Below are 222,377 nucleotides of genomic sequence, written 5' to 3'. Positions count from 1 at the left end.
CCTGTTCGAGACCATCGACTTTCAAAGCGCCGCTGGCGAGCCGCTGGCAGAGCATATCGCCAGCTTGTTGCTGCAAGACGGTTTCGACGAGAGCTGGGCCCAAGTGCTGCAACAGCAGGTCGAAGCAGTGCTCGATACCCCGCTGGAAACAGATTTTCTTGCAGAAAGCGGCGAGCCGGTACGGCTGCGGGATCTGGCCCCCGAGCGCAAACAGGTGGAGCTGGAGTTCTTCCTGCCGATGGGGCGGGTGACGGCACCGGCGCTGACTGCGCTCTGCCAGCAGCACGACCCGCTGTCGCGGGGCAACAAGCCGCTCAGCTTTGCCACCGTGCAGGGGATGCTCAAGGGCTTTATCGATCTGGTGTTCGAGTGGCAGGGGCGCTGGTATCTGCTCGACTACAAATCGAACCACCTCGGCATGAGCCCCGCCGATTACAGCCGTCCGGCGCTGGAGCGGGCGATGGCCGAGCACCGTTACGACCTGCAATACCAGCTCTACTCGCTGGCGCTGCACCGGCTGCTCACCCTGCGCCTGCCGGGCTACGACTTCGAGCAGCACTTTGGCGGCGTTTTCTATCTGTTCCTGCGCGGCATGCCGCAGGGGGGCATTTTCCATACCCGCCCGAGCCGTGAACTGGTGCTGGGGCTGGATAAGTTATTTCGCGAAGGCAGTGAGCTGCCAGCTGCGGGATCTCAAGCATTGAACGAGGTAGAGGCATGAGCGGCACCATGATCAGCACAGCGACCAGCGCAATGATGGTTGAACGGTTGAAAACACTGGCGCTGGCTGGCCGCATCCGCCAGCTGGATCTGCAATTTGCCAGGCTGGTGGCCGACCTTGGCGGCAGCCCCGAGCTGGTGCTGGGGGCGGCGCTCGCCTGCTTCGAGCTGGGGCGCGGCCATGTCTGCCTGCCGCTGGAGATGCTCATCGCCGGATCCCTGCGCCCGTTCGGGCTGGATCCCCAGCAGAGCCGGGATCTGCTGGGGGATCTGGCGGATCCTACCCGCTGGCCCGCCCTGTTTGCGGCAAGCCCCCTGGTTGGCACCGAGCAGGATGAGGGGCTCACTCCGCGCTGGCCGCTGCGGCTGTGGCACGGGCGGCTCTACCTCACCCGCTACCACGATCACGAGCAGGGCGTAGCCCGCCATCTGCGCGCCCTGAGCGAGCGAGCCGAATGGCCGGAGATTGCACCGGCCCTGTCGCGGCTGTTTGCCCGCGACTACGGGCTGGTGTTCGGGGCGCTGCTCAAGGCCCGCCTCACCCCCGACTTCTCGGCCCGTCACTTTATCGAAAAGTATCTCGATCTGGTGTTCCCGAACGAAGTGGATTGGCCCGCCATCGAAGGGCTGCTGGCCAGTGCGCAGGCGGCGAGCGACTTGAGCAAGCTGGATACGCTGGTGCCCGAGGCGCTCTGCTGCAACGGTCAGAAACTGGCGGCGGCCACCGCAGCAGCGCGCCCCTTTGCGGTGATCTCCGGCGGCCCCGGCACCGGCAAGACCACCACGGTCGCCAAACTGCTCGCCATTCTGGTGGAGACCGGCCTGCAAGCGGGCAAGGCGCCGGCGATCCGGCTGGTGGCCCCCACCGGCAAGGCGGCGGCACGCCTCACCGAGAGTATCGGCTCTGCCCTGCAGGCCCTCGATCTGCCCCCCGAGTGGGTCGAAGCGATCCCCACCGAAGCGGGCACCCTGCACCGGCTGCTCGGGGTCATTCCGGGGCGCAGCCAGTTCCGCCACCACGCGGGCAACCCGTTGCACCTCGACTTGCTGGTGGTGGATGAGGCATCCATGGTTGACCTACCGATGATGGCGCGCCTGCTCGATGCGCTGCCGAGCCACGCCCGCCTGATCCTGCTCGGCGACAAGGATCAGCTCGCCTCGGTGGAGGCGGGGGCCGTGCTCGGCGATATCTGCAGCTTTATCGAACAGGGCATCAGCCCGGCGCAGGCGGATTGGCTCTCCCGCCAGACCGGCTATCGCTTGCAGGGTACGCCCGCGGGGGCTGCCGTGCGCGACAGCCTCTGTTTGCTGGCCAAGAGCTGGCGCTTTGATCAGCACTCTGGCATCGGCCAGCTGGCGCGCGCCTGCAACAGCGGCGATGCCACGGCGGTGGAATCAGTCTGGGGCGCAGGATTCGCCGATATCAGCCTGCACCCCTGGGCGGGGGAGGCCTACGACGCCCTGATTGCCCAGGGGGTGGCCGGTTACGGCAGCTATCTGAAGGCGGCCCGCGCGGGGGAAGATCCTGCCGCCGTATTCAAGGCATTCAACAGCTTCCAGATCCTCTGCGCCCTGCGTGACGGCCCGTTCGGGGTGCTGGGGCTTAACGAGCGGCTCGAACTCGCCTTGTCACGGGCCGGCCTGATTGCCCGCGATGGCGACTGGTATGCCGGTCGCCCTGTGATGGTGGTGCGCAACGATCACGGGGTCGGCCTCTACAACGGCGATATGGGGCTCTGCCTGCCCGATGAAACTGGGCGGCTCAAGGTATGGTTTGAGCAGCCGGACGGCACCCTGCGCGCCCTGTTGCCCAGCCGCTTGCCGCCCCACGAGACGGTCTACGCCATGACCATCCACAAATCCCAGGGTTCGGAGTTTGCCCATACCGTGCTGGTGCTGCCCGACAGCCCCAGCCCGCTGCTGACCCGCGAGCTGGTCTATACCGGCATCACCCGCGCCAAGGCGCGACTCGATCTCTACGGCGATCGCGCCCTGCTGGCCCAAGCTGTGCGGAAAAAGACCGAGCGTTATTCCGGATTGGCAGAGAGGTTGGGGGAGTGATTGATTGGATTGCGGTAAAGGGATTTGCCGCTTTTTATTTAGCTATTAGAGAATAAATATGTTGAATCGAAGTAAGAATACATCAACAGAAGCGATCTCGGGTGATGAGGCTAATTTTGTAAAAATTTTCACAACGTATTGCTTAGTGCAGGTATTTATTTTACTGAATTTATTTTCTATTTCCGATGCGCATTTATTAATGCACGCAAAAGGTTTCAATATACCTATAATAAATACGCAAACGTCAGTTGTAGGTTTTTTGATATTTAGCTCCTTTGTTATATCTATAATCTCAATTTACATATCAAGAGAATATTATCTTATGGAGTGGAGGTGCAAAGTTGCACGTTCGCCATCAAAGTCTATTTTTTCTTTTAATATGGAAAATGACACAAATACTATTATATCGAGATGTGTTGTCATTTTTTCAGTTTTCTTTAGTGGGCCACTCACAACTTACTTGCTATTAATTAGGCTGTCAGACTATCAAAGTAAAGTGTATTTTTTGCTACAGCTTATGGCATTTGTCGTCTGTTTATATTCATGTGGGAAAAATTACAAATCTACATTACATTTATATAGAGACGATTATAGTAAAAGTTTTCATAAATTACTTCTAGTGTGCATGACATTACATTTATACATCTGTGTAGACACAATATTCATCAGTTCAAGTTTTTCTCCGATTTTTTATATAAAGCAAAATTCAGCTTTGTTAGATGATGAAGATGGGGGGACAGTATGGTTTATCCCGCATATTAAAATAGATCGAACAGAGAAGGTTTATACTCCTGATCAGAATGCTAATAGCTTTGCGCTTATGACAGGATATCATGAGGATGTATATAATATATCACGTTCTATTTCATTGGATTTAAGGTCAAGAAGTTTGAAGTATTTGGATTTATGGGGCCAGTCTATACCTAGAATTTGGGCTCATGATTCAGATTTATCTGGTGCAAATCTTAGTTTTGCAAGACTGATGGGAACAAATTTTGTCAACACAAACCTGCATGGGGTTAATTTTTCCATGTCTGTTCTGGATGGTAGTTCGTTCTTCAACTCCAATATTGAATCTGTTATCTTTAATAATACTCATCTAATCGGTTCTGTTTTTAGTGATACACAAATTAGAAGAAGCATAATAATTGGAAGTACTTTTCTAGGTTCTCAATTCTATGGTTCCAAAATAGAACGCTCAAAGCTTTATGATAATGACTTCAATGCTATTGGTCTTTTCGATTCTAGTTTTAGTATGAATAATATTTTCAATCAAAAAATATCATATATTTTTACTTCTGGGGAAGCCAGTGATAACACTGATATAGTTTTCAAAAAGGATGATCTTACCGCAAAAGAAAAACTTTCAAAGTATTTTTGTACAGGTCATAAATTATCTATAACAAAGAAGTTTAGTCTGTATTCAATATTGTCTAGATATAACTTAACGAATGAGCTCTACGCAGAGAGTATTCATGACTATTTTAATAAAGGTGACTGTGAGTACGTTCATCAATTCACATCAAAAATTATGGATAATTCTATGTGAAAAATATTGTGAAGCCTTCTCTCTGAAAATATTTCGTATGTTGGGCTTCGCAGGCTCAGCACCAACCTACCGATTGTGTAGGTTGTGGCTGAGCATAGCGAAGCCCAACGTTTACCGCGAAATCTCTTTTTCTTTCCCCTTATCCCCGACCCCTCTCCTCCTTTTTAATAAATGGGAGAAGGGAGCAATGCCGTTACCGCTGTCCGATTACGCTTCGCTAATCGAACCTACACGGCTGACTCTGGCCGAGTGACCTCTGTGGGGGTCTCTGGGTATCCCCTCATTTATTCCCATCACCCAAATGACTGAATCGTGAGTTAAATCCGGTAAATGGGGCGCGCTTGAGCCACACTTATGGCCACCCTGACTCAGCCTGTGCCGTGAGTGGCCGATAACCGGGGAAACGGTGGTGCGGTGGGGTTCTGGCTGACAGATCTGTTGCAATATGCCAAGGTAGCGCCTCACGACAACAGAGCGATTCCCCGTGGTGGCGCGGGGCGGAAGAACAAGGATAACTGCTATGGTGCAGGACAGTGACACGATCAGGATCTCGGATGTCAGCGAGGCCGTGGTGCATGGCATTCTGGAGGTGACCAGCGATGGCATCTGGGATTGGCATGCCAATACCGGTTTTGTCTATCGCAACCCCGGCTGGTACCGGATGCTGGGTTACGAGCCTCATTCCCTCGGCAATACCGTCTTCACCTGGGAGAACGTGATCCACCCCGACGATCTGGCGGCAGTGATGGCGAAGTTCGATCTCTGCCTGAGCGGCAGCGCCCATGAGTATCGCGCCGAGTACCGTTGCCGCTGCCGGGATGGCAGTTACCTCTGGATTGAGGATTGCGGCCGCATCATTGAGCGCAATCCCGACGGATCTGTGGCGCGGATGATCGGCGCCCATCGCGATATCCACGCCAGCAAGTTGTTGCTGGAGCAGCTGGAGCGGCGCAATCAGTCGCTGGAGCAGCAGGTTGCCGAGCGCACCGCCGAGCTGGTGCGACTCAACGAGGCGCTGCAACAGAAAGCCGAGGAGAACCGTCTGCTGGCAGAGACCGATGCCCTGACTGGCGCCGCCAGTCGCTATCGGCTGGAGCGGGCGTTGCAGCTGGAGTGTGAGCGGGCGCGCCGCTTCCATCAGCCGTTTACGGTGATCGCCATGGATGTGGACAACTTCAAGCAGATCAACGATAGCTATGGCCACAACGCCGGGGATCAGACTCTGATCAACATAGTGGCGCTGGTGCGCCGCCATATCCGCGAGATCGATCTGCTGGCCCGCTGGGGCGGTGACGAGTTTATGGTGTTGTTGCCCAACACCGGCCGCGAGGATGCGCTGGTGGTGGCGAGCAAATTTCAGGCATTGATGGCGAGCGAGCCCATCTGCCCCCACGCGCCCGCTACCATGAGCTTCGGGCTGGCGGAGTATCAGCAGGATGAGCAGAAAGATAGCCTGATGGTGCGCGCCGATCGGGCGCTCTATCAGGCCAAGCAGTTGGGTAAAGACCAGATCTGCTAACGCGGGGTACGGAAAAAGAGCAGTAAAAAGGGCCGCAGGTTTGAAACCGGCGGCCCTTTTGTATTGTGACTGACGCGGCGCGACTTAGAAGTGGTAGCGCAGACCCAGCTTGAAGGTATCCAGAGAGTAGTGCTCGTCACCCAGGCTCAGGGCGTCGAACTGGCGCTCGTAACCGATACCGGCAGAGAAGTGGTCGTTGAAGGCGTAGTCCAGACCGACTTCCAGATTGGGGTGTACCTTGCTCTTGGTTGCGCTCTTGCTTACCTGATCGCTGAAACCGAGGAAGGTGGCGTTGCCGACAACTTCCAATTCGGTGCGGGTGTAGGCGATACCCGGTTTGGCATAGGCGCTGAAGCCCCAGGCCAGCGGCTGGCTCAGCTTGGCGGCCAGGCTGATGCTGCGGGTTTCGATGGTGGTGTCGGCAAAGCCGCTTGCAATCGGGGAGGTTACCCAGGTCAGCTGATCCATCTGCTGGGCGTGCAAGCCACCTTCAACCGCCAGCCAGGGTTTGAAGCTGTAACCCACGATCAGGCTGCCGCCGTCGAGCTGGTCGTCGATCACTTTGGCGTCATAGGCGTCTTTGGCCGCACCATCGAGATCCATCTTGGAGGTAGTCAGGTCCAGACCTGCATACCAGCCTTCGGCATGGGCGCCGCCATTCATGGCCAGAGCAAGCAGGGAGAATGCGGCAATTTTATTAAACTTGTTCATGGATAAATAACCTTGTGTTGCGTGAACTGCGTGTGATTTATATTGCTCAATCCATGAAGCTTTTTATATTTCCGTCATCGCTCTGCTTTCACAGAGGGGCCGCAGTATAGTCAGCGTATTTCTGAATAACAAGAGAGTGATTTCCCCATTCTTCTAAATATGACTGGCTGCAAGCAGGGGCATTTTGTTTAATAAATGGTGTTATTAGAGTTTTAGCTTTATTGAGATTTAAATAATTAACCGGTGAGGCGAATGACAGGCTGTGAGTTTGGTTTTGATTCCATGCAATTGATTTATAACAACATTTTATTTTAATTCTAGAGTAACCATGATTAGCTGTCTAAAAATTGGCATCTCAGATGTCACTGATTGGCATCAGGTTCTTTTCGATGATTTTTTGAACGTATCACAAGGTGAAACCGTGAGAAAAAAATCTATCTTTTTGCCTGTTTTTTGCTCTTTTTGAGGTTTGGGATTGTTCCCATCGTGGCTTTTGGTGGTCTTTTGAGGCTGTTTATGCATGGGCCATGTTGCCCACCAGATACGCGGATGGGTTCTTGTGGGTGACTTTTCATTTCTCCCGGCAGCACTCGTTGGGGTGGGCATGAGGTGCGATAAGCAGATATGGGTCGTGCGGTCTGATTAATTTCGTTTGCTTATATATACAAGCTATTTAAAAGATAGGTTTTTGGAGTTTTAAATAACTTTCTTATATTCGTTTTTATATTTAATGAAGCTTTCCAAACAGGCCATTTAAATATATTGAATGGCAATAACACGATATTGATGGCCGTTTAGGATACCTTGCCAGAGCGGTCGTGGTGGCTGGCGCATCAGTGGGCGGCGGGTGGCCGGTGACACTTCCCCTTGCCGGGGCCCTTGACCTGACCTGCGAATTCAGGGAAAAGAAAAGGGCGGTGCTATCAGCGCCGCCCAATGCCAGGAAAGAGAAAAAACCTTACGGTTTAAAAGATAAAAATTTGGAAGCAAACAATCGATTTCTCAACCAGGAAGGGTCTTGAATTCGATACGTTTCGATTATGCGCGATGTTCTATGCAGCACTAGCAAAATGTTTGCGGGTTGAAAGATATGCACTGTCTGGTGTCAGATTTTGCGCCCTCATCGTTCAACTGGTCTGTCCTGATTGATGTTGTAGGCGATTTTTTCTCTAGGCTGTTTTTTCGGTGTCAATATCTGAGCCTTGAAGGTAAAAACAGGTCAGAAGCTGACTCGGCATAACCATGCAATGAAAGTGCGATAACAAGGAAGAGTGGCATGACCTACAGCCAGACCCTGGCCAACAATATTCTCGACACCCTGAAGAAGACCCTGACCGACAAGGGGATCCGCTATCAGACCCTGGCAGAAGCCATGGGTGTCTCCATCGCGACCGTAAAACGGATGATGAACAAGCCCTCGCTGCCGTTCGATACTCTGCTGGAGATCTGCCATCTGGTAGGGCTCTCGTTCGAGGAGCTGCTGGATCGTACCCAGGACGCCCAGAGCCGCCGTGCCGTCTTCACTCAGGAGCAGGATGAGGCGTTTCACAACGAGCCTGGGCTCTACGCTTTTCTCGCCAATATCTTCTGGCGCGACAAGACGCTGATCGATCTGAAGCGGGAGTACGGCCTGACCGACGCCTCCTGCTACCTCTATCTGCGCAAGCTGGAGAAGCTTGGCATTTTGCAGCTAGGTATCGACAACAGTTACCACTTCCTGATCAGCGAGCGGATCAGCTTCGAGCAGCACAGCCGTTTCGCCCGCCAGCAGGCGCGACAGGCAATGTCGGTGCTGGGGGAGTATCTGGTGGAGAACATGCACAAGTCGAACAACTATATGGCGCTCTGCCAGCTGCACCTCAACGAAGGGGAGGCGATGGCACTGATCGACCGGATGAAGGAGTACTGGCATCAGGAGATCAAGCTCAACCGCCCCGCCATCGGCCAGCAGGAGCACGCCAAGACCTACACCATGTCGCTGCAACTGGCTGACTGCGGCTATCAGAGCTTTGACGACATGATCCCCAATATCGACAACTGATCCGGGCAGATCCTGCGGGATCCGCTCTGTTGGCTGGAGTCTAATCGGCGACCCGGGTTTGTTGCAGCTTGCCTGCGAGCGGCTGCAATGCTCGCGTATCCAGACAGATGCGGATCGCATCCGGCCGCCAGTGCTCGATATCGCAATCCACCAGACCACCACGCTCGTCGTAGTTGACCCGCACCAGCCGTAGCACCGCGCTCCCCTCCGCCAGATTGAGGGCGCGGGCGATGGCGCCGCGCGCCGCCGAGGGGGTGATCTCGAGACTTGCCCCACCCTGGCCTATGCCATAGCGCTGCTGATAGAGCTCGGTGAGGGAGCTGGCCAGCGGTGCGCTGGCGATATCGGGAAAGCGGCTCGCCAGCAGATGGTGGCTGACATGAAGCACCGGGCGGCCGTCGATCAGCCGCTGGCGGCGGATCTCATAAAGTGGAGTGAAGGGTTCCAGCCCCATCCAGCGGCACAGTTCGCTGCTGGCAAGTTCGCTGCCGTGGGCCAGCACCCGGGTTTCGGCGGTGCGCTGCTGCTCGCCGATCCACTGGTGAAAGTGGGTGTGGATGGCGGGATCGTAGGTGAGGCGGGGTGGCGCCACAAACCAGCCGCGTCGCTCGGCACGGTAGATCAGGCCGTCTGCTTCGAGGCTGGAGAGCGCCTCCTTGATGGTGATGCGGGTGGTGGCGAATCGCTCGCTCAGAGCCCGTTCGGCGGGCAGCTGCTGCCCGGCCCCCAATTGGCCGCTGCCGATATAGCGGCGCAGGGTCTGGCAAATCTGTTCGCACTTGGAGGAGAAGCGGCCATCGGCCATGCTCTGTTCGTTCACTCTCTGCTCGCTCAATCTCGGCTCGGTCACACTCTTGTCCCTGTTGCTTATTCAGAAGGCGGGTGGCTGGCCAATCCCTTACTGGAATAGTCCAGCCTCACTCGGGTTCAGAGTTGTAACCGCTGTGGATGACAGCGCCATGACAGGGTGATTGTCATCAAACTGCCATTAAAGCGCCCCGCCACCGTCACAATTCCCCTCTAGCATCCCTCTCGAACCTTAACTGACCTAGTCCAGAGGGATGGGATGATGAAAAGCGTGATCGCAAGTGCACTGGCCATGGTGGCCATCAGCCAACCGTTGTTTGCCACAAATAGCTATGCAGCCGAAAATATCGCGGATCTCGAAAAGGCCGCCCGCGGTGAAGGCCAGCTCCACAGCATCGGCATGCCCGACAGCTGGGCCAACTGGAAGGATACCTGGCAGCAGCTGGGCAGCATCTACGGCATCAAGCATCAGGATACCGACATGAGCTCGGCGCAGGAGATCGCCAAGTTCGCCGCCGAGAAGGCCAATGCCACCGCCGATATCGGCGATGTGGGCGGCGCCTTCGGTCCGGTTGCGGTCAAGCAGGGTGTTACCCAGCCCTACAAACCCTCCACCTGGGCCGACATTCCCAACTGGGCCAAGGATGCGGATGGTCACTGGATGCTGGCCTATACCGGCACTATCGCCTTCCTGATCAACAAGGATCTGGTCAAGGCCGCCCCCACCAGCTGGCAATCCCTGCTGGGTGGCGACTACAAGGTGACCCTGGGTGATGTCGGTGTTGCCTCCCAAGCCAACAACGGCGTACTGGCGGCGGCCTATGCCACCGGCGGCAGCGAGAAGAATCTGAAACCTGCACTGGATCTGTTCGGTCAGCTGGCCAAGCAGGGTCGTCTCTCCCTGAACGATCCGACCATCGCCAACATCGAGAAGGGCGAGGTGGAAGTGGGGGTGCTGTGGGACTTCAACGCCCTTAACTACCGCGATCAGATCGACCCCAAGAAGTTTGAGGTGGTGATCCCGAGCGACGGCTCCGTCATCGCCGGTTACACCACCATCATCAACAAGTGGGCCAAGAACCCCAACGCCGCCAAACTGGCCCGTGAATACATCCTCTCCGATGCCGGTCAAATCAACCTGGCCCGCGGCTACGCCCGCCCGATCCGCAGCAACGTGACTCTGCCGGATGACGTGAAGGCCAAGCTGCTGCCAGCCGAGCAGTACGCCAATGCCAAGCCGGTGCAGGATCACGCCGCCTGGGAGCAGAGCTCCAAAGCCCTGCCGCGCCAGTGGCAAGAAACCGTCATGATCAACATGCAGTAAGGGAATCCAGTGCAACACAAGGTGATAGTGGTACTTGTGGATGGTCTGGCAGCCGAGGTAGCCCACACCATGGGCTACCTCGGTGGCATGGTGGAGGCGGGGCGGGGCCTGCAGACGACCCTGAATGCTGCCCTGCCGTCTCTCTCCCGACCTCTCTACGAGTGCACCTGACCGGCGTGCCGCCGGTGGTGAGCGGCATCACCCACAACGGGGTGAGTCGCCTCAGTCTGCATGACTCCATCTTCCATCTGGCCCGCGCTGCGGGCAAACGCACCGCAGCGGCGGCCTATTACTGGGTGAGCGAACTCTACAACCGCAGCCCCTGGCTGGCGGCCCGCGATCGCTTTACCCACGATGAGCTGTTGCCCATTCAGCACGGCTGCTTCTACTGGGATGACAACTATCCCGACAGCCATCTGCTGATGGATGGCGAGTGGCTGCGCAGCCAGTACGATCCCGATTTTCTGCTGATCCACCCGATGGGGGTGGACGATGCGGGCCACAAGTTTGGCCTCGATTCCCGCCAGTACCGCAATCAGGCGCGCCGGATGGACAGCCTGCTGGCCGATCTGCTGCCCCAGTGGCTGGCGGAGGGGTATCAGGTGGTGATCACCTCGGATCACGGCATGAACAACGATCTGAGCCACGGCGGCACCCTGCCCGAAGAGCGCACCGTGCCACTCTGGCTGTTTGGCGATGCCTTTATCGAGCTCTGGCCGGATGGGGTAGTGATCGCCCAGACCCAGCTCTGCGCCCTGATGGCCGATCTGTTGGGCATTCCCCACGACAAGCCGGCAGCGCCACCGCTGCTCAAGGCCGCCTTTATGCGCGAGGTGCACTGATGATGCCTGCCACCACCGAGATCCTCGTGGATCAACCCGTAGCCACCAAGCTCCGGGTGCGCCGCCACTGGCTGCCCGCACTGGTGCTGCTGCCGTTTATCCTCTTGATGATCCTGTTCCAGCTCGCCCCCATGGTGTGGGTGCTGGTGGGCAGCTTTCAGACCCCCGATGGCTGGGGCCTCGACTACTACCGGGAGATTTTGAGCTCCCCCTTCTACCTGCAATCGTTCGGCAACTCGTTGCGCATTGCCGGTATCGCCAGTCTGGCGGGGCTTGCCATCGGTACTCTGGGGGCGGCGGCGCTGCGCCACAGCGGCGAGCGAGTCAAGCGGCTGCTGCTGGCCTTCGTCACCATGACCGGCAACTTCAGCGGGGTGCCGCTGGCATTCGCCTTTATCATCATTCTCGGCATCAATGGTGCGGTGACCCTGCTGCTGAAATCATGGGGATTGATCGACGGCTTCAACCTCTACTCGGGTAGCGGCCTTATCCTCATCTACACCTACTTCCAGATCCCGCTCGCCCTGCTGCTGCTCTACCCGGCGTTTGATGCGCTGCAGGATGAGTGGCCGCAAGCGGCCGCGCTGCTCGGCGCGAGCAAGGGGCAGTATGTGTGGCACGTGGCACTGCCGGTGCTGACGCCTGCGCTGCTCGGCACCCTGATCATCCTGTTTGCCAACGCGGTGGGGGCCTATGCCTCCGCCTACGCCCTCACCACCGGCAACTTCAATCTGGTGACCATCCGGGTGGCCAGTCTGGTCTCCGGCGATATCTTCCTCGAGCCCAATATGGCGGCGGCGCTGGCGGTGATCCTGATGGTGCTGCTGGGTGTAGTGACGGCCGCCAACCAGTGGCTGCTGAAAAAGAGCTATGTGAACAAGGGGCAATCCCATGCATGATTTGACGCCGCGCTGGCCCAAGTGGGTGCTGGGTGGGCTGGTCGCCACCCTGCTGCTACCGCTGCTGGCCACGTTTCTCTACTCCATCTCCACCCGCTGGGGGGCGACCCTGCTGCCGGATGGCTTTACCCTCGACTGGTATCTCAAGCTGTGGGGCGATCCGCGCTTTCTGGCGGCGTTTGGCCGCAGCCTCCTGGTCTGCTTCGCTACCCTGCTGCTGGGGACGCTGGTGCTGGTACCGACCGTGCTGGTGGTGGCCTACTACTTCCCAAAGCTGGATCCCTGGATGAACCTGCTGATCCTGCTCCCCTTCGCGGTGCCACCTGTGGTCTCGTCAGTGGGGCTGCTGCAGATCTACGCCGACGGTGTTCTGCCGATTATCGGCACGCCGTGGATCCTGATCGGCACCTGGTTCACCGTGGTGCTCCCCTTTATGTATCGGGCGCTGGCCAACAGCCTGCAGGGGGTGCCGCTGAAAGATCTGATGGATGCCGCCCACCTGCTGGGGGCGAGCAGCAGCCGAGCCTTTCTGCTGGTGGTGATCCCCTGTCTGCGCAAGGGATTGCTGGCGGCGCTGTTTCTCTCCCTCTCCTTCCTGCTCGGCGAGTTCGTGTTTGCCAACATGCTGGTGGGCACCCGTTACGAGACCCTGCAGGTCTACCTCTACAACATGCGCGCCACCTCGGGCCACTTCACCAGTGCGCTGGTGATGAGCTACTTCCTGCTGACCCTGCTGCTCACCTGGGCGGCCAACAGATTTCATCGGTGATCCAAGATGTTTCATTTAGAAGTCAATCAGTTGCACAAATCCTACGGCGATACGCCGGTGTTCGAGGGGATCGAATTCGGCATCCGCAAGGGGGAGCTGGTGACCCTGCTCGGCCCCTCCGGCTGTGGCAAGTCCACCCTGCTGAGGGCGCTGGCCGGGCTCACCCCGGTGGATGGCGGTCAGGTGCGGGTGGCCGGTGAAGAGATCACCTGGCAGGCGCCCCAGAAGCGGGGCATCGGCATGGTATTCCAGAGCTATGCGCTGTTCCCCAATATGACGGTGTGGGACAACGTTGCCTTCGGCCTCCAGATGAAACCCCAGCCGGGGCGGGAGCTGGCGGCCAGCGTGCAGGAGGCGCTGGCGCTGGTGGAGCTGACCGGCTTCGAGCGCCGCTATCCGGCCGAGCTCTCCGGCGGTCAGCGCCAGCGGGTGGCGCTGGCCCGGGCGCTGGTGGTGCAGCCGCGGATCCTGCTGCTGGACGAGCCGCTCTCGGCGCTGGATGCTCGCATCCGCCGCAGCCTGCGCCAGCAGATCCGCGAGATCCAGCAGCGGCTCGAACTCACCACCATCTTCGTGACCCACGATCAGGAGGAGGCGCTCACCATGTCGGATAGGATCTTCCTGATGAACAAGGGCTCCATCGTCCAGAGCGGCACGCCGGAGGAGATCTATACCCGCCCCGCCAGCGAGTTTGTGGCGAGCTTTATCGGCAACTACAACCTGCTTGGCGCCGAGCAGGGCAAGTCGCTGTTCGGCCCCCGTTTTCAGGGCAAGCTGGCGCTGCGGCCAGAGTCCATCACCCTGCTGCCCGCCGGAGCGACCAGCAGCGAGCCCAGCCTGCCCGGCATCATTCGCCAGCAACAGCTGCTCGGCAACGTGATCCGCTATCAGGTGGAGTGCGAGGCGGGGCTGTTGACGGTGGATTGCCTCAACCGCTCGGCTGGCGATCTGCTGGCCACCGGCAGTGCCGTGACCCTGGCGGTGGCCCGGGATCAACTCTGTGAGGTAGCATGAGGCCGCATTTCATTTCTATTTTCACTGCGAGGAGCGCCCATGGCACTGGCACTGTTTGATCTGGACGAGACCCTGATTGCGGGGGATTCCGCCAGCCTCTGGCTGGAGTACATGGTGGCCGAGGAGCTGGCGCCCGCCAGCATGATCGCGGAGGAGCAGGCCATGATGTCCCTCTACCATCAGGGCAAGATGGACATGCATCAGTACATGGCCTTCACCCTGCAGCCGCTGGCGGGCAAGTCGCGCCAGTGGCTGGAGCAGCAGTGCCACCACTTCGCCGAGCAGGTGCTGCGCGAGCGCCTCTACCCGGAGGGGTTGGCGCGCATCGAGTGGCACCGCCAGCGTGGTGACGAGCTGGTACTGATCTCCGCCTCCGGCGAGCATCTGGTGGCCCCCATGGCGAAGATGCTGGGGATGGATCACTGCGTCGCCATCCTGCTCGATGAGGAGGAGGGGATGCTGACCGGCCAGACCCGCGGCACCCTCAGCTTTCGCGAAGGCAAGGTGGCCCGCATCAACCAGCTCTTTGCAGGCAGGGACCATCTCTGGCAGGGGAGCTTTGGCTACAGCGATTCCCACAACGATCTGCCCATGCTGCGGGCAGTGAGCCATCCTCATGCGGTCAATCCGGCCCCCGCGCTCCGTCAGTGCGCCTCGGAGCTGGGCTGGCCGGTGTGGGAGTGGCAGCGCTGAGTCGTGCGCCACACAGGCTTAACGTGCGGCAAGGAGCACGATAAACAAAGAGAGAGGCAGGAGCCTCTCTCTTTGTTTTTGCTGACAGCGTTGTGGTTGATGTTGGCGGTGGTGGCTACCCCTCGTTGGTTTGTTGCCGGGGCTCGCCAAAGGCGGGAATGTCCTCCTCGGCACTCTGGTGAGGGGTGTGGCGCAGCGGGAAGCAGATACGGTTTTTCCCCTCCCGCTTGGCCTGATAGACCCCCTTGTCGGCCAGCTCCACCAGCTCTTTGGCCGAGAGCCCGGAGCGGCTGAAGGCCACCCCGCCGCTGATAGTGATAGTGAGATCGGGTTCGCGCCACTCCAGCTGCTCCACCCCGAGCCGGAACGCTTCCAGCAGGGAGGGGAGCATCGGCTGCTCTTCGCCGTAACGGAAGATCAGCACCAGCTCCTCGCCGCCATAGCGGCAGAACCAGCCCCACTCGTGGAACAGATTCATGCCCAGCTTGCTCACCCGCTTGAGCACCACATCCCCCGCCTGATGGCCGTGGGTATCGTTGACTCGCTTGAAATCATCCAGATCGAACATCACCACCCCGAAGGGAGCGCCACTGTTGAGCTGCTTCTGCAGGCACTCGTCGAAGAAGCGACGATTGTAGAGCCCGGTGAGCTTGTCCTGATTGGCTTGCAGCCGGATCTGGGCAAAGTCCTGGCTGGCGGCATCCATCTCTTCATAGACCTTGGCCAGCTCCAGCATGCGGCGGCCGTTGTAGGCGATACCGCCGGAGCGGCTGGCGCGGATCAGCAGGGTGATCTCCCCCAGCATGCGGCGGAAGTAACGGGACCAGAGCAGGGCCAGCAGCAGATAGAGAATGCAGGCGACGGCAATCATCAGCTGCACGTTGATGGAGACGCTGTCGATCACCTGTTGCATGCTGGCAGTCGGCTCGACGCTGAGCAGGATCCAGCGCTGCTCGGGGATGCGGTAGTAGGAGACCATCAGGCCGCTGGCATCATCGAGGAAAAAGCCCTGCGGCTGTTGCATCCGGGCCAGCCAGTCGGGGTGGGCGAGGGGTTTGAATACCCGTTCGCGATCCGGATGGGCCAGCACCAGCCCGTCATGGTTGAGCAGGAGCTGATAGCCATTACCCAGATGGTGACTCTGAGCATGCCGACTGTTTAGCCAGCTGGCGAGGGGGGTGAGCTGGGTATCCAGCGAGAGTACGCCAACCCGCTTGCCGTCAGGATCTTTAATTACCCGAGCCAGCACCATGGTGAGAGTGCCCAAGGTGTAGTCGTAATAAGGATCAGTCCAGACAATCTGTCCGGGATGGCTGGCGGCCAGCAGATACCAGGGGCGGGTTCTGGGATCGAACTTCTCGTCGGCCTGCCAGGATGGGTGGATCAGCATCTTGCGATGCTCGGTGCCCACGTAGACGTAATCGAGCTCCATCACCTTGTGATAGGCCTGCCACTGTTGCAGGTAGCGCTCGCCGTTGCGGATCTCCGGACCGCTGAAATCCCGATAATTTACCTGCTGATAAATGAGCGTAAACTGGCGTTTGAGGGTCGCCAGATAGGGTTCTATCAGGGTATGGAAATACTGGGTGTTGCGAGCAATCAGGTTCTGTTGCTGCTCGTGGCGCAGGGTGCGCTCCATATGCAGGTAGTAGATGCTGCCGAGCAGCAACACAGGGATAAAGAGCAAGAGGAAGCCCAGCCGCATGCGGGTGATCAAAGACCAAGTGTTCTTGGGCTTGGCGGGGGACATGAACAGATCCTTTTCGTCTCGGGTGACACCAGCATATATGATGCTGTGCGGCTCGTCTAAAGGCAGAAAATGAGATGTTTCCGATGCTGAACCACACTCTGCTCTCAATGATTCATTATGGCAGCATAGCGGTGCTGATCCTTGCCCTCTGTGTCGAGTATCTGATCTTTCGGCGCGGCCTGAACATGCTGCGAGTGCGCCGCCTGCTGCTGGCAGATGGGGTGGCGGCGCTGGCGCTCTTCTCCATCTTTGCGACCGGGTGTCTGCTGGCCCTCGAGCATGCCAGCTCGGTGGCAGAGATCTTTGCCCATCCTTCCCACGGCCTCAAGATGGGGCTGTTTCTGCTGATTGTCGGCTCCCTCGTTTATCCCAGCCGCCTCTTCTATCGCTGGCGTCGCGCCCTGCGTCTGGGCAAGGCGCCGATGATCTCCATCCAGCAGCACTTCCGGGTGGTGTGGATCCTGCGGGGCAATCTGCTACTGATTGCCCTGTTGGCCGTGTTCACCAAGTCCTCGCTGCTGTAACACTCGCGGTGCTCAAAAGCAGTGCAAGGCAGAGCGTTGAGAGCGAGAGCGAAGACAAAGAGTGGAGACAAGAGGATAGGGAGGCGGGTATCTTGGATCAGATAACCCGTCACGCGCCGATTTAAGGAAGAATCGCCATGCGCTCCAATCTGATGTTGCTGATGGCTGCCACCATCTGGGGTATGGGCTTTGTCGCCCAGCGCCTCGGGATGGAGCACATGGGGCCCTATACCTTCAATGGCCTGCGCTTTCTGCTCGGCGCCCTCTCCCTGCTGCCGCTGCTCTGGTGGCTCAAATCCCGACAACCTGTTGCCGTCGCGGGTGACCATCGCCAGCTGCTGATCGGTGGTGTGCTGGCCGGGCTGGTGCTGTTCTGTGCCGCCTCCCTGCAGCAGGTGGGGCTGCTCTATACCACTGCCGCCAAGGCCGGTTTTATCACCGGGCTCTACATCATTCTGGTGCCGGTACTGGGGCTGCTGCTGCGCCACAAGAGCGGCCTCAATACCTGGATTGGTGCCCTGATTGCTCTGACGGGACTCTATGTGTTGAGCGTCACCGACGAGTTCACCATCGGCTTTGGCGATCTGTTGCAGGTAGTTGGTGCCCTGTTCTGGGCTGTGCATCTGCTGCTGGTGGATCACTACTCCAACCGGGTTGCCCCCATCAAGCTCGCTGGAGTGCAGTTCGTAGTCTGCGGCCTGCTCAGCCTCGCCACTGCTTTTGTTATCGAAACCCCGACTGTGGCTGGTGCCGTGGCCGGTTGGCAGGCGCTGCTCTACGCCGGGCTGGTATCGGTCGGGGTGGGTTATACCCTGCAGGTGGTGGGGCAGCGGGGCGCTCATCCTGCCCATGCCGCCATCATCCTCAGTCTGGAGACCGTCTTTGCCGCCGTGGGTGGCGTGTTGCTGTTGGGTGAGACGCTGGACGAGCGCGCTATCGCCGGTTGTGCCCTGATGCTGGCGGGGATGCTCATCTCCCAGATCCGCTTGAGGTGGTGGTGGAAGTCGCGCCGGGACAAGGTGCCTGCGACCAAGTAAACCGCAGCCCGCTGCATAACAAAAACGCCCCGACAGTCGGGGCGTTTTGCATGGTGGCTGTTCGGTCAGGGGCGCTGATCCAGCTCGCGCTCCAGCTCTACCGCCTTTTGACGGGCCGGATGGGTATTGAGGCGCTGCCAGTAGGCTTGCAGGTGCGGGAAGTGGGCCAGCTGGCCGCTTTGCGCCAGCAGATCCACCAGGAAGGAGTTCATGATGTCGGCGCCGGAGAGGCGATCCCCCACCAAGTAGCGGCGATTCGCCAGTACCTCATTGAGGTAGCCCAGCACCTTGGCACACTCGGCCTTGGCATAGTCCGGCAGGAAGCGCATCGGGCTACCATCTTTGCGCACAAACATATCCAGCAGCAGCGGCAGGATGCCGGAGCTCTCGGCAAAGTGAAGCCACTGCAGGTATTCGGGATACTCCGGGCTATCTGGTGCCGGTGCCAGCCGATCGGCGGCGTAGCGGGCAATCAGGTACTCGGTGATGGCGCCAGATTCTGCCAGCACCCGGCCGTCGAACTCGATGACCGGCGACTTGCCGAGGGGGTGGATGGCTTTTAGCTCGGGCGGTGCCAGAAAGGTGGCGGCATCGCGCTGATACGCCTTGATCTCATAGGGCTGGCCCAGCTCTTCGAGCAGCCAGATGATGCGTTGGGAGCGGGATTTGTTCAGGTGGTGCAGGACTATCATAACGACCTCGATTCGGTGGCAGGAAAGTGTGTACGAACGGGCGAGGATGGCGGTTCACCGGCAGTAAAAAAAGAGCGGGCTGATGCCCGCTCGCTCCACGCCCGACTTAGGCCTCCAGCGCCTGATCCAGATCCGCCAGAATGTCCTCGATCGCCTCGATCCCCACCGACAGCCGGATCATCTCCGGTTTCACGCCTGCCTTGGCCTGCTCCTCCTCGCTCAACTGGCGATGTGTGGTGGAGGCCGGGTGGCAGGCCAGCGACTTGGCGTCGCCAATGTTGACCAGCCGCTTGAAGATCTTGAGCGCATCGTAGAAGCGCACACCCGCTTCATAACCATCCTTCAGACCGAACGAGAGAATGGCCGAGGGGCGGCCGGCCATGTACTTCTCTGCCAGCAGATAGTGAGGGTGACCCGGCAGACCGGCGTAGCTGACCCAGGCCACCTTGGGATGATGCTTGAGGTGGTTGGCGACCCGCAGGGCGTTGTCGACGTGGCGCTCCATGCGCAGGCTCAGGGTCTCCAACCCCTGCAGCAGCAGGAAGGCGTTCATCGGCGCCAGCGCTGCGCCGGTATTGCGCAGGGGCACGGTGCGTACCCGTCCGATAAAGGCGGCCGGGCCAAAGGCCTCGGTGTAGACCACCCCGTGGTAGGAGGGTTCGGGTTTGGTCAGCTGGGGGAAGCGCTCGGCGTGATCCGCCCAGGGGAACTTGCCCGAGTCGACGATGACGCCACCCAGCGAGTTGCCGTGGCCGCCGACATATTTGGTCAGGCTGTGGACCACGATGTCGGCACCGTGTTCGATGGGCTTGCAGAGCACCGGGGTGGCGACCGTGTTGTCGACGATAAGCGGCACGCCACGGGCGTGGGCTGCCTTGGCCAGCGCGGCCAGATCGACGATGTTGCCCGCCGGGTTGCCGATGCTCTCGCAGTAGACTGCCTTGGTCTTGTCGTCGATAAGGGCGGCGATGGCCTCGGCGCTGTCATCCTTGGCAAAGCGCACCTCGACCCCGAAACTTGGCAGCATGTGGGCGAACAAGGTGTAGGTGCCGCCATAGAGCTGGGGCGTGGAGACTATGTTGTCACCGGCGGCGGTCAGCGCCTGAATGGCGTAGGTGATGGCGGCGGAACCTGCCGAGACCACCAGCGCGGCGATCCCCCCTTCCAGCGCGGCCATCCGCTGCTCCAGCACATCGTTGGTTGGGTTCATGATGCGGGTGTAGATGTTGCCAGGCACCGCCAGATTGAACAGATCCGCCCCGTGCTGGGCGCTCTCGAACTCGTAGGCCACCGTCTGGTAGATGGGCACGGCGACCGCCTTGGTGGTGGGGTCGCTGGAAAAGCCATGGTGCAGAGCCAGGGTCGCATCTTTCATCACACACTCCTTGTTGGATGTTACTTGTCGCAGTTATAGATGGATAGACGTCCAATCTATCAGGCCCGTGGCCGATGTAAACAGCAAGATCCGGCAAAGCAGTGTCTCCCGCAGGGGATGCGTGTCCCGAGTGGTTGGTATGGCCCGCACTCAGAGACGACGGCGATACTCCTTGTCATCGATCTGGTTCATATCCCACTGCATCAGGCGGTTGAGCTGCTGCATGGGATCCTCGATGAGCGCCAGCGGGCGCGGCAGGATCCGCTTGAAGTAACGGCGCAAGGTCTGCTGGATTCGGTTCGGTTTGAGGGGGGGGGGCGTGGCTCATGATGGTGCTCCTCTGCTGTGGTTCTCACGTTCGCCAGCAGTATTGAGCTAAAATGCGGAAGTAAAAACTGATGACTTATAGCAACGGGATTTCCTCTTTTATGCCGACCGGTCGCCTCTATCAGCAATTTCAACGACTCGCCCAGCTGCTTGGCAGCGACGAGCGGGAGATCAGCCTCGCCGAGGTGGCGGATCTGCTCTGCTGCACCCCGCGCAACGCCCGCCTGCTGCTGCGGCGGATGCAGGATCAGGGCTGGCTCAGCTGGTCGGCGGAAGCGGGGCGGGGGCGGCGCTCCCGGCTCACCCTGCTCGACAGTCAGGAGAGCCTGACCCGGCGCCGCTTGCGGGATCTGCTCAGTCAGGGCCAGCTGGCGCAGGCGGTACGGCTGGCCGAAGATCGCCTCGATCTGCTCACTCCGTTGCTGATCGAACAGCTCGGTCAGGCCACCCGCGAGGGGCGCCAGATCCTGCGGGTGCCCTACTACCGGCCGCTGCCGCAGTTGCTGCCCACCGGCCCGATGCGCCGCTCCGAAATCCACCTGAGCCGCCAGATCTTCAACGGCCTGACCCGGCGAAATGAGGAAAATGGGGAAATCGAAGGGGATCTCGCCCACCACTGGGAGTGTCTGGGCCCCTGCCACTGGCGCTTCTACCTGCGTCCGGCGGTGCGCTTTCACCACGGCCGCGAGCTGGTGGTGGAAGATGTGATGGAGAGTCTGCTGGCCCTGCGGGATCGCCCGCTGTTCGCCCATCTGGACCGGCTGGAGAGCCCCTGGCCGCGCACGCTGGATCTCTATCTCGACAGCCCGGATCCCTGGCTGCCCCACCTGCTGGCGGAGCCGGTGGCGACCATTTTGCCGCGGGAGCTCAAGGGGGAGGCGGGCTTTGCCCTGCAACCTGTGGGCACTGGCCCTTACCGGGTCGCCGACAACGATCCCCTGCATCTTTGCCTTGCGGCGTTTGACGACTACTTCGGCCTGCGCGCCCTGCTCGACGAGATCGATATCTGGATGCTGCCGGAGCTGGCGGAGCGGCTGGAGACCCACCTGCAGCTTGGGCGCGACAGCCCTGAGCTCGGCACCATGCGCGGCGAATCGGAACTGGAATCGGGCTGCTACTTCCTGCTGCAGGACGATCGTTCCGGATCCTTGCAGGATCCAGCCCTGCGCCAGTGGCTGGGCCAGCTGCTCAATCCGGTGGCCCTGATGGGGCGGGTCGCCCCCGAGTTGCAACGGGGCTGGACCAGCGCCCTCGGCCTGCTGCCCCACTGGCGCGAAGCACTGCCCGCACCCTTGCCCACACCGGCGCAGTTGCCGACGACCTTGGTGCTTGCCTGCTTCAACCAGCATCTGGAGTTCAACGAGTGCGCCAACGCCATGAGCTGCCTGCTGGCCGAACAGGGGATCCGGCTGGAGGTGCGCACCCTCGATTACGGTCGCTGGGTGAGTGGCGAGGATGAAGACGTGGATCTCTGGCTCGGCACCCTCAACCTCGAACATGCCGGCCCCTTTGCCCCTTACGCCTGGTTGCAGGGCACCCCGTTGCTGCGCAAGGTGTGGAGCAGTCAGCATGAGTTGTGGCAGGGGTTGATGCAGTGGCGCGCCAGCGGTGCCGAGCCTGGCCCCCGCGCCCTGCTGGCAACGGTGCAGCAGCAGAGCTGGTTTGTGCCGCTGTTTCACCACTGGCTGGAGCTGGAGAGCCGGGTCGGCGTGCACGGGGTGCGGATGACGGCGCTCGGCTGGTTCGATTTTCGCAGCGCCTGGCTGCGGCCCGAGCCGACCCATCAACCCGCAGAGGCGCCATAGTTCGTCCAATTTCTGTCGCGGCTGACGGGCGCTCCGTGGCCGCTTGCGTGAAAGATCCGTAAATCGGCCGCTGCTGCACAGTTTGTGTCACGCCTCTGTGCCATGCTGTTTCAGGTTATGGACAGCAGAGCAAATGAGGAAAACGATGAGCAATAATTCAGACAGTTCCGCAGGAAAATGCCCGGTCATGCACGGGGGAACCACCTCCGTCGAGACGTCCAGAATGGAGTGGTGGCCGAAGAGCCTCAACCTCGACATTCTTCACCAACACGATACCAAGACCAATCCGCTGGGGGCCGGTTTCAACTATCGGGAAGCCTTGAAGGGGCTCGATATGGCGGCCCTCAAGCAGGATGTGACCGCCCTGATGACCGACAGTCAGGAGTGGTGGCCCGCCGACTGGGGCCACTACGGCGGCCTGATGATCCGCATGGCCTGGCACTCGGCCGGTACTTACCGCATCGCCGATGGCCGCGGCGGCGGTGGCAGCGGCAACCAGCGCTTTGCCCCCCTTAACTCCTGGCCGGATAACGCCAACCTCGACAAGGCCCGTCGCCTGCTGTGGCCCATCAAGAAGAAGTACGGCAACAAGATCAGCTGGGCCGATTTGATCATTCTGGCGGGCACCGTGGCCTATGAGTCCATGGGGCTCAAGACCTTCGGCTTCGCCTTTGGCCGCGAGGATATCTGGCATCCGGAGAAGGATATCTACTGGGGAGCGGAGAAAGAGTGGCTGGCGCCCAGCGGCAAGCCGGGCGGTCGTTACTCCGGCGAGCGGGATCTGGAAAACCCGCTGGCGGCGGTGATGATGGGGCTTATCTACGTCAACCCGGAAGGGGTGGATGGCAAGCCAGATCCGCTGAAAACCGCGCAAGATATGCGAGTCACCTTCGCCCGCATGGCGATGGATGATGAAGAGACGGTGGCACTGACCGCCGGTGGCCACACTGTCGGCAAGGCTCACGGCAACGGCGACGCCAAACAGCTTGGCCCCGAGCCGGAAGGGGCCAGCCTCGAGGAGCAGGGGCTGGGCTGGATCAATCACCACAGCCGCGGCATCGGCCGCAACACTGTGACCAGCGGCATCGAGGGGGCCTGGACCACCCACCCGACCCAATGGGACAACGGCTACTTCGATCTGCTGTTCAAGTACGACTGGTGGTTGCAAAAATCACCGGCGGGGGCCCATCAGTGGGAACCGATCAATATCGCCGAAGAGGATATGCCGGTGGATGTGGAGGATCCGTCGATCCGCTGCAAACCCATGATGACGGATGCCGACATGGCGCTCAAATTCGACCCCGAGTATCGCAAGATTGCCGAGCGCTTCCGCGATGATCCGGCGGCCTTCTCCGACGCCTTTGCCCGCGCCTGGTTCAAGCTGACCCACAGGGATATGGGGCCGAAGAGCCGCTATGTCGGCCCCTATGTGCCGACAGAAGATCTGATCTGGCAGGATCCGGTGCCTGCCGGACGTGCCGATTATGACGTGGCGGCGGTCAAGGCCAGGATTGCCGCCAGCGGCCTCTCCATCAGCGAGCGGGTGAGTACCGCCTGGGATAGTGCCCGTACCTTCAGAGGCTCCGACAAGCGGGGCGGTGCCAACGGTGCCCGCATCCGGCTGGCGCCGCAGAAGGATTGGCCGGGCAACGAACCGGCGCGGCTGGCGAAGGTGCTGGCGGTCTATGACAAGCTGGCGGCCGAGTGTGGTGTCAGCGTCGCGGATCTCATCGTGCTGGGGGGCAACCTCGCCATCGAGCAGGCTGCGCAGGCCGCCGGGGTGACGGTGAGCGTGCCGTTTGCGCCGGGCCGGGGGGACGCCACTCAGGCCCAGACCGATGTGGCCTCGTTCGAGGTGTTGGAACCGTTGGCCGACGGCTTCCGCAACTGGCTGAAGCAGGACTATGTGGTGACGGCGGAGGAGCTGCTGCTGGATCGCGCCCAGCTGATGGGGCTCACCGCCTGCGAGATGACGGCGCTGGTCGGCGGGATGCGGGTGCTCGGCACCAACCACGGCGGTACCGGGCACGGGGTCTTTACCGATCGGGTCGGGGTACTCAGCAACGACTTCTTCGTCAACCTGACCGACATGGGCTACCAGTGGCTACCGAAAGCGAGCAATCTCTACGAGATCCGCGATCGCTGCAGCGGCGCGCTGAAGTGGACGGCCACCCGGGTGGATCTGGTGTTCGGCTCCAACTCGGTGCTGCGCGCCTATGCCGAGGTCTATGCCCAGGATGACAACAAGGAGAAGTTTGTCTGTGACTTCATCACCGCCTGGAACAAGGTGATGAATGCGGATCGCTTCGATCTGCTCGGCTAGTCCCCAAGCCGTTTGGTTATCTGCACCAGCCCCGCACAGCCAAGATGTGCGGGGCTTTTTACTGCCCGCTTTTCTGTGCAGCCCTACAATCCGCCGCGCTGCGACACCTGCTGGCCGGTATCGCAGGGCCGCTGGCATCCCTGTCCTTGGCCCAGCAGTATCATGTAACATGCTGATCCGCTGGTGATGCCCGGCTGCCACCCATTGGTCACTGATGTCCCATGAACGGACAAGGACAGAAACAAAGAGACAAGGAGTCAACCCATGCTGGAAATGCAGATCCAACCCCGCTTTCAGGAGACGGATGCCCTCGGCCATATCAACAATACGGTGCCGGCGGTCTGGTTCGAATCGGCGCGAGATCCCCTGTTCCGGATCTTCTCCCCCGATCTGGATGTGCATAACTGGCATCTGATCATCGCGGGCTACACAGTGCAGTTCAAACGGGAGCTGTTCTACGGCCAGCCGGTCACCATCAAGACCGGCGTACGCCGCATCGGCACCAGCTCATTTACGGTCTGGCAGGAGGCCTGGCAGGGCGGCGAACTGGCCGTCACCGCCGAAACGACCCTGATCCATTTTGACTACCGGGCCCGCCAATCCCTGCCCCTGAGCGATGCTCACCGGGAAGGGCTGCGGGCCTGGCTGACAGAGAGTTAACCACGGGCCGGATGGCCCATCACAGGAGTGCTATGTACAACTCAATGCGCAACACAGCGATCGCGCTGACCCTGGGATTCTGCTCCCTCCCTTCTCTGGCCGCTTCTCTCGCCGAGCAGTTTACCCTGATGGAGAAGGGGGCCGAGAGCGCCCTCGATACCCGTCAATTCAGCCATGACGGCGTCGATATCAAGGCCTGGATCGATGGCGCCCCCGTCATCATCGCCGTGCCCATCATGAACGAGCTGGGCAAGCTGGAAGGGGAGAGCCGCTACTACTTCAAGGGCGGCAAGCTGTTCGGGGTCAAAGAGCCCGCCGCCCAGTTCGCCTTTGATGACAGCGGCAAGCTGACCCAGTGGCTGGACGAGAAGGGTCAGCCCGCCGAGTTCGTCAGCAAGATGAGCATGCAGCAGCGTCAGGAGTGGCTCACCAAGCGGGCCGCCGAGCTGAGCAAGCTGTTTGTGGTGAGCGCGGCCGAACAGAAGGCGGCCAAGGGGGGCGTCAAGCTGAAGGGGGCGGATCTCGCTAACTGGCTCTGCAACGGTAAACTGATGGATCTCGCCCACGGCGACAAGGTGATCTTCGAGCAGGATAAGCTGAAGATTGGCGAGCAGGGGATCGAGGGGGAGGTCTCCCTGCGTCAGGAGAAGGGGTGGCAGGAGCTGAGCCTCAAGTGCGAGGTGCAGGGCACTCAGGTAACCCGCCTCACCTGGCAGCCGCTGCCGGGTGCCAACAAGCCGCAATAAGTACAATAGCAAGGGGGCCCATCACGGGCCCCCTTCTCATTCGGCTTGTGGCTCCCCCAGCTTGAGCCGGGTGAGCGCCTCGACCCGGCGCCACTGTCCGGGCTCGAACCAGCGGGCCAGCAGCTCCTGCTGCTGTTCGGCCCGGGCCTCGTTCGGCAGTTGTCTGAGCTCGGCCAGAAAGCCGCTGAGCTGCTCCTCGAACCCCTGCCGGTTCTGCTCCAGCTGGCGCATCCGATCCACCGCTTCCGGCCCCCCCGTCTCCAGCAGCAGAGCCTCCCGTTTGGCCGGGTCCATCTGCGCCAGCTCTTGCAACTCCTCAAGCAGGCGGCTGTTGGCCTCCGCCTCGCGAAACCAGCCCGGTTGCTCCGCCAGCCAGAGATCCAGCTCGCTGGCCAGCTGCGACTTGTCGCTGTCTCTTGCTTCCGCCAGCGCCCTGCGGCGCAGGGTCAGCTGCTCCATCAGTCGATCCTCGGCAAACAGCTGGGCCTGCTCGGCCGGGGTAAAGCTCTGCTGGCGCAGTTGCTCCCGCTCGTCAAACAGGATCTGCAAGCTGGCGAGGGAGATTTCGGTGGGCACCGTCAGGCTGCTCTGGGCGGAGACAAAGGTGCGATAGCGCGCCTGCAGGGCATCGGCGGCCTCCTGCTCGGGATCGTGCGGGTGGCTCTGTGCATGCTGGCTGGCTTGAGCGGGGGATGCGTCTGCCGTCGGTGCTGTGGGCCAGAGCAACACCCCGCCAAGCAGAAGGGTGATGGCGCAGGGCACGACGAGCAGGGTGGCTATCTTCATAGTCCCAGCTCCTTGAGACGGTTGGCATGCTGGCGATAGAGGGTGACCGGATCGGTCTCGAACAGATGGTGGATGCCGAAGGACTGGTTCACCTCATCCAGATGGTTCATCCGGTAGTCGGTGCCGATCACCTTGCCGAGGTGGCTGCTGCAGACCCCGACCAGTCCATCATTGGGCTCCTTGAAGAAGGCGCCGGTCAGCGCCAGCGCAGGATCCACCGGATCCAGCAGATTGGTCAGGTTGCCGCGCCCGCTCCAGGAGAAGTAGTAGACGCCGTTGCTGGCCTGCATCGGCCCCTCGCCGCAATAGCGGCTGGGCAGCCCCTCCGGGTAGCGCTGGTTGAACTGGCTGGCTCCCTTGCTGGTGAGGGCATCGAGGGCGGCGACCGGATCTTGCGGCAGTTGGCTCCCGCCCGAGAGCAGTGAAATCATGCCGGAGAGGGCGTGGGCCGCGGCGGCGGCCAGCTTCTCGGCGGCGCTGCCGGGGGCGGCATTGGCCCGCACCAGATCGGCAATCTCTGAGCCGTAGTTGACCCCGCCGACGCTGGTGGCGGAGGCGACCAGCTCGGGGGCGACCGAGGCGACATAGCGGATGGTGGGGCCGCCGTGGGAGTGGCCGATCAGGTTGACCTTCTCGGCGCCGGTGGCCGCCAGCAGCAGCTCAACCTGGGCGAGCAGCTGTTCGCCCCGTTGCTCCGAACTGGCGGTGGCAGATACCTGAGCCACGTAGACTTTGGCACCATCCCGGCTCAGGGCCTGGGGAATGCCGTAGAAGTAATCGACCCCGAGCAGCTTGTCGAAACCGAACAGGCCGTGCACCAGCACTATGGGGTAACGGGTCTGGGTGTATCCGCTGGCGTGTGCCAGCATGGGCAGGGTGCAGAGCAGCACCAGAAGCCATCTCTTCATCATCAGCATCCTTGTTGAATCGTGAGGAACAGATTGTGTGGCGTACTCCATGTTCGCCGGTGCCAGTATGGTGGCTGCTGACGGGAGAGGCTGTGAGGGGGATCGCAACTCGGGATTCAAAAGGGATTCAGGGTGTGGGCGGGGAAGCTGAGCTCCCCGCCCTGCGGCTTATTGCCACTCCACCAGGTGATACTGCTTCTTGCCCCGGCGCAACAGCAGGTAGCGACCAAACAGCCGATCAGTGGCGCTCAGCTGATCATCTTGCTTGAGCACACCATTGAGGCTGATGGCGCCCGCCGCCAGCAGTTCGCGGGCGATGCGCTTCGAGTTGGCCAGACCGCAGCTGACCAGCAGGCTGACCAGGTCCGTCTCGCCGCTTACGGTGCTGCTCGGCATGCCATCCTGCGCCAGCTGGGCCAGATCGCTCTCGCCGAGGCGGGCCACATCGCCGCTAAACAGCAGCTCGCTGATGCGCTGCACCGCTGCCAGCGCCGCCTTGCCGTGTACCAGCTCGGTTAGCTCGTTCGCCAACACCTGCTGGGCCTGCTTGCGCCCCTGCCGCTTCGCGTCTTCCGCCTCCAGTGCATCAATCTCGCTCAGCGACATAAAGCTGTAGTAGCGCAGAAAGCGGTAGACATCCTCATCCGCGGTGCCGAGCCAGAACTGGTAGAAGGCGTAAGGGGAGGTGAGCGCCGGATCGAGCCAGACCGCGCCCCCCTCGGTCTTGCCGAACTTGGTGCCGTCTGCCTTGGTGATGAGGGGCAGGGTCATGCCGTGCACCTGCGCCTGATGGAGGCGACGGGTGAGATCCATGCCGCTGGTGATATTGCCCCACTGGTCATTGCCGCCAATCTGCAGGGTGCAGCCGAGCCGCTGGTGCAACACCGCAAAGTCGTAGGATTGCAGCAGAGCGTAGGAGAACTCGGTGAACGAGATGCCCTGATCCGGACGGGCCAGCCGCTGACGCACCGACTCCCGCGCCAGCATTGCGTTGACCGAGAAGTGCTTGCCGATATCCCGCAGAAAATCGAGGGCGGACATCTGCCCCATCCAGTCGCCATTGTTGACCAGTTGCGGGGCCGACAGGCCCTCATCGGCGGGCAGCAGCGCCCTGATTTGGGCAGACAGGCTGGCGACCCAACCCTGCACGGTATCGGTACTGTTGAGGCTGCGCTCGGTCGCCTTGAAGCTGGGATCGCCGATAAGGCCGGTTGCCCCGCCCACCAGTGCCACCGGGGTGTGGCCCGCCAGCTGGAAGCGGCGCAGCATCAAGAGCGGCACCAGATGACCGATATGCAGGCTGCCGGCGGTGGGATCGAACCCGCAATAGACGGTGCGCGGGGTGGCAAGATGATCGGCCAGGGCCGCCGGGTCGGAATTCTGGGCCACAAGGCCGCGCTCGGTCAGCTCATCGAGCAGGTGGGGGTTGATCATGGGTTCTCCAACAGCAGGGGGAAAAGCCGTCATCCTCGCCGTTCTGGCCGGTGGCGGATATGTCCCCTGAGGGACAGTTTTGCCACTCTCGTGCTAGCATTCAGCCATAGCGGGGAATCGCTCCCCGTCACCGGAAACGTGTCACCATGACCCAGCCATCCACCACAGATGCCTTGACCCGCAGCATGACCGAGGTGGTCGATGCCCTTCACAGCAGCGCCTTTGCGGCGGCGCTGGTGCGGCTGATCCAGCAACAGGTGGCGTTTGATTGCGCCCTGCTGCTCGGGGTGGGGCAGCGCCCCGTCTACCTCTACGACAACCTCAATCATCAGCGGGCTCTGCTGTTTGACCGCTACCTCACCAGCCACTTCAGTCAGGATCCCTTTATGCAGGCGCTGGAGCAGGGCTTGCCTGCCGGCGTCTGGACGCTGGCGCAGGTCTCCCAAGGGCGGCTCGATCCCGAATATCGCCACCACTTCTATCAGGCCACCGGCTGGCAGGAGGAGGTGGGGCTGATCCTGCCGGTGCGGGACGGGCTGACGCTGATGCTGTTTCTGGGGCGCCTCGACAAGCGCAGTACCCTCAGTCGTGACGAGCTGGCGAGGCTGGAGCAGCTGTTCCCGCTGGTACATTCGCTCTGTCGTCAGCAGTGGCGGCAGAGCCAGCCGCTGTTGGCCCAGAGCACTGCGCTGCCAGACAGCACCAGCCTCCGGAGTGCGGTGGAGCAGGCTATGGCGAGTGTCGGGGGGGATCTGCTCACCCGGCGTGAGCGGCAGGTGGCGGAGCTGCTGCTACAGGGGCTGGATACCGAGGCGATTGCCGCGGAGCTCGGGATTGGCAGTGGCACGGTGAAGAATCACCGCAAGCACCTCTACGGCAAGTTGCGGCTCGGCTCGCGGGCCGAGCTGTTCAATCTCTTTCTGAACCACCTCATTACGGCTCCGGTGGAGGCATCACAGGCGTCATCGGCGGGAGATAAAGAGAACCCGCCATAGGGCGGGCCGGAGTTACTCGATGCGCGGGATGGTGGGAGTGGTTTCGGGCAGGATACTGAGCAACTGGTAGCGCTTCATCAGCTGCTTGTATTCATCCCCCTGTCTGACCTTGTCCAGCGCCTGTTGCAGGCGGGCAACCTGTTGCTTGTCTGCCCTCAGGTTGAAGGCGAAGCAGTTATCCTGCTCTTCAATAATCGCGACGGTGACAAAATCCTCGCTGGGGAAACCCAGCTCCTTGGCCTGATGGCGCAGCATCACCTCGTTGCCCGCCACCAGATCGGTGCGTGCCATGATGAGCTGGCGCACCACCTGATCCATGCGCTCCACCGACATCATATTGCCCGGGCTGATCCCGCGGTTGAGCAACAACTGCTCCCCGACATCCGCCTGCATCACGCCGATCTGCAGCTTGGCGAGATCCGCTTTGCTGGCCACTTTGGGGGCATCCTGCTTGCGGCCGACCAGCGCGACCCTAGAATGGCTGATGGGGCAGACCCAGAGGAAGTGGGGATCCCGCTCCTTGGTATGCGCTGTGGTAAAGAGCACAGCCTCTTGCTGCTGGGTCAGCAGATACCAGCCGCGGGCCCAGGGCAGAAAGTGGATGGGGTGCTCCGGCTCCCCCATTTCACGCCACATCAGGCGCAGCAACTCGACCGCCAACCCCACAGGCTGACCATTTTTATCCTGGCCATTGAGCGGCATGTTTTGCTCCGAATAGTAGATAAGTGCCGGAGCCGGGAGCGCGATAAACAGGGCGAGAGAAGCGAGAGCAGGGAGCAGACGACGCATGATGCACTCCTTGTGCGGGTAGTTACCTAACAGTCTATGTGGCCTTTTCCATAACGTCATGATCCGGTAGCGGGATAAAAAACAGGCCACCTTGCGGTGGCCTGTCGGTTTATTTGAGCAGGGCTTCCATCTCTGCTTCTGCCTTGGCGCGAGCCTTGGCTTCCGCCGCTCTGGCGGCATCGGCGACGCTCTCTCCGGCCGTATTGGATGCGGCACTGACGGCCTGCCGGGCTGGTTCGGCAACGGCCTTGGTTGCCTCTTGCGTCACGGTAGAGGTGGCACTGCTGACTGCCTGTTTGGCAGGAACGGCCACGGCCTTGGTTGCCTCTTGCGTCGCGGTTGCAGCGGCGCTGCTGACTGCTTGTTTGGCAGGAGCGGTAACGGCCTTGGTGGCTTCTTGCGTTGCGGTCGCAGCGGCGCTGCTGACTGCTTGTTTGGCAGGAGCGGCAACGGCCTTGGTGGCTTCTTGCGTTGCGGTCGCAGCGGCGCTGCTGACTGCTTGCTTGGCAGGAATGGCAACGGCCTTGGTGGCTTCTTGGGTCGCGGTCGCAGCGGCGTTGCTGACGACTTGCTTGGCAGGAGCGGCAACGGCCTTGGTGGCTTCTTGGGTCGCGGCCGCAGCGGCGCTACTGACGGCTTGCTTGGCAGGAACGGCAACGGCCTTGGTGGCTTCTTGCGCCACTGTGGCAGCGGTGCTGCTCACCGTCTGCTTGGCTGGCGCAGTGACTGCGGTGGTTGCAGTGCGGGTAAGATCGGTCGCACTTTGGCTCACCGCTTGGGTGGCCTGTCCGGTGGCCTGTCCGGTGGCCTGTCTGGTGGCGTGGGAGGCTGCGCCGCTGATAGTCTGACTTGCGCTGTTGGTCAGCGAGCCGGTGACGCCGCGGGTCACTGTGCCCAGCGCGCTGCCAAGGGAGAAGGGGGAGGTGTCACTCTGACTGGTTGCCGCACCGGTCAGGGCATTGGCCGCCGGGGTGAGCTGGTTGGTGGGGGTCTGCCAGCCCTGCATAGCGGTTGGCCAGGTCGGTGCCGTGCCCGCCAGATTTTCGCCAAAGGTCTGGGTGGTGCCATCCCCTTTTTGCAGCAATACCGACATCTGGTTGGTTTGCGAGTTCCACACCATCCCCGCCTGCTTGGCAATATCCGGCACGGGCGCATACTCGGAGACCACATAGAAAAGCGGTCCCTCCTGCTGTAACTTGTCGGCAGTCTTGAGCAACTGCATGGTGCTGTCGTAGTTGGGGCCAAGGATGGCGGTCATCCGATCCTTGATCAGGGGTTGTTCGAACAGATTGACCTCGTTCGGGTCAAAGCCGACCAGCGGCTTGAGCAGGGCCCACATCAGCTGGCTGGTGGGGCTCATCATCAGCAATGGGGCAACGCAGGCGGACAACATCAGGCTCAGGCAGGCCGCCTGAAGAAACGGCATGATACGCATTGGGATAATATCCAAATAACGATTTGATAAATAAGGTTATATTTTGTCGGGACGTGACAAATTCACCGGAAGTTTGCGCGTGGCAGCGAGAGACTGCCCGCAGACGCTGGCAGGCTACCATATTGGTTCCACAATGCCAGCAGGCAGTATGATTGTCAGTCAAGTAAACCCCGGGGCTGGTCGACTCTTCGAGAATGCCTCCCATCGAAACAGGATCCCCCTCATGAAAAATGTACTGCTCTGCCTGCTGGCCTCCCTCTGGCTCGCCCCCGCTCTGGCCGCGTCCAAAACCACTGTGGTGGGCGACTCTGCCAGTCCCGAGCTGGTGTTGCCGCTGGGCTCATTGCCCGAGCGGGTCTGCTGGTTTGCGGATCAGAAATATTCCGAAGGGGCCCGTATTCTGCAGGGAGATAGCTGGCTGGAGTGCGGCCCGCAGAACGACCTCGAGAGCAATGGCCCGTTGGCCTGGCGCTCTCCTGCGGTGGTGTTGCCTGCCACCCGTGGTGCGAAAGATCAAAAGACGATTTCCGTGGGTCAGTGAGGCTTTTCTTGATCCAGCTAAAGACATGGACGTGATCCCTGTCGCATAATGCAGCTCCTTTCTTCTCTTGGCTGGAACCTAAGAAATGGCTCGTCGCTCTTCCAATGCACAACGTCGTCGCAGTAGCTGGTGGTACAAACGCTTGTTGGCAAGGGAGCGGGAAGAGCGCGAAGCGCGTTCCGTAAGGGATTGATACTGGATTGAAAAACGGAGCCTCGGGCTCCGTTTTGTATTTATCACCAGATCGGCAGTACTCTTCCAATGCACAGCTTGGTTGCCGTAACGGGTGGTTCAAACCCTTGTTGGCAAGGGAGCGGGAAGGCGTGAAGCGCGTTCCGTAAGGGGTGGATACTGTATTGAAAAGACGGAGCCTCGGGCTCCGTTTTTGCGTTTATTACTCTTAGCAGAATAACAACGGGGGCCATCAGGCCCCCGTTTTGCTTTTGCAGATGTTGCCTGCTTGCGGCTTAGCGCTGCAAGGCGGCCAGTGCCAGTTCGACCCGTTTGGCGTACTCGGGGTCGGCCTGCTCGAAGTGTTTGAGCTGGGCTGCGACGATGGCGTCATCCTCCACATTGATAAGGGAGCGGGCCAGGTTGGCGGCGAGCCGCGAGCGCTGCCCCTCGTCCATGATGCGGAACAGGTTGCCCGGCTGGCTGTAGTAGTCGCTGTCGTAGTCACGGAAGTCGTAGTGCAGGGCGGCCCCTTCCAGACTCAGCGCCGGTTCGTGCTGCTCGCTCGGCTGTTGGGTACCGAAACGGTTCGGCTGATAGTTGGGGCTGGCGCCGCCATTGCTGTCCGCTCGCATGGCACCGTCACGATGGGCGCCGTGATGGAACGGGCAGCGCGGGGCGTTGACCGGTAGCAGACCGTGGTTGACGCCGAGGCGATAGCGCTGGGTGTCACCGTAGGAGAAGAGCCGCCCTTGCAACATGCGATCCGGCGAGAAGCCGATACCGGGCACCACGTTGGCCGGGGTAAAGGCGGCCTGCTCCACATGGGCGAAGTAGTTGTCCGGGTTCTGGTTGAGCTCCAGCACGCCCACCGGGATCAGCGGGTAGTCGCTGTGCGGCCACACCTTGGTCAGGTCGAACGGGTGGATGTTGTAAGTCTGAGCTTCGGCCTCCGGCATCACCTGCACATAGACCTTCCAGCGCGGGAAGTCGCCCCGCTCGATGGCATTGAACAGATCCGCCTGACTGGTCTCCCGATCCTGCCCGACGGCGGTGGCGGCCTCTTCATCGGTGTAGAAGCTGTGGCCCTGCTCGGTCTTGAAGTGGAACTTGACCCAGAAGCGCTCGTTGGCATCGTTGATAAAGCTGAAGGTGTGGCTGCCGTAGCCGTTCATCTCCCGCAGGCTCTTGGGGATGCCGCGATCGCTGAACAGTATGGTGACCTGATGCAGGGATTCCGGATGGCGTGACCAAAAGTCCCAGGCGGCGGTGGCGCTGCGCAGGTTGGTACGCGGATCCCGCTTCTGGGTGTGGATGAAGTCGGGGAATTTAAGCGGATCGCGAATGAAGAATACCGGGGTGTTGTTACCAACCAGATCCCAGTTGCCCTGCTCGGTATAGAACTTGAGGGCGAAGCCGCGCACATCGCGTTCGGCATCGGCGGCGCCCTTCTCACCAGCTACGGTGGAGAAACGCAGGAATACAGGAGTCTGCTTGCCGATGGCGCTGAACAGATCGGCCTTGCTGAACTGGCTGATGTCGTGGGTCACGGTAAAGGTGCCGTAGGCGCCCGAGCCCTTAGCGTGAACCACCCGCTCGGGAATGCGCTCGCGGTCGAAGTGGGCGAGTTTCTCCATCAACCAGATGTCTTGCATCAGGATGGGGCCGCGCGAACCGGCGGTGAGGCTGTTGTTGTTGTCGACGACGGGGGCGCCGTTGGCGCTGTGCAGGGTCTTGTCAGTCATGGCTTCTCTCCTTGTTGATATGGGGTCAGCCTACGGATCTGCACCGTGCTCGGCCAATGGGCCTTTCCTCGCCCTTTGATAGGCAAGACAAATGGGTGCAGGTGGGGGATGTGTAACCGCGCTGGATATTGCATGATGGAGGTTTCGAGAAGGAGCCTCATATGCAGATTACTATCCGTCATGCCGAACCCGCTGATGCCCCCGCCTTGCGGGATCTCTATTCCATGCCCAATGCTCAGGCGGGCACTCTGCACCTGCCCACACCTCCCCTTAGCCAGTGGCAGAAGCGGTTGGAGGGCAGTGATGTGGTCGCCTTGGTGGCGGAGGTAGAGGGGCTGCTGGTGGGCCAGATCTCCTTGCACGTAGAACCCAATCCCAGACGCAAGCATGTGGCCGGGATCGGTATGGGGGTACGGGATGACTGGGCTGGCAAAGGGGTGGGCTCTGCCCTGATGGCCGCGGCGCTGGATCTGGCCGATAACTGGCTCAACCTGCACCGGATTGAGCTGACCGTCTATACCGACAATGAGCCCGCACAGGCGCTCTATCGCAAGTTCGGTTTCACGCAGGAGGGGTTGGCCCGTGACTATGCCTTCCGCCAGGGGCGCTATGTGGATGCACTCTATATGGCCAGAGTCTCGGGGGGCGCCAGTCGCTAACGGTATGGTCGATTATCATGCCAGATTGCGCCCGGTGATCCGGGCGCTGGAGCAGAATCCCGATCTCTCCATCGAAACGCTGGCAAGCAGTGCCTGCTTGTCTTTCTACCATTTTCACCGGGTGTTTACGGCTGTGGCGGGGGAGACGCCCGGGGAGATGTGTCGTCGTCTGCGCATCCAGCGGGCTGCTTGGCAGCTCTGCTATACCGATGCCAGTGTCACGGCCATTGCGTTGGGGGCGGGGCTCGCCAGCTCCCAGGCGTTTGCCAAGGTATTTCGCCGTTACTATGGTTGCACGCCGGGAGAGTTTCGCCGCGACAAGAGCAAGAATGGACACTTGATGAGCAAGGATGGACACGCACTTGTGCTGCCTAATCCTTATGCTGAGGGTCACTCATCAGCAAGGAGCAATACCATGAAAACCATCGAGATGGACGCCCGCACTCTGGCTTATATACGTGTCACCGGCCCCTATGGCGAGGGGTATGGTCCCGTTTGTAGTCAGCTGCATCAGTGGGCCAGCGCCCGCGGTCTGGAAGGTGGGGAGTGGATCTTCATCTATCACGATAACCCCGAGGTGACTCCGCCAGCCCAGTGTCGCACTGACATCGGGGTGACGGTGCCTGCGGGGACGGTGGGGATGGGTGCGGTCGAGATCCAGATTATTCCCGCCGGTCGTTACGCCCAGTCCCGTTATCTTATTACCGACCGCAGTCAGTATGGCCCTCGTTGGCAGGAGCATATCGGCGACATCGTTGCTGCCGGGCTGGAGTTTGGCAATGGTCCCTGCTTCGAGCTTTATCACAGCATGAGCGATGATCCGGTGCAGGACGATGTCAGCTTTTGCTCCAGTCTCAAGGGGTAGGGCGCAGAAGGGGAAGCTGAGCGGTACATCATGTCGCGCAGAAACGAGAGAGCCGGACAGTGTCCGGCTCTTGTGCATCTGGCGGATGGGGCGGCGGTTAGCGCTGGAACCCCTTCTGGGCGAACTTGGGTCTGGCATTCATGATCTGCTCCACCTGCTCGTCGCTCATCTTGCCGCGCGACAGTCCCAGCACCTTGTAGGTGAGCAGCGGTCGGGCGGGCAGGGCGATCATCAGGGCGCGGATCTGGTTCTCGTCCTCTTTCTCGCGCGTCGGTTTGCCGTAGGCGTAAGTGAGGACGCCGGCATCCATCAGGTTTTTGACGGCGGGCTCGGTGATCGGCAAGTTTATGACGCTTTTACGCTGCAGCACGAACTCGCGCAGTACCGCCTTCTCGTTGAAGTCGAGGAAGCCGATCATCTGGGCCAGCTGGTCCTGCTGACGGCGCGCCTGCCACTCTTCGCACGCCCACTCCCAGGCGATCAGGAAGCCCTGACTGCAGAAGTAGGAGATGGCGATCAGCATGCCGACTCCCAGCCAGGCAGCATGATCCGCAGCCCACTGGCTGACGGCCCCTTTCATCAGCCCGGCCGGAAACAGCAGAATGATGCTGCAGCAGAGCAACAACCAGACCATCAGCCAATTGAGGCGGTTCAGTTGATAGAAATGTTGGATCCACCGTTTCATTGTTCATCCTTCCCAAACTGTTGTGGATAGTGAACTACCTACAGCAATCGGTGTGCCAACAGCGCAATGGCGGTGGGGAGGGGCGCTGGCGAGGTTACATTCCCTTACAACTTATTGAATGAATTGTCATTAATTTGCCTTGTGAGGCGGGGGGCGAGTTGCTAAAACGTCCCCTCAGTCATTGGGGAGTAGCAACCCGCCCGCATTCCGGGCCGGGCCCATGTCAACACTCTTGGATCCTCGCATCCATGGCATGGGCGGCGATAGGCACTATCGCTCTGCAAGACCTTTGGCCTCGATATGCACGCCAGCCGGGCGAGCCATGTCGGGTCCATCGGTTATTCTGCTCGCCTGGCGGTATCTATTATGTTGATTACCCTGCTGTTATTTCTCGTCTCTGCGGTCACCATCTACCTTGCCTGCGAATACTTCGTCAACGGCATCGAGTGGACCGGCCACCACTTCAAACTCTCCCAAAGCGCCACCGGTTCGCTGCTGGCGGCACTGGGTACGGCGCTACCCGAGTGTATCGTGACCCTGACCGCTCTGCTGATGGGCAACACAACCGCCCAGCAGGAGATCGGCATTGGCGCCGCCCTTGGCGGGCCGCTGGTGTTGGCGACCATCGGCTATGCGGCAGTCGGCCTCACCCTGCTGCTTTGCATGGGGCGTACCGAACGGGCCATCGATGGCGAGGTGCAGCGCGAGATTGGCCGGGATCAGCGCTGGTTTATCGGCATCTTTCTGGTGGCGACCGCGCTGGGGCTGGTCGCCTTCACCGGCAAGAGCTGGCTGGCCCCGCTCTTCCTGCTGGTCTACCTCGTCTATGTAAGGCGCGAGCTGAAACAGAGTGACAGCCACGAAGTCGAATTGCCGGAGCCCCTCAAATTGGCACCCGATGCCGGGATCCCGCCCGTTGGCAAGGTGTTGCTGCAGACGTTGGCTGCGCTGGTGGTGGTAGCGCTGGCGGCCCAGCTGTTTGTCCATCAGCTGGAGAGCATGGGCGAGCTGTTTGGCCTCTCTCCGGTGCTGGCGGCCCTGCTGCTGAGTCCGGTGGCGACCGAGATGCCGGAGCTGATGAACGTGCTGATCTGGGTGCGGCAGGGCAAGAACCGGCTGGCGCTGGCCAATATCTCCGGGGCCATGATGATCCAGGGCACCATCCCCAAGGCGTTCTGTCTGCTCTTCACCCCCTGGCTGCTGGATGGCGCCATGATGGCTTCCTCGCTGGTGACGTTGCTGGCGGTGGGGGTGCTCTGGTGGGGGTTCAGAAAAGGAAGCATGACCGCCGGACGGCTGGCGCTGGTCGGTCTGCTCTATCTCGGTTTTTGCGGCTGGCTGCTGGTGAGCTGAAACGGGAAGCGCGGATATGAAAAAGCCCCCTTGGCAGGGGGCTTTGTTGTATCGGTTGGACGCTGCGCTTACAGCGCGGCGATTTCGGCCTGCTGGGCTTCCAGCTTGGTCAGCTGGAGACGGTAATCTTCCAGCTTCTCGCGCTCTTTGGCGATGACCGCTTCCGGCGCCTTGGCGACGAAGGCTTCGTTGCCGAGTTTGCCTTCGATACGGCCGCACTCGCCGACCAGACGGGCAACCTCTTTAGCCAGACGGGCTAGTTCGGCATCCTTGTCGATGAGACCGGCCATCGGGATCATCAGCTCGGTGGCACCGATCAGCTTCTTCACTGACAGCGGGGCGGTTTCACCGTCTGCCAGTACGCGGATGGACTCCAGACGGGCCAGCGACTTGAGGAAGGCCTCGTTGTCAGCGGCGCGCTGGGCATCCTTGGCATCGCACTGGAGCAGCACGTTGAGGGGCACGCTCGGTGCCACGTTCATCTCGGCGCGGATGTTGCGGATGCTGACGATGAACTCCTTCACCCACTCCTGATCCGCCATCGCGGCTTCGTCCACCTTGGCGGCGTCGAACTCCGGGAAGGCCTGAATCATGATGGTGTCGGCGTGTACGCCAGCCAGCGGGGCGACCGATTTCCAGATGGTCTCGGTGATGAACGGGATGATCGGGTGGGCCAGACGCAGCAGGGTTTCCAGCACAGTCACCAAGGTATGGCGGGCAGCGCGCTGCTCGGCCTCGGAACCCTTGGTCAGCACCGGCTTGGTCAGCTCCAGATACCAGTCACAGAACTGGTTCCAGATAAATTCGTACAGCACGCCAGCCGCGATGTCGAAGCGGTAGGTATCGAGGGCGGTACGGAAGTCACGGATGGCCACTTGCAGCTGGGACTGGATCCAGCGATCCGCCAGGCTGAACTGCATCTCGCCGCCGTTGAAGCCGCAATCCTGATCTTCGGTGTTCATCAGCACATAGCGGGAGGCGTTCCACAGCTTGTTGCAGAAGTTGTTGTAGCCGTCCAGGCGCTTCATGTCCCAGTTGATGTCACGACCGGTAGAGGCCAGCGCGGCCAGAGTGAAGCGCAGGGCGTCGGTACCGTGGGCATCGATCCCTTCCGGGAACTGCTTGGCGGTACGCTTGGCGATCTTCTCGGCCATCTGCGGCTGCATCATGTTGCCGGTGCGCTTCTCCAGCAGATCTTCCAGCGAGATGCCGTCGATCATGTCGAGCGGGTCCAGCACGTTGCCCTTGGACTTGGACATCTTCTGGCCCTCTTCGTCACGGATGAGGCCTGTGATGTAGACGGTCTTGAACGGGACTTGCGGCTGGCCGTTTTCGTCCTTGATGAAGTGCATGGTCATCATGATCATCCGGGCAATCCAGAAGAAGATGATGTCGAAGCCGCTCATCAGCACGTCGGTCGGGTGGAAGGTCTTGAGTGCCTCGGTGTTGTTAGGCCAGCCCAGAGTGGAGAAGGTCCACAGAGCGGAGCTGAACCAGGTGTCGAGCACGTCTTCGTCCTGACGCAGTACGGTTACGGCCGGGATGCTGTGCTTGGCGCGCACTTCATCTTCGCTGCGGCCAACGTAGACGTTGCCGGCGTCGTCATACCATGCCGGGATGCGGTGACCCCACCACAGTTGACGGGAGACGCACCAGTCCTGAATGTCGCGCATCCAGGAGAAGTACATGTTTTCGTACTGTTTCGGCACGAACTGGATGCGGCCATCTTCCACCGCTTCGATGGCGGTCTTGGCCATCGGTGCCACGCGCACGTACCACTGGTCGGTCAGCATCGGCTCGATGGGCACGCCACCGCGATCGCCGTAAGGCTGTTGCAGCACGTGATCCTTGATCTCGTCCAGCAGACCTAGCTCTTCCAGCTTGGCCAGAATCGCCTTGCGGGCGGCGAAGCGCTCCAGACCGGCGAACTCGGCCGGCAGGGCGGCGTCGTAGGCAGTGCTCGGGTTGCCGTTGGTATCGACCACTTCGGCCTCGGCACGCACGTGAGCGTCCAGAGTGAAGATGTTGATCATCGGCAGGCTGTGGCGCTTGCCCACTTCGTTATCGTTGAAGTCGTGAGCCGGGGTGATCTTCACGCAGCCAGTGCCCTTCTCCATGTCGGCGTGTTCGTCGGCAACGATGGGGATCAGACGGTTCACCAGCGGCAGCAGGATGTGCTGGCCGATCAGCGCCTTGTAGCGCGGGTCTTCCGGGTTCACGGCCACGGCGGTATCGCCCAGCATGGTCTCCGGACGGGTGGTGGCGACGATCAGGTAATCCTTGCCTTCGGCAGTCTTGGCGCCGTTGGCCAGCGGATAGCGCAGGTGCCACATGTGGCCCTTGATCTCGCGGTTTTCCACTTCCAGATCGGAGATGGCGGTGTTGAGTTTCGGATCCCAGTTCACCAGACGCTTGCCGCGGTACATCAGGCCATCTTCGTAGAGACGAACAAACACTTCCTGCACGGCGGCGGAGAGACCCTCATCCATGGTGAAGCGCTCGCGCTCCCAATCCACGGAGTCGCCCAGACGGCGCATCTGGCGGGTGATGGTGCCACCGGACTCTTCCTTCCACTGCCAAATCTTGTCGATGAAGGCATCACGGCCGTAATCGTGGCGAGTCTTGCCCTCTTCTGCGGCGATCTTGCGCTCAACCACCATCTGGGTAGCGATACCGGCGTGGTCGGTACCTGCCTGCCACAGGGTGTTTTTGCCCTGCATGCGGTTGTAGCGGATCAGGGTATCCATCAGGGTTTGCTGGAAGGCGTGACCCATGTGCAGGCTGCCGGTGACGTTCGGCGGCGGGATCATGATGCAGAAGGAGTCTTTGCTGGTGTCGCCGTGGGGCTTGAAGTAACCCTGGGCTTCCCAGTGCTGATAGAGCGCCTGTTCGATGGCGTTGTGATTAAAAGTCTTTTCCATGGTCTCGCCGTAATCTGGATGGATGGAGTCTGGTGTTGATTCTTTATGGATCAATTGGTTGCAGTCAGGGCTGCGCCGGATCCTGTGCGGCAAGGACGGGCTGATCCCTCATTTCGAGGGTATGGCCTGCCTGGCGATAGTGCTTGTAGCGCTCGCGGGCTTGCTGCTTTTGTGTTTCGTCAGTGGGGACAAAATCTACCACTTGAGCGAAGTGTCCTGCAAACAAAGGTGTCGCAGTGGCCAGATTGATGAGGCGGGAGTAGCGTCGTTTCGGCGGTTGATAGCCGATCTCCACCGGAGCCATGCCGCTTTCGCCCTGCAGCTGGTGCGGCACGAAGCGCTCCGGCGGCAGCTGCCACAGCAGCTCGTCGAGGCGCAGAGCCTGAGCCTCATCGTCGCAGAACAGGTAGATATGGCCCGCGCTCCACGACTCGGCCGCAAGGGTGCAGGCCAGTCGCTCGACCGCAGAGGCCTGCGCGTCATCCTGTTCGCTCATCAGGTAAAAGGTCACTTGGCTCATCAGGTTGATCCCGTGTTGCAGTGACGGACTATTGACCGCCTCATGAGGCTCGCGGGGCGTTTCCCGTCCGCAGCTCACTGATTCAAGAATGAAACAAGGAAGAGGCGGGCCTCTTCCTTGTGGTACTGGGCAACTCCCTGGCTTCCGATACATTCATCGAAAGGGGCAGGGAAGTTACTCCTTCTCTTCGATATCCACGCCAGCCCGGTTCAGCAGGAACTGGGTCAGCAGGGGCACCGGACGACCGGTGGAGCCTTTGTCCTTGCCACTCTTCCAGGCTGTCCCGGCGATATCCAGGTGGGCCCAGTTGTACTTCTTGGTGAAGCGTGACAGGAAGGCTGCTGCAGTGATGGTACCGGCAGGGCGACCGCCGATGTTGGCCATGTCGGCGAACGGGCTGTCGATCTGCTCCTGATACTCGTCGAACAGCGGCAGACGCCATGCGCGATCACCCGCCTGTTCGGAGGCGTTGAGCAGCTCGTGGGCCAGCGGGTTGTGGTTGGCCAGCAGACCCGAGGTGTGGTGGCCCAGCGCGATAACGCAGGCACCGGTCAGGGTCGCCACGTCGATCACGGTTTCCGGATCGAAGCGGTCCACATAGGTCAGCGCATCACACAGCACCAGACGACCTTCCGCATCGGTGTTGAGCACTTCGATGGTCTGGCCGGACATGGAGGTGAGGATGTCACCCGGACGATAGGCGTTGCCACCCGGCATGTTCTCGCAGCCAGCCAGTACGCCGATGACGTTGATCGGCAGTTGCAGCTGGGCCAGCGCATGCATGGTACCGAGCACGGAGGCGGCGCCACCCATGTCGTACTTCATCTCGTCCATGCCGTCGGCCGGTTTGATGGAGATGCCGCCGGAGTCGAAGGTCAGACCCTTGCCGACCAGCACGATGGGCTTGGCATCCGGATGACCCTTGTATTCGATGATGGCCATCATGGCTTCGTTGTCGGAGCCGCGCGCCACCGCCAGATAGGAGTTCATGCCGAGCTCGGCCATCTCCTGCTCGCCCACCACCTTGGTGGTGATGTTGTCGTAGGCATCGGCCAGACGACGGGCCTGGGAGGCCAGATAGGCCGGGTTGCAGACGTTGGGCGGCATGTTCGCTACGTCGCGGCAGACCCGCACACCCTTGGCCACGGCCAGACCGTGAGCGATGGCTTTTTCACCAATGGTCAGTTCCCGACGTGTCGGCACGTTGAATACCAGCTTGCGCAGCGGGCGACGTGGCTCGGCCTTGTTGGTCTTGAACTGATCGAAGCTGTAGAGGCCCGCCTTGGTGGTTTCTACCGCCTGGCGCACCTTCCAATAGGTATCCCGACCCTTGACGTGCAGCTCGGTGAGGAAGCAAACCGCTTCCATGGATCCGGTTTCGTTCAGGGTGGTGATGGTCTTGTTGATGATCTGCTTGTACTGGCGTTCGTCGAGTTCCCGCTCCTTGCCGCATCCGACCAGCAGTACGCGCTCGCTGAGCACGCCCGGTACTTGATGCAGCAGCAGCATCTGGCCTGGTTTCCCTTCCAGGTCGCCACGGCGCAGCAGCGAACTGATATAGCCATCGCTGATCTTGTCCAGTTGTTCGGCAACCGGAGAGAGGCGACGAGGCTCAAATACGCCGACTACGACGCAGGCGCTCCGTTGCTTCTCTGGACTGCCACTCTTTACACTGAACTCCATGGAATCTCCTACATCCTAAAGACAAAAGGCACCTTTTATTGAATAATGCGGTGCTTGTTGGGGTATCAGAGGCGGAGCGAACAGCCACAGGCTCCGCAGTTCAAACTGGTAAAAATCCAATATACGGCCCTATTTTTCAGGCATTCGACTAAAAACACAAGTTTACTTGGGAATGACTGTGATCGTTTTCCGATATTTGTTCAGGGAAACCCTGAAAACCCAGCTGGCAGTGTTATTCGTATTGCTGCTTATCTTTGTCAGCCAACAATTTATCAAGATCATCGGTGACGCCGCCGATGGCGAGGTGCCGACACGTCTGGTCTCCACCCTGCTGCTGCTCAACTTGCCCAATATGGCGCTGCTGATGCTGCCTATCAGTCTCTTTTTAGCCATTTTGTTTGCCCATGGTCGCCTCTACGCCGAAAGCGAGATGACGGTGATGCATGCGGTCGGCTTCAGCCACCGTTTCGTGATGCGCAGCGCCATGTTGCTGGCCTTGCTGACGGCGGTGGTCGCGGCGTTCAACACCGGCTGGATCGCCCCGCAAGCCAAGGAGCGCGAGTATCAGGTGATCGACGAGTTCAAGGCGGATCCGGGTATCTCCTTCCTGCAGGCGGGCCGCTTTATGGAGCTCGACAAGGGGCGTCTGGTTGCCTATATCCAGGATTTGAACGACAACGGCTCAAAACTGCAAAAGATCTTCGTGCTGCAGCGGGCGGAGGGGAACAATCCTCCCTCGGTGGTGGTGGCGACCGAAGGGGTGGTGACAGTCGATGAGAACGGTCTGCAGTGGCTGACCCTGATGGATGGCTCCCGTTACGAAGGGAACTTCTCCGGCAAGCAGTTCCAGATCTCCGATTTTCGCGAATATGGTCTGGTGATCCGCCAGCAAGAGATGGAGCGTTCCAACCGCAAGGCGGCGGCCAAGCCGACCATGGAACTGTTCGGTACCCAGGACAACGCCATGATGGCGGAATTGCAGTGGCGTATCTCGCTGCCCCTCTCCATTCCGGTGCTCACCCTGCTGGTGGTACCGCTGGCGCGGGTCAACCCCCGTCAGGGGCGCTACGCCAAGCTGTTGCCGGCCATCATGCTCTATCTCTCCTACTTCCTGCTGCTCAGTGCCGCCCGTTCGGCCATCGACAGCGGTCGGCTGCCCTACTGGCCGGGGATGTTTCTGGTGCCGCTCGGTTACCTGCTGTTTATCGGCCTGCCCCTCAATCTGCAGGGCACCAGCTGGTGGAACGGGGTGAAAGGGCGCTATTTCAACAGAAAATCAGCATGATGCTGCAACATAGGAACTTCTGCTGATGTTTGGCATTCTCGATAGGTATATCGGTCGGGTCATTTTCATGTCGATCCTGCTGTGTGAAATCACGCTCGTTGGTCTGGCGGGGCTCATCAAGTATGTGGAGCAGCTCAAGTCGGTCGGTGACGGCAACTACGACATGATCAACGCCCTCTACTATGTGCTGCTCTCCATGCCCAAGGAGGCGGTGCTCTTCTTCCCGCTGGCCGCGCTGCTGGGTGGCCTGATTGGTCTGGGTCAGCTGGCGACCAGCTCCGAGCTGGTGGTGATGCAGGCGGCGGGTCGCTCCAAGATCAGTATTGTAATGGCGGCGCTCAAGACGGCGATCCCGCTGATGATCATGGTGGGGCTGATGGGGGAATATGTGGCCCCTATCGCCAAGCGGATGGCCGAAGATATTAGAGCTGGTGCGATTTCCGAAGGACGTCTGACTATCTCTGTTTATGGGGTGTGGGCTCGCGATGGCAACAACTTCGTCAATATCAACGGGGTGCGCAACGATGGCGCCCTCACCGGCATCACCCTCTATCGCTTCACCCCCGAGCGCAAGCTGATCGATGTGGTGCAGGCGCAGGAGGGTGTGTTCGAGCGTCACCACTGGCTGCTCAAGCAGACCCAGGTTACCCGCTTCGACGACCCGGCGCAGATCCGCAGCGAACAGCACGACAAGATGGAGTGGAGCTCGGAGCTGACGCCCAAACAGCTGGGGGTGGTGAGTATCGACCCCGAGAACCTCTCGGTCTCCGGTCTGCTCGACTACATCGGCTATCTCGATGCCAACAAGCAGGATGCCGGTCGCTACAAGCTGGAGATGTGGCGCAAACTGCTGTCACCGCTCTCGGTGGTGGCGATGATCCTGCTGGCCTCCTCCTTCATCTTTGGCCCGCTACGCTCGGTGAGCATGGGGGCTCGGATGCTGATGGGGATCATGACCGGCTTTGCCGTCTATGTGAGTGATCGGGTGTTTGGCCCCATCAGTCTGGTCTATGCGGTACCGCCCATTCTGGCGGCTATCGCGCCCAGCCTGCTGTTTGGCGGTATCTCCTTCTACATCCTCAGCCGCAAGCAGTAATCCGCACGAGGTTATGAGGAAATGCAAAGAGGGCACCTGTTGGTGCCCTCTTTCGTTGCTGCATTGATCCGGGATTATTTGTTAAGCAATTCCAGATTTTCCTGCTTGCTCAGCACGACCACTTCGCACTCGGCCCAGATATCCTGAAACGCCCGCGGACGCTGGCGGTTGAAGAGGCACATCAGGTTGCCCAGACCAAAGGCGGCGGTAGCGAGACGGATCAGCGCCTGGGTAACGCGGATGTGGCTGCCATCCTCGTTCTGAATGCGCAGCCGCCAGGCACGCATGCCGACGGTCTGGCCAGCGCGGGTCCAGAACCAGGTGTAGAAACCACAGATGACGAAGGCGAGCCACAGGGTGTAGATCAGGCTCAGGTGGTGGCGGGTCAGCAACCAGACGGTATCTTCACCCGCCGGTACGCTTGCCATGCCGGTAACCAGCAGCAGCTTGGCGACACCCATGCCGATAAAGCCAGCGATGATCAGCAGCGAAGTCACCACCAGCGCATCATAGATGAGGGCGCCGAGGCGACGCAGCAGACCCGCTGACGGGTATGGCTGAGTGGCGGGAGAGGGGGATTTTTGTTGGACTTTTTTAGGCTTGGCCATCGTTTTTATTCCATTAAGATGATGGCGGCATTCTATGTAACTGGCCCCGCATCGGCAAGGCGTTGAATAAATGAACAAACGGGAGTGTTCAATCGAAAAACACCTTGCATGGCATCGCGCCATTCGTATAATCCTTCGCAGTTGCCCGGGTGGCGAAATCGGTAGACGCAGCGGATTCAAAATCCGCCGGTGAATAACCGTGTCGGTTCGAGTCCGACCCCGGGCACCATATTACAGTTTCATGCCGTATCACGGCAGACCTGAAACCCGCATAGCTTAAGGCTCTGCGGGTTTTTTGTTATTTCCTGTCGTATCATATAGCCTCATGACATACCCCCATTGCCGGGGGTACATCTGGGGGTATCAGTCCAGATGGGGGTAAAAAGTACCCCCTCAGGCCACCAGCCCGCGCCGTTACAGGCCCGCCGAGTGTCCACTTTTTGTCCCCAGCATGCGATAAGTACCCCCAAGCAGAGACGGGAGATACCCCCATGCCGTTATCCGATACCGCAGCCAGGCAAGCCAAGTTCAGCGGCAAGCCTCAGAAGCTTTCCGATGAGAAGGGACTGTTCCTGCTGGTCAATCAGTCTGGTAAGTACTGGCGGCTCAAGTATCGCCATGGTGGCAAAGAGAAGGCGCTTGCCCTGGGTGTCTATCCCGAGGTGTCACTGAAAGAGGCGAGAGCTAAGCGGGATGATGCCCGCCGCCTGATCGCCGATGGCGTTGATCCCGGCTTGGTCCGCAAGCAAAGCAAGGTTGCTAGTCGGCTGGCCAGCGAAAGCAGTTTCGAAGCATTGGCGCGGGAGTGGCACCAAAGCCAGCTTGCCCGTTGGAGCCAAGGTCACGCCACTCGGGTAATCGAATCCTTGGAGGTCGATGCCTTCCCCGATCTTGGGCTTGTTCCTGTTGCTGAACTGACCGCCCCCATGATGCTGGAGGCTCTGCGGAAAGTTGAGAAGCGCGGAGCGACCGAAACAGCTGGGCGAGTGCTGCAGCGGATCAGTGCCATCATGCGTTACGCCATCCAGACAGGCCGAGCCAGCTACAACCCAGCTCAAGACCTGAAAGGGGCACTCAAAGCCGCCAAGAAAGAACACCGGCCGGCATTGCCCCGGGCGGAACTGCCAGAGTTCTACCGCCGTCTTGCTGTTGAGCCACTGAACCCTGCTACTCGCCTTGCTTTCCATCTGCTGAGGCTGACCATGACCCGCCCGGGCGAGGTGCGCTTTGCCCGCTGGGATGAATTCGACCTGGAGCGGGCAGAGTGGCGGATCCCTGCTGAGCGGATGAAGATGCGTTCAGAGCATATCGTCCCACTATCCCGGCAGGCGCTGGCTGTCCTTGATGAGCTCCACCAGCTCACCGGTCATTGTGAACTGTTGTTTCCCAGTGAGCGCAACCTGACCAAGCCCATGAGTGAGAACACCCTGAGCTATGCGATGGGACGGATGGGGTATGCGGGTGTTGCTACTCCTCATGGGTTCCGGGCTCTGGCATCCACCACCTTGAACGAAGAGGGCTTTGATCCGGACGTTATCGAGCGCCAGCTGGCCCACGCTGAACGCAATAAGGTGCGGGCTGCCTATCACCGGGCCGAGTACCTGGACGACCGCCGCAAACTACTGCAGTGGCTTGCTGATTTCTATGAATCTCAACAGGGTGGTACCGTACATCTAGTGAATCGTTAGAGAGGCGGTAGCATGACATTTGATTTATCAAGGGCTCCTGACAGTTTTCGTGAAATTGCCGATGTTATCGGCACTGAAAAAACTTTTCAGCTAATCGGGCAGCTACCAAGGTGTAAAACAAAAAAGCAAACCCACGTAATTCTGTACGTGCCAAAAAAAATCAAATCCGATCATGCTCTAGCCAAGATTATTGGTGTTGAACTAGCCACTAAGCTAGTTGAGGCTTTTGGGGGTGAAATTCTCTACCCGCCGATCTGCCATGATCACTATTTGACGTTCAGGAATAAGGCAGTCATAGACATGGTTAAGAGGGGGGCCTCACAAAAGGCCGTGGCCTGGTCGTTTGACATGTCAGACCGGCAGGTGCGCAACATCCTCAAAAAAGCCACCAGTGAACGAGATCCGGAAATCCCCCAAGAGGAACCATAACGCCTCTACATGTGACCTTACGAATCAAGCCGAATCACGGCTATTCAATGAGGCTCACAATATGAAATCCACGCAACACCAAATCCCAGCTATCCCTTCAACAGGATTTGTCCGCTCTGCGGCCATGCTTCCTCATCTGGGTTTTTCATCTGCCACGCTTTGGCGAAAGGTAAAAGATGGATCATTCCCTCAACCAGTAAAATTGTCAGAACGGATCACCGCTTGGCGCGCTGAAGAAGTACACGCCTGGATTGGCGCACAAGGCAAAGCTGCGTAGGGGGCGGAGATGAGCAAAAAAGAAAAGGCCGCACCGCAGAACGGCACGACCCCTAGTAAGCAAAGGGATCATAACATCAAGCCAGCCAAAGGCGCTACCAAGCTCGAGCTGGTGGCCCTTCACTTGGTAGAGAATGGTCCCCAAGGTATCAGTTCACTATCAGCTCTTGCTCGTTTGCATGACCTCAACGCTCGCAACTCAATCAGCGACTTGCGTCGCGATCACGGGATCGCTATTAGTGATGAGCTTTTTAGTCATCATCACAGTGGTGATGGAGTAACGCACCTCAAACGGTATTGGGTTGCAGACCGCGACCAAGCTCGGAAGCTGGTGGAACTGATCAACCTGAAACGTAAGCAGCGCGGCGCCGTGTCTATATCACAAGGCCAGGTTGCCAGCTACCTAGCTCGCTTCCCCATTCATTCCCCTGGCATGTCCACCAGCCAGCCAAACGAGGGGTAAGCCATGAACATGAGAACTAATGGGCGCAACGCTCAGGGCGAGGCCTTGCCCAAAGTTAGTCGTATGGGGTTGCTTGATACAGTGCGACACGGTACGATCTTTCCTGTCGTCACCTTAGACAAGTGGCGGCATGGCTGGCGGATTAGACACCCGCAAGCAGAGACTGAACAAAGGACAATTCGCACCTCTTCCCCCATTTCCGGCACCCTGCCGGGGATCTATCCGATTTTGGGGGCATGGGTCGGGAGCCAAAGAAAACGCCCCCACTGTGCCGTTCCTTTGTTCCGGCACTGTCTTGCGGCTACCCGATCCGCCTTGTTCAACGAACAAGGAATACCCCAAATGATCTTCACCTTCCTGATCGCCTCGAGCGCCTGCCGGCTGGCAGACCTGCGCCGTATCCGCACCATTACCGCCGTTGCTGACACCGAAGCCCAAGCCCGTATCGCTCTGGCTGGCCTGCCTCTGGTATTCATGTCCCGCACTCCGTCTGGGAGGGCCAAGGCATGAGAACGACCAAGCAGAAGAGCCCCGAGTTTTTGGCCGAGCTGGCAGACCTCTCCATGCGCCGTGTGCGCCGCATAGTGGATGGCAAGCCGGTGATGGTGACACTGATCAACCTGCCTGATGAGTACCCCTACAAGCCAACCAATAAGGGGGGCAAGGCATGATCTACTTCGCATGGGCAAACGGTAGTGAACAGCCCACCTTCACCGGCCCTATCAACCCACGCACCGGCAAACGTTCACAAGTTGGCAGCCTGAGCGCATTCAACTGGCGAACAGATCGAGATCGGTTTATTGCACAGACCAACGGCGCCGCGGTAGCGGTGACAGCCAAGCAAGCCCGGGAACTGAAAGCCGGATTGGATGAACGGGCTTTCAAGGAGCTGGTGGCCGTGCTGACAGGGGGTTGCAATGAGTGAGATCAACACGCTGGTGGAGGCGGTCGACCATCAAAACAGCCTTCCATCCAGGGCAGGTGCCTTCCTCAACTTCAAAGGCCTGGACAAGATGCAGGTGATCGTCATCCACACCGGTGAACAAGCCAACCGAGATGCGGAGATCAGAGCCACGCTGCAGCGAGCCCATAATGACGCCATCGCGGCAGATAACCCGATAGATCCAGAGTTTGAGCCAGAGCAGGCGTTATATGTTCGTCCGGTCCAACTGGATGAAGGGGGCGAGCTCTACAAAATGGCCGATCGGGATGCCACAGAGCGCGTCATCGTTCACCAGTTCGGCAACTTGGCACCAGAGAAAGCCAAGCGGCTGATCTTGGCATTGCGCAAGCAAGCGCCTAAGGCCGAGCTTTACCGCGGCAACTATGGCCAGAATGCCCAGCCTTGGCAACTGGTGGATGTGGTGGACTTCGAGCAGACGCTGGATCTGGTGAGCGGCAACCAGGGCAATACCAAGGCCAAGCAATCCGCCGCCGCTATCGCGGGGCAGGCAGCTGTTCCTGAGATTTCAGGAGATTGGAGTGACCAGCATCAAGCCAACGGGCTGACCGCAACCAAGGAGGTCATGATCGACAAAATGAGCGCCAGCCAACGGGCGGCTCTGCTGGTGGAGCGCTTGGGGGAGGTTGCGATAAATATCGAGGCTGAGCGTGTGTATCGTTATGACGGCAGTTTGTGGGGGCCGTTGTCAGATACCGAACTGCGCCGGGAGATGGCCGCTATTTTCACTGAGCATGGAGCTCCGTTCAGTGACAAGGGGATTGGGGCTGCAGTATCGACCATGAAGTTGATGATCCCGGTAATGGGGCAACCAAGCCAAGATCTGATCGGATTTGCCAATGGGGTCTATGACATGGAGGCTCGGGGGTTCCGTCCTCACTCTCCAGCTGATGGCCTGTTGAACCACAATGGTATTGAGTACGCAGCTCCGCTACCTGATGAATGTATCGAGCACCACGCGCCCAGCTTCACCAAGTGGTTGAGACACGCTGCAGAGGATGATGCTGCCAAAATGGATCGCATCAAGGCCGCTCTGTTTATGGTGCTGGCCAACCGCTATGACTGGCAGCTATTCCTTGAGGTGACCGGGGAGGGTGGCAGCGGTAAGAGCATCTTTGCACGGATTGCGACCCTGCTTGCTGGTGGCCCGCGCAATACTGGGTCCGGCAATATGGCCTCCCTGGATACTGCCAGAGGGCGAGCCCAGTTCGTAGACAAGCGGCTGATCGCCTTACCGGACCAATCCAAATACATTGGCGATGGCAGCGGCATCAAGGCCATCACTGGCGGGGATATGGTTGAGATCGATGGCAAGTATGAGAAGCAGTACGGCGCGGTCATTAAGGCGGTGGTACTGGTGACCAACAACGAGCCGATGATCATTACCGAGCGTAATGGGGGAGTATCCCGCCGAAGGGTGATTTTTACCTTTAACCGGGTCGTGGGAGAGACCGACAAAGACCCGCTATTGGGAGAGAAGATAGCGGCAGAGCTGCCGGTGGTGATCCGCCACCTACTTACCCTATTCACAGATCCGGAACGCGCGCGCCTGCTATTGCTGGAGCAACGCAATTCAGGAGACGCTCTTACCATCAAGCGGGCCACGGATCCGGTGATCGATCTTTGCGGGCTGGTGGCTTTTCTCGATGAGCCCAAGGGCCTGATGATGGGAGGTAATCCGGAGATCAAGCGAGAGCCAAGACGCTATCTCTATCACCTCTACCTTGCATTCATGGATTATCACGGACTGGGTCGTCCGCTATCCGTTCAGGGATTTACCCGAGCGGTCAAAGCGGCGGCCAAGGAGTACGGCACCCAGTACAGCAGCAGGACGATCAAGGGCAAGGCCCAAACGAACGTTACACCGACCGAGGCGGCAGAACAGTTCATGCCCCAGGCTGCCGATGTTGGGAATGAATGACGCCATCCAGAAGTAAATGAGGGCTGCCGAGTGTGGCCCTTATGCTTATCGCCGCCATATACGTAGGACTTTTGCAAATGAACCCTACAAACCCTACCCGAATCACTGAAAGCCATGCTGCATAAGGGATTTAAAGAGGTAGGGATATTATTTTTTAACCCTACCTAAACCCTACCTTTTTAGCCTTAACCCTACCATTACCCGAAACAGGTAAACATTCCCCAAAATAGGGAAGGATGGCTTTTTTGGATCAGAGATCGTCACACTGGAAAGTAGTTGGTTCAGTGTTGCTGGTAGGGTCTAAAAGTAGGGATTGGGTAGGGTGTAAATTTTAAACCCTCCCCGCGCAAAGCCAGTCGTATCAAGGCTTTCATCTTGGGTAGGGTTTGTAGGGTATATTTCGGCATAAAAGTTTCCCCCACGCTATTCGCTCAAAATGACCAACAAATGATCGCGGGCAAAATCCCGCGCAAAACTCGTCAGTCACCCATCCGAACCGGTGTCCGCCAAGGGCTGAAACTCCGCGCTTAATCTGGCCGAAGCGGATACCTTCCTTGGTTGGCTGATTTCTTAGCCGACCCCCCACTGATTGGCGCCTAATTTTGCCTTGGGTCCTTCCTCCCGGGGGATCCCCTGCGGGGGCATGGACGCCGCGATCTTTGATATCTGCATGGGCTTTCAAATCGATCACTACGACTATGTCTCCCGAAAAGTCGGGAGATTTAGATCAGTGTTGCTGGGGGCGTGCGCTGATTGCCAGCTGGGGGGGCGCGAATGGGGGAACTCAGCCAACGGCTGGGTTAATAAGCGGCAGCCAAAGGCCGGCCTGCAGAACGTTTTTGATTGCGTCGTACCAGAGGCGGAAATCCCCCAAGAGGAAACAATCATGCTGCGTGGGGCAAGCTGTTATCCAGTCAGAGCGATTAGGATGAACAGAGCCATGAACCAATTGCAAACATTACTCAATGATGCCAAAAGCCAAATTGGCGCCATCGTCACTTACAACCAGGATAATTCAGTTCGCCACATAACTCCGAAGGTACCGGCATCCGTATCCACTTTGCGACTTCGCGATCTTACCTTACCGCCATTCCTAGCCGCGGATGCTGACAACAGTATCCATATCCCGTTAGGCACAGAAGCAGGGAAAAAAACCAAGCTACCTACTGCAATCATGCAAGCAAGCCGTGTAGCCAAAGCTGGTGCCAAGATCATTATTCTTGAGCAGTCAGGGGAAGCAATTCCGATAGGTAACGGTGATGTGGTTATGACTCGCCGTACCAATGGATTCACATTGGTTGAACCTGCAAATTTTTCTCAAGTGGATGACGATAAAGAGCTGACAAAATCCCCACTGCCGGTGTTTCGTTCAGAAGTTGATATGGACACCATGCCGGGATTCGGCTTTCGCGTAGAGCCTAGCCGTGCCGAACAAAAATCATATGAAGACGGGAAATTGGCAGATATCACCATTGCCGCTATTGCAATGGGTGTGGCCAGGGTTGCCGATATGGTGCTGCTGAAAGCAATTGAGGCTAGTAATCCCTCGGCGTTTTCTCTGGGTGAGGTTGCTGCTCTTGGTTATGAATTTGGGGAACTTCGTGCTCTCGTTGGGACTTCTGCTCCCGGTGCTGTTGTTGGTCATGATGGTGTGTTGCGGGCTGCTGGTGTGCCGGCTGAGCTGACACCTGATATGTCGCCCACACTGGTCGGATCCTGGTCTCGTTCCGCTGTGGCGGTTCATGAAGATATCACTTTGATAGTTGAGCGCCTTGATGTGTCGGGAAGGATGGCGATCACCTGCTGGTGTCATGCCCAAGCGCTGCTACCTAACCCCGCGGCTTTCTGGACTGTTGGGGGAGTATAGATATGGACAACCGGAAGAGAGGGGGTGTTGACGAGGCTACAGCTCTACCTAGTGAGGTTTTGGCGGCAATCGAGGGCGCAACCTTTCATCCGCGTCCAGATGGCGATGATGGCGCACCACGTACCGTGGTTCAGCTATGCCACCTCCGAGGGTGGATACACGGTGCCGATGATGCCAAATACTTGGCAAATGCATTTCCAGAGCTGACAGATGCCCAAATTGCCAGAGCATGTCGCTATTTGGCTACCGTGGTAAGGCGACACATAAATCTGATGCAGACAGGTGGTAATTCACCTCGGAAAAACTGGGTCCATGAATGGTGAGGGTTCGCGATGAGTAAGAAAAGTGAGCACAAGCATAACGAGTGGCGCCGTCTCACCGTTTTGCTGACAAATGATCAATTTAAAAAGCTGGAGGAGGCCAGAGCCATCTTTCAGCAAACAACCGGCTTTGAAATAGGCATGAGCCCATTCGCTGCCAAAGCCATGGAAAAAGGTCTGTAGACCTAATGATGTTCTGAGCGCCTCTGGTTGGGGGCGCGGTCGTGCGCTGGTGGCCCCAGCCAGTTCAGTAAAAGTGGGGCACTTACTTAAGGAGAGCGAGTTATGTCAGAAGAACTATCAGAGACTCAAGAGCAGCAACCAGAGACAAAACCCCGCAAAAAGTACAAAGCAAATGGGGGGCAATCTGCCAAGCGTTCGGCTTTGCGCAAGCTGGTAAAGCGGGGCGCAATCGTCGGTAGCTGGGATGCCAAGTGGTTTGGTTTGTGAGCTCGCCCCAGTGTTTTTGTGGTGGGTCCTTCCTCCGGGGGGATCCCCTGCGGGGGCATGGACGCCGCGGCATTTGATATCTGCGAGGCGGCTGGAAGTGGAATTTATGTTTATATCTGGCGGCAAATCCTGAGACTTTACATGCGTTGCGCACTTGAGGAATTGTAAACTGTTCCTCTATTGGCAATGGTGTACTGAGGAATTCTGACGCGCTATGAAAAACCACACGCAAGTTCCTGCATTGATCCGCCGCTGTGACATCGAGCTATTGCTTGGGGGGATCGGTAGAACCACATTCTATCGGCGCCGCCAGGAGTGGGCTGCTCAGGGTACCCCGTTCCCAGAGCCCCTCAACTGGATGGCAAAGGGAGGCACCCTATGGCGCCGTCATGAAGTGATCGCCTTTTTGGTGGCGAGAGGATTAATGTTGCCTGAGTCGCCTTGATGCCACTCACGCGTATCCTGTCGTTGTATCATGCCATATCATGACAATGCATTTAGTTTGGGGGTATTTTTGGGGGTATAAAAGAAAGTCTCATTGAAATTATCTGTTATTAAACAAAGTGTTATATTTCAAGTTCGATAGAGACCCCGGCACCATCAAATTCATGACAAAAGGCCATCAGCAATGATGGCCTTTTGTTTTTTGGCGTTTCTGCGCATTGGTGCGTTGCTGCTGAGCAGGCAGTACTTCCCGTTACCTCTTGGTATCCCTTCTCTTTTCCCGCTCTCCGTTATTTCCTTTCCTTGATATAGCCGCTGACAGCATCACCGCCAGCGGTCTGTTTCTATTGCGTTTTTTTTTTCCAAACCTTGCTGCATCAGAACATGGTTGCCGTGCTATCCCAGCAGGGCAAACAGCAGGGTACCGAGGCTGCCAGCGAGTGTCAGCGCGATGATGGCTCTGGGTGTACCGTGCAGCTTGGTCCACATAAACAGGCTGGTGAGGGCCAGCAGTAGCAGGGCCAGGGCGGCGATATCGCCAAACAGCTGCCAGCCGAGGCCGGTGCCCATGCCGCGGTGCAGCCGGTTGAGGCTGGCGGCAAAATTGGCCAGTTGCAGGTTGGTACGTACCAGCAGGGTACCCTCAACATAGCTGGCGGCCACGCTTTGGCTGAGGGTGACGCCGCGCATTTCCCACTTGGCGGGCAGGATGAGCGGGCCGTTCGGGGTGGGCAGGGTCTGGGCCGGGGTGATCATGGTTCGCCCGTCGGCAAAGGTATCGGGATAGCGCTGTTGCAGCAGGATTTTCAGCTGCTCCGGGCTGGCGAGCGGCGCCTCCAGCACTATCTCTTCACTCGATTTGTCGGTGTGGGGGCCGGGGATGGGCAACACGGCACGGTGTTGCAGCCAGAGACCGGTGATGCCGTACATCAGCATCAGGGCGAGGGTAAAAAAACCGGCCCAGGCATGGAGGCGGCGTACCCATTTGTTGTTGTGAAGGGGAACTCTTCTGCGTTTCATCGTGGTTGCTTCATAAAAAAACTGGCCAGCAGGGGCTGGCCAGTCGGGGTGGTTGTCACAGAGATCAGAAGCGGTAGGTACCGGTCAGACTCAGCTGACGGGGCGTACCCGGCATGATCTGGGTGGCACTGGTGGCGCTGACAAAGTACTCGTGATCGGTCAGGTTTTCGGCGCTCAGCTCGGCTTCCCACTGTTGCCAGCGATAGCCCGCTCTGGCATCAACGCGTGCATAGCCGGGGAGCACCGTGGTATTGGCATTGTCAGCAAAGCGATCACCCACAGCGGTAACACCGCTCTCGCCGAACCAGCCGAGCTTTCCTTGCTGATAACCGGCAAACAGTTCGCCATTTAGGCGTGATACGCTACTTGGGCGATTGCCCTTATTGATGGAGTCTTCCACCATTTCTGCATCTTGCAGAGCTATGCCGCCGCGGAGATAAACCTCGTCGTTCAGCTGAGCTCGTGTACTGAGTTCGATACCGTCGGTACGTTGCAGGCCAGTCAGGAGAACTGTTTTGTTGTCATTGGGGTCTGTACGACGCTTGTTGTACATCTCGAGGCGGTAGAACGACAGAGTCGTGGCCAAATGACCATCCAGCCAGTCGCTCTTAACGCCAGTTTCATATTGACGAGTGAACTCGGGATCGAGGTTGTTGTTTTTGTTTCCAACCTCATTTAGACCGATCAGGGCGCCACCGTTAGGCATAAAACTCTTGCTGTAGGAGACATAGAGGGCGTGCTCCTCTACTGGACTCCATACCAAGCCGGCACGTGGGCTCAATGCGCTGTTGGTAATGGTCTCTTCAGAGCTCTTGATGTTATCACGGCTATTGACCTCGAAGTGGTCATAACGCAGACCCAGTAATAGTTGCCAGTCGCCTAGAGTCAGCTGGTCCTGCACATAGGTGCCAGTGCTACGCACTTTACTGCGCTTGTCCGAGGAGGAGGACATCTTGCCGTCATAGGTCGGTAGGGCCTCAGGGTTGTAAAGGTTGAAAGATTTAAGTTCAGGGCTTCTCCATAGTTTGGGATAACGCTCCTGCCACCCCTGATCGGTGCCGACCAATAGGGTGTGGGCAATGGGGCCACTCTGCAGGTGTCCTTCGACCTCAAGACTGGAGGCGAGATTGCGGGTTTGTAAATCTTGCTGCCAGCGAGTTCGAGTTATTTGCTCACCTTCCATTTTGGTTATGTAGGTATTGTCGAACTGGCTCGAGAGATCGATCAGGTTCAGTTGCTGGCGCACCTGCCAGTCGTCGTTTACATCCCAAGTGAAGCGAGAACGTGCCGACTGTGCCAGATCGTTGATGTAGTCGCGCCGTAAATCGCTATAGACGGCGTCACGTGGCACATCTGCTGGACGACCGTTAAGGCCGGGGATACCGCGGTCCGGCGTGCGGTGCGATTCATTGCGTTCGTATTGCAGCAGCCAGCTCAATCGATCAGTGATATCCCAGTTCATGGCTGGTGCCACCATAGTACGTCTGCCGTGCACGCCATTACGGAAGCTGTCGTTGTCTTCCTGAGCGACGTTGAGTCGTAGTTGCACCGCCTCGCTCGGCTCGGCGCTCAGGTCTGCGGCCATGCGTTGGTAATCGTAACTTCCCACGCGTACTGTGACGCTGGACTCCTGCCCTTTCTGCGGTTTTTTGCTGATGCGGTTGATGATGCCGCCGCTGCTACCACGCCCGTAGAGTACTGCAGCCGGGCCCTTGAGCACTTCCACCCGCTCGATGTTGCCGAGATCCCGGGTGTACTGCATGTCGTCGCGGAATCCGTCGAGATAGAAATCCGTGCCTGCGCTAAAGCCGCGGATTGTGACGCCGTCGAAACGGGTATCACCGCTTGCATCAACACCTGGAATGCCGACCAGAGCTTCGCTCAATGTGGGTTGGCCGAAGGCGGTCAGATCGCTGACCTTGACGCTGTCGATGGTCTGGGGAACCAGCTTGGCTGGCGTATTGGTCCGGGTAGCGGTGGCAACTTCCTGATGCTGGGAGCGTTTGCCAACCACAGTCATGGTTTCATCGGTGGCCTGGGCAGTGAAGCCGGTGCCCAGCAGTGCCAGCGAGACCAGCGTTCTGCGAAAGTGAGGGTGCTGCATATTCAATATTGACTCTTTGGATGTCGACCTGACGGCTCGAACATATTGATTTAATTATAATTAGCCTGACCCGTCAAAGCGGGATGCCAATGATATTGATTTTCATTTGTCTGGCAAGGTGAAAATGGATAGGGGCATTGGAGGAGGGTTGTGCGGTCGGGGAAGCACGGCTGAAAAGCAGAACCATTGCAGCAAACCGCGGTAATGAAGCGAGAGCAAAAGGGTGTAGCGGAAGAGAAAGAGACAAAACGTGAAGATCTATCCGGCCCGATGTGTCGGGCCGGATGGAGGGTTCAGTGGGTGCGCAGCAGTCGGCGGGTGAGGGGTTGGGCCGCCAGCAGGCGATAGGCAAGCAGAGACGATCCCAGCAGCAGCGGCACCTTGGCGATCTCCCACAGGATGGATGCGCCCTGCGGGCCGAATACGAAGAGCCAGACCACCAGCATCATGTGCAGGCAGTAGATCCCGAGCACTTTGGGGGCCTGACGTTCAAGCCAGCTGCCCTTGCCCCACTCGGGGTTGGCCAGCAGCAGTCCAAACAGGCCGAGAGCCCAGGGAAGGGAGCCGAGCAGGAAGTCGTGGCGGGTGAGCGGCACTGCGGCAAAGTGCTGCAGCGCCCAGGCTTCACAGCCATAGAGCGTCACGCCCGCCAGCAGCAGTTGCCAGCCGGTGCGGGCATCGGGCTGCCACTGACGCTGGCGCAACAGGGCCCCGAGCGCCACAAACAGCAGGGAGAAGAAGGGGCCGTTACGGGTGAGCAGTGGCCACTCGGCGCCCAGCAGCGGCGGCATAGGAGCCCCCCAGCAGCGCCAGCAGGTAGAGGCCAAGACCCAGCCAGAGGGCGAGCGCTGGTCTGCCAAGCCGGTAGCAGAGTGCCAGCAGGGTCACCGCCATGATCAGGGCAGGCAGGAACCAGAGGTGGATCATGCCGCCCATCAGCCAGCCATTGAGGGGGTCGCCGAGCTGGAATTGCCACTGCCCGCGCAGGGAGGCCAGATAGCCTTGCTGCACGGCATCAAGCGGATTGAACGGCACCAGCAGGTAGACCAGACTCCACACCAGCCAGAGCAGCAGCAAGGGGCGGCAGTAGCGCCAGGTAACGGTCAGCGGCGCTTCGCGACTCAGTCTCGGCTGCAGAAAGTAACCGGCACAGAGGAAAAACAGCGGCACGGCAAAGCGGCATAACTGGTTGATGGTGCCGCTCAGCCAGAGCCAGGATCCGCTTCCCCACAGGGTGGGATTGAAGGGGTTGGCGAAGGGGGATACGTGAATGGTCATCACGGCCAGAATGGCCAGTACCCGCCCGCACTCGATACTGGAAATACGCATGGTGGCTCGTCGTTACAGGGGTTGTGATGGCACGCTAAAATTCTTACTGCTAGGTTACAACCAATTGATTCTATTAGTGTGAATCACACTGTTGAGTAGTTACGTTTTGTAACGGGATGGCGGAAGGTGTTACCTGTAGCGGGAACTAGATCCCATTTTTTGGGCGCGCTCATGCAGATAAAAAAAGCGAGGCAGGTGCCTCGCTTGGTTGGGGATCTCGAGCTTACTGGTGAGTCAGCATGCTGCTCTGGTTGGCGGCCAGGGTGGTTCTGCCCGAGCTCTCCAGCCAGGTTTTGATCCGCTTGGCGTCGGCGACCCGATCGTTGGTGGTCTCGGCATTGAGCAACACCATGATCACCGGCTCACGATTGACCTTGGTACCCAGCACCAGACAGCGGCCCGCTTCGCGGATATAGCCGGTCTTGGAGAGGGTGAACTCCCATTGCCCTTCGCGGATCAACCGGTTGGAGTTGAGGTAGTGCAGCTGACGCTTGTTGGTGCGCACATAACTCTGCTCGTCGGTGGAGTACTGGCGGATCAGCGGATAGGAGGCCGCTGCGGCGGCGAGTTTGGCGAGATCCTGCGCGGTGGAGACATTGCGCGGGTTGAGCCCTGTGCTGTCGGCGTAGCGGGTATTCCACATCCCCAGCATGCGGGCTTTGGCGTTCATCGCCTCGACAAAGGCACGCTGGCCACCGGGATAGTGGCGGGCCAGTGCCGAGGCTGCGCGGTTTTCAGAGGACATCAGGGCGATATGGAGCATTTCGGCGCGACTGAGCCTGGAACCTATGGCCAAGCGCGAGCCGGTTCCCTTGATGCGGTCGATGTCGGCATTGGTCACGGTGAGCATTTCGTTGAGGCGCAGGTTGGCATCCAGCACCACCAGCGCCGTCATCAGCTTGGTGAGTGAGGCGATGGGCATCACCCGGTTGCCGTTGCGCTCGGAGATCACCTCGCCGGTTCTGTGGTTGGCCACCACGAAAGCGGCCGAGCTGAGGTTGGGCACATCCCGTCGCTCGAGAAAGCCGCTGCTGCTCTTGCTGCTGGCGGAAAAGGGGTTGGCATGGGCACTGTCCATAGTGGCCGGCAGCATTACTGCGCCAAGCAACAGGGGAAGGAGGGAACGCATCATCATGATCAGCTCTACCGGACGAAATACAGGGATATCTCGCTAAGTTATATGTCGTGAACTGGCGCTTCACAATCATTCTCACCTTGATATTGATAATTTACGGCGTTGAGCGCGCTCTGACGGCGAGGAGAGCGTAAAAGAGGTCTCCATGGAGTCTCTTTTTGCATTGAAACTATGGACTGGCCGTGATGGCGAGCGGAAGCCGGCGCTAAAAAAATCGGGACCAGAACAGTCCCGATTGGCATGGAGCATTGCTTACCGTTTAGTGGGCATCTTCCTGCTTGATCTTGAAGCGCATGGCGATCACCACGAACAGCAGCGGGCCAATGATGGTCCAGACGCCGGTGGAGATATCGCCGGAGATAAAGGGGGCGACCACGGTAAAGACGTTGCCGAAGGCGACCAGGATCAGGCTGATGATGGTGGCAAGCAGTACCGAGCCTGCGCTCTTGAAGAAGATCATATCCTTGCCCAGCGCCGGGTTGTTGCGATAGCGATACCAGGCGTAGATGAGGAACATGTAGGGCAGGGTCATGCCGACGTTGGTCATGGTGATGATCAGCTCATAGAGGGCGGCGGCCCCTTCCGGGTTGATCAGGGTAAAGATGGACTTGGCGGCAATGAACAGACAGACCACCCAGGCTTGCACCTTGAGGGCTTCAATCCGCACGCCATTCTCGTTCTCGCGCTGGAAACGCTCCGGCCAGAAGTAGCTCGGGGTGCCGGTGATGAACTGGCGCAGTGGCGCGTAGGAGAGGGCGATAAAGGCACCCAGATAGCTCAGGAACATGCCAAGGCCAGCAAAGCGCATGAATACCTGTCCCAGCCACTCGCCACCAAGATGGCGCCCCAGCTCCAGCATGATGATGAAGAGGGCGGAGAGAGAGGTGATCCCCTCGGCCGGGAAGTCGCTCCAGCGCATGATGGAGCCGACCGCCAGAAAGCCGATGATGTAGCAGAGCACGATGAAGGCGCCGGAGAGGAAGATGCCGCGCTTGAGGTCGCGCTCCGGATCTTCCAGCTCGTCAGCCACCCCGGCCATCGCCTCGACCCCGCCGTAGGCGAAGATGGCGAACACCATAAAGCCGAGGAAGGGGATGATGTCGTTGAATGCGGCATTGGGAGAGGCTGCCAGTGATGCCTGGGTGAGGGGCTCCTGCAGGGTCATGCCGCTCACCGCGAAGGTGAAGACGCCACCGACCAGCAGCAACACGTTGAGTGCCACCACGGAGAGACCGCCGATGGCCGCCACTTTGGCGAAGCGGGCGCTACCCAGGGTGATGAGCTTGGTGACGGTGGCAACCAGCGCGATGGCGACCACACCCAGAATAAAGGGGCCAAAGTCGATGCCGGTACCCAGGGTGACCGGGATGACGGTGATGTCGCGGCCAAACAGCATGAAGGAGAGGGGCACCCACATAGAGAGCGCCTTGCCAAACATCCAGATGACGTAGGAGGCGAACCACATGCTCAGCCCGATAAAGGCGAATCGGGTCGAGACCTCAGAGATCCCCTCATTTTTAGAGACTCAAATAATTCCAAGTGTGCGGGTATATAAGCGGTGTTGCTTCAGGTAGTAGATAAATTTATCCATCAACAAGACCGCATTGGCTTCTTTCATTTTAGGTAGCAACTGGTAATAGATGACCCCTTGCCGAAAGAACGAATAGGTTCGGCTCTTGCTGGTATTGACCTTGATCGTTCTCTCTAGACCGACACTGTCTCCAGCCTTACCCAGCAGCGTCAGCAAGACGATGGCCAGGGCACTGAATAAAAACAGTCGGTCGCGCCGGACCGGATTACTGATGTGCACATCTCCCATACCCATGCCGAATTTGTAATCTTTGATATCACGAAAACTGGTCTCGATACCCCAGCGCTGGCCGTATAGTTGCAACGCCTTGGCGGCGCTCAGGTCGGTCCGGTTACTGGCCAGAAACCACGCGTCTTTCATGCCACTCTTATGACAACAATAGACCCGTTCGACAGGCTGTCGCTGCCCAGTTAGCTCCACCGCTTTGAGGGTTCGGGTGCGCCCGGTCGGCGTTAGCCAGTCCCGAGCTGGAACCTGCTCTACACCAGGGTAACCAACCAAAACATTTCCTTTAAATCTAATGAGATAAGCAAAGCCTAGCTCTTGCTCCAGGCGTTCGAACAGCTCCATGTAACCAAAGCCGCGGTCAGCTACTACCGTCACGAAGATACCCTCTGGCAACGTCTGCTTGAGCTTGGTGAGCAGCTCTTTCTCATGGGCATTGCGTTGCCCTTTGAGCAACGATTTCCGATGGGTTTTCCACAGCAGCGGAGTACTGCGACCGTGGTTGGTTTGCAGGCTGATAACCAAGGTACTGTGATCATCGGCATCGAATTCGGTCCAGTCCATGGAGACTACGATCTCGGTACGTTCACCGACCACATAGGGCACCCAATCGTCAAAGAGGCTCCAGACATTGAGCTTGGTGTTAGTGAGCAGGCGATCCACCTGTTTAACCGCATGTTTACGTTCGAGACCGTTGGCCAAGGAGAGGCCACTACCGATGGCGTGGATGGCCAGTGAACCTGACTCGATAACCCCGAGGGTAGCATTGGCGAGGGAAAGAACACGCTTAGCATGCATGTCCTGTCCAAATATATCGTCGATGTGGTTGAGGATTAGTTCGTGGTTAAACATGGGGATAGTCTGTTGGGTATTAGCTGGTCAAGGATGGCGATCATACCTCAGAAGCCGCGCCACGCCTCGCTCATATGAGGGGATGGTTAAGGGTCGAGACCGAGTGGCGCATCCAGGTAAAGATGCCGCCCGCCTCTTTGCGAAAGCCGGTGCCGAATTCGATCATCATCAAAATGAACGGGATGAAGAAGAACAGTCCGCCGATCACGAACATCGGAATGGCGGCATATCCCATTCGGTAAAAACCGATCCCGATATTAGTGACGCCAAATACCGATGTTAATATCATCAATATAAAGGCGCCCAACTTCAGCTTTTTTGCTGACATATTAAAAACTCCCTGATGGTGCTGGATTTAAAATAATCAAAAATTAAACAGACGAAACCGGACCCATTAATAACGCGGTAGCGCCATGCCATCCTGCTGTGGCGGGCGCGATCGGGTCATCTCTGACCGGGCTGGCTTACCCGTCAGGCGGTCAATGAATGTATGGGCGGAGCGGCATGGTCTGTGCCATGCGCGGTATTGGTCAGCGTTGCCGAAAATTAACTGTGAACGATTTTATCATTAATGCTGCTGGGCAGGTAAGTTTCCCGAATGAAGCGCGAATTCAACTTCGAAGTGCGACACTCGCCTATGCCGCCTGACGGTACTCTTCGAATACCTTGACAGGCTGCCTGAATCCGAGACATTTCCGAGGTCGTAGGTTGAGCCACTGCTCCGCTCTCCTGACATCCTCGTCCGTGACCTCTCTCAGGTCTGTTCCCTTTGGGATAAACTGCCTCAACAGCCCATTGCTGTTCTCGTTCAGACCGCGCTCCCACGAAGAGTAAGGGTGCGCAAAGTAAGTCTCGGCACCCAGCGCTTCCTCTATCGCCTTGTGTTCGGCAAACTCGCCGCCGTTGTCAAAGGTGATGGTATGCACCTGCTCGATGTAGGGCGTTAACATCTCGATTATCGCATCCCGCACCACCCCAGCCTGTTTGCTCGCGACCCGCTTGACCAGATAGAGCCGGCTCTTGCGCTCCACCAGGGTGACCAGTGCACCTGTGCCTTGCTTGCCCAGCACCGTGTCCGCCTCCCAATCACCGAGCCGCTCCCGGCTATCGACGATAGCCGGCCGTTCATCAATAGAGCGGGCTTCCTTGATGGGAGAACGCAGGCTGCTCGCCCCCTTGCGGTAGCGCTTGTGGCCCTGGCGCAGATGGCGGTACAACTGGCCACCCCGGGCTTTGTCGGCGGCCACATGGCGGTATATCCACTCGTGACTCACCATGAGGCCTATCTGCTTGCCCACCGCGCTTATCTGCTCCGGGCTCCACCACCAGGCGAGTGTCAGCTCGACAAACTGGATGACATCGGCAGATAGCCGAGATTTGGCCGCACTGGCCCGTCGGTGGGTGGCGTGCTGATGCGCATTGTCTGGCTGGTAGCCCTGCGGCCCGGCGTTACGACGCAGCTCCCGGTAGAGGGTGGAGCGATGAACGCCAATGGCGCGTGCGGTGGCAAGGATGGACATCCCCTGTGCGCGAAGCACCGATAACTGGTATCGTTGCCCCTCGGTCAACTGCTGATAGCTCATGGTGATACTGCTTTTACTTTGGCGAGCAGAAGGGTACCACCAATCAGCAGTTGGCCACCTCTCGCCATTCATCCATGAGTGTCGCACTTATTATCTGAATTCCCGAAGCTGTGGTTGAAATAAACAGACCTGCCAGTTAATTGATACGTTGCGGATGTAAACATTTACGCCCGGGCCGACACTTATTTCCATTATTCGTATTCGGCATATTTGGTGGAGTGAATTACGCCATCCTGCCTGATAAATACGCACCAATGGCGACAGCGCTTATCCTCCCAGCCGGGTCAGTAGCACGCCGCCGGTAATAATGGCCGCCGCCGTCAGCCGCATGCGCCCGAGCGGCTCTTTCAGCAGCCAGACCGAGAGCAGCATGGCAAACAGCACACTGCTTTCGCGCAGAGCCGCGACCACGCCAATGGGGGCTTGGGTCATGGCCCAGATAACAATCCCGTAGGCGAGCAGTGACATAGCCCCACCTGCGGCGCCAACCAGTGCATATTGACGGATCTGGCGCCATGCCTTGCGCTTCTGGTGGACGAGCAGCACCAGCAGCATCGCCAGCCCGGTACAGGCAAAGAGCCAGAGGGTGTAGCGTACCGGTTCACCCCCTGCGCGGGCGCCGGCCCCATCCGAGAGGGTATAGGTCGCCGTGAACATGGCCGTGATCAGTGCTGCCCGAACCGCTTTGCTGTCAAGGCGCTGCTGCCCACCTCGCCAGGCCATCAGCAAGACCCCCATGATCAGCACGCAGGCGCCGACGATGCCGCCGTAACCGGGGTAGTCCCCCAGCAGCAGGGCACTTAACACCATGGCAAGCAGCGGGGCACTGCCACGGGCCAGCGGATAGATCTGGCCAAAATCGCCCTGATTGTAGGCATGGCTGAGAAACAGGCAGTAACCGATATGTAGCAGGACTGAGAGGCCGAGCCAGGGCAGCTCGGCAGCAGAGGGAAGCCCCATGGGCAGCAGCGCCACGGCGGCGATAAGACCTGAGAAGATCGCCACCAGTGACACGCCCACCAGCCGCTCTTCGCCAATTTTGACCAGCGCATTCCAGCTGGCGTGAAGCAGGGCTGCCAGCAGAACGGCAAAAAAGACGGTGGTGCTCATGGAAAAGGGCTCTCGGGCGATGGGGGTCAACAGCATACCCGCCCGGAGCCTGATTGGCCGAGATCTTTATCAAGGCTTCGGCTTTGCGGGGCTCGCCTCCTGTGTGGTGGCGTTACCCAGTTGCCCCAACACCAGTTTGGGATGGGGATCGGTCTGCAGCGGTATATCCTGCAGTGCTGTTCCCTGCTGGTGGCGGTGGATGATCCCGGCGGCCATCTTGCCCAGCGCCTCGTAGCTGCTGATGGTGCCAACGCTGCAGCCGTGTTCAACGAACAGCTCGGCACTGCAGATGGTAGGGATGGCCGCTTCGTTGAGTGCATTTAGCAAACGGGGGGCGATGGAGAGCAGATAGCTGTCTGCGGCCAGAAAGACGATGTCGTTTTTGGCATCCTGTTGCAGCCGCTTCAGTTCGTTGTCCAGCCGCCGTGGGTCAGGGGCCATTCGCCAGGTGACCATCTGCCACTGATAGCGTTTCGCTTCATTGAGCAACATATCGGCCACCAGCAGGGTGTTCTGCTCACGGGGGTTGAAGGGTAGCAGCAGCCGTTTGCCGGTGGCCAGATGCTCGCTGGCGTTGGCCAGTTGCAGTGCCATCGGCACCATGTTGCTTACCCCGGCCACCATGCTGTTCTGGGCTTTGTCTTCCGAGAGGATGTCTGCCCCGACCGGGTCGGATACCACATTGAAAATCAGAGGCTTGCGGTTGGCTACCAGACTCTTTGTCATGGTGGTGGCGGTGGTGCCAAAGGTGTAGATGTAGTCGTATTCGGCCAGTTTCGGCAGCATCTGCTGGCGCAGCATGGTTGCCAGCGCCGTACGATCCTGATCGGCGTTATAGGTGGTGATGGTGGCCTGATAGCCAAGGCGGGTCAGCTCTGCTCGAAAGCCCGCTTCGGCTGCGGTTTCACCGCGCCACAGCACCATGGCGATAGAGAGGGCGTGAGCGGGAAGAGCCAGCAGCAACAGCAGGACGAAAAGCAGCCTGACCATGATCATCTCTCCGGCGATACATCTACTGTTGAGCCTAGGCCACTTTCTCCGGTCGTGAGCGACGCTCAGCAAAAAGCGCGATGGCAAGCCATCGCGCTTTGGGGATCCGCAAAACCTCGATTAGAAGTCGTAGCGGGCAGCCAGCTGGAAGTCATCCTTGTTGGCAGTCGCTTTGCCGGCTACGCTGTCCAGATTGTTGATACGGTACTCGCCAATCACCCGCAGGTTCTTATTGAATTTGTACTGGGCACCCAGGGTGTAGTAGTCAATGGCATCGGTTTTCGTGCCGCCAGTGACTTCCTGCTCCTGTTTGTTCCACAGGGCCATCAGACCGAAGCCGTTCTCGAAGTTGTAGCCCAGCGCGGCTTCCCAGCCGGTATGATCGGTGCCACTTTGGACAAAGTCAGAGCCATCGGCATAGCTCAGAGCCGCATAGGCTGCCTTGTTGTCGAACTTGGCTGAGATCAGCCATAGCTTTGCGTCTTCGGTATTCTTTTCCTGACGTTGGCCAACGTTGTAGGCGGTACCCAGTGACAGATTGAACGGGAAGGTATAAGCCACTGCTGCACCATAGGCTGGGTCTGCGGCGGAGATCTTGTTGCTGCTCTTGTCTTCTTCTTGGCCGCCATCAAATTTGTAGCTGGCATCAAACTGGAAGCCATTGAACAGGCCGGAATACTTCAACACAGAACCGGCGCGGTTGGTGGCGAAGGTGTCGGTCTTGGCGCCCAGCGCTTCGTTGCCGTAGCCGTCGGAGAGGGAGACATCAGTCCAGTCGGCCAGGAAGCCAGGGGCCCCTTTCTGGCGACCGAAAGTCACGGTACCCCAGTCAGCGCCGACGCCGGCAAAGGCCAGACGGGTGCGCAGGTTGTCTGTGCTTCCATCTTTACCCAAGGTCTTTTCGCTGTCGTTGATGTACATTTGCACTTCGTACTGGGCCAATGCTTTCAGACCGCTCTGGATCTGGGTCTCGGCCTTGGCGCCGAAACGGACAAACTGGTTGGCCCCTTGCTTGGCGCTGTAATCCTTGGTGCCATTGATAGTATTCGGGTTTGTTGTATCGACCCCTTCCTTCTTGTCACCGAAGAAGTGACCCGCATAGACGCGGCCATAGAGATCCAGCATGGAGGTGTCATTTTTGTACACTTCAACGGCTTGAGCCTGGAAGGCTGCGGTGAGAGCCAGTGCCACTACAGTCAGCTTTTTCATCTTAATCCCTTGTGGTGTTGCAAGCTTTTGTTTTGAAAACGGGGTCATGCTAGGCAGCAGGGATGACAGCGGGGTGACAGTTGGATGAAAAGTCGATGGCAATTGGGTTGCAATTGGATGAATTGGCTACATTCTTGCTCGCAGCGGCTACTTTTGTGCGCAAAGGTTTGCCCTTGTGGTAGAATGCCGCCCGTTTTCGAGCTCCATAGGTTGGATATGCGATGAGACGTGAACTGGCAATCGAGTTTTCCCGAGTGACGGAAGCGGCTGCACTGGCTGGCTACAAGTGGCTCGGACGTGGTGACAAGAATATCGCTGATGGGGCGGCCGTAGCGGCCATGCGCCACATTCTCAACCAGATCGAGATCGATGGTGAGATTGTGATCGGCGAAGGTGAAATTGATGAAGCGCCGATGCTCTATATCGGCGAGAAGGTCGGTACCGGACACGGCGACGCGGTGGATATCGCGGTCGATCCCATCGAGGGTACCCGCATGACCGCCATGGGTCAGGCCAACGCGCTGGCCGTGCTGGCGGTGGGCGACAAGGGTTCTTTCCTGAAAGCGCCTGACATGTACATGGAAAAGCTGATCGTCGGGCCCAAGGCCAAAGGCGCCATCGACCTGGATCAGGCTCTCGAGCTGAACCTGAAGTCCGTGGCCAAGGCGCTGGGCAAGCCGCTCTCCCGTCTGACCGTCATTACCCTGGCCAAGCCGCGTCATGACAAGGCAATCAAGGAGATGCAGGGTCTGGGTGTGCGGGTGTTCGCCATTCCTGATGGTGACGTTGCCGCCTCCATCCTCACCTGTCTGCCGGACAGCGAAGTCGACATGCTGTATGGCATCGGCGGCGCACCGGAAGGGGTGATCTCCGCTGCGGTGATCCGCGCGCTGGATGGCGACATGCAGGCCCGTTTGGTGCCGCGTCACCGCGTCAAGGGTGACAGCCCGGAAGTGCGTGCGCTGGGCGAGCAGGAAATTGCCCGCTGCGAAGCGCTGGGTATCGATGTCAACAAGGTGCTCAAGCTGGAAGACATGGCGAAGAATGACAACGTCATCTTCTCCGCCACCGGCATCACCAAGGGTGATCTGCTGGATGGCATCACCAGCGATGGCGTGATGGCGACCACCGAGACTCTGTTGATCCGTGGTAAATCCCGTACCATTCGTCGTATCAAGTCGATCCATTACCTGGAACGCAAAGACAGCGTGGTACGCGACATCATCCTGTGATGATGGCTCGCTGAACCGGCTGTGTTGTCTGAAGCCCGATCGCCCGTGCGGTCGGGCTTTTTGTTGTGCGCCAGCTACGTTTGTGCCGCCGCTTCGGCTATGGTGGCTCAGACCGTCCCAAAGGAGTGGAGTCTATGGAGTGCCGTAGCGGCTGCGCTGCCTGTTGCATCGCCCCCAGTATCAGCAGTGCCATTCCCGGTATGCCAGATGGCAAACCGGCTGGCGTCCCCTGTATCCAGCTCGATAGCGCCCTTGGCTGCAAGATCTTCGGTCAACCGGAGCGGCCGGCGGTATGTGGCGGCTTTCGTCCGATGGCGGATGTGTGCGGCAGCCACCGTGCCGAGGCCATCTGGCTGATCGGCGAGCTGGAGCGGCTCACCACCTGACGAGAGCAGGGTGAAGAGATAAAAAAAGAGGCCGCATCATGCGGCCTCTCGCGTTTCTGTTCGCCGGGGATCAGATCCCCGCCAGCTCCAGTGCCTGACGATAGTACTCGTTGGCCTTGTTGGTGAGGCGGCGTTTGTCCATCAGCTGGCCGAGAGCGTGATAGGCGGCGGCGCTCGGCGCCCGCTCCACCTCCTGCTCCAGCAGCTTCTGGGCATCGTCCAGTTGACCTGCCAGCAGATAGAGCTGGGCCAGTGCGGTGTCCACCTCCGGTTGCCCCTGCTGCTTTTGCAGCAGCGTCAGCAGCGGCTGGTAGCTGTCGAGTTTCAGCTTGGGCAGGCGAGCCAGCAGCTGTGGCATCGGCTGTTTGCGCAGCGCCTCCTGCCACAGGGTGGCGGCCTCGCCATCGGCGCCCAGCTGGCGCAGCAGATCGCCGTAGCATGCCAGCAGTTCTGGCTCGAGGCGCAGCTTGCGCGGCAGATCCTGCCATACCGCTTTGAGGGTCTCGAGGCTGCCGGCAGCCTGTTGCAGGCGGCCACACCAGGCCTGTTGCAGCAGATCTTCTTCCTGTTTCGGGGTCAGCTTGCCGACCTTGTGCAGTGTCGGGATCAGGTCGCATAGGGCACTCCAGTCCTGACGGGCCAAATGCACCTGGCGCAGCTGATCCAGCACCATGGGGTGGCGCGGGTTGAGGGCGTAGACCGACTCCAGCATCGCCAGCGCGGTATCGTACTGGCCCTGCTCGATCTGCAACTGGGTCTGGGTCAGGGTGAGCGCCAGCTCGGCCTTGGGATTCTCCTCCTGCGCTTTTTGCAGGTATTGATCCCGGCGGGCGTCGTCACCACGGGCCTGTGCCGCCTTGGCGGCGCTCAGGTAGTTGAGCAGCGGGGTGTCGCTGTTGCTGGCCCCCTTGATCATCAGCTTTTCAGCCTGACTGTAGTGCCCTTCGGCCATTGCCAGGGTGGCGGCGACGGTCTGTTGATTGGCCTTGCGGCGGCGGCGCGAGCCGTACCAGCCGAGGGTCTTGCGGCGCAGGCCGAATACCCGACCCAGCAGCCACTCGACGATCAGCAGGGCGCCGTAGAACAGCACGGCCAGGATCACCGCGCTGGTGACGGAGGATTCGATGGTGTAATTGCCAAGGGCAATCAGCACGTAGCCCTTGTTGCCGGAGGCTTGCGGGCCAAAGATCAGCCCTGCGACCATCACGGCAACCAGAATGATTATACGGATCATGGTGCCCTCCTCAGCTGCTAGCCAGAATGCGTTGCAGGCGTTCGGTTAGCACCTGCTCCAGCATGGCCTGGGTCTTGAACTGGGCCGGATAGTCGATCTGGATCTGCTCACCCTTGAGCTTGTCGATCTCGCCTTGCATGTAGCGGGTGGCGCTGTTGTCGGTGTCGAAATACTGGGTCAGCCAGCGTTGGGCCTTGTCCAGGCTGTCTTCGTAGAGCGCCTGCTGCTCGCGATAGACGGAGAGCTGGGCCTGCAACAGCTTGGTCTTGAGGTTTTCACGCAGGAAGATCTCCTGCTGCGGCGAGAGCAGCGCCTCGACCGCGCCATCGCGGCGACGGATGGTGACGAAGTTCTCGGTGAACTTGACCCAGTTCTTCTTCAGGTTGCTCTCCCACTCGTCGGGATTGGTGCTGACCGCCTGATCCGGCTCGGCCTTGGCTTCCGGCATGCTGACGGTGGAGAGGGGCAGCAGCTCGATCTGGTCGGACAGTGCAGCCAGCTTGAGGGTCAGCCCCTCGCGGTCGATGCGCGGCATCCCCTTGAGCTTGGCGATATCCTCGGCCAGCGCCTTGCGGATCGGCATCAGGCTGGGGTCGTTGAGGGCAGCAATCCGCTCATCGGCATTGCCGAGCAGGGTGATGGCGGAGACGAGGTCATGCTCCAGCCACAGTTTGCGGCCCGCCATCCGTACCAGATACTCGGATTCGGCCAGCATCCAGTCGTTGGGGCGCTTGTCATTCAGATCCAGTACCCGGTTCTGCAGACCCTGCATCTCCCCCTGCAGCCGCTGCTGGGTTTGATCCAGCGCGGCCAGCTGCTCGGCATCCTTGCTGCTGGTCTGGTCGATCTTGCTCAGGGCGCTCGCCAGCTGCTGCTTGAGCTGGGCCAGTTCGGCCTGCTGGGCCACGGCATTCTTGTGACCGTGCAGATAGAGACCGCCGGTCAGGCCAAGGGCCAGCAGGATGGCAACCCCTCCCAGTACGGCACCGGAGCGGCTCTTGCTGCCATTGACCGCAGCGGTCGGCTGGGGTTTTACCTGGGATTCTTGTTGTTCTGTCATTCCATCTTCCTCAGTTCCAGTGCGGCCGTCAGGGCCTGGTTGGATGCACCTTGGGCAATCGTGATATGGATAAAGCCCGCGGAGTGGGCCATCTCGGCCACGCGCGGGCTGGGGACCACCAACAGGCGGTCAAAAAGCCAGGGATGCTGGTGGTCGGGAACCAGCTCCAGCAGCCGTTGCAGCAGTTCACCACTGGTAATGAGCAGGCTGTCCAGCCCCGCTGCCTGCCAGTGGCGGGTCAATCTGTCCCCGTCCAGCTCGGGGTAGTGGCGCTCATAGGCCGCACAATAGTGCACCAGAGCACCGCGTGAGGCCAGCGTGCTGGCAATGAGATCCCGCCCGCCATTGCCGCGCAGGATCAGTACCCGTTTGCCTGCTATCTGCTGCAGGGCGGGCAGGGCCAGCAGCCCTTCGCTGCGCGGGTCATCCGGGCAACTTGCCGTGATGCCGATGGCGGCAAACGCATCTGCGCTGGCCTGACCCACCGCAAAGTACTCAATATGTGGCCAGATCTGACCAGTTTGCAACAGAAAATCGTGTGCAAAATGAACGGCATGGATGCTGACGGCGATAACCGCGTCGGCACTGCGCAACAGGTCGGGCAGGAGAGGGAGTTCGCTGCCCGCCACGGTTTCCAGCAGTGGGCAGCAGAGTGGTGCATGGCCGTGCTGGCGCAGCAACTGCACCAGCTCGGCGGCCTGGGCGGCCGGACGCACCACCAGCGGGGTCATGCGCGGTAGACCTCGGCCAGGATCTCGTCGGCACCGGCGGCCAGCAGGCGCTGGGCCAGTTGCTCGCCGAGGGCCTCACCGTCGGTCAGCGGACCGCGGATCTCGTCACGGATCACCTGGGTGCCATCCGGGCTACCCACCAGACCACGCAGCCAGATCTGCTCGCCGTCGACCAGTGCGTAGGCTCCGATAGGCACCTGACATCCCCCTTGCAGGGCGCGGTTCATGGCGCGTTCGGTCAGCACCCGGGCGCGGGTCTCGGCGTGTTCCAGCGGCGCCAGCAGAGCGTGTAGCTCAACATCGTCGAGGCGGCATTCGATGCCGACAGCCCCCTGACCGTTGGCCGGCAGGCTCTGCTCCGGCTCGATAAAGGCGGTGATGCGGTGCGCCATCTCCAGTCGTTTCAGACCGGCGGCGGCGAGGATGATGGCGTCGTACTCACCGGCATCCAGCTTGGCGAGGCGAGTGTTGACGTTGCCACGCAGGTCGCGGATCACCAGATCCGGGCGGGCGGCGCGCAGCTGGCACTGGCGGCGCAGGCTGGAGGTGCCGACAACGGCCCCTTGCGGCAGTTCGGCAATGGCCTTGAAACGGTTGGAGACGAAGGCGTCGCGGGGATCTTCCCGTTCGCAGATGGTGTGCAGACCGAGCCCCTCGGGGAACTCCACCGGAACGTCTTTCATGGAGTGAACGGCGATATCGGCCCGCCCTTCCAGCATGGCGGTCTCCAGCTCCTTGACGAACAACCCCTTGCCACCGACCTTGGCCAGCGGGGTATCGAGGATCTTGTCACCCTGAGTGCTCATGGGCACCAGTTCGACCTGCAACTGCGGGTGCAGGGCTTCGAGCCGGTCTTTGACAAAGTTGGCCTGCCACAGGGCCAGCGGGCTCTTGCGAGTGGCAATTTTCAGGGTTCGGGCTGCCATATCAATCAGTTGTTTCATTTTTAGAAGGAAATCGATATTACCACCCTTTGCCCGGGCTTTCATGGCGGAGCCGGCAAAAGCGGGGCCAAGCTCAAAAATGCATGCTGAAAATGATTTTCATTAAGCAAGTGGTGTTGATTAATTCATTGAATGTATTGGAATTTAATGATTTCCCCTGATACTTGATGTGGTCATACCAGAAATAATCTGGTGTTTAGCTGAAGGCTTGTTTACCACCGCTGTTTGCATTGTTAACATGATCACACTTTTTTGACGTATCCCCCTTTTGGTGCGTCATTTTCACTTAGGTGATAGGCAGGGCATTGCAGGAACACATCGATACGCTGGTTGCGCGTTATGACGACATTACCCGTCTCAAGACGCAACGGGCGTTAGGCCTCATGAGTCGCTATGGGCAGCAGGTATTCCAACTGCTGCCTGTCATGCTGCACTTCAATCATCCCCTGCTGCCCGGTTATGTCTCCGGTGATGTCCCTCATGGCATCTGGAGCTTCAGTGCCACCGCCGAGCAGCAAGCCTTTATCGATGACCTCTGCCGCAACGCCAACTGCCAAAGTGGTCTGGCCACCCATGATCGGGCCATTCAGGGGCTCTACTCCATGGGCAGCACCTCCTCCATCGGTCAATGCTGTCACTCCGATCTCGATATCTGGGTCTGCCACGTGGCCGGTTTGTCGCAGGAGCGGCTCGATCTGCTGGAGCTGAAGTGCCAGCAACTCTCCAAGTGGGCCGAACAGCGCGGGGTCGATCTCAACTTCTTCCTGATCCCGGAAGACAAGTTCCGCCAGACCAACGATGCCCAGATGCAGGGGGAGAGCTGCGGCAGTGCCCAGCACCTGCTGCTGCTCGACGAGTTCTACCGCAGTGCCATGCGTATAGCGGGCAAACGCTTGATCTGGTATCTGGTGCCCACCGAATGTGATGATCACTACGATGCGTATGTGAACGAGCTGTTCGAGAGCGGCAAGCTCAAGCAGGATGACTGGCTCGATCTCGGCAGTTTTGACCGTATTCCGGCCGAAGAGTATTTCGGCTCCGCCCTGTGGCAGCTCTACAAGGGGATCGACTCCCCCTACAAGGCGGTGCTCAAGTCGGTGCTGATGGAAGCCTACTCGCACGAGTATCCCAATACCCGCCTGCTGTCGATGATTGGTCGCGACTGGTTCCAGCACAACGAGGGGATGCACTACCGGCTCGACAACTACTGTCTGATGCTGGACAAGGTGACCAACTACCTCAAGTCCATCGGCGACATGGCGCGGCTCGATCTGGTGCGCCGCTGCTTCTACCTCAAAGTGTGCGATGGTCTCAGCCATCCCAAGGATGATCACTCCCCCGAGTGGCGCCGCGAGCAGATGAGCCAGCTGGTCTCCTACTGGGGCTGGAGTCAGGACAAACTCTATCAACTCGATCATCGCCACGAATGGAAGATTGAAGAGGTGAAGATCGCTCATGCCGAGCTGCTGGAAGCCCTGATGCAGAGCTACCGCAACCTGATCCAGTTCGCCCGCCGCAACAACATCAGCGAGTTGATCAACCCGGAAGATATCGGCATTCTGTCGCGCAAACTCTACGCCGCGTTCGAGAGCCTGCCGGGCAAGGTGCAGCGCATCAACCTCAAGATCGCGCCGGATCTGAGCGAGCCGGACCTCAGCTTCGTGCAGGTGCCCCACGGTCGCCTCAACCGCGCCGGCTGGTACCTCTACAAACATTCGCTGGAGCCGGTGGACATCATTGGCCGCGCGCCGCTGGAGTTCAACGGCTACATCAGCAAGCTGGTCTCCTGGGCCTACTTCAACGATCTGCTGATCCCCCAGTCGCGGGTGCACCTGTTCAATCAGGGCTCGGATCTGCACATCGACAATCTGCACCAGTTCTGCCGCGATCTCTCCGGCTGCTTCCCCGAGAAGTACCCGCTGGCCACCAACCTGGCCCTCAGCCGACCATGCGAGATCCGCCAGCTCTCCATCTTCCTCAATCTGGAGATGGACCCGACCAGCCACTGGGTCGGTCAGGTGATCGAATTTGACGCCAATACCGTGGATGTCTTCTCGTTCGGCCGCAATCAGGAGTGTCTGGTGGGATCTGTGGATCTGGTCTACCGCAACTCCTGGAGCGAGATCCGTACCCTGCACTTCCAGGGGGATGAAGCCGTGGTCGATGCCCTCACCACCATCCTCGGCAAGATGCATCAGGATGCTGCCGCCCCCGAGATGATCGAGGTGTTCTGCTACAGCCAGCACTTCCGCTCTCTGGTGCGTTCCCGCTTCCAGACCCTGGTGGCGGAGTGTATCGACCTGCGCCTTGCCCGCGACAAGCAACAGCTGGTCAAGACCATGGCCCTTGGCCGCGAGAAGTACGGCATCTTCTTCGAGCGGCGCGGGGTGTCGGTGAAGAAGCTGGAAAACGCCATCGATTTTTACCGTCACATCTCCCACAACAAGCTGGATCACCTGCCGCTGCGGCTCGACAAGACCCACAGCCAGCATCTGCCGAGCATCGTCGATGCCTACGCCAGCGAAGGGTTGGTGCAGTTCTTCTTCGATACCCGTGATGCGGGCACCAACATCTATATCCTCGATGAGGCGAACCGGGTGGAGATCTACCAGCACTTTGCCGGCAACAAGGATGAGCTGGTGGCGGGGGTCAACCGCTTCTACACCTCCAATCACGAGCGGTTCAGCGATGATGGGCAGTTCATCAACTTCAACCTGCCCCAGTACTACGAGATAGTACAAGTGAATGGCGAGCTGGATGTGATCCCCTATCGCAGTCAGGGCACTCTGCGCGAACAGGTGCCGCCCGCTCGGGAAGTGGGTTGATCCGCCAGTTGGACTCGCTATAAAAAACGGCCTGCAGATGCAGGCCGTTTGCTTTACTGGAGAGGCTCAGGCGCCGAGGCGAGCCAGCAGCCAGCTGCGAATGTCGCCCAGCTGCGGGCGGCAGATCTCGTGACGCATCGGGTACTCGTGCCACTCGGGGGCGAGTCCGGCGCTTTCCAGCCGCTTCTTGGCATCCCAACCGAGCGACAGGCTCACCACATCGTCATAGATGCCGTGCATGTAGCAGATGGGCAGGGTGCGAGCGGCCTCGCTCATCTCGCCGAGCAATTTGTCGGGGGCTGCCAGATAGGTGGACATGCAGAGCAGGCCAGCCAGCACTGCCTGGTAGCGCAACGCGGTGAAGGAGGCAACCACCCCGCCCTGAGAGAAACCTGCCAGCACGATATGCTCGGGGGCAAACCCGTCGGCCACCAGCTGATCGAGCAATGCGGCAATCTGGTCGGCTGATTCACGGACATGAGACTCCACTGCCCGCTCGGCGGGATCCTCGAAGCTTTTGATGTCATACCAGCCGCGCATCTTGTAGCCCATGTTGATGGTGATGGGGCGCTCCGGCGCATCCGGCAACAGGTGACGCACCGACAAGTCGGCGGGCAGATCCAGCGCCTCCACCAGCGGGGCGAGACCGGCGCCGGAATCACCCAGCCCATGCAGCCAGATCACCGCATGACGGGCGCCCTGCGGGTGCAGGTCAATCATGGGAACACCACCTCTTCGCCCGCCTGGGCGGTGCAGGATTGGCTCAGCAGCGCCTTGAGCTCGTGGCCGAAGCGGTTGTCGATCCAGGTGTCACCCTGCAGTTCGAAGTGGAAGCCGTTCTCGCGGGTGGCGACCCAAATCTGGTGCAGTGGCTCCTGCTTGTTGATGATGACCTTGGTCTTGTTCTCGAAAGAGAGGGTCAATACGCCGCCGTTGCGTTCGCAGTCGATATCCGGATACCCCTCGTCGAGCGTGTCTTCCACATATTGGAAAAAGGCGTCTGTCAGGGCGTGATACTCGTGATCCTTCATCGGTTTATCCTGTTGCTTTTAACAATGTGAGTGCGATTATAGAGGGCCAAAAATTTTTTCGCAGCGAACCATTATGATCACTCAGTTCACCAAGTGTCTGCTTGCCACTCTTCTGTCCCTCGGGTTGGCCGCGTGCGGTCTGAAGGGGCCGCTCTATATGCCGCCCCCCGAGCAGCCACAGAGCCAGAGTACACCGCAAGCAGCACCGCCTGCGACCACTGAGGCTGCCACCGAGGCCGCGCCGCACTAATGCCGCACCCATTCTAGGAAGGAACCGCCCCCTTGGATCACTTTAACTACGACGCCGACGGCCAGCTTCAGGCCGAGCAAACCTCGCTGCAACAGCTTGCCGAGCAGTACGGTACCCCGCTTTACGTCTACTCCCGTGCGACCCTCGAGCGCCACTGGCACGCCTTCGACAAGGCCGCTGGCGATATTCCCCATCTGATCTGCTATGCGGTGAAGGCCAACTCCAACCTGGCGCTGCTCAACCTGCTGGCCCGTCTGGGCTCGGGGTTTGACATCGTCTCCGGTGGCGAGCTGTCGCGGGTACTGGCGGCGGGCGGTGATCCGGCCAAGGTGGTCTTCTCCGGGGTCGCCAAGAGCGAAGCGGAGATGCGCCTTGCGCTGGATAAAGAGATCCTCTGCTTCAATCTGGAGTCGGAAGCCGAGCTGGAGCGCCTCAATCGGGTGGCGGGCAGCATGGGCAAGAAGGCTCGCGTCTCGGTGCGGGTCAATCCGGATATCGATGCCGGTACTCACCCCTATATCTCCACTGGCCTCAAGCAGAACAAGTTCGGCATTCCCATCGAGCTGGCGCCCGCCATCTATCGCAAGGCGGCCGCGATGGCGAACATCGAGATCGTCGGGGTGGATTGCCATATCGGCTCGCAACTCACTGAATTGAATCCCTTTATGGAAGCGGCTGACAAGCTGCTGCGGCTGATCGACGGTCTGGCTGCAGAAGGCATTCATATCCACCATCTGGACGTGGGGGGCGGCCTTGGGGTCAACTATGGTTCCGAGCAGCCCCCTCATCCGACCGAGTATGCCGAAGCGCTCAAGCAGAAGCTGGCGGGCCGGGATCTGACCCTGCTGTTCGAGCCGGGCCGCGCCATCGTCGCCAATGCCGGTGTGCTGCTGACCCGGGTCGAGTACCTGAAGCCGGGCGAGACCCGCAACTTCGCGCTGATCGATGCCGGCATGAACGACATGCTGCGCCCTTCGCTCTACGGCGCCTGGATGAACATCATCGAGGTGGATAGCCGTGCCGGCCATGCTCCCGCGATCTATGACGTGGTGGGCCCGGTGTGCGAGACCGGCGACTTCCTCGGCAAGGAGCGCACTCTGGCCATTGCCGAGGGTTCCCTGCTGGCAGTGCGCTCGGCCGGTGCCTACGGCTTTACCATGTCATCCAACTACAACACCCGTCCGCGCGCTGCCGAAGTGCTGGTGGATGGTGCCGAGGCGCACCTGATCCGCGAGCGTGAGCAGTTGGCCGATCTCTGGCGCGGTGAGCACCTGCTGCCCTGATGCAGTAGATAGAGATGACAGAATTTTACAGCCCTGACAGCACAGGAGTGCGCGATGTGTACAGATTGTTCAAGGATGCATGGGGCTGTGGCCAATGACTTCATAGTGGTTGATGGTGAGTATTTACAGCCCTAACAGCACAGGAATGCACGATGTGGATAGATTGTTCCAGGATGCATGGGGCTTTGGACAACGACTTCATGGCGCTTGGCGACCCTTGGTTCGGTGAATTTTTACAGCCCTAACAGCACAGGAATGCACGATGTTGATAGATTTTTCCAAGATGCATGGCTTGGGCAACGACTTCATGGTGGTGGATGGCGTCACCCAGAAGGTATTTTTCAGCAATGACGTCATCAAGAAGCTGGCAGATCGCCACTTCGGGATCGGCTTTGACCAGCTGCTGCTGGTGGAGCCGCCCTATGACCCTGAACTCGACTTTCACTATCGCATTTTCAATGCCGATGGCAGCGAGGTGGAGCAGTGTGGCAACGGTGCCCGCTGTTTTGCCCGTTTCGTGCGTCTCAAGGGACTGATCAACCGGGATCGCATCGCGGTCAGTACCGCCCGGGGTCGCATCGTGTTGCAGCTGGAGGGGGAGAATCAGGTCACGGTCAACATGGGTGTTCCCCAGTTTGAGCCGGGCAAGATCCCGTTCCGGGCCCAGAAGGCAGAGAAAACCTATCTGCTGCGGGCGCAGGAGCATACCGTGATGTGTGGCGTGGTCTCCATGGGTAATCCCCACTGTGTCATCGAGGTGCCTTCGGTCGCCGATGCACCGGTCGAGACGCTCGGTGCCATCATGGAGCGCCACGAGCGTTTTCCCGAGCGGGTCAACGTCGGTTTCATGGAGATGGTCAACGCCACCGAGATCAAGCTGCGTGTATTCGAAAGGGGCTGTGGCGAGACCCTGGCCTGCGGCACCGGTGCCTGTGCGGCGGCAGTGATTGGCATCAGTCAGGGCAAGCTCAAGGAGCGGGTTACCGTCAGTCTGCCGGGCGGCAAGCTGACCATCGCCTGGAAGGGGCCGGGCCAGCCGGTCTATATGACAGGTCCCGCCGAGCATGTGTTTGACGGCCAGATAGAGGTTTAGCCGATAAAGGTTCAGGTACGGGGGGCGTTGGCCCCCTTTGCCCATGATGTCGGGGCAGCGAGCCCCATTTCTCTGATGGATCAACCAATTTATGAGCGAACTCAAACGGCAGGAGCAATCGGTGGATGAAGCCACTGTGCTGGAGTACCTGGCCCGTTATCCCGAGTTTTTCCAACGCCATGCCGCCGTGCTGGACAGGATCCGCATTCCCCATGAACGCAAAGGGTCGGTCTCGCTGGTCGAGCGCCAGCTGGAGCGTCAGCGCGAGCGGATCGAACAGCTGGAGCAGGAGATCACCGAATTGATGGGGATCGCCAGCGAGAACGAGCGGATCTTCCGGGTCTATGCCGATCTCTACGGCGAGCTGTACGGTTGCCAGACCCTGTTCGAGGTGAGTGCCGTGATGGGCAAGGCCTTTGTCCAGCGGCTGCGCCTGACCGGGCTGCGGCTCTGGCTCAATCCCAAGAAGTTTGCCCTGAGCGGGCCCGAGCAGCGTTTTTTGGCACAGGGCAAGCAGCTCGAATCCCTGCTGGGTCAGCGTTTGCCGGGGCAGGATTACTACTTTGGCCGCCTGAGCCAGAGCGAGAAGCAGGCGCTGTTTGGCCACGATGTGCTGGTCAACTCGGTGGCCCTGATGCGGCTCGGCGATCTCGGTGTGCTGGCCTTCGCCAGCTCGGATCCCGGCCACTTTACTCCCCACAACGACACCCTGCTGCTGGGCCAACTGGGGCGCCTGCTGCAACTGCGTCTGCCCGAGTTGACTCATGGCTAGAACACCGGCCAGGGCGCCCGCCAAAGCTCCCGTCGTCGCACCGCCACTGCCTGCGGCACTGGCGGACGAGCTGGCGGCCTTTATCGAATACCTGAGGGTCGAGCGTCAGCTCAGCCCTCATACCCGCAATAACTATCAAGCCCATCTGGAGGCGATGACCGCCGAGCTGGTGGCCCTGGGGCTCACTGACTGGGGTCGGCTCGAGGCGAGTCAGGTGCGCACTCTGGTGACCCGGATGCACAAGGGGGGACTTGCTCCTCGTTCCCTTTCCACCAAGGTCTCGGCCCTGCGCAGCTTTTGCGACTGGCAGGTGCGGCAGGGGCGGCTGACCGCCAATCCGGCCCGCGGCATCGTCACCCCCAAACAGGGGCGGCCGCTGCCGAAAAACCTCGATGTGGACGAGATGCACCAACTGCTCAACATCACCGACGAGCAGGATCCGCTGGCGGTGCGGGATCGCGCCATCATGGAGTTGATGTATTCCTCAGGGCTGCGTCTGGCCGAGCTGGTGGGGATCAATCTGGTGGATCTGAAGCTCGACGACCGTCAGCTCAAGGTGACCGGCAAGGGCTCGCGGGAGCGGGTGCTGCCCATAGGCCGGATGGCGGTCGAGTGGCTGCAGAAATGGCTCAAGGTGCGCCCGCTGCTGGCCGGGGATGAGAGCGAGGCGCTGTTTGTCTCCAGCCGCAAGCAGCGGCTGTCGGCCCGCTCGGTGCAGGCCCGCCTTGATGGCTGGGGCAACAAGCAGGCGCTCAACGCCCACGTCCATCCCCACAAGCTGCGCCACAGCTTCGCCACCCATATGCTGGAGTCCTCCGGCGATCTGCGGGCGGTGCAGGAGCTGCTGGGACATGCCGACCTCTCTACCACCCAGATCTATACCCACCTCGACTTCCAGCATCTGGCCAAGGTTTACGACAGTGCCCACCCCAGGGCCAAGCGTGACCCGGATGCGCAGGACGATGAATAGCGGGCCCTGAGCCCCGTTGCAGAGGAGAGTCCATGCACTTCTATCGCCGCTGGCAGCCGGTTGCTGCCATCTCGTTTGACCTCGATGACACCCTCTATGACAACGGCCCCGCCATCGTGCGCGCCGAACAGTGGATGCTGAACCATCTGCGCAGCGAATATCTGGCCACCGCCATGCTCGACAAGCCACGCTGGCTGGAGTTAAAACGCGCCGTGTTGCTGGCCAACCCCGAGCTGCGCCACGATGTCAGTCTGGCGCGCCAGCAGACCATCCGCGCCGCCATGGTGGCGGGGGGCATGGCTGACCAGCATGCCAGTCGCGAGGCGGAGCAGGTGTTTGCTGCGTTTCTGGCAGAGCGCTCGAAGATCGAGGTGAGCGAGTCCACTCATCAGCTGCTGGCCAGACTGGCCGAACGCTACCCACTGGTGGTCATCACCAACGGCAATCTGGATCTGGCGCAGGCAGGGCTGGATCACTACTTCACGCTGGTCTGCAAGGCGGGGGCGGGCGCCAGAATGAAACCGGCACCGGATATGTTTGAGCAGACCCGCAGCACCCTCAAGTTGCCAGCAGAGCGGATCCTCCATGTGGGGGATCATCCCGAGACCGATGTGCTGGGTGCCCGCTTGCACGGCTTTCGCGCCGCCTGGCTCAACGAGCGGCGGCAACCGTGGCAACAGCTGCAACTGTTGCCGGACGTTGAGCTGACGGCACTGGAGGAGCTGGCCGAGCTGCTGCTCTGATGGCGCAGGCGGGTGGCCCGGCTTAAGCGGTAATGGCTGTCAGCGAATAGCGATATATGGCAAGGGATTACGCCCGCTATTTGCGACAAACCAGCCCGAGCAGGGTGTAGCGATCGCGCTGGTTGACGCGGCAGTAGCTGATGCCGACGGGCAGCGCCTGCTGCAGGGTGATGGCGCTGTTCTGATAGCGGCAGACCAGATAGAGCGGGCGCAGGCTGCTATCGAGCTGGCTCCAGTAGTGGATCTCGTCGCTGTCGCCATTATCCGGTTTGAGTGGGGCCAGCTCGGCAGGATCTCCGTCGAACAGGGCCAGATTATCGAGCCGGTGACTGAGGGTTTCGTCCGGTTTGCCATCGTCATTGCGAGTGAACGCCTGCCAGCCCTGTTGCGGGGTCAGCAGCTGCTGTCGAGTCTCGATGGTGGCGGGACAATCAAATTGCAGGCTGGCGGCAAGGGCCAGGGTAGTCAGTAACATGGCTGCGGTTCTCTCTTCACGTCCTCAATACGATGCCATGCTACGTCATCTTCCGCCGAACAGCTTCATCAGCTTATCAAGCAGATCAAGCTGTTGTGGTGGTTGCTTCATGGCTTCCGCCTCCCGCTCCAGCAGGGCCCGCTGCTCCTGCTGGCGGTCGCTCAGCACCCGGTAGAGGGGCTCGACCAGCGACTCGCGCTGCATCACCAACTCCTGAAACATTGCCTGATTGATGCGATAGGTTTCGACGGTGGCCACCGCCCGCACCGTGAAGGAGCTGGGCTCGCCGGTGAGCAGGCTCAGTTCGCCAAAAAAGTCTCCCGCGTTGAGCGTACCGAGTTTCAGCTCTCGCCCTTCGACATTGACCACCATCTCGGCCTCCCCTTTGACCAGCACGAACAGCCAGCTGGAGACATCCCCCTGCTCCAGCATGATGTCGCCGCTGACGAAGGGGGCGAACTTCACCTGATCGGCCAGCTGGAGCAGCTCGTTCTCCTGCAACATGGCAAACAGCGGCAGCTTGCGCAGGGTATCGGTTCGTTCGGCGGTGTGGCGCTTGTGGCGGGCATCCAGATGCTGCTTCTCCTTGGCCATAAAGACGTTGAAGATCGGCGGGGTGAGGCGACGATCGTTGCGGCGCAGGGCGGCATCGATCAGGCTGCGCACCATGGAGTCGGTCGGATCGTCGCGAGCCAGGTCAGTGAGCCAGTAGCGCACCGCATAGCGGGCGATGCCCCCTTCGACGTTCATCAGCAGGCAGTCCGGTTGCGGATGCTTGGCGACGCAGGGGAGCTTGGTCTCTCGCAGGGATTTCTCGATCAGCGCGATGATCTGGGTCGGCAGGGTATCCAGGGTCAGATCGAACCAGACCCAGCGCCGCCACTGCAAGGGTTCGCCACGGCGACGCCCGAGCACGGTGAAGCGCTGTTTAAGCAGGTGGCTGTTGGGGATGACGACTGTCTCCCAGTTGCGGGTCTCGATGGTGGTGGCACGCCAGTTGATCTCTACCACCCGGCCCTGGGTGGTGTCGACTTGCAGCCAGTCACCGATGGCGATGGAGTTGTCGAGCTGAATGGAGACCCCGGCCAGCAGGTTGCCAAGGGTGTCCTGCATGGCGAAGGCGATGACCGCGGTGATGACCGCCGAGGTGGTGACTATCTCCCCGAGCGCCATGCCGGAGGCGTAGAGGCGAAACAGACCCCAGCCGATATAGCCGATGGTGATGACGATATCGGCGATGATCCGCGGGATCCGCACATGGCAGAGGGGGAGCAGAAACTCGAACAGCAGGATCCCCCATATCTTGACCAGTATCAGGCCGGCCAGCAGGGTTGAAATCTCGATCAGCAATTGATGGGGCAGCGGCAGTTTGAACCAGCCCCCTTCCAGCTGGATCAGCAGGATCACTACTGCGCTAATCATCACGAAACTGAGTTCGGAGAGCAGCTCCCGTCGCTGTCCCGGACGGCGCCAGAAGTGGATCAGCATCAGGGAGAGGGTGAGCAGAGTCCAGAACGGGTGTTCGCCAATCCAGATCAGCGTCGGTAGCGCGGTGAGGTTTTCGCCAGCCATAGCAGCACCTTATTGTGGTTTTATTTCCAGCATAGCTGCTGCGGCGCGGGGAAATGGTGCGTTGGGGCGGCAATTTATTTATCCTGTGCAGAACCCGGCAAAGGAGTGCGATTGAGTGAAATTTTCAAAGAAAATCATCTGTTTGATGGCCCTGTTGCCATTGGCTGGCTGCGATCTGTTGGCCGAAAAGTATCGGGTCGAATTCCGGGATGGTTCCTGGCGTGAAATAGCCATTACCCCCTTCTCCAGCGAGGCGCGCTGGCGCGAGGGGTGTGCCACCGGCGAGGTGCTGAGCGACATGAAGGTACCCATCAAACGGGGTGACACGGTTAATGGCCGCGAGCAGCTGCTGATCGGCGGCGAGAAGTTCGAGCTGGATGACAACAACCTCTACCGCAGCAACGGCATGGTGTTTGGTCATTCGCCTGACCATATCCAGCGCGGGCTCAAGGGGATGGATATCTGCCGTACCCTGCGCCCCGAGCGGGGCGGACTGCCCAAGCTCAAGGCGCGCGGGTTTGGCGACTGAATCGATGAGGGATTAACTCGCTGCCATCAATGCACTGCGTTGGCGGCAGGCATCGCCAAAGGCTTGAAAGATCTTGATGGAGTGGGGGTTTTCATTGGCTTTCCACTCCGGATGCCACTGCACTGCCAGCAAAAAGGGTGACAGTGCGGGAGCATGAAGTGCCTCTATCAGCCCATCTTCGGCGTGGGCCAACGGCTCCAGACCATTCCCCAACCGGTTAATGCCCTGCCCATGCAGGGAGTTGACCGGAATCTGTTCTTCCCCCATCAGTTCGGCAAACCAGCTGCCGGGCAGCAGTTTGATCTGATGGCTCGGCCCATACTGCTCGTCGACCGGATCGTCGGCATCCTCCCGGTGATCGTCATAACCCGGCTCGTTATAGACCTTCTGATGGATGTCTCCCCCCAGCGCCACGTTTATCTCCTGCATGCCGCGGCAGATACCGAGGATCGGCAAGCCACGGGCGAGCGCTCCCTTGATGAGGGGCAGATCGAACAGGTCGCGATCCCTGTCCTGTTGTTTCTCCGGCGTGAGGTTCTCCTGACCGTAGAGGGCTGGATCGATGTTGGAGCCGGCGCCGCTCAGATAGATGCCGTCAGCCAGATCCAGATACTGCTCCAGAGCGGTGGTGCCGCAGCAGGTGGGCACCAGCAGCGGGACGCAGCCGCTTATCTCCACCAGCGGCATGATGTATTTGTGGGTCATCACCTGATAGGCGTGGCCGTTGCGGGGCTGGGCGCCCATGGTCATCAGCACGACAGGTTTACGGGGAGCGGGAGGCTGGGGATTTGGCATAGGGCACCTTGATTATCCTTGGCGTTGAAGTCTCATCCTGCGCCTTGGGCAGGCCCTTGCAAACCGCTAGGGCAAGGGCATGCCTCAAGGCATGGTCATGGGATCCCGCGTCGGGCCGAGTGACAGAATCGTTGGTCAGCCTGGACAGCGACGGCATGGATCCTCTCTTCAGTCTGCCAAGGCCGTTCAATATGTCAAACAAAATGATGCGAAGTTGTTAACGGATTTATCTTGAACTGCTCTGAAGCTGCGATTTAACGGGGCTGTTGAGATGAGCTGTTATGGCTGGGGTAGCAAAATGGTGGATATATTAAACGCGCAGGGATGGCGGGGGATGTGGAGAGAAAAAGGCATCAATAGAAGCACGCCTCCCCGAGGGGAGGCGTGTTTCGGGGATCACAGTAGGTCTTCGATCTCGCCGCGCAGATACTGGTACATCTCGCGGTAGGCGACCGGCGGCTTGTTCAGCTCCCGCTCCTTGTTGGCGGAGCGGATCAGCTGGCGCAGCTTCTGGCGATCCAGCTCGTGGAACTGGGACATCAGCTCGTTGAGGGCGCTGTCACCTTCGGTGATCAGGCGCTCGCGCCACTGCTCCAGGCGATGCAGGCGTGCATTCACGGTGGAGTGACGGTTCTTGATGATGGAGAGCGCTTCGGCAATCGGCTCGATATCGCGGCTGCGCATCAGGCGGCCGATGAACTGCAGATGGCGACGGAAGGACTCATCCTTCTTCGGCTTGAGTTTGCGACCTAGCTCGACAGCTTCTGCAAGCTCTTCATCCAACGGGATTTTTTCCAGCTCGCTGTGGCTGAGGGAGACGATCTCTTCCCCCATTTTCTGCAATGCTTCGGCATCGCGCTTGAGCTGGCTCTTGCTGGGGCCCCAGTCTTCGAACTCGTTGTCGTCTTGATATTGACTCATCGGTCTCTTGATTCCTGTCATTCACGTTTGGCGGATATGTTACCAGCTTCTCCCGCTGGGCGCAGGGGTCTGATATGCTTACCCCCTTTCCTTCTTTCATACAGATGTGAGTTATGGATCAGCAAGACCAAATCCGCCAGGATCAAGCCCATCTCGAGGCCGTGGTTGCCGAAGCCCTGGAGATAGCCAAAGGACTGGGCGCCTCGCTGGCCGAAGTCTCCATCAGCAAGCAGACCGGGTTGTCGGTGAACACCCGGGGTTGTGAACTGGAAAGCATTGAATTCAATAAGGATGGCGCCCTCGGCATCGCCGTCTATCGCGATGGTTGCAAGGGATCTTCCTCGACCACCGATCTGAGCAAACCCGCCATTCGTGCCGCCGTTGAAGCGGCCATCGAGATTGCCCGCCACACCTCGGCGGATGATTGCGCCGGTCTTGCGGACGCCGAGCTGCTTGCCTGGGATGCCCCCGATCTGCAACTGTGCCACCAAATCGAACTGGATCCCCAGCGCGGGATCGAACTGGCCATCGAGTGCGAGCGACTCGCTCTGGGCCGCGATGCCCGCATCAAACACTCCGACGGTGCCGGTTTCTCCAGCCATCTTGGCATCAAGGTCTATGGCAACAGCCACGGCTTCGTCAAAGGCTACGCGGCGTCGCGCAACTCTCTGAGCTGCGTGCTGATCGGCGAGCAGGATGGCGACATGCAACGGGATTACGGCTACTCCTCCAGCCGTACCCTCGACGGGCTCTGGAGCCCGCAGCGCATTGCCGACGAAGCCGTTGAGCGTACCGTCTCCCGCCTCGGCGCCCGCAAGATTTCTACCCGCCATGCCCCTGTGCTGTTCCACCCGGACACTGCCTCCGGCCTGTGGGGCCATCTGGTAATGGCTATCAGCGGCGGCAACCTCTATCGCAAGTCGAGCTTCCTGCTCGACAAATTGGGCAAGCAGATCCTGCCCGAGTGGCTCACCATTCAGGAGTTCCCCCACCTGCTGGGCGGGCTTGCCAGTACCCCGTTCGATGGGGAAGGGGTGCGCACCCGCGACATGGATATCATCCGTAACGGCGAGCTGATGAGCTGGCTGCTTACCTCCTACTCCGCGCGCAAGCTCGGGCTGACTACTACGGGTCATGCCGGTGGTATCCACAACTGGCAGGTCTCCAATACCGGCCAGGATTTTCAAGGCATGCTGAAAGAGATGGGCACCGGCCTGCTGGTGACCGAGCTGATGGGGCAGGGGGTCAATATCGTCAATGGCGACTACTCCCGTGGCGCCGCCGGTTTCTGGGTCGAGAATGGCGAGATAGCCTATCCGGTCGAGGAGATCACCATCGCCGGCAATCTGGCCGAGATGTTCAGCCATATCGTGGCGGTGGGCTGTGACGAGGATGAACGCTCCAGTCTCAAGACTGGCTCGGTGCTGGTAGAGAATATGAAGCTGGCGGGCCACTGACCCCAGTTTCAACAGAACCGAAACCATGAAAAAGGCCCCCTCGCCAACGCGAGGGGGCCTTTTTATCGGCCAGCGATCAGGGGGTTATCAGCCCTTGATGCGCTCGATGCGGCCACCCAGACCCTGCAGCTTCTGCTCGATGTCTTCGTAGCCACGGTCGATGTGATAGATACGGTCGACAATGGTGGAGCCTTCGGCTACGAAGCCGGCCAGCACCAGACTGGCGGAGGCGCGCAGATCGGTCGCCATCACCTGGGCACCCTTGAGTTGCTCGGTGTCACGGCAGATGGCTACGTTGCCCTGCAGTTCGATGTCTGCGCCCATCCGTACCAGCTCGGGAACGTGCATGAAGCGGTTCTCGAAGATGGTCTCGGTGACCATACCGGTGCCTTTGGCAACGGCGTTCAGCACAGTGAACTGGGCCTGCATGTCGGTCGGGAAGGCCGGGTAGGGGGCTGTCTTGATGGTGACCGGCTTGAGGGTGCGGCCAGTCATGTCGAGGGTGATCCAGTCTTCACCCTTCTCAATCAGGGCGCCAGCCTCTTCCAGCTTGACCAGTACCGCTTCCAGCAGGGTCGGGTCGGTCTTGCGGCAGGTGATCTTGCCGCCGGTCACCGCTGCGCCCACCAGGAAGGTTCCGGTTTCGATGCGGTCAGGCTGCACGCTGTAGTTGCCGCCGTGCAGACGCTCGACACCGTCGATGGTCAGGGTATCGGTGCCCGCGCCCTGGATCTTGGCGCCCAGAGTATTGAGGAAGTTGGCCAGATCGACTACTTCCGGCTCACGTGCGGCGTTTTCGATCACGGTGCGACCATCAGCCAGGGTCGCAGCCATCATCAGGTTTTCGGTACCGGTCACGGAGACCATATCCATCAGGATGTGGGCGCCTTTCAGGCGGCCATCGACACGGGCCTTGATGTAACCATCTTCGATGGTGATCTTGGCACCCATCAGCTCCAGGCCGTGGACGTGCAGGTTGACCGGACGGGCACCGATGGCGCAACCGCCTGGCAGGGAGACATCAGCGGCGCCGAAACGGGCGGCCAGCGGGCCCAGCGCCAGAATGGAGGCGCGCATGGTCTTCACCAGCTCGTAGGGAGCGACGTGGTTGTTCACTGCACCGGTCAGCACGGTGACGTTGCCGTTGACCTTGGTGGTCGCGCCCAGCATCTCCAGCAGCTTGATAGTGGTGCCCACATCTTTCAGGCGCGGCACGTTGGAGAGGTGTACCTCTTCATCACAGAGCAGGGTCGCGAACAGGATCGGCAGCGCGGCGTTTTTGGCGCCGGAGATGGTCACTTCGCCGTTGAGAGTACAACGACCATCGATTTTGAATTTGTCCATTTTTACTTCGTTACCAAATCAGGAGGGCAATAGGAATTTACGTTCGCGTTTCCACTCGGCGTCGGTGAACGCTTTGATGGAGAGGGCGTGAATGGCGTTGCTGGCGATCTTGTCCATCAGCGGGGCATAGATGGCCTGCTGCTTCTTGACCCGGCTCATGCCGTCAAACATGTCACCGACGGCGATCACTTGGTAGTGACTACCGTCCCCTTTGACATGGACTTCGGACAATGGCAGAGCCTCAAGGAGTATCGCTTCAATTTCAGAGACTTGCATTATGCGTCCTCAGTTGTGAGCGGGGTTGACTGAAACAGCCCGGCCACCCCGTAGAGGTTGGCCAGGGTATAGAAATCACTGGAGGCGCCCACCAGTTGCGGTGTGGCGCCTCGCGCTAATACGGCTTTGGCCCATTTGACCAGCAGGGCCAGTCCGGCGGAGTCGAGAGTGGTGACGCCGCCCAGCTCGAGCCGGTCATCCTGCCACCATTCGTCGCGGCGTTGCCACAGGTCATTGACCTGTGGCGCCTGCAGCTCACCGCTGAGGGTCATGGTTTGAGTACCAGCGGCTTGGCGTTGTGTTCACGCAACAGGGCGATCACCGCATCAATGCCATTCTGGCGGATCAAACCGCCGAGCTCGCTCTGTTTGGCGGAGAGCAGGCTGATCCCCTCGGCCACCATGTCGAAGGCTTTCCACTCGCCGGTCTTGTTGTTCTTGCGCAGTTTGAACTCGAGGAAGATGTCCGGCTTGCCGGCCTCTTTCACGCTGACGTTGACGGCGGTGATGTTGCCGCTGGGAGCTTTGCCCGGCTCGACCTTGACGGTCTGCTTGTCAAAATGGGCCAGCGCATCGGCGTAGGAGCTCACCATGTACTCGGTGAACACCTCGACGAAGGCATTGCGCTGCGCTTCGGTGGTTTCTTTAATCTGGTTGCCAAGCACCTTGTAGGCGGCGAAGCGGTTGTCCACATAGGGCAGCAGCTCTTCGCGGATGATCACCCGCAGGTGATCCGGATTGCTCTTCACCTGGGCCTGATCGGCCTTCAGACGGGCAAAGGTCTGCTTGGCAGCCTGATCCACCAGCGCGTTGGGGTCGGTGGCATCGACTGCGGCCTGGGCAGACAGGGAAAAGAGCATGCTGGTCATCAGACCCAGCAGCAGGGCGATTTTCTTGAACATGGTTACTCCTTCTTGCTGTCTGATTTGCTGTCGGAGGATTGGCTGTAGAGGAACTTGCCAATCAGATCTTCCAGCACGATGGCGGACTTGGTGTCTTCAATCAGGTCGCCATCCTTGAGCATCTCAGTGCCCATCTCCTCATCGCTGAAGCCGGGGGCCAGACCGATGTACTGCTCGCCGAGCAGACCGGAGGTGAGGATGGAGAGGGAACTGGTATCGGCGAACTCGCCAGCGCTCTTTTGCATCATCAGGGTGACTTCGGGCACCTGGGTTTTCGGGTCCAGTACGATGTCGCTGACCCGACCGACCACCACGCCGCCGACCTTGACCGGCGACCGGACTTTCAGGCCGCCGATATTATCGAAATGCGCGCGCAGGGTATAGGTTTCTCCTTCCGGTTTGAAGCTCAAACCGGCCACTTGCAGGGCCAGTGCCAGAATGGCACCGATGCCAGCCAGCATGAAGATGCCGACCAGGAATTCTACTTTGCTGAACTTCATCTTTACCTTATCCAAACATGACTGCAGTGAGTATAAAATCCAGGCCGAGCACGGCGAGGGATGAGTGGACCACGGTACGGGTCGTGGCCTGACTGATCCCGGCCGAGGTCGGCTTGGCATCATAGCCGTTAAAGAGCGCAATCCAGGTGACCACCAGGGCGAAAATCAGGCTCTTGATGGCGCCCTGCATGATGTCATCCTGCCAGTCGACGGAGGCCTGCATGGCAGACCAGAAGCCCCCTTCGTCCACGCCGAGCCAGTCCACACCGACCAGCTTGCCGCCGAAGATACCGATCAGGCTGAACATAAAGGCCAGCAGCGGCATGCTGATGACGCCAGCCCAGAAGCGGGGGGCAACCACCCGGCGCAGTGGGTCGACCGCCATCATCTCTAGGCTTGAAAGTTGCTCGGTGGCCTTCATCAGGCCGATTTCAGCGGTCAGGGCCGAACCGGCACGGCCGGCAAACAGCAGCGCCGTGACCACAGGCCCCAGCTCCCGCAGCAGGGAGAGGGAGACCAGCGGCCCCAGGCTCTGCTCGGCGCCGAAATCCTTCAATACGTTGTAACCCTGCAGCGAGAGCACCATGCCGATGAACAGGCCGGAGACCAGAATGATGGCCACCGACTGCACACCCACCACATAGAGCTGCTGGACAAGCAGCGGGAAGTGCTTGCGCGGCTCGGGTTTGCCCGCCAGCGCATGGAACAACATGATGGTGGCGCGACCAACGGAGCTGATAAACCGCACTCCGACCCGCCCCAGCTTGCTTATTTGACTTATCAACATCAGAGATCCTGTAGCAGATCGCCTGCCGGAAAATGAAACGGAACAGGACCATCGGGCAATCCTTTGAGGAACTGCTCGACTTCGGGGTTGTGCTCCTCGCGCAGCTGATCCGGCGTGCCGTGCGCCACCACCTTGCGATTGGCAATGATGTAGGCGTAATCGGCGATGCTCAGCACCTCTTTCACGTCGTGGGTGACGATGACGGAGGTGATACCGAGGGCATCGTTCAGCTCCTTGATCAGCTTGACCAGCACCGCCATGGTGATGGGGTCCTGCCCGACGAACGGCTCGTCATACATGATGAGGTCAGGGTCAAGGGCGATGGCCCGTGCCAGCGCCGCCCGGCGCGCCATGCCGCCGGAGAGCTCGGAGGGCATCAGTTTTGCTGCGCCGCGCAAGCCCACCGCCTGCAGTTTCATCATTACGATGGTGTGGATCAGCTCCTCCGGCAGGCCGGAGTGCTCCCGCAGCGGGAAGGCCACGTTGTCGTAGACCGTCATGCCGGTAAACAGGGCGCCGCTCTGGAACAGCATGCTCATCCGTTTGCGCACTTCATAGAGACGCGAACGGGAGAGGGTGGGGATATCTTCCCCGTCAAACAGAATGTGACCGGACTCCGGCTTGAGCTGGCCACCGATCAGCCGCAGCAGGGTGGTTTTACCGATGCCGCTCGGGCCCATGACGGCGGTCACCTTGCCACGAGGAATGGTCAGGTTGATCCCGTCATACAACAGCCGATCTCCGTGACTGAAGGTCAGGTCGGAGATGGTGATCAGGTCATTGTTCAAACAATTGTCCATCCGGTGTAAATGAGGTGCGAATTTTATGGGGTAGTCTAGGTCTAAGCAACAGCAAGGAACAACTATTGAACAGGCTGCAAGCCCATTTGCACGACAGTTTTCTGTAACAAAGTGCGTCATTGAGAGCGGGACTTGCCATCCGATTCGCTTATCCGGGCAGACTTTTTTATAATCCCGCAGCTAATTTCGGCCCGGAGCTGTGTCTTTATGTCTGTAAAGCCTGAGAAAGTGTCTGAACTGTTCGATTTTCGTCGCAGTGCCCGCGCGGTGCTGGACACAGAAAAGCAAGCCATTGATGGACTCTATCAGTATCTGAATGACGCCTTCGACAAGGCGTGCGAAATGGTGCTGCGCTGCGGTGGCAAGATAGTGGTCACCGGCATGGGCAAATCGGGCCATATCGGCAGCAAGATCGCCGCTACCCTCGCCAGCACCGGCACACCGGCCTTCTTCCTTCATCCGGGAGAAGCGAGTCATGGCGATCTGGGGATGATCTCCAGCGGCGATCTTATCATCGCCATCTCCAACTCCGGCGAGAGTGACGAAATCCTGGCCCTGCTGCCGGTACTTAAGCGCCGCGGCATTCCGCTCATCTGCATGACTGGCAATCCCGCCTCCACCATGGCCAAAGAGGCCAACGTGCATCTGTGCATCAAGGTGGAGAAAGAGGCCTGCCCGCTGGGGCTGGCACCAACTTCCAGTACCACGGCAACCTTAGTCATGGGCGATGCCCTGGCGGTTGCCCTGCTGGAAGCACGCGGTTTTACCGCCGATGACTTCGCGCTTTCGCACCCGGGCGGTTCCCTTGGCAAGCGTCTGTTGCTGCGGGTTGGCGACCTGATGCACAGTGGCGAGCTGTTGCCCCGGGTAGGGATAGATGCCACCATCAGCCAGGCGCTGCTGGAAGTGAGCCGCAAGGGGCTCGGTATGACGGCTGTGGTCGATGGCAATGGCCTGCTGGCCGGGCTCTTTACCGATGGCGATCTACGCCGCATTCTTGACCAGCAGATCGATATCCATCACACCCCCATCAGCCGTGTGATGACGGCCAACTGTGTTACCGTAGGTCCAGAGATGATGGCTGCGGAAGCCGTTAAGCTGATGGAAACGAGAAAAATCAACGGATTACTGGTCGTGGATGAAGAGAAACGCCCGCTCGGCGCCTTCAACATGCACGACCTGCTGAAAGCCGGAGTAATTTGATGCAAAACGTACCGACCCTCTATGGTCCGGTGACGCGCAGCCAGTTCGACAAGGCGGCGCAAATCCGCCTGCTGGTGTGCGATGTGGACGGGGTGCTCTCCAACGGCCTTATCTACATGGGAAACAACGGCGAAGAGCTGAAAACCTTCTGCACCCGTGATGGTGCGGGCATGCGAGCACTGCTCAATGCCGGGATCGAGATCGCCATCATCACCGGGCGCAACTCCCGAATCGTCAGTGATCGGATGAAAAGCCTGGGGGTGGCTCATGTGGTGCAGGGGGCTGATAAAAAGCTGCCTCACTTCGAAGCGCTGCTGGCCAAGCTGGGGCTGACCCCGGAACAGGCTGCCTATATGGGCGATGACACCATCGATCTGCCGGTGATGGCCGCCTGCGGCCTGGGTATCGCGGTGGCCGATGCCCATCCGCTGGTGTTGAGCCGTGCCGATATGGTGACCCGGCTTGGCGGTGGCATGGGCGCGGTGCGCGAAGTGTGTGACCTCATTTTGCAGGCGCAGGGCCACGACGATTATCAGCCCGAGGCCTCGGTATGAGCAGACAGACCCTGTTGTTTGCCCTGTTGTTTCTGGTCGCGCTGGTTGCCTGGCAGTTGGGCAAGGTTGAGCTGGTGCCTGAGAGCGCCGTCAAAATCGAAAACTATCAGCCGGATTTTGTCGCCAAAGATCTGGTGACCACCCGTTTTGATATCAATGGCAAGCGCACCGAGCGGTTGGAGTCGACCTACGCCGAGTATTATCAAATCCTCGAGCAGGCCACCTTCGACAAGCCGGTGGTCTACATGTATGACGATCAGGGTGCCGCCGAGTGGAAGGTGACCGCCGAAACCGGCGTGCTCAACACCGACGACAACGTCATCCTGCGGGACAAGGTGCATCTGGATGGTCTGCTGCCCACCTCTTTCATCTCCACACTGGATACCCCCTATCTGGAGCTGGATCTGGTGACACAGGATGTGCGCAGCAACCGGGAAGTGAACATTCTGGGTCGGGATTTCCAGACCCAAGGGGTTGGCCTCAAGGGCCATCTGGACCGCAAATATTTTGAGTTACTGGATCAAGGCCATGCCATCTATTTCAATGAAAAACGCTAATCTGGCCCTCGCAGCCCTGTTGTTGTGTGGTGCGGTGACCGCCAAAGAGTCCGACTTTGCCGAGAAGGTCTATGTCGATGCCGTCAAACAGGTGGCCGAGATGCAGGACAACCGCATCACCTTCGAAGAGGATGTGACCATCAATCAGGGCACCATCCGGATCAAGGCTGACAAGGTGGTAGTGACCCGCTCCGGCGAGAAAGGGGCGGAGGTGATGACTGCCTACGGCAAGCCCGCCACCTTCTTCCAGATCCTGGATAACGGCAAGCCGGTCAATGCCCACGGCAATACCATCCGCTACGAGCTGAAGAACCGGCTGGTGACCATCACCGGCAACGGCCAGCTCAAGCAGGAAGATAGCCAGGTCAATGGCGATCTGATCCGCTACGACATCGTCAAACAGAAGATGATTGCCGAGAGCAAGAGCCCGAGCCAGCGGGTCAAAACCGTGTTCCTGCCGGATCAGGTAGAGAATTTCGACAAGCCCGCCGACCAGAAGAAGCAGGGAAAATAAGCCATGGCAGTGTTGAAAGCAGTGGGTCTGCAGAAGAGCTACAAGCGCCGCATGGTGGTGAGTGACGTCAGCCTTGAAGTGGGCACCGGCCAGATTGTCGGCCTGCTCGGCCCCAACGGGGCGGGCAAGACCACCTCCTTCTACATGATCGTGGGGCTGGTGCAGCGCGATGCCGGTCTCATCACTATCGACGATCAGGACATCAGCCTGCAGCCCATGCATGTGCGGGCCCGTAACGGCATCGGTTACCTGCCGCAGGAGGCCTCCATCTTCCGTCGCCTGTCGGTGTTCGACAACCTGATGGGAGTGATGCAGACCCGCAAAGGGTTGAGCCGTGAGGAGCGTGAGGACAAGGTTCAGCAACTGCTGGAAGAGTTCAACATCACCCACATTCGCGACAACCTAGGTCAGAGCCTCTCCGGCGGTGAGCGCCGTCGGGTCGAGATCGCCCGTGCGCTGGCGGCCGAGCCGCGTTTTATTCTGCTGGATGAACCCTTTGCAGGGGTTGACCCGATTTCTGTGATAGACATCAAGAAGATCATTCAGCATCTGAAAGATAGAGGCCTTGGCGTCTTGATTACCGACCACAACGTCAGAGAGACTCTGGACGTATGTGAGAAGGCCTATATCGTCAGCCACGGCAAGATGATTGCCGAAGGTGCACCGGCTGACATCCTTGCCGATGAGCAGGTCAAGCGCGTCTATTTGGGCGATCAATTCAGTCTATAGTAAGGGGGCATGCCTTCATTTCCTTTGACGAGTGCCTCGCTGAACATAAGGATATCCCGACGTAGATGAAGCCGACATTACAGTTGCGTCTCGGTCAGTCCCTGACCATGACGCCGCAATTACAACAAGCGATTCGTCTGCTCCAGCTCTCCACTCTGGAACTTCAGCAGGAAATTCAGCAAGCGCTCGAAAACAACCCTCTGCTGGAGCAGGAAGAGAGCGAGGCGCAAGAGACCAGTCCGGAAGCGCCGGTCGATGCCAGCCAGCTGGATTCCAGCGATGCCATGGCCCAGGAGCAGATGCCGGATGAGTTGCCGGTGGATACCACTTGGGACGAGGTTTACTCTGCCGGCACCGCCCAGAGCGCGGGCCCTATCCACGATGGGGAAGATAGCGTCTATCAGGGAGAGACCACCGAAAACCTGCAGGATTATCTGTTGTGGCAGATGCGGCTCACACCGTTCAGCGATGTGGATGCCGCCATCGCGCTCGCCATCATCGATGCCATCGACGAATCCGGTTATCTGACCGTTGCGCTGGAGGATATCCGGGCTGCCGTCACCAGCGATGACGTAGAGGTGGAACTCGATGAGGTCGAGGCGGTACTCAAGCGGGTGCAGCACTTCGATCCGGTCGGCATTGCTGCCCGTTCTGTGCAGGAGTGTTTGCTGATCCAGCTGGATCAGTATGACCCGCAGACCTCTTGGCTCAACGAGGCAAAAGAGGTGATCCTCGAGCACATGGAGCTGCTCGGCAACCGGGATTACCGCACCCTCGCCCGCAAGACAAAACTCAAAGAGAGCGACCTCAAGGAGGTGCTGGATCTGATCCAGCTGCTGGAGCCGCGCCCCGGCAATGGCATCATCCAGAGCGACTCCCAGTATGTGATCCCCGACGTCTCCGTGGTCAAGAAGGGCAGCAAGTGGGTGGTCGAGCTCAATCCCGACTCCGCCCCCCGCATCCGGGTCAATGAGACCTATGCCGCCATGGCCCGCAACGCCCGCAGCAGCACCGACACCCAGTTTATCCGCTCCCATTTGCAGGAAGCCAAGTGGTTCATCAAGAGTCTGGAAAGTCGCAATGACACCCTGCTGAAAGTGGCCAGTTGCATTGTCGAGCAGCAACAGGGCTTTTTCGAGTATGGTGAAGAGGCGATGAAGCCGATGGTGCTCAATGACATCGCCGAAGCGGTAGAGATGCATGAGTCAACCATCTCCCGGGTGACGACCCAGAAGTACATGCATACCCCCCGTGGTATCTTCGAATTGAAGTTTTTTTTCTCCAGCCATGTGAACACCGAAGGAGGAGGAGAGTGCTCATCGACCGCAATTCGCGCGCTCATCAAGAAGCTGGTCACGGCAGAGAATCCTGCCAAGCCGTTAAGTGATAGCAAGATCGCGGATTTGCTGGCCGAACAGGGTATTATGGTGGCGAGACGCACGATCGCTAAGTATCGCGAATCCTTGTTTATCCCACCTTCCAATCAGCGCAAACGCCTGGTTTAGGCAAACAAAAGGATGATGTTATGCAAATTAACCTGACCGGACACCATGTCGAGATCACCGAAGCTCTGCGTGATTATGTGAATAACAAATTTGCCAAACTCGAGCGTCACTTCGACCACATCAACAATGTTCATGTGGTGCTTAGCGTGGAAAAACTGAACCAGATAGCGGAAGCCAAATTGCACGTCAGCGGTGGCGAAGTGTTTGCCAACTCTGAACATGCCGATATGTATGCTGCGATAGACACCTTGCTCGACAAGCTGGACAGGCAGATCATCAAGCACAAAGATAAGTTAAATAAAAAATAACCATGCAACTTGAACACATACTGAGTCGGGACTGCACCAAGAGTGCAGTCCCTTGTTCCAGCAAGAAACGCGCCCTCGAAATCATCAGCGAGCTGGCCGCCGAACGCCTTGGCACCTCCCGCCAGGCGCTGTTTGAATGTTTGCTGGCCCGCGAAAAAATGGGTAGTACCGGGATCGGTGCCGGTATTGCGATCCCCCACGGTCGCATTGACGATGAGTTCCCGCCAACCGCGATCCTGATGACCTTTGCCGACCCTATTCCTTTCGACTCCATCGACAATCAACCGGTTGACCTGCTGTTTGCCTTGCTGGTGCCGGAAAGCGAGTGCAAGCAGCATCTCAAGACCCTTTCTCTGATGGCTTCCAAGCTGGGTGACAAGGTGGTTTGCCGCCAGTTGCGTCAGGCAACCAGCGACGAAGAGCTCTATCAGATCATGACCTCGGCCTGACAGCAGGCCAAGGATGAGACACCCGTTTTGGCGTGAGGGAACAAGATGCAGTTAATCGTGGTAAGTGGACGTTCGGGCTCCGGTAAAACGGTAGCCCTGCGAGTGCTGGAAGATCTGGGTTACTACTGTGTGGACAACCTGCCGGTCAATCTGTTGCCCCAGCTGATTGTCTCGGTGGAGAGCCAGTACGACAAGCTGGCGGTCAGTATTGATGTGCGCAACCTGCCGAGCGATCCGGAGAAACTGGAAAATTTGCTGGCTCAAGTGCGCAATGAGGGGCGGGTTGAGTTCTCCAGCTTCTTCTTCGACGCCGACAACGGCACCCTGCTCAAGCGCTATGGCGAGAGCCGTCGCCTGCACCCCCTCTCACGCAACAAGCTGTCGCTGGATGAGGCGATTCGGGAGGAGACCCACCTGCTGGCGCCCATCTCCTCGACCGCTGACCTGCGTATCGACACCACCACCCTCAGCATTCACGACCTGAGCGAGCTCATCAAGACCAGGGTGCTTGGGAAGAAAGAGAATGAGCTGGTGCTGGTGTTCGAGTCGTTCGGCTTCAAGTACGGCATTCCCAAGGATGCCGACTTCGTGTTCGATGCCCGCTTCCTGCCCAATCCGCACTGGATCCCCGAGCTCAAGCCGTTTACCGGCAAGGATGAGCCGGTTGCCAACTACCTCTCGGCGCAGGCTGACGTGATGCTGTTTACCCAGCAGATCGAAAATATGCTGGCGACCTGGTTGCCCCATCTGGAGCGCAACAATCGCAGCTACCTCACGGTCGGCATCGGTTGCACCGGCGGTCAGCACCGCTCAGTCTTTATTGCAGAACGGCTGGCCAGTGCATTCCGTTTGCTTGGCAAGAACGTGCAGATCCGCCACCGCACTCTCGACAAGAGTGCCTCCCAATCCTGACGGACCAATAGGACGACCCGATGACTGTTTCCGCCTCGGTTGAAGTGAAAAACAAACTGGGTATTCATGCCAGACCAGCCATGATGCTGTTCGAGCTGGTGCAGGGTTTCGATGCTCACGTGCTGCTGCGCAATGAAGATGGTGTGGAGGCCGATGCTGACAGCATCATCGGCCTGCTGATGCTGGATTCGGCGCAAGGGCGGCAGGTGGAAGTACAGGTTGAAGGGCCCGAAGAGGTCGAGGCCCTGGCCGCCGTGGTGGAGCTGTTCACCTCCGGCTTCAATGAGGAGTAGTCACTCCTCGTTATATGTTATGAACCGGTACGCGCCAGCGCTTTGAAGCTGGCAAAATCGCGACAAGCCAGCAGATTCCTGCTGGCTTTTTCGTTCATCAGTGCTAGAAACAGATCGTAGAGACCCATCGCCTCCTCGTAATCGGCCTTGCTGATGGCCAACACGAAGATGAGCGTCGCGATTTCCCCGTTGCCCCAGTCGATCCCCTGCGGTGCCAGCACGGTGTAAACCAGGGTGCGGCGTGCCAGCAGACCGAGGGAGTGGGGCAGGGCGATCCCTTCTCCCAACATGGTGGAGACGATCCGCTCCCGCTCCTGTAGTGAGGCTCTGAAGCCGCTCTCCACCAGATCTTCTGCCTCCAGCTGATCACAGATACGGGCAAACAGTTCGGCCTGGGTAAGGGGTTCTTTTACCACCATGAAGTGGTCGGCATCGAAATATTTGTCGAGCATGTAGGGGCGGGTGCGGTCGATCAGCACCAGCTTGCCAAGCTGCTCCAGCTGGTATTGGGTCGGGAAGGGGGCAACGAGTACCACGGGGGCGTTTTTTTCGTTCACCTTGACGGTACTGATGACAAAGTCCTGCGCGATCTGCGCCAGACCTTCGTAATCCCGCACCGACTCCAGTGTGGTCAGCTGTAACTGGGGATACTCCCGCTTGATGCGTGCTTCCAGTACCCGGAAGGTGGCGTTGCCTGCATCGCAAAGCAATAGCGCCTGCGGGCGGCGGGTATAGCCGATGTCGTAATGGCGCTCCAACCCGACCCCGATATGGATCACCAGATAGCCGATCTCGTGGTGGGTCAGACGGTAGGGGGTCTGCCTGATCCACTCCGAGATGGCTGCCAGCGTGATGTCGTAGGCGAGGGGGTAGTACTGCTTGATGTGGTCTGCCAGCGGATTGTGGCTGCCGATCTGGTACTTGACCCGCAGCAGCATGGCGCTGATGTGGGTCTGCAGGTCGGCTCGCAGCTGCTGGTCCCCCCGCAGGTCGTAAGGGTAGTGTTGATGAATGTAGGTCAGCAGATGCTCAACCAGCTGTTCGCTCTCGGCGGCCATTGCCGGGCTGAGCTGGGGAGTATCGGCAATCAGGCGCGCCTGGATCTGGATGGCGAGACCGGAGATCTCGTCCTCTACGGGGGGCGTCAGGGTTGGCAATACCGCATAAATATCGCGAGATACTGCCAGCAGCGGCAGAGTCAGATCTTCGCTGGCGAAGTGGCGCAACTCGTGACCGGATGCCTGACGCAGCAGGGCAACGGCGCAGTAGATGGAGAGCTGCTGCAAGCTCTCGTCAGCGAGACGCAGCTGATGTCGGGCAAGCTGGGCATGGATATGATTACCCACTACCTTCATCGTCTTGCTGGGGCAGAGGTTGGGCAACAGGGTTTGCAACTGGTTGTTGTGCAGCAACTCCTGATAGAGCAGCTGGGTCAGACAGGCCCGGATCGCCGTCTCCTCCCCCTGAATGCGCATCCCCAGGCGGGGTTTGCTCTCAACGCTGAGCCTGAAGTGGCTGAGTTGCTCACGGACTTCCGCCATATCCCCCTGCAGTGCCGCCCGGCTCAGATACCAGGTATCAGCCAGCTCATCGAGCTTGATCCCCTGCTCTGCCGTCAATAGCAGGATCTGCAGGTGCAGAACCCGCTCGCGGCTGGTGCGTGGCAGGCCGCTATCCTGACCCTGGGCCGCCAGCAGGGCGTCGAACAGTCCCTGATTGTAGATCTTGAGCTGGTAGCCGCTGCCACGCTGGTGGATCAGGTGAGCGCCGTGCGTGGCAATCAGTTCATTGAGGGTCGCCACATCGGTGCGCACCGTTCGGGTGGAGACATTGAGGCGGCGAGCCAGCTCCTCCTGTGGCAGTGGTTCGGCATGGAGCTGGATCAGCAGTTGATGGAGCCTGGGGTGTGGCAACTTGATCATAGGGGATATGCAAGACTCCTGTTGCGAGATAAAGGGGCGATGTTAACAAGTTGGTCATCAACAAGCCAGGCACCGGTCAGTGATTGAACCGGTGCCCGTGGCTGCCATCAGGCCAACAGTCGTTTCACTATGGCCAGCAGAGTCCGCACATCCTCGGGGCGAGTGTGCCCGCTCGCGTTGTCGATGATGGAGCTGTAGACGTGCGGGATCACCTTCTCGACTCCGGCGTCCAGCGCAATCCGCACTATCTCCTCGAAGTTCTCCAGATCGATGCCGCCGGTGGGCTCCAGCCAGAAGTTGTTGCGGGCACAAGCCTCGGCCACTGCCTGATACTCGTCGCGGCAGGCCAGCCCACCCATGGGGAAGAACTTGACCGAGCTGCCGCCCATGTCCTTGAGCAGGGCAATGGTGGTATCGATGGGCACTATGCCATCCGGCTGCCCGGCGCTGAGTGGACCGGTGGAGATCTTCACCATGCCCGGCCTGCCGGTAGGGGAGATCAGCCCATTCACCAAAGTTTGTGATTGGCCGAGCAGCGCCCTGCTGGCGCCAACGCCAGTGAACACCTGGTTGACGTGCTGGGGCTGCAGCTGGCAGGCCAGCTCGGCCACCATGGCGGATTGACGCGGATCACCGGCCCCCAGACCGATGGAGAGGGCGTTATCGATAAGCTTGGCGTAAGCCCGCATGTCGGCTACCGCGGAGGGGATATCCGGGTAGTTTTTGGAGAGCACACCGACCAGCACGTGGCCTTCGGCTGCGTCGTATACCTCGACGGCATTCTCCTTGGAACCGGCCAGCACGTTGAGACAGACCCGATCACGGTAGTAGTTGGGGGTAAGGGACATCAGCGATTCTCCTGAACGAGGTTGGCAATGGCGGAGTGGATTTGGTCGAGCTGGGGCACGGTGACGCTGCGCACATCGATCTCGATGTGCCCCTCGTTGGCCTTGTAGCCACGGCAGTAGATGGCAGGTGTGCCCTGTTGCAGACGGGTGACGACCTGCACAGTGGTCATGCCGACCTGCTGGTGGTCGAATGCGATATCGGTGCGGGCGATGTCGCGCCCTGCGCTGTCCCACACCACTTTGGCGGTGACGCCGTGCAGCTGGTTGAGACGATCGATGAAGGGGGTCATCTTGGCGACCATGGCTGCGCCGCTCTCTTTCTCTTTGGCCAGATAGCGCTCGATGGCGTGGGTCAGGCCGAGGATCCCCTCCTTGCCCACCTTCATGGCGCGGCCGATGCCGTTGGCCTGCTGCTTGACCCACTCCACGTACTGACGCTTGCCGAGTACCAGCCCGCTGGTGGGCCCTTCAATGGCCTTGGCACCGCTGTAGATGACCAGATCTGCCCCCTGGCTGTAGTAGAGGCGCAGATCCTCCTCGGCGGCCGCATCAACGATGAGCGGGAGTCCGTGGGCCGAGGCCACCTCGGCGGCCTCGGCCACCGACAGAATGCTCTTCTGCACGCAGTGGTGGGATTTGATGTAGAGGATGGCTGCTGTGTTGGCATTGATGGCGGCGGCCAGCTGGGCCGGGGAACACTCGTTGGCGTAACCGGCCTCTGTAACTTTGCCGCCACCCAGATTGACCATGGTACCGACCGGGGCGCCGAAGTTGACGTTATGCCCCTTGGGCAGCACGATTTCGCTTGGCACGTCATGGGGGTGGGCATGCAGGTGCTCAAGGCGGTAGGGGTCGCCGCGCACTATCACGGCGGCCACTGACTGGGCGATGCCGGCGCTGGCACACGAAATGACCACTGCATCTTCCACTCCCAGCAGGCCAGCCAGGTAGGCGCCGGTCTTGTTGACCAGATCCTTGACCTCGAAGTAGTGGCCGAGGCCGAAATTGACCGCATCGACCACCTCCTGCTCGGGGGTGGAGACGCCGAGAATGGTCATGCGCCCGGAGGCGTTGATCACCGGTTTGAGCTGATATTTCTCATAAACAGAAGGCATGGTGTGATTTCCCATAGTGAGTCAGAACCAGTTCGCCACCGACCAGAACGGCGAGAGGCTGTAGTTGTTGGTCACCGCGGCGAGACTGGGCTTCGGTATCCATAAACAGGGTCGGGCCGCTGGCGACCTCGAACAGGGTCAGGTCGGCATCGGCGCCCACCTCGAGCCGCCCCTTGCCGGAAAGGCGCAGGGCATCGGCTGCTTGATGGGTGACGCAGGCGAGCACCTGCTCCAGCGTCATGCCGATGGCGAGAAATTTCGACATCACGTGGGCCAGACTGTAGACCGGCCCCTTGATGCGGTTCTTGCAGTAGATGTCGGAGCTGATGGTGCGGGGCAGGATCCCCTGTCGGATAGCCAGCTCCGCCACCTCGAAGCTGAAGCTGGCGCCGCCGTGGCCGATGTCGAGCAAGAGCCCCCGTTTCATCGCCTCGCGCACCGCGACCCGCAGCTCGCCAGCCGGAGTCAGGATGCGGTTCGGTTTGCCGTTGAAGCAGTGGGTCAGCAGATCGCCATCCCCCAGCAGGGCGACTATCTCGTCCAGATCCGGCGGCGTGTTGCCCACGTGCACCATCAGCGGCAGCTGGCCGTGGGTCTGTTGCAGGGCCTTGGCCATGCGCAGTGGTTGCAGACCGTTTTCTCCGACCACGCTGCCGCTCATCCGCGCCTTGATGCCGACGATAAAGTCGGGGTGGCGGCGAATGGCTGCCGAGGCAAGATCCATATCGAGGTCCCGGCTATCCGCCAGCTCGTTCTGGCTCAGCAGACCGATGCGGGAGATGTTGAGCAGGGCATGCACCCGAGTCTTGCAGCCCGCAGCGATCTGCTGGAAGTCATCCACATCGTCGGCTCCGGTGCTGCCGGCGTCGATGACGGTGGTGACGCCGGACTCTACGCCCACCTTGTCCGGCTCATCGTGATAGATGGGGGAGGCGGGGTAGCAGTGGGTGTGGCCATCGATCCAGCCAGCGCTCACATGCACCCGGCCGCCGAGATCCAGGATCTGCCGCGCCGTTGCCATCTCCGGCAGGGAGCCGATGGCGGCGATTTTGCCCTCCTTGATGGCGATATCGACGAGCTGGCCATCTCCCTGGCGCCCGGCTCTGATGATCATGTCGTACATGCTGATAACCTCTGGCGAGCCGCCCCGCAGGGCGGCTGGTTCTTACACAAGGGCGACCGGGAAGAAGGTACCCAGCAGCATGGCTCCCAGAATGGCACCGCCGGTGATGGGCTTGCCCCACACGTAGAACAGCAGCGCACCCAGCAGGGAACCGATACCGATGGGGATGGAGGCACCCATGGCGGAGAGGATGATGAGGGGGCCGAGGAAGCGGCCAGAGCTGTTGCCAGCACCCATCATCACGTCAGCACCGTAAGTGGAGTTGCTCTGGTTGATGGTGAACTTGCGCGCCAGAATGATGACGTAGCCGATGGCCAGACCAATCCCCATGCCGGTTGCCAGCGAGGCGCCGAAGTTCTCCACCGGATAGACGATGCCGGCCCCCAACAGCAGGGCGGGAACGCCCAGTCCGACCCCGGTCTGGATAGCGCCGCCGATATCCAGGATCCCCACCAGGGATCCCTCGATGATGCGGGCGAACAGGAAGCTGGCACCGAAGGCCGCCACTGCGCCATAGGCGCCCGTGTCCATTCCGGCCTTCAACATGGCGACGAAGGCTACCTCGTTGAAGGCACCAACCCCGTACAGATAGAACATGTGGGTACCGGCAAAGACCCCGGCCGAGAGCAGGCCGACGAAGATGGGGAATGACCAGTCGGCGTACCAGAAGTTGTTTTTCAGTTTCTCATCCATGGTGTGACCCCTTATTTGCCGCTCAGCAGGTTATGGACACTTTCCAGCCACAGGGGGACACCCATATGGAAGGATTCAATCAGTTTCATGTCGAAGCCGCGGAAGAAGCCGCTCAGCACGAACAGCAGGACGATGGCAGCCATCATCACCTTGGTGACGTGGTTCCAGCCGCTCTCTTCCACGCCCTTGCCGATCAGGATGCCGAGCACCAGTCCCGGTACCGCGTTGCCCATGATGAGCTGTGCCAGACCGCCGAAGATGGTGGCCCAGAAACCGGATTTCTTGCCCGCCTCGATGGCAGCGAGCCAGAAGATCACCGGCATGACGGTATTGACCAGCAGGTTGGCAGCCGGTACCAGCACCTTGACCGCAGTGACCTGCAGGGCGGCCGGGACGGCAGCAGCCGTGCTGTTGAGGAAGGCGACCACGATGGCGCCAATGATGCCGCCGGCGATGGCCATCTTTTTCGGGTCGTGCAGGGTGGTAGCAAGATCCCGGTTCTTGAACAGCAGTGCCGCCGTGGCCCAGTGCGGAATGATGCGGTGATCCACATCCTGGGTGAAGGCGCCAGCCGCCACGGTGGAGGCCCAGGCGTTGAAGAAGAAGCCCAGACCAAACGAGAAGTGGGAAGCGGGATCCCCTTCGCAGGAGTTGAGTTCGCCCAGGGTGCGGAAGGCGCCCATGCCCTGTACGGTCGGGGCGTGGAACATCCGCGCCGCGCCGGCCCCCACCCCGACGCCAACCAGGCCGCCAATGATGAGAGACTTGATAAATATGATTAGAAACATCCAACGTATCCTTCTTGTGGGGTGGTGCCGGTCAGGAGATCACACCTGGGTGAACGTCACCCTGGCGACGTCGAGACTGGTGACCTGAACCGTGATCTCCAGCTGGACGCGGTATTCGCGGCGCTGGCGCGGCAGGAAGAAGAACAGGAACTTCTCCACCCGGACCGACTCCTCGGCTTTGAGCACCTGTACATCGACCGGCTCAATGCGCAGCAGTACCTGCTGGTTGTCCTTGAGCAGTGTGGGTTGCACCTGGCTGAGGGCGGAGGCAAACGCCTGCTGACGGGTGGTTCCCTTGCCGCTGACGGTGACCTGGGTGGTGAAGTTCTCTTTCATCAGGCGTGTCCGTGTTTCTTGGCGAAGGCTTCGACCAGCTTCTGGCCCAGCTCTTCCTTGTCCATGAAACCGAAGCCCAGCACCACGCACCCTTCGTTGATGGCGGTGACGCCCTCTTCAACAGAGCGCATGCCGTAGCGGCACTTGTAGCCGTATTTGGTCTGGGCGGTGATCGCCCCGGCGCCGCCGCTGCCGCAGAAGGAGATGCCGAGATCCGCCTGCTCCTTGTTCATCACATCGCCGAGCTTCATGTCAGCGGCCATGCCTGGGATGATGGTCACGTTGGCCCCGGCGGCTTCCGCGCCTGCGCCCACTTTCTGACCTTTGCCGAGACGGTCTCCAATCACGAGTTTGATGGCTGTCATATCGATTTCTCCTTGAGTTACGGGTTCTGCACCGAGCTGAGTTCGTTTTCTTTGGCGACTTCAAAATGGACGGACAAGAGGTGTGCCTCCTCATAAGCAAGCTGATCCAGCCAGCTGACGACCTGTTCGGCGAGACGCAGTGAGAGGGGGGAGATCTCTTCAAACAGGCTGAGGTCAACCTCTGGCAGGGGCTCGCCACTGTGGGAGCGCCACACCATGGCTTTGACATGGGAGGCCAGCATCTGCCGTTGCACCTCGTTGGGGATGATGCCCTGTTCGGCCAGCAGGGGATAAATGCGCGCGAGGATATGATCGGTCTGGCGCAGCAACTCCGGGCTGTTCGGGGTCAGGGTCTGGTCGTGAGTATCTGTTTGCAATGTCTGCTCTCCAAGGCTGGCAGAAGGTATGGCGTTACCCTAAGCCTGCGCGTCAATGTGGAGGAGGCAGTGTTTTTCCGATTCGAAGCGGAAATTCCTGAGGAAATGGCCCCGAAGTGATCGTTTGGATACTGAAAAGGCAAAAAGAGTGCTTATTGAAGCTGGTTTTGTGTGATCGGTAGCGCACTAATCAGGGGGCGGGGAGAGGGCAAGCGTTGTGGGAAACTGTGAGTCATCTCACGGTAAGCGACGTTGTCGAGGGGGCAGATATGGAAAAGGGCGGTTTCCCGCCCTTCTCATAAAAAGGAGTGACGCTAGCTGGCCGATGCGGCGCTCGAGCTGGCCGTTCTCTGCTGATAGCGCAGGTCTTCCTCTATGGTGACCACCACTTCCAGCGGCTTGCCGGAGCGGAATATCGAGATGGTCAGCTTGGTGCCGGGGCGGCTCTCGACAATCTTGTCCATGGCGCTGCGTACGCCACTGATGGCCTCTCCGTTGATCTTGAGCAGCACATCCCCTCGCTGCAGGCCACCTTTGGCCGCCGGGCCGTTGGGATCCAGACTCTCCACCACCAGACCACGCAGGTCGCCGAGGTTCATCATCCGCGCGACTATGGGGTTGATCTCGACACTGGAGATCCCGAGGTAGCCGCGGATCACCCGGCCGTTGGCGATCAGCTCATCCATGATCCGTTTGGCCAGCCGGTAGGGGATGGCGAAGCTGATGCCGTAGCTCTCCTGATTGCCGTTGAGGTGATAGGTGGCGGTGTTGATACCCACCAGATCGCCACGGCCGTTGACCAGCGCGCCGCCCGAGTTGCCCTCGTTGATGGCGGCATCGGTCTGCAGCAGATCCTGACGGCCATTGCTGTCGGGCCCCATGCTGGAGAGGCCGGTACGGCCGGTCGCGCTGATGATGCCCTGGGTGATGGTCTGACCGACGTTGTAGGGGTTGCCGATGGCGAGCACCACATCCCCCACTTCTGGCAGTCGCTCCGGATCCTGCGGGATCACTGGCAGGTTGTCTGACTCGATATAGAGCACGGCGAGGTCGGTGAGCTGATCGGTGCCGACCAGCTCGGCGCTGAAGACCCGGCCATCCTGCAACGCGACGATGATCTGGTCGGCATCGGCGATGACATGGTAGTTGGTCAGCACATAGCCGCGCTGATTCATGATGACGCCAGAACCCAGCCCTTGCGGGCGCAGTTCCCCCTGATTGCCCTGATTGGGGGCAAAGCTGCGGATGTAGATGTTGACGACGGCAGGGCCTGCCCGATGGGCGGCATAGGAGAAACTCAGTTCACGGGCATTGGTGATGATGCCGGGCAGTTGGGCACCACCGCGAAAATGGGGAAACAGCAGCAACAGCAGCGCCGCGACGGTCAATCCAAAACCGACAGACTTGCCCAAGTAACTGACTAAAGGGGGGATTTTCATGTCATTCTCATCCGTACAGGCTGCGCGCAGAGAATAACACTATCGATGGATAAAAATCACCCGCGGTGAAGGCCGCGGGTGATAGAGGGGTTGGCGAACAACTTGAGCGTTAGCGGATCACCAGATAGAGCGAGGAGTCGCCGCGCTGGATGTTGAGTGCCAGCACGTCAGGCTTGTTCTTGAGCGCCTTGGTCAGCTCGCCCAGGGTGTTGATGCGCAGGCGGTTGACCCCGATGATGATGTCACCCTTCTGCAGGCCGGAAGCGGCAGCCGGAGAGCGAGGATCAATGTCGGCCACCGCAACACCGGAGACCGGGTCGGTAGTGGTGCTCAGCTTGGCCCCTTCCAGTGCCGGATGCAGCGCGCTGGCGCGTACTTCGCTGTCATCGGCCTGCTTCAGGGTCACTTTGGCAGTTTGTGACTTGCCATCGCGGATCAGCCCCAGTTCGACCTGCTTGCCAGCGCCCATGGTGGCAATCTTGGCGCGCAGCTCGCCGAAGGAGCGAACCGGTTTGCCATCGATGCTGACGATGATATCGCCGGCCTTGATGCCCGCCTTGTCGGCCGCCGAATCAGGCATGACCTGATTGACGAAGGCACCATCCTTCTTGTTGTAGCCGAAGGTTTTGGCTATGTCGGAGGTAAGCTCGGTGCCGGTAATACCCAGCTGGCCGCGACGCACTTCACCGTACTTGACGATCTGCTCGGTCAGATCCCGCACCATGTTGGAAGGGATGGCAAAGCCGATGCCAATGTTGCCGCCGTTCGGGCCCAGAATCGCGGTGTTGATACCGATCAGCTCGCCACGCAGGTTGAGCAGAGCGCCGCCGGAGTTACCGGAGTTGATGGCCGCATCGGTCTGGATGAAGTTCTCCAGATTCTCGATGTTGAGGCCGCTGCGACCCAGCGCACTGACAATACCGGAGGTGACGGTCTGGCCCAGACCAAACGGGTTGCCGATGGCCAGCGCATAGTCACCTACCCGCAGCTCGTCGGAGTCGGCGAACTTGATCTGTACCAGGTCCTCGGCCTTGATTTGCAGCAGGGCGATGTCGGACTGCTTGTCTTCACCAATCTTCTTGGCCGCATATTCACGACCATCCTTCAGGTTGACCTTGATCTCGTCCGCCTCGTGAACCACGTGGGCGTTGGTGATCACGTAACCCTTCTTGGCATCGACGATGACACCGGAGCCGAGCGCCTGGAACGGCTGCTCGCTCACCTGTTCATCGGGCATGTTGGGGCCGAAGAAGAACTTGAACTGTTCCGGCAGACGCTGACGGGTAATTTTTTTGCCAGAAACCGAGATATTGACCACCGCCGGGGTGACCTGTTCGAGAACAGGCGCCAGGCTTGGCATCTCCTGATTTGAACCTAACAGGGAAGGCAGTGCAGCCTGAGCAGGGGCCGCAGACATGGCGATACCGACACTGAGGGCTAGCACACTGAGCATGGAAAGAGGTTTACGCATATGAAAAACAGCTCCCAGAAAAAGTTGCATTGCAATCGTCAAGGTCAGACCACGGGACTGGCCAATTAGTTCCGCGAGGAACTAGTTTGGTTGCTTGAGCAGTCCGGAAGAGGCGCCAGCATAGTCGCGAGGCGGAACGCCCGGCTCTTCTGCCACATTGGCAGGGGCTTCTTCTACCAATGATTCGCGGAACAGCGGTTCCTGCGCCTTGGCCAGGAATTTGCTCTGCTCGGCCATGTGGCGATAGAGGGTTTGATACTGCTCGGCCAGTTGCTCCATCAGGGCGGCACTGTCGGCGAAGTGGGTGTTGATCTGGCCCTGATAACTCTCGAGCTCCTTGTGGGCCTTCTTCAGTTCCTGTTCGAGACGGCCAGCATCGCGGCTACGCACCGAAAAACGGCCGAGAACGATACCGATAATCAAGGCCGCGACAGCCAGCAGGATCCCAGTTAACAGACTCATAGATGCTCCTTGTTACAGCTAAAACAGAGTGGGTTTATGCGGTCGTCATAACCGCCATGCCTTGATGGCACTATACCGTGCGTCCTGAGGCCGTGATACCATTTTGTCCTCGATTCAGGGACTTGGAGAGGCGCTCAAGGATGACACCGCAGCAAAAATACCAGCAGGATCTGCTGCGCCCCGGCTTTGTGGCCGACCCCGCGCAGGGGATGGCCATTAGCAGGCTGGAGCGACTGTATCAGGATTTGCTACGGCGCCCGACTCCGACCAGATCTCGAGGGCTGCTGGGTTGGCTGCGAAAGCCCAAGCCGCCGGAGCCCGTCCTCGGTATCTATATGTGGGGCGGAGTGGGCCGAGGCAAGACCTGGCTGATGGATACTTTTTTCGACAGCCTGCCGGGGACGCGCAAGATGCGCAGCCATTTCCACCGTTTCATGCATCGTATTCACGATGAACTGCAAGGGCTGAGCGGGCAATCCGATCCCCTCAAGCTGGTGGCCAGCAAGCTTGCCAGCGAGACAGACATCATCTGTTTCGACGAATTTTTTGTCTCCGACATCACCGATGCCATGTTGCTGGGAACGCTGTTTCAGGAGCTATTTGGTCACGGTGTCGTGCTGGTCGCCACTTCAAATATTCCGCCGCAGGATCTTTATCGCAACGGGTTGCAGCGAGCCCGTTTTCTGCCAGCTATCGAGCTGATCGAGCGCCATTGTGAGGTACTTAACGTGGATGGTGGTATCGACTATCGCCTGCGTACGCTGGAACAAGCCGAGATTTATCACTGCCCGCTGGACTTGCAGGCAAAAGCCAATCTTGACCACTATTTTCAGCAATTAACCGGTGGGCACACGGCTTGCGAGGGGATGTTCGAGGTCAATCATCGCCAGCTGACGTCGCTGGGAATGGAGGAAGGGGTGCTCTATATGGAATTTGAGCAACTTTGCTGTACTCCCCGCTCCCAGAACGACTATATCGAGCTGGCCAGGCTGTTCCATACTGTTCTGCTGGCCAATGTTCAGCCAATGGGCACAGGCACGGATGACGCGGCTCGCCGCTTCATTGCAATGGTCGATGAGTTCTACGAACGGCACGTCAAACTCATCATGTCGGCGGCGGTTCCCATGACAGAACTCTACGGCGAAGGGCTGCTGAATTTCGAATTCAAACGCTGTCTTTCGCGGCTTCAGGAAATGCAATCGCACGAATACCTTGCCAGAGTGCACCTTCCTTAGTCACAATACCGCGCCTGCCAGTCGGATGGGCATCTGCGGCAGGTAGGGCCGGGCGACATTTGCTGGTTTCATGGCAGTGAAATTAGCAGGTGATATTTAAGGCAACTTCACTTATAATCGCCCGGCCCACGTTACAGCTGTCGATAAGACAGCAACACTTTAAGCTTTACTTGTATTCGAAGGGGTACAGGTAGGCCATCGTTTGTTGTTTGTGGGAGAGCCCCCATAAGCAATTGGGTCTGTAACAGGTAATTGGGTTTAACTTAATGAAAACTTTCGTTGCCAAGCCAGAAACCGTAAAACGTGACTGGTACATTGTGGACGCAGAAGGTAAAACTCTGGGTCGTATCGCAACCGAGATCGCTGCTCGTCTGCGTGGTAAGCACAAAGCTGAGTACACTCCGCACGTTGACACCGGTGATTACATCATCGTTGTAAACGCTGAGAAGGTACACGTAACCGGTAAGAAATTTACCGACAAAATGTACCACGCTCACTCCGGTTTCCCGGGTGGTATCAAGTCAATCAGCTTCGACAAGCTGATTCAGCGTAAACCGGAAATGGTAATCGAAGCAGCCGTCAAAGGCATGCTGCCGAAAGGTCCTCTGGGCCGTGCCATGTTCCGTAAACTGAAAGTTTACGCAGGCGCCGAGCATGCTCATGCTGCTCAGCAACCTCAAGTACTGGATATCTAATCGGGAACTGGCAACATGGCAGAAAATCAATACTACGGTACCGGCCGTCGCAAAAGCTCCACTGCTCGCGTATTTATCAAAGCGGGTAGCGGCAAGATCGTAATCAACCAGCGCTCCCTGGAGCAGTACTTCGGCCGTCCGACTGCCCGCATGGTAGTTCGTCAGCCGCTGGAACTGGTTGAGATGACCGAGAAACTGGACCTGTACATCACCGTTAACGGTGGTGGCATCTCCGGTCAAGCTGGTGCGATCCGCCACGGTATCACTCGTGCTCTGATGCAGTACGACGAAACCCTGCGTTCCGAACTGCGTAAAGCTGGCTTTGTTACTCGTGATGCCCGTAAGGTTGAGCGTAAGAAAGTTGGTCTGCACAAAGCTCGTAAGCGTCCGCAGTACTCCAAGCGTTAATTCGCTTTTGGTACTCACTCTTTCGAGTGTCAAAAAAGCCTGGCGGTTGCCAGGCTTTTTTTATTGGTAATATTACCGACATCAATGCTAACCACGCGTCACAAAAGACAAAAAATTGTTTCTTTATTGTTTTCATTGCTCACCGCTCTTTCTTGTCAAGTTGTTATCTTTTCTTTAAAATTTCCCCTGTTTTCTGTGGCAATTGTAAATCCAGCTTCCGCCGCTGTTGTCACGGGAAAAATGGGGAACAGGGACACTATAAGAATGTGCGGAGTCCACATGGGAGAGTTTTTGGATGAGCAATGCGCCAGTTGATACCGGTCGCCGCAGATTTCTTACCTGGTCAACGGTTGCCGTTGGTGGGGTAGGAGCTGCGTTTACCGCAGTGCCGTTTATAAAGTCATGGAATCCGAGCGCCAAGGCCAAAGCAGCCGGTGCGCCGGTTGAAGTCGATATCAGCAAGTTGGAACCGGGTCAGCTCATCCGTGTCGAGTGGCGAGGCAAGCCTGTCTGGGTGGTGAAACGCACCAAACAGACGCTGGATGCCTTGGCCGCGCATGATGACAAGCTGCGGGATCCCTCATCTGAAGAGCCGCAGCAGCCTGACTACGCCCATAACGGGTACAGATCGATCAAGCCCGAAATTTTTGTCGCGGTCGGTATTTGCACCCACTTGGGGTGTTCACCTTCCTATCTGCCTGACAGCTTTGGCGAGCAGGTGCAGGGCGTTACGTCCGGCTTCTTCTGCCCGTGCCATGGCTCCAAGTTCGACATGGCCGGCCGTGTGTTCCAGGGGGTGCCTGCACCGCTGAACCTGGTCATTCCGCCCTATCAATTCATTAATGACACCACCATCCTGGTCGGTGCCGATGGCAAGGAGGCCTGACCATGTTGAGTAAACTGATGGGCTGGATCGATTATCGATTCCCGCTCACGGCCATGTACAACGACCACATGGCCAAGTATCCGGCACCGAAGAACCTGAACTTCTGGTACTTCTTCGGCTCGCTGGCCATGCTGGTGCTGGTCAACCAGATCATCACCGGTATCTGGCTGACCATGAACTACAACCCCTCCGCGGAAGGTGCGTTTGCCTCCGTGGAGTACATCATGCGCGATGTGGAGTACGGCTGGCTGCTGCGTTACATGCACTCAACCGGTGCGTCTGCATTCTTCATCGTGGTCTACATGCACATGTTCCGCGGCATGATCTATGGCTCTTATCAGAAGCCTCGTGAACTGTTGTGGATCTTCGGCATGCTGATCTTCCTGGTGCTGATGGCAGAGGCCTTTATGGGCTACTTGCTGCCCTGGGGCCAGATGTCATTCTGGGGGGCTCAGGTCATCATCTCGCTGTTTGGCGCCATTCCGGTCATCGGTGACGATCTGACCCTGTGGATCCGCGGTGACTACGTGATCTCCGGTGCGACCCTGAACCGCTTCTTCGCGCTGCACGTCATCGCGTTGCCGCTGGTGCTGGTGATGCTGGTTGCCATGCACATTCTGGCGCTGCACGAAGTGGGCTCCAACAACCCGGACGGTATCGACATCAAGAAGCACAAGGACGAGAACGGCTGGCCGCTGGATGCGGTGGCATTCCACCCTTACTTCACCGTCAAGGACATGATCGGTGTGGCGGGCTTCCTGTTCTTCTTCTGCGCCATCATTTTCTTCAAGCCGGATATGTGGGGTTACTTCCTCGAGAAGCCGAACTTTGAAGTGGCCAACGGCCTGAAGACTCCTGCTCACATCGCGCCTGTGTGGTACTTCACCCCCTTCTACGCGATTCTGCGTGCGGTACCTGACAAGCTGCTTGGCGTCATCATGATGGGCCTCTCTATTGTGGTGTTGTTCCTGCTGCCTTGGCTGGATCGCTGCAAGGTGCGTTCTGTTCGCTATCGCAGCAAGCTGCACAAGCTTAACATCGCCCAGTTCGTGGTCTGCTTTATCATCCTGGGGGTGCTGGGTGTACTGCCGTCGACGCCGACCCTGACGCTGGTTGCCCAGATTTGTACCTTGGGTTATTTCGGTTTCTTCGTGCTGTTGTTCTTCTACAGCAAAAACGAACGCACCAAGCCGCTGCCGGAGAGGGTTACATTTAAATGAAAAAAATAATATTTGCAGTGCTGACCCTGCTGCCATCACTGGTGTTTGCCAATGCTGGGGCCGTGCATCTGGACAAAGCCAATTATGATCTGAGCGACAAGGCATCCCTGCAACGTGGAGCTGCCACCTTCATGAACTATTGTGCAGGCTGCCACTCTACCCAGTATCAACGCTACAACCGGGTTGCTGCCGATCTGGAGATCCCCGAGGAGCTGATGAAGGAGAACCTCATCTTCACCGGCGCCAAAGTGGGTGATCTGATGAAGAGCGCCATGTCCGAGAAGGATGCCGCCAAGTGGTTTGGTGCTCCCCCTCCGGATCTGACTCTGGTTGCCCGGGTACGCGGTGCGGACTGGATTTACACCTATCTGCGTTCTTTTTACGTGGATCCGACTCGTCCGTTTGGGGTGAATAATGTGGTGTTCCCGTCTGTGGGTATGCCTCATGTGTTGGAACCGTTGCAGGGAACCCCCCGTGCCGAGTTCGTCACTCACACGGTCGACGGAGTGGAAACCCAGCAGGTTGTCAGCATCAAATCTGACGGTAATGGTGAAATGGATGACGAAGAGTATGATCAGACGGTACTGGATCTGGTAAACTTCTTGGTCTACTCGGCTGAACCGGTACAACAGGAGCGTGAACGCATGGGCTTCTGGGTGCTTGGTTTCATCGTGATCTTCTTCATCTTCACTGTGCTGTTGAAGAAGGAATTCTGGCGCGACGTTCACTAAGCGACCAGATACGGGTAATATAATGCACGGCAATGAAGACCAAGATGCTTCATTGCCGTTTCTGCTTTTTAATGACGGGAGGGTTCAATGGCTGTAGCTGCCAATAAGCGTTCGGTAATGACGCTGTTTTCCGGTGCCAACGATATGTTCAGCCATCAGGTGCGTATTGTCCTGGCGGAGAAGGGTGTTAGCGTGGATATCTGCCAGGTTGATCCAGCCAATCTGCCGGATGAGCTGGCCGAGCTGAACCCGTACAACTCTGTACCGACCCTGGTTGATCGTGAGCTGGCACTCTACACCTCGCGCATCATCATGGAGTATCTGGACGAGCGCTTCCCGCATCCGCCCCTGATGCCTGTTTACCCGGTTGCCCGTGGTAACAGCCGTCTGATGATGCACCGCATTGAGCTGGACTGGTACTCCCTGGCCGACAAGATCATGGCCGGTACCGATGCTGAAGCTGCACGCAACGAACTGCGTGACAACCTGCTGGCCATCGCGCCGATCTTCGGTGAAATGCCCTATTTCATGAGCGAAGAGTTCGGTCTGGTGGATTGCTACATGGCACCGCTGTTGTGGCGTCTGCCGAGCCTTGGCATCGACCTGACCGGTCGTGGCGCCAAAGAACTGAAGGCCTACATGGTTCGTCTGTTCGAGCGTGAGTCCTTCCAGGCTTCCCTGACCGAAGCCGAACGCGAGATCCGTGCTGGCGTATGAGCATGGAACCGACAATGACACCGAGCCGCCCGTACTTGTTACGGGCATTCTTTGACTGGTTGCTGGACAACGATCTGACCCCTCATCTGGTGGTCAACGTCAACATTCCCCATGTGATGGTGCCGATGCAGTTTGCTCAGGACGGGCAAATTGTACTGAACATCGCGCCCCGAGCCGTGATGCAATTTCACATGGATAACGAGGCTATCAGCTTCAGTGCCCGTTTTGGCGGGGTCTCCCAGCAGGTTTACATCCCGATGGCGGCAGTGTTGGCTATCCATGCCCGGGAGAACGGTGTGGGCACCATGTTCCCGCCCGAGCCGGGTTACGATATCTGGCTTGAGCAGGCTGAAGCGCCGGTGGAGCCTGAGCCGGAACCGCCGCGTCCAAGCGGTCGTCCGACCCTGAAGGTAATCAAATAAAAAACGCAGCCGATTGGCTGCGTTTTTTTTATGTGCGGTCGGGCTTAGTTCTGGGCGAACTCGAAGGCTTTGATCACGCGCTTCACGCCGGTTACATGGCGGGCGATGTTGACTGCCTGCTCTCCCTCCTGGCGAGTCACCAGACCAATCAGGAACACCTCGCCGTTCTCGGTAACCACCTTGACCTTGGTGCTGTCGAAGTTCTTGGTGCCGAACATATCGGCTTTCACCTTGGAGGTGATCCAGGAGTCATTGCTGCGAGTGGTGAAACTGGCAGGTTGGCCGATGCGCAATTCGTTGTAGACGTGGCGCACCCCTTCGATGCGACTGACAATTTTGCCCGCCTCAATCTTGTAAACGTCAGAAGGTGTCTGGCCGACCAGCAGGACGCGGCCATTGTTGCTGTAGACGCTGATCTTGCTGGCTGCGCTGAGCGGCTTGTTGTCGGCCAGCAGATTGGCCGCTTTCAACTCGATGGTCTGGTCATCCCATTGCGCGCCGAGCGTTCGGCGATCGCCAGAGGCCTTGGCAGTCCCTGCGGCGCCGCCAACAACCAGGGCTGCGCAGCCTTGCAGCAGCAGGGTGCTAACCAGCAGACCGAGCAGGATAGTGTGCTTTTTCATGGTTTCAATCTTCCTGTTGCGGGAAAAGTGTCTGGTCGATGAGATCACACAGGCAGTGCAGGGTCAACAGGTTCACTTCCAGAATGCGAGGGCGACGGGCGGAGGGAACACGGATCTCCACATCGTTCGGGCCGAGCAGGCCTGCCATTTCGCCACCGTCACCCCCGCTCAGCACCACTATGGTCATGTCGCGGGAGAGGGCGGCTTCGGCGGCCTTGATCAGGCTGCGGCTGTGGCCGGAGGTGGTGATGACCACCAGAATGTCGCCAGGCTGGCCCAGCGCGCGGATCTGCTTGGCGTAGACCTCTTCAAAACCGTGGTCGGTGGCGATGGCGCTGATGGTCGCCATGTCCGGGGTCAGGGCCATGCCGGGCAGGGAGGGGCGCTGGGTCTCGTAGCAGTTGACCAGTTCGGAGATGAACAGTTGCGCCAGTGCGGCAGAAGGACCGTTACCGCATGCCAGCACCTTGTGGCCATTGAGCAGGCAGATGGTGATCATCTGGGCTGCAGTATGGATTGCATCCGGCAGCGCCTCGGCGGCGGCTATCTTGGTCTGGATGCTTTCGGTGTAGTTCTCTTTGATGCGGTCAGTCATAGGGTCCTCTTAAAATGCGTTCTGGATCCAGGCTGGCTGGTCGCCCTCGAACGCAATCACATCGAATCGGCAGGCCTGATGGGCCTCGTTGATGGCATGTTGCTTCAAATAGTGGCGCGCTGCCAGCATGATCTTGTGCTGTTTGCTGCGGGTGACCGAGCTGGCGGCCCCGCCATGGCTGCCGGTGGCCCGGTAGCGCACCTCAACAAACACCAGGGTCTGGCCCTGGTGCATGATGAGATCTATTTCACCGCCACGACAGCGGTAGTTGCGAGCTACCGGTTGCAGGCCTCGAGCCTGCAACCAGCGTTCAGCGACTTGTTCAAAGTGCTGTCCCTTGCTCGTTGGTGAGGGGAACAGGCTCGGCAACTGCTGGCGCATCCGTTTCCATAGTTCCTTCATTGGAGGGCTCCTCCAGTTGCTGAACGGCGTTCTCGTCGACCAGCTTGCCGTTCTGGTAAGTACCCCAGCTCAGCATTCGTACGATATTGCCCTGGGCATCCACGCTCAGCTGACCGCTCATGCCAGCCTGCTGCATGCCGCCTACCTTGCGCATCTGCTGCAGGTTCTCAGCCAGGCTGACGGCATCGTAGCCCATGGCAAACAGACGCAGCAGGTCACCCTGAGTCTGCGGCCAGAGCAGGGCGATCTGCTCGCGCTGTTTCTCGTAGCCACCCAGCAGCAGCGGCATATCGGCGATATGCATGCCGTTGAGCTCGGAGGCGACCTCGGTGGCGGCGCTGTCGTAGCCACGGGAGCTGGTGTAGATGGGCAGGCTGCCCATCGGATTGACCGAGACATCCACGTAGGGCTTGATCATCCGGGTTTCCAGGCTGTTGGCCACCACATAAACGGCATCGATGCTACGCGGTGCGGCATCAGAGAGTTGCACTACCTCGCCAGCACGGGCGGTAGAGCGGCCGCTCAGGGCATTTTTGACCATCCCCTGTACTTCGTTGCGGGCACCGAAGGTGGCAACGACCGGTTTATCCTGGCTCAGGGTGGCCCAGCTCTGCTCGAACGCCTTGATACTGCTGTAACCGATCCGCCCCTGGGCGGCGATCAGCAGCGGTTTGCGGTAGCCCTGGGTGTAGAGGTACTGGGCTGCCTGCGCGGCATCCGCGGCGGCAGAGAGGGAGAAGTAGTAGGTGGTGTCGTTGACGACCGGCTTGTCCAGCTCGTTGAGCGCCAGTACCGGCACGGTCGGATTGGCCTTGAGCAGCTCCTCGACACGATCTTTCAGCAGCGGGCCGATGATCATGTCTGCCCCTTCCTGAATCGCCTGCTTATAAAGATCGCCGGTCGACTTGCTCTGGGTGTCGTAGAAGTTCAGGGTGAATTGCCCCTGATTTTCCTTATAAGACATCAGCATACCGTTACGGATGGCGGCGCCCTGCGGCTCCAGATTGCCGGAGAGGGGCAGCAGCACAGCGATCTGTTGCACCGAGGTGCTGGCAGTGGCCGCCAGATCGCCCAATCCTGCCGGCATATCCTTCTGGGCTGGATGGTTGGGGAAGTCGCGCTTCCAGCCTGCCAGCTGGCGGGCCAGCAGGTTCGGCTGGGCGCCAAACTCGTTGACCAGTGCCGCCAGTCGCAACCAGCCGGTGGTCACATCAGGGGCCGGAGCCTCTTCCAGCGCTTGCAGGGTGGAGGGGGTCATGCTTTTGAGCAACGACCAGATTTGCTGATGGTTGGTCGCCTGCTCGCTCTGATTGAGGTAGGGCTCCAGTGCAATCAACGACTTGGCTGCGCCAAACTTGTTGTTGATGTCGAGCTGCAGCACCACGCGCTGGCGATACCAATCCTTCTGGGTATCGGCATCCAGCACCACCTCGGGTTTGCCTTCCAGCAGGATCAGCGCCTGATTGGCGTGGCCTTGCGCCAGCAACAGATGGGCTTGCAGCAGTTGCAACTGCGCCTTCTGAACGGGATCCTTGGCCTGCTTCTGCAATTGCTGGAACAGTGCCGAGGCCGGTTTGGCTTGGCCCAGCGCCAGATAGCTGCGTGCCGCCAGCATCTGCCAGGTAAAGGCCTCGGCCGGCTTGGCCGGGTCCACCTGCTCAAGATACCACTGGGCATTCTTGGTCAGATTGGAGAACGCAGAGGGCATGTCTGACTGCCCTGACGGTTGATTGGGCTCCGACGCACAGGCGGCGAGCAGTACTGCCGCGAGTATGATGCCGAAGAGTCGTGATACACTTAGCTGCTTTGTAACCCGGTTCAAGTTCATTCCCCGACCAGTGTTGAAGTTCCCCATAGTGTAAACGGGCCAATATGGCGACACAATTGTCGGGGCACTCGGAGATCCCATGAGTGACATCCCAACCCTGTATATAGTCCCCACTCCGATCGGCAATCTGGCGGACATCACCCAGCGTGCATTGGACATTTTACGCAGTGTCGATCTGGTGGCCGCCGAAGATACCCGTCATACCGGTATCCTGCTCAGCCACTACCAAATCTCGGTGCCGACCTTCGCCCTGCACGATCACAACGAGCAGCAGAAAGCCGATGTGCTGATCGGCCGGATCAAAGAGGGCAAGAGTGTTGCGCTGGTCTCCGATGCCGGCACCCCGCTCATCAGCGACCCCGGTTATCACTTGGTCACCCGCTGTCGTGAAGCCGGGGTCAAAGTGGTGCCGCTGCCCGGTCCCTGTGCCGCCATCACCGCCCTGAGCGCGGCCGGTCTGCCCACCGATCGCTTTGCCTTTGAAGGCTTCCTGCCCGCCAAGAGCAAGGGGCGTGACGATCGCCTGCAAGCCGTTATCGAAGATACCCGTTCGCTGGTGTTTTACGAATCTCCACGCCGTGTGCAGGATACAGTGGAAGCGATTGCTCGCATTCTCGGTGAGCGTCAGGTGGTGGTGTGCCGCGAGCTGACCAAGACCTTCGAGTCGATCCACGGTCTGCCAGCTTCCGAAATGCTGACCTGGCTTGGCGAGGATGACAACCGCTGCCGCGGCGAGATCGTTCTGGTCGTGGCTGGCGCCTCCAAAGAAGAAGAGGATCTGCCAGCCGAGGCGATCCGTACTCTGGGTCTGCTGGTGACTGAGCTGCCACTGAAAAAAGCGGCCGCATTGACTGCCGAGATCCACGGCGTGAAGAAGAATGCCCTCTACAAGTACGGTCTCGAGCACTATTGAGTCGGTGGAATGGGCCGCCAGATTATTTTATGACCCGCACGCTCCTCTATATCTGTGAGCATTCACCCTGTAAACGATGGCCAAAGCGCGATAAATGGCTGTAAACGGGAATTGCCGGTTTACCCCGTGCGTATCGCAAGGCTATAATCCGCGCCTCGGAGTTGGCTGGGCAATCGCTGCTTCGTCGTTGTGTCCCTCGGGACAGACGGGCGGAGGGGAGGAAAGTCCGGGCTTCACAGGGCAGGGTGCCAGGTAACGCCTGGGGGGCGTGAGCCTACGACCAGTGCAACAGAGAGCAAACCGCCGATGGCCCGCAAGGGATCAGGTAAGGGTGAAAGGGTGCGGTAAGAGCGCACCGCGCGACTGGTAACAGTTCGTGGCACGGTAAACTCCACCCGAAGCAAGACCAAATAGGCCCCTATTGGCGCGGCCCGCGTTGGGGGCGGGTAGGTTGCTTGAGCCAGCGAGCGATTGCTGGCCTAGAGGAATGATTGCTACCCGGGGCAACCCGGTACAGAACCCGGCTTACAGGCCGACTCCGACCTCATTCCGCGTGAACCGTCACGCTAAAATCCCGGTGCCTAACGGCACCGGGATTTTTATTATTCACGCCGAGATGCACCGCATGGCGGCTTTCTGGAATTTGTAATAAAGTTCTCACCCTTTTTGGTCGATATACGTCGGCTGGACTGTCTGTATCTATCACACTGCTGGCCTGATGAGCGACCCTGTGGCAGTAAGGCGAGATGAAATGGTTAAGGTGGATTATTAATGTCATCAAGCAGCGCAATGCTCACACCTTCCCGGCTGCTTAGCGCAGAACGGGGCAGAACCCTGCCTCATTATGATCTGTTGGGTGTCGAGCGGTTAAACCACGCCCGTTTGAAGCAGGTCAATGGCCAGTTGAGCACATTTTCCCTGCAAGCTGCGAGTTGTATGGCCCAGCTGTTTAATAGTGCGGAGTGCGAACTGAATTATGGCGAGTTCGCCTTTTCCGGTCCGGCAGAGATAGATGACGCTCATATCTGGGTCGAAGCGAGAAGTCCGCTCGAACCACAGCGCGCCGTCTATTTCTCGATCGCACCTCTGGTCATCTATCGTCTTGCGGTCCTCTTTTTCGGCGGCACCTTGCAGCAAAAAGAGGAGCATGTTCAGTCTGGCAAAGGGTTGACCGATACCGAACAGCGGCTGTTATTGCGGCTTTGCCAGTATCAGGTTGATATCTGGTGTGCTTGTCTGGGGTTGGGGGATCTGAAGTGGCAGTTGCATGTCGTGCCACGGGATTCCATCGCCCACCGTCAGCTCTGGACCACGCAGGCAACCCTGCAGGCAGGTAATTGCACTCATCACTGGCAGATGTGGTTGCTTCCCCCCGAGGAGTCCATTTCTCAGGTCAGTCATTCCCTGCCGGAAGGTCAGCTGGAACAGGCTCTGACTCATGTCCCGGTTCGTCTGCGGGTGGTGATGGGCCAATTGTCCATGACGCTGGCAGATCTTGAGTGTCTCAAGGTGGGTGATGTGCTGTCACTGGATTTGCCTGAGGTGGTGCCAGCATTGATTGGCAGCCGTCCCTGCTTCAGTGGACGAATCGCAGAACACAAAGGCAGCCTGGTCTATCAGGTTGCGACGGTTGTAGAGGAGTAAATTGAATCATGAGCGAGCACAATATGAATGATCCGCTGGATCTGGATGGACTGGATCAACTGTTTGGTGACGACATCAGTATGCCTAGCGCCGCAGACTACTTGGCACCCACCAGTAGCAGCAAACAACGGGATCTCTCCTTCTTTCGCCAGATCCCGGTCAAGGTGACGCTGGAAGTGGCCAGTACCGAAGTGCCGCTCGGCGATTTGATGCGCGTCGAAGAGGGGGCTGTCATTGAGCTGGACAAGCTGGCGGGTGAACCGCTGGATGTGCGGGTGAATGGCCGTCTGCTTGCCAAGGGCGAAGTCGTCGTCGTGAATGGCAAATATGGTCTGCGCCTGGTCGATGTCATCGATACCAACCTGCTGGGTGGCATGGACGACTGATGCGCTATCTGCTGCTGACGCTGCTGTTATTTTCGCTGCCCGGCTGGGGCGCGGACATGACCCTGTTCTCGGTATCGCCAGGCGCTTCAGGGGGCGAGGACTATAACATCAAGTTGCAGATCCTCTTCTTCATGACCCTGCTGGGTCTGCTCCCGACCTTGTTACTGATGATGACCAGTTTTACCCGGATCATCATCGTGCTGGCCATATTGAGACAGGCACTTGGCCTGCAGCAGAGCCCTCCCAACCGGGTGCTGATCGGCATCAGCCTCATCCTGACTGTGGTGATTATGCGTCCGGTCTGGACGGACATGTATCAAAATGCATTTGTCCCTTATGACCAGAATGAAATAACCCTGTCAGAGGGGATCGCCAAGGCAGAAAAACCCCTGCGCAAATTCATGCTGGCCCAGACCCGTGAACCGGATCTGGAGCAGATGCTGCGCATCTCTGGCGAACCAACTACGGTCGCCAAAGAGGATGTGCCTTTCGGGGTGCTGTTGCCCGCGTTTGTCTTGAGTGAGTTGAATACCGCATTTCAGATTGGCTTTATGCTGTTTATCCCCTTTCTGGTGATTGACTTGGTGGTCGCCAGCGTCTTGATGGCGATGGGGATGATGATGCTCTCACCGCTGATCATCTCCTTACCCTTCAAACTGATGGTGTTTGTGCTGGTCGATGGCTGGTCGATGACCGTCGGCACTTTGGCTGCCAGCTTTGGTGGGGGAGGCTGATATGACCCCTGAGCAGAGCGTTGCCCTGGTTGGTGGCGCGGTCAATCTGGTGGTGACCATGGTCTCGGTGCTGATTGTACCGGGCCTGATCGTAGGTTTGGTGGTCAGTATTTTTCAGGCGGCCACCCAGATCCAGGAGCAGACACTCAGTTTTCTTCCCCGTTTTATCGTGACTCTGATGACCCTTATCTTTACGGGTAACTGGCTGTTGTCGCAGATCACCACTTTGTTCCAGGATCTTTTTCTTAAAATCCCCGGGTTTATCGGATGAATTCGCTGCTGTCCCTCAGTGCTGCTGACCTGACCGCATGGTTGGGACAGTGGTGGTGGCCGTTTATCCGGATCGGCATGGCATTCTGGGTGATGCCGGTCTTTGGGGATACCCGGGTGCCTGCGCAAGTTCGCCTGATGCTGGCGTTCATCATCAGCCTGCTGCTTGCCCCCATGATGAAAGATATGCCGGTTGTCGATCCTTTCAGTGCCGGTGCGCTGGTTCTGGCGGTGGAGCAGCTGCTGTTTGGTTTGCTGTTTGGTCTGTGTGTCCAGTTGCTCTATATGGTGATGACCACTGCGGGGCAGATCCTCTCCATGCAGATGGGGCTCGCGATGGCGGTGATGAATGATCCGGTCAACGGGGATTCTGCCCCCATCATCAGTCAGGTCATGATGGTGTTTTGCGCCTTGCTCTTTCTGGGGCTGAATGGCCATCTGGTGGTACTGGATATTCTGGTGCAGAGCCTGCGTAGCTGGCCGCCGGGTTCATCTCTGGATCTGATCGATATGAAAGGTGTGATCGGCTTGTTTGGTTGGTCTATCGGTGCCGCCCTGTTGCTGACGTTGCCTGCCGTTGTCGCCATGTTGATGGTTAACCTGACCTTCGGGGTGATGAACCGGACCGCCCCTTCGCTCAATATCTTCTCTCTCGGTTTTCCCATGACCCTGTTGCTCGGGTTGCTCACCATGGCGCTCTCCATCAGTGGCGTGCCCTCCCGTTATCTGGATTTGGTTACCCATGTGCTTGAACAGCTGCGAGGCTTGACCCCGGCATGAGTCAGAACAGCGCACAGGACAAAACCGAAGAGGCCTCCAGCCAGAAACGCCAGAAAGCGAGAGATGAGGGGCAGATCGCTCGCTCAAAAGAGCTCAGTTCTGCCGGTTTGCTGCTGCTTGGCGGGTTGGTGATGCAGTGGATGGTGCCGGGGTTTGGCCAGTTCTTTGCCGAGTTGATGAAGCGTCCGCAGCGTTTTGACTGGCAAGGTGCCCGTGACCCGCAGATGATGATCCATTGGTTGGGTGAAGCGCTCATAAACATGCTGTGGGTGCTGCTGCCCCTGTTTGGTTTTCTGGCTCTGATGCTGGTGTTGCTCAGCATAGTGCCGGGCGGTATGGCGTTGACCTGGAAAAAGCTGCTACCCAGTGGCGAGAAGATGAACCCTTTGAAGGGGCTGGGGCGGATGTTCTCCAAGAACAGCCTGATGGAGTTGCTGAAGTCACTGCTCAAGGTGACGCTGATCGGTGGCACATTGGCGTTGATGTTAAATCATCAATGGCCTTCCTTGTTGATGATGAACCGGATGCCCCCTCAGGCGGCCCTCGAGCAGGCGCTACGGATCCTCTCCCAAGCATTTATTCTGCTAGGGAGCGTACAGATGCTGATTGCCGTGCTGGATGTGCCCTATCAGCGCTGGTCGCTTAACAAGCAGCTCAGGATGACCAAACAAGAGGTCAAGGATGAGCACAAGAACAGCGAAGGACGTCCCGAGATCAAGGCCAAAATCCGCCAGGTGCAGGGAATGCTTGCTCGTGCGCGTATCGAGCAGCGGGTACCGCAGGCAGATGTGATTATCGTTAACCCGACCCATTATGCGGTGGCCATAAAATATGATGCGACTCGTGCCAATGCCCCTTTCGTGATTGCCAAAGGGGTCGGCAGCATGGCCGAGCGGATCCGTCAGGTCGCCAAACAGCATGACAAAATGGTGATGAGCTTGCCCGAGTTGACGCGAGCCATCTATCACTCGACCAAGGTGGATCAGGAAGTCCCCGCAGGGCTGTACACGGCAGTTGCCTATGTATTGAACCATGTATTGCAGTTAAGGGCGTATGAGGCAGGCAAGGGGAGGAAACCGACCCCTCTTGCCCCGTTATATGTACCGCCCGAGTTACGTCAACCTGAGAGGTAAGTTGTGAACTGGCGTGTATTCACCCAATCCTATACCGCAATTCCGCTGATGTTATTGGCCATTCTGGCCATGATGATCCTGCCTCTGCCCGGTTGGCTGCTGGATGCGCTCTTTACCTTCAACATCGTGTTGGCGGTTCTGGTGTTGCTGGTATCCGTCTCGGCCCGCAGACCACTCGATTTCTCGGTATTCCCAACCGTGTTGCTGGTGGCCACCTTGATGCGACTGTCGCTGAACGTGGCCTCTACCCGGGTGGTGTTGCTGCACGGTCACGAAGGGCATGAAGCAGCCGGTAAGGTCATCCAGGCATTCGGTGAAGTCGTGATCGGTGGCAACTATGTCGTCGGTCTGGTGGTCTTCGTGATCCTGATGATCATCAACTTTGTGGTGATCACCAAGGGTGGTGAGCGGATTTCGGAAGTATCCGCCCGCTTCACTCTGGATGCTATGCCCGGCAAGCAGATGGCCATCGATGCCGACTTGAATGCCGGCACCATGGATCAGCATCAGGCCAGGGCTCGCCGTGAGGAGATCGCGCGCGAGGCGGACTTCTATGGTGCGATGGATGGTGCTTCCAAGTTCGTTCGTGGTGACGCGATAGCTGGCATGCTGGTGCTGATCATCAACCTGGTGGGTGGGTTGGCCATCGGTATCTTCCAGCATGCCTTGCCCGTCGCGGAGGCCTTCCAGCGCTATGCGCTGCTGACCATTGGTGATGGTCTGGTTGCCCAGATCCCGTCCCTGCTGATGTCGACTGCTGCGGCCATTATCGTGACCCGGGTCAGTGATGAGGGGGAGATGGCTGATCAGGTAGGTCAGCAGATCCTGGCATCGCCTCGCGTTATCTATACCTCTGCAACCATCATGCTGATCCTGGGTCTGGTGCCCGGGATGCCGATGCTCGCATTCCTCAGTTTCGCAGCAGTACTGGCCTGGACTGGCTGGAGTGTCAGCAAACGAGCCGTCAATGTGCCGGATCTGGATGCAGCGCAAGAGCTGACTCGTCAAATGATTCAGCCTGAACAGCAGGCACTGGAGTGGCAGGATTTGCCGCCAGTCGATACGGTCGCCATCGAGCTTGGTTATCGTCTGGTGCCTTTGGCTGAAACTGATAAAGGAGCTGAACTGCTTGCCCGGGTGCGCGGGATCCGCAAAACCCTCTCCGAGCAGTACGGTTTTCTGCTCCCCGAGATCCGGGTGCGCGACAATCTGCAGTTGCAGCCGGATCAGTACCGGATCAAGCTGTCCGGCGTCGCGTTGGCGATGGGGAATGTGGATTGTCAGCGCTTGATGGCCATCAGCAGTGGTGAGACCTATGGCGCTTTAGATGGCGAGTTGACCCAGGACCCGGCCTACGGCATGAGTGCGGTCTGGATCTCCCCGGAGCAAAAGGCCAAGGCCCTTAATCTTGGTTACTCGGTGGTGGATTCGGCCACCGTGATTGCCACTCACGCCAGCAAGCTGTTGCGTGAACAACTTGATGCACTGTTTGGTCACGATGAAGTGGGCAAGCTGGGCCAATATCTCGCCAGTCAGTCCCCCCGGTTGGCTGAAGAGCTGAATCTGGCGCTGACCCAGATGCAGCAATTGAGAGTGTTTCGTCAATTGCTAAAGGAGCAGGTCAGTCTTACCGATATACGAACCGTTGCCACGACGCTGCTGGATGCGAGCGAGCTGACCAAAGACCCTGTCTTGCTGGCATCCGATGTGCGCTGTGCCTTGAAGCGCCAGATTGTGCGGCAGGCCATTGGTAATCGCGATGTGCTGGCTACGTTTACGCTGGATGATCGCCTTGAGCAGACATTGCTGGCTGCAATGAATCAGTCACAACAGCAGGGCAAAATCCAGCTGGACAGCTTCCCGGTCGATCCGCAACTGCTGGCCCAATTGCAGCAAAATATGCCGTTGGTGAAGGAGCAGTTGCAGCAGTTGGGACATGCCCCTGTGTTGGTTGTTATGCCGCAACTGAGACCGCTTATGGCCCGTTATGCCCGGTCATTTGCAAAAGGCCTTAAAGTGCTTTCCTACAATGAGATACCTGAAGAGCTACGGGTGGAGGTAATTGGTACACTTGGTTAATTACTGTTGGATAAACATCCTGAAGGGAAGTGTTTTTTCCGCCCCAGCTTGAATTGCCGTATGAATACTATATGATGTGGCGAAAATTGACGCAGCAATGTGTGAAAGTTAAATAACAAAAACAATATTAATTGTGTTGCCACACACTTAGCCCATCAGGCGGGGCGTGTTATCACATTGTAAGGGCAAACTGAACTGAAAAGTCAGGACGCAAAGCCTCCGGTCTAACAGCAGGAAAGCTAATGACAGCGGGGTTACCAAGGTGAGTTTGGATACAATTCCGTTACCATCTAGATACAAATTTCACTTTTTTAAGTGCGAATTTGTATTTCTCCTTTGTGTCTGATAATTCAGCTCTATTGATTGTTCTATCCACAATCACAGGTGTCAGACGTCTATGTCTTCGGGATTACCAATAAATACAACAATCGGGTTGTGTGGCGATAGCTTGGCTGGGCCACATATATTATTGATTCAGCCGCTAATAGTTGCCGAAAATGAGGTTGAAAAAATCCTATCCAAGGAAGGCATCAGGATATCAAGCGTTAATTCTGTTAAACAATCAAAGGGCATTATTGCTGATGGTAATGTCAATTTGATCCTGCTCGATATGGATGCTATGACCGAACTCGGGCCGCGTATTCTGCGTGAGTTTGAAGGGCTCGATTGTGTCATCATGGTCAATGAGCACCAGGCCACCATTGCTGCGGAAGCTATGTGTGCCGGGGCTGTTGACTATATTGTCAAGCCCTTCTGCCCCCAGCAATTGCTCGATGCTGTCCGTGGTGCTCTACGCCTTCGTCAGGCGATCCCCAATCTTATCGCTGTTTCTCCCATGAGCCTGCAGGTATTGCAACTGGCTCGACGAGCAGCCAAAACCTCTGCCACCATTCTGATCGGTGGTGAGTCAGGAACCGGTAAAGAACGGTTGGCCCGTTATATTCACGAAATGTCTGCCAGAGCGGAAAAACCATTTCTGGCGATTAATTGTGCAGCAATTCCTGAGGCAATGCTTGAGTCAATTCTTTTTGGCCACAATAAAGGTGCATTTACCGGTGCTGTTTCTGCCCAGCCCGGAAAATTTGAGTTGGCTCAGGGGGGAACCCTGTTGCTGGATGAAATATCAGAGCTTCCTTTGAACCTGCAGGCTAAATTATTACGGGTGCTGCAAGAAAAAGAAGTTGAGCGACTTGGCAGCAATCAAACGATTGCTCTTGATGTTCGAATCATTGCCGCCAGCAATAAAGATCTGCGCAAACTGGTTGCATGTGGGCTATTTCGTGAAGACCTTTTCTATCGTCTTGATGTATTGCCAATGAATTGGCCCGCATTGCGTGAACGTCCTGAGGATATTATTCCGCTGGCCAACTACTTTATTGAGCGTTATGCATCCCAACAGGGCTATCGTTTGAGTGAACGAGCCTGTCAGTTGTTGCTGTCATATGAATGGCCAGGAAATGTACGAGAGCTGGATAATGTCATTCAACGGTCATTAATCATGGCGCGTGGTTTGCATATACAGTCCGTCGATTTGATGTTGCCAAATTGTATTCTTCCCGAAGAAACAGTCGCATCAGACACGTGGCATGCTCCCGAGGGGTTGAGTGAAACCAGGCGGCATGCCGAGTTCCAATTTGTATTAGAGACCTTGCGCCGCTTTCGTGGCCATCGTACCCGCACAGCAGATGCATTGGGCATGACAACCCGGGCACTGCGCTACAAGCTTGCGGCGATGCGTGAGCAAGGCATTGATATTGAACAGCAGATTCAAGCAGAGGGATAAAAAGTGAAGATTCAGATGATGTCATCACAGGTGACGCTACTGCAGCAGATGCAGGAGATGCAGCGTGTCGCAAGCCAGACCCCTTCTATCGAATCCAATGATCTGTCGGGAGCATCATTTACCGATGCCATGCGGGATGTGGTCGGGCGCGTCAATGAACAGCAGAATGTCGCGTCAAAATTAATGGCATCCGTCGATGCCGGGCAGAGCGATGATCTGGTGGGAGCCATGGTGGCGAGTCAAAAAGCCGGCTTGAGTTTTTCAGCCTTGATGCAGGTTCGCAACAAGCTGATGACCGGTTTTGACGACATTATGCGCATGCCGCTCTGAGGTAACAGATGACTGAACTGGTAACGTCTCCTCAGGGGGCCGCCCCTGATTCGCTCAAAATCAGGCTACAAGAGGATTACGCAATTGGCGTACCCTCTCCCGTGACAACAAATCGATCCTGACCATTGCTCTGCTGGCTGCCATTGTGGCCGGTACCATAGTCGTTATCCTGTGGACCTCCAGCAAAAACTATGTGCCCCTGTATGGCAAGCAGGAGCTATACGATACCGCCAACATCATGGAGATGCTGGAGAAAGAGCAGGTGCCTTTCCGTCTGGAAAAGAGCACCGGTCAGGTACTGGTTCCTGAAAACCAGCTGGCTCATGTCCGGATGGCACTTGCAGCACGAGGGGTGCGTGCAGCCATGCCGTCTGGTCTGGAAGGGCTGGACAACGTAACCGGACTGGGTACCAGCGAATTTATGGAAGGGGCGCGTTATCGTCATGCCCTGGAAGGGGAGCTGGCCCGTACCATCATTGCCCTCGATGCCGTGCGCAGTGCCCGTGTTCATCTTGCTATTCCGAAGCGCACGCTATTCGTGGGACGTGATGAGGAGAAACCGAGTGCATCGGTAATGCTCGATATGCAACCGGGCCAATCCATCGAAGCGGGTCAGGTCGAGGCGATTGCCAATCTGGTGGCGGGCAGTATCTCCGGAATGAAACCAGGTGCCGTGACCGTGGTTGATCAATCCGGCCAGTTGCTCAGCGCAGAGCTGGGGGACAAGGTCGGTTTTGGCAAGCAGAGCGTTCAACAGATGGAGTATGTCCGCAAGCTGGAACAATACATTCGTCAGCGTGCCAATGACATGCTCTATCCCATGCTGGGCAGCACCAATTTCAAGGTGCAGATTGCGGCAGATGTTAACTTCAACTCTGTCGAAGAGACCCAGCAGCAGCTCGATCCGCAAGGTGTGGTGACTCGCGAGTCCAATAAGTCAGACAAGACCATCGATGCGTTGGCGATGGGGATCCCGGGGGCGTTATCCAACCGCCCGCCTGAAACAGCGGCAAAAGATGAAAAGGCTGGTGCTGACAAAGGCAATGCCAATACCAATACCGCTACACAACAGAATGACACTCGTACCGAGCGTCAGGAAGTCAGCAAGCAGTACGAAAACAGTCGCACCATAGTGCACACCCGTTACCAGCAGGGACGTCTGGAGCGAATTAACGTCTCCATTCTGCTCAATCAGCAGATCGCTCCGAAAGGTGGTTGGAGTGCCGAGCAACTGGAACAGATCCGTCAGATGGTAGAGCGTGCTGTCGGTTTCGATGAGACGCGTGGCGATCAGATCAGCCTGCAGGCCTTCGATTTCAATGGTGCGGTACCAGTAGCTGCTCCCGAATCCAGCTGGTGGGAGACTCCTTACTGGCAAGACTCCTTGCGTTATCTGGTCGGTGGTTTGCTTGGCCTGACGCTGGTCTTCTTCGGTATTCGTCCGTTGGTGAAACATCTGGTTCGTACCCAGCAACAGCCTGATATGGAAATGGGTGAGACTGAGGAGGAGCTGGAGCCCACAGTCGGATTGTCCATGCGCAGGGATGACGATGATCCCCAGCTGGCGTCTGCTCTTTCAAATAGTCTGATCCGTACTGACAACAAGATGGAGCCCCAGTTCTCGTCACTCGATATGGAGTCGTTGCCGGAACCGGGATCCGAGCTGGAGGTTCAGCTCAAGCATTTGCAGTTGCTGGTTGAAAAAGATACCGCCCGGGTGGCGGAGGTTGTCAGAGCATGGGTGAGTGGCAATGAACAGCGTTAACTTGAATCAGAGTAGATTGGCCCCTTGAAGATCCAGACACTTCGCCCCTCTTAACTTAAGAGGTAGTCTTGGAACTATGTTCAGTACTAGTCGCAACGAGAAGATGGTCGAAGTGTTAACAGGGGCTGAGCGCCGTCGACGCCGGACTCCGCAGGAAAAGATCTCCATCGTGCAGCAGACCTTTGAGCCCGGAATGACCGTCTCTCATGTCGCTCGCTTGCACGACGTCAACGCCAACCAGCTTTTCAAATGGCGTAAGCAATTCCAGGAAGGGTCTCTCACGGCGATCACCGCCGGTGAGGATGTTGTTCCAGCCTCCGAGTTGGCTGCTGCCATCAAGCAGATCCGAGAGCTCCAGCGTCTGCTCGGGAAGAAGACCATGGAGAACGAGATCCTCAAAGAAGCCGTGGAGTATGGTCGAGCAAAAAAATGGATTGCGCATGCGCCCTTGTTGCCGGGGGACGACGATTAAGTGCTGTGAGCCAGGCCCTTAATGTATCGCGTGCGCAGCTATCCGTTCGTGTTCATCGAAAACCAGGTTGGCAAGATGGTCGTCATCATCGCCAGCATGATGATGCTGCCTTACTTGGCCGGATCATGGAAGCGATGGCTGAGCTTCCCTCCTATGGGTATCGCCGAGTCTGGGCGCTGTTACGGCGTCAGTCAGAGGCAACACGACAGCCTGTGGTAAACGCCAAACGGGTATATCGCGTTATGCGCGATCATGGCCTGCTGCTGGAAAGAAAACCGGCGGCACCATTGGCCCAGCAGGCACATAAGGGGCGTGTTGCCGTCAAAGAGAGCAATCGACGTTGGTGCTCAGATGGCTTCGAGTTTCGCTGCGATAACGGTGAAAAACTACGAGTCACGTTCGCCATGGACTGCTGTGACAGGGAAACCTTGGACTGGGCTGCCAGTACCGGGGGTTACGACAGTGACACAGTGCAAGATGTCATGCTGAGGTCTGTCGAACGACGCTTCGGGGATGCGTTGCCGGCATCACCGGTGGAGTGGCTGACTGATAATGGCTCGGCGTATCGCGCCCATGAGACCCGCGCGTTTGCACGAGAAATCGGGTTGGAGCCCAGAACGACTGCGGTGAGAAGCCCACAGAGCAACGGTATAGCGGAGAGCTTCGTCAAGACGATGAAGCGAGACTATATCGAGATGATGCCGAAACCAGATAGCCGAACAGCGGTAGGCAACTTGGCCATCGCGTTTGAGCATTATAACGAACACCACCCGCACAGCGCCTTGGGATACCGTTCACCTCGGGAATTTCTGCGCAGTCGGGTATCACAACCCTAAGCGGGAAAAAGTGTCTGGATCTATGGGGTCAAATCCACAGAGTGCCGTTGATATCGATATCGACAACCTTGAGAAGGCCGCCATCTTGTTGCTGAGCATGGGGACCGAATCTGCGGCCAAGGTGATGCAAAAGCTCTCCCGCGACGAGGTGCAGCGTTTGATTTCCAAGATGGCCTCTCTCTCTGGCGTCAGTTCGATGGAGGCAAAGTGGACGTTGCAGCAGTTCTTCAATCACTACCGTGAGCAGAGCGGAATTGGCAGCGCTTCACGGGAGTATCTGGAACAGACGCTCGATCTTGCTTTGGGGCAACGACTCTCCCGTAGTCTGCTCGACAGTCTGTACGGCGATGTGATGAGCCAGGATATCCAGCGTCTGCAGTGGGTACCTGCCGATGTGCTTGCACGTTTCTTCCGCAACGAGCATCCCCAGATGCAGGCTGTGCTGCTGGCCTTCCTGCCGCCCCAGACTGCGTCCGCCGTGCTTGATGCCTTGCCCGGCTCGGTGCATGACGATTTGCTGGTGCGCGTCGCCAGTCTCAGCAGTGTCAGTGAACATGTGCTGGGCGAACTCAGGCTGACACTGGATCGCTGTCTCACCTACGTGGCGGATCAATCTGGTGCCAAGGTAAACGGGGTGCGGCAGGTAGCCGATATTCTCAACCGTTATCAGGGTGACAAGGAGCAGATGCTCTCCCTGTTGCGGGAACACGATGGTGACATGGCGCTTGAAATTGAGAAGAACATGTTCGATTTCATGGCGTTGCGCCGTCAGAGCGACGACACCTTGCAACGGTTGGTGCAGGAGCTGCCCAGCGAATTGCTGGCATTGGCTCTCAAGAACACCGAAACCAGCTTCCGCAAGGTGGTGTTGGGTGCCATGCCGAAGCGGATGGCTCAGGCGCTGGACGATCAGATCCAGAACCAGGGCAGTGTCTCTTTGCGCAAGGTCGAGCAGGCAAGGGAAGAGGTCATGCAACTGGTCCGCGAGTTGGTGGAGCAGGGCGAGATCGAGTTCCAGCTGTTCGAAGAGCCCACCGTCAGTTAACAGGAGGCATTCATGAGTCACAATGTGCGCAAATTGATGCCTGGGGCGACCCGTCTGTATCGTTTCCCTGCGCTCGGTCAGAGTGGGGAAGAGGCCCGGAGTCAGCAAGAACAGTTTGAATTCGGCTATCAGCAGGGGCTGGAGCAAGGTCATGACGAAGGTTATCAGGCCGGCTATCAGCAAGGGCTGACCAGCGGCCTGCAGGAAGGCGAGAGTACCGGTTTGCAACAAGGGCAAACCCGCGGGTTTGCTCAGGGCCTTTCGGAGGGGCGAGCCGCCTTCGAACAGGCAATGGTGCCGTTTGCCAAGCTGCAAGAGCAGTGGGAGTCACTGAGCCGGGCCCGGATGGCCGAGCAGAAAGAGCTGATTGCCCAGCTGGTGGCGCAGGTGGCCAAGCGAGTCATCATGGCGGAGTTTACCCTCAATCCGCAGCAGGTGATGAATCAGGTCGAGCAGGCGTTGGCTACCTTGCCGAGTGGGTCGGAAGAGCTGGTGATCTACCTCAATGAGGGAGACCGACAGCGACTCGCCGAGCAGGGGGTGACTCGCTGCGAAGGGTGGCCATTGCAAGTTGATGCAGCACTTGGGGTAGGCGATGCCCGTATCGAAACGCGCGCTGCCGTCGTCGAGGTAAGCACCAGCTCCCGCCTGGCAACCTGCATCGAACAGCTCAACAGCTCGCTGGACGTGCCGCAAGATGCATGAAGCCTTGCAGCAGGCACTGACCAGTGCGCTGGACAATCTGGATGAGCTACCCGCATTTCGTCGCTTTGGCCGGTTGGTGCGAGTGACCGGTTTGACTCTGGAAGTCGTCGGCTGCCAACTTGTGATGGGGCAGCGTTGTCGTGTCAGCACGGCAAGTGGCGCCCCCTTGCTGGCCGAGGTGGTCGGTTTTAACCGGGATATCTCTTACCTGATGCCGCTGCAGCCGATGAGTGGCCTCTTCGCGGGGGCTCAGGTCGAACCGATCGATGGAGAAGAAACTGTTCGGCTTGGTAGTCATCTGCTGGGGCGGGTACTCGATGGACTGCTGCAGCCCCTCGACGGGCAGCCGTTACCCGACGTTGGTGACAGTGTCCCCCTGTTTGCTCTTCCCCCCAATCCGCTATTGCGAACTCCGGTACGTGAACCGCTGGATGTCGGTATCCGCGCCATCAATGGCCTGCTGACGGTTGGCAAGGGCCAGCGTTTGGGGCTGTTCGCCGGCTCGGGGGTTGGCAAGAGTATGTTGCTGGGCATGATGACCCGTAATACCGCAGCCCAGATTGTGGTGGTGGGACTGATTGGTGAGCGGGGCCGTGAAGTGCGCGAATTCATCGAACACAGTCTGGGGGCGGAAGGTCTGGCTCGCGCCGTGGTCATCGCGGCGCCAGCAGATCAATCTCCCCTGATGCGGTTGCGAGCGGCCCAGCTATGCCACCGGATTGCCGAGTATTTCCGTGAGCAGGGGCAGGATGTGCTGCTGCTGATGGATTCGCTGACCCGCTATGCCCAGGCACAGCGGGAAATTGCGCTGGCCATCGGTGAACCTCCTGCCACTAGGGGGTATCCACCCTCGGTATTCAGCATGCTGACCCAGCTGGTGGAGCGAGCCGGTAACGGCACGCATCCGGATGGCAGTCTGAGTGCGTTCTACACAGTGCTGGCGGAAGGGGATGACCAGCAGGATCCGGTGGTCGATGCGGCGCGCGCCATTCTCGATGGTCATATCGTGCTGACCCGCCGTCTTGCGGAAGAGGGCCACTATCCCGCCATCGATATCGGTGCCTCGGTCAGTCGGGTTATGCCACAAGTCGTGCCTGCCGAATGGCAAAAGCTGGCGGTTACCTTGCGCCAGCTGTGGGGACGCTATCAGCAGGTGCGTGAGCTGCTGCCACTGGGTGGTTATCAACCCGGGGCCGATCCGCAGATGGATGAAGCTGTTCAGCGTTATCCGGGGATTGCGGCATTTCTGCAGCAAGGCTTGCATGAAGAGATGGCCTTTGAGCAGGTGATGGTTGGTCTCAAGCAGGTGCTGGGGCAGGGATAAGGATTCGTTATGCTGAAGTCTTATCTGGGGTTGCAACAGGAAGAGCTGGAAAATCTTGGCGCCGAGCGTCGACGCTTGCGGGAGCTGGCGTTGCGGGAAGAGCAGCGAGCACACAAATTGCAGGAAGTGATCTCCTCGCTGCGGCCCGGTTCCGACAAGTTTCACCCTTTGCTATGGCAAAACAAGCAACAGATGGATGGCCAGTTGCGCCGTTTGCTCTCCCATCAGGTGCAGCAATCTGCGCTGGCCAGACTGGATCTGGAGCGCCACGAAGGGGAACTTGTCCGGCAGTTCGGGCGGGTCAAGGGGCTGGAGCTATTGCTGGCACGACGTGATGATGTTGCTCGCCAGCAGCAGGAAAGGCAGGATCAACTACAGCTGGATGAGCTGGCGAGTTTGCGTCACCTGACCCGCAAAGAGTAAGACCAAGGTTAATCCGTGATGCTGTCCGGGTCGCGATAGCCTGAATCTTGTCCCAACAGCGAATGAATCGTCTCCATCTGGCCTGCCAGCAGGCGGCCATTGAGATCATTCTGGCGCAGACACTGGTGCAGCAGCTGTTCAAGCTGTTGCCATTGATTGGCTACCGTGGTGCGCAGGGGAAGTGGCAGCTTGGCTATCAGGGTGGCCATCCCCTTCTCATCGGGTTTGAGGCCCAATGTTTGCAGCTGTTGGCAACGCAATTTTGCCTGTTGTGTCACCTTGCTCATCAGTGTTGTCTGCTGTTCGTTATGGGCTTGCAGACCATCGACATCATGGCTTGCCAGCAGTGCATGCTGGCGAAGCAACAGGGCGGTGAGTTCGGTATAGTGGCCGTAATCCTGCTGGATCCCGAGGATCAATGCCTTGACGGTGGCCTTGGTATCCACGCTCATCGGCGATGCATATCCAGAATGGCCTGACCCAGCGCATCCAGATCGATCTCCAGTTTGCCTTCACTGATGGCTTTGCGGATCTCGTTGACCTTGTCCATGTCGACGTCAGATGTGGTGGCCAGCTGGCTGCGGGCGTTGGCTACTGACTGTGCTGTGCTGCTGATCCGTGCTTCGGATGACTGTGCAGACCTGGTTTCCGGCTTGGTCGTTACATCCGGTTTGCGGCCAGGCTGGTTTTGAATATAGAGCGAGTCAGTACGGGTAATTTTCATAACATAAATTCCTGATGGTCTGTTTATGACAAGCGACCCAAGGCTTGTCGAACTTGAATCAAATTGCGATCTTGGTTCAAAAACGGGTTTCAACTTCCCCTATATCAGTCACCCATGCCTGTATCTCTTTGCCAGAGCTAAGATTTTTCACTCTGATCCCGTCGCCTATTGCGCCATTATCGAGGGCCTCCCCTCTGGTTGTGGCGGAGAACTCACCTTTCCCTGCGCGGATCAGTACCCCTTCCCCCTGTTTGACCACCCAACTTTTTTGTAAGTCCAGCTCACCGATGAGTTGCCCGCTTCTCAGATGCCGGTTGCTTTTATGGCCCAGCAGGGAGTGATTGCTCGGGGTAAACCCGCGCTGTATGCGGCTGACATCCAGCTCTTTCTCCACCAGATCGCTGGCGCTGATGGCCTGGCCTTTTGCGATATCCCGTGCAGCAACCCAGACCGGCAACAGCAACGAGACCTCTACCCGCCCGCGCACCTGCCAGATGGGATCTGTGCATTTGATGAGATAGGGGCGTCGTCCCCAAGGTTGCCGATACTGACCACCTGCTTGTAACGAGAGTGAGTGTGAGGGGCAGGGAGGAAGGTGCTCGGCGGAAGGGGCAAGCCAGACTCGAAATTCCCCTGAGGTTGCAGGCCATCCCTGTTGGGTGATGTAGTCATCAAGACTCTGGCGGGCATCTTGTTCAAGCAACTGTTCAAGCATGGCGCTTTGCACCTGCGGGGCACCGTGCGCCAATGCGCTCAGCAGTAGCCAGAGGATGCCGCTCCATTTCCACACGGGAAGTCGCACTTCCTCATTTCTCATCTGCTTGCGGCGGATGGTGCATGGTAACCGCTTGAAACTAGGTATCTTCATGGTTGGCATGAGTCTTGATAAGGGTAACCCCGGTCTGAGTGAACGATAAAGGATGAAGCATGAGTATCTCATTTGACAGCGCCCTCGGCGTACACCCTTATGCCCTCGATGTCAGGGCGGAGCGGGCGCGTATTCTGGCGGGAAATCTGGCCAACGTGGATACACCGGGCTATCTGGCTCGGGATGTCGATTATAAGACGATTCTGGGCCGTGTCGCGCAGCAAGTTGCTGCGGGCGAGGAGAGTCAGGCCATCAGCCAGGGCGCCATGCGTGACGATATGCGTCACCCCCTCTATCGCATTCCTTATCAGGTCTCCATGGATGGCAATACCGCCGAATTGGGGGTTGAGCAGGGCAAATTTGCCAACAACGCCACCGATTTTCAGACCAGTCTCACTTTTCTCAATATGAAGATTACCGGGATCGCCAAAGCGATCGAGGGCCGTTAACCATGTCGTTCAACAAGATTTATGACATCGCCGGCAGTGCCATGCGCGCCCAGACCGTGCGGCTGGATACCGTTGCCTCCAACCTGGCCAACGTGGATAGTGCGGCCGCCAGTGAAGACGCCGCGTTTCGTGCCATCAAGCCTGTTTTTTCCACTCTCTATCAGAAGATTCAGGATGCCGATGGCCTCGGGGCTGCGTCGGTGCAAGTGGCGGGTATCGTACAGTCCGACCGTCAGGTCGAGAAACGGCTGGAGCCGACCAACCCGATGGCAGATCAGGATGGCTTTGTCTACTACTCCAACGTCAACGTGGTGGAAGAGATGGCGGACATGATGAGTGCCTCTCGTGGTTTTGAAACCTCGGTAGAGGTGATCAACCGGATCAACAGTATGCAGCAAGGTTTGCTGCGTCTTGGTCAGGGAGCCTAAGCCCATGAGTCTGCCACAGATAAGCAGTCTGGATACGGCGCGTGGTACGGGTCAGGCTGTTGCTGACCCCAAGATCGCCAGCAATGGCGCCGGTGCTGCTCAGGAAACGCAAGCCAACCAGAATAGCGGGATGCAACTGCGTAACGAATTCCTGCAGATGATGGTGGCGCAGATCCAGAATCAGGATCCCACCAACCCGCTTGATGGTGCCCAGTATGTCGCCCAGCTGGCCCAGTTCAGCATGGTTGAAGGGGTCGAAGGGCTGAAGAAGCTCCAGCTCCAGAGCAACACCAAGATGGATACCCAACAGGTGTTGCAGAGTACCGCTTTGGTCGACAAAGAGGTCATGGTGCCGAGCAAAAGCCTTAAACAACAGCAAGAGCACAAGATCCGCGGTCAAATCGAGCTGCAAGGTGCGGCGGAGCAAGTGGATCTCAAGGTGTATGACCAGCACGGCGTGCTGGTGGCCAGCAAGAGTTGGGGTGAGAGCAAGGCGGGCGGGCTGGATTATGAACTGCCCCCCCTTCCTGCCGGAGAGTACCGCTTTGAGGTCAAGGCCTCGGCGGGTAAGACCCTGGTGGCGACCAAAAATTATGTAGCGAGCAAGGTAGAACGTGTTGCTTTGCCCGGTACGGGAGAAATCATGCTGCAGGTTGCCGGTGTGGGCGATGTCCCGCTGTTCAGTGCAATCCAGTTCGGCAAATCAGCGTAATCAGAGAGGAGCGACACTGTGTCTTTCAGTATCGGATTGAGCGGCCTGCGTGCCGTAAACCAGGAATTGAGCGTTATCAGTAACAACGTTGCTAACGCCAGTACCGCAGGCTTCAAATCCAGCCGTGCCGAGTTTGCTGCCATCTATGGTGGTGGTCAGGCTGGCGGTGTCGAGATGAACAACGTCTCCCAGAACTTTGATCGCAACGGTGATGTGATGCGCACCGGGCGCGGGTTGGATCTGGCGATTTCTGGCAGTGGTTTCTTCGTGCTGAAAGATGGCAGCGGACAAACCTCCTACACCAGAGCGGGCATGTTCCAGCGTGATAGCGGTAACTACCTGACCACGGCGAGTGGTACCCGTCTGCAGGGTTATACCACTGATGATGCGGGCAAACTGCAATCTGGTGTGGTTGGGGATATTCAGGTCAAGGCGGGCAGCCTGCCAGCCAAGCCATCCGACAAACTGGAGTTTGTGGCGAATCTCAAAGCGGATGCCAGCAAAATTGATCAGACGGTAGCTGCTAATAAGTTCGACCCGACAAAGTCAGAGACCTTTAACTATTCCCAATCCAGCAAGGTTTATGACTCTCTGGGCACAGAACATACCTTGACCCAGTATTTTGTTAAAACTGGCGACAATACTTGGGAGCGATACAGTACCTTTGATGGCAAAGTTATTGATAAGAATGGCAAGGAGCAAACGCCAGTGTCTCCAGTGGCTTATACCTCCATTGACACTCTTACGTTCAGTGGAAATGGTACCCTTGCAAACTTCAAGACCCCACCGTCACTAACCATCCAGGCGCCAGGGGCTGCGGATATCAAGCTAGACATCGATATCAGCAAGATGAGCCAGTATGCCTCCGACTTCAACGCTACCCGCAACCAGTCCAATGGTTATACCGCAGGTGACCTGACCGGTGTACGGGTTGATGCCGATGGCGGTGTCTATGCCACCTTTACCAACGGTCAGAGCCTGTTGCAGGGCCAGGTCGTGATGGCAAACTTCACCAATCCCAATGGTCTGCTGCAGACCAACAACACCACCTGGCAACAGTCGTTCAGTTCCGGCCAGCCGGTACTGGGGGCGCCGGGGACCGGCACCATGGGCAAGCTGACTGCCGGGGCATATGAGAGCTCCAACGTGGATCTGACCGGTGAACTGGTAAGCCTGATGACTTCCCAGCGTAACTATCAGGCCAACGCCAAGACTATCAGTTCCGCTGACAAGATGACCCAGGTTCTGTTCAACTCCTTCTAAGGGTAACCCGTGGAAAAGCTTATCTACACCGCCATGTCCGGGGCGCAACATACCCTGATGGCCCAGCAAATCCGGGCCAATAACCTGGCCAACGTCAATACCGCCGGTTTTCGGGCTGACTTTGAGCGGGTTTCTGCTTATGCCCTGACGGGCGATGGTTACCAGAGCCGGGTGATGGCCAAGGAGGAGATGGCGGGCACCAACTTCAAAGCAGGCCCTCTGATGCAGACGGGTCGCAAGCTGGATGTGGCGATTCGTGGCGAGGGTTTTCTGGCGGTGCAGACGCCTGATGGCAAAGAGGCCTATACCCGTGCTGGTAACCTGGAGGCCGATGCCGACGGGCTGTTGACCCTCAATGGCCGGCCGGTGCTGGGGGAGGGGGGCGAGCTGGTGCTGCCCGCTTATCGTGACATCAGTTTCGGCAAGGATGGCACCCTGAGCATCACTCCTCCGGGTGGTGGCGCCCGGCTTGATGTAGGCCGCCTGAAGCTGGTCAATCCAGAGCTAGCCGAATTGGTCAAAGGTCATGACGGTCTGTTCCGGATGCGCCAGGGGGGGGATGCCGAAAGCAGCGAGCAGGTGGTGATGGCATCCGGCTTTTTGGAAGGGGCCAACGTCAATGCCGTGGATGAGCTGGTCAGCAGTATGTCATTGACCCGCAATTTCGAACTGCAGGTCAAGTTGATGAAAGCGGCGGATGATCAGGCTCGTCAAGGGGCCAAATTGATTTCCGGTCAGGGTTGATTTTGACGGCATCGGGCAGATACCCGATGCCTTGTCACATCCCAGTGGATGAGGCTTGATGAACAAGGTGGAATAACAATGCACGCAGCATTATGGGTCAGTAAAACAGGTCTGTCGGCACAAGATGCCAAGATGTCCAGTATCTCCAACAACCTGGCTAACGTGAACACGGTCGGCTTCAAGCGCGATCGAGTAGCGTTTGAAGATCTTTTCTATCAGGTGCAGCGCCAGCCGGGTGCTCAGCAAGATCAGCAGAATCTGGCTCCTATCGGTATTCAGATGGGTAATGGTGTGCGGGTAGTGGGTACCCAGAAGGTCTTCACCTCCGGCCAATTCCAGAATACCAATCAGGAGCTGGATATGGCGGTGGTCGGTGCCGGTTTCTTCGGGGTTGAGCGCCCAGATGGCGAGACGGCCTATACCCGCAATGGTCAATGGCATCGCAATGCCGAGGGGCAACTGGTTAACGCGGATGGTTTGCCCATGGTGCCGCAGATCCAGATCCCCGATAACGCTACCAAGATCTCCATTGGTACGGATGGTACCGTCAGTGCATCTTTGCCGGGTCAGCAAGAGAGTGTCGAGCTGGGCCGTATCACCCTGACCAATTTCGCCAACCCGGCAGGTCTGGAAGCGCTCGGTGGCAACCTATACCGTGCAACCGGTGCATCCGGTGAGCCCATTGAAGGTGTACCGGGTGAAGAGGCGATGGGGGCCGTCAAGCAATTCACGCTGGAGAGTTCCAACGTGAACGTGGTTGAGGAGATGGTCGACATGATCACGACCCAGCGGGCTTACGAGATGAATGCCAAGGTGGTCTCTTCCGCCGATCAGATGCTCAAGTTTGTCACTCAGGCTCTGTAATGATGAAGTCGATGCTGCGTTATATCTGGTTGGTATTGCTGTTGGGCGGCTGTGCCACCTATGAGCTGCAGGCGCCCGAGCCGGGTGACGAGAAATGGGCTCCATCCCGTCCCAAGGTGACCGCGGCTGCGCAGAGCGAAGATGGTGGCCTCTATCGTGGCAACTACATGATGACCCTGTTTCAGGATCGGCGAGCTTACCGTGTTGGTGACATTCTCACCGTGGTGCTGGAAGAGCGTACCCAGTCGAGCAAGAAAGCCAATACCAGCATGAGCAAAAACAGCAGCATGAATGTGCCGGCCCCCTCTATTGGCGGTAAACTGCGCCCCGACTGGGGGGCCGCCCTCAGTGCGGATCGGGATTTTGATGGCGGAGCGACCTCCAGTCAGCAGAATACCCTGGCAGGTTCCATTACCGTGACCGTGGCAGAAGTGATGCCCAACGGTGTGTTGGGGATCCGCGGTGAAAAGTGGATCCGCCTCAATCAGGGGGATGAATATATCCGCTTGGGCGGCATGGTTCGGGTTGAAGATATTGACCAGAGTAACCGTATCTCGTCCCAGCGCATTGCCGATGCCCGCATCACCTATGCCGGTCGTGGTGCCCTCGCCGACAGTAACCAGATGGGGTGGCTGGGCCGCTTCTTTAGCTCGGCGTTTGCGCCATTTTGAGGAATCACATGAACAGATGGTTTATCGCCCTGCTGTGTCTCAGCATGCCCTGGGTGAGTCAGGCTGCCGCACCGGCCAAACGAGCCTTGCTGGATATTGCCGATGTACAGGGGCTGAGAACCAACCAGCTGGTAGGTTATGGTCTGGTGGTTGGTCTCTCCGGGACCGGTGACAAAAGCCAGGTCAAATTTACCGGCCAATCCATGGCCAACATGCTCAAACAGTTTGGTGTGCAGTTACCGGACGATCTCGATCCCAAGCTCAAGAACGTGGCAGCCGTTTCGGTCCAGGCCACGCTACCCGCTTTGGCTGGCAAGGGGCAGTTGCTCGATGTGACCGTGACTTCCATTGGTGATGCCAAGAGTCTGCGTGGCGGTTCTCTGCTGCTGACCCCCCTGCGTGGTATCGACGGTGAAGTCTATGCCGTGGCGCAGGGCAATCTGGTTGTCGCCGGTGTGAAAGCGGAAGGGCAATCAGGTTCATCGGTCACGATTAACGTGCCGACAGCCGGGATTATTCCCAACGGCGCCACCATCGAACGAGAGGTTGTCAGCAATTTTGCCGAAAAGCCGGAAGTGACCCTCAATCTGCATCAACCCAACTTCAAGACCGCGCGCAATGTGGAGCGAGCCATCAACCATCAGCTGGGGCCGGTTGCCCGAGCGGTGAGCGCCGGGCGGATTCAGGTTGCAGCCCCCAGGGACGAGAGCCAGCGCATCGCGTTTATGGCTCTGTTGGAAGATATCAAGGTGGATCCGGGTCAGGAACGGCCGAAAGTGGTCTTCAACAGCCGAACTGGCACTGTGGTGATGGGGCAGGGGGTCAAGGTTCACAAAGCTGCCGTCAGTCATGGCAGTCTGACGGTGACGATTGGCGAGAGTCAGACGGTCAGTCAGCCCAACGCCTTCTCCAACGGGCAGACCACGACGACCCCCAATTCCAAGATCCAGGTCGATCGGGAACGTAACAACATGTTTGTCTGGCCGGATGGCACTTCCTTGGAAGTGATCGTCAAGGCTGTCAATTCACTCGGGGCAACCCCCGATGATGTCATGGCCATCTTGCAAGCGCTCAATGAGGCTGGCGCCCTTGAGGGTGAGCTGGTGGTTATCTAAGGACTATCATGACAAGAATTAGCTCGGATCCCGGTTTTTATCAGGATCTCAATGAATTGCAGCAAATCAAAAGCAACCCGGATCAGCGTGCCGCGCTGGATGCTGCAGCCGGTCAGTTTGAAGTCAGTTTTTTGCAAACCGTGCTCAAACATATGCGCTCGGCGACGGATGCCCTGCAGGATGAGGACGACAAGATCATCAAGGGGCAATCCCTTTATCGTGATATGTATGACAGCCAGTTGGCGATGAGCATGGTCAAGCGAGGTGGCATCGGTCTGCGGGAGCAGATGGTCAACCAGCTGGCTCCGTCATTAAAGAATCCGGACGGGGTGGTCGCTTCAGAGCAGCAGACCCTGGCTGCGTTCAGCCAGCCTCTCAACTCGGCAAAAATGAAGAAGGTTGACTGATGTCACTGCTCAATATCGGCGCCAGCGGACTAAATGCAGCCCAGATTGCATTGAACCTGACCGCCCAGAATATCGCGAACGTCAATACCATAGGGTATAGCCGTCAGGAAGCCATGATGGGCAGTCTGTCCGGTTTCGGGCGGTTGGATAATGGTGCCGGTGTCGAGGTGACAGGGGTACGCAGGGTAACGGATGACTATCTGGTTGCTCAACACTGGCGTAGCCGTTCGGCCACCGGTTCTTCTTATTCCTTTCATCAATACATCAATACGACAGAGCAGTTGCTGGGCAGTGAGTCGATGAATATCGCAAAAGGGCTCGACAGCTTTTTTGCCTCGCTCAGTGCTGCGCTCGACAGTCCGGAAACCCCGGCACAGCGCAGCCAGATCGTCAGCTCGGCTGGGGCCCTCGCCAACCGCTTTACCCAGCTGGACGAGAGCCTGGTCACCCAGGAAAAACAGATCGACGATCAGTTGAGCAGCACGGTTTCCCAAGTGAACAGCTACCTGTCACAACTGGCCGAATTGAATGTCCAGATTGGCGATCAAGCCGCCAAGGGAGTCAATACCTCAGCGCTGGAAGATAGTCGCGAACAGGTTGTTCGTGAGTTGTCGACCTATATGGAAGTGCGGGTTAATCGTCAGAGTGACGGCGCTTTCGCGATCAGCCTGCCGCAAGGACAGCCGCTGGTGTTGGGGGGGAGCAGCAGTACTCTCGCGCTTGCTGGCGATAAACTCAGCCTCGCTTTCGGTGGGCAGACGTTTGAAGTTCCTAAATTGCATGGTGGTTCGCTGGCGGGTGTGATGGATTATCGCACCACAGTATTGCGGCCGACCAGAGAGGCGTTGAATCAAATTGCAAGCAAACTTGCTGATGAATTCAATGCAAAGCAGAGTGGTGGGGTTGACCTTAATGGGAATGGTGAAGCCGGTAAGCCAGCCAGCAAAAAAATGTTTACCTATGACAAGCTAAATCCAGCTGGAACATTGCGTGTGGCTGATGGTTTTACCGGAGACGACCTGGCTTTTGCCAAGGCCGGTGGCGGCAAGGGCGATAACCGCAACTTGCAGGACCTGCTGACGATAAAAAATGGCCAATACGATGCCTATAGTGCCCTGCTTGGCAAGATGGCGGTGCAGAGCGGGCAGGCGAAAGCGAGCATGCAGGCCGATGCCAATATGGAAAAACAGATGGCGGCCAAGCTGAGCAGTGTCAGCGGGGTGAATACCGATGAGGAAGGGGTGAAAGTGATGGCTTACACCAAGGCTTATCAGGCCAATGCCAAGGTGATCAGCACCTCGGAACAACTCTTCAATTCCATTCTGAATATGTTCTGAGGAGGGTGACCATGCGCATCAGTACCAACCAGATCCAGCTCAGCATGCTAGACAATTTGCAGCATGGCTTCGGTGAATATGCCCGGCTTGATCGCCAAATCTCCACGCAAAAACGCATTCTTCAGCCCTCTGATGATCCTGTTGGTAGTGTGCAACTGCTGGGCTTGCAGAAAGAGCAGGTGGCGATGGCGCAGTACCAGAAAAATATTGCCAACGCCAAGAGCCAGCTCTCTCAAGGGGAGCTTCAGTTTGAAACCATGACCAACATGCTGATGCGGTTGCGGGAGTTGACCCAGACAGCTGCAACAGGCTCTTTGTCGGATGCGGATCGTAAAGCGGTAGCCAGCGAGGTCGCCATTATCAAGGATGGTCTGCTGGATCTGGCCAATGCGCGTAACGAGAGTGGCTCCAGCCTCTTTACCGGTAGCAAGGTTGATCAGACTGCATTGGTAAAGCAGGCGAGTGGTGACTACAGCTACCAGGGGGACAATCTGGTGCGTGAGGTCAGTATTGCAAACGGCGTCACTGTGGGCTTGAACCAGACTGCTGACCAGCTGTTTCTGAAGCCTGACGATTTTTTCAAACGACTCGATAGCATGGTGACGGCAATTAATGACGCAGCACCTGACGCCGTCGATCAAGCCCGAGCCATGCTCGGCCGCAGCCAGACGCTGCAAGATAGTATCAGCCAGGCGGTGAGCACGATTGGTGCCCGGATCAATCTGCTGGATCAGATTGACGAGAGCCATGCCGAGAAAGGGGTCTATAGCAAGGAAGTGAGCAACCAGATAGAGTCGCTGGATTATGCCGAGGCCGCGACCCGACAGGCCCATGTCCTGATGGCATTGCAGGTGCAGCAGCAAGCTTTTGCCAAGGTTAATGGCCTTAGCCTGTTCAACTACATGCCGTAACGAGTGAAGGAGTCATGATGCAGATCCAGCAAACCCGTCTTGGGGGCGTTGCCGAGGCGCAGGCAAAGCCCAAGTTGCAGGGCCGCGCAACTGCACAGGCTCACACTCCGGAAAATCGAAAGCAGAACGAGCGCCACCCCAATATTATTCGGATGGATAGATGGGCCCTGATCGGTGCTGCGCAACAGCGCATTGCCCATGCCCAGAGCGGCGAACAGGCGCTTAATCTGGTTTGGGGGGAATTGAAGCGGCTCGAACGCCAACTGGGTCAGCGCGAGCTGGCCAGCAGTGACGTGACCAATCGCTTAAAAATGCTGGAAGAGAAAGTCACCCAACCAAGAGGGCCTTTGACGGACGAGCTCAAACCCAGACTCATCGCATCGGCTCAGGAACTGCGTCCCCGCTTCAGTGCCGAGCATCTCGATCTGCTCAGTGCCAAAAATAGCACTGAGCGGCTGGTGTTCTCGTTTCCCCAGAGTAACAGTGCGGTGGAGGTGACAATTCCGGCCGGAGCGCGAGAGGGTGAGGTTGTCACCATGCTCGATCGGGCGCTGCGTAAAGAGCATATCCAGGCCAGATTGAATGAACTGGGCAAGCTGGAACTCTCCGTTGCTGAACCCCATCGCCGCAAACTGGATGAGCCAGTGCTGATCCGGGGGGAGGGGATTCGTATCCCGGCAGGCAACCCGATCCCGGTGCAGTTCAAGCCCAAGGCCGGAACGCTGACCCGCATGGCAGATGGGGTTGCCAAAGGGGAAATTCGTCAGGAACGGCAGCGGCTGCAAAAAGTGCTTGGCGAGATTGAGCAATCGGTACGTGAGTTGAAACAGTTTCGCCAGAAGATGGTGCTGCAACTGGACAAGGTCAAGGCTCGCAGTCAGAACCTGAAACAGGAGGAGCTGGCACAGTTGCAATCCTCTCTGGCCGCCCGCCTCTCACAAGGCGGCTATATGGGCACCATGTCAGGTCTGCTGGCGCAGGCCAATGTCACTCGTCAAGGGGTGGTTGCGTTACTCACCTGATAACGCTGACCTGTCTCCTCGTAAAAAACCGCACAAGCTGACTTGTGCGGTTTTTTTATCTCTGTGATGCCCTCTTGTGCCAGTGATGGCGCTGTCTGCTCGCGGGCCCACTGTTTCGCATCCAAACGGGGGGCCAAGAGAAACTGCTGTTCAGCAAAAAAAGATTTAATTTTCACGACGCTGTGGTCGTTCTTCATTGGGGTCAACCCAAACGCTGCCTGTGGCAGCATCCATTTCGAGGAAACGAAAATGAGTCTGTCAATTCATACCAACTTTGCCAACATGGTCACCCAGAACCAGCTGAACTCCACCAACAAAATGGCAAGCAATGCCATGCAGCGTCTGGGTACCGGTCTGCGCATCAACTCTGCCGCTGACGATGCCGCTGGCCTGCAAATCGCCACCCGTCTGCAATCCCAGTCAAACGGTCAGAAAATGGGCATGCGCAACGCCCAGGATGCCATCTCCATGATGCAGACCGCCGAAGGCGCCATGGACGAGATGACCAATATCGTTCAGCGCATGAAGGATCTGGCTACCCAGGCTGCCAACGGCACCAGCAGCGACAAAGATATCGCAGCCTTGAACGCCGAGTTTGGCGAACTGACCAAAGAGCTGAAAAATATCGCCAGCAACACTACCTTCGGTGGTGAAAACTTGCTTGATAAAACTAATGGCAAGTTTGCCAAGGGTGAAGTGACCTTCCAGATCGGTAACACCAGCAGCGAGACTTTGGCGTTGGATGTGAAGGAAGTGCTGGGTAAGGTAGTGGGCACTGCCGGAGGCAAAGTGACCGGGGAGGCAAACCTCAAGGCTCTTAAAGAGTATCAGGATGAGGCCAAGGCCGGCTCTGGTGCTGAGACCTTGAAGAACGCAAAAGATGCGTTCAAAACAGCTGAAGATACCTATAAAGCGCTTACTGGAAAGCCAACAGTGGCAGAACAGAAAGCCTATGACACCGCCGTAGAGACTATGGCTAAGGCCCAAGAGGCTTATGACGATGGCTTGAAGGCAAAGGTTAAAGATGCCATGACTGTTGGTAGCGGTCTGGATTCTAACGTGTTGGAAGTCGGTCTGAGCGCTGCTTCAGCCCAGTATGCTATGGGCAAGATGGAAGAGTTTATGCAGGATATCACCAGCGTACGCTCCGCTTTCGGTGCCAATATCAACCGTCTGGAGCACACTGTTAACAACCTCTCCAACATGAAAGAGAACACTGATATCGCCAAGGGCCGTATCATGGACGCCGATATCGCTACCGAAAGCACCAACATGGCCAAAAACCAGATGCTGATGCAAGCTGGTATGTCCGTACTGGGCAAGTCCAACGAGATGACCGGCATGGTTACCATGCTGCTGCGTTAATCGCTATAAGGGCCGCTACCTGTGTGGCGGCCTCTTTTCTTCCCCTTGCCGGTTGAAAAGTGCTGGTGTAACAGCCTTTTTCAACAAGCAAGTCTTGCCCTGATACCGAAGGAGTTGATATATGCAGGTCGATCCCGCTTCAGCCGCGATGCAAATGGTGGCCAATGAGCGCAAGAATATGGACCAGCTGCTCAAGGGGCAGCTTGCCACGGTCAAGGCGCAGCAGAGTTCGCTGTCATCTATCAACTCCAAACTCTCCAGTTTTCAGACTCTGCTGAAAGATCTGAACAAGCCGGCCACGTTGCAAGCCCAGAAAGCCAGCCTCTCGCAAGAGGGGATCATGACGGTCACCAGCAATGGCAAGGCGACCCCGGGACAGTATAACTTTCAGGTCAATCAGTTGGCACAGGCCCATCAGTTCGGGGTGCAACTGGCGGATGAGAAAGCACCATTGCCAACCTCCGGCAAAGTATCATTTACCGTCGATGGCAAGGCGTTTGCTATCGATTTGGCGACCTTGCCCGCGGGGGCGACTGCCCAGAGTCTGGTCTCTGCCATCAATGATGCGGCGGATAATCCGGGGGTCAAGGCCAGCCTGGTTCGCACGGATGGCAAGGTTAACCTGGTGCTGACCAGTAAAGAGAGCGGGGCTGCCAAGGTGTTTACCCCCACCTATGATGGCGATTCAGCGTCAGATTTCGGCAAGGCTTTTCTCGCCGGCAAGGTGATCACCCCGGGTCAGGACTCCATCATCAAGATGGGGGTTGGCGACGGCGCACTGGAGATCAAGTCGCCGACCAACAAGATTGAAAACGTGGTCGAAGGGCTGACGCTTGAGCTCACCAGGGTGCAAAAGTCAACCGATGGCCCGATGCAGGTGACAGTGGCTTATGACAATGAAGCCGTCACTGGTTCATTGAAGAAATTTGTTGATAGCTACAACGAGTTGCTCGAGCTGCTGAACAAAGAGACGTCCACCAATATCAAGGCAAAAGGCGTACTGGCGTCTGATGCCACTGTGCGAGGTTTGAAAGGTACGCTGGCCAATGCGGTTCGCAATCTGCCCGCAGGCATGACCCTGACTCAGCTTGGCATCAAAACCGAGAAGTCGGGCAAGCTGGTGTTTAGTGACTCGGATTTCAAAAAGTCGCTCGAGAAGGACCCTGAACTGCTGGGCAAGGCGCTGATGGGGGATGATGGTTTGCTCAAACGGATGAGCAAGGTGCTCGATCCTTTCTCCAAGACCAATGGTGTGATGGCCACTCGCAAGAGCACATTGGAAGCCAATCAAAAGCGACTTGATGATAAGATGGAGTCGCTGAATAAACGGATGGAGTCTGTTTACAAGCGTTACCTCAATCAATTCACCACCATGAACCAGATGATGCAGACCATGGGAGCACTTTAAGCTTTTCCCCTGGATGAACTGGTTTGAACCTGCAATAGCGAGTGACCCATGTTTGAATCTGAAGATGGCTATGATGCCTATCGATTTGCCGCCACAGAAGCCAAGGCCGCGAGTGCCGATCCATATCAGCTGGTACTGATGTTGATGGATGGCTTGCTTGACGAGATAGCCAGAGCAGAAGGGCATATCTTGGCGAAACAGTTTGAGCGCAAAGGGTTGGCCATCAACAAGTGTCTGCAGATCCTGGGTGGGCTGGACAGTGCGCTTGATATGAATAAGGGGGGCGAGCTGGCGGTTAACCTGCATCGTCTTTATGACTACTGTGGTCAGAAACTGTTCGAGACCAGCGTATCCAACAGTGTTGAGGGATTTGCCGAAGTACGCAAAATTCTGCAAGAGCTGAAAGAGGGTTGGGAAGCAATGGCGCGTCATCCTCGTTAATACGGAAGTAGTACTTCCTTCCCCTCTGTTTTTCCTCACGCCCAACATATTGAAATTTCTCGGTTATCGGTCTGGCCCACTCCTTGCTTGTGGGCTGGTTCATCTTCTTTTTGGGGCTCGTCATGTCAGGTATTGCGCCCGTGTTACGTGAGACCGAACTGCAGACACGCCAGCGCCAGTTATTGGGGTTGGGTACGCTATTGCTGCAACAAGCGCAAGCTGGTCAGTGGGAAGCCGTCAGGCTAACCGATGGACGCTTCGCGCAATTTGTCTCTCAAGTTAGCCGGAATCCCCAACTCTGGGCTGCGTTGCAACCAGCAAGAGATAAAGCCCGGGTGTTGTATCGACAAGCATTGCAGCTTTGCGAGCAGGAGACCTTGATTCGTAAACAGGAGTGGCAGCAGCTTTCTTCGATTCGTGAAGGCTTGACTGCTTACGGTGAGATAGAGCAATGGGATTGATTCAATTTAGCGGTTTTGATGCGGTGAATTCGCCGGATGTCACGGCCTTGAACCGTTTGTCCGGCCAAGCCGGCAGTGAAGGTGAGCTGTATCAACCGCTGGATGAGGCGGTTGACCCTCTGCTTGCGTTGCCCTTGCCCGAGCTGGCTGCCAGCGATGTTGCGGTAGAGGAAAAAGAGAGAGAACAGCCGGGGGCGGAAGACGACCCGGCTGAACAGCTGCAAGCGTTTACCAATATGCCTCCTCTCTTTGTCAGAGTGAGTGATGCCGATCTTGATGGTTTTCGTTTAAGCAACGTTCAAGCCAGAGGCGAGAGTCATAGTGGTGGTGAGCTTGTCAGAGTGGACAGAGAAAAAAGTTGCCAGCCGGTGGTGGATAACAAATTGCCGCCCTCTCTTCGTGCCTTGATGGGGAGTGCGACCACGCTGCCCGAGCAAGAGGTGATGCCGCGTCGTGAAACGGTCTCTGCTGCTGCGGAACAGGCGCTCTCTACGTTGCTTGCCAAATCAAATGGACAAACCGGTGTATTGCCCGGCCGCTTCACCTTGCCTGTTATGGCTGCCGGTTTTGATGCTGGAAGTGTATCTGATACCGCTGTCGTAGAAAGCAGGCTGCCAGATGCTCGCCAGCTGGCTGTCGGACAACTCGCTGCTGTACCGCCGCGTCCTGCCGACTATCAGTGGGCTCCTGTCCGGTTGTCAGACAACCAGAGCCAATGGGGACAGCAGCTGGTTAACCTGCTTCAGGACAAGGTTGAACTGCAGGTCAATCAACAGGTGAAACAGGCTCATATCCGGCTGGACCCGCCAGAGCTGGGGCGACTGGAGTTGACCGTCAAGCTCGATGGTGACCGGCTCAATGTCCAGTTGAACGTGACCAATCCGGCGGTGCGTGATGCGATGATCCAGTCGATGGAGCGCTTGCGGATGAGCCTGGCTCCCCATCATGCCGGTGGGGTCGAGGTCAATGTGGGGCAAGGCGGTGAACAGGGACAGCATGAGCGGTGGCAACAGGAGAAGATCCTGGCTGGCCGTCGCCAGTGGCAGGATGATCCGGACTCCCAATGGGATACGGTGCACGACTGGCTCAATACTCTGGTCTGATTTTTAACCCGTAACAGTGAGAGTGGTTTTACATTATGCGGCGTGTCATGAAGTGGTTGATGATATTCGTCATGGCTCTGTGTCTGTTGGCCATACTGGCCTATGGCGCATGGCTTAAACGCGATGTGGTCGAAGTCTGGCTCGGGTTGGCAGAGCCAAAGCCAGAGCTGAGCAGCACTCCGCTGTTCAAGCCGATGGAGCGCTTTGTTATCAGTCTGGAAGGGGGTGAACAGTCCCATTATCTGGTGCTGGAGCTGGCACTGGTGACCTACAACCCGGCGCAGGTTGCCAAGCTGGATGAACTGACGCCACTGATCCGCAATGCCATGGTGCAGTATTTTAGCCACCGCTCCCATGATGACGTAAAAGTCGAGCTGCAGAATATTTCCAAGTTGCAGGTCTCTCTGCGCGACAAGCTGGTCACTACGGTACAGGGATATGGCTACAAGCCCTATCTGGACGAAGTGCTGATCACCAAGGTGCTGGTACAGTAGCCACGATATGACAGATTCCGTTTGGGATGCTCAACAAGAGTTTGCCGATACTCCGCAACTTCCTCGCACGGGAGAGCCCGCTATTCTTGCTCGCTATCTACCCTTGGTGAAGCGAGCCGCCAGCCATCTGCGCAGCCAGGTCAGTGCCTGTTTTGATCAGGAGGACATGGAGCAGGTGGGAATGATGGGATTGTTGGAGGCGTGGCGCCGTTATGGCAGCGAGCCCGATGCCCAGTTTGAAAGTTATGCCTTCAAACGGATTCGTGGCGCCATGCTCGATGAGTTGCGCCGTCTGGACTGGCGACCCCGCCAACTGCGACAGCAGGTACACGGCCATAATCAGGCGCAGCGTGAACTGCACAATCGTTTGGGGCGCCCCCCCTCAGAGCAAGAACTTGCTACTGCGCTCGACTGTTCGGTGGATGAGGTGCGTCAGTTGTCCTACGCCAGCCAGGCTGAAGCGCTGCAGAGTCTGGAAGAGTGGCTGGAGAATGGCGGTAAAGCCCCGACCACCGAATCTGATGATGTCGATATGGCGATGACCATCAGCAAGGTGTTGGCCACTCTGGATAAACGCGAGCAGTTATTGCTTTCCCTCTATTACCAGCAAGAGCTCAACATGAAAGAGATCGCGCTGGTGCTGGGATTAACCGAATCCCGGGTTTGTCAGTTGCACAAGCAATGTGTACTTCAGCTCAAGCAGCGATTGGTCGACTCCATATAGTAGTGCTTCACCTTTACTGGTGACCCTTCTTGTATCGTGCGGGAACATTCATGCAAAAACAGATTGGCATCGGCGTCATATTAGTGTGCGTGCTGGGTGGCTTCATGATGGCCGGGGGAAACCTCGCCGCCTTGTGGCAGCCAGCCGAACTCATCATCATTATCGGCGCAGCGGTAGGCTCCATGTTTCTTGGCAACTCGAAAGAGGTGATGCATGAAATGTGGCGGCAGATAAAAATGTGCTTCAAAGCGAACAAAGAAGAGAAAGAGGTCTATCGTGAGCTGCTGACTCTGATGCATCAACTGCTTGAAGAGACACGCAACAAGGGGATGAAGGCGCTCGACGAGCATATTGAAAATCCCCAGCAGAGCTCGGTTTTCTTGATGTATCCCCAGATTTCGGAAGATCCCCAACTGCTTGGTTTCATTATCGATAACCTGCGTCTGCTCGGAATGGGCAAGATCACACCCCATGAACTGGATACCGTGCTGGAGCAGGAGATCATGGCCATTGAAGAGGACATGCTCAAGCCTGCTCATGCCTTGCACAAAACCGGTGAGGCCTGCCCTGGCTTCGGCATTCTTGCTGCGGTGATGGGGATCATCATCACCATGCAGCAACTGGACGGCCCCTTGAGCAATATCGGTGTTCATGTGGCGGCCGCTCTGGTTGGAACCTTTATCGGTATTTTCCTCTGCTACTGCTTGCTGGAGCCAATCAGCAATGCCATGGAAGAGATGGTCAAGCGCCGTATCGGCCTGTTGATGTGCATCAAGTCGATCCTGATTGCCCAGCTGCGTGGCAAAACTCCTTTGCTTGCCGTCGATTCGGGTCGCAAGATCCTGGAGCCTGAAGTCAAACCAAGCTTCCTTGAGCTGGAAGATTGGGTGACCAACAGGGCGATGTAATGCGCAATCACGAACAGATTATCGTCAAGCGTCAGCAGCGTCGTAACAGCGGTCCCAAAGGGGGAGGCGCCTGGAAGGTAGCATTTGCCGACTTCACATTGGCCATGATGGCTTTCTTCATGGTGCTCTGGATCCTGGCTGTGTCCAATCAGGAGGAGCGGGAAGTCGTTGCCAGCCGCCTGCGGGACTACAGCATCATGGACAGTGAGGCCAACCCGTTTGATATTCGCAACAGCCCCTATCCTGTCGATCTCGGTGGCAACCCCTCTGTGATGGATGAGCTTAACCCCAAGTTCGATCAGCAGGGTCAGCTGATGCCAAAGCATATGGATCGTAATCAGAGCATTTTTTCTGACGGTCCGGGCGGCGGGTATGAAAAGCTGTTGATAGGCAAGCTTGAGGGTGAAGCCCAGATGAAGCAGCTGGCCAGCTTTATCGACCATCTTGCTGAGCAGATGCAGGCGAAGAATAACCTCGAGATTCAAATTGTTCCCCAAGGATTGCGGATCCTGATTCGTGATGACGCGGATCGGGAAATGTATAGCCGAGGAAGTGCCCGCATCAGCCCTTTCTTTCGCCATATGTTGATGGCATTGGCCCCCATATTCCAGCGTATCGAGAATCGGGTCATGATTTCTGGCCATACCGACAGCACACCGTTTGCCAGTGACAACTACAGCAACTGGGAACTCTCGTCAGACCGCGCCATGATGGCAAGACGGGTGTTGCTGGCAGGCGGCATGCCACCTGAACGGGTCGGGCAGGTTGTCGCGATGGCCGATACCATGCTGGAAGATACCCGGAATCCACAAAGCAGCCGTAATCGGCGCATTGAATTGTTGGTCATGACAACTCAGGCAGAAACCAATCTGGAGCAACTTTTCAGCTCCCAAACGCAAGCGGCAGCCACCCATGCCAAGGAGATGATTTCCCATGGACGACCCTGAGATCGAGTTTCCGCTGCATACCTCGCACAATGATCCACGCCGAAAGGTGCCGCGCTGGTATCTGCACGATGGAACTACGCCTTTCGAGTCACAGAGTTGCGGGATTGCGGCCAGATTGCTGATTTCCGGATTGCTGTTTGACAAGAGCATCGGCCGCGCAGTGATCAAAGATATTGGCCCGGGCGGGGTCGGTTTCCTTGCTCCGGCTCGATTTGAATTACCCGAAACGGTGACGCTCTCCCTGTTGCCGCGAATTGCGCTGGATTGCAACATCACTCATCGTCGCGCTATTGGTCGGCAGCTCTGCTTTTATGGTGCTCGCTGGTCACATCCGGAAGAGGTTGATTTGGCTCCGGTACTGAGCCATTGGCGCCACTGTTTCATGGTGCCGCAATCAGCGGCCGCTTCTGCTGAATCCCAAGAGGATCAGGTAAGCGTTCCAGTCTGATCTCGCCTCGACTCATATCAAGCCCCCTGGCAGCTTTCAGCAACAGGGGATCATGCAGACTGTCCAGTGAGACCGCTTTGACAATGGCGGTCGCCCCTTTCTTCTGGTTGGCGGTGGGGGCTTTGCCCTTGCTGTAGACGATAGGGCAATGGGTTATCCCTTGCGCGACAGGGAGTTGCCAGGCCGGATTCCAGCGGCTGGCTTCATTCATTGATACGCCTTTTGCCTGAGCCCACGCGGGCAGTGAGCAGCCGTTCGGATGACGGAATATTTGCAAGTCATTGCCGCTGTGCCATGGCGGAAGTTGAAACTGATAGCTGTCAGCCATATCAAGCAGTCTTGCCAGCGCAACAAAGCGCGCGACATAAAAGCGTGTTTCAGTCGGAAGCTCCAGTTCCCATATATTACGTGTCCCCGCTTTTAAAACCGCATTGAGTACCCGCCCTTCTCCTGCGTTGTAGGCGGCCAAAGCAAGCAGCCAGTCATTGCCAAAGAAGCGATACAGCCATGCCAGATAGGAAAGGGCTGCCTCTGTCGCCAATGGCAGTGAATAGCGCCCATCAAATTCGCTGGTGATGGGAATGGCAAATCGGGTGGCGGTATCTGGCATCAGCTGCCAGGGGCCTGCGGCGCCAGCAGAAGAGACCACATCCAATCGGTAACTGCTTTCCAGTAAAGGAACAAAGGCAAGCAAGGGCGGCAGTTTGCGTTCGTGAACCTGTTCCGCGACCCAGCGAATAACGGGCTGTGTCTCCGCAAGACGTTGTTGAAGATAAGGGCGCTGCTTCAGCAAGAATTGCTGCTGCTGACCGACCAAATCTGCCCCTTTACCCTGAATCGGGACAGGGAAACCAGCTTGCCACTGATAATTGTGATAAGCATGGCAAGATGTTGATATCATTAACATCCCGCACATTAGTAAAGAAATGAGCCGGGTCATGGGGCAATTGTTGAGCAAGGATCGCGCAATAATAAAAACATGATATATCTCAACAGTTTTTTGAATTTAAGGTCGTCTGATCATGTGTAATCCAGGACGTAGCAAGCATGATAACACGAGTAAAAAAGAGCCCAAATTCGGGTAAAGCGATTCAGAAATTTTTGCTGTATCTGATACTCGCCAATTTCATTCTGATGGGCTTGTACATTGGTTATGCTCAAGAGCTGACATTTGCCACCAATATTCTGCTGACATCCCTGCTGATTATTTACAATCTGTTGCTTTGTCAGCTGGTGTCTCTGCGTGCTCGCCGTTCGAAAGATGGTTACATCATCTATCCAGTGATATGTGTCAGTATTTTGCTCTGTGCAGTGGTATTGTTCCGTTTCATCATATCGCCCAGATAGTGACCGCTCACCGACTTGCTGCTTATTAATCACTTTCTGTTTTTTCAGCAATAACTCTTGGAAAATCAACCTACTCAATCCGCAGCATGCAATTGCTGCGTCAATATGTTCCCTCTGTCCCATCTCCTTGCTTGAAAAGCCCCCTGCACGTCCTTAAACTTCAAGGTGGGGAAAAGTGGATCAAAGTGGTTTTTAGAGGGGCAATCTGCCTGCTCACTCACCTTCAGGGACTGCAATTTGTTGCGTGGCGCTCATGCCATCAGCCTGGACAGTAAAGGGCGGCTGGCAATTCCGACCAAATTCCGTGATTGGCTGCGCGATGAAAGCGACGGCCAGCTGGTCTGCACCATCGATATTGCCCATCCCTGTCTGCTGCTTTATCCCCTGAATGAATGGGAAGAGGTCGAGCGCAAGCTCAAGACTCTCTCCAGCATGAATCCGCAAGAGCGCCGTTTGCAGCGACTGCTGCTGGGACATGCAACCGAATGCGAGCTGGATGGCAATGGCCGTCTGCTGCTCAGTCAGCCACTGCGCAACCATGCGGGGCTGGACAAGAAAATCATGCTGGTGGGCCAGCTCAACAAGTTTGAGCTGTGGGATGAAGCCCGCTGGCAACAACAGGTCAATGACGACATCTTGGGTCTGCCCGGGGACGATTGGGCAAGCTCACCACGACTACAGGATTTCTCTTTATAAATGACCCAAGCCGCTGAACACATCACAGTGCTGCTGCACGAAGCCGTTGAAGGTCTGGCCATCAAGCCGGATGGTGTCTACGTCGACGGTACTTTTGGCCGTGGTGGTCATTCTCGTCTGATCCTGCAGCACCTTGGCCCCAATGGCCGCCTGATCGCCATCGACCGCGACCCGCAGGCGATCGCCGAGGCCGCCAAGATCCAGGATCCCCGTTTCGAAATCGTGCATGGCCCCTTCTCCGGCATCGCCTCCTATCTGGATGAGCGCGGTTTGCTGGGCAAGGTGGATGGCTTCCTGCTGGATCTGGGGGTCTCTTCACCCCAGCTGGATGATGCCGAGCGTGGCTTCAGCTTTATGAAAGATGGTCCGCTCGATATGCGGATGGATCCCACCTCCGGTCAGAGCGCCGCCGAGTGGCTGGCCAAGGCCGATGTGGATGACATCGCCTGGGTGCTGAAGACCTTCGGTGAGGAGCGTTTTGCCAAGAAGATAGCCCGCGCCATCGTGCATGACCGTGTGACCGAGCCTTATGTGCGCACCCGTCAACTGGCGGAGATGATTGCCCGGGTCAATCCGAGCAAGGAGAAGGGCAAGCATGCGGCAACCCGCAGTTTCCAGGCCATTCGCATCTATATCAACAGCGAGCTGGACGAGATCGAAACCGCACTCAACGGTGCGCTGGAGGTGCTGGCACCAAATGGCCGTTTGTCGGTTATCAGCTTCCATTCGTTGGAAGACCGATTGGTAAAGCATTTCATCCGCAAGCACGAGAAGGGGCCGGAAGTGCCTTACGGCATTCCGTTGACCGAGGCCCAGCTGGCTGGAGGTCGCAAATTGAAGTCGGTCGGCAAGGCACTCAAGCCTTCTGATCATGAAGTATCTGAAAACAGCCGGTCACGCAGCTCGGTGCTGCGGGTTGCCGAACGGCTGGCGGAGTAAGTGATGAGCGAAGTGCGTGTTCATCTGGCCAAGGAGATCGTTGCCGATCTCTGGCGGCACAAGCTGCAGATTTTTCTGTCGGTCGCCGTGCTGGTGACCGCGTTTGCCGTGATCCTGGTGACCAACATGACCCGTGGTCTGACGGCCAAGCAGAACGATCTGATGGCAGAAGAGGATCGCCTCAATATCGAATGGCGCCACCTGTTGTTGGAACAGGGCACCCTGGCTGAACACTCCCGGGTGGCGAGTCTGGCGATGGACAAGTTGCAGATGGGTCGTCCGCTGGTGACCACCGAGAAGGTAATTACCCAACCATGAAACGCAAGGCTACAGCCAAAGCTGCCAAAGCGAATGTCAAAGCGCCATCGATCTATCCGTGGCGCTTTCGCACGCTTGCGGTGTTTATCGGCATCGCGTTTGTGGGTCTGATCCTGCGTCTGGCCTGGATCCAGGTGATCAATCCGGATCGCCTGCGTCAGGAAGGGGACATGCGCTCCCTGCGTACCACCTCTACCCAGGCAGTGCGCGGCATGATCACCGATCGCAACGGTGAGCAACTGGCAGTATCGGTACCGGTCGAAGCGGTCTGGGCCGATCCCAAGACCGTACACGAATCCGGGGCCATCAATAATGAGCGCGCTTGGCTGGCGCTCTCCGCCGTGCTCAAGCTCGACATCAATACCCTCAAACACCGCATCGCCAACCCCAGCAAGCGCTTCGTCTATCTGCAGCGTCAGGTTACTCCTGCGGTAGCGGAATATATCAAGGGGCTCAAGCTGGGTGGCGTCTACCTGCGCCCCGAAGCACGCCGCTTCTACCCGACCGGCGAGATCAGCGCCCATCTGGTGGGGGTAACCAACATCGATGGCAGCGGTATTGAAGGGATCGAGCGCAGCTACAACGAGTGGTTGACGGCGACACCCGGCGAAATGCGGGTGCGCAAGGATCGTCAGGGGCGCGTCATCGAGCGGCTTGGCATCGTCAAAGAGGGCAAGAACGCCAACGATCTGCAGCTCAGTATCGATCAGCGGGTGCAGGCTCTGGCCTACCGTGCCCTCAAGCGGGCAACCGACGAGAACAAGGCGACCTCCGGCTCCATGGTGATGCTGGATATCAAGACCGGTGAAGTACTCGCCATGGTCAATACCCCCTCCTATAACCCGAACAACCGCGGCCAGTATCAGAGCTTCCGGGTACGCAACCGGGTGGTGACTGATACCTACGAGCCGGGTTCGACCGTCAAGCCATTGATTTTGCTCAGTGCCTTGCAGGCAGGTGTCACCAGCTGGAAAGATTTCATTCCCGGTGGTCCGCTCTTTATCGGTGCCAAGCAGATCAAGGACGTCAGTATCCACAAGGCGACCAACCTCTACGATATCCTGCGTTACTCCTCCAACATTGGTATGTCGCGCATCGCGCTGCGGATGCCGGCGCAGGAGATGATCAACACCCTCAGCATGTTCGGTTTCGGCATGGATACCGGCAGCGGGCTGATGGGCGAGAGTAGCGGCATGTTGCCCCAGCGTCGTCGCTGGTCCGATATCGAGCGGGCAACCCTCTCGTTCGGTTATGGTCTGCGAGTCACCCCGCTGCAACTGGCTTCCGCCTACGCCACCCTGGCTAACAAGGGCAAACGGGTGCCGCTTTCCATCGTCAAGGTGACTACGCCGCCCAAGGGTGAGCAAGTTATTGATCACAACAACGCCGCTGCCATGTTGCAGGCGCTGGAGTATGTGGTCGACAACGCCATTCCAAAAGCCAAGATTCCGGGCTATCGGGTTGGCGGCAAGAGTGGTACCGCCAAGGTCGCCGTCGCCGGTGGCTATGGCAAGGATTACATGGCCTGGTTTGCCGGTTTCGCACCCGCCAGTGATCCCCGTTTCGTCATGGTGGTGGTGATCAACGAGCCAAAAGGCAGCGCCTATTATGGCGGCGCCGTGGCGACCCCACCGTTTGCAGAGGCCATGGGCGGGGTGCTGCAGCTCTTCAATATTCGTCCCGATGCGGTGCCGCCAGCGGTGCCCACCAAACTTGCCCGTACGGAGGCTTCTCTTGTCCCGCGCACTTGATGCATTACTGCGCCCCTTCGGTATCCAGGCGCCGGCGCTCACCTTGACCGATATCCAGCTGGATAGTCGGCGGGTTGGCCCCGGCTCGCTCTTCGTGGCCATTCGCGGTCATCAGGTGGATGGCAGACGGTTTATCGAACAGGCGGTGGCTCAAGGAGCGACCGCTGTTGTGTTTGAGGAGGATGGTGAATTTATCCCACCATCGACTCCGGTTCCCTGTATCGGGATGCGGGATCTGCCCGCTCACCTCTCTGCTCTTGCGGGCTATTTCTACGATCAGCCAGCCCAAAAATTGGATCTGGTCGGGATCACCGGCACCAATGGCAAGAGCACCACGGCGCTGCTGGTCGCCAACTGGCGCACCCTGCTGGGTGGCAAGGCTGGAGTGATGGGCACCATCGGCAACGGCCTGTTTGGCCATCTGATCGAAGCGGAAAACACCACCGGCAGCGCCGTGCAGGTGCAAGCCAATCTGGCTGCGCTGCAAGAACAGGGCGCGGATCTGGTGGCGATGGAGGTCTCCAGCCATGGTCTGGTGCAGCATCGTGTTGCCGCACTGCCGTTTGCCGCTGCCGTTTTCACCAACCTGAGCCGGGATCACCTCGATTATCACGGCACCATGGAAGCCTATGGCGCCGCCAAGGAGCAGCTGTTGCAGCTGGTCGATGAGTCGAATGCGGTGATCAACCGCGATGACGGGCTGGGTGCCAAGTGGCTCGAAAAATACCCGGCAGCGGTGGCGTTCAGCGTTAATAGCCCGATTGAACACCATTCTGGCCGTCAATTAGCGGCGCAGCAGCTCGATTTTCACCAGCAAGGTTTTCGTGCGCAGATTAACTCCAGCTGGGGGAATGGTGTATTATCCGCCCCCTTGCTCGGGCGCTTCAACGTCAGCAATGTGCTGGCCGCGATGGGCGTGATGCTGGTGCTCGGTTACGACTTCAACGAACTGCTGGCTACAGCGCCTCAATTGCAGCCGGTGACCGGTCGCATGGAGTGTTTTGGCGGTGGCGATACGCCGCTGGCGGTGGTCGATTACGCCCACACCCCGGATGCGCTGGAGAAGGCATTGCAGGCCCTGCGGGTGCACTGCACCGGCCAGCTCTGGTGCCTGATTGGTTGTGGTGGCGACCGCGATCGCGGCAAGCGCCCCATGATGGCCGCCATAGCCGAGCAGTATGCGGATCGCGTGATCCTGACCGACGACAATCCCCGTACCGAGGAGCCGGCCCGGATCATGGCCGACATGGTGGCGGGTCTTCGCGATCCTGCTGCGGTGCAGGTGGAGCACGACCGGGTCAAGGCGATTGCGCTGGCCATCGGTCAGGCGAGCAAACAGGACATCATCCTGGTGGCCGGTAAGGGTCACGAGGATTATCAGATCATTGGAACCGACAAGCGGCACTACAGCGACCGGGAAACCGTCGCGGCCGCCTTGCACACATTATTGGAGTCATTCAAATGATGACCCTCAGGCTTGCCGAGCTGGCGCAGGTACTCGATGCCCGTCTGATTGGTGACGACGGCGAGATCACCGTCGTCAGTACCGACACCCGCACTCTGGGCGCGGGTGCCCTGTTCGTTGCCCTGCGCGGCGAGCGCTTCGATGCCCACGATTTTTGCGAGCAGGCTGTTCAGGCAGGGGCCTCTGCCCTGCTGGTCGAGCGTGAACTGCCGCTGGCCATCCCCCAGCTGGTGGTGACCGACACTCTGAAAGGACTGGGCCGCCTCGGCAAACTGGTGCGCGAGCGCATCAACCCGAAAGTGCTGGCCATTACCGGCAGCTGCGGCAAGACCACGGTGAAGGAGATGGCAACCGCCATCCTGCGCAACGAAGGGGAAGTACTGGCCACCGCTGGCAACTTCAACAACGAGGTGGGCGTGCCGCTCACCCTGCTGCGCCTCGAGCCGCAGCACAAGTTTGCGGTGATGGAGCTGGGTGCCAACCATCCGGGCGAGATCGCCTGGACTACCTCGCTGGCCAAACCCGATGCCGCCATCATCAACAACGTGGCGGCGGCCCATCTGGAGGGCTTCGGCTCGCTGGAAGGGGTGTTCCACGCCAAGAGCGAAATCTTTGAGGGGCTGAGCGAAGGCGGCACCGCCATCGTCAATGCCGACAACGAATTCTGGCCGAAGTGGCGGGAACGCGGCATTCAGTGCGCCTTCTCCATCGACGATCAGAGCCAGCCGTTCCACGCGCGCAACCTTGTGCTCAACGAACAAGGCTGCGCCGAGTTCGTGATGGTGACCCCGCAGGGTGAGCTGAGCCTGACTCTGGCTATCCCGGGTCGCCACAACGTGGCCAATGCGTTGGCTGCCGCCGCGGGCTGTCTGGCCCTCGGCGCATCCCTCGCCTGTGTCAAGGCGGGGCTGGAGCAGATGGCACCGGTCAAGGGGCGCTTCTGCGTGCAGCGCTGGGGCGGTCTGACCCTGGTGGATGATACCTACAATGCCAGCGTGGAATCCGTGCTGGCGGGCATCGATGCCCTGACCGCCATGGGCGGCTTCAAGGTGCTGGTGTTTGGTGATATGCGGGAACTGGGTGAGGAGTCTGCCGAGCAACACGCCCGGGTTGGCCGTCATGCCCGCGAGCGCGGTCTGGATGCCGTGCTGACAGTGGGGGAAGAGAGTCGCCACACCGCAGATGCCGCGGTTGGCCGACATTTCGATAACAAGGCGTCGTTGTTTGAAGTGCTTGCACAAATGATAAATACACATCAGGAAATTTCGATTCTGGTCAAGGGGGCACGTGGCTCCCGCATGGAAGATATCGTCGAGATGGTCAAAGGCCATCAGGAGTCAGCCACATGCTAGTCTGGCTGGCCGAACTGCTCACCCCGCACTTCACCTTCTTCAACGTCTTCTCCTACCTGACGTTTCGCGCCATCCTGTCGATCATCACCGGACTGGGGGTTGCCCTCTGGATGGGGCCACGCCTGATCCGTCGCCTGCAGATCCTGAAATTCGGTCAAGTGATCCGCAACGACGGTCCCGAGTCCCACCTCAGCAAGCGGGGCACCCCGACTATGGGTGGCCTGATGATCATTGCTGCGATTTTCACGTCTGTGCTGCTCTGGTGCCGCCTCGACAACCCCTATGTCTGGCTGGTGCTGTTTGTGCTGGGTGCCTATGGCGCCATCGGCTTTGCCGACGACTACCTCAAGGTGGTGCGCAAGAACACCGACGGCCTGATCGCACGCTGGAAGTATTTCTGGCAATCCGCGGTAGCGCTGGCGGTGGCGGTGTTCCTCTATGCGACTGCAACCCATGAGGGGCAAACCCAGCTGGTGGTGCCTTTCCTCAAGGATGTGATGCCGCAGCTTGGCCTGATGTTTATCGTGCTGACCTACTTTGTCATCGTTGGCACCTCCAACGCGGTCAACCTGACCGACGGTCTCGATGGCCTGGCCATCATGCCGACCGTGATGGTGGCGGGGGGCTTTGCCCTGATCGCCTGGGCTACCGGTAACGTCAACTTTGCCAACTACCTGCACATTCCCTACGTGCCCTATACCTCCGAGCTGGTGATCGTCTGTACCGCCATCGTCGGGGCGGGTCTGGGTTTCCTCTGGTTCAACACCTATCCGGCGCAAGTATTCATGGGGGACGTTGGTTCCCTGGCACTGGGCGGCGCGCTCGGTACCATCGCCGTGCTGGTCCGTCAGGAGTTCCTGCTGGTGATCATGGGCGGCGTCTTCGTGATGGAGACCGTCTCGGTGATCCTGCAGGTGGGTTCATACAAACTGCGCGGCGTGCGGATCTTCCGCATGGCGCCGATCCATCACCACTACGAGAAGAAGGGCTGGCCGGAGCCGCGCGTCATCGTGCGCTTCTGGATCATCACCCTCGTGCTGGTACTGCTGGGTCTTGCCACCCTGAAGGTGAGGTAAGGCCATGGTCATCATCATCGGATTGGGCAAAACTGGGCTCTCCTGTGTCGATTACTTCCTCGGCCGTGGCTTGATGCCACTGGTGATGGATACCCGCGCCAACCCGCCCGGCAAGGAGCAACTGCCGCCGGAGGTGGAGCTGATCCACGGGCTCGACGAGGGGCTGCTCAAGCAGGCGCACATGATCGTCGCGAGCCCGGGTATCGCGCTGGCGACCCCCGAACTGAAAGCGGCTGCCGAGTGTGGTGTGCAGATCGTCGGTGATATCGAGCTGTTTGTGCGCGAGACCCAGACTCCGGTCATCGCCATTACCGGCTCCAACGGCAAGAGCACCGTCACTACCCTGGTGGGCGAGATGATTGCCGAAGCCGGCCTCAATGTCGGCGTGGGTGGCAATATCGGCACGCCTGCGCTGGAGCTGCTCAAGCAGCCGATGGATCTCTGCGTGCTGGAGCTCTCCAGCTTCCAGCTGGAAACTACTCACAGTTTGCGTGCTGCCGCCTCCGTGGTGCTGAACCTCTCCGAAGATCACATGGATCGCTATCAGGGCATGGCCGACTATCGCGCCGCCAAGATGGAGATCCATCAGCACTCCAAACACATTCTGGTTAATCGTGACGATGCCCAGACCCTGCCCGATGTGGGTCAGGTGTGGCAGAGCTTTGGTCTCGACTGCAATGGTTATGGCCGTTGCCTTCTGGAAGGCCGCTACTGGCTGACCCTGCACGGTGAACCACTGCTGGCGGTAGACGAGATGAAGATCGTCGGTGCCCACAATCAGGCCAACGCCCTTGCCGCCATGGCGCTGTGCGATGCGGTCGGCATTCCCCGCGCTGCCCAGCTCACCGTGCTGCGTCGTTTCGAGGGCTTGCCCCATCGTGCCCGCTTCGTGCGGGAGGTGAACGGGGTGCGCTGGATCAACGACTCCAAAGCCACCAACGTGGGGGCCACGCTGGCTGCCGTTGCCGGTGTGCGCGAGTCGGTCAAGGGGCGCCTGCTGCTGCTGGCCGGTGGTCAGGGCAAGGGGCAGGATTTTGGCCCGATCCAGGCGCTGTTGGGCAACCAGATCGATCACATGTACTGCTTCGGTCAGGATGCAGAGGTGCTGCTGGCGCTGGGCGAGCAGACCGAACGGGTGGCCGACCTGGCCGCTGCGGTTGCCAAAGCAGCGGCCGATGCCAGGCCCGGTGACTGGGTGCTGCTGGCGCCGGCCTGTGCCAGCCTCGATCAGTTCAAGTCGTTCGAGGTGCGCGGCGATCGCTTCACCGAGATGGTGCTGGCGCTATGAACGCCCTTCGCGCAGCAGCAGGTCTGTTCCAACGCTGGCTGTTACCGGCGCGTCCTGCCGGTCTCTACGATCGGCAGCTGGTACTGCTGGCGCTCTCCCTGATGGCGGTCGGGGTGGTCATCGTGGCCTCGGCGTCGATCCCCGAAGGGATTGCGCTGGGGGATGACCCCTTCATGTTTGTGAAGCGTCACGCCCTGTTTCTGGTGATGGCGCTCGGTATCTCCTGGTTTGTGTTGCAGGTGCCGATGGCGCGCTGGCAACAGCACAACGGCCCCATGCTGCTGCTGGCGATCTTGATGCTGGTGCTGGTGCTGCTGGTGGGCCGCAACGTCAACGGTGCGGTGCGCTGGTTGCCGCTCGGCCCCTTCAACCTGCAGCCTGCCGAGTTTGGCAAGCTGGCGCTGTTTGTCTATCTGGCCGGTTATCTGGTGCGGCGCCAGAGCGAAGTGCGTGAAGCCTGGATCGGCTTCCTGAAACCGCTGGCGGTGTTCGGGGTGCTGGCGGTCTTGCTGCTGTTGCAGCCGGACCTGGGTTCTACCGTGGTGATGTTCGTTACCTCGTTCGGCATGCTGTTTCTGGCCGGTGCCCGACTGGGACAGTTTTTGACCCTGATCGGCGCAGGCCTCGGCTCTGTGGTGATGCTGATTATCGTCGAGCCCTACCGGATGCGGCGAGTGACCTCCTTTATGGATCCTTGGGCCGATCCGTTCGGCAGCGGCTACCAGTTGACCCAGTCGCTGATGGCGTTTGGTCGTGGCAGCTGGTTTGGCGAAGGGCTTGGCAACTCGATCCAGAAGATGGAGTACCTGCCGGAAGCGCACACAGACTTCGTGTTTGCGATCCTCGGTGAAGAGCTGGGTTACGTCGGGGTGTTGGGCGCCCTGTTCCTGATTTTTGCGCTGGCGGTCAAGGCGCTCAAGCTTGGGCATCGCGCGCTGGTGGCCGAGCGGCTCTATGACGGTTATCTGGCCATCGGCATAGGCATCTGGTTCAGCTTCCAGACCTTCGTTAACGTCGGTGCGGCCAGCGGCATGATGCCAACCAAGGGCTTGACCCTGCCGCTGGTGAGTTACGGTGGTTCCAGTCTCATCATCATGTCGGTGGCGGTGAGCATGTTGATTCGAATCGATTTTGAGTTGCGTCAGGCGACAGCCCAGGCGCGCGTGCGGGAGGTTTAGTGAGCAAGACTCTGTTGGTGATGGCGGGTGGTACCGGTGGGCATGTGTTCCCCGGTCTGGCCGTGGCCGATCGCCTGAAGGCCCAGGGCTGGACTGTCCACTGGCTCGGCACTGCCGACCGGATGGAGGCGGAGCTGGTGCCCGCCCACGGTTATCCCATCTCCTTCATCGATATTCAGGGAGTGCGTGGCAACGGCATCAAGCGACTGCTGGTGGCGCCCTATCGCATCGTCAAATCGATCCTGCAGGCGCGTCAGGTGCTCAAGACCGTTCGTCCTGATGTGGTGCTCGGCATGGGCGGTTTTGCTTCCGGCCCGGGTGGCGTGGCGGCCTGGTTCTCCGGCATTCCGCTGCTGCTCCATGAGCAGAATGCTGCTGCCGGCATGACCAACAAGTTGCTGGCCCGTATCGCCAAGCGGGTGTTGATGGCATTTCCGGGCGCCTTCGCGCCGAGCCGTCGTACCGCCGTGGTCGGTAATCCGGTGCGTCCCGAAGTGGTCGCCCTGCCGGATCCGCAACTGCGCAGCGGGGATGAGCCACTGCATCTGCTGATCGTGGGTGGCAGTCTGGGAGCGCGGGTGCTCAACGAGCAGGTACCTGCTGCGGTGGCGGCATCCGGCGTGCCCATTGAAGTGCGTCACCAGTGTGGCAAGGGCAATGCCGAGGCTGTCTCTGCTGCCTATGCCCAGCACGGCATCAATGCCGAGGTGAGCGAATTTATCAAGGATATGGCCAGCGCCTACGCCTGGGCCGACCTGGTGGTCTGCCGTGCCGGTGCGCTGACTGTTTCCGAAGTGGCTGCCGCCGGTGTGGCCGCCATTTTCGTGCCGCTGCCCCATGCGGTGGATGATCACCAGACCCGTAATGCCCTGACCCTGGTCGACGGCGGTGCGGCCGAGTTTCTGCCCCAGTCCGAGCTGAATACCGCTTCACTGGCGGCACGCCTGACCTGGCTGGCTGGTCGCCGGGAGACCCTGTTTAACATGGCGAAAGCGGCTCGTCGCGTCGCCATTACCGATGCGGCTGAGCGGGTTGCGGATGAGTGCAAACAGCTTGCAACCGGGCAGCGTGGTAAAGATTGATGAGCAAGGTTGCAGCGGTGACACCGGGCAGCCTTGTACCTGTATGTATTGATGCCGCCGTGCAGCCGCGCTTTGACGGCACACGGCCTGCGGCAGACTAAAGAGACGATTATGACCAAGGTTGAACTGGCAAAACTGCGTACTGTGATCCCCGAAATGCGCCGCGTGCGTCGCATCCACTTTATCGGCATCGGTGGTGCCGGTATGGGCGGGATCGCCGAAGTGCTTGCCAACGAAGGGTATCAGGTAACGGGTTCTGATCTGGCTCGCAACGCCGTAACCGAGCGGTTGGCCGGACTGGGTGCTCACATCTTTGTCGGCCACAGTGCCGAACACGTTGAGGGTGCCAGCGTGGTGGTGGTCTCTACCGCCATCAAGCAGGACAACCCGGAGCTGCTGGCTGCCCGTGAACTGCGGATCCCGGTGGTGCGCCGCGCCGAGATGCTGGCTGAGCTGATGCGTTTCCGTCACGGCATCGCCATTGCCGGTACCCACGGCAAGACCACCACCACCAGTTTGGTGGCGAGCATCTATGCCGAAGCCGACCGCGACCCGACCTTCGTCATCGGTGGCCTGCTCAACAGTGCCGGTACCAATGCCCGCCTGGGCAGCAGCCGCTACCTGATCGCTGAGGCGGACGAGAGCGACGCCTCTTTCCTGCATCTGCAGCCGATGGTCTCTATCGTGACCAACATCGAAGCGGATCACATGGATACCTACGGCGGTGATTTCTCCAAGCTGAAGGCCACCTTCATCGAGTTTCTGCACAACCTGCCCTTCTACGGACTGGCGGTGGTCTGCATCGATGATCCGGTGATCCGTGGCATGTTGCCCGAGATTGCCCGCCCGACCCTGACCTACGGTCTCTCTGATGATGCCGACGTGCAGGTGCTGGATTTTGTCCAGACCACCAACCACAGCTGCTTCCGTGTTCGCCGCAAAGAGGCCGGTGAGCTGCAGGTGACCCTCAATTTGCCGGGTATTCACAACGCATTGAACGCCGCAGCGGCGATAGCTGTCGCGACAGAGGACGGTGTCAGCGATGAGGCCATCATCTCTGCTTTGGCCAAATTTGAAGGGGTCGGTCGTCGCTTCCAGCAGTATGGCGAGTTTGACACTGGTCGCGGCAAGGCGATGCTGGTGGACGATTACGGTCACCACCCGAGCGAAGTGAAGGTCACCATCAATGCCGCCCGTGCCGGTTGGCCCGAGAAGCGTCTGGTGATGGTCTTCCAGCCGCACCGTTATACCCGCACCCGCGACCTCTACGAGGACTTCGCCGATGTGCTCTCCAAGGTAGACGTGCTGGTGATGCTGGAGGTTTATGCTGCCGGTGAGGAGCCGATCCCGGGCGCTGATGGACGGGCACTGTGCCGCTCCATTCGCTCGCGTGGCAACCTGGAACCCATCTTCGTCGCCACGCCAGATGACGTGCCAGCCGTGCTGGCCGACCTGATCGGCGAGGGGGATTTGGTGCTGACTCAAGGCGCCGGGAACGTCGGGGCACTGGCCCGTCGTCTCGGAGAGATGAAATTGAGCATAGATAGCATGAAATCTGGCGCCTGAGGGCCCAATGAGTATTTTGACCGCCAAGCCGGGGCCTATATAATGGCGAACCGGTCTGTCAAAGGCCGGTTTAGCGCGTTACACGGGGATCGATCGGGTGGAGGCAAGGGCACAGGGGCGCACCAAGGGTGGCTTCATCGCAGGGGTAGCGTTTTTCCTGCTGGTGATATGGGGCTGCTACCGGACGGCGCTGGATGTTAAAGGTTGGCTGACAGATGCCAACCGGTTGCCCATGAGCGAGCTGTTGCTGCAGGGGCAACACCAGTATTTGCAAACCGAAGAGCTGCGGATGGCCGTGCTGGATGGCGCAGAGCTGCGTAACTTCTTCGAATTGGACGTCAACGAATTGCAGGCAAGGCTCAATGCCTTGCCATGGGTGGCCTCGGTCTCGGTACGAAAGAAGTGGCCGAACAAGATCAAGATCTACCTCACGGAACAAGATGTGGCGGCGCGCTGGAATGGCAACCGCTTCGTCAACACCAAGGGCAAGGTATTCAGTGCCCCGGATCGGGTCAAGACGCCGCTGTTGCAGCTGTCAGGGCCGGATGACCAGGCCGCCCGGGTGTTGAAAGAGAGTCGGCAGTACGAGTCGCAACTGGCTGCCAAGGGATACAAGTTGCTGGGGGTGAATCTGACCCCCCGCCATGCCTGGGAACTGACCCTGGATGGCAATATCAAGCTGTTCCTGGGACGCAATGACATTGCGCTCCGGCTGCAGCGGTTTATCGATGCCTTCCCGGTTATCGAACCCCGTGCGCAAGTCGCCTACGTGGATCTTCGATACGACACCGGAATGGCAGTTGGCTGGAAGAAGAGCGAAGAGAAAGTGCATGACCAACACCGCAGATAGGAATTTGATTGTCGGACTGGATATCGGCACAACCAAGGTGGCGGTTCTGGTCGGGGAAGTATTGCCGGACGGTGAACTGAACGTCATCGGTATGGGCAGTCACGCTTCTCGCGGAATGGAGAAGGGCGGGGTCAATGACCTCGACTCCGTGGTCAAGTCACTGCGCCGCGCGGTGGAAGAGGCCGAGATGATGGCAGATTGCCAGATCAGCTCGGTCTATCTGGGGTTGTCCGGCAAGCATATTGATTGCCGCAACGAGACCGGTATGGTGCCCATCTCCGATGAAGAGGTGACCCAGGAGGATGTGGACAACGTGATCCACACCGCCAAGTCGGTTCGCCTCTCCGACGAGCTGCGCGTGCTGCATGTGCTGCCTCAGGAGTTTGCCATCGATTATCAGGAAGGGATCAAGAATCCGGTCGGCCTCTCCGGTGTACGGATGGCTGCCAAGGTTCACCTGATCACCTGCCACAACGACATGGCCCGCAACATCGAGAAATGTGTGGAGAAGGTTGGTTTGCGCGTGGATCAACTGATCTTCTCCGCGCTGGCCTCCAGCTATGCGGTGTTGACCGAAGATGAGAAAGAGCTGGGTGTCTGCGTGGTGGACATCGGTGGCGGCACCATGGACATGTCGCTGTTTACCGGCGGTGCCCTGCGCCACACCAAGGTGATCCCGTATGCTGGCAGCACTGTGACCAGCGACATCGCCTACGCCTTTGGCACGCCGCCGCTCGACGCGGAAGCGATCAAGGTGCGCTACGGTTGCGCCCTCGGCCGTCTGGTCAGCAAGGAAGACAATATTGAAGTACCCAGTGTCGGCGGTCGCCCGGCGCGCAGCCTGCAACGGCAGACACTGGCTGAAGTGATTGAGCCCCGTTACACCGAGTTGCTCTCCATGGTGAATGATGAGCTGGTGCGGGTACAAAGCGAGTTGAAAGCGCAGGGGGTCAAGCATCAGCTGGCAGCCGGTGTGGTCTTGACCGGCGGCGCTGCCCAGATTGAAGGCATTGTGGAGTGTGCAGAGCAGATCTTCCAGAGCCAGGTCCGGGTGGGAGAGCCCATGAACATACGTGGTTTGAGTGATTACGTGCAGGCACCGGTGTACTCGACTGCGGTCGGGTTGCTGCAATATGGCCGCACCCATCAAGCCACAGGTAGCAACAAAGAATATGCCGCCAAGGCAAGCGTCGGTGGCCTGGTCAAACGGGTTAGCAACTGGCTGCGTGGCGAGTTCTAAGAATTTTGCTGAGTCAGGCAAATAAAGCGGAGAGACAACATGTTTGAATTTATGGATAGCCACACTGACGAAGCCGTCATTAAAGTGATCGGTGTAGGTGGCGGCGGCGGTAACGCTGTCGAGCACATGGTTCGTCAAAATATTGAGGGTGTTGAGTTTATTACCGTCAACACCGACGCCCAGGCACTGCGTAACTCCAGCGCCAACACTACCCTGCAGATCGGCGGTGGCATCACCAAGGGTCTGGGTGCCGGCGCCAATCCGGAAGTGGGTCGTGATGCGGCCATGGAAGATCGCGAAGCACTGCGTGAGCTGCTGACCGGTTCCGACATGGTGTTCATCGCCGCCGGTATGGGTGGTGGTACCGGTACCGGTGCTGCGCCGATCGTGGCCGAAGTGGCACGCGAGATGGGCATCCTGACCGTTGCTGTGGTGACCAAGCCGTTCTCCTTTGAAGGGAAGAAGCGGATGGGCTTCGCCGCGCACGGCATTGAGGAGCTCTCCAAGAACGTCGACTCCCTGATCACCATCCCCAACGACAAGTTGCTGAAGGTGCTGGGTCGCGGTATCTCCCTGCTGGATGCCTTCAAGGCGGCCAACGATGTACTGCTTGGCGCGGTACAGGGCATTGCCGAGCTGATCACCCGCCCGGGCTTGATCAACGTCGACTTCGCGGACGTACGTACCGTAATGCGTGAAATGGGTACTGCCATGATGGGTACCGGTTCCGCCTCCGGTGATGACCGAGCTGAAGAAGCGGCCGAGAAAGCCATCTCCAGCCCGCTGCTGGAAGATGTGGATCTGGCCGGTGCCCGTGGCATCCTGGTCAACATCACCGCCGGTATGGACATGACCATCGAAGAGTTCGAAACCGTGGGTAACGCGGTCAAGGCCTTCGCTTCCGAGAACGCCACTGTAGTAGTGGGTACCGTAATCGATCCGGAAATGCACGACGAACTGCGTGTGACTGTGGTTGCTACCGGTATCGGTGCCGAGCGCAAGCCGGACATCACTTTGGTCAAGAGCAGCCAGGTGCAAGAGCGCCCGGTGCGTCAGCCGCTGGTTAGCGACATGATGCAAGGCCGCGTGATGGACGAAGCCCCGGCCAAGGTGGTCAACGCCGAGCCGCAAGCTCGTCGTGAACCGGATTACCTGGATATTCCGGCGTTCCTGCGCAAGCAAGCTGACTAAGCCTCTTATGGCTCTTGTTTGTTTGTTGTTCAAGGAATGTGCTAAGATGGCCTGCCAACGACCATCTGGTCCGGATTTTAAGCTGTTTAGGGTACACCCATGATTAGACAAAGAACCTTGAAAACGAGTGTACAGGCGACTGGTGTCGGCCTGCATTCGGGCCGGAAAGTCACCATGACGTTCCGTCCGGCGCCTGTGAACACAGGGATCGTTTACTTGCGTACCGACCTGAATCCTGTGGTGGAGCTGCCAGCCAATGCCGATCAGGTGCGCGATACCGTGCTCTGTACAGCTCTGGTCAACGAAGCCGGTGTCCGTGTCTCTACCATTGAGCACCTCTCTGCCGCGCTGGCCGGGATGGGGATCGATAACCTCTACGTTGAGGTCGACGCGCCCGAGATCCCGGTGATGGACGGCAGTGCGCATCCCTTTATCTACCTGCTGCAGGAAGTCGGGATCCGTGAGCAGAATGCTGCCAAGCAGTTTGTGCGGATCAAGAAGAGTATCCGGGTTGAAGACGGCGACAAGTGGGCGGAATTCCACCCTTATCGCAACGGCTTCAAGATGGATCTCGAGATCGATTTCCAGCATCCGGTCTTTGAAGGGCGCAATCAGCGTTGCGTACTGGACTTCTCCGGTGCCTCCTTCGTGAAAGAGATCAGCCGTGCCCGTACCTTCGGGTTCATGCGTGATATCGAGTACCTGCGTTCCCAGAACCTGGCGCTGGGCGGAAGCCTGGAAAACGCCGTGGTACTGGACGACTATCGGGTGCTGAACGAAGACGGTTTGCGTTACGAGGACGAGTTCGTCAAGCACAAGATGCTGGACGCGATCGGTGACCTCTATATGTGTAACCGCAGCATCATTGGTGAGTTCCGTGCCTACAAGACCGGACATGCCCTGAACAACAAGCTGCTGCGTGCCTTGCTGGCCGAGCAGGAGGCTTGGGAACTGGTGACCTTCGAGGGTGAGGGCGACAAAGCGCCTATCGCTTACTACGATAACGGTCTGGTTCTGGCCTGATAGCTGTGCAACGGAACGTCGGTCCTCTCTCCGCACCGACGTTCCGTCATTTGTTTACTCCATCCTTTAATACCGATTATCTCCCGGTTTTATTTCCCGTGCAGGCTCTTGGCCGCACCTGACCGAGCAGACTGATTTCTATGAGCATTACCCTGATCCTCCACGGCAAGCAGCGACGCAAGTTGCACCTGCCCAAACAACGTCTGGCCTGGGTCGGCGGTATTCTCTTCTCCCTGTTGGCCCTTGGTGGTGGTTGGCTCTGGCAGAGCTGGCACCAGAAAATGGAGGCGCTGGAAGTGGCGCTTGCCGTTGCCGAGCAACAGTCCGTCGACCAGAGTGGTGACGAAGCCCGTGAACAGTTGGCAATGCTGGCTGCTCAGGTGGGCACCATGCAGGGCCAGCTTGGCCGTCTCAATGCCCTCGGCGAACGATTGACCGAGCAGGCCGATCTCGATCCCGACGAGTTCAATTTCAAAGAGCTGCCCCCCATGGGCGGCCCTTCCTATGATGAAGAGCTGGAAGTGAGCCTCAACGAGCTGCAAGCCTCGATGAAGCACCTCAGCCAGCAGCTCAGCAGCCGTGAAGAGCAGCTGTCGGTACTTGAATCTTTCATCATGAATCACCATATCACCGATGCCGGTTTTATTTCCGGCACGCCAGTCAAACAGGAGCGAGTTTGGGTCTCGTCCGGGTTTGGTGGGCGGGTCGATCCGTTCAACGGGCGTGCCAAGATGCACAAAGGGGTCGATTTCCGTGGCAAACCCGGAACCCCGATTCTGGCCACCGGGCCCGGCATTGTCAGCTGGGCGGGCCGTCATCCGGAATTTGGCAATATGGTGGAGATTAATCACGGCAATGGCCTGGTCACCCGCTATGCCCACAACTCCAAGTTGCTGGTCGAGGTGGGCACCCTGGTTGATCAGGGTCAGAAGATTGCCTTGATGGGACGCACCGGTCGCGCGACCGGGGTCCATCTGCATTACGAAGTGTTGAAAGATGGTCGTCAGGTCAACCCCGCACGCTTTCTCAGTGCCAGACGGGGTTAGGTTTTTTTCTTCAGGTTCCAGTGACGGAACGCTTTTATAACCAGAAATAGTTGGTACCCATGATTAGCACACTGCTTACCAAGATTATCGGCAGCCGGAACGACAGAACGCTCAAGGCTTTGCGCAAAATTGTAAAACAGATCAATGCCATGGAGCCGCAGTTCGAGGCTCTCTCCGATGCCGAGTTGCAGGCCAAAACGGCTGAATATCGTCAGCGTATCGAGCAGGGTGAGACCCTGGAGCAGTTGCTCCCGGAAGCGTTCGCGACCGTGCGTGAAGCCTCCAAGCGGGTGTTCGGCATGCGTCACTTCGACGTGCAGCTGATCGGCGGCATGGTGCTGAACTCCAACCGCATCGCGGAAATGAAAACCGGTGAAGGTAAGACCCTGACCGCAACCCTGCCAGCTTACCTGAACGCCCTGAGCGGCCGTGGCGTCCACGTGGTGACGGTGAACGACTACCTGGCCAAGCGTGATGCGGAAGCGAACCGTCCGCTGTTCGCCTTCCTCGGCATGACTGTCGATTGCAACGTGCCCGGTATGGACGCATCCCAGAAGCGTGACGCCTACGCCGCCGACATCACCTACGGTACCAACAACGAATTCGGTTTCGACTACCTGCGCGACAACATGGCGTTCTCGCCGGAGCAGCGCGTACAGCGCCCGCTCAACTACGCGCTGGTGGATGAGGTGGACTCGGTGCTTATCGATGAAGCCCGGACTCCGCTCATCATCTCCGGTCCGGCCGAAGACAGCTCAGAGCTCTATATTCGCGTCAACAAGCTGATCCCGCTGCTGGTCAAGCAGGACAAGGAAGACACCGAAGAGTACACCGGCGACGGTCACTACACGGTGGACGAGAAGAACCGTCAGGCCCTGCTGACCGAAAACGGTCAGATCTTCGTGGAAGAGCTGCTCAAGAAAGAGGGGCTGCTGGACGAGAACGACTCCCTGTTCTCCGCCTCCAACATCAGCCTGCTGCATCACGTCAATGCGGGTTTGCGTGCTCACACCCTGTTCGAGCGCAACGTGGACTATATCGTCCAGAAAGACGAGATCGTCATCGTCGACGAGCACACTGGCCGTACCATGCCGGGTCGTCGCTGGTCCGATGGTCTGCATCAGGCCGTTGAAGCGAAGGAAGGGGTGAAGATCCAGAACGAGAACCAGACGCTGGCCTCCATCACCTTCCAGAACTACTTCCGTCTCTACAACAAGCTGGCGGGGATGACAGGTACTGCAGATACCGAAGCCTTTGAATTCCAGCAGATTTATGGCCTGGATACTGTGGTTATCCCGACCAACAAGCCAATGGTGCGCAAGGACATGGGCGATCTGGTTTACCTGACCGCCAATGAGAAGTATGCCGCCATCATCGAAGATATCCGTCAGTGCGTGGCCAAGGGCCAGCCTGTACTGGTCGGTACTGTCTCTATCGAGAACTCCGAGCTGCTCTCCGGCATCCTGACCAAAGAGAAGATCCCGCACAAGGTGCTGAACGCCAAGTTCCACGCCATGGAAGCGGAGATCGTCGCCCAGGCCGGTCAGACTGGCGCGGTGACCATCGCGACCAACATGGCCGGTCGTGGTACCGACATCGTGTTGGGCGGCAACTGGCAGGCAGAGATTGCCAAGCTGGAGAACCCGACCAGCGAGCAGATTGCCGAGCTGAAAGCCGCCTGGCAGGTGCGTCACGATGCGGTGCTGGCCGCTGGTGGTCTGCACATTATCGGCACCGAGCGTCACGAATCCCGTCGTATCGACAACCAGCTGCGCGGCCGTTCCGGTCGTCAGGGTGACCCGGGCTCCTCCCGTTTCTACCTCTCTATGGAAGATACCCTGATGCGTATCTTCGCCTCCGATCGCGTGACCGGCATGATGAAGAAGCTGGGCATGGAAGAGGGCGAAGCCATCGAGCACCCGTGGGTCACCAAGGCGATCGAAAACGCCCAGCGCAAGGTGGAAGGTCGCAACTTCGACATCCGCAAGAGCTTGCTGGAGTTTGATGACGTTGCCAACGATCAGCGCAAGGTGGTCTACGAGCAGCGCAACGAGCTGCTGGATACCAACGACATCTCCGAGACCATTCACGTTATCCGTGACGACGTCTACGGCGCGGTGATCGACGAGTACATCCCGCCCCAGTCTCTGGAAGAGATGTGGGATGTGCCGGGTCTGGAAGCGCGCCTGAAGGCCGACTTCGCGCTGGATCTGCCGCTGCAGCAGTGGCTGGCGGAAGACGACAAGCTGTATGAAGAGAAGCTGCGCGAGCGCATTCTGGACGAAGCCACCAAGCTCTATGCCCACAAGGAAGAGCTGGTCGGCAAAGAGGTGCTGCGCAACTTCGAGAAAGCGGTGATGCTGCAAACTCTGGATGGTCTGTGGAAAGAGCATCTGGCGGCCATGGATCACCTGCGTCAGGGCATCCATCTGCGCGGTTATGCCCAGAAGAACCCCAAGCAGGAGTACAAGCGCGAATCCTTCGATCTGTTCACCCAGATGCTGGAAACCCTCAAGCGCGACGTGGTCAGCATCCTGAGCCGTGTTCAGGTGCAGGAGCGTGATGTGGAAGCGATGGAAGAGCAGCAGCGCCAGCAGGCGGAAGCCGCTCCCCGTACCTATACCCACGCCGCTGCCGAGAGCCAGCTGGCCGATGAACAGGCCGCAGGCGAAGAGGGGCACACCACCTTCGTGCGCGACGAGCAGAAGGTCGGTCGCAACGATCCCTGCCCGTGCGGCTCCGGCAAGAAGTACAAGCACTGCCACGGTCAGTTGACCTGATCGACGCTATGCCATAACAGGCGGGCCAAGAGCCCGCCTTGTTATTGGTGGCAACAAGCGAACAGAGGTAATTGATGGAACAGAAAAAACGGATCTGGGTGGCGGTTGGCGTCATCGAGAATGAACGGGGCGATATCTTCATCGCCCGACGCTCCTCCGATCGCCATCAGGGGGATCGCTGGGAGTTTCCCGGTGGCAAGGTGGAGTCGGGTGAGGATCTGCTCACCGCACTGGATCGGGAGCTGTGGGAAGAGATCGGCATCCGGGTATTGGATTGTGCCCCCTTCATGGAACTGCAGCACGACTACCCCGAGAAGCAGGTATTGCTGGATATCTGGAAGGTGACCCGTTTCAGCGGTGAGCCGTTCGGCAAGGAGGGGCAGGAGTGTCTGTGGGTGCCGGTGGCCGAGCTGCACAACTACCACTTCCCCGATGCCAATGGCCCGATTGTAGCGCGGCTACAGGGTCTGCTGGCGTGAGCCGGAAGTAATCAACAAGCATCAAAAAAGGGCCAATAGGCCCTTTTTTGATATTGCAGAGGTGAGTGTTCAGGGACTTATAGCCACTGATCGCCCTCTTCCGGCTCCGGCAGCAGATCCGGGTTGATCTCCCCCGGGATCCGCTTCTCTTCATCGGCCCATTCGCCGAGATCGATCAGCTGGCAGCGCTTGCTGCAGAAGGGGCGGAATGGACTCTGCGGGCCCCACTCCACTTCGCTCTGACAGGTCGGACACTTTACCTTGGTGACCATAAGCGCTCCTTAGCAGCAGGCGAGCTGGAACGGCACGTCGCCAATCGGCTGTTCTGCGGTGGGCAGAAAGCGCAGGGCGAAGCGGTTCTTGTGGCCGCTCAGGGTTGGGTAGCAGAACAGATTGCCCGGCAGCTTGATGCGGATCAGCTCGGCGCTCTCGGCGGTGTCCTGGAAGAAACCGTTGCTGGCAACCTGCTCACTGAAGCTGCCTGATTCACGCCACAGGCGCAGCAGCAGGGTGATGGCATTCATCAGTAGGTTGATATCGCTCAGCCAGCCCTGCATCTGCTGGTGACGGGTGATGGCCGGGGTGCCGAGCCAGTGGTGCAGCTGCGGTACGTCGAAGGCACAAAGGCCACCAGGAATGGAGAAGCGCTGGCGGATGGAGCCGAGCAGACGATCCTCTTTCAGGCGGGCACCCGGGCGTGGCGAGTTGAGCAGGTTGCGAGAGAGCTGGCTGCTCTCTTGCTGCATCAGTTTGATCTGCTCCAGATCGACATCGGGCAGGCTGGCCCAGTGGCTCAGACGCTGGCCGAGACGCTCCAGATCCTTGATGAGGTCGGCGCGCAGGTCACCACGCTCCAGCAACTCCTGCAGATCGAACAGCCCCTTGAAGAAGGCGATATGTGCCCAGGATTGTTCACTCTCCAGATTGTCGCGGATCTGGGAAAACAGGGACTCCAGACGAAGATAGGTCCGGCTTTTTTCATTGAGGGGGAAATCGTAAATCATGCCTAATCCTGGCCAGCCATAAACCGGCCTAGTGTACTCACACTTGGCGGCCTTGTTGAGAGGCAATTGCCAGATATGTCTCGTGCAGCGCCAAAATCCGCGTTTTAATCGCCATTTCGCTGCCATTGTGGTTTTCGATGACATCATCCGCCGCCGCGAGGCGTTCCACCCGACTCGCTTGGGCGGCGATGATGGCCTTGGCTTGCTCGGCCGATACCCCATCACGGCGACAGGTGCGCTCAATCTGGGTCGCTTCATCCACATCGATCACCAGCACCCGGTTGGCGAGGCCGGTGAGTTTGTTCTCCACCAGCAGTGGCACCACCAGCAGGCAGTAAGGAGAACTGGCCGCGGCACACTGGCGCAGCATTTCGCTGCGAATCAGCGGGTGGAGCAGGGCATTGAGCCACTCCTTGGCCTGTGGATCGCTGAAGACCCGCTCGCGCAGGGCACGACGGTCGAGTTGACCGCTCGGATCAATCACATCCGGGCCAAAATGGTCGGCGATGGCGGCAAGGGCCGGGGTACCCGGCTCGACCACTTCGCGGGCGATCACATCGGCATCCACCACCTCGATACCCAGCGCGGCAAACTGATTGGCGATAGTGGTCTTGCCGCTGCCGATACCACCTGTGATAGCAACTACATACATGGGGGCCTCTTGCTCAAAGCAGGGTAGAGAGATACCAGCGGGTGATGGTATCGCCCCATAGCAGGGCGATCCAGCCCGCGATGGCGAGGTAGGGGCCGAAGGGAATGGGCTTGCCCTGATGGTGTTTGTGCAAGGCGATCAGACTGATGCCGATCACGGCGCCGACCAGAGATGAGAGCAGCAGAATTATGGGCAGCGCCTGCCAACCGAGCCAGGCGCCCAGTGCCGCCAGCAGCTTGAAGTCGCCATAGCCCATCCCCTCCTTGCCAGTGAGCAGCTTGAAAGCCCAGTAGAGGCTCCAGAGCACCAGATAGCCCGCCATGGCGCCGATCACGGCATCAGCCAAGGGGACGAAGCCGCCTGTCAGGTTGAACAGCAGCCCGCCCCACAACAGGGGCAGGGTGAGCTGGTCGGGCAGCAACATCTTGTCGAGATCGATAAAGGTGAGGGCGACCAGCACCCAGGTCAGCAACAGGGCGGCCAACGTACCCCAGCCCGGCGTTATGACCATGGCTACGGCCACCGATAGCAGGGCGGTCAGCAGCTCTACCAGCGGATAGCGGGCCGAGATGGGGGCCTGACAGTCGCGGCAACGCCCTTTGAGCCAGAGCCAGCTCAGCAGCGGGATGTTCTCCAGTGCAGTGATGGCATGGCCACAGTGAGGGCATGCGGAGCGGGGGACCATCAGGTTGTAGCGCTCTGGCGAAGTGGCCTCCTCATCGGGGGAAAAGTAGCCGTGATACTCGGCCTGCCACTCCCGTTCCAACATGATGGGCAAGCGGTGGATGACCACGTTAAGGAAGCTGCCGATCATCAGGGAGAAGAGAAAAACCAGCGCGAAGTAGAGCCAGGGCAAGCCGTGAGCCAGCTCGAGAAGAAGTGTCATAACCAACCGTCAGTTATTGAATGAGGGAGAGGGCATGGTTTTGGTGCCATGCCCTGATGAATCAGCCTACCACTTCGCCAAGCTTGAAGATGGGCAGGTACATAGCGATAACCATACCGCCGACCAGCACCCCGAGCACCACCATGATGAGGGGTTCCAGCAGGCTGGTGAGGCCATCGACCAGATCATCCACCTCCTGTTCGAAGATGGTGGCGACCTTGGAGAGCATATCATCGATGGCGCCGGACTCCTCACCGATCATCACCATCTGGATCACCATGTCGGGGAATAGATCGACGGTGCGCATCGCCACGTTGATCTGCATGCCTGCCACCACCTCGTTGCGGATCGCCATGACGGCGGTGCGATAGACATAGTTGCCGGAGGCACCTGCTGCCGAAATAAGCGCATCCACCAGCGGGATACCGGCAGAGAAAGTGGTTGAAAGAGTACGGGCAAAGCGAGCCATCGCCGCCTTGTGCAGGATCATCCCGACCACCGGAATGGTGAGGACAAATTTGTCGGTATTGTCTTTCACCTTCTGGGAGGCCCGCCAGGCCCGCACGTAAAGGAAGATGCCAAGGGCCGTGCCACCAAAGAAGACATACCACCAGTTCTGCATAAAGCGCGAGATGCCGATAACAAACTGGGTGAACACCGGCAGCTCGGCACCGAAGCTCTTGAAGATATCCTCGAACTGCGGAATGACGAACAACAGCAGGATGGAGGTGACCACGATGGCGACCAGAATGACCATGGTGGGGTAGAACATCGCCTTCTTGATCTTCGATTTGAGCGCTTCCGATTTTTCCCGATAGGTGGCGATGCGGTCATAGATGGTCTCCAGCGCACCGGATTGCTCCCCCGCCTCAACCAGATCGCAGTAGAGATCGTCAAAATGGCGAGGGTGGCGGCGCAACGCCTCCGACATGGGGGTTCCGGTCTCAACATCGGAGGCGATCTCACCCATCAGCTCGCGCATGGCGGCTTTCTCGTGGCTGCGGGCGATGATCTGCAGGCTTTGCACCAGCGGTACGCCGGCGGAGAGCATGGTGGTGATCTGGCGGGAGATAATCGCGATATCCATCGGCTTGATCTTGGCACCGCCCTTGGAGAAGAGCCCCTGGGATTTTTTGGCCACCTTGGTGACGTTTACCCCCTGCTTGCGCAGCTCCGCCTTGACGGTATTGATGCTGTCAGCCTGCAGCTCGCCGGAGACCTTCTGCCCCTTGCGATTGACCCCGTGCCAGCGGAAGGCGAAGACTTTTTTCGGGGTGTTGTTCTTTTTCGTTAGGGTTGCCATCTTTGCATCCTGCAATTGGGCGGATGGTCAGGGAGCCCCTGAACCATCTGACCTGATAAATATCCTCAAACGGCTTGGCACCATCTGGTCGCTTGCTGGTAGATCATCTTGCTCGCATCTTGGCGAGGTTTAATTGGTGGTGACCCGGTTGACCTCGGCAAGACTGGTGACCCCGAGCCGGGCCTTCTCCAGTCCCGAGGTGCGCAGGGTGCGCATCCCCTCCTTCTGGGCGATCGCGGCGATTTGCAGGGAGTTGGCCCCTTGCATGATCAATTTGGCGATGTTCTCCGACATCAACATGATTTCGTAGATGCCGACCCGCCCCTTGTAGCCGCCGGAACACTCCTTGCAACCGACCGGTTTGAACAGTCGAAGCCCGGCCGCCAGCTGCTGCGGCGTAAAGCCCAGCTCCAGCAGTTCGGCTTCCGGTACCACTTCCGGCGCCTTGCAGTGGTCGCACAGTTTACGGGCCAGCCGCTGGGCCATGATCAGGGTCACCGAGGAGGCGATGTTGAAAGCCGGAACCCCCATGTTCATCATCCGGGTCAGGGTCTCGGCGGCGGAGTTGGTATGCAGGGTGGAGAGCACCAGGTGACCGGTTTGGGCAGCCTTGATGGCAATCTCGGCAGTTTCGAGATCGCGAATTTCACCCACCATCACCACATCCGGATCTTGCCGCAAGAAGGAGCGCAGGGCGCTGGCGAAGGTGAGCCCCGCCTTGGGGTTGACCTGCACCTGGTTGACGCCGGGCAGATTGATCTCCACCGGATCTTCGGCGGTAGAGATATTGACCTCGGTGGTGTTGAGAATATTGAGGCCGGTATAGAGCGAGACCGTTTTGCCCGAGCCGGTGGGGCCGGTCACCAGGATCATTCCCTGTGGCTTGGAGAGGGCGCGCAGGTACTGCGCCTTCTGCCGGTCATCAAAGCCGAGTTGCTCGATATTAAGGCGTGCCGCCGAGGAGTCGAGCAGACGGATAACGATCTTCTCCCCCCACATGGTGGGCAGGGTGTTGACCCGCATATCCATCGACTTGTTGCGCGACAACTTCAACTTGATGCGGCCATCCTGCGGCAACCGCCGCTCGGCAATATCGAGTCGCGCCATCACCTTGAGGCGAGCGGAGAAGCGGTTGGAGAGGTTGACCGGCGGCGTAGCAATTTCATGCAGAATGCCATCGATGCGAAAGCGTACCCGATACTTGAACTCATAGGGCTCGAAGTGCAGGTCGGAGGCGCCGCGCTTGATGGCATCCATCAGGATCTTGTTGATGTACTTGACGATGGGGGCATCGTCATCGGCGGTATTGACGCTTTCGTCGAGGCGGCTGTTATCGTCGGAGACCTCGAGATCAGAAATCTCGGACTCGTCGATATCCTCCATGCCGAGGGCGTCGTTTTCACTCTCCAGCAGCTTGCCGATGGCGGCGGTGAGCTTGTTCTCCTCCACCAGCAGTGCCTCGGTATGGAGTCCGAAGCTGAAGCCGAAGTCCTCCAGTGCCGAGACATTGGTCGGATCCGACATGGCGATATAGAGGGTGTGGCCCTGGGTGTAGATGGGCAGCACGTGGTGCTTGTCGATCAGCTTCTGATTGAGGAACTTCTGCGGGATCTCGGCCAAATCGAAGGCGGCAAGATCCAGCAGAGGTACCCCATACTCCAGCTCGCAAAAATCGGCGAGCGCCTTGCTGTCGAGGATCTGGTTCTCGATCAGAAAGGTGACAAAGGGTTTGCGCTGGGCTTTGGCCTGGCTGAGATAGCGCTGGGAGTCCTCTTCACTGAGCAGTGAAGAGGCGGCCAGGCTTAACGCCAGGCCGCTGTTGTGGTTAGGCGTAGACATTAGTAATGATTACGGAGCATTACAGCCATCGATGTAATCGTTACAGTCGGTCCATCCATTGGATTTGATTGACCAAGTCAAAGTAGCTGCGCCAGAGGTTGGGTTCAAAGAGACAGCCTTTGAGGCACCCTCAAAAGGTACGGCAACGTAGATAACGCCAGCTGTTACCGCAGTGACAGCGCCACCTGTCGCAGGGATGCCTTTATCCTCAGCGTCACATACAGTGAGGGTCCCCTCGGTTTGATAGCAAAGGGCAACTGCTGTTTTATAAGCTGCGGTTTCACTAAGCGCTGCGGTCGCCTTCGCTTTAGCGGTATATTTTTGGTATGCAGGCAACGCGATGGCGGCCAGAATGGCAATGATCGCGACCACGATCATCAGTTCAATCAGGGTAAAACCCGATTGTTTCTTCATATTGCTGTTCATAACAAATATCCTTTTATCCTTGGTTCCTGGGAAGTGGCGGTAGAAAATCGTCCGCCCGTCAGTATCTTATCCGAGCTGTCAGGGGTGGCAACAGAGATTGTCCATTTTGTTAATTACACTTCTTTCATTTAGCAAAAACTTGATGCGTGTCATAAAAGAAGTGGCCTCCTATGACTCTTTCTGTGGCCGGATTAGGGTCCGTCTGTACACTCCTTTGCCGAGGGATCCTGCTTAAAGAAAAGGCGCCTATGGCGCCTTTTGCAAGTTGTTTGTCCGGTTATATCGAGTGTTTGCTCAAGCCTGTGGGGGGAATCTCACTGCTGGATAAAACGCATGGAGAGATCGAGTGCCCGTACATGCTTGGTGAGCGCCCCCACCGAGATAAAATCGACGCCGGTGGCGGCAAATTCGGCCAAGGTGTCCAGCGTCACATTGCCGGAGACTTCCAGCTTGGCGCGATCCTGATTGATGGCGACGGCTTCCCGCATCATGGTCACGTCGAAGTTATCCAGCATCACGATATCGGCATTGGCCGCCAGTGCCTGCTCCAGTTCTGCCAGCGATTCCACTTCCACCTCGACCGGTTTGCCCGGATTGAGACGGCGAGCCTCATTAATCGCCTCGGCGATGCCGCCACAGGCGAGGATATGGTTCTCTTTGATGAGATAGGCGTCATAGAGCCCGATGCGGTGGTTTTTGCCGCCGCCACAGGTGACCGCGTACTTCTGGGCGGTGCGCAGCCCGGGGATAGTCTTGCGGGTGTCGAGCAGACGGCAGTCGGTGCCCTCCAGCTCTGCCACATAGCGAGCGGTGAGGGTGGCGACGCCGGAGAGGGTCTGGACAAAGTTCAGCGCATTGCGCTCGCCGGTCAGCAGCAGGCGGGCTGGGCCATGGAGGCGGAACAGCTCCTGATTGGGGGAGAGCACTTCTCCATCCTGCACCAGCCACTCCACCTTCACTTCGCCACCGAGCTGGGCCTTCAGTTGCAGGAAGACTTCATCCACCCAAGGCTGGCCGCAGAATACTCCTGCTTCACGGGTGATGACCCGGGCGCTGGCCATCCGATCCGCCGGGATCAGCTGGGCGGTGATATCGGCGCTGGCGTCCGGTTGGTCCAGTGCGGTGAGGGCATCGCCCAGATCTTCGAGTAGTGCGGCGCGCACGGCGCGGCTGACATCCTGTTGAAACATGCCTTATTCCTGCAAGGGTCTGAGCAGCAGTTGCCGCTCTTTTTGAACCAGCTCCAGCCGACCGAGGGCGTTCATGCCAACCAGCACTTCGTCACCGTCTGCCACCGGATTGATAAAGATGGCCAGATCGTACAAGGTCAATGGCCCCATCGCCAGCGTTTCGATGGTGCCGTTGCCAACCCGGATCTGCCCCGCAGCGGTATTGACCTGGCTGCTGCCATGAGCGGTCAGGCCGAGGCGCTCGGCAACCTGCTGCGGGATGGTGATACGGGTGGCGCCGGTATCGAGCAGCAGTTGCACCGGCTGGCCGTTGATGGCACCCTCCAGACGATAGTGGCCGCTCTGGTCGGCCCGCAGCAACAGCTCGCCGCTGGCGGTGACGCTGGGTTGGTTGCGGGAGTGAAAATAGAGGGTCAGCAGGCCCATCAGAGAGAGCCAGGCCAGTAACCACATCCAGCGTGCCGTGTGCTGCATACCCCATCCATATCGAGCGGAAGATGACTCAGCCTAACATACCATTTCCCGTTGATTCAGTGAGTTGGTGCCGGGTTGCCTATCGCGTATCTTCGTTTTTTCGCCATTTATCAGCCAACTCGAGTAGCCGATGACTCAACTTGCTTCGCAACCTTGTTTCTCTATCGATGCCGCTGGCTGGTGCCAGCAGGCGCGCCGGGTGCCTTCTCCCCATCACAACGAACGGGCCGCGCCGGATGATATCTCCCTGCTGGTGGTTCATGGCATCAGCCTGCCGCCGGGGGAGTTCGGTGGCCCCTTTATCGACGATCTCTTTATGGGGCGACTCGACCCCGATGCTCACCCCTATTTTGTCGGTATCCATCAGCTGCGGGTTTCGGCTCATTGCCTGATCCGCCGTGATGGCGAGTTGGTGCAGTATGTGCCATTCGGCGCGCGCGCCTGGCATGCGGGAGTATCGAGCTGGCAGGGGAGGGAGGCGTGCAATGACTTCTCCATTGGCATCGAGCTGGAAGGGACCGACGAGACCCCCTATACCGAGGCTCAATACCGGGCGCTGGCGGGGCTCACCCGAGCCATTTCGGAGCGCTATCCGGCGATTACCCACGAAAAAATTGTCGGCCATTGCGATATCGCGCCAGGGCGCAAGACGGATCCTGGAGCCAGTTTTCAGTGGGATTACTACCGGCAATTACTAAACAGCTAAAGTAAATATTCAAATTTAGTTTGGATTTTAAAATCAATGGCTTGCCTATCTGGTAGGCCATTTTTGTCTCTGGTTGCGCAAATGTTATTTGTGAGCGCGGTCAAGAATATTGGTCAGACCATTTTCTATGAGCTAAATCATATTTCTCCTGCTTTACCTCTTAAGTGGCAGGGCTGATTCTTGACTCAGATCATCTTTTGAGTGGACTTTTCAAAAGGCCTCTGCTAATTTTCGCCCCATCCATAAAATTGGTAATACCAATTTAACAAAGTAGCCTCATGCCCTATCGCAAGATTACGCAACCCAAGTTAGCCGACTCCATTGTCGCCGAGCTGGAACAGATGATTCTGGAAGGCAGCCTGCAGCCGGGGCAGAAATTGCCTCCCGAGCGGGAACTCGCCATCCAGTTTCAGGTATCGCGCCCCTCCTTGCGCGAAGCCATCCAGCGACTGGAAGCGCGCGGATTGCTGTATCGCCGTCAGGGTGGCGGCACTTATGTGCAGAATGCCCTGAGCAAGGGGATCGCCGATCCTCTGTTCGAACTGCTCAGTACCCACCCGGAAGCCCAGTATGACCTGCTGGAGTTTCGCCACGCGCTGGAAGGCATCTGTGCCTACTACGCGGCCTTGCGGGGAACCGGGTCTGATTTCGAGCGTATTCGTCAGGTGCAAACCACCATCGAAGAGGCGGGCCAGCTGGGCTCGCTGGTGGCCGAATCGGCAGCCGTGACCCAGTTTTATCTGGCGGTGGCCGAGGCGTCCCACAACGTGGTGCTGCTGCACCTGCTGCGGGCCATGAGCCCGATGCTCGAACAGAACATTCTGCAGAATAACGAGATTTTGAATCGCCGCCCGGGAGTGGTAGCCAAGATACGTCGCCATCGCGCGAATCTGATCGAGGCTATTCTTTCGGGGGCTCCGGAGCGGGCCAGAACAGCTTGTCATGAGCATCTGGCCTTTATCGAGGACACCTTGTTGGATATGCAGAGGGAAGACAGCCGGATCCAGCGATCCATGCGTCGGATCCGTCAGCAGGAAAACTAATCCCACAAGGCTTTATTGTCGAATGCTTGCGCCCTTCGCCGTGCAATGCCGTGCAATCACAACAACATAGGAACCAGCCATGTCTGATATCCTGAAGAACGATGTGGACCCGATAGAAACGCTGGAGTGGCTTGCCTCTCTGGAATCCCTGCTGCGTGAAGAGGGTCCGCAACGCGCTCAGTTCATCCTTGAACAGTTGGCCGAGAAAGCCCGCGTAAGCGGTGTGGACGTGGCTGCCAAGGCAAATCGCGATTACATCAACACCATCCCGTCCAGCGACGAGCCGGACTACCCGGGTGACCTGGAGATGGAACGCCGCATTCGCGCCATCATCCGCTGGAACGCCATGATGATCGTGCTGCGCGCGTCCAAGAAAGACCTGGACCTGGGTGGTCACATGTCTTCCTTCGCTTCTTCTGCGACCATCTATGATGTCTGCTTCAACCACTTCTTCCGCGCTCGCAACGAGAAGGATGGTGGCGATCTGGTTTACTTCCAGGGTCACATCTCCCCGGGCATCTATGCTCGCGCCTTCGCTGAAGGTCGTCTGACCGAAGAGCAGCTGGACAACTTCCGTCAGGAAGTGGACGGCAAGGGTATCCCTTCCTATCCGCACCCGAAACTGATGCCGGACTTCTGGCAGTTCCCGACCGTATCCATGGGGCTGGGCCCCATCGCCGCCATCTATCAGGCTCGCTTCCTGAAGTACCTGACCGACCGTGGCATCAAGGATTGCTCCGAGCAGACCGTTTACGCCTTCCTGGGTGATGGCGAGATGGACGAGCCGGAAGCCAAGGGGGCCCTGACCGTTGCCGTGCGTGAAAAGCTCGACAACCTGGTATTCGTGGTCAACTGCAACCTGCAGCGTCTGGATGGTCCGGTTGTCGGTAACGGCAAGGTCATCAACGAGCTGGAAGGCCTGTTCGCTGGCGCCGGTTGGGACGTGACCAAGGTGATCTGGGGTCGCAAGTGGGATGAGCTGCTGAAGAAAGACACTTCCGGTAAGCTGATCCAGCTGATGAACGAGACCGTGGACGGTGACTACCAGACCATGAAGTCCCGCGACGGTGGCTACATCCGCGAGCACTTCTTCAACCGTTATCCGGAAACTGCCGCGCTGGTCAAAGACATGACCGACGAGGAGATCTTCGCCCTGAACCGCGGCGGTCACGATCCTCGCAAACTGTTCGCCGCATTCAACAAGGCGACCCAGACCAAGGGCAAGCCGACCGTTATTCTGGCCAAGACCATCAAGGGTTACGGCATGGGTGAAGCGGCCGAAGGCAAGAACATCGCTCACCAGGTCAAGAAGATGGAGCTGGACTCCGTGCGTCACCTGCGTGACCGCTTCAACCTGCCGGTGGCCGACGAGCAGCTGGCCGATCTGCCGTACCTGAAGATCGAAGCCGGTTCTGCCGAGCACAAATACCTGCACGACCGTCGCACCGCCCTGAAAGGCTATGTGCCGACCCGTCTGCGCGAAAGCACCACCAAGCTGGAAATCCCGGCACTGGATGCCTTCGGCCCGCTGCTGGGTGAGCAGGCGCGCGAAATCTCCACCACCATGGCGTTCGTGCGTTCCCTGAACGTGATGCTGAAAGACAAGTCCATCGGCAAGCGCATCGTGCCGATCCTGGCTGACGAAGCCCGTACCTTCGGTATGGAAGGTCTGTTCCGCCAGATCGGTATCTACAGCCCGCACGGTCAGCAGTACACCCCGCAAGACCGCGACATCGTCTCCTACTACAAGGAAGACAAGCAGGGTCAGGTTCTGCAAGACGGTATCAACGAGCTGGGCGCCATGTCCTCCTGGCTGGCTGCTGCGACCTCTTACAGCACCAACGATTGCCCGATGATCCCGTTCTACATCTACTACTCCATGTTCGGCTTCCAGCGGATCGGCGACATGGCGTGGGCAGCCGGTGACCAGCAAGCCCGTGGCTTCCTGCTGGGTGCGACCTCCGGTCGTACTACCCTGAACGGCGAAGGTCTGCAGCACGAAGATGGTCACAGCCACATCCTGGCGAACACCATCCCGAACTGCATCTCCTACGACCCGTCCTACGCCTATGAAGTGGCGGTGATCGTACAGGACGGCCTGCGCCGCATGTACGGTGAGAACCCGGAGAACGTGTTCTACTACATCACCACCCTGAACGAGAACTATGCCATGCCGGCCATGCCGGAAGGCGCCGAGGAAGGTATCCGCAAGGGTATATACAAGCTGGAATCCGTCGCCGGTGCCAAGGCGAAAGTTCAGCTGCTGGGTTGTGGTTCCATCCTGGGTCACGTGCGCAAGGCTGCCCAGATCCTGGCCAGCGAGTACGGCATCGGTTCCGATGTATTCAGCGTCACCTCCTTCAACGAGCTGGCTCGTGACGGTCAGGACGCGGATCGCTGGAATATGCTGCACCCGACTGCCGAAGCTCGCGTACCGTACATCGCTCAGGTACTGGGTTCCGAAGCCACCATCGCTGCGACCGACTACATGAAGTCCTTCGCCGATCAGGTTCGCGCCTTCGTTCCGACCGAGAACTACCGCGTGCTGGGTACCGACGGTTACGGCCGTTCCGACAGCCGTGCCAACCTGCGTCGTCACTTCGAAGTGAACGAGTTCTACGTGGTGGTTGCTGCTCTGACCGAACTGGCCAAGCGCGGCGAGGTAGACAAGCAGGTTGTGGCCGATGCCATCGCCAAGTACGGCATCGATGCCGACAAGGTCAACCCGCTGTACGCGTAAGTGGATCAAGGGTCGCGCCGTCATGCGGCGCGACCCTGCCAGGATTTAAAACGGTTAACGCGAGATGTGCGTGGCGGCATCAGCCAGTCACGCGGATCGACGCAAGAGGATAAAGTACAATGTCCAAACAGATTATGGTGCCGGATATCGGCGCCGATGAGGTTGAAGTCACCGAGATCATGGTGGCCGTGGGTGACAAGGTCGAGCTGGACCAGTCCATCATCGCGGTAGAAGGCGACAAGGCCTCCATGGAAGTTCCGGCCCCGTCCGCCGGTATCGTTAAAGAGATCCTGATCAAGGTGGGCGACAAGGTTGCCACCGGTTCCCAGATCATGATCTTCGAAGCCGAAGGCGCTGCTGCCCCTGCTGAAGTGGCTGCACCGGTTGCTGCTGCTCCGGCCGCCGCACCTGCCGCAGCCGTGCGCAAAGATGTGCACGTACCGGACATCGGTGACGACGAAGTGGACGTGACTGAAATCATGGTTGCCGTGGGCGACATGGTGGAAGCCGACCAGTCCATCATTGCCGTGGAAGGTGACAAGGCCTCCATGGAAGTACCGGCACCGTTCGCAGGTCGCGTGGTCGAGATCAAGGTTGCCGCTGGCGCCAAGGTCTCTACCGGTTCTCTGGTGATGGTATTTGAAGTGGCTGGCGCTGCGCCTGCTGCCGTTGCTGCTCCGGCCCAAGCTGCCGCGCCCGTGGCTGCTGCCTCGGTTGCCGCCGCTGCCAAAGAGGTCAACGTACCGGATATCGGTGGCGACGAAGTGGAAGTCACCGAGATCATGGTTGCTGTGGGTGACAAGGTTGAAGCCGACCAGTCCCTGATCGCCGTGGAAGGTGACAAGGCTTCCATGGAAGTGCCTGCGCCGTTCGCCGGTGTGGTCAAAGAGATCAAGGTGAAGGCGGGTGACAAGGTCTCCACCGGTTCCCTGATCATGGTATTCGAAGTGGCTGGTGCTGCTCCTGCTGCCGCGCCGGTGGCTCAAGCTGCCGCTCCGGTCGCAGCAGCCCCTGTTGCCGCTGCTCCGGCTCCGGTTGCCCAGGCGGCTGCCGCTGCGACTGATTTCGTTGCCAATGACGCTTATGTACACGCCTCTCCGGCGGTACGCCGTCTGGCACGCGAGTTCGGTGTCAACCTGGCCAAGGTGAAAGCCTCCGGTCGCAAGGGCCGCATCGTCAAAGAAGACGTGCAAGCCTACGTGAAGGATGCCATCAAGCGTGCCGAGTCCGCTCCTGCCTCTGCCGGCGTAGCCGGTGGCAACGGTCTGGGCGTACTGCCGTGGCCGAAAGTAGACTTCAGCAAGTTCGGTGATGTGGAAGAGGTCGAGCTGACCCGCATCCAGAAGATCTCCGGTCCGAACCTGCACCGCAACTGGGTCATGATCCCTCATGTCACCCAGTTCGACGAAGCCGATACCACCGAGCTGGAAGCGTTCCGCAAAGAGCAGAATGCGATGCTCGAGAAGCAGAAGGCTGACGTGAAGATCACCCCGCTGGTGTTCATCCTGAAAGCCGCCGCCAAGGCGCTGGAAGCTCACCCGCGCTTCTGCAGCTCCCTGTCCGAAGATGGCAGCAAGCTGATCATGAAGAAGTACATCCACATCGGTGTGGCGGTAGATACCCCCAACGGTCTGGTTGTGCCCGTGGTACGCGATGTTAACAAGAAGGGCATCATGGAGCTGTCTCGCGATCTGGCCGAGATCTCCAAGAAGGCCCGTGCCGGCAAGCTGACCGCTGCCGACATGCAGGGCGGTTGCTTCACCATCTCCAGCCTGGGTGGCATCGGCGGTACCAGCTTTACCCCGATCGTCAACGCGCCGGAAGTGGCCATCCTGGGCGTATCCAAGTCCGAGATGAAGCCGAAGTGGAACGGTAAAGAGTTTGCGCCGCGCCTGATGCTGCCGCTGGCTCTGAGCTACGACCACCGCGTGATCGATGGTGCCGATGGGGCTCGCTTCATCACCACCATGAACGGCGTGCTGTCCGACATTCGTCGACTGGTCCTGTAAGTGAGAGGGCGGGCCCAGAGCCTGCCCTTTTTACTTCTCATTTCATTAACATGATCGTAAACTTGCCCCGTTTTTTTCACGGCTGCAGCCACCCGTTTCGGTATAAGACTGCGCTGTCCGGGGATATAAGAACGACAAAGAGGTCATGATGAGTAAAGAAATCAAAACCCAGGTCGTAGTACTGGGTGCTGGCCCTGCCGGTTATTCCGCTGCTTTCCGTGCAGCCGATCTGGGTCTGGATACTATTATCGTCGAGCGTTACTCCACCCTGGGTGGCGTCTGCCTGAACGTGGGTTGCATCCCCTCCAAGGCGCTGCTGCACGTTGCCAAAGTGATTGAAGAAGCCAAGGCGCTGGCCGAGCACGGCATCGTCTTCGGTGCACCGCAGACCGACATCGACAAGATCCGTCTGTGGAAAGAGAAGGTTATCAACCAGCTGACCGGCGGTCTGGCTGGTATGGCCAAGATGCGTAAAGTTCAGGTTGTTAACGGCTTGGGTAAATTTACCGGCCCGAACACCCTTGAAGTAGAAGGTGCCGACGGCAAGACTACCGTGACCTTCGACAACGCCATCATCGCGGCCGGTTCACGTCCGGTGAAGCTGCCGTTCATCCCCCACGATGACCCGCGCGTATGGGACTCTACCGATGCGCTGGAGCTGAAAACCGTTCCCGGCAAACTGCTGGTTATCGGTGGCGGCATCATCGGTCTGGAGATGGGTACCGTTTACTCCTCTCTGGGTTCCGAGATCGATGTGGTGGAATTTGCCGACCAGCTGGTTCCGGCTGCCGACAAAGACATCGTAAAGATCTACACCAAGCGCGTCGCCAAGAAATTCAACATCATGCTGGAGACCAAGGTCACCGCAGTTGAAGCGCGCGAAGACGGTCTGTACGTCTCCTACGAAGGCAAGCACGCTCCGGCCGAGCCGGTTCGTTACGACAACGTGCTGGTTGCCGTAGGTCGTGTGCCGAACGGCAAGATGCTGGATGCCGAGAAGGCAGGCGTTGCCGTGACCGAGCGTGGTTTCATCGAGGTGGACAAGCAGCTGCGTACCAACGTGGCGCACATCCACGCCATTGGTGACATCGTGGGTCAGCCGATGCTGGCGCACAAAGGTGTTCACGAAGGTCACGTTGCCGCTGAAGTGATCGCTGGCAAGAAGCACTACTTCGACCCGAAAGTGATCCCGTCCATCGCCTATACCGAGCCAGAGATGGCATGGGTTGGTCTGACCGAGAAGGAAGCCAAGCAACAGGGCCTGAACTTCGAAGTCGCCACCTTCCCGTGGGCTGCTTCCGGTCGCGCCATTGCGTCCGACTGCTCCGACGGTATGACCAAGCTGATCTTCGACAAGGAGAGCGGCCGCGTCATCGGTGGTGCCATCGTCGGTACCAACGGTGGTGAACTGCTGGGTGAAATCGGTCTGGCCATCGAGATGGGTGCGGACGCCGAAGATATCGCGCTGACCATCCACGCTCACCCGACTCTGCACGAGTCTGTGGGTCTGGCTGCCGAAGTGTTCGAAGGCTCCATCACCGACCTGCCGAACGCCAAGGCCAAGAAGAAAAAGTAATTTTCTTCCCCGCTTGTCTAAAAAGCCGCTCGAATGAGCGGCTTTTTGTTTTCTCCTTGCTGCCCCTACTTCGACAAAGCCCAATATGCTAAAGATAGGTTTTGGCACTGATGAGAGAGGCACGATGCTAGAAGCACCCATTCCACCCGATGAGGCATTGCGGTTGGAGACCCTGCGGCGGCTCTCTTTGCTGGATTCCGAGGCCGAGGAGCGGTTTGACCGGCTGACCCGCATGGCCCGACGGGTGTTCAATGTCCCCATCGCGCTGGTAAGTCTGGTGGATGAAGATCGCCAGTGGTTCAAATCCTGTATCGGTCTGGAGGTCCGTGAGACTGCCCGGGACATTTCGTTCTGTGGCCACGCCATCATGGGCAATGAGACCTTCATCGTGCCGGATGCTTCGCAGGATCCCCGCTTTGCCGACAATCCGCTGGTGGTGGGGGGGCCCGGTATCCGCTTCTATGCCGGACAGCCACTGCGGATCGCCAACGGCTGCAAACTGGGGACGCTCTGCATCATCGATACGGTGCCGCGGGAATTGAGCGAGGAGGATGTGGGGTTGCTCAAGGATCTGGCGGCAATGGTGGTGCGGGAGCTCGAAGCTGTGCAGCTGGCCACCATTGATGAGTTGACCCTGATCTCCAATCGGCGCGGGTTCGTGATGCTGGCGGAGAAGAGCCTCTCGCTGGCCAGTCGCTTGCAGATGCCACTGGCGCTGCTCTATCTGGATCTCAATGGCTTCAAGGGGATCAACGATCGGTGGGGGCATGCAGAAGGGGATAGGGCCCTGATCGCCTTTGCCACTCTGCTCAAGCAGGCTTTTCGGGGCGCAGACGTGTTTGCCCGCATGGGCGGCGATGAGTTCGCCGTCCTGTTGCCCAATGTGCTAGAGGAGCAGGCACAACTAGCCTATGAGCGTTTCAATGCCATGTTGGCCGAGCACAATCAGCACAGTGGTTGCGGTTATGCGCTGACCTGCAGCACCGGGATTGTCTGTTATGACGGGCGCGGCTGTGTCTCCCTGGCCGAGCTGCTCACCCGCGCGGATGAGCTGATGTATCAGCGCAAACGGGATGGCAAGGTCTGACTGCTATGCCGGATTAGGCGCCACCAAAACAACAGAGAGCGCCACGGCGCTCTCTGTTGTTGATGACTCAGGTCAAGGTCGGGGTCAGAGCCGGAAGTTGCCAACCAGCTTGTCCAGCTGACCGGAGAGCTGCTGCAGGCTGCGGCTCGATTCGGTCAGCTGGTGGGCGATATCGGCGGTCTCCATGGTGAGCTGGTTGATATCTTCCACGTTGCGGTTGATCTCGCCGACCACGCTGGACTGCTCCTCGGTGGCGGTGGCGACCTGGATATTCATGTCGTTGATCTGGGTGATATGGGCGGTGATCTGGCCGAGGGCGGCGTTGGCCTCATCGGCCTGGCTCACCACCTCCAGACTCTGGTTGCGCCCCTGCGCCATGGCGCTGACAGCGCGGGCACTTTGCTCCTGCAAGCGGTTGATCATCCCCTGGATCTCGGCGGTCGAGGCGGCGGAGCGGTTGGCCAGATTGCGCACTTCATCTGCCACCACGGCGAAACCGCGACCCTGTTCACCGGCGCGAGCGGCCTCGATGGCGGCGTTCAATGCCAGCAGGTTGGTCTGCTCCGAGATGCTGCGGATGGTTTCGAGGATGCTACCGATGGAGTCGGTCTGGCTGGCCAGCGACTCGATAACCCCTGCCACCTGCTCAATCTCGCCAGAGAGGTCGACTATGCCGTGGCGCGCCTGCGCTACCACTACTGCCCCTGCATCGGCCTGATCGTTGGCCTGTCTGGCTACTTCGGCTGCCAGCGAAGCGTTACCGGCGATCTCGCTCACCGTGGCCCCCATTTCGTGGATAGCGGTGGCCACCTGCACGGTGCGGTCACGCTGAGCAGTACAGTTGTGCTGGGTCAGCTGCGCCTTGTTGGCCACCTCGTTGGCGGTGGCCGCGAGCTGGCGAGAGTTCTCCGCCACCTGCTCGATGGAGCCGTGGATCTTGGCGACGAAGTTGTTGAAGCCGGTGGCGACCTGACTCAGTTCGTCACGTCCTTCCACCTTGAGGCGCTGGGTGAGATCCCCATCGCCGCTGCCCAGCTCCTTGAACAGGCGGGCCAGCTCGTTGAGCGGGCGGCTGACCGAGCCTGCCAGCAGCATCCCCATCAGCCCCATGGCCAGCGCAATCACCAGCGAGATCATCAGGATCTCGTTGCGGGTCTGATCCAGCTCGGCATAGATCTCGGCTTCTGGCACCTGGGCCACCAGATACCAGTCGAGCAGCGGGATATAGCTGCTGGCCAGTACCATGGGCTCGCCATTGACTTCGGCGTTGATGACGGCAAAGGGGCGTTTGGCCAGCAGGCTGCCGGTATCACCGCTGGCAATGTTGCCAAGTGTGTCACGTTCGATGCGGTTGGCCTCGGGGTGCAGCTTCACCTTGCCGCTGCCATCGACCATAAAGACGATGCCGCTCTCTTCCAGCCGGAAGTTGGAGACCATGGTCACCATGGTGTCGAGGGATTTGGCAAAGCCGGCCAGCCCGCGCCCGTTGAGCTGTTGGAAGTTGACGAACAGCTTCACCTCGCCGTTGCTCTCGCGGAAGATGCTGAGGGTCATCTCCTTCTGGCTCTTGGTGTAGTCATAGAACCAGGCGTCCTGTGTCGGGGTCAGGTTGCGCAGAAAGCCATTCTGGTTGTAGTAGGCGGCGGTCTGGCGATCGGCGAAGGAGGCGGTCACCAGACCATACTGGTTGGCCACATCCTTGAGCTGGTTGATGAGGATTGGCTCCTGCTCTTTGGGCATGCCCCGATCCACCCAGTCGAGGATGAAGCGGTCGGTGGCCAGTTGGCGGGCGGCCTGGGCGATGCCGTGGAGATCCTGTTCAATCTCCTTGCTGATCCGCTGGGTCAGGTTGGGGAGCTCCTGCTCGAACATCCGGTTTTCGATCAGTTGCTGGGCCGAGCGTTGGCTGAAGTAGCCTACCAGCAGGCAGGAGACGACCACGGCCAGGGTGACCGTGGCCAGTATTTTCTGTTTAAGAGTGAGGGTTGCCAGCATAAAGGTGCTCAAAAGGTTGAGATTGACGACGCTCATATTAGCGGCAGCGCGGCGCTACCCATGAGGCTTGTAGCCCTTTATTTGCGGATTACGTTTGCGCTCACAGGGGCTGCGGCGTGCCCCTTCGCCATGCAGCAAAGGCGGGATGCGGATTGACGGTTGCGCTAACTGCCGGGCCCCTTATAGTAGAGGCCATCCTTGGTGACTGACCCTCTGAATAATATGGAAAATATGATGCGCAGCTTAGGTGCGGGATGGACCCGTCTGCTTTTGGTGATGCTGGCGGCCTGCCCGCTGCTGGCTGTGGCGGCACAGGGGGATCGCCCGAAAATTGCGGTGGTGCTCAGCGGCGGCGGCGCCAAGGGATCGGCCCATATCGGCATCCTCAAGGTACTGGAGCAGAAACGGATTCCGGTCGACATCATAGTCGGCACCAGCATGGGCTCTTATGTGGCGGGGATGTACGCCATGGGGCTCAGTGCCGAGGAGGTGGAGCGCACCACTTTGGCCATCGACTGGAACAAGGGCTATCAGGACAAGGTGGGCCGCGACGAGCTGTCGCTGCGCAAAAAGCAGCAGAACGAGCAGTATCAGCTGCGCACCGACATCGGGGTGAATGGTGACACCACCCAGCTGCCGGACGGTTTCTTCCAGGGCCAATCCATGGCCAGCCTGCTGCGGGGGGCCACCTCCAACCTGCCGGTGCAGGCGAGTTTCGATGATCTCCCCATTCCCTACCGCGCCATGGCGACCGACATGGAGACGGTCACCCCCTTCGTGCTCGATCACGGCAGCCTGGCCAAGGCGATGCAGGCCTCCATGTCCATTCCCGGTGCCCTCAAGCCGGTGGAGTGGGAGGGGCACATCCTGGCGGACGGCGGCAGCGTCAACAACATGCCGGTGGATGTCGCCAAGGCGATGGGGGCCGATGTGGTGATCGCGGTGGATATCGGTGCCAAGCTGCGTACCCGGGAGTCCCTCAAGTCAGGCTTGGCCATGATTGACCAGCTCACCACCTACATGACCCAGGTGGGCACCGACAAGCAGAAGGCGCTGATGGGACCGAAGGATATTCTGATCGCCCCCGAGTTTGGCGATATGGGGATCGCTGACTTTGCCCGCATGCCGGAGGGGATCAAGATCGGTGAGGCGGCGGCTGACAAGGTGTCGCTGCAACTCGATAAGCTGTCGCTCACCAAGGCGCAGTACAACGTCTATCGCAACCAGAAGCTGAGCCGCCGTGCCGAGCGTAGCGGTCAGCCTGCCTACTTCATCGACAAGGTGGAGATCATCAACAAGTCGCGCCTCTCCGACGACACGGTGCGCGCCATGCTGAAAGTGCGGCCTGACAAGGTGCAGACTAACGAGAGTCTGGAAGCGGGCATTCGCCGCCTCTATGCCCTTGAGTCCTTTGACCGTATAACCTACGAGGTGGAGGAACGTGACGGGGAAAACGTGCTGCTGGTGGATGCCAGCGAGAAGAACTGGGGGCCGGGCTACCTCAACTTCCAGTTCGGTTTCACCGATGACTTCGAAAACACCTCCAACTACAACGTCGGCATGTCCTATACCCTCACCAACGTCAACGAGTGGGGGGCGGAGTGGCTGACCGAGGCATCGTTGGGCACGGCCAAACATATCAAGACCGACTTCTATACCCCGCTCGAACCCTCCCAGACCTTCTATGGCGAGGCGAGTCTGGCCTATGACCAGACCCTGCGCCGCCTGTTTTTCCCCAATCCGGATCCCGAGATGGTTTCGATAAGCTATCTCGACTCCGAATACTCCTTCTTCAGCGGTGATCTGGCGGTGGGCTGGAACCGCCAGCCCTGGAGCCGGTTGTCGATGGGGCTGGAGGGACAACTGGGCACGATTGATGTGAAGAACTTCAAGGGGCTGGAGATGGATGCCACGGCGTGGGGCCCCTATGTCCGCTTTGAACACGACAATCTGGATAGCCTCTATTTCCCCTATCAGGGGATGAAATGGGACATGAAACTGGGCCATTCCCACGTCAGTGTGGATGGACTCGAGTCGGCAGATGGCCGCAGTGAAGGCTGGAATTATCAACTCTCCATGATCAAGCCCTGGTCATGGGACAGGCACAGCCTCAACCTGATCCTCGAAGGGGGGGGCTCGGGCAGTGAAGAAGTGGTGCCGCTGCATATTCAGGATCTGGGCGGGCTGTTCCGCCTCTCCGGTTTCCAGCGCTACCAGCTGAGCGGTCGCTACAGCCTGTTTGGTGGCCTGCGCTACATCTATCGGGTGGCAGACAACGACTTCGGTGCCCTCAAGATGCCGCTCTATCTGGGGGGATCTCTGGAGCAGGGCGGGGTCTGGAACAAGGGTGAGGATATCAGTCTGGAGAGCTCGTTTACCGCCGGGTCGGTTTATGTCGGGGTGGAGAGCTTCCTCGGCCCTGTGTTCCTCGGCTACGGCATGGCGGAGGGGGGCAATGACGTCTTCTATCTGCAATTGGGCAGTACGTTCGAATAATGCTGAAATGATGCCAATTTGTTAACTATGGTTGAGGGCGTTCAATTAATTTTCAAAAAACACCAGTCTGTTTAATTGGTTACGATTTTGTGGTGAATAAGTAAACAGGGTTTGGATTTTAATTAGTCGTTAAAACTTATATAGTGGGGAGCACCCTACGGGGTGTCCCGCAAGGACGATCGCCGCGAGCGTGGGCGAACCCCAAAAAAAGACCAAAGAGGAATTAGTCGTGCTTGAAACATACCGTAAACACGTCGCAGAACGTGCCGCCGAGGGCGTGGTTGCCAAACCTCTGGATGCAGAGCAGGTCGCCGCCCTGGTAACGCTTCTCAAGAACCCGCCCGCTGGCGAAGAAGACTTTCTGAAAGAGCTGTTGTCCTCCCGTATTCCCCCCGGTGTTGATGAAGCGGCCTATGTCAAAGCCGGTTTCCTCACCGCCGTCGCCAAGGGCGAAGCCCACTCTCCCATCCTGACTGCCGCCGAAGCTGTCGAGCTGCTGGGCACCATGCAGGGTGGTTACAACATTCAGCCGCTGATCGACCTGCTGGATCACGCCACTCTGGCGCCGCTTGCCGCCAAGGGGCTCTCCCACACCCTGCTGATGTTCGACTCCTTCCACGACGTGGAAGAGAAGGCCAAGGCGGGCAATGCTCACGCCAAGCAAGTGATGCAATCCTGGGCTGACGCCGAGTGGTTCCTCTCCCGCCCGGAGCTGGCCGAGAAGATCACCGTCACCGTGTTCAAGGTGACCGGCGAAACCAACACCGACGACCTCTCTCCGGCACCGGACGCCTGGTCCCGCCCGGATATTCCGCTGCACGCGCTGGCGATGCTGAAAAACGTCCGTCCCGGCATTACTCCGGACAAGGATGGCGCCGTCGGCCCCATCAAGACCATCGATGCCCTGAAAGAGAAAGGCTTCCCGCTGGCCTATGTGGGTGACGTGGTCGGTACCGGCTCTTCCCGTAAATCCGCTACCAACTCGGTGCTCTGGTTTATGGGCGACGACATTCCGTTCGTGCCAAACAAGCGCGCTGGCGGTGTCTGTCTGGGTGGCAAGATTGCCCCGATCTTCTTCAACACCATGGAAGATGCTGGCGCTCTGCCTATCGAAGTGGACGTCTCCAAGCTGGAAATGGGCGATGTGATCGACATCTACCCCTATGCCGGCAAGATCTGCAAACACGGCACCGAACAGGTGCTGGCGCAGTTTGAACTGAAAACCGACGTGCTGATCGATGAAGTGCGCGCCGGTGGCCGTATTCCGCTGATCATCGGTCGCGGCCTCACTGACAAGGCCCGCGAAGCGCTGGGTCTGCCGTTCTCCACCGTATTCCGTCGCCCGCAGCCGGTGGCCGATACCGGTAAAGGCTTCACCCTGGCCCAGAAGATGGTGGGCAAGGCGTGCGGCGTGAAGGGCATTCGCCCGGGCACTTACTGCGAGCCCAAGATGACCACGGTCGGCTCTCAGGACACCACGGGCCCGATGACCCGCGACGAGCTCAAAGATCTGGCCTGCCTCGGCTTCTCCGCCGATCTGACCATGCAGTCCTTCTGCCACACTGCCGCCTATCCCAAGCCCATCGACGTACAGACCCACCACACCCTGCCGGACTTCATCATGAACCGCGGTGGTGTGAGCTTGCGTCCGGGTGACGGCGTCATCCACTCCTGGCTGAACCGCATGCTGCTGCCGGATACCGTGGGTACCGGTGGTGACTCCCACACCCGTTTCCCCATCGGTATCTCCTTCCCGGCGGGCTCCGGTCTGGTGGCTTTCGCCGCCGCTACCGGCGTGATGCCACTGGACATGCCGGAATCTGTGCTGGTGCGCTTCAAGGGCGAGCTGCAACCGGGCATCACCCTGCGTGATCTGGTCCATGCCATCCCCTATGCCGCCATCCAGAAGGGGCTGCTGACCGTCGAGAAAGCGGGCAAGAAGAACATCTTCTCCGGCCGCATCCTCGAGATCGAAGGTCTGCCGACCCTGAAGGTGGAGCAGGCGTTCGAACTGGCTGATGCCAGCGCCGAGCGTTCCGCTGCCGGTTGCACCATCAAGCTGGATAAAGAGCCGATCATCGAGTACCTGAAGTCCAACATCGTGATGCTGAAATGGATGCTCTCCGAAGGCTACGGTGACGTGCGCACCATCACCCGTCGCATCAAGGGGATGGAAGAGTGGCTGGCCAACCCGACCCTAATGGAAGCGGACAAGGATGCCGAGTATGCCGAGATCATCGAGATCGATCTGGCCACCATCAAGGAGCCGATCCTGTGTGCGCCGAACGATCCGGACGATGCCCGTCTGCTGAGCGACGTGGCTGGCGACAAGATCGACGAGGTGTTCATCGGTTCCTGCATGACCAACATCGGTCACTTCCGCGCCGCCGGCAAACTGCTCGAGAAGTATCAGGGCGAGCTGCCGACCCGCATGTGGATCGCACCGCCGACCAAGATGGATAAGGATCAGCTGACCGAAGAGGGCTACTACGGCATCTTTGGCCGGGTCGGTGCCCGCATCGAGATCCCGGGCTGTTCGCTGTGCATGGGTAACCAGGCTCGGGTTGCGGAAGGGGCCTCCGTGGTTTCCACCTCCACCCGTAACTTCCCGAACCGTCTGGGCAAGGGGGCCAATGTCTACCTGGCCTCTGCGGAGCTGGCAGCCGTTGCCGCCATCCTCGGCAAGATCCCGACCGTGGCCGAGTATCTGCAGTATGCCAAGGCGCTGGATGCCACTGCGGCAGATACTTACCGCTACCTCAACTTCAACGAGATCGCCTCCTACACCAAGAAGGCCGATGCGGTGATCCTGCAGCAAGCCGTTTAACGGAGTTCTTGCGCGATTTGCGCGATAAGAAGCCAATAATGCCGCGTATTTACGCGGCATTATTTATTTGTGTGTTATTCACCGTCTTTTTTGAAGATTGTTTGCACGATCCTTGCTAGAGAGATCCAACCACCTGTTTGGTGGTTCGTTTTATAAACGCTTTGGGTTATGTTGTTCGGTTATGTGCGGTAATGATGAGGCATCGTTATCGAGGGAAAGTGGATATCTGTTCACTGGGTGCTTGCGTTGGCAGGCCTGACGAATTGCGGCGTGGTTCTTTATGTTTCTGTTCAGGATCGATCTCTCCCGAACCGGGTTACGCTTCGGCGGTGCCTTGCTGGTCTTTACCCTGCCGCTGCTGGTGGGAGCTTGGCTCATCCACAGCAATTATGTGCAGGAGCTGAAAGCGGAATCCAGCGCCTCGGCCCACAAGGCCAGAATCCTGATGGAGTCGATGCTGGATCATGCGGAGCAGGCCAATCGCTCTGTGCTGCCTCTGGTGAATGCCCCCTGTCACGACAACCTGCTGGTGCTGCGCAAGAAGGTCGCCATCGAGCCTTTCCTGCGTTCGGTCAATCTGGTGCGAAACGGCATCATCAATTGCACCTCGCTGTTTGGTGAAGCCAATGATGCCGATGACGGCTCCATCTACACCGGCCGCAAGCTGCTGCTGATGAGTGGCAACCGGGTGCGGCAAAATCACCCGCTGCTGGTAGTGCGCACCGAGCAGGGCAAGGATGCCGCCTTGAGCGCCATCGACAGTACCCAGCTCAGCTTCATGCTCTCCATGAGCGGAAAATCCAGTGCGTTCTATCTGCAGGTGGGGTCTGCCTGGCTCAATGAGTCGGGCCGCTATCTGAGCGAGGCGCCCACCCTCCATCGCGGGATCAGCCAGGCCCTCACCTCATCCCATTATCCTTTCACCATCCATGCCGGTTATGCCATGCCGGTCTACTGGAAGTCGCTGTGGGCCGCGCGGCATGTGGCGCTGTCGTGGCTGGCGGTTTCCTCGCTTTTGCTGGCCTGGCTGGTGTGGTGGGTGCTGGGGCGGCCCGGCTCGCCAACAGATGAGTTGCGACGAGCCCTGCGGGCCAGGGAGTTTGTCCCCTATCTGCAGCCGCTGATTGCCAGCCACGACGGCAAGATGATGGGCGCCGAGGTGCTGATGCGCTGGGAACATGTCAATGAAGGGGTGATCCGGCCCGATCTCTTTATTCCGCAAGCGGAGGAGTCGGGACTGATCGTCCCCATGACCACCCATATCATGAAGCAGGTGGCGACAAGGTTGAACCGCTCTCAGGAGCAGTTGCCCGATGGGTTTCATATCAGCTTCAACATCAGCGCCGCCCATTGCCACGATTTTGCCCTGCTGGCCGAGTGCCGCGCCTTTCTCGGTCACTTCCTCCCCGGTAAGGTGGTACTGGTGCTGGAGCTGACCGAGCGGGAGTTGCTGATGTCAGATCCCCAGACCCTCTCCCTGTTCCGCCAGCTGGACGAGATGGGGGTCAAACTCGCCATCGACGACTTTGGCACCGGCCACTCCAGCCTGGCTTACCTGCAGCAGTTTCATGTGGATTACCTCAAGATCGACAAATCCTTTATCGCCCGCATCGGTACCGAGTCCCTCTCGGAACATATCGTGGACAACGTGATCGATCTGGCGACCCGGCTCGGTCTGGCGCTGGTGGCGGAAGGGGTGGAGAGTGAGCGTCAGGCTGACTACCTCAGGGCCAAAGGGGTAGACTATCTGCAGGGATACCTGTTTGCCCGCCCCATGCCGCTGCGCCAGTTCTGCGAGGAGCTGCTGCCGGAAGAGGCACAAACCCGGCAGCCAGATGGGGTGCGAGGCATCCCGAATGCGACCTGATCTATCGTTGACAGACGGGCGGCCACGCTCCCGTCTGGCAGGGTAGGGAAGTGCTATCTCCCTATCCCCCCTCGAGTGCAGGGGCTTGTTTTTCATGCCTTGTGGCTCGCTTTTCGGTAGAATCGGCGCTCATTTTGACGTCAGTAAAAGATGAGGCGCGGTATGACGGTTCAGTTCCAGGCATTTCACAGCATCAAGGCGATCTGTAATCGGGAGGTGCTGTTCAACTGGTCGAGAACCAATCCCCTTGGGGCGCTGGATCAGGTGTGGCGCCCGAAAAGCCGCGACGAGTTGCAAATGCTGCTGCGGGAACACCCCGAGCGCAAGCTGCGCCTTATCGGCTCCGGCCTCTCCTTCGAACCCATCCACAGCGTCTATGCCGAGGGCAGTCAGGCACTGCTGGTGGACTTGTACCACCTGCGCGGCCAGCTGGCCAAAACTGCCGATACCGTGACCTATCAGGCGGGTACGCCGCTCGATACCGTCTATGCCGAGCTGATCGCCATGGAGCGGATGCTGCCCGCATCCCCCGGTGTCATCGGCATCCAGACCCTGGGTGGCGCCCTCAGCACCGGTACCCACGGTCAGGGGCTGCACCAGTCTGCCCTCTGCGATGCGGTGGAGGCGATGACGGTGATGCAGGCCAATGGCGACATCATCCGGGTTGATCGCACCGATCCGCGCTTCGGCGCCTTCGTGATGGGGATGGGGATGCTCGGCATCCTGCTCGACGTCACCCTGCGTACCGTGCCCAACCGCATCATGCGCTGCACCAAGTTCACCACCGATTACCCCTTCCTCCTGGAGCACAACGAGCGGCTTAACCGCGAGCACGGCTTCGTGAAGAGCTGGTGGTTTGCCTGGACCGGCGAGAGCCACATCTGGCTGGTGGACCCTGCCTCCGGTGAGGAGGTGGCCCGTTATCGCGCCGGTGGTAGCGAGCCGCTGCTGCTGGATGGCGATATCGACGCCCGCATGAATGCCACCATAGATGCCACCCTGCAGAAGATGGCGAAAGATACCAAGGATGAGGCGCTGGCCGGTGAGCACTTCGAGACGGTACGCCGCTTCAAGGATGCCTCCGATCTGGTGGGCAACGTCTACCAAATTCTTTGCAAGGGGATCCCGGCGCCCCAGATCAACTGCGAGGTGGCGGTGCCGCTGCATCGGATGAACGAGGCGCTGGAGACCCTGCAAGCGTGGCAGCAGGCCAACCCCGGCGTGCTGCACTACCCCTTTATTCTGCGCTGCACCGGCCCCTCCGAGGCTTGGCTTAGCGCCGCTTACGGCCAGTCGGTCTGCTGGATCGGTTTTCTGGTCTATCTGGCGGCGGACGGCACCTTCGTCAACGGCTCGATGGAGCAGATGCGCGAGCTGCAGCAACTGCTGGTGCCGCTCGGCGGCATTCCCCATTTCGGCAAACATCTGGCGATGGATCTCTACGACTTTCCGGCCCTGCTGCCGCGCTGGAACGACTTCGTGGCGTTGAAAGCCGAGCTCGACCCCCACGGCCGCTTTGAAAACCGCTGGCTCAGCGACCTGTTTGCCAACCGGTAAGGATCTGACATGACCGATATGCAAGATACCCGTATCCCAGTGACCCTGCTGACCGGCTTTCTCGGCAGCGGCAAGACAACTCTGCTCAACCACTGGGTCAAGCAGCCGGAGCTCGGTGAGTGCGCCGTGCTGATCAACGAGTTCGGCTCGGTGGGGCTGGATCACCATCTGGTGCAGCAGGTGGATGAGCAGGTGATGCTGCTCGACTCCGGCTGCATCTGCTGCTCGGTACAGGGCTCGTTGGTGGAGGCGTTGCAGGGGCTCTTTATGAAGGCCATCCAGCGCAAGATCAAACCGTTCAAGCGGCTGATTATCGAGACCACTGGCCTCGCCGATCCGGCCCCCGTGCTCTTTACCCTGCGCGAAGAGGGCTTTATCGCCCAGCGCTACCGCTTCGATGGCACCGTCACCGTGGTGGATGCCGGTCATATCGAGCAGCAGTTGGCGGCCCAGTATGAGGCGGTGAAACAGGTGGCGCTGGCGGATCTGCTGGTGGTGAGCAAAGGCGATCTGGTGGATGGCGAGCAGCTGGCGCGGGTCGAAGACCAGCTGGTGGCACTCAATCCGGCGGCCCCGATCCAGCAGGTGACCAATGGCGAACTGTCGCCCAGGGTGCTGGAGAAGCTCGGCGCCTACAACGAAGCGGCAGGGCGCGATGTGCGCCAGCTGCTGGCCTGGCTGCGCACCGAATCCCCCAGGCAGGGGCTGGCCTCACCCATGCAGCCGAAGATGAAGCCGTTCGCCGCCAAGGTGGGCACAGCTGCGCCCACCCACTTCGAGCACGGCAACATCGAGAGTTTCTCCCTGCGCATCGGCGAGCCGCTCAAACCCTCTCGTTTGCTGGCCGCCATCGATGCGGTGCAGGCCCAATACGGCGATGCCCTGCTGCGCCTCAAGGGGATCTTGCAGCTGGAGGGCGAAAGCCAGCCGGTGGTGATCCACGGCGTCCACGGCCAGCTCTATCCGCTGCAGGCGCTGGGCGACTGGCCGGAGGGCAAGGCCCAGTCCCGACTGGTGTTTATCGTGAAAAGTCAGGACAAGGCCGGTATCGAGCAGCTCTTTATGGCGACCTTAAAGGCCCCCGAGCCCACTCTGGAAGAGCGGCTCAAAGCCATGCTGGGTCAGCCCGACAACTGATCTTGCGCGTTGCAGCTCTCCTGCTCCGGGTCAGGACGGCGGCGGTTGAACAACACAAACGCCACCGGCACAAAGTAGAACGAGAGCAGGGTCGCCAGCGCTGTGCCACCGGCGATGGCGATGGCAAAGGGGGGCCAGAAGCCGCCGCCCCCCAGCAATAGCGGGATGAAGCCGCCCACCGTGGTGATGGTGGTCGAGACGATGTGGCGGCTGCAACCGGCCACCAGGTCACAGATCTGCGGCAGATTGCCCTGCTGTGCCAGCGGGTCTGCCTTCAGCTCGGCCAGAATGACGATGGCGGCGTTGATGGCCAGCCCCATCAGTCCCAGCAGGGCGATGATCACCGTAAACCCGAAGGGGTAGCCCAGTAGCCAGACCCACAGCAGCCCGAGCCCCGCCGACTGGATCGCCACCAGGGTGACGATGCCCGCCAGCCGGAACGAGTTGAAGCTGAGCACCAGCACGGCCACCAGCAGCACGGCGACTAGGCTGACATGCGCCATCAGATTGCCCACCGATTCATCCCGCTTGGCGGCTTCCCCGCCAAACTCCAGTCGATAGCCCGGCGGCAATGCCAGCGCCTTGGCGGCCAGCCTCTCTTTGACCTGCTCCAGCACAGTTTGCGGCAGTACGCCGACCGCCAGATAGGCCTCCAGCACATTGACCCGCTCACCATCCCGACGGCTGATCTCCCCCCAGCTTGGCAGCAGCTCGGGAGTGGCCAGTGCCCGCAAGGTGAGATTGGCAGCCCCTTGCTGGCCGGTGCCGGTGAGCGATAGCGGCACATTGAGCAGCGCATCCGGATCCTGACGCAAGGGCTCGGCCAGTCGCACCCGAACCGGGATTGACTCGGTGCCTTCCAGCACAGTGCCGCCCAACCTGCCATCCAGTGCGCCCGCCAACCGGGAGGCAACATCGGTCAGGCTCATGCCTGCCAGTCGGGCGGCCTCCTCATCGACCTGCAACCAGAGTTTGGGTGCCCCTGCCTGCAAGGTGGCGCGGGTCTGCACCACGGCCGGGGTATTGGCGAGCAGACTGCGCAGCTCCTCTCCCAGACGGTGTAGTTGTTCAAGGTCGGGGCCAAACAGCCGCAGCTCGACCGGGGCATTGAAAGGCGGCCCCTGTTCCAGCTTGCGCACTAGGATCTGCGCTTCGGGAAATGTTGCATCGAGCCGCTGCTGCAGTTGTGGAATGAGCCGTTCGGCGGCATCGGCATCCTGCAGGGTGATCATCCCCTGGGCGTAATCGGCCCGCCCCTGTTTTCTGGGCACCAGGTTGTAGTAGAAGCTGGGGGCGTTGTCGCCCACCACCCAATCCTGGCGAACCAGCTCGGGGAGGCTAGCCAGCTCGGCAGAGATACCCAGTGCCAGCTCGCGGGTGCGCGCCAGGCTCGCCTGTGGGGAGAGGCTGGCCTCGATGTGGAGCATGTCCCGGTCGGCAGGGGGAAAGAACTGTTCGGTGAGGCGGCCCGCCACCCAGAAACCGAGCAGGGGCAGCAGACTGACCAGTAGCAGGGTACGCCAGGGGTGAGCCAGCGCCATGGCGATGCTCTGCTGGAAACGGGCGCTCACCCGGGGCAGGTGCAAGCCATCCTGATACCAGCGCCCCCCCTGATCACTGCCAATCCAGCGGGCTGCGAGGCCAGCCACCAGGGTGTGGGCGATGAGGTAGGATCCCAGCAGCGAACAGATCACCGCCCAGGCGATGCCGCCGACAAACTCGCCCGCCGGGCCCGGCATCAGAATGATCGGCATAAAGGCGAGCATGGTGGTGAGGGTGGAGCCCAGCAGTGGCAGCCAGAGGTGGCCGATGGCTTCCAGTGCGGCGGCACTCATGGCCATGCCGTGGCGGCGCTGATACTGCACCCGATCCGCCATGACGATGGCGTTGTCCACCATGATCCCGAGCGCCACCACCAGACCGGTGACCGACATCTGGTGAATGGGCAGATTGATCAGGTTCATGCAGGCGAATGAGAACGCCACGGTAAGCGGCAGCGACAGGGCCACGATAATGGCAGCCTTGACCCCCAAGGTCACCAGCAGCACGGCCACTATGATGAGGAAGCCCTGCACAATGTTGATGAGCAGGGTGTCGAGCCGCTGATCGGTATAACGCTGCTGATCGAAGCTGGTGACGAGGCCGATATTATCCGGCAAGTCCTGTTGCAGCTGGGTCAGCATGGTGTCGACCCGTGCCGACCAGAGGTCGATGCGGTGATCCTGTGCCATGCGCAGGCCGACCACCACGGCCCGCTCACCATTGGCAAAGGCCAGCTGGCTCTCCGGCTGGTGCAGGGTACGCCGTACCTCGGCCAGATCGCCAAGGCGCAGGGTCTGGCCCTGCTCGCCGGTGCGCAGCGGGATCTGGCGGATCCGCTCCAGGGTATCGAGGGCGCCGCGGATCTCTACCTGAAAGCGATTGTGGCTGCCCTGCAACTCCCCGGCGGCCACTTTGGCATCGGCACCGCTCAGCGCCTGGGCAAGCTGTTCGCCACTCATGCCGCTGGCACTGAGGGCGAGGGGATCGAACCGCACCTCGATCTCCTCCTGCGGTGCTCCGACCCGCTCGACGTATTCGGTGCCCGGCAGCTGGCGAGCCCGGCGTTCCAGCTCGGCGCTGTAGCGGGCGAGGCGATCCAGCTGCGGCTGGCCCGGCCCGCGCCAGACCACATTGACCAGCCGGGTGAAGGGGTAGCCCTTCTCGTCATCCAGCTTGGGGGCACTGGCGCCGGCTGGCAGCCCGGCGGCAAGATCTGCCAGCCGGTCACGGACTCTGGACCAGACAGGCTCGACATCGCTGACCTCATCCTTGAGCTCCAGATTGATGATGGAGAGGCCGGGGCGAGAGCTCGACTCGATCAGCTTGATCTCGCTCTGGGCCCGCAGCCGGTTCTCGATGGGCTCGCTCACCAGCGCCTCCACCCGCTCGGCGCTGGCCCCGGGGAAGTGGGTAACCACGCTGGCAAAGCGGCTGGTGAGCTGGGGATCTTCGGTTCTGGGCAGGATCTGCAATGCCGCAAGAGCGGCCGTCAGCAGCAGCGCGACCGTCAACAGCAGCAGGCGGCCATTCTCGATAAACGGGCGGATCATGACTGTGGCTCCGGATGGCCTGCCTGATGATCCACGCTGGTTGTCAGGGTGACCTGCTGGCCCGGCACCAGTTTATGCAGGCCATCGGTCACCAGCTGTTCTTGTCCGTTCAGGGCACCACTGATCCAGGCCCGCTCGCCATCTTGCTGCAGCAGGGTGACGTCCCGACTGACCACTCGGGGTGGCGTTTCGTCGTTGAGCAGGTAGAGGGTCCAGCTGCCGCGCAATCCCTGGGTCAGTGCGGTGAGCGGCACTTCGTAAGCGCGGGTGGGCTCGCGGGTCTGATGCAGCAGGGTGATCAGTTGCCCCTCTGCCAGTTGTTCGCCGCCCCGGATCAGCTGGAAGCGGGCGGTGCGGGTGTGGGTCTGCCCGTCCACTTGTACCCCCAGATTAAGCAGGCGCCCCTCCAGTGATTGCGCACCGCTTTGCAGGGGGTAGTTTTGGCCGACGATCAGGGACTCGGCCTGTTTCACCGGCACGCCGATATCGGCCTCCCACTGGCCGCTGCGGGTCAGGGAGAAGAGAGGCTGGCCTGCGGCCACCACGGCCCCCAATGCCTGCTCGCGGCTGACTACGATCCCGTTGAAGGGGGCGCGCAGCTGTGATTTCTCCTGTTTGACCCGGTTGGCTTCGAGGGCGGCGGCCAGCTGGTTGGCACTTGCCTCCAGCATGCGGACTTTGCCTTGCTGTTCATCCAGCGCCTGACGGGAGCTGAACTGCTGCTGGCGCAGGGCGGTGAGTCGGTCGAGCGTCTGTCGGGCAAGGGTCAGCTCGGCCTCGTTCTGGGCGGCCCGGGCAGCCAGCTCTTTGGCTTCCACTGCCAGCAGCCGGGTATCCAGTGTGGCCAGCAGTTCGCCAGCCGCGACCGGCTCTCCGCGTCCCTTGTGCAGGGTAGCGATCCGCCCTGCCAGCTCGAAGCCTATCTGGCTGTGTTCGGGGGCGATCACCCGGCCATTGAAGCGGTGCAGCACCGGGTAGTGATCGCTGGCTTGCAGCGGCTGGGCGATCACCCGGGTCAGGGCGGGTGTTTCTTCTGACTCTGTGACCGGGCTGCAGCCACTCAGTAACAGCGCCAGCAGGATTAAGCAAAGTGTCATGACATCATCCTCTGGTTGACATAACATCAAATCACACCGGTGAGTCTAGTTTTTCGAAACTAGACTGTCCAGTTTGATTGTGGAGGAAAAATGAACATTTCACCCCGTAGTCAGCAGAAGCGGGCTGCGATCCTCGATGCTGCCGGGCGGCTCTTCTGTCAGCACGGTCTGCATCTGGTCAGCATGGACATGGTGGCCAGTGAAGCGGGCGTCTCCAAGCAGACGGTCTACAGCCATTTTGCCAACAAGGAGTCGCTGTTTGCCGAAGCGGTGGGCAGCAAGTGCGTCAGCAGCGAGCTGATGCCGGAGGTGTTGCTGCGTGGCAACAATGTGCGGGAGAGCCTGATTGCCTTTGGTCGCAGCTTTCGCAAGTTGATCCTGAGCGATGATGCCATCAATATCTTTCGCACCTGCATCAGCTGCAACGATGCCCAGCTGGCCACCCTTTTTTTCGAGGCGGGCCCGCTCTATGTGACCGAGATGCTGTCCAACTGGCTGGAGCAGCAGAAGCAGCAAGGCCTGCTGTGCCATCAAGACAGCGAACAGGCCGCCTTGCAGCTGTTGCTGATGTGGCAGGGCAAGGAGCGCATGCTCCGTGAGCTGGGTCTGCCGCTGACCCAGAGCGCTGCCGAGCAGGATGCCTGGACCCTGAGTTGTGTCGATCTCTTCCTGACCGCCGCCGCTCCCCCGCAAAAATAATGGAGGTGGCAATGAGCCACACAGTGACAGATGCCCAGCGCAAATGGCTGCCCCTGCTGGCGGCGGTCGGTTTCTTTATGCAGGCGCTGGATGGCACCATTCTCAACACCGCCCTGCCCAGCATGGCCGAGACCTTGGGAGAGAGCCCGCTGCAGATGCAGTCGGTGATCATTGCCTACATGCTGACGGTGGCGCTGCTGATCCCGGCCTCCGGCTGGCTGGCAGACAGATTCGGTACCCGCCGCATCTATCTGGCCGCCATCTCGCTCTTTACCCTCGGCTCGCTCGCCTGCGCCGCCTCCAATTCGCTCTCCATGCTGGTGGTCGCCCGGGTACTTCAGGGGATTGGCGGTGCGCTGCTGATGCCGGTGGGACGGTTGGCGGTGCTGCGGGTTTATGACAAGCACGAGCTGCTGCGGGTGATGTCGTTTGTCACCATCCCGGGGCTGCTCGGCCCGCTGATGGGGCCGGCGCTCGGTGGCTGGCTGGTGGAAGTGGCGAGCTGGCACTGGGTGTTTCTCATCAACCTGCCGGTGGGGCTGCTCGGCTTTATCGCCAGCTGGCACTTTATGCCGGAGCTGCGGCAGCAGACCGCCCGGTTCGACTGGCAGGGATTTGTGATGTTCAGCGTCGGCATGGTGCTGGTGTCGGTCGGCTTGCAGGGGCTGGGGGAGCACAGCATCTCCACCGGTTGGGCGCTGTTTGCACTGATCTTCGGCTTGGCGGCGATGGCGAGCTACTGGCTCTATGCCGCCAATGCACAGCAGCCGCTCTTTAGCCTGAACTTATTCAAGACCACCACCTTTGCCATCGGCATCTGGGGCAACCTGTTTGCCCGCCTCGGCAGCGGCGCCATGCCCTTCCTCACCCCGCTGTTTCTGCAACTGGGGCTCGGTTTCTCCCCGAGCAAGGCGGGGATGACCATGATCCCCACCGTGATTGGCGCCATGCTGACCAAGACGCTGGTTAACAAGCTTATTCCGAAGGTGGGCTATCGCCGCATTCTGATCGGCAACACCCTGTTGCTGGGGGCGATGATCGCCAGCTTCTACTTTATCGACAACCAGCTCCCCTACGGGGTCTTGCTGGGCTGGCTGGCGATCTTCGGCGCCATCAACTCGCTGCAGTTCTCCGCCATGAACACTCTCACGCTGCAAGATCTCAGCCCGACCCTGGCCAGCAGTGGCAACGGTCTGCTCTCGGTAGTGATGCAACTCTCCATGAGTTTGGGGGTGGCGATTGCCGCCAGCCTGCTCGGGCTCTTCTCGGCGGGCACCTCAGCGGGCACCTTAGTGGCCGAGGGTCAGTGGCTGGCCGGGTTCCACCTTACCTACCTCTGTGTCGGGTTGCTCTCCATGCTGGCGGCGCTGATCTTCGCCCAGCTGGCGCGCGATGGGGCTACGCCGTCGGGGCGGGCAGATAGCTGACCTCGCAGGGGAGCTGCGCCAACACTTCGGCCAGATGCTCGGTCGCCAGCAGAAAGGTCTGCTCCGGGTGGCCCGGAGTCCAGGTGAAGGCGGTGTGGTTGAGCAGTTGCGGATCCACCAGTAGCGGAATATCGGCGCGGGGCAGGAAGGGGCAGACCGCTCCCGGCAGGCAGCCAATCTCCGCCTGCATCTCTTCGGCGGTGCAGATGGAGGGCTTGGCACCGAGTGCGGCCTTGACCGCCTTGTTGTCGAGCCGCCCGTCCCTGTGGGTCAGCAGCAGAGCGAAGCGGCCATCCTTGAACTTGAGAAACAGGGTCTTGCTGAACTCCGCCTGCCAGCCGAGGCGGGCCTTGACCTTTTCATCGGTGGCGTAGTCGAGAATGGGTTCATGCTCATAGCGCTGGTGGGGCAGTTCGGCCAGCAGCTGGCAGTTGAAGTGGTGAATGGTATCGAGTGGCATGGGGTTCTCCTGTAGTGGGCGCTATCCTGCCAGCCTCGCAGGGTCAGGCCCAATGACACTTTCTTATCCGTGATAAGCAACCCTGTCTGTGCAAACAACAAGGGCGCCGTGAGGCGCCCTTGCGGATCAGTGATGCTGCAATTCGCACGCTTCCCAGTGAAAGGGAATGGGGCACAGCTGCTGGGAGGCCTTGTCATAGGCTTGCCACAGCTCGCCCATGGTGCGGCCATCGACGGGGTGGCGCAGTTTGGGGGCCAGCTCGGCCAGTGGCCAGAGCACGAAGGCGTTGGTGAGCACTTCACCGCGCGGCAGCACCAGCGGGGTGTCGCAGACCAGATCGCCATAGAGCAGTAGGTCGAGATCCAGGGTGCGCGGGGCGAACTTCTTGGCATCCGGCTCACGGCCGTGGGCGAACTCCATGGCCCGCAGTCGCTGGCAGACGGTGGTCAGCGGCAGATCGGTCTCGGCAGCCGCCACCAGGTTGTAGAAGGGGCGGCCGTTGAAGCCGACCGCCTCACTCTCGAATACCCGGGAGACCCGCAGCTCACCAAATTCGGCGTGCAGGGCATCGAGCCCGGCACGGATATGGCGCTCCCGCTCGATGTTGGAGCCCAGGCTGATATAGATGGTGGTCATCAGTTGCTGCTCGCGGCCGGCGTGCGATGGCGCAGGATCTCGACGCCGACCCCGGCGGCATTGGGCACGGCGCCCGGCTTGGTGAGGGTCACCTTGACCCACTGCACCCGCGCGTCGGTCAGAACCAGCATGGCGACCTGCTCGGCCATGGTCTCGACCAGCTCGACCACCTTGCCGCTGACATGTTCGCAAATCTTGTTGGAGAGGTCGGCATAATCCAGTGCCAGATTAATGTCGTCGGTTGCTGCCGCGGGGCGGTTGTCGAACCCCATCTCGAGGTCAAAACGGAGCTTTTGGCGAATGCCCTTCTCCCACTCATATACACCTATGGTGGTCAAAACTTCGAGTCCGCGAATAAACACCTTGTCCATGACTGTACTTCTTCTTTACTCTTGATGGGCTGTGATGACAGCGCAGGGATGCTGGCCGGGCAACAGGCTTGCCGAGGCGCTCTGGGTGGGCATGGGCCCATGCCAGCGTATGTGGCCCGCATCATACCCCATTCATATCGTGGTAAAAACGACCAAGATGACGGCCCTGACGATTTTGATGATTATTCTGGCCTACCTGGGTGGTTCACTATCCAGTGCTGTGCTGGTCTCCCGTTGCTCCGGTCTGCCCGACCCGCGGGATCATGGCTCCCACAATCCGGGGGCAACCAATGTGCTGCGCCTCGGTGGCCGGATGGCGGCGCTGGTGGTGCTGCTGCTTGATGTGCTCAAGGGCACTGTGCCTGTCTATCTCGCCTGGTATCTGCAGATCAAACCCGTTTACCTCGGCTTTATCGGGGTCGCCGCCTGTCTCGGCCATATGTACCCCATCTTCTTTCATTTTCGTGGTGGCAAAGGAGTCGCCACGGCACTGGGGACCATGATGCCCATCGGTTTCACCATGGGGGGCGCCGTGATAGGTACCTGGCTGCTGGTGCTGCTGGTGAGCGGCTACTCCTCGCTGGCCTCCATCATTACCGTGCTGCTGACGCCGCTCTTTACCTACCTGCTCAAACCCGAATATACCCTGCCAGTCTCCCTGCTCTCCTGCCTCATTCTGATCCGCCATCACGAGAACATCTCCCGCCTGCTCAAGGGGGAGGAACCCAGAGTCTGGGGGCGAAAAGGCGCGGCCTGTGCCGAAGAAGTGGCAGAAATGGACGATGTTGCGCAAAAAAGAGACGAACGAGACAAAAAGTGAAATTTCCCGTTGACCATCTGCCTTAAAATCCGTTTAATAGCGCCCACGCCCAGATAGCTCAGTCGGTAGAGCAGGGGATTGAAAATCCCCGTGTCGGCGGTTCGATTCCGTCTCTGGGCACCAATTTTGGTGCCATGAAATAAAAAATTTGTTCATGCACAATGGTTTAAAGTGTGCCGGCTTAGCTCAGTAGGTAGAGCAACTGACTTGTAATCAGTAGGTCACCAGTTCGATTCCGGTAGCCGGCACCATTTGCCCAGATAGCTCAGTCGGTAGAGCAGGGGATTGAAAATCCCCGTGTCGGCGGTTCGATTCCGTCTCTGGGCACCAATTACAATTCCTCCTTAGTTCAGTCGGTAGAACGGCGGACTGTTAATCCGTATGTCACTGGTTCAAGTCCAGTAGGAGGAGCCAATTCAAAAAGCCCTTGTCGCAAGACAAGGGCTTTTTTCTATTTGGCGCAGCCATTTTTTAACCATAAAAACAACCACACACGCACAGATGAACCGCAGGATAGATATGGAAAATCATGTAGTTATAGAGTCAAAGGGGCGACTTGCCGCCATTCGGAACTGGATGGAACCCGTGCTGGTGCTGCTTATTCTCGGCAGCCTGTTCGGTTACCTCGGCAGCCAGATGGGCCTCTCTGCCATGGTCAACACCCTGTTCAATACCGCCCACCAGCTGCTGCTCAATACTGTGCTCTTTATCATGGGGATCACGGTGCTCTCCGGTGCCCTGAGCCAGCTGTTGAGCGAGTTCGGGGTGATCCGCCTGCTGGAGGTGCTGCTGGCCCCCCTGATGAAGCCGGTGTTTCGTCTGCCCGGTCGCACCGCCCTGGCTGCGCTGATGACCTTCTTCTCCGACAACCCGGCGGTGATCAGCCTCGCCAAGGACAGCCGCTTTCGCAAAGGTTTCACCCCCTGGCAGCTGGTGTCGCTCACCAACTTCGGCACCGCCTTTGGCATGGGACTGATCGTGGTGACCTTTATGGCCACCTTGCAGCTGCCGAGCGGTGAATCCACCGCCAGCGCGGCGCTGATCGGGTTGCTGGGGGCTCTGGTGGGCTCGGTGGTCTCTACCCGACTGATGCAACGGATGATCCGCCCCTTGGTGGGGGAAGTGCTGAACGATGACGCTGTATCGTCCGATGGCCGCAAGGTAGGGGTGACCAAAGAGGCGGCTCCCGGCTGGCTGCGGATCCTCAACTCTCTACTCGATGGCGGCAAATCCGGTGTGGAGCTGGGGATGGCGGTGATCCCCGGCGTGCTGATCATCAGTACCTTCGTGATGCTGCTCACCTTCGGCCCGGGCGACAAGGGCTATACCGGCGAAGCGTTTCAGGGGGTTGCCCTGCTGCCGGTGCTGGCCGCCAAGGTGAGCTGGCTGTTTGACCTGCTGTTTGGCTTCCAGCAGCCGGAGCTGGTTGCCTTCCCGGCTACCTCCCTCGGTGCGGTCGGTGCCGCCATGTCACTGGTGCCCCCCTTTATCGCCAAAGGGTGGATCACCGGCAACGAGGTCGCGGTGTTTACCGCCATGGGGATGTGCTGGAGTGGCTTCCTGAGCACCCACACCGCCATGCTGGATGCCCTCGGCTATCGCCACCTCACCTCCCGCGCCATTGTCGCCCACACGGTCGGCGGCTTGTGCGCCGGGGTGGCGGCTCACCAGCTCTATCTACTGCTGGGCTGAGCAGGGTGAAAAGAGAGAGGGGCGCTGTGGCGCCCCTCTCTGTATCTATCGGTGACGAGTTGGCTCGTCCTTCTATTTACTCAACATCGCCGAACAGGCTCTGTGTGATCACCGCTTCCGGCATCATCTCCCGCAGTCCGGCGACCAGTTTTTCCCCCGCCTCATGCAGCGCAGCCAGCGGCATCTCGGGCAGGCTCTCCAGAATAAACCACATCTGGCCCGAATCGACACTGAGTCGGGTACGCACACCCTGCCGCCAGTTCCAGCGCCGACAGGTAACCCCCTTGTCATCCCGCCAGACCACCTCGCCGGGTTCCGGAGATTCGTGTGCGGGTTCGCCCCCCTTCATGGTATCGAACTGCTCGCTGCCATCGGCTATCACCAGTCGCGGTAGTCCCTCATAAGCAAGCAGGTTTTCGCCCCCCACCGGAATGGCGTAGCGGATACTGATGGCGTTGTAGAGATCGACCACGGGATCGATGGCGGGCAGGTTGCCGTCGCGGGCGACCCGCTTTCTCAGAGCCTCGGCGGAACAGGGAGTTCGCTGCGGCTTGGCGCCAAATTTTCTGAACAGCTCGCCCCAGGCGGCGAGATGCGCCTCTGCCCACGGCACATCGGCGGTCAGCATGGCGGTGCAGGCTTCATCAAGGGCGCGCGCCCCCACGTTCGGGTCGACCACGGCGGCGGCCTGCACCGTGATGCTCAAAGCGCGAAAGCCGGGAGCCAGCTGGCTGACTTCGGGGGAGATATAGGGGGTGATCAGGGACATAGCGACTCCATAAACGAAAGAGGCAGGGAGAAGGCGGCTGCCGGCCAGCATTGCGGTGACGGCAAATCCGGTTTGAGAGCCATCTTGCGCGAACATATTAGATAAGAAAATTCACATGATCTTAATAGCCATAAGTTTCATGAATGAAAAATGACGTAATCGAGGGGATGGCGGGCATGTACCGGCATATAGCGAAGAGGAGCCCTGCCGCCTCCGGTTTGCTGCGGCAATGCCCCTTTGCCGCTTCGATCTGCAGCGGCAGCCGCTGGCCGCTCGGCTCTCTTGTGATGACCTCAGCCGCAATGCCCACTAACACAAGGCGGCGATTCAAATCACTCGGTGGCTCAATGGGTTGGTTTCGCCCTGTGCTGTTCACTAAATTTTGGCCCCGCTTATGCACTCCTCTTGGCAACACCATCAAGGGTCGTTGTCGCGGAGAGTTATCATGATCAGCAGCCTGCTTCCCCTTGCCTCGATCGCTCTCAAGCTGGGCAGTCAGCTGCTCGGCAGCAGTGCCAAACCTGAGTCTGTGCAGCAAATCGTGCAGGAAGATCGCCTCGCCCCTACCGTCCAGAGTTTGTTCCAGCGACTTGGTATCAAGGATGCCGACAACGAGCAGAACCGCACTGCCATCAACCACTTTATGGGGGAGCTGATGCAGACTCTGGGGCAGGAGAATGGCGGCCAATCCCTCCCTGCCGCCATCGATAGCGCCCGCAACCAGCTGGCGAGCGGCACCCAGAGCACCCGCCTCGATGCGCTGCAAAGTGAACTCGATACCCTCAAGGGCACCCTTGGTGCCAGCAATCTCAACCTCGACCAGCTGCTCGGCGCCTTTAAACAGACCTTGCCCAATGGCAAGGGGGAGGGGGTTGGCAAGCTGCTAAATGCCAGCGCCTGAACGGCGGTGAGCAATAAAAAACGGCAACCTCGGGTTGCCGTTTTGCTTTCAACTTTGGATGACAAGCCGGTTGGCTTAACCCACCCGCTTGGCCAGCCACTGTTCGGCGGCGGTAAGGGCCGCGTCTACCTGCTCGCGGGCAACGCCGCCTTTGGCAACCCGCTTGGCCAGGGTCGCTTCCAGTTCCAGATTGGGGTAGACGTCGAACTCGATCACCGGGCTGAAGCGCTGGAACTCGCCGATGGAGAGCTCCTCCAGCGGGCGGCCCACGCTGATGGCAAAGACCACGGTTTCGCCGACGATATGGTGCGCTTCACGGAACGGAATCCCCTTGGCCACCAGATAGTCCGCCAGCTCGGTGGCGTTGGCGTAGCCGCCTTGCGCCGCCGCCATGGTGCGCTCGCCGTTGACCTTCAGATCGATTAGCACCAGCGCGGCCATATCGAGGCAGTCGTGCCAGGTGTCGAGGGCATCGAACAGCCCCTCCTTGTCTTCCTGCATGTCCTTGTTGTAGGCCAGCGGCAGCGCCTTGAGGCTCATCAGCATGCCCATCTGGGCGCCGACCACCCGGCCGGTCTTGCCACGAATAAGCTCCAGCGCATCGGGGTTTTTCTTCTGCGGCATTAGGGAGGAGCCGGAAGTAACCGCATCGGAGAGCTCGACAAACCCAGCCTCGCCGGTGTTGTAGAAGATGAGGTCTTCGGCAAAGCGCGACAGGTGGGTCATGGAAAGGGACGCCACGTGCATCAGTTCCACCACGTGATCCCGATCCGAGACCGAATCCAGACTGTTGCGGGTGGCGCCACCAAAGCCCATGTCGAGCGCCAGCGCTTCGCGGTCGATGGCATAGGCAGTGCCCGCCAGCGCGCCGCAGCCGAGAGGGCTGGTGTCGAGGCGTTTGAGGGCATCCTGCAGTCGGGAGTAGTCCCGCTCCAGCATCTCCACATAGGCCAGCGCCCAGTGGGCGTAGGTGACCGGCTGGGCCCGCTGCAGGTGGGTGTAACCGGGCAGCACGGCGGCCTGATTGGCGCGAGCGGAGGCGACCAGCCCCTGTTGCAGGGCGGTGATGGAGCCGAGCAGCAGCTCGCCCTGTGCCTTGCACCAGAGTTTGAGGTCGGTGGCGACCTGATCGTTGCGCGAGCGGCCGGTGTGCAGTTTCTTGCCCAAATCGCCGACGGCGGCAATCAGTTGGCTCTCGACCCAGGAGTGGATATCTTCGGCATCCG

General features: G+C 58.9%; 217 protein-coding genes, 5 tRNA genes, 1 other RNA gene, 3 pseudogenes and 2 riboswitches (2 of these 228 only partly in view). Of the genes and pseudogenes, 143 read left to right on the top strand and 83 right to left on the bottom strand.

The window, feature by feature from the left end; all coding sequences use genetic code 11:
- The 4 genes from recB to ACTG1K_RS01420 form a co-directional block, all read left to right on the top strand.
- Positions 1-721 carry the end of an exodeoxyribonuclease V subunit beta gene (gene recB, locus ACTG1K_RS01435; RefSeq protein ID WP_440004731.1) on the top strand. The gene continues 2,903 nt to the left of window position 1, outside the view, so only the last 721 of its 3,624 coding nucleotides appear in the window; its start codon lies off the left edge, out of view; the stop codon is at positions 719-721.
- Positions 718-2,781 (top strand): exodeoxyribonuclease V subunit alpha, encoded by a 2,064-nt coding sequence (gene recD / locus ACTG1K_RS01430; RefSeq protein WP_440004730.1) that lies wholly within the window; start codon positions 718-720, stop codon positions 2,779-2,781. The genes recB and recD overlap by 4 nt, the downstream gene beginning before the upstream one ends.
- Positions 2,782-2,839: 58 nt before the next feature.
- On the top strand, positions 2,840-4,330 hold the full coding sequence (locus tag ACTG1K_RS01425) for a pentapeptide repeat-containing protein (protein WP_240045612.1): 1,491 nt from the start codon (positions 2,840-2,842) through the stop codon (positions 4,328-4,330).
- A gap of 520 nt (positions 4,331-4,850) precedes the next feature.
- Positions 4,851-5,849, top strand: a complete 999-nt coding sequence (locus ACTG1K_RS01420; protein ID WP_236287753.1) for a sensor domain-containing diguanylate cyclase — start codon at positions 4,851-4,853, stop codon at positions 5,847-5,849.
- A gap of 84 nt (positions 5,850-5,933) precedes the next feature.
- Here the strand turns inward: ACTG1K_RS01420 and ACTG1K_RS01415 are convergent, their stop codons facing one another.
- Entirely contained in the window at positions 5,934-6,560 is a 627-nt protein-coding gene (locus tag ACTG1K_RS01415; protein ID WP_021231774.1) for a porin family protein, read from the bottom strand.
- A 1,276-nt stretch (positions 6,561-7,836) separates the two neighbouring features.
- On the opposite strand from ACTG1K_RS01415, the gene ACTG1K_RS01410 reads away from it, so the two are divergent.
- Entirely contained in the window at positions 7,837-8,601 is a 765-nt protein-coding gene (locus ACTG1K_RS01410; protein WP_005336490.1) for a helix-turn-helix domain-containing protein, read from the top strand.
- 40 nt (positions 8,602-8,641) lie between these two features.
- On the opposite strand, the gene ACTG1K_RS01405 is transcribed toward ACTG1K_RS01410, so the two are convergent.
- Positions 8,642-9,406, bottom strand: coding sequence for a UTRA domain-containing protein (locus ACTG1K_RS01405; protein WP_234915997.1), 765 nt, complete (start codon positions 9,404-9,406; stop codon positions 8,642-8,644).
- A 264-nt stretch (positions 9,407-9,670) separates the two neighbouring features.
- Between ACTG1K_RS01405 and ACTG1K_RS01400 the strand changes: the two genes are divergently transcribed.
- The 6 genes and pseudogenes from ACTG1K_RS01400 (at position 9,671) to ACTG1K_RS01375 (ending at position 14,949) form a co-directional block, all read left to right on the top strand.
- The gene (locus ACTG1K_RS01400) at positions 9,671-10,732 is read left to right on the top strand and encodes an ABC transporter substrate-binding protein (RefSeq protein ID WP_058059838.1); all 1,062 of its coding nucleotides are present in this window, start codon (positions 9,671-9,673) and stop codon (positions 10,730-10,732) included.
- A 9-nt stretch (positions 10,733-10,741) separates the two neighbouring features.
- A pseudogene (locus tag ACTG1K_RS01395) lies at positions 10,742-11,574 on the top strand (alkaline phosphatase family protein).
- Positions 11,574-12,473, top strand: coding sequence for an ABC transporter permease (locus tag ACTG1K_RS01390; RefSeq protein ID WP_236367771.1), 900 nt, complete (start codon positions 11,574-11,576; stop codon positions 12,471-12,473). Before ACTG1K_RS01395 ends, ACTG1K_RS01390 begins: the two are co-directional and overlap by 1 nt.
- Positions 12,466-13,242 carry an ABC transporter permease gene (locus ACTG1K_RS01385; RefSeq protein WP_019445454.1) on the top strand — a complete coding sequence of 259 codons (777 nt, stop codon included), beginning with the start codon at positions 12,466-12,468 and terminating at the stop codon, positions 13,240-13,242. Before ACTG1K_RS01390 ends, ACTG1K_RS01385 begins: the two co-directional genes overlap by 8 nt.
- 6 nt (positions 13,243-13,248) lie before the next feature.
- Positions 13,249-14,256 carry an ABC transporter ATP-binding protein gene (locus ACTG1K_RS01380; protein WP_005336478.1) on the top strand — a complete coding sequence of 336 codons (1,008 nt, stop codon included), beginning with the start codon at positions 13,249-13,251 and terminating at the stop codon, positions 14,254-14,256.
- Between the two features lie 39 nt (positions 14,257-14,295).
- A complete protein-coding gene (locus ACTG1K_RS01375) occupies positions 14,296-14,949 on the top strand; it encodes an HAD family hydrolase (protein ID WP_194495683.1) in 654 nt (217 codons plus the stop codon).
- 115 nt (positions 14,950-15,064) lie between these two features.
- Here the strand turns inward: ACTG1K_RS01375 and ACTG1K_RS01370 are convergent, their stop codons facing one another.
- Positions 15,065-16,699, bottom strand: a complete 1,635-nt coding sequence (locus ACTG1K_RS01370) for a sensor domain-containing diguanylate cyclase (protein ID WP_440004729.1) — start codon at positions 16,697-16,699, stop codon at positions 15,065-15,067.
- An 83-nt stretch (positions 16,700-16,782) separates the two neighbouring features.
- Between ACTG1K_RS01370 and ACTG1K_RS01365 the strand changes: the two genes are divergently transcribed.
- Both ACTG1K_RS01365 and ACTG1K_RS01360 read left to right on the top strand, forming a co-directional pair.
- Positions 16,783-17,223, top strand: a complete 441-nt coding sequence (locus ACTG1K_RS01365; RefSeq protein ID WP_047438803.1) for a DUF2214 family protein — start codon at positions 16,783-16,785, stop codon at positions 17,221-17,223.
- A gap of 137 nt (positions 17,224-17,360) precedes the next feature.
- Entirely contained in the window at positions 17,361-18,260 is a 900-nt protein-coding gene (locus tag ACTG1K_RS01360; RefSeq protein WP_047438801.1) for a DMT family transporter, read from the top strand.
- 65 nt (positions 18,261-18,325) lie between these two features.
- On the opposite strand, the gene ACTG1K_RS01355 is transcribed toward ACTG1K_RS01360, so the two are convergent.
- The 3 genes from ACTG1K_RS01355 to ACTG1K_RS01345 form a co-directional block, all read right to left on the bottom strand.
- Positions 18,326-18,952 (bottom strand): glutathione S-transferase family protein, encoded by a 627-nt coding sequence (locus ACTG1K_RS01355; protein WP_440004728.1) that lies wholly within the window; start codon positions 18,950-18,952, stop codon positions 18,326-18,328.
- Positions 18,953-19,058: 106 nt separating this feature from the next.
- Positions 19,059-20,327, bottom strand: coding sequence for an O-acetylhomoserine aminocarboxypropyltransferase/cysteine synthase family protein (locus ACTG1K_RS01350; protein ID WP_005336464.1), 1,269 nt, complete (start codon positions 20,325-20,327; stop codon positions 19,059-19,061).
- A 150-nt stretch (positions 20,328-20,477) separates the two neighbouring features.
- Positions 20,478-20,609 (bottom strand): hypothetical protein, encoded by a 132-nt coding sequence (locus ACTG1K_RS01345; RefSeq protein WP_440006843.1) that lies wholly within the window; start codon positions 20,607-20,609, stop codon positions 20,478-20,480.
- 146 nt (positions 20,610-20,755) lie between these two features.
- Between ACTG1K_RS01345 and sgrR the strand changes: the two genes are divergently transcribed.
- The 4 genes from sgrR (at position 20,756) to ACTG1K_RS01325 (ending at position 26,188) form a co-directional block, all read left to right on the top strand.
- Positions 20,756-22,459 (top strand): HTH-type transcriptional regulator SgrR, encoded by a 1,704-nt coding sequence (sgrR, locus tag ACTG1K_RS01340; protein WP_440006785.1) that lies wholly within the window; start codon positions 20,756-20,758, stop codon positions 22,457-22,459.
- Between the two features lie 145 nt (positions 22,460-22,604).
- Positions 22,605-24,782 carry a catalase/peroxidase HPI gene (gene katG, locus ACTG1K_RS01335; protein ID WP_440004727.1) on the top strand — a complete coding sequence of 726 codons (2,178 nt, stop codon included), beginning with the start codon at positions 22,605-22,607 and terminating at the stop codon, positions 24,780-24,782.
- A 264-nt stretch (positions 24,783-25,046) separates the two neighbouring features.
- Entirely contained in the window at positions 25,047-25,442 is a 396-nt protein-coding gene (locus ACTG1K_RS01330) for an acyl-CoA thioesterase (protein ID WP_005336457.1), read from the top strand.
- A gap of 44 nt (positions 25,443-25,486) precedes the next feature.
- The gene (locus ACTG1K_RS01325) at positions 25,487-26,188 is read left to right on the top strand and encodes a hypothetical protein (RefSeq protein WP_440006783.1); all 702 of its coding nucleotides are present in this window, start codon (positions 25,487-25,489) and stop codon (positions 26,186-26,188) included.
- A gap of 36 nt (positions 26,189-26,224) precedes the next feature.
- Here ACTG1K_RS01325 and ACTG1K_RS01320 read toward each other — a convergent pair whose 3' ends face one another.
- The 3 genes from ACTG1K_RS01320 to tyrS form a co-directional block, all read right to left on the bottom strand.
- Entirely contained in the window at positions 26,225-26,974 is a 750-nt protein-coding gene (locus ACTG1K_RS01320) for a lipase secretion chaperone (protein WP_440004726.1), read from the bottom strand.
- Positions 26,971-27,882, bottom strand: a complete 912-nt coding sequence (locus tag ACTG1K_RS01315) for a lipase family alpha/beta hydrolase (RefSeq protein WP_031227935.1) — start codon at positions 27,880-27,882, stop codon at positions 26,971-26,973. The genes ACTG1K_RS01320 and ACTG1K_RS01315 overlap by 4 nt, the downstream gene beginning before the upstream one ends.
- Positions 27,883-28,050: 168 nt before the next feature.
- Complete coding sequence (gene tyrS, locus ACTG1K_RS01310; RefSeq protein ID WP_440004725.1) at positions 28,051-29,316, bottom strand: tyrosine--tRNA ligase; 1,266 nt, start codon at positions 29,314-29,316, stop codon at positions 28,051-28,053.
- A gap of 146 nt (positions 29,317-29,462) precedes the next feature.
- Here tyrS and ACTG1K_RS01305 point away from each other — a divergent pair, with 146 nt between their 5' ends.
- Entirely contained in the window at positions 29,463-30,311 is an 849-nt protein-coding gene (locus ACTG1K_RS01305) for a response regulator transcription factor (RefSeq protein ID WP_440004724.1), read from the top strand.
- 12 nt (positions 30,312-30,323) lie between these two features.
- On the opposite strand, the gene ACTG1K_RS01300 is transcribed toward ACTG1K_RS01305, so the two are convergent.
- Positions 30,324-31,100: a substrate-binding periplasmic protein gene (locus tag ACTG1K_RS01300; RefSeq protein WP_236356121.1), complete on the bottom strand. Its 777-nt coding sequence runs from the start codon at positions 31,098-31,100 to the stop codon at positions 30,324-30,326.
- Positions 31,101-31,209: 109 nt separating this feature from the next.
- Positions 31,210-32,535: a hypothetical protein gene (locus ACTG1K_RS01295; RefSeq protein ID WP_440004723.1), complete on the bottom strand. Its 1,326-nt coding sequence runs from the start codon at positions 32,533-32,535 to the stop codon at positions 31,210-31,212.
- Between the two features lie 223 nt (positions 32,536-32,758).
- Between ACTG1K_RS01295 and ACTG1K_RS01290 the strand changes: the two genes are divergently transcribed.
- Positions 32,759-33,076: a DUF1496 domain-containing protein gene (locus ACTG1K_RS01290; protein ID WP_425854554.1), complete on the top strand. Its 318-nt coding sequence runs from the start codon at positions 32,759-32,761 to the stop codon at positions 33,074-33,076.
- Positions 33,077-33,543: 467 nt separating this feature from the next.
- On the opposite strand, the gene ACTG1K_RS01285 is transcribed toward ACTG1K_RS01290, so the two are convergent.
- Positions 33,544-34,992: a catalase gene (locus ACTG1K_RS01285; protein WP_201992374.1), complete on the bottom strand. Its 1,449-nt coding sequence runs from the start codon at positions 34,990-34,992 to the stop codon at positions 33,544-33,546.
- A 161-nt stretch (positions 34,993-35,153) separates the two neighbouring features.
- Here ACTG1K_RS01285 and ACTG1K_RS01280 point away from each other — a divergent pair, with 161 nt between their 5' ends.
- A complete protein-coding gene (locus tag ACTG1K_RS01280) occupies positions 35,154-35,651 on the top strand; it encodes a GNAT family N-acetyltransferase (protein ID WP_425854555.1) in 498 nt (165 codons plus the stop codon).
- Positions 35,652-35,655: 4 nt separating this feature from the next.
- Positions 35,656-36,516, top strand: a complete 861-nt coding sequence (locus ACTG1K_RS01275) for an AraC family transcriptional regulator (protein ID WP_429101652.1) — start codon at positions 35,656-35,658, stop codon at positions 36,514-36,516.
- Positions 36,517-36,613: 97 nt separating this feature from the next.
- On the opposite strand, the gene ACTG1K_RS01270 is transcribed toward ACTG1K_RS01275, so the two are convergent.
- Positions 36,614-37,201, bottom strand: a complete 588-nt coding sequence (locus tag ACTG1K_RS01270) for a superinfection exclusion B family protein (RefSeq protein ID WP_042053457.1) — start codon at positions 37,199-37,201, stop codon at positions 36,614-36,616.
- A 171-nt stretch (positions 37,202-37,372) separates the two neighbouring features.
- Positions 37,373-37,480: riboswitch (yybP-ykoY riboswitch) on the top strand.
- 87 nt (positions 37,481-37,567) lie between these two features.
- Here ACTG1K_RS01270 and ACTG1K_RS01265 point away from each other — a divergent pair.
- A complete protein-coding gene (locus tag ACTG1K_RS01265) occupies positions 37,568-38,554 on the top strand; it encodes a sodium:calcium antiporter (protein WP_440004722.1) in 987 nt (328 codons plus the stop codon).
- 68 nt (positions 38,555-38,622) lie between these two features.
- Here ACTG1K_RS01265 and ACTG1K_RS01260 read toward each other — a convergent pair whose 3' ends face one another.
- The 3 genes from ACTG1K_RS01260 to pepA all read right to left on the bottom strand — a co-directional run bounded on the left by ACTG1K_RS01260 (position 38,623) and on the right by pepA (position 43,678).
- Complete coding sequence (locus ACTG1K_RS01260; RefSeq protein ID WP_047437342.1) at positions 38,623-41,475, bottom strand: valine--tRNA ligase; 2,853 nt, start codon at positions 41,473-41,475, stop codon at positions 38,623-38,625.
- Between the two features lie 64 nt (positions 41,476-41,539).
- Positions 41,540-41,995: a DNA polymerase III subunit chi gene (locus tag ACTG1K_RS01255; protein WP_416032808.1), complete on the bottom strand. Its 456-nt coding sequence runs from the start codon at positions 41,993-41,995 to the stop codon at positions 41,540-41,542.
- A gap of 174 nt (positions 41,996-42,169) precedes the next feature.
- The gene (gene pepA / locus ACTG1K_RS01250; RefSeq protein ID WP_005336423.1) at positions 42,170-43,678 is read right to left on the bottom strand and encodes a leucyl aminopeptidase; all 1,509 of its coding nucleotides are present in this window, start codon (positions 43,676-43,678) and stop codon (positions 42,170-42,172) included.
- A gap of 172 nt (positions 43,679-43,850) precedes the next feature.
- On the opposite strand from pepA, the gene lptF reads away from it, so the two are divergent.
- Both lptF and lptG read left to right on the top strand, forming a co-directional pair.
- Positions 43,851-44,963, top strand: coding sequence for an LPS export ABC transporter permease LptF (gene lptF / locus ACTG1K_RS01245; RefSeq protein WP_043821844.1), 1,113 nt, complete (start codon positions 43,851-43,853; stop codon positions 44,961-44,963).
- A 25-nt stretch (positions 44,964-44,988) separates the two neighbouring features.
- Positions 44,989-46,059 (top strand): LPS export ABC transporter permease LptG, encoded by a 1,071-nt coding sequence (lptG, locus tag ACTG1K_RS01240; protein ID WP_164535868.1) that lies wholly within the window; start codon positions 44,989-44,991, stop codon positions 46,057-46,059.
- A 74-nt stretch (positions 46,060-46,133) separates the two neighbouring features.
- Here lptG and ACTG1K_RS01235 read toward each other — a convergent pair whose 3' ends face one another.
- Complete coding sequence (locus tag ACTG1K_RS01235) at positions 46,134-46,667, bottom strand: RDD family protein (protein WP_162518074.1); 534 nt, start codon at positions 46,665-46,667, stop codon at positions 46,134-46,136.
- Between the two features lie 143 nt (positions 46,668-46,810).
- Between ACTG1K_RS01235 and ACTG1K_RS01230 the strand changes: the two genes are divergently transcribed.
- The 12 genes from ACTG1K_RS01230 (at position 46,811) to ACTG1K_RS01175 (ending at position 55,042) form a co-directional block, all read left to right on the top strand.
- A tRNA-Leu gene (locus ACTG1K_RS01230) sits at positions 46,811-46,896 on the top strand.
- A 262-nt stretch (positions 46,897-47,158) separates the two neighbouring features.
- Positions 47,159-48,355 carry a tyrosine-type recombinase/integrase gene (locus ACTG1K_RS01225; protein WP_440004721.1) on the top strand — a complete coding sequence of 399 codons (1,197 nt, stop codon included), beginning with the start codon at positions 47,159-47,161 and terminating at the stop codon, positions 48,353-48,355.
- A gap of 12 nt (positions 48,356-48,367) precedes the next feature.
- The gene (locus ACTG1K_RS01220) at positions 48,368-48,784 is read left to right on the top strand and encodes a Mor transcription activator family protein (RefSeq protein WP_279976549.1); all 417 of its coding nucleotides are present in this window, start codon (positions 48,368-48,370) and stop codon (positions 48,782-48,784) included.
- Positions 48,785-48,845: 61 nt separating this feature from the next.
- The gene (locus ACTG1K_RS01215; RefSeq protein WP_270817434.1) at positions 48,846-49,061 is read left to right on the top strand and encodes a helix-turn-helix transcriptional regulator; all 216 of its coding nucleotides are present in this window, start codon (positions 48,846-48,848) and stop codon (positions 49,059-49,061) included.
- A 9-nt stretch (positions 49,062-49,070) separates the two neighbouring features.
- Positions 49,071-49,523: a hypothetical protein gene (locus ACTG1K_RS01210; protein ID WP_043154149.1), complete on the top strand. Its 453-nt coding sequence runs from the start codon at positions 49,071-49,073 to the stop codon at positions 49,521-49,523.
- Positions 49,524-49,865: 342 nt separating this feature from the next.
- Positions 49,866-50,033, top strand: coding sequence for a hypothetical protein (locus tag ACTG1K_RS01205; protein ID WP_160171048.1), 168 nt, complete (start codon positions 49,866-49,868; stop codon positions 50,031-50,033).
- A complete protein-coding gene (locus ACTG1K_RS01200; RefSeq protein ID WP_421248327.1) occupies positions 50,030-50,194 on the top strand; it encodes a hypothetical protein in 165 nt (54 codons plus the stop codon). Before ACTG1K_RS01205 ends, ACTG1K_RS01200 begins: the two co-directional genes overlap by 4 nt.
- Positions 50,191-50,448 (top strand): hypothetical protein, encoded by a 258-nt coding sequence (locus ACTG1K_RS01195; RefSeq protein ID WP_270817431.1) that lies wholly within the window; start codon positions 50,191-50,193, stop codon positions 50,446-50,448. Before ACTG1K_RS01200 ends, ACTG1K_RS01195 begins: the two co-directional genes overlap by 4 nt.
- A complete protein-coding gene (locus ACTG1K_RS01190; protein ID WP_270817430.1) occupies positions 50,441-52,405 on the top strand; it encodes a DNA primase family protein in 1,965 nt (654 codons plus the stop codon). Before ACTG1K_RS01195 ends, ACTG1K_RS01190 begins: the two co-directional genes overlap by 8 nt.
- A 940-nt stretch (positions 52,406-53,345) precedes the next feature.
- On the top strand, positions 53,346-54,272 hold the full coding sequence (locus ACTG1K_RS01185) for a hypothetical protein (RefSeq protein WP_421248325.1): 927 nt from the start codon (positions 53,346-53,348) through the stop codon (positions 54,270-54,272).
- A 332-nt stretch (positions 54,273-54,604) separates the two neighbouring features.
- Complete coding sequence (locus ACTG1K_RS01180; RefSeq protein ID WP_270817428.1) at positions 54,605-54,775, top strand: hypothetical protein; 171 nt, start codon at positions 54,605-54,607, stop codon at positions 54,773-54,775.
- 102 nt (positions 54,776-54,877) lie between these two features.
- Positions 54,878-55,042: a hypothetical protein gene (locus ACTG1K_RS01175; protein ID WP_416004143.1), complete on the top strand. Its 165-nt coding sequence runs from the start codon at positions 54,878-54,880 to the stop codon at positions 55,040-55,042.
- 840 nt (positions 55,043-55,882) lie between these two features.
- Here ACTG1K_RS01175 and ACTG1K_RS01170 read toward each other — a convergent pair.
- The 11 genes and pseudogenes from ACTG1K_RS01170 to ACTG1K_RS01120 all read right to left on the bottom strand — a co-directional run bounded on the left by ACTG1K_RS01170 (position 55,883) and on the right by ACTG1K_RS01120 (position 68,634).
- The gene (locus tag ACTG1K_RS01170) at positions 55,883-56,506 is read right to left on the bottom strand and encodes a PepSY-associated TM helix domain-containing protein (protein WP_440004720.1); all 624 of its coding nucleotides are present in this window, start codon (positions 56,504-56,506) and stop codon (positions 55,883-55,885) included.
- A 64-nt stretch (positions 56,507-56,570) separates the two neighbouring features.
- On the bottom strand, positions 56,571-58,610 hold the full coding sequence (locus ACTG1K_RS01165; protein ID WP_440004719.1) for a TonB-dependent receptor: 2,040 nt from the start codon (positions 58,608-58,610) through the stop codon (positions 56,571-56,573).
- Positions 58,611-58,903: 293 nt separating this feature from the next.
- Positions 58,904-59,939: pseudogene (locus ACTG1K_RS01160) on the bottom strand (acyltransferase).
- A 223-nt stretch (positions 59,940-60,162) separates the two neighbouring features.
- The gene (gene pbpG / locus ACTG1K_RS01155) at positions 60,163-61,074 is read right to left on the bottom strand and encodes a D-alanyl-D-alanine endopeptidase (protein ID WP_005336410.1); all 912 of its coding nucleotides are present in this window, start codon (positions 61,072-61,074) and stop codon (positions 60,163-60,165) included.
- Between the two features lie 259 nt (positions 61,075-61,333).
- Positions 61,334-62,539: a glutamate/gamma-aminobutyrate family transporter YjeM gene (locus ACTG1K_RS01150; RefSeq protein WP_440004718.1), complete on the bottom strand. Its 1,206-nt coding sequence runs from the start codon at positions 62,537-62,539 to the stop codon at positions 61,334-61,336.
- A gap of 60 nt (positions 62,540-62,599) precedes the next feature.
- On the bottom strand, positions 62,600-63,742 hold the full coding sequence (locus ACTG1K_RS01145) for an IS4-like element ISAs18 family transposase (protein WP_041204923.1): 1,143 nt from the start codon (positions 63,740-63,742) through the stop codon (positions 62,600-62,602).
- 70 nt (positions 63,743-63,812) lie between these two features.
- Positions 63,813-64,070: a hypothetical protein gene (locus ACTG1K_RS01140; RefSeq protein ID WP_440004717.1), complete on the bottom strand. Its 258-nt coding sequence runs from the start codon at positions 64,068-64,070 to the stop codon at positions 63,813-63,815.
- Positions 64,071-64,377: 307 nt separating this feature from the next.
- Complete coding sequence (locus ACTG1K_RS01135; RefSeq protein ID WP_019706001.1) at positions 64,378-65,325, bottom strand: IS30-like element ISAs2 family transposase; 948 nt, start codon at positions 65,323-65,325, stop codon at positions 64,378-64,380.
- A 267-nt stretch (positions 65,326-65,592) separates the two neighbouring features.
- The gene (locus ACTG1K_RS01130; RefSeq protein ID WP_310886059.1) at positions 65,593-66,471 is read right to left on the bottom strand and encodes a DMT family transporter; all 879 of its coding nucleotides are present in this window, start codon (positions 66,469-66,471) and stop codon (positions 65,593-65,595) included.
- Positions 66,472-66,504: 33 nt separating this feature from the next.
- The gene (locus ACTG1K_RS01125; RefSeq protein ID WP_259584588.1) at positions 66,505-67,425 is read right to left on the bottom strand and encodes an ABC transporter substrate-binding protein; all 921 of its coding nucleotides are present in this window, start codon (positions 67,423-67,425) and stop codon (positions 66,505-66,507) included.
- Between the two features lie 120 nt (positions 67,426-67,545).
- Positions 67,546-68,634 (bottom strand): porin, encoded by a 1,089-nt coding sequence (locus ACTG1K_RS01120; protein WP_201973931.1) that lies wholly within the window; start codon positions 68,632-68,634, stop codon positions 67,546-67,548.
- Positions 68,635-68,855: 221 nt separating this feature from the next.
- Between ACTG1K_RS01120 and glpX the strand changes: the two genes are divergently transcribed.
- Together glpX and ACTG1K_RS01110 are read left to right on the top strand one after the other, a co-directional pair.
- Positions 68,856-69,866 (top strand): class II fructose-bisphosphatase, encoded by a 1,011-nt coding sequence (gene glpX, locus ACTG1K_RS01115; protein ID WP_005336386.1) that lies wholly within the window; start codon positions 68,856-68,858, stop codon positions 69,864-69,866.
- A gap of 134 nt (positions 69,867-70,000) precedes the next feature.
- Positions 70,001-70,252: a YkgJ family cysteine cluster protein gene (locus ACTG1K_RS01110; RefSeq protein WP_040068787.1), complete on the top strand. Its 252-nt coding sequence runs from the start codon at positions 70,001-70,003 to the stop codon at positions 70,250-70,252.
- A 70-nt stretch (positions 70,253-70,322) separates the two neighbouring features.
- Here the strand turns inward: ACTG1K_RS01110 and ACTG1K_RS01105 are convergent, their stop codons facing one another.
- Genes ACTG1K_RS01105 through hemC form a run of 4 tightly spaced genes read right to left on the bottom strand, consistent with a single transcriptional unit; the run spans position 70,323 to position 74,203 of the window.
- Entirely contained in the window at positions 70,323-71,486 is a 1,164-nt protein-coding gene (locus ACTG1K_RS01105; protein ID WP_005356710.1) for a heme biosynthesis HemY N-terminal domain-containing protein, read from the bottom strand.
- A 10-nt stretch (positions 71,487-71,496) separates the two neighbouring features.
- Positions 71,497-72,546: a uroporphyrinogen-III C-methyltransferase gene (locus tag ACTG1K_RS01100; RefSeq protein ID WP_005336380.1), complete on the bottom strand. Its 1,050-nt coding sequence runs from the start codon at positions 72,544-72,546 to the stop codon at positions 71,497-71,499.
- The gene (locus ACTG1K_RS01095; protein ID WP_440004716.1) at positions 72,543-73,277 is read right to left on the bottom strand and encodes a uroporphyrinogen-III synthase; all 735 of its coding nucleotides are present in this window, start codon (positions 73,275-73,277) and stop codon (positions 72,543-72,545) included. The genes ACTG1K_RS01100 and ACTG1K_RS01095 overlap by 4 nt, the downstream gene beginning before the upstream one ends.
- Positions 73,274-74,203: a hydroxymethylbilane synthase gene (hemC, locus tag ACTG1K_RS01090; protein ID WP_371166924.1), complete on the bottom strand. Its 930-nt coding sequence runs from the start codon at positions 74,201-74,203 to the stop codon at positions 73,274-73,276. Before hemC ends, ACTG1K_RS01095 begins: the two co-directional genes overlap by 4 nt.
- A 323-nt stretch (positions 74,204-74,526) precedes the next feature.
- On the opposite strand from hemC, the gene ACTG1K_RS01085 reads away from it, so the two are divergent.
- The gene (locus ACTG1K_RS01085; protein ID WP_440004715.1) at positions 74,527-77,046 is read left to right on the top strand and encodes a class I adenylate cyclase; all 2,520 of its coding nucleotides are present in this window, start codon (positions 74,527-74,529) and stop codon (positions 77,044-77,046) included.
- A 66-nt stretch (positions 77,047-77,112) separates the two neighbouring features.
- Here the strand turns inward: ACTG1K_RS01085 and ACTG1K_RS01080 are convergent, their stop codons facing one another.
- Together ACTG1K_RS01080 and cyaY are read right to left on the bottom strand one after the other, a co-directional pair.
- Complete coding sequence (locus tag ACTG1K_RS01080) at positions 77,113-77,766, bottom strand: alpha/beta hydrolase (RefSeq protein ID WP_440004714.1); 654 nt, start codon at positions 77,764-77,766, stop codon at positions 77,113-77,115.
- The gene (gene cyaY, locus ACTG1K_RS01075) at positions 77,763-78,077 is read right to left on the bottom strand and encodes an iron donor protein CyaY (RefSeq protein WP_069554181.1); all 315 of its coding nucleotides are present in this window, start codon (positions 78,075-78,077) and stop codon (positions 77,763-77,765) included. The genes ACTG1K_RS01080 and cyaY overlap by 4 nt, the downstream gene beginning before the upstream one ends.
- A 73-nt stretch (positions 78,078-78,150) precedes the next feature.
- Between cyaY and lptM the strand changes: the two genes are divergently transcribed.
- From lptM to ACTG1K_RS01045, 6 genes are all read left to right on the top strand, one after another.
- Positions 78,151-78,327 carry an LPS translocon maturation chaperone LptM gene (gene lptM / locus ACTG1K_RS01070; RefSeq protein WP_019444858.1) on the top strand — a complete coding sequence of 59 codons (177 nt, stop codon included), beginning with the start codon at positions 78,151-78,153 and terminating at the stop codon, positions 78,325-78,327.
- A gap of 32 nt (positions 78,328-78,359) precedes the next feature.
- The gene (gene lysA, locus ACTG1K_RS01065; protein WP_088868282.1) at positions 78,360-79,610 is read left to right on the top strand and encodes a diaminopimelate decarboxylase; all 1,251 of its coding nucleotides are present in this window, start codon (positions 78,360-78,362) and stop codon (positions 79,608-79,610) included.
- A gap of 262 nt (positions 79,611-79,872) precedes the next feature.
- Positions 79,873-80,703, top strand: a complete 831-nt coding sequence (dapF, locus tag ACTG1K_RS01060; RefSeq protein ID WP_005336371.1) for a diaminopimelate epimerase — start codon at positions 79,873-79,875, stop codon at positions 80,701-80,703.
- A 91-nt stretch (positions 80,704-80,794) separates the two neighbouring features.
- Positions 80,795-81,475: a DUF484 family protein gene (locus ACTG1K_RS01055; RefSeq protein WP_005336370.1), complete on the top strand. Its 681-nt coding sequence runs from the start codon at positions 80,795-80,797 to the stop codon at positions 81,473-81,475.
- Entirely contained in the window at positions 81,468-82,445 is a 978-nt protein-coding gene (xerC, locus tag ACTG1K_RS01050; protein WP_043821861.1) for a tyrosine recombinase XerC, read from the top strand. Before ACTG1K_RS01055 ends, xerC begins: the two co-directional genes overlap by 8 nt.
- Positions 82,446-82,477: 32 nt before the next feature.
- Positions 82,478-83,188 carry an HAD-IA family hydrolase gene (locus ACTG1K_RS01045; protein WP_429077591.1) on the top strand — a complete coding sequence of 237 codons (711 nt, stop codon included), beginning with the start codon at positions 82,478-82,480 and terminating at the stop codon, positions 83,186-83,188.
- A gap of 76 nt (positions 83,189-83,264) precedes the next feature.
- Here ACTG1K_RS01045 and ACTG1K_RS01040 read toward each other — a convergent pair whose 3' ends face one another.
- Positions 83,265-83,663: an STY0301 family protein gene (locus ACTG1K_RS01040; RefSeq protein ID WP_440004713.1), complete on the bottom strand. Its 399-nt coding sequence runs from the start codon at positions 83,661-83,663 to the stop codon at positions 83,265-83,267.
- Positions 83,664-83,708: 45 nt separating this feature from the next.
- Positions 83,709-85,235, bottom strand: coding sequence for a cyclic nucleotide-binding domain-containing protein (locus tag ACTG1K_RS01035; RefSeq protein WP_021231830.1), 1,527 nt, complete (start codon positions 85,233-85,235; stop codon positions 83,709-83,711).
- Positions 85,236-85,380: 145 nt separating this feature from the next.
- Between ACTG1K_RS01035 and ACTG1K_RS01030 the strand changes: the two genes are divergently transcribed.
- Complete coding sequence (locus ACTG1K_RS01030; RefSeq protein ID WP_040069030.1) at positions 85,381-85,764, top strand: hypothetical protein; 384 nt, start codon at positions 85,381-85,383, stop codon at positions 85,762-85,764.
- A 12-nt stretch (positions 85,765-85,776) separates the two neighbouring features.
- Here the strand turns inward: ACTG1K_RS01030 and ACTG1K_RS01025 are convergent, their stop codons facing one another.
- Entirely contained in the window at positions 85,777-86,559 is a 783-nt protein-coding gene (locus ACTG1K_RS01025) for a gamma-glutamyl-gamma-aminobutyrate hydrolase family protein (RefSeq protein WP_425854579.1), read from the bottom strand.
- Between the two features lie 396 nt (positions 86,560-86,955).
- A complete protein-coding gene (yjgA, locus tag ACTG1K_RS01020; protein WP_005336359.1) occupies positions 86,956-87,480 on the bottom strand; it encodes a ribosome biogenesis factor YjgA in 525 nt (174 codons plus the stop codon).
- 113 nt (positions 87,481-87,593) lie between these two features.
- On the opposite strand from yjgA, the gene pmbA reads away from it, so the two are divergent.
- Positions 87,594-88,937 (top strand): metalloprotease PmbA, encoded by a 1,344-nt coding sequence (gene pmbA, locus ACTG1K_RS01015; protein WP_005336357.1) that lies wholly within the window; start codon positions 87,594-87,596, stop codon positions 88,935-88,937.
- 87 nt (positions 88,938-89,024) lie between these two features.
- Here the strand turns inward: pmbA and murA are convergent, their stop codons facing one another.
- From murA to mlaF, 7 genes are read right to left on the bottom strand one after another with little or no spacing between them, the layout of a single operon-like run.
- Complete coding sequence (gene murA, locus ACTG1K_RS01010; RefSeq protein WP_005336355.1) at positions 89,025-90,281, bottom strand: UDP-N-acetylglucosamine 1-carboxyvinyltransferase; 1,257 nt, start codon at positions 90,279-90,281, stop codon at positions 89,025-89,027.
- An 18-nt stretch (positions 90,282-90,299) separates the two neighbouring features.
- Positions 90,300-90,557: a BolA family iron metabolism protein IbaG gene (gene ibaG, locus ACTG1K_RS01005; protein WP_005306001.1), complete on the bottom strand. Its 258-nt coding sequence runs from the start codon at positions 90,555-90,557 to the stop codon at positions 90,300-90,302.
- Positions 90,557-90,829 (bottom strand): STAS domain-containing protein, encoded by a 273-nt coding sequence (locus ACTG1K_RS01000; protein WP_110303984.1) that lies wholly within the window; start codon positions 90,827-90,829, stop codon positions 90,557-90,559. The genes ibaG and ACTG1K_RS01000 overlap by 1 nt, the downstream gene beginning before the upstream one ends.
- The gene (locus ACTG1K_RS00995; RefSeq protein ID WP_440004712.1) at positions 90,826-91,458 is read right to left on the bottom strand and encodes an ABC transporter substrate-binding protein; all 633 of its coding nucleotides are present in this window, start codon (positions 91,456-91,458) and stop codon (positions 90,826-90,828) included. The genes ACTG1K_RS01000 and ACTG1K_RS00995 overlap by 4 nt, the downstream gene beginning before the upstream one ends.
- Before the next feature lie 2 nt (positions 91,459-91,460).
- Positions 91,461-91,958, bottom strand: coding sequence for an outer membrane lipid asymmetry maintenance protein MlaD (mlaD, locus tag ACTG1K_RS00990; RefSeq protein WP_257690870.1), 498 nt, complete (start codon positions 91,956-91,958; stop codon positions 91,461-91,463).
- A gap of 7 nt (positions 91,959-91,965) precedes the next feature.
- Positions 91,966-92,745, bottom strand: coding sequence for a lipid asymmetry maintenance ABC transporter permease subunit MlaE (mlaE, locus tag ACTG1K_RS00985; protein WP_307896063.1), 780 nt, complete (start codon positions 92,743-92,745; stop codon positions 91,966-91,968).
- Positions 92,745-93,545 (bottom strand): phospholipid ABC transporter ATP-binding protein MlaF, encoded by an 801-nt coding sequence (gene mlaF / locus ACTG1K_RS00980; protein ID WP_005336343.1) that lies wholly within the window; start codon positions 93,543-93,545, stop codon positions 92,745-92,747. Before mlaF ends, mlaE begins: the two co-directional genes overlap by 1 nt.
- A 207-nt stretch (positions 93,546-93,752) precedes the next feature.
- Between mlaF and ACTG1K_RS00975 the strand changes: the two genes are divergently transcribed.
- From ACTG1K_RS00975 to npr, 10 genes are all read left to right on the top strand, one after another.
- Positions 93,753-94,748 carry a KpsF/GutQ family sugar-phosphate isomerase gene (locus ACTG1K_RS00975; protein WP_058057518.1) on the top strand — a complete coding sequence of 332 codons (996 nt, stop codon included), beginning with the start codon at positions 93,753-93,755 and terminating at the stop codon, positions 94,746-94,748.
- Positions 94,748-95,302: a 3-deoxy-manno-octulosonate-8-phosphatase KdsC gene (kdsC, locus tag ACTG1K_RS00970; RefSeq protein WP_088868289.1), complete on the top strand. Its 555-nt coding sequence runs from the start codon at positions 94,748-94,750 to the stop codon at positions 95,300-95,302. The genes ACTG1K_RS00975 and kdsC overlap by 1 nt, the downstream gene beginning before the upstream one ends.
- Entirely contained in the window at positions 95,299-95,859 is a 561-nt protein-coding gene (gene lptC, locus ACTG1K_RS00965) for an LPS export ABC transporter periplasmic protein LptC (protein WP_440004711.1), read from the top strand. The genes kdsC and lptC overlap by 4 nt, the downstream gene beginning before the upstream one ends.
- Positions 95,846-96,373, top strand: coding sequence for a lipopolysaccharide transport periplasmic protein LptA (gene lptA, locus ACTG1K_RS00960; RefSeq protein WP_040068817.1), 528 nt, complete (start codon positions 95,846-95,848; stop codon positions 96,371-96,373). The genes lptC and lptA overlap by 14 nt, the downstream gene beginning before the upstream one ends.
- A 3-nt stretch (positions 96,374-96,376) precedes the next feature.
- Complete coding sequence (gene lptB / locus ACTG1K_RS00955) at positions 96,377-97,102, top strand: LPS export ABC transporter ATP-binding protein (protein ID WP_005336333.1); 726 nt, start codon at positions 96,377-96,379, stop codon at positions 97,100-97,102.
- A gap of 65 nt (positions 97,103-97,167) precedes the next feature.
- Positions 97,168-98,607, top strand: coding sequence for an RNA polymerase factor sigma-54 (locus ACTG1K_RS00950; RefSeq protein WP_376899471.1), 1,440 nt, complete (start codon positions 97,168-97,170; stop codon positions 98,605-98,607).
- A 20-nt stretch (positions 98,608-98,627) separates the two neighbouring features.
- Entirely contained in the window at positions 98,628-98,915 is a 288-nt protein-coding gene (hpf, locus tag ACTG1K_RS00945) for a ribosome hibernation promoting factor (RefSeq protein ID WP_005336323.1), read from the top strand.
- 2 nt (positions 98,916-98,917) lie between these two features.
- Positions 98,918-99,364 carry a PTS IIA-like nitrogen regulatory protein PtsN gene (ptsN, locus tag ACTG1K_RS00940; RefSeq protein ID WP_425854592.1) on the top strand — a complete coding sequence of 149 codons (447 nt, stop codon included), beginning with the start codon at positions 98,918-98,920 and terminating at the stop codon, positions 99,362-99,364.
- Positions 99,365-99,409: 45 nt separating this feature from the next.
- Positions 99,410-100,276, top strand: coding sequence for an RNase adapter RapZ (gene rapZ, locus ACTG1K_RS00935; protein WP_064339242.1), 867 nt, complete (start codon positions 99,410-99,412; stop codon positions 100,274-100,276).
- A 20-nt stretch (positions 100,277-100,296) separates the two neighbouring features.
- Positions 100,297-100,569 carry a PTS phosphocarrier protein NPr gene (gene npr, locus ACTG1K_RS00930; RefSeq protein WP_005336318.1) on the top strand — a complete coding sequence of 91 codons (273 nt, stop codon included), beginning with the start codon at positions 100,297-100,299 and terminating at the stop codon, positions 100,567-100,569.
- A gap of 17 nt (positions 100,570-100,586) precedes the next feature.
- On the opposite strand, the gene ACTG1K_RS00925 is transcribed toward npr, so the two are convergent.
- The 12 genes from ACTG1K_RS00925 to ACTG1K_RS00870 all read right to left on the bottom strand — a co-directional run bounded on the left by ACTG1K_RS00925 (position 100,587) and on the right by ACTG1K_RS00870 (position 111,508).
- The gene (locus ACTG1K_RS00925; RefSeq protein ID WP_425854594.1) at positions 100,587-102,491 is read right to left on the bottom strand and encodes a BglG family transcription antiterminator; all 1,905 of its coding nucleotides are present in this window, start codon (positions 102,489-102,491) and stop codon (positions 100,587-100,589) included.
- Between the two features lie 107 nt (positions 102,492-102,598).
- On the bottom strand, positions 102,599-103,339 hold the full coding sequence (gene dagF, locus ACTG1K_RS00920) for a 2-dehydro-3-deoxy-phosphogluconate aldolase (RefSeq protein ID WP_425854596.1): 741 nt from the start codon (positions 103,337-103,339) through the stop codon (positions 102,599-102,601).
- Positions 103,339-104,454, bottom strand: coding sequence for a DgaE family pyridoxal phosphate-dependent ammonia lyase (locus ACTG1K_RS00915; protein ID WP_425854598.1), 1,116 nt, complete (start codon positions 104,452-104,454; stop codon positions 103,339-103,341). Before ACTG1K_RS00915 ends, dagF begins: the two co-directional genes overlap by 1 nt.
- A complete protein-coding gene (locus tag ACTG1K_RS00910) occupies positions 104,438-105,577 on the bottom strand; it encodes an amidohydrolase/deacetylase family metallohydrolase (protein ID WP_440004710.1) in 1,140 nt (379 codons plus the stop codon). The genes ACTG1K_RS00915 and ACTG1K_RS00910 overlap by 17 nt, the downstream gene beginning before the upstream one ends.
- Positions 105,578-105,619: 42 nt before the next feature.
- Entirely contained in the window at positions 105,620-106,270 is a 651-nt protein-coding gene (locus tag ACTG1K_RS00905) for a DUF4310 family protein (protein ID WP_005355144.1), read from the bottom strand.
- An 11-nt stretch (positions 106,271-106,281) separates the two neighbouring features.
- Positions 106,282-107,058, bottom strand: coding sequence for a DUF4311 domain-containing protein (locus tag ACTG1K_RS00900; RefSeq protein ID WP_005355143.1), 777 nt, complete (start codon positions 107,056-107,058; stop codon positions 106,282-106,284).
- 39 nt (positions 107,059-107,097) lie between these two features.
- Complete coding sequence (locus ACTG1K_RS00895) at positions 107,098-107,394, bottom strand: DUF4312 family protein (protein WP_227095400.1); 297 nt, start codon at positions 107,392-107,394, stop codon at positions 107,098-107,100.
- Complete coding sequence (locus tag ACTG1K_RS00890; protein ID WP_040068835.1) at positions 107,394-107,759, bottom strand: SFCGS family glycine-rich protein; 366 nt, start codon at positions 107,757-107,759, stop codon at positions 107,394-107,396. Before ACTG1K_RS00890 ends, ACTG1K_RS00895 begins: the two co-directional genes overlap by 1 nt.
- A 17-nt stretch (positions 107,760-107,776) precedes the next feature.
- Complete coding sequence (locus tag ACTG1K_RS00885; RefSeq protein ID WP_076493250.1) at positions 107,777-108,136, bottom strand: transcriptional regulator; 360 nt, start codon at positions 108,134-108,136, stop codon at positions 107,777-107,779.
- Positions 108,137-108,450: 314 nt separating this feature from the next.
- Entirely contained in the window at positions 108,451-109,575 is a 1,125-nt protein-coding gene (degS, locus tag ACTG1K_RS00880; RefSeq protein ID WP_440004709.1) for an outer membrane-stress sensor serine endopeptidase DegS, read from the bottom strand.
- 109 nt (positions 109,576-109,684) lie between these two features.
- Positions 109,685-111,046, bottom strand: a complete 1,362-nt coding sequence (locus ACTG1K_RS00875) for a Do family serine endopeptidase (protein ID WP_005336295.1) — start codon at positions 111,044-111,046, stop codon at positions 109,685-109,687.
- Between the two features lie 81 nt (positions 111,047-111,127).
- A complete protein-coding gene (locus ACTG1K_RS00870; protein WP_005356646.1) occupies positions 111,128-111,508 on the bottom strand; it encodes a YhcB family protein in 381 nt (126 codons plus the stop codon).
- Between the two features lie 140 nt (positions 111,509-111,648).
- Between ACTG1K_RS00870 and zapE the strand changes: the two genes are divergently transcribed.
- The 8 genes from zapE (at position 111,649) to ACTG1K_RS00830 (ending at position 117,822) form a co-directional block, all read left to right on the top strand.
- Positions 111,649-112,743, top strand: a complete 1,095-nt coding sequence (gene zapE / locus ACTG1K_RS00865) for a cell division protein ZapE (protein WP_227095397.1) — start codon at positions 111,649-111,651, stop codon at positions 112,741-112,743.
- 266 nt (positions 112,744-113,009) lie between these two features.
- A complete protein-coding gene (rplM, locus tag ACTG1K_RS00860) occupies positions 113,010-113,438 on the top strand; it encodes a 50S ribosomal protein L13 (protein WP_005336289.1) in 429 nt (142 codons plus the stop codon).
- A gap of 15 nt (positions 113,439-113,453) precedes the next feature.
- The gene (rpsI, locus tag ACTG1K_RS00855; protein WP_005336286.1) at positions 113,454-113,846 is read left to right on the top strand and encodes a 30S ribosomal protein S9; all 393 of its coding nucleotides are present in this window, start codon (positions 113,454-113,456) and stop codon (positions 113,844-113,846) included.
- Between the two features lie 295 nt (positions 113,847-114,141).
- A complete protein-coding gene (gene petA, locus ACTG1K_RS00850) occupies positions 114,142-114,732 on the top strand; it encodes a ubiquinol-cytochrome c reductase iron-sulfur subunit (protein ID WP_040068840.1) in 591 nt (196 codons plus the stop codon).
- A 2-nt stretch (positions 114,733-114,734) separates the two neighbouring features.
- Positions 114,735-115,952 carry a cytochrome b gene (locus ACTG1K_RS00845; protein WP_040068842.1) on the top strand — a complete coding sequence of 406 codons (1,218 nt, stop codon included), beginning with the start codon at positions 114,735-114,737 and terminating at the stop codon, positions 115,950-115,952.
- On the top strand, positions 115,949-116,683 hold the full coding sequence (locus tag ACTG1K_RS00840; protein WP_040068844.1) for a cytochrome c1: 735 nt from the start codon (positions 115,949-115,951) through the stop codon (positions 116,681-116,683). Before ACTG1K_RS00845 ends, ACTG1K_RS00840 begins: the two co-directional genes overlap by 4 nt.
- 87 nt (positions 116,684-116,770) lie before the next feature.
- The gene (gene sspA / locus ACTG1K_RS00835; protein WP_005336279.1) at positions 116,771-117,400 is read left to right on the top strand and encodes a stringent starvation protein SspA; all 630 of its coding nucleotides are present in this window, start codon (positions 116,771-116,773) and stop codon (positions 117,398-117,400) included.
- Positions 117,397-117,822, top strand: coding sequence for a ClpXP protease specificity-enhancing factor (locus ACTG1K_RS00830; protein WP_005336278.1), 426 nt, complete (start codon positions 117,397-117,399; stop codon positions 117,820-117,822). Before sspA ends, ACTG1K_RS00830 begins: the two co-directional genes overlap by 4 nt.
- 44 nt (positions 117,823-117,866) lie before the next feature.
- On the opposite strand, the gene dolP is transcribed toward ACTG1K_RS00830, so the two are convergent.
- From dolP to ACTG1K_RS00810, 4 genes are read right to left on the bottom strand one after another with little or no spacing between them, the layout of a single operon-like run.
- Entirely contained in the window at positions 117,867-118,445 is a 579-nt protein-coding gene (dolP, locus tag ACTG1K_RS00825) for a division/outer membrane stress-associated lipid-binding lipoprotein (RefSeq protein WP_005336277.1), read from the bottom strand.
- Positions 118,446-118,449: 4 nt separating this feature from the next.
- Positions 118,450-119,040 (bottom strand): D-sedoheptulose-7-phosphate isomerase, encoded by a 591-nt coding sequence (locus ACTG1K_RS00820; protein ID WP_005336275.1) that lies wholly within the window; start codon positions 119,038-119,040, stop codon positions 118,450-118,452.
- A 9-nt stretch (positions 119,041-119,049) separates the two neighbouring features.
- Positions 119,050-119,421 (bottom strand): YraN family protein, encoded by a 372-nt coding sequence (locus tag ACTG1K_RS00815; RefSeq protein ID WP_440006780.1) that lies wholly within the window; start codon positions 119,419-119,421, stop codon positions 119,050-119,052.
- Positions 119,363-121,150, bottom strand: coding sequence for a penicillin-binding protein activator (locus ACTG1K_RS00810; RefSeq protein WP_005355126.1), 1,788 nt, complete (start codon positions 121,148-121,150; stop codon positions 119,363-119,365). The genes ACTG1K_RS00815 and ACTG1K_RS00810 overlap by 59 nt, the downstream gene beginning before the upstream one ends.
- 199 nt (positions 121,151-121,349) lie before the next feature.
- Here ACTG1K_RS00810 and rsmI point away from each other — a divergent pair, with 199 nt between their 5' ends.
- The 17 genes and pseudogenes from rsmI (at position 121,350) to lfiJ (ending at position 137,892) form a co-directional block, all read left to right on the top strand.
- Positions 121,350-122,183, top strand: a complete 834-nt coding sequence (rsmI, locus tag ACTG1K_RS00805; RefSeq protein WP_047438714.1) for a 16S rRNA (cytidine(1402)-2'-O)-methyltransferase — start codon at positions 121,350-121,352, stop codon at positions 122,181-122,183.
- 157 nt (positions 122,184-122,340) lie between these two features.
- Positions 122,341-122,727: RNase P RNA component class A (gene rnpB / locus ACTG1K_RS00800), an RNA gene on the top strand.
- 227 nt (positions 122,728-122,954) lie between these two features.
- Positions 122,955-123,827: a lateral flagellar motor switch protein LfiM gene (gene lfiM / locus ACTG1K_RS00795; RefSeq protein ID WP_181497028.1), complete on the top strand. Its 873-nt coding sequence runs from the start codon at positions 122,955-122,957 to the stop codon at positions 123,825-123,827.
- 8 nt (positions 123,828-123,835) lie between these two features.
- Positions 123,836-124,213, top strand: coding sequence for a lateral flagellar motor switch protein LfiN (gene lfiN / locus ACTG1K_RS00790; protein ID WP_019444828.1), 378 nt, complete (start codon positions 123,836-123,838; stop codon positions 124,211-124,213).
- Positions 124,213-124,947, top strand: coding sequence for a flagellar type III secretion system pore protein FliP (gene fliP / locus ACTG1K_RS00785; protein ID WP_005336248.1), 735 nt, complete (start codon positions 124,213-124,215; stop codon positions 124,945-124,947). The genes lfiN and fliP overlap by 1 nt, the downstream gene beginning before the upstream one ends.
- Position 124,948: 1 nt before the next feature.
- A complete protein-coding gene (fliQ, locus tag ACTG1K_RS00780; RefSeq protein WP_005336246.1) occupies positions 124,949-125,218 on the top strand; it encodes a flagellar biosynthesis protein FliQ in 270 nt (89 codons plus the stop codon).
- Entirely contained in the window at positions 125,215-125,997 is a 783-nt protein-coding gene (lfiR, locus tag ACTG1K_RS00775) for a lateral flagellar biosynthetic protein LfiR (RefSeq protein WP_005336245.1), read from the top strand. The genes fliQ and lfiR overlap by 4 nt, the downstream gene beginning before the upstream one ends.
- On the top strand, positions 125,994-127,130 hold the full coding sequence (gene flhB, locus ACTG1K_RS00770) for a flagellar biosynthesis protein FlhB (RefSeq protein WP_101530515.1): 1,137 nt from the start codon (positions 125,994-125,996) through the stop codon (positions 127,128-127,130). Before lfiR ends, flhB begins: the two co-directional genes overlap by 4 nt.
- 3 nt (positions 127,131-127,133) lie before the next feature.
- Positions 127,134-129,209, top strand: coding sequence for a lateral flagellar biosynthesis protein LfhA (gene lfhA / locus ACTG1K_RS00765; RefSeq protein WP_064335284.1), 2,076 nt, complete (start codon positions 127,134-127,136; stop codon positions 129,207-129,209).
- A 174-nt stretch (positions 129,210-129,383) separates the two neighbouring features.
- A riboswitch (cyclic di-GMP riboswitch) is annotated at positions 129,384-129,471 on the top strand.
- A 135-nt stretch (positions 129,472-129,606) separates the two neighbouring features.
- The gene (gene lafK / locus ACTG1K_RS00760) at positions 129,607-130,992 is read left to right on the top strand and encodes a lateral flagellar response regulator transcription factor LafK (RefSeq protein WP_440004708.1); all 1,386 of its coding nucleotides are present in this window, start codon (positions 129,607-129,609) and stop codon (positions 130,990-130,992) included.
- A gap of 3 nt (positions 130,993-130,995) precedes the next feature.
- On the top strand, positions 130,996-131,322 hold the full coding sequence (gene lfiE, locus ACTG1K_RS00755) for a lateral flagellar hook-basal body complex protein LfiE (protein WP_005336241.1): 327 nt from the start codon (positions 130,996-130,998) through the stop codon (positions 131,320-131,322).
- 17 nt (positions 131,323-131,339) lie between these two features.
- A pseudogene (fliFL, locus tag ACTG1K_RS00750) lies at positions 131,340-133,087 on the top strand (lateral flagellar M-ring protein FliFL).
- 103 nt (positions 133,088-133,190) lie between these two features.
- A protein-coding gene (locus ACTG1K_RS00745) for an IS3 family transposase (protein ID WP_139731354.1) occupies positions 133,191-134,395 on the top strand; the annotation gives its coding sequence in 2 pieces (ribosomal slippage) (positions 133,191-133,509 and positions 133,509-134,395; 1,206 coding nt in all).
- A gap of 22 nt (positions 134,396-134,417) precedes the next feature.
- Complete coding sequence (gene fliGL, locus ACTG1K_RS00740) at positions 134,418-135,440, top strand: lateral flagellar motor switch protein FliGL (RefSeq protein WP_440004707.1); 1,023 nt, start codon at positions 134,418-134,420, stop codon at positions 135,438-135,440.
- A 12-nt stretch (positions 135,441-135,452) separates the two neighbouring features.
- Positions 135,453-136,145 carry a lateral flagellar assembly protein FliH gene (lfiH, locus tag ACTG1K_RS00735; protein WP_118854511.1) on the top strand — a complete coding sequence of 231 codons (693 nt, stop codon included), beginning with the start codon at positions 135,453-135,455 and terminating at the stop codon, positions 136,143-136,145.
- Positions 136,138-137,469, top strand: coding sequence for a lateral flagellar FliI-like assembly ATPase LfiI (gene lfiI / locus ACTG1K_RS00730; protein ID WP_108614340.1), 1,332 nt, complete (start codon positions 136,138-136,140; stop codon positions 137,467-137,469). Before lfiH ends, lfiI begins: the two co-directional genes overlap by 8 nt.
- Positions 137,470-137,478: 9 nt before the next feature.
- Positions 137,479-137,892: a lateral flagellar protein LfiJ gene (lfiJ, locus tag ACTG1K_RS00725; protein ID WP_376889418.1), complete on the top strand. Its 414-nt coding sequence runs from the start codon at positions 137,479-137,481 to the stop codon at positions 137,890-137,892.
- Positions 137,893-137,900: 8 nt separating this feature from the next.
- Here the strand turns inward: lfiJ and ACTG1K_RS00720 are convergent, their stop codons facing one another.
- The 3 genes from ACTG1K_RS00720 to flgA form a co-directional block, all read right to left on the bottom strand.
- Positions 137,901-138,344: a flagellar protein FlgN gene (locus ACTG1K_RS00720; RefSeq protein WP_421285461.1), complete on the bottom strand. Its 444-nt coding sequence runs from the start codon at positions 138,342-138,344 to the stop codon at positions 137,901-137,903.
- The gene (gene flgM / locus ACTG1K_RS00715; RefSeq protein WP_005336222.1) at positions 138,341-138,616 is read right to left on the bottom strand and encodes a flagellar biosynthesis anti-sigma factor FlgM; all 276 of its coding nucleotides are present in this window, start codon (positions 138,614-138,616) and stop codon (positions 138,341-138,343) included. Before flgM ends, ACTG1K_RS00720 begins: the two co-directional genes overlap by 4 nt.
- Positions 138,617-138,692: 76 nt before the next feature.
- Positions 138,693-139,331: a flagellar basal body P-ring formation chaperone FlgA gene (gene flgA / locus ACTG1K_RS00710; protein ID WP_421285459.1), complete on the bottom strand. Its 639-nt coding sequence runs from the start codon at positions 139,329-139,331 to the stop codon at positions 138,693-138,695.
- Positions 139,332-139,543: 212 nt separating this feature from the next.
- Here flgA and lfgB point away from each other — a divergent pair, with 212 nt between their 5' ends.
- The 12 genes from lfgB (at position 139,544) to ACTG1K_RS00650 (ending at position 149,407) form a co-directional block, all read left to right on the top strand.
- The gene (gene lfgB / locus ACTG1K_RS00705; protein WP_019444816.1) at positions 139,544-139,933 is read left to right on the top strand and encodes a lateral flagellar basal body rod protein LfgB; all 390 of its coding nucleotides are present in this window, start codon (positions 139,544-139,546) and stop codon (positions 139,931-139,933) included.
- A gap of 2 nt (positions 139,934-139,935) precedes the next feature.
- Positions 139,936-140,361, top strand: coding sequence for a lateral flagellar basal body rod protein FlgCL (gene flgCL / locus ACTG1K_RS00700; protein ID WP_019444815.1), 426 nt, complete (start codon positions 139,936-139,938; stop codon positions 140,359-140,361).
- A 4-nt stretch (positions 140,362-140,365) separates the two neighbouring features.
- Positions 140,366-141,073 carry a flagellar hook assembly protein FlgD gene (locus tag ACTG1K_RS00695; protein WP_139440293.1) on the top strand — a complete coding sequence of 236 codons (708 nt, stop codon included), beginning with the start codon at positions 140,366-140,368 and terminating at the stop codon, positions 141,071-141,073.
- Positions 141,074-141,091: 18 nt separating this feature from the next.
- Entirely contained in the window at positions 141,092-142,336 is a 1,245-nt protein-coding gene (gene flgEL, locus ACTG1K_RS00690) for a lateral flagellar hook protein FlgEL (protein ID WP_139440292.1), read from the top strand.
- A gap of 9 nt (positions 142,337-142,345) precedes the next feature.
- Positions 142,346-143,080 (top strand): lateral flagellar basal-body rod protein LfgF, encoded by a 735-nt coding sequence (gene lfgF / locus ACTG1K_RS00685; RefSeq protein ID WP_425854616.1) that lies wholly within the window; start codon positions 142,346-142,348, stop codon positions 143,078-143,080.
- Between the two features lie 78 nt (positions 143,081-143,158).
- Positions 143,159-143,944, top strand: a complete 786-nt coding sequence (gene lfgG / locus ACTG1K_RS00680; protein WP_047438688.1) for a lateral flagellar basal-body rod protein LfgG — start codon at positions 143,159-143,161, stop codon at positions 143,942-143,944.
- The gene (gene flgH / locus ACTG1K_RS00675) at positions 143,944-144,615 is read left to right on the top strand and encodes a flagellar basal body L-ring protein FlgH (RefSeq protein ID WP_101529990.1); all 672 of its coding nucleotides are present in this window, start codon (positions 143,944-143,946) and stop codon (positions 144,613-144,615) included. The genes lfgG and flgH overlap by 1 nt, the downstream gene beginning before the upstream one ends.
- Before the next feature lie 8 nt (positions 144,616-144,623).
- Positions 144,624-145,730, top strand: a complete 1,107-nt coding sequence (fgIL, locus tag ACTG1K_RS00670; RefSeq protein ID WP_440004706.1) for a lateral flagellar basal body P-ring FlgIL — start codon at positions 144,624-144,626, stop codon at positions 145,728-145,730.
- 8 nt (positions 145,731-145,738) lie between these two features.
- Positions 145,739-146,137, top strand: a complete 399-nt coding sequence (locus tag ACTG1K_RS00665; RefSeq protein ID WP_005336207.1) for a rod-binding protein — start codon at positions 145,739-145,741, stop codon at positions 146,135-146,137.
- Complete coding sequence (gene lfgK / locus ACTG1K_RS00660) at positions 146,137-147,474, top strand: lateral flagellar hook-associated protein LfgK (RefSeq protein WP_088868312.1); 1,338 nt, start codon at positions 146,137-146,139, stop codon at positions 147,472-147,474. The genes ACTG1K_RS00665 and lfgK overlap by 1 nt, the downstream gene beginning before the upstream one ends.
- An 11-nt stretch (positions 147,475-147,485) precedes the next feature.
- Positions 147,486-148,385 carry a lateral flagellar hook-associated protein LfgL gene (lfgL, locus tag ACTG1K_RS00655; protein WP_047438680.1) on the top strand — a complete coding sequence of 300 codons (900 nt, stop codon included), beginning with the start codon at positions 147,486-147,488 and terminating at the stop codon, positions 148,383-148,385.
- Positions 148,386-148,402: 17 nt separating this feature from the next.
- Complete coding sequence (locus ACTG1K_RS00650) at positions 148,403-149,407, top strand: hypothetical protein (protein ID WP_440004705.1); 1,005 nt, start codon at positions 148,403-148,405, stop codon at positions 149,405-149,407.
- On the opposite strand, the gene ACTG1K_RS00645 is transcribed toward ACTG1K_RS00650, so the two are convergent.
- On the bottom strand, positions 149,380-149,604 hold the full coding sequence (locus ACTG1K_RS00645; protein WP_201911961.1) for a hypothetical protein: 225 nt from the start codon (positions 149,602-149,604) through the stop codon (positions 149,380-149,382). The two genes, ACTG1K_RS00650 and ACTG1K_RS00645, sit on opposite strands and share 28 nt — an antisense overlap.
- Positions 149,605-149,656: 52 nt before the next feature.
- Here ACTG1K_RS00645 and ACTG1K_RS00640 point away from each other — a divergent pair, with 52 nt between their 5' ends.
- From ACTG1K_RS00640 to ACTG1K_RS00595, 10 genes are all read left to right on the top strand, one after another.
- The gene (locus ACTG1K_RS00640) at positions 149,657-150,772 is read left to right on the top strand and encodes a flagellin N-terminal helical domain-containing protein (protein WP_234924713.1); all 1,116 of its coding nucleotides are present in this window, start codon (positions 149,657-149,659) and stop codon (positions 150,770-150,772) included.
- Positions 150,773-150,893: 121 nt separating this feature from the next.
- Positions 150,894-152,180 carry a lateral flagellar capping protein LafB gene (lafB, locus tag ACTG1K_RS00635; protein WP_279624071.1) on the top strand — a complete coding sequence of 429 codons (1,287 nt, stop codon included), beginning with the start codon at positions 150,894-150,896 and terminating at the stop codon, positions 152,178-152,180.
- Positions 152,181-152,228: 48 nt separating this feature from the next.
- Entirely contained in the window at positions 152,229-152,621 is a 393-nt protein-coding gene (gene lafC, locus ACTG1K_RS00630) for a lateral flagellar export chaperone LafC (protein ID WP_040068893.1), read from the top strand.
- 122 nt (positions 152,622-152,743) lie between these two features.
- Positions 152,744-153,082: a hypothetical protein gene (locus ACTG1K_RS00625; protein ID WP_064337608.1), complete on the top strand. Its 339-nt coding sequence runs from the start codon at positions 152,744-152,746 to the stop codon at positions 153,080-153,082.
- Positions 153,073-154,185: a flagellar hook-length control protein FliK gene (locus tag ACTG1K_RS00620; RefSeq protein WP_279624072.1), complete on the top strand. Its 1,113-nt coding sequence runs from the start codon at positions 153,073-153,075 to the stop codon at positions 154,183-154,185. The genes ACTG1K_RS00625 and ACTG1K_RS00620 overlap by 10 nt, the downstream gene beginning before the upstream one ends.
- A gap of 71 nt (positions 154,186-154,256) precedes the next feature.
- The gene (lafF, locus tag ACTG1K_RS00615; RefSeq protein WP_269428984.1) at positions 154,257-154,679 is read left to right on the top strand and encodes a lateral flagellar basal body-associated protein LafF; all 423 of its coding nucleotides are present in this window, start codon (positions 154,257-154,259) and stop codon (positions 154,677-154,679) included.
- Between the two features lie 7 nt (positions 154,680-154,686).
- On the top strand, positions 154,687-155,403 hold the full coding sequence (lafS, locus tag ACTG1K_RS00610; RefSeq protein ID WP_026034857.1) for a lateral flagellar system RNA polymerase sigma factor LafS: 717 nt from the start codon (positions 154,687-154,689) through the stop codon (positions 155,401-155,403).
- 50 nt (positions 155,404-155,453) lie between these two features.
- Entirely contained in the window at positions 155,454-156,311 is an 858-nt protein-coding gene (lafT, locus tag ACTG1K_RS00605) for a lateral flagellar motor stator protein LafT (RefSeq protein ID WP_019444796.1), read from the top strand.
- Complete coding sequence (gene lafU / locus ACTG1K_RS00600) at positions 156,311-157,258, top strand: lateral flagellar motor protein LafU (RefSeq protein WP_021231289.1); 948 nt, start codon at positions 156,311-156,313, stop codon at positions 157,256-157,258. Before lafT ends, lafU begins: the two co-directional genes overlap by 1 nt.
- The gene (locus ACTG1K_RS00595) at positions 157,245-157,706 is read left to right on the top strand and encodes a hypothetical protein (protein ID WP_323926786.1); all 462 of its coding nucleotides are present in this window, start codon (positions 157,245-157,247) and stop codon (positions 157,704-157,706) included. Before lafU ends, ACTG1K_RS00595 begins: the two co-directional genes overlap by 14 nt.
- Here the strand turns inward: ACTG1K_RS00595 and ACTG1K_RS00590 are convergent.
- The gene (locus tag ACTG1K_RS00590) at positions 157,639-158,646 is read right to left on the bottom strand and encodes a lytic transglycosylase domain-containing protein (protein ID WP_234881615.1); all 1,008 of its coding nucleotides are present in this window, start codon (positions 158,644-158,646) and stop codon (positions 157,639-157,641) included. The two genes, ACTG1K_RS00595 and ACTG1K_RS00590, sit on opposite strands and share 68 nt — an antisense overlap.
- 107 nt (positions 158,647-158,753) lie before the next feature.
- Between ACTG1K_RS00590 and ACTG1K_RS00585 the strand changes: the two genes are divergently transcribed.
- The 19 genes from ACTG1K_RS00585 (at position 158,754) to mutT (ending at position 180,373) form a co-directional block, all read left to right on the top strand.
- Positions 158,754-159,053 carry a hypothetical protein gene (locus ACTG1K_RS00585; protein WP_005336173.1) on the top strand — a complete coding sequence of 100 codons (300 nt, stop codon included), beginning with the start codon at positions 158,754-158,756 and terminating at the stop codon, positions 159,051-159,053.
- Between the two features lie 237 nt (positions 159,054-159,290).
- Positions 159,291-159,749, top strand: coding sequence for a division/cell wall cluster transcriptional repressor MraZ (gene mraZ, locus ACTG1K_RS00580; RefSeq protein ID WP_013723406.1), 459 nt, complete (start codon positions 159,291-159,293; stop codon positions 159,747-159,749).
- Positions 159,750-160,688, top strand: a complete 939-nt coding sequence (rsmH, locus tag ACTG1K_RS00575) for a 16S rRNA (cytosine(1402)-N(4))-methyltransferase RsmH (protein ID WP_194495598.1) — start codon at positions 159,750-159,752, stop codon at positions 160,686-160,688.
- 3 nt (positions 160,689-160,691) lie between these two features.
- Positions 160,692-161,006, top strand: a complete 315-nt coding sequence (gene ftsL, locus ACTG1K_RS00570; RefSeq protein ID WP_005336166.1) for a cell division protein FtsL — start codon at positions 160,692-160,694, stop codon at positions 161,004-161,006.
- Entirely contained in the window at positions 161,003-162,757 is a 1,755-nt protein-coding gene (locus ACTG1K_RS00565) for a peptidoglycan glycosyltransferase FtsI (protein WP_005336163.1), read from the top strand. The genes ftsL and ACTG1K_RS00565 overlap by 4 nt, the downstream gene beginning before the upstream one ends.
- Positions 162,690-164,222, top strand: a complete 1,533-nt coding sequence (murE, locus tag ACTG1K_RS00560; protein WP_440004704.1) for a UDP-N-acetylmuramoyl-L-alanyl-D-glutamate--2,6-diaminopimelate ligase — start codon at positions 162,690-162,692, stop codon at positions 164,220-164,222. The genes ACTG1K_RS00565 and murE overlap by 68 nt, the downstream gene beginning before the upstream one ends.
- Positions 164,219-165,574 (top strand): UDP-N-acetylmuramoyl-tripeptide--D-alanyl-D-alanine ligase, encoded by a 1,356-nt coding sequence (locus tag ACTG1K_RS00555; RefSeq protein ID WP_440004703.1) that lies wholly within the window; start codon positions 164,219-164,221, stop codon positions 165,572-165,574. The genes murE and ACTG1K_RS00555 overlap by 4 nt, the downstream gene beginning before the upstream one ends.
- Positions 165,568-166,650: a phospho-N-acetylmuramoyl-pentapeptide-transferase gene (mraY, locus tag ACTG1K_RS00550; protein ID WP_005355120.1), complete on the top strand. Its 1,083-nt coding sequence runs from the start codon at positions 165,568-165,570 to the stop codon at positions 166,648-166,650. Before ACTG1K_RS00555 ends, mraY begins: the two co-directional genes overlap by 7 nt.
- 4 nt (positions 166,651-166,654) lie before the next feature.
- A complete protein-coding gene (gene murD, locus ACTG1K_RS00545) occupies positions 166,655-167,938 on the top strand; it encodes a UDP-N-acetylmuramoyl-L-alanine--D-glutamate ligase (protein WP_440004702.1) in 1,284 nt (427 codons plus the stop codon).
- Entirely contained in the window at positions 167,935-169,116 is a 1,182-nt protein-coding gene (ftsW, locus tag ACTG1K_RS00540; RefSeq protein WP_005336154.1) for a cell division protein FtsW, read from the top strand. Before murD ends, ftsW begins: the two co-directional genes overlap by 4 nt.
- Positions 169,116-170,198 (top strand): undecaprenyldiphospho-muramoylpentapeptide beta-N-acetylglucosaminyltransferase, encoded by a 1,083-nt coding sequence (gene murG, locus ACTG1K_RS00535; RefSeq protein ID WP_252656290.1) that lies wholly within the window; start codon positions 169,116-169,118, stop codon positions 170,196-170,198. The genes ftsW and murG overlap by 1 nt, the downstream gene beginning before the upstream one ends.
- Positions 170,199-170,309: 111 nt before the next feature.
- On the top strand, positions 170,310-171,764 hold the full coding sequence (murC, locus tag ACTG1K_RS00530; RefSeq protein ID WP_252656289.1) for a UDP-N-acetylmuramate--L-alanine ligase: 1,455 nt from the start codon (positions 170,310-170,312) through the stop codon (positions 171,762-171,764).
- Positions 171,765-171,861: 97 nt separating this feature from the next.
- Positions 171,862-172,614, top strand: a complete 753-nt coding sequence (locus tag ACTG1K_RS00525) for a cell division protein FtsQ/DivIB (RefSeq protein ID WP_005336149.1) — start codon at positions 171,862-171,864, stop codon at positions 172,612-172,614.
- The gene (gene ftsA, locus ACTG1K_RS00520) at positions 172,595-173,854 is read left to right on the top strand and encodes a cell division protein FtsA (RefSeq protein ID WP_005336148.1); all 1,260 of its coding nucleotides are present in this window, start codon (positions 172,595-172,597) and stop codon (positions 173,852-173,854) included. The genes ACTG1K_RS00525 and ftsA overlap by 20 nt, the downstream gene beginning before the upstream one ends.
- Before the next feature lie 39 nt (positions 173,855-173,893).
- The gene (gene ftsZ, locus ACTG1K_RS00515; protein WP_005336147.1) at positions 173,894-175,045 is read left to right on the top strand and encodes a cell division protein FtsZ; all 1,152 of its coding nucleotides are present in this window, start codon (positions 173,894-173,896) and stop codon (positions 175,043-175,045) included.
- A 99-nt stretch (positions 175,046-175,144) separates the two neighbouring features.
- Positions 175,145-176,068 (top strand): UDP-3-O-acyl-N-acetylglucosamine deacetylase, encoded by a 924-nt coding sequence (gene lpxC / locus ACTG1K_RS00510; RefSeq protein ID WP_005336146.1) that lies wholly within the window; start codon positions 175,145-175,147, stop codon positions 176,066-176,068.
- 140 nt (positions 176,069-176,208) lie between these two features.
- The gene (locus tag ACTG1K_RS00505; RefSeq protein WP_005355107.1) at positions 176,209-177,114 is read left to right on the top strand and encodes a M23 family metallopeptidase; all 906 of its coding nucleotides are present in this window, start codon (positions 176,209-176,211) and stop codon (positions 177,112-177,114) included.
- 59 nt (positions 177,115-177,173) lie between these two features.
- Entirely contained in the window at positions 177,174-179,894 is a 2,721-nt protein-coding gene (gene secA, locus ACTG1K_RS00500; RefSeq protein ID WP_005336144.1) for a preprotein translocase subunit SecA, read from the top strand.
- 74 nt (positions 179,895-179,968) lie between these two features.
- The gene (gene mutT, locus ACTG1K_RS00495) at positions 179,969-180,373 is read left to right on the top strand and encodes an 8-oxo-dGTP diphosphatase MutT (RefSeq protein ID WP_019444787.1); all 405 of its coding nucleotides are present in this window, start codon (positions 179,969-179,971) and stop codon (positions 180,371-180,373) included.
- Between the two features lie 77 nt (positions 180,374-180,450).
- Here the strand turns inward: mutT and yacG are convergent, their stop codons facing one another.
- The 9 genes from yacG to ACTG1K_RS00450 all read right to left on the bottom strand — a co-directional run bounded on the left by yacG (position 180,451) and on the right by ACTG1K_RS00450 (position 188,147).
- The gene (yacG, locus tag ACTG1K_RS00490) at positions 180,451-180,645 is read right to left on the bottom strand and encodes a DNA gyrase inhibitor YacG (RefSeq protein WP_005336142.1); all 195 of its coding nucleotides are present in this window, start codon (positions 180,643-180,645) and stop codon (positions 180,451-180,453) included.
- A 9-nt stretch (positions 180,646-180,654) separates the two neighbouring features.
- Positions 180,655-181,377 (bottom strand): cell division protein ZapD, encoded by a 723-nt coding sequence (zapD, locus tag ACTG1K_RS00485; protein ID WP_005336141.1) that lies wholly within the window; start codon positions 181,375-181,377, stop codon positions 180,655-180,657.
- A gap of 37 nt (positions 181,378-181,414) precedes the next feature.
- Positions 181,415-182,029 (bottom strand): dephospho-CoA kinase, encoded by a 615-nt coding sequence (coaE, locus tag ACTG1K_RS00480; protein ID WP_139494775.1) that lies wholly within the window; start codon positions 182,027-182,029, stop codon positions 181,415-181,417.
- Between the two features lie 13 nt (positions 182,030-182,042).
- Positions 182,043-182,915 (bottom strand): prepilin peptidase, encoded by an 873-nt coding sequence (locus ACTG1K_RS00475; RefSeq protein WP_440004701.1) that lies wholly within the window; start codon positions 182,913-182,915, stop codon positions 182,043-182,045.
- Positions 182,916-182,976: 61 nt separating this feature from the next.
- Positions 182,977-184,218, bottom strand: coding sequence for a type II secretion system F family protein (locus tag ACTG1K_RS00470; protein ID WP_440004700.1), 1,242 nt, complete (start codon positions 184,216-184,218; stop codon positions 182,977-182,979).
- A gap of 129 nt (positions 184,219-184,347) precedes the next feature.
- Positions 184,348-186,057: a PilB family type IVa pilus assembly ATPase TapB gene (gene tapB / locus ACTG1K_RS00465; RefSeq protein WP_440004699.1), complete on the bottom strand. Its 1,710-nt coding sequence runs from the start codon at positions 186,055-186,057 to the stop codon at positions 184,348-184,350.
- 9 nt (positions 186,058-186,066) lie between these two features.
- Entirely contained in the window at positions 186,067-186,483 is a 417-nt protein-coding gene (locus tag ACTG1K_RS00460) for a pilin (protein WP_435366652.1), read from the bottom strand.
- 314 nt (positions 186,484-186,797) lie between these two features.
- Positions 186,798-187,673, bottom strand: a complete 876-nt coding sequence (nadC, locus tag ACTG1K_RS00455; protein ID WP_252656286.1) for a carboxylating nicotinate-nucleotide diphosphorylase — start codon at positions 187,671-187,673, stop codon at positions 186,798-186,800.
- A 3-nt stretch (positions 187,674-187,676) separates the two neighbouring features.
- Positions 187,677-188,147 (bottom strand): retropepsin-like aspartic protease family protein, encoded by a 471-nt coding sequence (locus ACTG1K_RS00450; RefSeq protein WP_158113353.1) that lies wholly within the window; start codon positions 188,145-188,147, stop codon positions 187,677-187,679.
- Positions 188,148-188,277: 130 nt separating this feature from the next.
- On the opposite strand from ACTG1K_RS00450, the gene ampD reads away from it, so the two are divergent.
- From ampD to ACTG1K_RS00420, 6 genes are all read left to right on the top strand, one after another.
- Positions 188,278-188,853 carry a 1,6-anhydro-N-acetylmuramyl-L-alanine amidase AmpD gene (gene ampD, locus ACTG1K_RS00445; protein WP_440004698.1) on the top strand — a complete coding sequence of 192 codons (576 nt, stop codon included), beginning with the start codon at positions 188,278-188,280 and terminating at the stop codon, positions 188,851-188,853.
- Positions 188,854-189,131: 278 nt separating this feature from the next.
- Positions 189,132-189,896: a pyruvate dehydrogenase complex transcriptional repressor PdhR gene (gene pdhR / locus ACTG1K_RS00440; RefSeq protein ID WP_005336127.1), complete on the top strand. Its 765-nt coding sequence runs from the start codon at positions 189,132-189,134 to the stop codon at positions 189,894-189,896.
- A 79-nt stretch (positions 189,897-189,975) separates the two neighbouring features.
- On the top strand, positions 189,976-192,636 hold the full coding sequence (gene aceE / locus ACTG1K_RS00435; protein ID WP_005355086.1) for a pyruvate dehydrogenase (acetyl-transferring), homodimeric type: 2,661 nt from the start codon (positions 189,976-189,978) through the stop codon (positions 192,634-192,636).
- 119 nt (positions 192,637-192,755) lie between these two features.
- Complete coding sequence (aceF, locus tag ACTG1K_RS00430) at positions 192,756-194,645, top strand: pyruvate dehydrogenase complex dihydrolipoyllysine-residue acetyltransferase (protein ID WP_440004697.1); 1,890 nt, start codon at positions 192,756-192,758, stop codon at positions 194,643-194,645.
- A 148-nt stretch (positions 194,646-194,793) separates the two neighbouring features.
- Positions 194,794-196,221 carry a dihydrolipoyl dehydrogenase gene (gene lpdA, locus ACTG1K_RS00425; protein ID WP_005336123.1) on the top strand — a complete coding sequence of 476 codons (1,428 nt, stop codon included), beginning with the start codon at positions 194,794-194,796 and terminating at the stop codon, positions 196,219-196,221.
- Between the two features lie 124 nt (positions 196,222-196,345).
- Positions 196,346-197,308, top strand: coding sequence for a diguanylate cyclase domain-containing protein (locus ACTG1K_RS00420; RefSeq protein WP_440004696.1), 963 nt, complete (start codon positions 196,346-196,348; stop codon positions 197,306-197,308).
- Positions 197,309-197,392: 84 nt separating this feature from the next.
- Here ACTG1K_RS00420 and ACTG1K_RS00415 read toward each other — a convergent pair whose 3' ends face one another.
- Positions 197,393-199,303: a methyl-accepting chemotaxis protein gene (locus ACTG1K_RS00415; protein WP_374845779.1), complete on the bottom strand. Its 1,911-nt coding sequence runs from the start codon at positions 199,301-199,303 to the stop codon at positions 197,393-197,395.
- Between the two features lie 234 nt (positions 199,304-199,537).
- Between ACTG1K_RS00415 and ACTG1K_RS00410 the strand changes: the two genes are divergently transcribed.
- From ACTG1K_RS00410 to ACTG1K_RS00390, 5 genes are all read left to right on the top strand, one after another.
- Entirely contained in the window at positions 199,538-201,799 is a 2,262-nt protein-coding gene (locus ACTG1K_RS00410; RefSeq protein WP_440004695.1) for a patatin-like phospholipase family protein, read from the top strand.
- 229 nt (positions 201,800-202,028) lie between these two features.
- Entirely contained in the window at positions 202,029-204,626 is a 2,598-nt protein-coding gene (gene acnB, locus ACTG1K_RS00405; RefSeq protein ID WP_194495583.1) for a bifunctional aconitate hydratase 2/2-methylisocitrate dehydratase, read from the top strand.
- A gap of 280 nt (positions 204,627-204,906) precedes the next feature.
- A complete protein-coding gene (locus ACTG1K_RS00400) occupies positions 204,907-206,493 on the top strand; it encodes an EAL domain-containing protein (protein WP_440004694.1) in 1,587 nt (528 codons plus the stop codon).
- A 162-nt stretch (positions 206,494-206,655) separates the two neighbouring features.
- Positions 206,656-208,050 (top strand): D-arabinono-1,4-lactone oxidase, encoded by a 1,395-nt coding sequence (locus ACTG1K_RS00395; RefSeq protein ID WP_440004693.1) that lies wholly within the window; start codon positions 206,656-206,658, stop codon positions 208,048-208,050.
- A 9-nt stretch (positions 208,051-208,059) separates the two neighbouring features.
- Entirely contained in the window at positions 208,060-209,187 is a 1,128-nt protein-coding gene (locus ACTG1K_RS00390) for a CobW family GTP-binding protein (protein ID WP_266134889.1), read from the top strand.
- Here the strand turns inward: ACTG1K_RS00390 and ACTG1K_RS00385 are convergent.
- Both ACTG1K_RS00385 and ACTG1K_RS00380 read right to left on the bottom strand, forming a co-directional pair.
- A complete protein-coding gene (locus ACTG1K_RS00385) occupies positions 209,172-212,279 on the bottom strand; it encodes an efflux RND transporter permease subunit (protein WP_440004692.1) in 3,108 nt (1,035 codons plus the stop codon). The genes ACTG1K_RS00390 and ACTG1K_RS00385 overlap by 16 nt on opposite strands.
- Positions 212,276-213,376 (bottom strand): efflux RND transporter periplasmic adaptor subunit, encoded by a 1,101-nt coding sequence (locus tag ACTG1K_RS00380; RefSeq protein ID WP_440004691.1) that lies wholly within the window; start codon positions 213,374-213,376, stop codon positions 212,276-212,278. The genes ACTG1K_RS00385 and ACTG1K_RS00380 overlap by 4 nt, the downstream gene beginning before the upstream one ends.
- A gap of 90 nt (positions 213,377-213,466) precedes the next feature.
- Between ACTG1K_RS00380 and ACTG1K_RS00375 the strand changes: the two genes are divergently transcribed.
- Positions 213,467-214,075 (top strand): TetR/AcrR family transcriptional regulator, encoded by a 609-nt coding sequence (locus ACTG1K_RS00375; protein WP_005355070.1) that lies wholly within the window; start codon positions 213,467-213,469, stop codon positions 214,073-214,075.
- A gap of 11 nt (positions 214,076-214,086) precedes the next feature.
- Positions 214,087-215,502, top strand: a complete 1,416-nt coding sequence (gene mdtD, locus ACTG1K_RS00370) for a multidrug transporter subunit MdtD (protein ID WP_421387552.1) — start codon at positions 214,087-214,089, stop codon at positions 215,500-215,502.
- Here mdtD and ACTG1K_RS00365 read toward each other — a convergent pair.
- The 3 genes from ACTG1K_RS00365 to folB form a co-directional block, all read right to left on the bottom strand.
- A complete protein-coding gene (locus ACTG1K_RS00365) occupies positions 215,474-215,962 on the bottom strand; it encodes a YbaK/EbsC family protein (protein ID WP_005336108.1) in 489 nt (162 codons plus the stop codon). The two genes, mdtD and ACTG1K_RS00365, sit on opposite strands and share 29 nt — an antisense overlap.
- Positions 215,963-216,088: 126 nt before the next feature.
- Positions 216,089-216,598, bottom strand: a complete 510-nt coding sequence (gene folK, locus ACTG1K_RS00360; RefSeq protein ID WP_107684303.1) for a 2-amino-4-hydroxy-6-hydroxymethyldihydropteridine diphosphokinase — start codon at positions 216,596-216,598, stop codon at positions 216,089-216,091.
- Positions 216,598-216,969 (bottom strand): dihydroneopterin aldolase, encoded by a 372-nt coding sequence (folB, locus tag ACTG1K_RS00355; RefSeq protein ID WP_270905374.1) that lies wholly within the window; start codon positions 216,967-216,969, stop codon positions 216,598-216,600. The genes folK and folB overlap by 1 nt, the downstream gene beginning before the upstream one ends.
- A gap of 157 nt (positions 216,970-217,126) precedes the next feature.
- Here folB and plsY point away from each other — a divergent pair, with 157 nt between their 5' ends.
- The 6 genes from plsY to ACTG1K_RS00325 all read left to right on the top strand — a co-directional run bounded on the left by plsY (position 217,127) and on the right by ACTG1K_RS00325 (position 219,481).
- Complete coding sequence (gene plsY / locus ACTG1K_RS00350; RefSeq protein ID WP_139405176.1) at positions 217,127-217,789, top strand: glycerol-3-phosphate 1-O-acyltransferase PlsY; 663 nt, start codon at positions 217,127-217,129, stop codon at positions 217,787-217,789.
- Positions 217,790-217,836: 47 nt separating this feature from the next.
- Positions 217,837-217,912, top strand: a tRNA-Phe gene (locus tag ACTG1K_RS00345).
- Between the two features lie 52 nt (positions 217,913-217,964).
- Positions 217,965-218,040: transfer RNA gene (locus ACTG1K_RS00340), tRNA-Thr, on the top strand.
- Between the two features lie 3 nt (positions 218,041-218,043).
- Positions 218,044-218,119, top strand: a tRNA-Phe gene (locus tag ACTG1K_RS00335).
- An 8-nt stretch (positions 218,120-218,127) separates the two neighbouring features.
- A tRNA-Asn gene (locus ACTG1K_RS00330) sits at positions 218,128-218,203 on the top strand.
- Positions 218,204-218,308: 105 nt separating this feature from the next.
- The gene (locus ACTG1K_RS00325; protein ID WP_040068962.1) at positions 218,309-219,481 is read left to right on the top strand and encodes a CD0519/CD1768 family membrane protein; all 1,173 of its coding nucleotides are present in this window, start codon (positions 218,309-218,311) and stop codon (positions 219,479-219,481) included.
- Between the two features lie 76 nt (positions 219,482-219,557).
- On the opposite strand, the gene ACTG1K_RS00320 is transcribed toward ACTG1K_RS00325, so the two are convergent.
- A complete protein-coding gene (locus ACTG1K_RS00320) occupies positions 219,558-220,250 on the bottom strand; it encodes a B3/B4 domain-containing protein (RefSeq protein ID WP_058058653.1) in 693 nt (230 codons plus the stop codon).
- Positions 220,251-220,695: 445 nt separating this feature from the next.
- Here ACTG1K_RS00320 and ACTG1K_RS00315 point away from each other — a divergent pair, with 445 nt between their 5' ends.
- Entirely contained in the window at positions 220,696-221,151 is a 456-nt protein-coding gene (locus ACTG1K_RS00315; protein WP_440004690.1) for a hypothetical protein, read from the top strand.
- A gap of 75 nt (positions 221,152-221,226) precedes the next feature.
- Here the strand turns inward: ACTG1K_RS00315 and argH are convergent, their stop codons facing one another.
- Positions 221,227-222,377: the 3' portion of an argininosuccinate lyase gene (gene argH, locus ACTG1K_RS00310; protein WP_440004689.1), read on the bottom strand. Its footprint extends 235 nt past the window's final position; 1,151 of the gene's 1,386 nt are visible here — the last part of the coding sequence; its start codon lies beyond the right edge, outside the window; the stop codon is at positions 221,227-221,229.

The organism is Aeromonas sp. 102P, assembly GCF_051920345.1.
Lineage (GTDB): Bacteria > Pseudomonadota > Gammaproteobacteria > Enterobacterales > Aeromonadaceae > Aeromonas > Aeromonas veronii.
The sequence above is the reverse complement of the archived record's forward strand: the minus strand, read 5'-3'. Positions and strand labels throughout refer to the sequence as shown.

What these genes read in the sequence shown, in the direction of transcription:
- ACTG1K_RS00640 (WP_234924713.1), top strand. Translation starts at nt 149,657, where the DNA reads ATGAGTCTGTCAATTCATACCAACTTTGCCAACATGGTCACCCAGAAC.
- ACTG1K_RS01265 (WP_440004722.1), top strand. Translation starts at nt 37,568, where the DNA reads ATGTTGATTACCCTGCTGTTATTTCTCGTCTCTGCGGTCACCATCTAC.
- ACTG1K_RS00645 (WP_201911961.1), bottom strand. Translation starts at nt 149,604, where the DNA reads ATGAAGAACGACCACAGCGTCGTGAAAATTAAATCTTTTTTTGCTGAA.
- lfiN (WP_019444828.1), top strand. Translation starts at nt 123,836, where the DNA reads ATGAGCGAGCACAATATGAATGATCCGCTGGATCTGGATGGACTGGAT.
- ftsW (WP_005336154.1), top strand. Translation starts at nt 167,935, where the DNA reads ATGAACGCCCTTCGCGCAGCAGCAGGTCTGTTCCAACGCTGGCTGTTA.
- ACTG1K_RS01375 (WP_194495683.1), top strand. Translation starts at nt 14,296, where the DNA reads ATGGCACTGGCACTGTTTGATCTGGACGAGACCCTGATTGCGGGGGAT.
- ACTG1K_RS01355 (WP_440004728.1), bottom strand. Translation starts at nt 18,952, where the DNA reads ATGATAGTCCTGCACCACCTGAACAAATCCCGCTCCCAACGCATCATC.
- ACTG1K_RS00590 (WP_234881615.1), bottom strand. Translation starts at nt 158,646, where the DNA reads ATGACCCGGCTCATTTCTTTACTAATGTGCGGGATGTTAATGATATCA.
- npr (WP_005336318.1), top strand. Translation starts at nt 100,297, where the DNA reads ATGACTGTTTCCGCCTCGGTTGAAGTGAAAAACAAACTGGGTATTCAT.
- ACTG1K_RS01210 (WP_043154149.1), top strand. Translation starts at nt 49,071, where the DNA reads ATGAGCAAAAAAGAAAAGGCCGCACCGCAGAACGGCACGACCCCTAGT.
- pbpG (WP_005336410.1), bottom strand. Translation starts at nt 61,074, where the DNA reads ATGATGATGCGTTCCCTCCTTCCCCTGTTGCTTGGCGCAGTAATGCTG.
- hpf (WP_005336323.1), top strand. Translation starts at nt 98,628, where the DNA reads ATGCAAATTAACCTGACCGGACACCATGTCGAGATCACCGAAGCTCTG.
- zapE (WP_227095397.1), top strand. Translation starts at nt 111,649, where the DNA reads ATGACACCGCAGCAAAAATACCAGCAGGATCTGCTGCGCCCCGGCTTT.
- ACTG1K_RS00390 (WP_266134889.1), top strand. Translation starts at nt 208,060, where the DNA reads ATGACCGATATGCAAGATACCCGTATCCCAGTGACCCTGCTGACCGGC.
- ACTG1K_RS01125 (WP_259584588.1), bottom strand. Translation starts at nt 67,425, where the DNA reads ATGGTCAGGCTGCTTTTCGTCCTGCTGTTGCTGCTGGCTCTTCCCGCT.
- ACTG1K_RS00625 (WP_064337608.1), top strand. Translation starts at nt 152,744, where the DNA reads ATGTCAGGTATTGCGCCCGTGTTACGTGAGACCGAACTGCAGACACGC.
- ACTG1K_RS00620 (WP_279624072.1), top strand. Translation starts at nt 153,073, where the DNA reads ATGGGATTGATTCAATTTAGCGGTTTTGATGCGGTGAATTCGCCGGAT.
- ACTG1K_RS01290 (WP_425854554.1), top strand. Translation starts at nt 32,759, where the DNA reads ATGAAAAATGTACTGCTCTGCCTGCTGGCCTCCCTCTGGCTCGCCCCC.
- ACTG1K_RS01285 (WP_201992374.1), bottom strand. Translation starts at nt 34,992, where the DNA reads ATGACTGACAAGACCCTGCACAGCGCCAACGGCGCCCCCGTCGTCGAC.
- ACTG1K_RS01300 (WP_236356121.1), bottom strand. Translation starts at nt 31,100, where the DNA reads ATGCGTCGTCTGCTCCCTGCTCTCGCTTCTCTCGCCCTGTTTATCGCG.
- lafS (WP_026034857.1), top strand. Translation starts at nt 154,687, where the DNA reads ATGACAGATTCCGTTTGGGATGCTCAACAAGAGTTTGCCGATACTCCG.
- flgM (WP_005336222.1), bottom strand. Translation starts at nt 138,616, where the DNA reads ATGAAAATTACCCGTACTGACTCGCTCTATATTCAAAACCAGCCTGGC.
- ACTG1K_RS00595 (WP_323926786.1), top strand. Translation starts at nt 157,245, where the DNA reads ATGGACGACCCTGAGATCGAGTTTCCGCTGCATACCTCGCACAATGAT.
- ACTG1K_RS01325 (WP_440006783.1), top strand. Translation starts at nt 25,487, where the DNA reads ATGCGCAACACAGCGATCGCGCTGACCCTGGGATTCTGCTCCCTCCCT.
- sgrR (WP_440006785.1), top strand. Translation starts at nt 20,756, where the DNA reads ATGCCGACCGGTCGCCTCTATCAGCAATTTCAACGACTCGCCCAGCTG.
- recD (WP_440004730.1), top strand. Translation starts at nt 718, where the DNA reads ATGAGCGGCACCATGATCAGCACAGCGACCAGCGCAATGATGGTTGAA.
- ACTG1K_RS00840 (WP_040068844.1), top strand. Translation starts at nt 115,949, where the DNA reads ATGAAAAAAATAATATTTGCAGTGCTGACCCTGCTGCCATCACTGGTG.
- ACTG1K_RS00460 (WP_435366652.1), bottom strand. Translation starts at nt 186,483, where the DNA reads ATGAACAGCAATATGAAGAAACAATCGGGTTTTACCCTGATTGAACTG.
- tyrS (WP_440004725.1), bottom strand. Translation starts at nt 29,316, where the DNA reads ATGATCAACCCCCACCTGCTCGATGAGCTGACCGAGCGCGGCCTTGTG.
- lafF (WP_269428984.1), top strand. Translation starts at nt 154,257, where the DNA reads ATGGCTCTGTGTCTGTTGGCCATACTGGCCTATGGCGCATGGCTTAAA.
- lptM (WP_019444858.1), top strand. Translation starts at nt 78,151, where the DNA reads ATGATCACTCAGTTCACCAAGTGTCTGCTTGCCACTCTTCTGTCCCTC.
- ACTG1K_RS01390 (WP_236367771.1), top strand. Translation starts at nt 11,574, where the DNA reads ATGATGCCTGCCACCACCGAGATCCTCGTGGATCAACCCGTAGCCACC.
- fliP (WP_005336248.1), top strand. Translation starts at nt 124,213, where the DNA reads ATGCGCTATCTGCTGCTGACGCTGCTGTTATTTTCGCTGCCCGGCTGG.
- mdtD (WP_421387552.1), top strand. Translation starts at nt 214,087, where the DNA reads ATGAGCCACACAGTGACAGATGCCCAGCGCAAATGGCTGCCCCTGCTG.
- ACTG1K_RS00975 (WP_058057518.1), top strand. Translation starts at nt 93,753, where the DNA reads ATGTCTGTAAAGCCTGAGAAAGTGTCTGAACTGTTCGATTTTCGTCGC.
- rplM (WP_005336289.1), top strand. Translation starts at nt 113,010, where the DNA reads ATGAAAACTTTCGTTGCCAAGCCAGAAACCGTAAAACGTGACTGGTAC.
- dagF (WP_425854596.1), bottom strand. Translation starts at nt 103,339, where the DNA reads ATGTCCCTTACCCCCAACTACTACCGTGATCGGGTCTGTCTCAACGTG.
- murC (WP_252656289.1), top strand. Translation starts at nt 170,310, where the DNA reads ATGACCAAGGTTGAACTGGCAAAACTGCGTACTGTGATCCCCGAAATG.
- ACTG1K_RS00815 (WP_440006780.1), bottom strand. Translation starts at nt 119,421, where the DNA reads ATGCGCCAGCAGTTGCCGAGCCTGTTCCCCTCACCAACGAGCAAGGGA.
- ACTG1K_RS01165 (WP_440004719.1), bottom strand. Translation starts at nt 58,610, where the DNA reads ATGCAGCACCCTCACTTTCGCAGAACGCTGGTCTCGCTGGCACTGCTG.
- ACTG1K_RS00365 (WP_005336108.1), bottom strand. Translation starts at nt 215,962, where the DNA reads ATGCCACTCGATACCATTCACCACTTCAACTGCCAGCTGCTGGCCGAA.
- glpX (WP_005336386.1), top strand. Translation starts at nt 68,856, where the DNA reads ATGAGACGTGAACTGGCAATCGAGTTTTCCCGAGTGACGGAAGCGGCT.
- lafT (WP_019444796.1), top strand. Translation starts at nt 155,454, where the DNA reads ATGCAAAAACAGATTGGCATCGGCGTCATATTAGTGTGCGTGCTGGGT.
- lptG (WP_164535868.1), top strand. Translation starts at nt 44,989, where the DNA reads ATGTTTGGCATTCTCGATAGGTATATCGGTCGGGTCATTTTCATGTCG.
- ACTG1K_RS01315 (WP_031227935.1), bottom strand. Translation starts at nt 27,882, where the DNA reads ATGAAGAGATGGCTTCTGGTGCTGCTCTGCACCCTGCCCATGCTGGCA.
- lptC (WP_440004711.1), top strand. Translation starts at nt 95,299, where the DNA reads ATGAGCAGACAGACCCTGTTGTTTGCCCTGTTGTTTCTGGTCGCGCTG.
- ACTG1K_RS01200 (WP_421248327.1), top strand. Translation starts at nt 50,030, where the DNA reads ATGAGAACGACCAAGCAGAAGAGCCCCGAGTTTTTGGCCGAGCTGGCA.
- ACTG1K_RS01120 (WP_201973931.1), bottom strand. Translation starts at nt 68,634, where the DNA reads ATGAAAAAGCTGACTGTAGTGGCACTGGCTCTCACCGCAGCCTTCCAG.
- lfiI (WP_108614340.1), top strand. Translation starts at nt 136,138, where the DNA reads ATGCATGAAGCCTTGCAGCAGGCACTGACCAGTGCGCTGGACAATCTG.
- flgH (WP_101529990.1), top strand. Translation starts at nt 143,944, where the DNA reads ATGATGAAGTCGATGCTGCGTTATATCTGGTTGGTATTGCTGTTGGGC.
- ACTG1K_RS01370 (WP_440004729.1), bottom strand. Translation starts at nt 16,699, where the DNA reads ATGTCCCCCGCCAAGCCCAAGAACACTTGGTCTTTGATCACCCGCATG.
- lptB (WP_005336333.1), top strand. Translation starts at nt 96,377, where the DNA reads ATGGCAGTGTTGAAAGCAGTGGGTCTGCAGAAGAGCTACAAGCGCCGC.
- ACTG1K_RS00890 (WP_040068835.1), bottom strand. Translation starts at nt 107,759, where the DNA reads ATGACAGCCATCAAACTCGTGATTGGAGACCGTCTCGGCAAAGGTCAG.
- ACTG1K_RS00400 (WP_440004694.1), top strand. Translation starts at nt 204,907, where the DNA reads ATGTTTCTGTTCAGGATCGATCTCTCCCGAACCGGGTTACGCTTCGGC.
- ACTG1K_RS00905 (WP_005355144.1), bottom strand. Translation starts at nt 106,270, where the DNA reads ATGGATGAGAAACTGAAAAACAACTTCTGGTACGCCGACTGGTCATTC.
- rsmI (WP_047438714.1), top strand. Translation starts at nt 121,350, where the DNA reads ATGAGTGACATCCCAACCCTGTATATAGTCCCCACTCCGATCGGCAAT.
- ACTG1K_RS00845 (WP_040068842.1), top strand. Translation starts at nt 114,735, where the DNA reads ATGTTGAGTAAACTGATGGGCTGGATCGATTATCGATTCCCGCTCACG.
- lpdA (WP_005336123.1), top strand. Translation starts at nt 194,794, where the DNA reads ATGAGTAAAGAAATCAAAACCCAGGTCGTAGTACTGGGTGCTGGCCCT.
- ACTG1K_RS00325 (WP_040068962.1), top strand. Translation starts at nt 218,309, where the DNA reads ATGGAAAATCATGTAGTTATAGAGTCAAAGGGGCGACTTGCCGCCATT.
- ACTG1K_RS01175 (WP_416004143.1), top strand. Translation starts at nt 54,878, where the DNA reads ATGTCAGAAGAACTATCAGAGACTCAAGAGCAGCAACCAGAGACAAAA.
- ACTG1K_RS01045 (WP_429077591.1), top strand. Translation starts at nt 82,478, where the DNA reads ATGCACTTCTATCGCCGCTGGCAGCCGGTTGCTGCCATCTCGTTTGAC.
- nadC (WP_252656286.1), bottom strand. Translation starts at nt 187,673, where the DNA reads ATGTTTCAACAGGATGTCAGCCGCGCCGTGCGCGCCGCACTACTCGAA.
- ACTG1K_RS01110 (WP_040068787.1), top strand. Translation starts at nt 70,001, where the DNA reads ATGGAGTGCCGTAGCGGCTGCGCTGCCTGTTGCATCGCCCCCAGTATC.
- folK (WP_107684303.1), bottom strand. Translation starts at nt 216,598, where the DNA reads ATGACCACCATCTATATCAGCCTGGGCTCCAACATCGAGCGGGAGCGC.
- ACTG1K_RS01040 (WP_440004713.1), bottom strand. Translation starts at nt 83,663, where the DNA reads ATGTTACTGACTACCCTGGCCCTTGCCGCCAGCCTGCAATTTGATTGT.
- ACTG1K_RS01295 (WP_440004723.1), bottom strand. Translation starts at nt 32,535, where the DNA reads ATGCGTATCATGCCGTTTCTTCAGGCGGCCTGCCTGAGCCTGATGTTG.
- pdhR (WP_005336127.1), top strand. Translation starts at nt 189,132, where the DNA reads ATGCCCTATCGCAAGATTACGCAACCCAAGTTAGCCGACTCCATTGTC.
- ACTG1K_RS00695 (WP_139440293.1), top strand. Translation starts at nt 140,366, where the DNA reads ATGAGTCTGCCACAGATAAGCAGTCTGGATACGGCGCGTGGTACGGGT.
- aceE (WP_005355086.1), top strand. Translation starts at nt 189,976, where the DNA reads ATGTCTGATATCCTGAAGAACGATGTGGACCCGATAGAAACGCTGGAG.
- ACTG1K_RS01215 (WP_270817434.1), top strand. Translation starts at nt 48,846, where the DNA reads ATGAAATCCACGCAACACCAAATCCCAGCTATCCCTTCAACAGGATTT.
- coaE (WP_139494775.1), bottom strand. Translation starts at nt 182,029, where the DNA reads ATGTATGTAGTTGCTATCACAGGTGGTATCGGCAGCGGCAAGACCACT.
- ACTG1K_RS01275 (WP_429101652.1), top strand. Translation starts at nt 35,656, where the DNA reads ATGGTCGATTATCATGCCAGATTGCGCCCGGTGATCCGGGCGCTGGAG.
- rsmH (WP_194495598.1), top strand. Translation starts at nt 159,750, where the DNA reads ATGACCCAAGCCGCTGAACACATCACAGTGCTGCTGCACGAAGCCGTT.
- ACTG1K_RS01105 (WP_005356710.1), bottom strand. Translation starts at nt 71,486, where the DNA reads ATGATCCGTATAATCATTCTGGTTGCCGTGATGGTCGCAGGGCTGATC.
- yjgA (WP_005336359.1), bottom strand. Translation starts at nt 87,480, where the DNA reads ATGAGTCAATATCAAGACGACAACGAGTTCGAAGACTGGGGCCCCAGC.
- ACTG1K_RS00505 (WP_005355107.1), top strand. Translation starts at nt 176,209, where the DNA reads ATGAGCATTACCCTGATCCTCCACGGCAAGCAGCGACGCAAGTTGCAC.
- lfgK (WP_088868312.1), top strand. Translation starts at nt 146,137, where the DNA reads ATGTCACTGCTCAATATCGGCGCCAGCGGACTAAATGCAGCCCAGATT.
- flgA (WP_421285459.1), bottom strand. Translation starts at nt 139,331, where the DNA reads ATGCTTGAACAGTTGCTTGAACAAGATGCCCGCCAGAGTCTTGATGAC.
- ACTG1K_RS01425 (WP_240045612.1), top strand. Translation starts at nt 2,840, where the DNA reads ATGTTGAATCGAAGTAAGAATACATCAACAGAAGCGATCTCGGGTGAT.
- ACTG1K_RS00450 (WP_158113353.1), bottom strand. Translation starts at nt 188,147, where the DNA reads ATGCAGCACACGGCACGCTGGATGTGGTTACTGGCCTGGCTCTCTCTG.
- ACTG1K_RS00375 (WP_005355070.1), top strand. Translation starts at nt 213,467, where the DNA reads ATGAACATTTCACCCCGTAGTCAGCAGAAGCGGGCTGCGATCCTCGAT.
- folB (WP_270905374.1), bottom strand. Translation starts at nt 216,969, where the DNA reads ATGGACAAGGTGTTTATTCGCGGACTCGAAGTTTTGACCACCATAGGT.
- petA (WP_040068840.1), top strand. Translation starts at nt 114,142, where the DNA reads ATGAGCAATGCGCCAGTTGATACCGGTCGCCGCAGATTTCTTACCTGG.
- dapF (WP_005336371.1), top strand. Translation starts at nt 79,873, where the DNA reads ATGTTGATAGATTTTTCCAAGATGCATGGCTTGGGCAACGACTTCATG.
- lpxC (WP_005336146.1), top strand. Translation starts at nt 175,145, where the DNA reads ATGATTAGACAAAGAACCTTGAAAACGAGTGTACAGGCGACTGGTGTC.
- ACTG1K_RS01280 (WP_425854555.1), top strand. Translation starts at nt 35,154, where the DNA reads ATGCAGATTACTATCCGTCATGCCGAACCCGCTGATGCCCCCGCCTTG.
- ACTG1K_RS01420 (WP_236287753.1), top strand. Translation starts at nt 4,851, where the DNA reads ATGGTGCAGGACAGTGACACGATCAGGATCTCGGATGTCAGCGAGGCC.
- ACTG1K_RS01255 (WP_416032808.1), bottom strand. Translation starts at nt 41,995, where the DNA reads ATGAGCCAAGTGACCTTTTACCTGATGAGCGAACAGGATGACGCGCAG.
- ACTG1K_RS01260 (WP_047437342.1), bottom strand. Translation starts at nt 41,475, where the DNA reads ATGGAAAAGACTTTTAATCACAACGCCATCGAACAGGCGCTCTATCAG.
- mlaE (WP_307896063.1), bottom strand. Translation starts at nt 92,745, where the DNA reads ATGTTGATAAGTCAAATAAGCAAGCTGGGGCGGGTCGGAGTGCGGTTT.
- ACTG1K_RS01080 (WP_440004714.1), bottom strand. Translation starts at nt 77,766, where the DNA reads ATGATTGACCTGCACCCGCAGGGCGCCCGTCATGCGGTGATCTGGCTG.
- ACTG1K_RS00810 (WP_005355126.1), bottom strand. Translation starts at nt 121,150, where the DNA reads ATGCCCTCTGCGTTCTCCAATCTGACCAAGAATGCCCAGTGGTATCTT.
- ACTG1K_RS01035 (WP_021231830.1), bottom strand. Translation starts at nt 85,235, where the DNA reads ATGGCTGGCGAAAACCTCACCGCGCTACCGACGCTGATCTGGATTGGC.
- ACTG1K_RS01150 (WP_440004718.1), bottom strand. Translation starts at nt 62,539, where the DNA reads ATGTGGTTCGCCTCCTACGTCATCTGGATGTTTGGCAAGGCGCTCTCT.
- ACTG1K_RS00900 (WP_005355143.1), bottom strand. Translation starts at nt 107,058, where the DNA reads ATGTTTCTAATCATATTTATCAAGTCTCTCATCATTGGCGGCCTGGTT.
- ACTG1K_RS00315 (WP_440004690.1), top strand. Translation starts at nt 220,696, where the DNA reads ATGATCAGCAGCCTGCTTCCCCTTGCCTCGATCGCTCTCAAGCTGGGC.
- ACTG1K_RS01180 (WP_270817428.1), top strand. Translation starts at nt 54,605, where the DNA reads ATGAGTAAGAAAAGTGAGCACAAGCATAACGAGTGGCGCCGTCTCACC.
- ACTG1K_RS01195 (WP_270817431.1), top strand. Translation starts at nt 50,191, where the DNA reads ATGATCTACTTCGCATGGGCAAACGGTAGTGAACAGCCCACCTTCACC.
- murD (WP_440004702.1), top strand. Translation starts at nt 166,655, where the DNA reads ATGGTCATCATCATCGGATTGGGCAAAACTGGGCTCTCCTGTGTCGAT.
- ACTG1K_RS00910 (WP_440004710.1), bottom strand. Translation starts at nt 105,577, where the DNA reads ATGTACGACATGATCATCAGAGCCGGGCGCCAGGGAGATGGCCAGCTC.
- ACTG1K_RS01320 (WP_440004726.1), bottom strand. Translation starts at nt 26,974, where the DNA reads ATGAAGATAGCCACCCTGCTCGTCGTGCCCTGCGCCATCACCCTTCTG.
- lptA (WP_040068817.1), top strand. Translation starts at nt 95,846, where the DNA reads ATGAAAAACGCTAATCTGGCCCTCGCAGCCCTGTTGTTGTGTGGTGCG.
- ACTG1K_RS01350 (WP_005336464.1), bottom strand. Translation starts at nt 20,327, where the DNA reads ATGAAAGATGCGACCCTGGCTCTGCACCATGGCTTTTCCAGCGACCCC.
- ACTG1K_RS01100 (WP_005336380.1), bottom strand. Translation starts at nt 72,546, where the DNA reads ATGACAGAACAACAAGAATCCCAGGTAAAACCCCAGCCGACCGCTGCG.
- lptF (WP_043821844.1), top strand. Translation starts at nt 43,851, where the DNA reads ATGACTGTGATCGTTTTCCGATATTTGTTCAGGGAAACCCTGAAAACC.
- ACTG1K_RS01095 (WP_440004716.1), bottom strand. Translation starts at nt 73,277, where the DNA reads ATGACCCCGCTGGTGGTGCGTCCGGCCGCCCAGGCCGCCGAGCTGGTG.
- lfiR (WP_005336245.1), top strand. Translation starts at nt 125,215, where the DNA reads ATGAATTCGCTGCTGTCCCTCAGTGCTGCTGACCTGACCGCATGGTTG.
- fliGL (WP_440004707.1), top strand. Translation starts at nt 134,418, where the DNA reads ATGGGGTCAAATCCACAGAGTGCCGTTGATATCGATATCGACAACCTT.
- lfgL (WP_047438680.1), top strand. Translation starts at nt 147,486, where the DNA reads ATGCGCATCAGTACCAACCAGATCCAGCTCAGCATGCTAGACAATTTG.
- flhB (WP_101530515.1), top strand. Translation starts at nt 125,994, where the DNA reads ATGAGTCAGAACAGCGCACAGGACAAAACCGAAGAGGCCTCCAGCCAG.
- ACTG1K_RS01330 (WP_005336457.1), top strand. Translation starts at nt 25,047, where the DNA reads ATGCTGGAAATGCAGATCCAACCCCGCTTTCAGGAGACGGATGCCCTC.
- pmbA (WP_005336357.1), top strand. Translation starts at nt 87,594, where the DNA reads ATGGATCAGCAAGACCAAATCCGCCAGGATCAAGCCCATCTCGAGGCC.
- katG (WP_440004727.1), top strand. Translation starts at nt 22,605, where the DNA reads ATGAGCAATAATTCAGACAGTTCCGCAGGAAAATGCCCGGTCATGCAC.
- ACTG1K_RS01145 (WP_041204923.1), bottom strand. Translation starts at nt 63,742, where the DNA reads ATGTTTAACCACGAACTAATCCTCAACCACATCGACGATATATTTGGA.
- secA (WP_005336144.1), top strand. Translation starts at nt 177,174, where the DNA reads ATGATTAGCACACTGCTTACCAAGATTATCGGCAGCCGGAACGACAGA.
- ACTG1K_RS00555 (WP_440004703.1), top strand. Translation starts at nt 164,219, where the DNA reads ATGATGACCCTCAGGCTTGCCGAGCTGGCGCAGGTACTCGATGCCCGT.
- ACTG1K_RS00565 (WP_005336163.1), top strand. Translation starts at nt 161,003, where the DNA reads ATGAAACGCAAGGCTACAGCCAAAGCTGCCAAAGCGAATGTCAAAGCG.
- lfiM (WP_181497028.1), top strand. Translation starts at nt 122,955, where the DNA reads ATGTCATCAAGCAGCGCAATGCTCACACCTTCCCGGCTGCTTAGCGCA.
- ACTG1K_RS00870 (WP_005356646.1), bottom strand. Translation starts at nt 111,508, where the DNA reads ATGAGTCTGTTAACTGGGATCCTGCTGGCTGTCGCGGCCTTGATTATC.
- ACTG1K_RS01305 (WP_440004724.1), top strand. Translation starts at nt 29,463, where the DNA reads ATGACCCAGCCATCCACCACAGATGCCTTGACCCGCAGCATGACCGAG.
- murE (WP_440004704.1), top strand. Translation starts at nt 162,690, where the DNA reads ATGCGGTGCCGCCAGCGGTGCCCACCAAACTTGCCCGTACGGAGGCTT.
- zapD (WP_005336141.1), bottom strand. Translation starts at nt 181,377, where the DNA reads ATGATTTACGATTTCCCCCTCAATGAAAAAAGCCGGACCTATCTTCGT.
- lfiH (WP_118854511.1), top strand. Translation starts at nt 135,453, where the DNA reads ATGAGTCACAATGTGCGCAAATTGATGCCTGGGGCGACCCGTCTGTAT.
- ACTG1K_RS00950 (WP_376899471.1), top strand. Translation starts at nt 97,168, where the DNA reads ATGAAGCCGACATTACAGTTGCGTCTCGGTCAGTCCCTGACCATGACG.
- lafU (WP_021231289.1), top strand. Translation starts at nt 156,311, where the DNA reads ATGCGCAATCACGAACAGATTATCGTCAAGCGTCAGCAGCGTCGTAAC.
- pepA (WP_005336423.1), bottom strand. Translation starts at nt 43,678, where the DNA reads ATGGAGTTCAGTGTAAAGAGTGGCAGTCCAGAGAAGCAACGGAGCGCC.
- ACTG1K_RS00585 (WP_005336173.1), top strand. Translation starts at nt 158,754, where the DNA reads ATGATAACACGAGTAAAAAAGAGCCCAAATTCGGGTAAAGCGATTCAG.
- mraY (WP_005355120.1), top strand. Translation starts at nt 165,568, where the DNA reads ATGCTAGTCTGGCTGGCCGAACTGCTCACCCCGCACTTCACCTTCTTC.
- ACTG1K_RS01360 (WP_047438801.1), top strand. Translation starts at nt 17,361, where the DNA reads ATGCGCTCCAATCTGATGTTGCTGATGGCTGCCACCATCTGGGGTATG.
- rapZ (WP_064339242.1), top strand. Translation starts at nt 99,410, where the DNA reads ATGCAGTTAATCGTGGTAAGTGGACGTTCGGGCTCCGGTAAAACGGTA.
- mlaD (WP_257690870.1), bottom strand. Translation starts at nt 91,958, where the DNA reads ATGAAGTTCAGCAAAGTAGAATTCCTGGTCGGCATCTTCATGCTGGCT.
- ACTG1K_RS01170 (WP_440004720.1), bottom strand. Translation starts at nt 56,506, where the DNA reads ATGAAACGCAGAAGAGTTCCCCTTCACAACAACAAATGGGTACGCCGC.
- ACTG1K_RS01220 (WP_279976549.1), top strand. Translation starts at nt 48,368, where the DNA reads ATGACATTTGATTTATCAAGGGCTCCTGACAGTTTTCGTGAAATTGCC.
- ACTG1K_RS00420 (WP_440004696.1), top strand. Translation starts at nt 196,346, where the DNA reads ATGCTAGAAGCACCCATTCCACCCGATGAGGCATTGCGGTTGGAGACC.
- xerC (WP_043821861.1), top strand. Translation starts at nt 81,468, where the DNA reads ATGGCTAGAACACCGGCCAGGGCGCCCGCCAAAGCTCCCGTCGTCGCA.
- ACTG1K_RS00925 (WP_425854594.1), bottom strand. Translation starts at nt 102,491, where the DNA reads ATGATCAAGTTGCCACACCCCAGGCTCCATCAACTGCTGATCCAGCTC.
- ACTG1K_RS01185 (WP_421248325.1), top strand. Translation starts at nt 53,346, where the DNA reads ATGAACCAATTGCAAACATTACTCAATGATGCCAAAAGCCAAATTGGC.
- ACTG1K_RS00415 (WP_374845779.1), bottom strand. Translation starts at nt 199,303, where the DNA reads ATGCTGGCAACCCTCACTCTTAAACAGAAAATACTGGCCACGGTCACC.
- ACTG1K_RS01130 (WP_310886059.1), bottom strand. Translation starts at nt 66,471, where the DNA reads ATGCTGTTGACCCCCATCGCCCGAGAGCCCTTTTCCATGAGCACCACC.
- fgIL (WP_440004706.1), top strand. Translation starts at nt 144,624, where the DNA reads ATGAACAGATGGTTTATCGCCCTGCTGTGTCTCAGCATGCCCTGGGTG.
- ACTG1K_RS01055 (WP_005336370.1), top strand. Translation starts at nt 80,795, where the DNA reads ATGAGCGAACTCAAACGGCAGGAGCAATCGGTGGATGAAGCCACTGTG.
- ACTG1K_RS01205 (WP_160171048.1), top strand. Translation starts at nt 49,866, where the DNA reads ATGATCTTCACCTTCCTGATCGCCTCGAGCGCCTGCCGGCTGGCAGAC.
- yacG (WP_005336142.1), bottom strand. Translation starts at nt 180,645, where the DNA reads ATGGTCACCAAGGTAAAGTGTCCGACCTGTCAGAGCGAAGTGGAGTGG.
- ACTG1K_RS00410 (WP_440004695.1), top strand. Translation starts at nt 199,538, where the DNA reads ATGCGCAGCTTAGGTGCGGGATGGACCCGTCTGCTTTTGGTGATGCTG.
- murA (WP_005336355.1), bottom strand. Translation starts at nt 90,281, where the DNA reads ATGGACAAATTCAAAATCGATGGTCGTTGTACTCTCAACGGCGAAGTG.
- aceF (WP_440004697.1), top strand. Translation starts at nt 192,756, where the DNA reads ATGTCCAAACAGATTATGGTGCCGGATATCGGCGCCGATGAGGTTGAA.
- ACTG1K_RS00995 (WP_440004712.1), bottom strand. Translation starts at nt 91,458, where the DNA reads ATGTTCAAGAAAATCGCCCTGCTGCTGGGTCTGATGACCAGCATGCTC.
- ACTG1K_RS01140 (WP_440004717.1), bottom strand. Translation starts at nt 64,070, where the DNA reads ATGTCAGCAAAAAAGCTGAAGTTGGGCGCCTTTATATTGATGATATTA.
- mlaF (WP_005336343.1), bottom strand. Translation starts at nt 93,545, where the DNA reads ATGGACAATTGTTTGAACAATGACCTGATCACCATCTCCGACCTGACC.
- ACTG1K_RS00915 (WP_425854598.1), bottom strand. Translation starts at nt 104,454, where the DNA reads ATGCCTTCTGTTTATGAGAAATATCAGCTCAAACCGGTGATCAACGCC.
- ACTG1K_RS01380 (WP_005336478.1), top strand. Translation starts at nt 13,249, where the DNA reads ATGTTTCATTTAGAAGTCAATCAGTTGCACAAATCCTACGGCGATACG.
- ACTG1K_RS00895 (WP_227095400.1), bottom strand. Translation starts at nt 107,394, where the DNA reads ATGAAAGAGAACTTCACCACCCAGGTCACCGTCAGCGGCAAGGGAACC.
- ACTG1K_RS00395 (WP_440004693.1), top strand. Translation starts at nt 206,656, where the DNA reads ATGACGGTTCAGTTCCAGGCATTTCACAGCATCAAGGCGATCTGTAAT.
- ACTG1K_RS00820 (WP_005336275.1), bottom strand. Translation starts at nt 119,040, where the DNA reads ATGACTGACCGCATCAAAGAGAACTACACCGAAAGCATCCAGACCAAG.
- ftsL (WP_005336166.1), top strand. Translation starts at nt 160,692, where the DNA reads ATGAGCGAAGTGCGTGTTCATCTGGCCAAGGAGATCGTTGCCGATCTC.
- tapB (WP_440004699.1), bottom strand. Translation starts at nt 186,057, where the DNA reads ATGTCTACGCCTAACCACAACAGCGGCCTGGCGTTAAGCCTGGCCGCC.
- ACTG1K_RS00470 (WP_440004700.1), bottom strand. Translation starts at nt 184,218, where the DNA reads ATGGCAACCCTAACGAAAAAGAACAACACCCCGAAAAAAGTCTTCGCC.
- kdsC (WP_088868289.1), top strand. Translation starts at nt 94,748, where the DNA reads ATGCAAAACGTACCGACCCTCTATGGTCCGGTGACGCGCAGCCAGTTC.
- lafC (WP_040068893.1), top strand. Translation starts at nt 152,229, where the DNA reads ATGTTTGAATCTGAAGATGGCTATGATGCCTATCGATTTGCCGCCACA.
- ftsZ (WP_005336147.1), top strand. Translation starts at nt 173,894, where the DNA reads ATGTTTGAATTTATGGATAGCCACACTGACGAAGCCGTCATTAAAGTG.
- ACTG1K_RS00320 (WP_058058653.1), bottom strand. Translation starts at nt 220,250, where the DNA reads ATGTCCCTGATCACCCCCTATATCTCCCCCGAAGTCAGCCAGCTGGCT.
- lafK (WP_440004708.1), top strand. Translation starts at nt 129,607, where the DNA reads ATGTCTTCGGGATTACCAATAAATACAACAATCGGGTTGTGTGGCGAT.
- ACTG1K_RS00385 (WP_440004692.1), bottom strand. Translation starts at nt 212,279, where the DNA reads ATGATCCGCCCGTTTATCGAGAATGGCCGCCTGCTGCTGTTGACGGTC.
- ACTG1K_RS01235 (WP_162518074.1), bottom strand. Translation starts at nt 46,667, where the DNA reads ATGGCCAAGCCTAAAAAAGTCCAACAAAAATCCCCCTCTCCCGCCACT.
- lfgG (WP_047438688.1), top strand. Translation starts at nt 143,159, where the DNA reads ATGCACGCAGCATTATGGGTCAGTAAAACAGGTCTGTCGGCACAAGAT.
- ACTG1K_RS01030 (WP_040069030.1), top strand. Translation starts at nt 85,381, where the DNA reads ATGGCCCTGTTGCCATTGGCTGGCTGCGATCTGTTGGCCGAAAAGTAT.
- plsY (WP_139405176.1), top strand. Translation starts at nt 217,127, where the DNA reads ATGACGGCCCTGACGATTTTGATGATTATTCTGGCCTACCTGGGTGGT.
- ACTG1K_RS00380 (WP_440004691.1), bottom strand. Translation starts at nt 213,376, where the DNA reads ATGACACTTTGCTTAATCCTGCTGGCGCTGTTACTGAGTGGCTGCAGC.
- ACTG1K_RS01000 (WP_110303984.1), bottom strand. Translation starts at nt 90,829, where the DNA reads ATGACCCTCAGCGGTGAGCTGCAGGCGCCACAGGTCAATGACCTGTGG.
- ACTG1K_RS01135 (WP_019706001.1), bottom strand. Translation starts at nt 65,325, where the DNA reads ATGAGCTATCAGCAGTTGACCGAGGGGCAACGATACCAGTTATCGGTG.
- ACTG1K_RS00650 (WP_440004705.1), top strand. Translation starts at nt 148,403, where the DNA reads ATGCAGATCCAGCAAACCCGTCTTGGGGGCGTTGCCGAGGCGCAGGCA.
- ACTG1K_RS01385 (WP_019445454.1), top strand. Translation starts at nt 12,466, where the DNA reads ATGCATGATTTGACGCCGCGCTGGCCCAAGTGGGTGCTGGGTGGGCTG.
- ACTG1K_RS01410 (WP_005336490.1), top strand. Translation starts at nt 7,837, where the DNA reads ATGACCTACAGCCAGACCCTGGCCAACAATATTCTCGACACCCTGAAG.
- cyaY (WP_069554181.1), bottom strand. Translation starts at nt 78,077, where the DNA reads ATGAAGGATCACGAGTATCACGCCCTGACAGACGCCTTTTTCCAATAT.
- ftsA (WP_005336148.1), top strand. Translation starts at nt 172,595, where the DNA reads ATGACCAACACCGCAGATAGGAATTTGATTGTCGGACTGGATATCGGC.
- hemC (WP_371166924.1), bottom strand. Translation starts at nt 74,203, where the DNA reads ATGGCAGCCCGAACCCTGAAAATTGCCACTCGCAAGAGCCCGCTGGCC.
- ACTG1K_RS01270 (WP_042053457.1), bottom strand. Translation starts at nt 37,201, where the DNA reads ATGAAACGGTGGATCCAACATTTCTATCAACTGAACCGCCTCAATTGG.
- ACTG1K_RS00475 (WP_440004701.1), bottom strand. Translation starts at nt 182,915, where the DNA reads ATGACACTTCTTCTCGAGCTGGCTCACGGCTTGCCCTGGCTCTACTTC.
- fliQ (WP_005336246.1), top strand. Translation starts at nt 124,949, where the DNA reads ATGACCCCTGAGCAGAGCGTTGCCCTGGTTGGTGGCGCGGTCAATCTG.
- rpsI (WP_005336286.1), top strand. Translation starts at nt 113,454, where the DNA reads ATGGCAGAAAATCAATACTACGGTACCGGCCGTCGCAAAAGCTCCACT.
- ACTG1K_RS00665 (WP_005336207.1), top strand. Translation starts at nt 145,739, where the DNA reads ATGACAAGAATTAGCTCGGATCCCGGTTTTTATCAGGATCTCAATGAA.
- lfgB (WP_019444816.1), top strand. Translation starts at nt 139,544, where the DNA reads ATGAGTATCTCATTTGACAGCGCCCTCGGCGTACACCCTTATGCCCTC.
- lfiJ (WP_376889418.1), top strand. Translation starts at nt 137,479, where the DNA reads ATGCTGAAGTCTTATCTGGGGTTGCAACAGGAAGAGCTGGAAAATCTT.
- mutT (WP_019444787.1), top strand. Translation starts at nt 179,969, where the DNA reads ATGGAACAGAAAAAACGGATCTGGGTGGCGGTTGGCGTCATCGAGAAT.
- ptsN (WP_425854592.1), top strand. Translation starts at nt 98,918, where the DNA reads ATGCAACTTGAACACATACTGAGTCGGGACTGCACCAAGAGTGCAGTC.
- ACTG1K_RS00720 (WP_421285461.1), bottom strand. Translation starts at nt 138,344, where the DNA reads ATGAGCGTGGATACCAAGGCCACCGTCAAGGCATTGATCCTCGGGATC.
- flgCL (WP_019444815.1), top strand. Translation starts at nt 139,936, where the DNA reads ATGTCGTTCAACAAGATTTATGACATCGCCGGCAGTGCCATGCGCGCC.
- ACTG1K_RS01365 (WP_047438803.1), top strand. Translation starts at nt 16,783, where the DNA reads ATGCTGAACCACACTCTGCTCTCAATGATTCATTATGGCAGCATAGCG.
- ACTG1K_RS01400 (WP_058059838.1), top strand. Translation starts at nt 9,671, where the DNA reads ATGAAAAGCGTGATCGCAAGTGCACTGGCCATGGTGGCCATCAGCCAA.
- ibaG (WP_005306001.1), bottom strand. Translation starts at nt 90,557, where the DNA reads ATGCAAGTCTCTGAAATTGAAGCGATACTCCTTGAGGCTCTGCCATTG.
- sspA (WP_005336279.1), top strand. Translation starts at nt 116,771, where the DNA reads ATGGCTGTAGCTGCCAATAAGCGTTCGGTAATGACGCTGTTTTCCGGT.
- ACTG1K_RS00875 (WP_005336295.1), bottom strand. Translation starts at nt 111,046, where the DNA reads ATGCGTAAACCTCTTTCCATGCTCAGTGTGCTAGCCCTCAGTGTCGGT.
- ACTG1K_RS01415 (WP_021231774.1), bottom strand. Translation starts at nt 6,560, where the DNA reads ATGAACAAGTTTAATAAAATTGCCGCATTCTCCCTGCTTGCTCTGGCC.
- dolP (WP_005336277.1), bottom strand. Translation starts at nt 118,445, where the DNA reads ATGAAAAAGCACACTATCCTGCTCGGTCTGCTGGTTAGCACCCTGCTG.
- ACTG1K_RS01225 (WP_440004721.1), top strand. Translation starts at nt 47,159, where the DNA reads ATGCCGTTATCCGATACCGCAGCCAGGCAAGCCAAGTTCAGCGGCAAG.
- degS (WP_440004709.1), bottom strand. Translation starts at nt 109,575, where the DNA reads ATGAAAATCCCCCCTTTAGTCAGTTACTTGGGCAAGTCTGTCGGTTTT.
- ACTG1K_RS00830 (WP_005336278.1), top strand. Translation starts at nt 117,397, where the DNA reads ATGAGCATGGAACCGACAATGACACCGAGCCGCCCGTACTTGTTACGG.
- ACTG1K_RS01025 (WP_425854579.1), bottom strand. Translation starts at nt 86,559, where the DNA reads ATGCCAAATCCCCAGCCTCCCGCTCCCCGTAAACCTGTCGTGCTGATG.
- ACTG1K_RS01405 (WP_234915997.1), bottom strand. Translation starts at nt 9,406, where the DNA reads ATGGCCGATGGCCGCTTCTCCTCCAAGTGCGAACAGATTTGCCAGACC.
- lafB (WP_279624071.1), top strand. Translation starts at nt 150,894, where the DNA reads ATGCAGGTCGATCCCGCTTCAGCCGCGATGCAAATGGTGGCCAATGAG.
- ampD (WP_440004698.1), top strand. Translation starts at nt 188,278, where the DNA reads ATGACTCAACTTGCTTCGCAACCTTGTTTCTCTATCGATGCCGCTGGC.
- ACTG1K_RS01190 (WP_270817430.1), top strand. Translation starts at nt 50,441, where the DNA reads ATGAGTGAGATCAACACGCTGGTGGAGGCGGTCGACCATCAAAACAGC.